The 230,686-nt window shown below is 65.5% G+C and carries 208 protein-coding genes and 5 tRNA genes (2 of these 213 only partly in view); 82 read left to right on the top strand and 131 right to left on the bottom strand.

The genetic code is table 11. From position 1 onward, the window contains the following. The 3 genes in view from J2X62_RS14735 to J2X62_RS14745 are tightly spaced (at most 4 nt apart) and all read left to right on the top strand, a layout consistent with a single transcriptional unit that may run on beyond the window. Nucleotides 1-1,411, top strand: the 3' portion of a protein-coding gene (locus J2X62_RS14735) for a DUF2398 family protein (protein ID WP_310181456.1). It extends 5 nt beyond the left edge of the window; the window shows 1,411 of its 1,416 coding nt (coding positions 6-1,416); its start codon lies off the left edge, out of view; the stop codon is at nucleotides 1,409-1,411. A 4-nt stretch (nucleotides 1,412-1,415) separates the two neighbouring features. Next, complete coding sequence (locus J2X62_RS14740) at nucleotides 1,416-5,600, top strand: TIGR02680 family protein (RefSeq protein ID WP_310181458.1); 4,185 nt, start codon at nucleotides 1,416-1,418, stop codon at nucleotides 5,598-5,600. Continuing rightward, nucleotides 5,590-6,828: a DUF2399 domain-containing protein gene (locus J2X62_RS14745; protein WP_222080411.1), complete on the top strand. Its 1,239-nt coding sequence runs from the start codon at nucleotides 5,590-5,592 to the stop codon at nucleotides 6,826-6,828. The genes J2X62_RS14740 and J2X62_RS14745 overlap by 11 nt, the downstream gene beginning before the upstream one ends. On the opposite strand, the gene mshC is transcribed toward J2X62_RS14745, so the two are convergent. From mshC to J2X62_RS14770, 5 genes are all read right to left on the bottom strand, one after another. Then, nucleotides 6,825-8,066 carry a cysteine--1-D-myo-inosityl 2-amino-2-deoxy-alpha-D-glucopyranoside ligase gene (gene mshC, locus J2X62_RS14750; RefSeq protein ID WP_032387362.1) on the bottom strand — a complete coding sequence of 414 codons (1,242 nt, stop codon included), beginning with the start codon at nucleotides 8,064-8,066 and terminating at the stop codon, nucleotides 6,825-6,827. The genes J2X62_RS14745 and mshC overlap by 4 nt on opposite strands. Nucleotides 8,067-8,090: 24 nt before the next feature. Continuing rightward, nucleotides 8,091-8,864, bottom strand: coding sequence for an SCO1664 family protein (locus J2X62_RS14755; RefSeq protein WP_169879440.1), 774 nt, complete (start codon nucleotides 8,862-8,864; stop codon nucleotides 8,091-8,093). A 35-nt stretch (nucleotides 8,865-8,899) separates the two neighbouring features. After that, complete coding sequence (locus J2X62_RS14760; protein ID WP_027497067.1) at nucleotides 8,900-9,490, bottom strand: DUF3090 domain-containing protein; 591 nt, start codon at nucleotides 9,488-9,490, stop codon at nucleotides 8,900-8,902. A 135-nt stretch (nucleotides 9,491-9,625) separates the two neighbouring features. Next, on the bottom strand, nucleotides 9,626-10,345 hold the full coding sequence (locus J2X62_RS14765) for a histidine phosphatase family protein (RefSeq protein WP_027497066.1): 720 nt from the start codon (nucleotides 10,343-10,345) through the stop codon (nucleotides 9,626-9,628). A gap of 25 nt (nucleotides 10,346-10,370) precedes the next feature. Further along, the gene (locus tag J2X62_RS14770) at nucleotides 10,371-11,201 is read right to left on the bottom strand and encodes an undecaprenyl-diphosphate phosphatase (RefSeq protein ID WP_032365850.1); all 831 of its coding nucleotides are present in this window, start codon (nucleotides 11,199-11,201) and stop codon (nucleotides 10,371-10,373) included. Nucleotides 11,202-11,412: 211 nt separating this feature from the next. Between J2X62_RS14770 and J2X62_RS14775 the strand changes: the two genes are divergently transcribed. The 4 genes from J2X62_RS14775 (at nucleotide 11,413) to J2X62_RS14790 (ending at nucleotide 15,309) form a co-directional block, all read left to right on the top strand. Beyond that, nucleotides 11,413-12,345 (top strand): aldo/keto reductase, encoded by a 933-nt coding sequence (locus tag J2X62_RS14775; protein WP_222068875.1) that lies wholly within the window; start codon nucleotides 11,413-11,415, stop codon nucleotides 12,343-12,345. Nucleotides 12,346-12,410: 65 nt separating this feature from the next. Beyond that, complete coding sequence (locus J2X62_RS14780; protein ID WP_371832735.1) at nucleotides 12,411-13,415, top strand: hemin ABC transporter substrate-binding protein; 1,005 nt, start codon at nucleotides 12,411-12,413, stop codon at nucleotides 13,413-13,415. Beyond that, nucleotides 13,412-14,479, top strand: coding sequence for an iron ABC transporter permease (locus J2X62_RS14785; RefSeq protein ID WP_032365790.1), 1,068 nt, complete (start codon nucleotides 13,412-13,414; stop codon nucleotides 14,477-14,479). The genes J2X62_RS14780 and J2X62_RS14785 overlap by 4 nt, the downstream gene beginning before the upstream one ends. After that, a complete protein-coding gene (locus tag J2X62_RS14790) occupies nucleotides 14,476-15,309 on the top strand; it encodes a heme ABC transporter ATP-binding protein (protein WP_310181467.1) in 834 nt (277 codons plus the stop codon). The genes J2X62_RS14785 and J2X62_RS14790 overlap by 4 nt, the downstream gene beginning before the upstream one ends. A 21-nt stretch (nucleotides 15,310-15,330) precedes the next feature. Here J2X62_RS14790 and J2X62_RS14795 read toward each other — a convergent pair whose 3' ends face one another. Beyond that, a complete protein-coding gene (locus tag J2X62_RS14795) occupies nucleotides 15,331-15,864 on the bottom strand; it encodes a hypothetical protein (RefSeq protein WP_228139215.1) in 534 nt (177 codons plus the stop codon). Here J2X62_RS14795 and J2X62_RS14800 point away from each other — a divergent pair. From J2X62_RS14800 to J2X62_RS14810, 3 genes are all read left to right on the top strand, one after another. Beyond that, nucleotides 15,863-16,888, top strand: a complete 1,026-nt coding sequence (locus J2X62_RS14800; protein ID WP_027497060.1) for a YncE family protein — start codon at nucleotides 15,863-15,865, stop codon at nucleotides 16,886-16,888. The two genes, J2X62_RS14795 and J2X62_RS14800, sit on opposite strands and share 2 nt — an antisense overlap. Before the next feature lie 81 nt (nucleotides 16,889-16,969). Next, the gene (locus J2X62_RS14805; protein ID WP_027497059.1) at nucleotides 16,970-17,209 is read left to right on the top strand and encodes a DUF5703 family protein; all 240 of its coding nucleotides are present in this window, start codon (nucleotides 16,970-16,972) and stop codon (nucleotides 17,207-17,209) included. A gap of 92 nt (nucleotides 17,210-17,301) precedes the next feature. Next, nucleotides 17,302-18,372, top strand: coding sequence for a quinone-dependent dihydroorotate dehydrogenase (locus J2X62_RS14810; protein WP_222063140.1), 1,071 nt, complete (start codon nucleotides 17,302-17,304; stop codon nucleotides 18,370-18,372). A gap of 57 nt (nucleotides 18,373-18,429) precedes the next feature. On the opposite strand, the gene J2X62_RS14815 is transcribed toward J2X62_RS14810, so the two are convergent. Next, nucleotides 18,430-18,957 carry a YbhB/YbcL family Raf kinase inhibitor-like protein gene (locus tag J2X62_RS14815; protein WP_027497057.1) on the bottom strand — a complete coding sequence of 176 codons (528 nt, stop codon included), beginning with the start codon at nucleotides 18,955-18,957 and terminating at the stop codon, nucleotides 18,430-18,432. Nucleotides 18,958-18,973: 16 nt separating this feature from the next. Continuing rightward, nucleotides 18,974-20,332, bottom strand: a complete 1,359-nt coding sequence (locus J2X62_RS14820) for a M20/M25/M40 family metallo-hydrolase (protein ID WP_080729261.1) — start codon at nucleotides 20,330-20,332, stop codon at nucleotides 18,974-18,976. 193 nt (nucleotides 20,333-20,525) lie between these two features. Between J2X62_RS14820 and J2X62_RS14825 the strand changes: the two genes are divergently transcribed. The 5 genes from J2X62_RS14825 to J2X62_RS14845 all read left to right on the top strand — a co-directional run bounded on the left by J2X62_RS14825 (nucleotide 20,526) and on the right by J2X62_RS14845 (nucleotide 26,486). After that, nucleotides 20,526-20,611, top strand: a tRNA-Leu gene (locus J2X62_RS14825). A 142-nt stretch (nucleotides 20,612-20,753) separates the two neighbouring features. Beyond that, nucleotides 20,754-22,217, top strand: coding sequence for an SDR family NAD(P)-dependent oxidoreductase (locus tag J2X62_RS14830; protein WP_201009365.1), 1,464 nt, complete (start codon nucleotides 20,754-20,756; stop codon nucleotides 22,215-22,217). A 134-nt stretch (nucleotides 22,218-22,351) separates the two neighbouring features. Then, the gene (locus J2X62_RS14835; RefSeq protein ID WP_032388394.1) at nucleotides 22,352-23,848 is read left to right on the top strand and encodes a glutamate-cysteine ligase family protein; all 1,497 of its coding nucleotides are present in this window, start codon (nucleotides 22,352-22,354) and stop codon (nucleotides 23,846-23,848) included. Nucleotides 23,849-23,886: 38 nt separating this feature from the next. Then, nucleotides 23,887-25,152, top strand: a complete 1,266-nt coding sequence (locus J2X62_RS14840; protein ID WP_222063115.1) for a trans-acting enoyl reductase family protein — start codon at nucleotides 23,887-23,889, stop codon at nucleotides 25,150-25,152. Between the two features lie 5 nt (nucleotides 25,153-25,157). Further along, nucleotides 25,158-26,486 (top strand): CoA transferase, encoded by a 1,329-nt coding sequence (locus J2X62_RS14845; RefSeq protein ID WP_283549094.1) that lies wholly within the window; start codon nucleotides 25,158-25,160, stop codon nucleotides 26,484-26,486. Here J2X62_RS14845 and proP read toward each other — a convergent pair. Continuing rightward, nucleotides 26,475-27,905 (bottom strand): glycine betaine/L-proline transporter ProP, encoded by a 1,431-nt coding sequence (gene proP / locus J2X62_RS14850; protein ID WP_370878783.1) that lies wholly within the window; start codon nucleotides 27,903-27,905, stop codon nucleotides 26,475-26,477. The genes J2X62_RS14845 and proP overlap by 12 nt on opposite strands. A gap of 306 nt (nucleotides 27,906-28,211) precedes the next feature. Between proP and J2X62_RS14855 the strand changes: the two genes are divergently transcribed. Then, entirely contained in the window at nucleotides 28,212-28,682 is a 471-nt protein-coding gene (locus tag J2X62_RS14855; protein ID WP_310181477.1) for an OsmC family protein, read from the top strand. Further along, on the top strand, nucleotides 28,679-29,752 hold the full coding sequence (locus J2X62_RS14860) for a nucleoside hydrolase (protein ID WP_310181478.1): 1,074 nt from the start codon (nucleotides 28,679-28,681) through the stop codon (nucleotides 29,750-29,752). Before J2X62_RS14855 ends, J2X62_RS14860 begins: the two co-directional genes overlap by 4 nt. Here J2X62_RS14860 and meaB read toward each other — a convergent pair. The 3 genes from meaB to mutA are packed head-to-tail and all read right to left on the bottom strand — an operon-like array spanning nucleotide 29,729 to nucleotide 34,877. After that, entirely contained in the window at nucleotides 29,729-30,727 is a 999-nt protein-coding gene (meaB, locus tag J2X62_RS14865) for a methylmalonyl Co-A mutase-associated GTPase MeaB (protein ID WP_032370517.1), read from the bottom strand. The genes J2X62_RS14860 and meaB overlap by 24 nt on opposite strands. Before the next feature lie 2 nt (nucleotides 30,728-30,729). Beyond that, on the bottom strand, nucleotides 30,730-33,000 hold the full coding sequence (gene scpA / locus J2X62_RS14870) for a methylmalonyl-CoA mutase (protein WP_283549096.1): 2,271 nt from the start codon (nucleotides 32,998-33,000) through the stop codon (nucleotides 30,730-30,732). After that, nucleotides 32,997-34,877, bottom strand: coding sequence for a methylmalonyl-CoA mutase small subunit (mutA, locus tag J2X62_RS14875; protein ID WP_027497046.1), 1,881 nt, complete (start codon nucleotides 34,875-34,877; stop codon nucleotides 32,997-32,999). Before mutA ends, scpA begins: the two co-directional genes overlap by 4 nt. A gap of 299 nt (nucleotides 34,878-35,176) precedes the next feature. Here mutA and J2X62_RS14880 point away from each other — a divergent pair, with 299 nt between their 5' ends. From J2X62_RS14880 to J2X62_RS14890, 3 genes are read left to right on the top strand one after another with little or no spacing between them, the layout of a single operon-like run. Next, nucleotides 35,177-35,893, top strand: coding sequence for a TVP38/TMEM64 family protein (locus J2X62_RS14880; RefSeq protein ID WP_310181480.1), 717 nt, complete (start codon nucleotides 35,177-35,179; stop codon nucleotides 35,891-35,893). A 31-nt stretch (nucleotides 35,894-35,924) separates the two neighbouring features. Further along, nucleotides 35,925-36,524: a hypothetical protein gene (locus J2X62_RS14885; RefSeq protein ID WP_027497044.1), complete on the top strand. Its 600-nt coding sequence runs from the start codon at nucleotides 35,925-35,927 to the stop codon at nucleotides 36,522-36,524. After that, nucleotides 36,521-37,030, top strand: coding sequence for a hypothetical protein (locus J2X62_RS14890; protein WP_027497043.1), 510 nt, complete (start codon nucleotides 36,521-36,523; stop codon nucleotides 37,028-37,030). Before J2X62_RS14885 ends, J2X62_RS14890 begins: the two co-directional genes overlap by 4 nt. Here J2X62_RS14890 and J2X62_RS14895 read toward each other — a convergent pair whose 3' ends face one another. Genes J2X62_RS14895 through J2X62_RS14905 form a run of 3 tightly spaced genes read right to left on the bottom strand, consistent with a single transcriptional unit; the run spans nucleotide 37,031 to nucleotide 39,515 of the window. Continuing rightward, the gene (locus J2X62_RS14895; protein WP_027497042.1) at nucleotides 37,031-38,215 is read right to left on the bottom strand and encodes an SPFH domain-containing protein; all 1,185 of its coding nucleotides are present in this window, start codon (nucleotides 38,213-38,215) and stop codon (nucleotides 37,031-37,033) included. Nucleotides 38,216-38,220: 5 nt separating this feature from the next. Then, nucleotides 38,221-38,652: an NfeD family protein gene (locus J2X62_RS14900; RefSeq protein ID WP_027497041.1), complete on the bottom strand. Its 432-nt coding sequence runs from the start codon at nucleotides 38,650-38,652 to the stop codon at nucleotides 38,221-38,223. Between the two features lie 56 nt (nucleotides 38,653-38,708). Next, nucleotides 38,709-39,515, bottom strand: coding sequence for a DUF3097 domain-containing protein (locus tag J2X62_RS14905; RefSeq protein WP_094652885.1), 807 nt, complete (start codon nucleotides 39,513-39,515; stop codon nucleotides 38,709-38,711). 76 nt (nucleotides 39,516-39,591) lie between these two features. Between J2X62_RS14905 and J2X62_RS14910 the strand changes: the two genes are divergently transcribed. Beyond that, complete coding sequence (locus tag J2X62_RS14910; protein WP_032365775.1) at nucleotides 39,592-40,425, top strand: hypothetical protein; 834 nt, start codon at nucleotides 39,592-39,594, stop codon at nucleotides 40,423-40,425. A gap of 83 nt (nucleotides 40,426-40,508) precedes the next feature. Here the strand turns inward: J2X62_RS14910 and J2X62_RS14915 are convergent, their stop codons facing one another. The 8 genes from J2X62_RS14915 to J2X62_RS14950 all read right to left on the bottom strand — a co-directional run bounded on the left by J2X62_RS14915 (nucleotide 40,509) and on the right by J2X62_RS14950 (nucleotide 49,428). After that, the gene (locus tag J2X62_RS14915) at nucleotides 40,509-41,588 is read right to left on the bottom strand and encodes a ferrochelatase (protein ID WP_032365774.1); all 1,080 of its coding nucleotides are present in this window, start codon (nucleotides 41,586-41,588) and stop codon (nucleotides 40,509-40,511) included. Between the two features lie 102 nt (nucleotides 41,589-41,690). Beyond that, nucleotides 41,691-42,515 (bottom strand): NADH-dependent enoyl-ACP reductase InhA, encoded by an 825-nt coding sequence (inhA, locus tag J2X62_RS14920; protein WP_027497037.1) that lies wholly within the window; start codon nucleotides 42,513-42,515, stop codon nucleotides 41,691-41,693. Between the two features lie 60 nt (nucleotides 42,516-42,575). Continuing rightward, entirely contained in the window at nucleotides 42,576-43,298 is a 723-nt protein-coding gene (gene fabG1, locus J2X62_RS14925; RefSeq protein ID WP_032365773.1) for a 3-oxoacyl-ACP reductase FabG1, read from the bottom strand. 66 nt (nucleotides 43,299-43,364) lie between these two features. Beyond that, nucleotides 43,365-44,363 carry a VWA domain-containing protein gene (locus J2X62_RS14930; RefSeq protein WP_027497035.1) on the bottom strand — a complete coding sequence of 333 codons (999 nt, stop codon included), beginning with the start codon at nucleotides 44,361-44,363 and terminating at the stop codon, nucleotides 43,365-43,367. Continuing rightward, the gene (locus J2X62_RS14935) at nucleotides 44,360-45,346 is read right to left on the bottom strand and encodes a DUF58 domain-containing protein (protein WP_032365771.1); all 987 of its coding nucleotides are present in this window, start codon (nucleotides 45,344-45,346) and stop codon (nucleotides 44,360-44,362) included. Before J2X62_RS14935 ends, J2X62_RS14930 begins: the two co-directional genes overlap by 4 nt. Then, nucleotides 45,343-46,707, bottom strand: coding sequence for an AAA family ATPase (locus tag J2X62_RS14940; protein WP_371832736.1), 1,365 nt, complete (start codon nucleotides 46,705-46,707; stop codon nucleotides 45,343-45,345). The genes J2X62_RS14935 and J2X62_RS14940 overlap by 4 nt, the downstream gene beginning before the upstream one ends. Nucleotides 46,708-46,928: 221 nt before the next feature. After that, nucleotides 46,929-48,482 (bottom strand): NlpC/P60 family protein, encoded by a 1,554-nt coding sequence (locus tag J2X62_RS14945; RefSeq protein WP_371828007.1) that lies wholly within the window; start codon nucleotides 48,480-48,482, stop codon nucleotides 46,929-46,931. A gap of 403 nt (nucleotides 48,483-48,885) precedes the next feature. After that, nucleotides 48,886-49,428: a DUF6676 family protein gene (locus J2X62_RS14950; protein WP_094622135.1), complete on the bottom strand. Its 543-nt coding sequence runs from the start codon at nucleotides 49,426-49,428 to the stop codon at nucleotides 48,886-48,888. A 347-nt stretch (nucleotides 49,429-49,775) separates the two neighbouring features. Here J2X62_RS14950 and J2X62_RS14955 point away from each other — a divergent pair, with 347 nt between their 5' ends. Together J2X62_RS14955 and J2X62_RS14960 are read left to right on the top strand one after the other, a co-directional pair. After that, nucleotides 49,776-52,586 (top strand): aconitate hydratase, encoded by a 2,811-nt coding sequence (locus J2X62_RS14955; RefSeq protein ID WP_027497032.1) that lies wholly within the window; start codon nucleotides 49,776-49,778, stop codon nucleotides 52,584-52,586. Nucleotides 52,587-52,703: 117 nt separating this feature from the next. Beyond that, nucleotides 52,704-53,285, top strand: coding sequence for a TetR/AcrR family transcriptional regulator (locus J2X62_RS14960; RefSeq protein ID WP_027497031.1), 582 nt, complete (start codon nucleotides 52,704-52,706; stop codon nucleotides 53,283-53,285). On the opposite strand, the gene J2X62_RS14965 is transcribed toward J2X62_RS14960, so the two are convergent. Then, on the bottom strand, nucleotides 53,273-54,904 hold the full coding sequence (locus J2X62_RS14965; RefSeq protein WP_027497030.1) for an ABC-F family ATP-binding cassette domain-containing protein: 1,632 nt from the start codon (nucleotides 54,902-54,904) through the stop codon (nucleotides 53,273-53,275). The genes J2X62_RS14960 and J2X62_RS14965 overlap by 13 nt on opposite strands. A 156-nt stretch (nucleotides 54,905-55,060) precedes the next feature. On the opposite strand from J2X62_RS14965, the gene J2X62_RS14970 reads away from it, so the two are divergent. Genes J2X62_RS14970 through J2X62_RS14980 form a run of 3 tightly spaced genes read left to right on the top strand, consistent with a single transcriptional unit; the run spans nucleotide 55,061 to nucleotide 58,011 of the window. Then, nucleotides 55,061-55,849, top strand: coding sequence for an SDR family oxidoreductase (locus tag J2X62_RS14970; RefSeq protein WP_045841762.1), 789 nt, complete (start codon nucleotides 55,061-55,063; stop codon nucleotides 55,847-55,849). Continuing rightward, nucleotides 55,846-56,988, top strand: coding sequence for a lycopene cyclase family protein (locus J2X62_RS14975; RefSeq protein WP_032391434.1), 1,143 nt, complete (start codon nucleotides 55,846-55,848; stop codon nucleotides 56,986-56,988). Before J2X62_RS14970 ends, J2X62_RS14975 begins: the two co-directional genes overlap by 4 nt. Before the next feature lie 51 nt (nucleotides 56,989-57,039). Continuing rightward, the gene (locus tag J2X62_RS14980; RefSeq protein WP_032365768.1) at nucleotides 57,040-58,011 is read left to right on the top strand and encodes a Ku protein; all 972 of its coding nucleotides are present in this window, start codon (nucleotides 57,040-57,042) and stop codon (nucleotides 58,009-58,011) included. Nucleotides 58,012-58,032: 21 nt separating this feature from the next. Here the strand turns inward: J2X62_RS14980 and J2X62_RS14985 are convergent, their stop codons facing one another. The 7 genes from J2X62_RS14985 to J2X62_RS15015 are packed head-to-tail and all read right to left on the bottom strand — an operon-like array spanning nucleotide 58,033 to nucleotide 64,556. Further along, nucleotides 58,033-58,413, bottom strand: coding sequence for a metal-sulfur cluster assembly factor (locus tag J2X62_RS14985; protein ID WP_027497026.1), 381 nt, complete (start codon nucleotides 58,411-58,413; stop codon nucleotides 58,033-58,035). Continuing rightward, nucleotides 58,410-58,907 (bottom strand): Fe-S cluster assembly sulfur transfer protein SufU, encoded by a 498-nt coding sequence (gene sufU, locus J2X62_RS14990; RefSeq protein ID WP_027497025.1) that lies wholly within the window; start codon nucleotides 58,905-58,907, stop codon nucleotides 58,410-58,412. The genes J2X62_RS14985 and sufU overlap by 4 nt, the downstream gene beginning before the upstream one ends. Then, the gene (locus J2X62_RS14995; protein WP_310181498.1) at nucleotides 58,907-60,199 is read right to left on the bottom strand and encodes a cysteine desulfurase; all 1,293 of its coding nucleotides are present in this window, start codon (nucleotides 60,197-60,199) and stop codon (nucleotides 58,907-58,909) included. The genes sufU and J2X62_RS14995 overlap by 1 nt, the downstream gene beginning before the upstream one ends. 2 nt (nucleotides 60,200-60,201) lie before the next feature. Beyond that, nucleotides 60,202-60,978: a Fe-S cluster assembly ATPase SufC gene (gene sufC / locus J2X62_RS15000; protein ID WP_027497023.1), complete on the bottom strand. Its 777-nt coding sequence runs from the start codon at nucleotides 60,976-60,978 to the stop codon at nucleotides 60,202-60,204. A gap of 39 nt (nucleotides 60,979-61,017) precedes the next feature. Next, complete coding sequence (gene sufD / locus J2X62_RS15005; RefSeq protein WP_094694594.1) at nucleotides 61,018-62,208, bottom strand: Fe-S cluster assembly protein SufD; 1,191 nt, start codon at nucleotides 62,206-62,208, stop codon at nucleotides 61,018-61,020. Between the two features lie 24 nt (nucleotides 62,209-62,232). Further along, nucleotides 62,233-63,678 carry a Fe-S cluster assembly protein SufB gene (gene sufB / locus J2X62_RS15010; RefSeq protein ID WP_027497021.1) on the bottom strand — a complete coding sequence of 482 codons (1,446 nt, stop codon included), beginning with the start codon at nucleotides 63,676-63,678 and terminating at the stop codon, nucleotides 62,233-62,235. Continuing rightward, the gene (locus J2X62_RS15015; RefSeq protein ID WP_310181792.1) at nucleotides 63,675-64,556 is read right to left on the bottom strand and encodes a metalloregulator ArsR/SmtB family transcription factor; all 882 of its coding nucleotides are present in this window, start codon (nucleotides 64,554-64,556) and stop codon (nucleotides 63,675-63,677) included. Before J2X62_RS15015 ends, sufB begins: the two co-directional genes overlap by 4 nt. A 217-nt stretch (nucleotides 64,557-64,773) precedes the next feature. Here J2X62_RS15015 and mptB point away from each other — a divergent pair, with 217 nt between their 5' ends. The 4 genes from mptB (at nucleotide 64,774) to J2X62_RS15035 (ending at nucleotide 69,242) form a co-directional block, all read left to right on the top strand. Further along, a complete protein-coding gene (gene mptB / locus J2X62_RS15020; protein WP_230595128.1) occupies nucleotides 64,774-66,432 on the top strand; it encodes a polyprenol phosphomannose-dependent alpha 1,6 mannosyltransferase MptB in 1,659 nt (552 codons plus the stop codon). Further along, nucleotides 66,429-67,373 carry an ABC transporter ATP-binding protein gene (locus J2X62_RS15025; RefSeq protein ID WP_032372458.1) on the top strand — a complete coding sequence of 315 codons (945 nt, stop codon included), beginning with the start codon at nucleotides 66,429-66,431 and terminating at the stop codon, nucleotides 67,371-67,373. The genes mptB and J2X62_RS15025 overlap by 4 nt, the downstream gene beginning before the upstream one ends. After that, complete coding sequence (locus tag J2X62_RS15030) at nucleotides 67,370-68,170, top strand: ABC transporter permease (RefSeq protein WP_310181501.1); 801 nt, start codon at nucleotides 67,370-67,372, stop codon at nucleotides 68,168-68,170. Before J2X62_RS15025 ends, J2X62_RS15030 begins: the two co-directional genes overlap by 4 nt. Nucleotides 68,171-68,237: 67 nt before the next feature. Beyond that, entirely contained in the window at nucleotides 68,238-69,242 is a 1,005-nt protein-coding gene (locus J2X62_RS15035) for a heme A synthase (protein ID WP_094622132.1), read from the top strand. A gap of 190 nt (nucleotides 69,243-69,432) precedes the next feature. Here J2X62_RS15035 and J2X62_RS15040 read toward each other — a convergent pair whose 3' ends face one another. After that, complete coding sequence (locus J2X62_RS15040; protein ID WP_027497017.1) at nucleotides 69,433-69,807, bottom strand: hypothetical protein; 375 nt, start codon at nucleotides 69,805-69,807, stop codon at nucleotides 69,433-69,435. 135 nt (nucleotides 69,808-69,942) lie between these two features. On the opposite strand from J2X62_RS15040, the gene J2X62_RS15045 reads away from it, so the two are divergent. Then, nucleotides 69,943-70,908, top strand: a complete 966-nt coding sequence (locus J2X62_RS15045; RefSeq protein WP_032372461.1) for a quinone oxidoreductase — start codon at nucleotides 69,943-69,945, stop codon at nucleotides 70,906-70,908. Between the two features lie 28 nt (nucleotides 70,909-70,936). On the opposite strand, the gene J2X62_RS15050 is transcribed toward J2X62_RS15045, so the two are convergent. Further along, nucleotides 70,937-71,941 (bottom strand): heme o synthase, encoded by a 1,005-nt coding sequence (locus J2X62_RS15050; RefSeq protein WP_027497015.1) that lies wholly within the window; start codon nucleotides 71,939-71,941, stop codon nucleotides 70,937-70,939. Nucleotides 71,942-72,383: 442 nt separating this feature from the next. On the opposite strand from J2X62_RS15050, the gene tkt reads away from it, so the two are divergent. The 5 genes from tkt to pgl are packed head-to-tail and all read left to right on the top strand — an operon-like array spanning nucleotide 72,384 to nucleotide 78,812. Further along, the gene (gene tkt, locus J2X62_RS15055) at nucleotides 72,384-74,483 is read left to right on the top strand and encodes a transketolase (protein ID WP_310181505.1); all 2,100 of its coding nucleotides are present in this window, start codon (nucleotides 72,384-72,386) and stop codon (nucleotides 74,481-74,483) included. Nucleotides 74,484-74,486: 3 nt separating this feature from the next. Further along, nucleotides 74,487-75,611, top strand: coding sequence for a transaldolase (tal, locus tag J2X62_RS15060; protein WP_027497013.1), 1,125 nt, complete (start codon nucleotides 74,487-74,489; stop codon nucleotides 75,609-75,611). 3 nt (nucleotides 75,612-75,614) lie between these two features. Beyond that, a complete protein-coding gene (gene zwf, locus J2X62_RS15065; protein WP_027497012.1) occupies nucleotides 75,615-77,171 on the top strand; it encodes a glucose-6-phosphate dehydrogenase in 1,557 nt (518 codons plus the stop codon). Beyond that, nucleotides 77,168-78,076: a glucose-6-phosphate dehydrogenase assembly protein OpcA gene (gene opcA, locus J2X62_RS15070; protein ID WP_027497011.1), complete on the top strand. Its 909-nt coding sequence runs from the start codon at nucleotides 77,168-77,170 to the stop codon at nucleotides 78,074-78,076. The genes zwf and opcA overlap by 4 nt, the downstream gene beginning before the upstream one ends. Further along, complete coding sequence (gene pgl, locus J2X62_RS15075) at nucleotides 78,069-78,812, top strand: 6-phosphogluconolactonase (RefSeq protein WP_027497010.1); 744 nt, start codon at nucleotides 78,069-78,071, stop codon at nucleotides 78,810-78,812. The genes opcA and pgl overlap by 8 nt, the downstream gene beginning before the upstream one ends. Before the next feature lie 300 nt (nucleotides 78,813-79,112). Here the strand turns inward: pgl and ppc are convergent, their stop codons facing one another. From ppc to rpe, 15 genes are all read right to left on the bottom strand, one after another. Further along, nucleotides 79,113-81,944 (bottom strand): phosphoenolpyruvate carboxylase, encoded by a 2,832-nt coding sequence (gene ppc / locus J2X62_RS15080; protein ID WP_032372464.1) that lies wholly within the window; start codon nucleotides 81,942-81,944, stop codon nucleotides 79,113-79,115. Nucleotides 81,945-81,995: 51 nt separating this feature from the next. Beyond that, nucleotides 81,996-82,229: a preprotein translocase subunit SecG gene (secG, locus tag J2X62_RS15085; protein WP_027497008.1), complete on the bottom strand. Its 234-nt coding sequence runs from the start codon at nucleotides 82,227-82,229 to the stop codon at nucleotides 81,996-81,998. Between the two features lie 119 nt (nucleotides 82,230-82,348). After that, a complete protein-coding gene (gene tpiA, locus J2X62_RS15090) occupies nucleotides 82,349-83,134 on the bottom strand; it encodes a triose-phosphate isomerase (protein ID WP_027497007.1) in 786 nt (261 codons plus the stop codon). A 3-nt stretch (nucleotides 83,135-83,137) separates the two neighbouring features. Then, complete coding sequence (locus J2X62_RS15095; protein WP_027497006.1) at nucleotides 83,138-84,349, bottom strand: phosphoglycerate kinase; 1,212 nt, start codon at nucleotides 84,347-84,349, stop codon at nucleotides 83,138-83,140. 5 nt (nucleotides 84,350-84,354) lie between these two features. Then, the gene (gap, locus tag J2X62_RS15100; protein ID WP_008716538.1) at nucleotides 84,355-85,374 is read right to left on the bottom strand and encodes a type I glyceraldehyde-3-phosphate dehydrogenase; all 1,020 of its coding nucleotides are present in this window, start codon (nucleotides 85,372-85,374) and stop codon (nucleotides 84,355-84,357) included. 121 nt (nucleotides 85,375-85,495) lie between these two features. Continuing rightward, complete coding sequence (gene whiA, locus J2X62_RS15105) at nucleotides 85,496-86,479, bottom strand: DNA-binding protein WhiA (RefSeq protein WP_027497005.1); 984 nt, start codon at nucleotides 86,477-86,479, stop codon at nucleotides 85,496-85,498. Next, complete coding sequence (gene yvcK / locus J2X62_RS15110) at nucleotides 86,470-87,498, bottom strand: uridine diphosphate-N-acetylglucosamine-binding protein YvcK (protein WP_052053305.1); 1,029 nt, start codon at nucleotides 87,496-87,498, stop codon at nucleotides 86,470-86,472. Before yvcK ends, whiA begins: the two co-directional genes overlap by 10 nt. Then, complete coding sequence (gene rapZ / locus J2X62_RS15115) at nucleotides 87,495-88,361, bottom strand: RNase adapter RapZ (protein WP_032365838.1); 867 nt, start codon at nucleotides 88,359-88,361, stop codon at nucleotides 87,495-87,497. The genes yvcK and rapZ overlap by 4 nt, the downstream gene beginning before the upstream one ends. A gap of 86 nt (nucleotides 88,362-88,447) precedes the next feature. After that, the gene (uvrC, locus tag J2X62_RS15120; RefSeq protein ID WP_310181512.1) at nucleotides 88,448-90,541 is read right to left on the bottom strand and encodes an excinuclease ABC subunit UvrC; all 2,094 of its coding nucleotides are present in this window, start codon (nucleotides 90,539-90,541) and stop codon (nucleotides 88,448-88,450) included. 80 nt (nucleotides 90,542-90,621) lie between these two features. After that, nucleotides 90,622-91,095, bottom strand: a complete 474-nt coding sequence (locus J2X62_RS15125) for a PH domain-containing protein (RefSeq protein ID WP_027497001.1) — start codon at nucleotides 91,093-91,095, stop codon at nucleotides 90,622-90,624. Continuing rightward, nucleotides 91,092-91,589 (bottom strand): 6,7-dimethyl-8-ribityllumazine synthase, encoded by a 498-nt coding sequence (gene ribH, locus J2X62_RS15130; RefSeq protein WP_032382074.1) that lies wholly within the window; start codon nucleotides 91,587-91,589, stop codon nucleotides 91,092-91,094. The genes J2X62_RS15125 and ribH overlap by 4 nt, the downstream gene beginning before the upstream one ends. Then, on the bottom strand, nucleotides 91,586-92,884 hold the full coding sequence (locus tag J2X62_RS15135; RefSeq protein ID WP_094643253.1) for a bifunctional 3,4-dihydroxy-2-butanone-4-phosphate synthase/GTP cyclohydrolase II: 1,299 nt from the start codon (nucleotides 92,882-92,884) through the stop codon (nucleotides 91,586-91,588). Before J2X62_RS15135 ends, ribH begins: the two co-directional genes overlap by 4 nt. Before the next feature lie 87 nt (nucleotides 92,885-92,971). Continuing rightward, on the bottom strand, nucleotides 92,972-93,583 hold the full coding sequence (locus J2X62_RS15140; protein ID WP_027496999.1) for a riboflavin synthase: 612 nt from the start codon (nucleotides 93,581-93,583) through the stop codon (nucleotides 92,972-92,974). Beyond that, the gene (gene ribD / locus J2X62_RS15145; protein ID WP_310181798.1) at nucleotides 93,584-94,576 is read right to left on the bottom strand and encodes a bifunctional diaminohydroxyphosphoribosylaminopyrimidine deaminase/5-amino-6-(5-phosphoribosylamino)uracil reductase RibD; all 993 of its coding nucleotides are present in this window, start codon (nucleotides 94,574-94,576) and stop codon (nucleotides 93,584-93,586) included. Between the two features lie 38 nt (nucleotides 94,577-94,614). Continuing rightward, nucleotides 94,615-95,289, bottom strand: coding sequence for a ribulose-phosphate 3-epimerase (gene rpe, locus J2X62_RS15150; protein WP_032365752.1), 675 nt, complete (start codon nucleotides 95,287-95,289; stop codon nucleotides 94,615-94,617). A 36-nt stretch (nucleotides 95,290-95,325) separates the two neighbouring features. Between rpe and J2X62_RS15155 the strand changes: the two genes are divergently transcribed. After that, nucleotides 95,326-95,715 carry an MmcQ/YjbR family DNA-binding protein gene (locus tag J2X62_RS15155; RefSeq protein WP_094643180.1) on the top strand — a complete coding sequence of 130 codons (390 nt, stop codon included), beginning with the start codon at nucleotides 95,326-95,328 and terminating at the stop codon, nucleotides 95,713-95,715. On the opposite strand, the gene J2X62_RS15160 is transcribed toward J2X62_RS15155, so the two are convergent. The 19 genes from J2X62_RS15160 to J2X62_RS15250 form a co-directional block, all read right to left on the bottom strand. After that, nucleotides 95,716-97,185, bottom strand: coding sequence for an RsmB/NOP family class I SAM-dependent RNA methyltransferase (locus J2X62_RS15160; protein ID WP_032400775.1), 1,470 nt, complete (start codon nucleotides 97,183-97,185; stop codon nucleotides 95,716-95,718). After that, nucleotides 97,182-98,105: a methionyl-tRNA formyltransferase gene (gene fmt / locus J2X62_RS15165; protein WP_032372469.1), complete on the bottom strand. Its 924-nt coding sequence runs from the start codon at nucleotides 98,103-98,105 to the stop codon at nucleotides 97,182-97,184. The genes J2X62_RS15160 and fmt overlap by 4 nt, the downstream gene beginning before the upstream one ends. A gap of 87 nt (nucleotides 98,106-98,192) precedes the next feature. Beyond that, on the bottom strand, nucleotides 98,193-98,612 hold the full coding sequence (locus J2X62_RS25460; protein ID WP_032365748.1) for a PadR family transcriptional regulator: 420 nt from the start codon (nucleotides 98,610-98,612) through the stop codon (nucleotides 98,193-98,195). Nucleotides 98,613-99,128: 516 nt separating this feature from the next. After that, nucleotides 99,129-101,096 carry a primosomal protein N' gene (locus J2X62_RS15175; RefSeq protein ID WP_310181803.1) on the bottom strand — a complete coding sequence of 656 codons (1,968 nt, stop codon included), beginning with the start codon at nucleotides 101,094-101,096 and terminating at the stop codon, nucleotides 99,129-99,131. 156 nt (nucleotides 101,097-101,252) lie between these two features. Next, nucleotides 101,253-102,467, bottom strand: a complete 1,215-nt coding sequence (gene metK, locus J2X62_RS15180; RefSeq protein ID WP_032365746.1) for a methionine adenosyltransferase — start codon at nucleotides 102,465-102,467, stop codon at nucleotides 101,253-101,255. 182 nt (nucleotides 102,468-102,649) lie between these two features. Beyond that, entirely contained in the window at nucleotides 102,650-103,903 is a 1,254-nt protein-coding gene (gene coaBC, locus J2X62_RS15185) for a bifunctional phosphopantothenoylcysteine decarboxylase/phosphopantothenate--cysteine ligase CoaBC (protein ID WP_032391445.1), read from the bottom strand. A gap of 23 nt (nucleotides 103,904-103,926) precedes the next feature. Next, nucleotides 103,927-104,232, bottom strand: coding sequence for a DNA-directed RNA polymerase subunit omega (gene rpoZ, locus J2X62_RS15190; protein ID WP_008716576.1), 306 nt, complete (start codon nucleotides 104,230-104,232; stop codon nucleotides 103,927-103,929). 72 nt (nucleotides 104,233-104,304) lie between these two features. Next, nucleotides 104,305-104,916, bottom strand: coding sequence for a guanylate kinase (gene gmk / locus J2X62_RS15195; protein WP_037219334.1), 612 nt, complete (start codon nucleotides 104,914-104,916; stop codon nucleotides 104,305-104,307). Between the two features lie 5 nt (nucleotides 104,917-104,921). Then, entirely contained in the window at nucleotides 104,922-105,242 is a 321-nt protein-coding gene (mihF, locus tag J2X62_RS15200) for an integration host factor, actinobacterial type (RefSeq protein ID WP_027496987.1), read from the bottom strand. 205 nt (nucleotides 105,243-105,447) lie between these two features. Further along, on the bottom strand, nucleotides 105,448-106,278 hold the full coding sequence (pyrF, locus tag J2X62_RS15205; RefSeq protein WP_032408281.1) for an orotidine-5'-phosphate decarboxylase: 831 nt from the start codon (nucleotides 106,276-106,278) through the stop codon (nucleotides 105,448-105,450). Further along, on the bottom strand, nucleotides 106,275-109,616 hold the full coding sequence (gene carB / locus J2X62_RS15210; protein ID WP_032365742.1) for a carbamoyl-phosphate synthase large subunit: 3,342 nt from the start codon (nucleotides 109,614-109,616) through the stop codon (nucleotides 106,275-106,277). Before carB ends, pyrF begins: the two co-directional genes overlap by 4 nt. After that, nucleotides 109,616-110,857, bottom strand: coding sequence for a glutamine-hydrolyzing carbamoyl-phosphate synthase small subunit (carA, locus tag J2X62_RS15215; protein ID WP_371829098.1), 1,242 nt, complete (start codon nucleotides 110,855-110,857; stop codon nucleotides 109,616-109,618). The genes carB and carA overlap by 1 nt, the downstream gene beginning before the upstream one ends. Then, nucleotides 110,743-111,249, bottom strand: coding sequence for a hypothetical protein (locus J2X62_RS15220; RefSeq protein WP_027496983.1), 507 nt, complete (start codon nucleotides 111,247-111,249; stop codon nucleotides 110,743-110,745). The genes carA and J2X62_RS15220 overlap by 115 nt, the downstream gene beginning before the upstream one ends. Before the next feature lie 4 nt (nucleotides 111,250-111,253). Continuing rightward, complete coding sequence (locus J2X62_RS15225) at nucleotides 111,254-112,570, bottom strand: dihydroorotase (RefSeq protein ID WP_032408283.1); 1,317 nt, start codon at nucleotides 112,568-112,570, stop codon at nucleotides 111,254-111,256. Then, a complete protein-coding gene (locus J2X62_RS15230) occupies nucleotides 112,567-113,535 on the bottom strand; it encodes an aspartate carbamoyltransferase catalytic subunit (protein ID WP_032408284.1) in 969 nt (322 codons plus the stop codon). Before J2X62_RS15230 ends, J2X62_RS15225 begins: the two co-directional genes overlap by 4 nt. After that, entirely contained in the window at nucleotides 113,532-114,119 is a 588-nt protein-coding gene (gene pyrR, locus J2X62_RS15235; RefSeq protein ID WP_027496980.1) for a bifunctional pyr operon transcriptional regulator/uracil phosphoribosyltransferase PyrR, read from the bottom strand. Before pyrR ends, J2X62_RS15230 begins: the two co-directional genes overlap by 4 nt. Nucleotides 114,120-114,260: 141 nt before the next feature. Continuing rightward, nucleotides 114,261-114,815, bottom strand: a complete 555-nt coding sequence (gene nusB, locus J2X62_RS15240) for a transcription antitermination factor NusB (RefSeq protein WP_032365740.1) — start codon at nucleotides 114,813-114,815, stop codon at nucleotides 114,261-114,263. 1 nt (nucleotide 114,816) lies between these two features. Next, on the bottom strand, nucleotides 114,817-115,380 hold the full coding sequence (gene efp, locus J2X62_RS15245) for an elongation factor P (protein ID WP_027496978.1): 564 nt from the start codon (nucleotides 115,378-115,380) through the stop codon (nucleotides 114,817-114,819). 76 nt (nucleotides 115,381-115,456) lie between these two features. Continuing rightward, nucleotides 115,457-116,548, bottom strand: a complete 1,092-nt coding sequence (locus J2X62_RS15250; protein WP_032408286.1) for a Xaa-Pro peptidase family protein — start codon at nucleotides 116,546-116,548, stop codon at nucleotides 115,457-115,459. A gap of 115 nt (nucleotides 116,549-116,663) precedes the next feature. On the opposite strand from J2X62_RS15250, the gene J2X62_RS15255 reads away from it, so the two are divergent. Beyond that, nucleotides 116,664-117,314: a B-4DMT family transporter gene (locus J2X62_RS15255; protein ID WP_027496976.1), complete on the top strand. Its 651-nt coding sequence runs from the start codon at nucleotides 116,664-116,666 to the stop codon at nucleotides 117,312-117,314. 101 nt (nucleotides 117,315-117,415) lie between these two features. Here J2X62_RS15255 and aroB read toward each other — a convergent pair whose 3' ends face one another. From aroB to J2X62_RS15320, 13 genes are all read right to left on the bottom strand, one after another. Further along, complete coding sequence (aroB, locus tag J2X62_RS15260) at nucleotides 117,416-118,528, bottom strand: 3-dehydroquinate synthase (RefSeq protein WP_032365738.1); 1,113 nt, start codon at nucleotides 118,526-118,528, stop codon at nucleotides 117,416-117,418. Nucleotides 118,529-118,538: 10 nt separating this feature from the next. Then, complete coding sequence (locus tag J2X62_RS15265) at nucleotides 118,539-119,093, bottom strand: shikimate kinase (RefSeq protein ID WP_027496974.1); 555 nt, start codon at nucleotides 119,091-119,093, stop codon at nucleotides 118,539-118,541. Further along, complete coding sequence (aroC, locus tag J2X62_RS15270) at nucleotides 119,090-120,277, bottom strand: chorismate synthase (protein ID WP_027496973.1); 1,188 nt, start codon at nucleotides 120,275-120,277, stop codon at nucleotides 119,090-119,092. The genes J2X62_RS15265 and aroC overlap by 4 nt, the downstream gene beginning before the upstream one ends. A 12-nt stretch (nucleotides 120,278-120,289) precedes the next feature. After that, nucleotides 120,290-120,877: a prepilin peptidase gene (locus tag J2X62_RS15275; RefSeq protein WP_222059160.1), complete on the bottom strand. Its 588-nt coding sequence runs from the start codon at nucleotides 120,875-120,877 to the stop codon at nucleotides 120,290-120,292. Between the two features lie 144 nt (nucleotides 120,878-121,021). Further along, nucleotides 121,022-121,834 (bottom strand): shikimate dehydrogenase, encoded by an 813-nt coding sequence (locus J2X62_RS15280; protein ID WP_222059162.1) that lies wholly within the window; start codon nucleotides 121,832-121,834, stop codon nucleotides 121,022-121,024. Between the two features lies 1 nt (nucleotide 121,835). Then, nucleotides 121,836-123,269 (bottom strand): endolytic transglycosylase MltG, encoded by a 1,434-nt coding sequence (mltG, locus tag J2X62_RS15285; RefSeq protein WP_310181539.1) that lies wholly within the window; start codon nucleotides 123,267-123,269, stop codon nucleotides 121,836-121,838. Further along, entirely contained in the window at nucleotides 123,266-123,799 is a 534-nt protein-coding gene (ruvX, locus tag J2X62_RS15290) for a Holliday junction resolvase RuvX (RefSeq protein ID WP_032372486.1), read from the bottom strand. Before ruvX ends, mltG begins: the two co-directional genes overlap by 4 nt. Nucleotides 123,800-123,801: 2 nt before the next feature. Then, the gene (alaS, locus tag J2X62_RS15295; RefSeq protein WP_032372487.1) at nucleotides 123,802-126,471 is read right to left on the bottom strand and encodes an alanine--tRNA ligase; all 2,670 of its coding nucleotides are present in this window, start codon (nucleotides 126,469-126,471) and stop codon (nucleotides 123,802-123,804) included. Nucleotides 126,472-126,514: 43 nt separating this feature from the next. Beyond that, nucleotides 126,515-127,822, bottom strand: a complete 1,308-nt coding sequence (locus tag J2X62_RS15300; RefSeq protein WP_240934053.1) for a replication-associated recombination protein A — start codon at nucleotides 127,820-127,822, stop codon at nucleotides 126,515-126,517. Nucleotides 127,823-127,955: 133 nt separating this feature from the next. Beyond that, nucleotides 127,956-129,125: a kinase gene (locus J2X62_RS15305; RefSeq protein WP_032372489.1), complete on the bottom strand. Its 1,170-nt coding sequence runs from the start codon at nucleotides 129,123-129,125 to the stop codon at nucleotides 127,956-127,958. A 153-nt stretch (nucleotides 129,126-129,278) separates the two neighbouring features. Further along, nucleotides 129,279-130,187, bottom strand: a complete 909-nt coding sequence (locus J2X62_RS15310; protein WP_310181542.1) for a transglutaminase family protein — start codon at nucleotides 130,185-130,187, stop codon at nucleotides 129,279-129,281. Then, the gene (locus J2X62_RS15315) at nucleotides 130,184-132,868 is read right to left on the bottom strand and encodes a circularly permuted type 2 ATP-grasp protein (protein WP_310181544.1); all 2,685 of its coding nucleotides are present in this window, start codon (nucleotides 132,866-132,868) and stop codon (nucleotides 130,184-130,186) included. Before J2X62_RS15315 ends, J2X62_RS15310 begins: the two co-directional genes overlap by 4 nt. A 126-nt stretch (nucleotides 132,869-132,994) precedes the next feature. Continuing rightward, the gene (locus J2X62_RS15320; RefSeq protein WP_310181546.1) at nucleotides 132,995-136,384 is read right to left on the bottom strand and encodes a transglutaminase family protein; all 3,390 of its coding nucleotides are present in this window, start codon (nucleotides 136,382-136,384) and stop codon (nucleotides 132,995-132,997) included. Between the two features lie 230 nt (nucleotides 136,385-136,614). Here J2X62_RS15320 and J2X62_RS15325 point away from each other — a divergent pair, with 230 nt between their 5' ends. Beyond that, nucleotides 136,615-137,658 carry a hypothetical protein gene (locus J2X62_RS15325; RefSeq protein ID WP_027496962.1) on the top strand — a complete coding sequence of 348 codons (1,044 nt, stop codon included), beginning with the start codon at nucleotides 136,615-136,617 and terminating at the stop codon, nucleotides 137,656-137,658. A gap of 81 nt (nucleotides 137,659-137,739) precedes the next feature. Here J2X62_RS15325 and aspS read toward each other — a convergent pair whose 3' ends face one another. Further along, nucleotides 137,740-139,527, bottom strand: coding sequence for an aspartate--tRNA ligase (gene aspS / locus J2X62_RS15330; protein WP_310181806.1), 1,788 nt, complete (start codon nucleotides 139,525-139,527; stop codon nucleotides 137,740-137,742). A gap of 169 nt (nucleotides 139,528-139,696) precedes the next feature. On the opposite strand from aspS, the gene J2X62_RS15335 reads away from it, so the two are divergent. Further along, nucleotides 139,697-140,614 carry a neutral zinc metallopeptidase gene (locus tag J2X62_RS15335; protein ID WP_310181548.1) on the top strand — a complete coding sequence of 306 codons (918 nt, stop codon included), beginning with the start codon at nucleotides 139,697-139,699 and terminating at the stop codon, nucleotides 140,612-140,614. An 11-nt stretch (nucleotides 140,615-140,625) separates the two neighbouring features. On the opposite strand, the gene J2X62_RS15340 is transcribed toward J2X62_RS15335, so the two are convergent. Further along, nucleotides 140,626-141,654, bottom strand: coding sequence for an Rv2578c family radical SAM protein (locus J2X62_RS15340; RefSeq protein WP_027496959.1), 1,029 nt, complete (start codon nucleotides 141,652-141,654; stop codon nucleotides 140,626-140,628). 128 nt (nucleotides 141,655-141,782) lie between these two features. On the opposite strand from J2X62_RS15340, the gene J2X62_RS15345 reads away from it, so the two are divergent. Continuing rightward, nucleotides 141,783-142,253, top strand: coding sequence for a DUF3237 domain-containing protein (locus tag J2X62_RS15345; RefSeq protein ID WP_032370476.1), 471 nt, complete (start codon nucleotides 141,783-141,785; stop codon nucleotides 142,251-142,253). A gap of 11 nt (nucleotides 142,254-142,264) precedes the next feature. On the opposite strand, the gene J2X62_RS15350 is transcribed toward J2X62_RS15345, so the two are convergent. Genes J2X62_RS15350 through J2X62_RS15360 form a run of 3 tightly spaced genes read right to left on the bottom strand, consistent with a single transcriptional unit; the run spans nucleotide 142,265 to nucleotide 144,859 of the window. Beyond that, nucleotides 142,265-142,903, bottom strand: a complete 639-nt coding sequence (locus J2X62_RS15350) for a hypothetical protein (RefSeq protein ID WP_027496957.1) — start codon at nucleotides 142,901-142,903, stop codon at nucleotides 142,265-142,267. Then, nucleotides 142,893-144,164 (bottom strand): histidine--tRNA ligase, encoded by a 1,272-nt coding sequence (gene hisS / locus J2X62_RS15355; protein ID WP_027496956.1) that lies wholly within the window; start codon nucleotides 144,162-144,164, stop codon nucleotides 142,893-142,895. The genes J2X62_RS15350 and hisS overlap by 11 nt, the downstream gene beginning before the upstream one ends. A 2-nt stretch (nucleotides 144,165-144,166) precedes the next feature. Continuing rightward, complete coding sequence (locus J2X62_RS15360) at nucleotides 144,167-144,859, bottom strand: MBL fold metallo-hydrolase (protein WP_310181552.1); 693 nt, start codon at nucleotides 144,857-144,859, stop codon at nucleotides 144,167-144,169. A 191-nt stretch (nucleotides 144,860-145,050) separates the two neighbouring features. Here J2X62_RS15360 and J2X62_RS15365 point away from each other — a divergent pair, with 191 nt between their 5' ends. Together J2X62_RS15365 and J2X62_RS15370 are read left to right on the top strand one after the other, a co-directional pair. Next, on the top strand, nucleotides 145,051-145,914 hold the full coding sequence (locus J2X62_RS15365) for a peptidylprolyl isomerase (RefSeq protein WP_310181554.1): 864 nt from the start codon (nucleotides 145,051-145,053) through the stop codon (nucleotides 145,912-145,914). Next, nucleotides 145,911-146,708, top strand: a complete 798-nt coding sequence (locus J2X62_RS15370; RefSeq protein ID WP_310181555.1) for a peptidylprolyl isomerase — start codon at nucleotides 145,911-145,913, stop codon at nucleotides 146,706-146,708. Before J2X62_RS15365 ends, J2X62_RS15370 begins: the two co-directional genes overlap by 4 nt. 72 nt (nucleotides 146,709-146,780) lie before the next feature. Here the strand turns inward: J2X62_RS15370 and J2X62_RS15375 are convergent, their stop codons facing one another. From J2X62_RS15375 to J2X62_RS15430, 12 genes are all read right to left on the bottom strand, one after another. Then, nucleotides 146,781-149,036: a bifunctional (p)ppGpp synthetase/guanosine-3',5'-bis(diphosphate) 3'-pyrophosphohydrolase gene (locus tag J2X62_RS15375; RefSeq protein WP_167327864.1), complete on the bottom strand. Its 2,256-nt coding sequence runs from the start codon at nucleotides 149,034-149,036 to the stop codon at nucleotides 146,781-146,783. 299 nt (nucleotides 149,037-149,335) lie between these two features. Further along, nucleotides 149,336-149,893, bottom strand: coding sequence for an adenine phosphoribosyltransferase (locus tag J2X62_RS15380; RefSeq protein WP_051365142.1), 558 nt, complete (start codon nucleotides 149,891-149,893; stop codon nucleotides 149,336-149,338). Then, nucleotides 149,890-151,593, bottom strand: a complete 1,704-nt coding sequence (locus tag J2X62_RS15385; protein ID WP_371832734.1) for an ABC transporter substrate-binding protein — start codon at nucleotides 151,591-151,593, stop codon at nucleotides 149,890-149,892. Before J2X62_RS15385 ends, J2X62_RS15380 begins: the two co-directional genes overlap by 4 nt. 20 nt (nucleotides 151,594-151,613) lie before the next feature. Next, the gene (secF, locus tag J2X62_RS15390) at nucleotides 151,614-152,795 is read right to left on the bottom strand and encodes a protein translocase subunit SecF (RefSeq protein ID WP_027496949.1); all 1,182 of its coding nucleotides are present in this window, start codon (nucleotides 152,793-152,795) and stop codon (nucleotides 151,614-151,616) included. A 1-nt stretch (nucleotide 152,796) separates the two neighbouring features. Beyond that, nucleotides 152,797-154,566 (bottom strand): protein translocase subunit SecD, encoded by a 1,770-nt coding sequence (secD, locus tag J2X62_RS15395; protein ID WP_310181559.1) that lies wholly within the window; start codon nucleotides 154,564-154,566, stop codon nucleotides 152,797-152,799. A 160-nt stretch (nucleotides 154,567-154,726) separates the two neighbouring features. Next, nucleotides 154,727-155,152, bottom strand: a complete 426-nt coding sequence (gene yajC / locus J2X62_RS15400) for a preprotein translocase subunit YajC (protein ID WP_027496947.1) — start codon at nucleotides 155,150-155,152, stop codon at nucleotides 154,727-154,729. 138 nt (nucleotides 155,153-155,290) lie between these two features. Beyond that, nucleotides 155,291-156,319, bottom strand: coding sequence for a Holliday junction branch migration DNA helicase RuvB (gene ruvB / locus J2X62_RS15405; protein ID WP_045841916.1), 1,029 nt, complete (start codon nucleotides 156,317-156,319; stop codon nucleotides 155,291-155,293). 54 nt (nucleotides 156,320-156,373) lie between these two features. After that, nucleotides 156,374-156,979: a Holliday junction branch migration protein RuvA gene (gene ruvA / locus J2X62_RS15410; protein WP_032382099.1), complete on the bottom strand. Its 606-nt coding sequence runs from the start codon at nucleotides 156,977-156,979 to the stop codon at nucleotides 156,374-156,376. Then, nucleotides 156,976-157,593: a crossover junction endodeoxyribonuclease RuvC gene (gene ruvC, locus J2X62_RS15415; RefSeq protein WP_032370470.1), complete on the bottom strand. Its 618-nt coding sequence runs from the start codon at nucleotides 157,591-157,593 to the stop codon at nucleotides 156,976-156,978. The genes ruvA and ruvC overlap by 4 nt, the downstream gene beginning before the upstream one ends. 106 nt (nucleotides 157,594-157,699) lie before the next feature. After that, nucleotides 157,700-158,458 carry a YebC/PmpR family DNA-binding transcriptional regulator gene (locus J2X62_RS15420; protein ID WP_032365082.1) on the bottom strand — a complete coding sequence of 253 codons (759 nt, stop codon included), beginning with the start codon at nucleotides 158,456-158,458 and terminating at the stop codon, nucleotides 157,700-157,702. A gap of 88 nt (nucleotides 158,459-158,546) precedes the next feature. Continuing rightward, a complete protein-coding gene (gene pdxT, locus J2X62_RS15425) occupies nucleotides 158,547-159,149 on the bottom strand; it encodes a pyridoxal 5'-phosphate synthase glutaminase subunit PdxT (RefSeq protein WP_032365081.1) in 603 nt (200 codons plus the stop codon). Beyond that, a complete protein-coding gene (locus J2X62_RS15430) occupies nucleotides 159,146-159,997 on the bottom strand; it encodes an acyl-CoA thioesterase II (protein ID WP_027496942.1) in 852 nt (283 codons plus the stop codon). Before J2X62_RS15430 ends, pdxT begins: the two co-directional genes overlap by 4 nt. Nucleotides 159,998-160,037: 40 nt before the next feature. Here J2X62_RS15430 and J2X62_RS15435 point away from each other — a divergent pair, with 40 nt between their 5' ends. Continuing rightward, nucleotides 160,038-160,691, top strand: a complete 654-nt coding sequence (locus J2X62_RS15435; protein WP_230598191.1) for a hypothetical protein — start codon at nucleotides 160,038-160,040, stop codon at nucleotides 160,689-160,691. A gap of 22 nt (nucleotides 160,692-160,713) precedes the next feature. Here J2X62_RS15435 and pdxS read toward each other — a convergent pair whose 3' ends face one another. The 9 genes from pdxS to J2X62_RS15480 all read right to left on the bottom strand — a co-directional run bounded on the left by pdxS (nucleotide 160,714) and on the right by J2X62_RS15480 (nucleotide 168,915). After that, nucleotides 160,714-161,589 (bottom strand): pyridoxal 5'-phosphate synthase lyase subunit PdxS, encoded by an 876-nt coding sequence (gene pdxS, locus J2X62_RS15440; RefSeq protein WP_094652899.1) that lies wholly within the window; start codon nucleotides 161,587-161,589, stop codon nucleotides 160,714-160,716. A gap of 239 nt (nucleotides 161,590-161,828) precedes the next feature. After that, nucleotides 161,829-162,854: an NUDIX domain-containing protein gene (locus J2X62_RS15445; protein ID WP_032365079.1), complete on the bottom strand. Its 1,026-nt coding sequence runs from the start codon at nucleotides 162,852-162,854 to the stop codon at nucleotides 161,829-161,831. Continuing rightward, the gene (locus tag J2X62_RS15450; protein ID WP_310181564.1) at nucleotides 162,854-163,978 is read right to left on the bottom strand and encodes a glycosyltransferase family 4 protein; all 1,125 of its coding nucleotides are present in this window, start codon (nucleotides 163,976-163,978) and stop codon (nucleotides 162,854-162,856) included. The genes J2X62_RS15445 and J2X62_RS15450 overlap by 1 nt, the downstream gene beginning before the upstream one ends. Next, nucleotides 163,975-164,880: a phosphatidylinositol mannoside acyltransferase gene (locus J2X62_RS15455; RefSeq protein WP_032370467.1), complete on the bottom strand. Its 906-nt coding sequence runs from the start codon at nucleotides 164,878-164,880 to the stop codon at nucleotides 163,975-163,977. Before J2X62_RS15455 ends, J2X62_RS15450 begins: the two co-directional genes overlap by 4 nt. Continuing rightward, nucleotides 164,877-165,560: a phosphatidylinositol phosphate synthase gene (gene pgsA, locus J2X62_RS15460; RefSeq protein ID WP_027496936.1), complete on the bottom strand. Its 684-nt coding sequence runs from the start codon at nucleotides 165,558-165,560 to the stop codon at nucleotides 164,877-164,879. Before pgsA ends, J2X62_RS15455 begins: the two co-directional genes overlap by 4 nt. A 25-nt stretch (nucleotides 165,561-165,585) precedes the next feature. Then, a complete protein-coding gene (locus J2X62_RS15465; RefSeq protein WP_027496935.1) occupies nucleotides 165,586-166,140 on the bottom strand; it encodes an HIT domain-containing protein in 555 nt (184 codons plus the stop codon). A 1-nt stretch (nucleotide 166,141) separates the two neighbouring features. After that, entirely contained in the window at nucleotides 166,142-168,202 is a 2,061-nt protein-coding gene (thrS, locus tag J2X62_RS15470) for a threonine--tRNA ligase (protein WP_032391465.1), read from the bottom strand. Nucleotides 168,203-168,303: 101 nt separating this feature from the next. Next, nucleotides 168,304-168,696 carry a TIGR02611 family protein gene (locus J2X62_RS15475; protein WP_310181809.1) on the bottom strand — a complete coding sequence of 131 codons (393 nt, stop codon included), beginning with the start codon at nucleotides 168,694-168,696 and terminating at the stop codon, nucleotides 168,304-168,306. Between the two features lie 147 nt (nucleotides 168,697-168,843). Further along, a tRNA-Val gene (locus J2X62_RS15480) sits at nucleotides 168,844-168,915 on the bottom strand. A 265-nt stretch (nucleotides 168,916-169,180) separates the two neighbouring features. On the opposite strand from J2X62_RS15480, the gene J2X62_RS15485 reads away from it, so the two are divergent. The 7 genes from J2X62_RS15485 (at nucleotide 169,181) to J2X62_RS15515 (ending at nucleotide 171,624) form a co-directional block, all read left to right on the top strand. Beyond that, a tRNA-Gly gene (locus tag J2X62_RS15485) sits at nucleotides 169,181-169,252 on the top strand. A 17-nt stretch (nucleotides 169,253-169,269) separates the two neighbouring features. Then, a tRNA-Cys gene (locus tag J2X62_RS15490) sits at nucleotides 169,270-169,340 on the top strand. 38 nt (nucleotides 169,341-169,378) lie between these two features. Then, a tRNA-Val gene (locus tag J2X62_RS15495) sits at nucleotides 169,379-169,453 on the top strand. Between the two features lie 126 nt (nucleotides 169,454-169,579). Beyond that, complete coding sequence (locus J2X62_RS15500; RefSeq protein WP_032370466.1) at nucleotides 169,580-169,930, top strand: hypothetical protein; 351 nt, start codon at nucleotides 169,580-169,582, stop codon at nucleotides 169,928-169,930. Continuing rightward, nucleotides 169,923-170,630 (top strand): alpha/beta family hydrolase, encoded by a 708-nt coding sequence (locus J2X62_RS15505; protein WP_032370465.1) that lies wholly within the window; start codon nucleotides 169,923-169,925, stop codon nucleotides 170,628-170,630. The genes J2X62_RS15500 and J2X62_RS15505 overlap by 8 nt, the downstream gene beginning before the upstream one ends. Before the next feature lie 17 nt (nucleotides 170,631-170,647). Continuing rightward, entirely contained in the window at nucleotides 170,648-171,100 is a 453-nt protein-coding gene (locus J2X62_RS15510) for a hypothetical protein (protein WP_032382104.1), read from the top strand. Then, nucleotides 171,097-171,624, top strand: coding sequence for a GNAT family N-acetyltransferase (locus tag J2X62_RS15515; protein ID WP_032365071.1), 528 nt, complete (start codon nucleotides 171,097-171,099; stop codon nucleotides 171,622-171,624). The genes J2X62_RS15510 and J2X62_RS15515 overlap by 4 nt, the downstream gene beginning before the upstream one ends. Nucleotides 171,625-171,645: 21 nt before the next feature. On the opposite strand, the gene zapE is transcribed toward J2X62_RS15515, so the two are convergent. Further along, nucleotides 171,646-172,659 (bottom strand): cell division protein ZapE, encoded by a 1,014-nt coding sequence (gene zapE / locus J2X62_RS15520; RefSeq protein ID WP_032391468.1) that lies wholly within the window; start codon nucleotides 172,657-172,659, stop codon nucleotides 171,646-171,648. A 34-nt stretch (nucleotides 172,660-172,693) separates the two neighbouring features. Here zapE and J2X62_RS15525 point away from each other — a divergent pair, with 34 nt between their 5' ends. The 6 genes from J2X62_RS15525 (at nucleotide 172,694) to J2X62_RS15550 (ending at nucleotide 178,368) form a co-directional block, all read left to right on the top strand. Beyond that, nucleotides 172,694-173,479: a pyrimidine reductase family protein gene (locus tag J2X62_RS15525; protein ID WP_310181569.1), complete on the top strand. Its 786-nt coding sequence runs from the start codon at nucleotides 172,694-172,696 to the stop codon at nucleotides 173,477-173,479. A gap of 48 nt (nucleotides 173,480-173,527) precedes the next feature. Beyond that, on the top strand, nucleotides 173,528-175,102 hold the full coding sequence (locus J2X62_RS15530; protein ID WP_032365068.1) for an alpha/beta fold hydrolase: 1,575 nt from the start codon (nucleotides 173,528-173,530) through the stop codon (nucleotides 175,100-175,102). Between the two features lie 47 nt (nucleotides 175,103-175,149). After that, nucleotides 175,150-176,427, top strand: coding sequence for a glycosyltransferase family 87 protein (locus J2X62_RS15535; protein ID WP_371832503.1), 1,278 nt, complete (start codon nucleotides 175,150-175,152; stop codon nucleotides 176,425-176,427). A 27-nt stretch (nucleotides 176,428-176,454) separates the two neighbouring features. Next, complete coding sequence (gene msrB / locus J2X62_RS15540; protein ID WP_027496925.1) at nucleotides 176,455-176,883, top strand: peptide-methionine (R)-S-oxide reductase MsrB; 429 nt, start codon at nucleotides 176,455-176,457, stop codon at nucleotides 176,881-176,883. 125 nt (nucleotides 176,884-177,008) lie between these two features. Further along, on the top strand, nucleotides 177,009-177,821 hold the full coding sequence (locus tag J2X62_RS15545; protein ID WP_310181573.1) for a polysaccharide pyruvyl transferase family protein: 813 nt from the start codon (nucleotides 177,009-177,011) through the stop codon (nucleotides 177,819-177,821). An 88-nt stretch (nucleotides 177,822-177,909) separates the two neighbouring features. Next, complete coding sequence (locus tag J2X62_RS15550) at nucleotides 177,910-178,368, top strand: MaoC family dehydratase (RefSeq protein WP_310181575.1); 459 nt, start codon at nucleotides 177,910-177,912, stop codon at nucleotides 178,366-178,368. Here J2X62_RS15550 and J2X62_RS15555 read toward each other — a convergent pair. The 5 genes from J2X62_RS15555 to hemE are packed head-to-tail and all read right to left on the bottom strand — an operon-like array spanning nucleotide 178,346 to nucleotide 184,491. Next, a complete protein-coding gene (locus J2X62_RS15555; RefSeq protein ID WP_240933671.1) occupies nucleotides 178,346-180,667 on the bottom strand; it encodes a molybdopterin-dependent oxidoreductase in 2,322 nt (773 codons plus the stop codon). The two genes, J2X62_RS15550 and J2X62_RS15555, sit on opposite strands and share 23 nt — an antisense overlap. After that, the gene (locus J2X62_RS15560; RefSeq protein ID WP_235580079.1) at nucleotides 180,664-181,368 is read right to left on the bottom strand and encodes an HAD family hydrolase; all 705 of its coding nucleotides are present in this window, start codon (nucleotides 181,366-181,368) and stop codon (nucleotides 180,664-180,666) included. The genes J2X62_RS15555 and J2X62_RS15560 overlap by 4 nt, the downstream gene beginning before the upstream one ends. Beyond that, nucleotides 181,365-182,060, bottom strand: a complete 696-nt coding sequence (hemQ, locus tag J2X62_RS15565; RefSeq protein ID WP_032408300.1) for a hydrogen peroxide-dependent heme synthase — start codon at nucleotides 182,058-182,060, stop codon at nucleotides 181,365-181,367. The genes J2X62_RS15560 and hemQ overlap by 4 nt, the downstream gene beginning before the upstream one ends. A 5-nt stretch (nucleotides 182,061-182,065) precedes the next feature. Next, nucleotides 182,066-183,421 carry a protoporphyrinogen oxidase gene (locus tag J2X62_RS15570; RefSeq protein WP_310181577.1) on the bottom strand — a complete coding sequence of 452 codons (1,356 nt, stop codon included), beginning with the start codon at nucleotides 183,419-183,421 and terminating at the stop codon, nucleotides 182,066-182,068. Then, a complete protein-coding gene (gene hemE, locus J2X62_RS15575) occupies nucleotides 183,418-184,491 on the bottom strand; it encodes a uroporphyrinogen decarboxylase (RefSeq protein ID WP_057474735.1) in 1,074 nt (357 codons plus the stop codon). Before hemE ends, J2X62_RS15570 begins: the two co-directional genes overlap by 4 nt. Nucleotides 184,492-184,712: 221 nt before the next feature. On the opposite strand from hemE, the gene J2X62_RS15580 reads away from it, so the two are divergent. From J2X62_RS15580 to J2X62_RS15620, 9 genes are all read left to right on the top strand, one after another. Continuing rightward, nucleotides 184,713-185,255: a DUF3000 domain-containing protein gene (locus J2X62_RS15580; RefSeq protein WP_239536507.1), complete on the top strand. Its 543-nt coding sequence runs from the start codon at nucleotides 184,713-184,715 to the stop codon at nucleotides 185,253-185,255. A 59-nt stretch (nucleotides 185,256-185,314) separates the two neighbouring features. Further along, nucleotides 185,315-186,595 carry a ribonuclease D gene (locus J2X62_RS15585; protein ID WP_310181580.1) on the top strand — a complete coding sequence of 427 codons (1,281 nt, stop codon included), beginning with the start codon at nucleotides 185,315-185,317 and terminating at the stop codon, nucleotides 186,593-186,595. A 72-nt stretch (nucleotides 186,596-186,667) separates the two neighbouring features. Beyond that, on the top strand, nucleotides 186,668-187,894 hold the full coding sequence (locus tag J2X62_RS15590; RefSeq protein WP_032365064.1) for a thiolase family protein: 1,227 nt from the start codon (nucleotides 186,668-186,670) through the stop codon (nucleotides 187,892-187,894). Continuing rightward, nucleotides 187,891-189,996, top strand: a complete 2,106-nt coding sequence (locus J2X62_RS15595; RefSeq protein WP_310181583.1) for a 3-hydroxyacyl-CoA dehydrogenase NAD-binding domain-containing protein — start codon at nucleotides 187,891-187,893, stop codon at nucleotides 189,994-189,996. Before J2X62_RS15590 ends, J2X62_RS15595 begins: the two co-directional genes overlap by 4 nt. 112 nt (nucleotides 189,997-190,108) lie before the next feature. After that, nucleotides 190,109-190,990 carry an RNA polymerase sigma factor SigJ gene (gene sigJ / locus J2X62_RS15600; RefSeq protein WP_094621927.1) on the top strand — a complete coding sequence of 294 codons (882 nt, stop codon included), beginning with the start codon at nucleotides 190,109-190,111 and terminating at the stop codon, nucleotides 190,988-190,990. Nucleotides 190,991-191,029: 39 nt separating this feature from the next. After that, nucleotides 191,030-191,533: a flavodoxin family protein gene (locus tag J2X62_RS15605; protein WP_094621928.1), complete on the top strand. Its 504-nt coding sequence runs from the start codon at nucleotides 191,030-191,032 to the stop codon at nucleotides 191,531-191,533. Then, nucleotides 191,530-192,276, top strand: coding sequence for an SDR family oxidoreductase (locus tag J2X62_RS15610; RefSeq protein WP_310181587.1), 747 nt, complete (start codon nucleotides 191,530-191,532; stop codon nucleotides 192,274-192,276). Before J2X62_RS15605 ends, J2X62_RS15610 begins: the two co-directional genes overlap by 4 nt. Before the next feature lie 218 nt (nucleotides 192,277-192,494). Continuing rightward, entirely contained in the window at nucleotides 192,495-193,892 is a 1,398-nt protein-coding gene (locus J2X62_RS15615) for a sugar porter family MFS transporter (RefSeq protein WP_032365061.1), read from the top strand. Between the two features lie 99 nt (nucleotides 193,893-193,991). Continuing rightward, nucleotides 193,992-195,353, top strand: a complete 1,362-nt coding sequence (locus tag J2X62_RS15620) for an MFS transporter (RefSeq protein ID WP_310181592.1) — start codon at nucleotides 193,992-193,994, stop codon at nucleotides 195,351-195,353. Here the strand turns inward: J2X62_RS15620 and dxs are convergent. Further along, nucleotides 195,340-197,220: a 1-deoxy-D-xylulose-5-phosphate synthase gene (dxs, locus tag J2X62_RS15625; RefSeq protein ID WP_027496908.1), complete on the bottom strand. Its 1,881-nt coding sequence runs from the start codon at nucleotides 197,218-197,220 to the stop codon at nucleotides 195,340-195,342. The genes J2X62_RS15620 and dxs overlap by 14 nt on opposite strands. A 180-nt stretch (nucleotides 197,221-197,400) precedes the next feature. On the opposite strand from dxs, the gene glsA reads away from it, so the two are divergent. Then, complete coding sequence (glsA, locus tag J2X62_RS15630; protein ID WP_310181594.1) at nucleotides 197,401-199,227, top strand: glutaminase A; 1,827 nt, start codon at nucleotides 197,401-197,403, stop codon at nucleotides 199,225-199,227. Nucleotides 199,228-199,269: 42 nt separating this feature from the next. Here the strand turns inward: glsA and J2X62_RS15635 are convergent, their stop codons facing one another. Together J2X62_RS15635 and J2X62_RS15640 are read right to left on the bottom strand one after the other, a co-directional pair. Further along, nucleotides 199,270-200,028, bottom strand: coding sequence for an anti-sigma factor (locus J2X62_RS15635; protein ID WP_032365057.1), 759 nt, complete (start codon nucleotides 200,026-200,028; stop codon nucleotides 199,270-199,272). Beyond that, a complete protein-coding gene (locus tag J2X62_RS15640; protein WP_027496905.1) occupies nucleotides 200,025-200,780 on the bottom strand; it encodes a sigma-70 family RNA polymerase sigma factor in 756 nt (251 codons plus the stop codon). The genes J2X62_RS15635 and J2X62_RS15640 overlap by 4 nt, the downstream gene beginning before the upstream one ends. Before the next feature lie 164 nt (nucleotides 200,781-200,944). On the opposite strand from J2X62_RS15640, the gene J2X62_RS15645 reads away from it, so the two are divergent. Both J2X62_RS15645 and J2X62_RS15650 read left to right on the top strand, forming a co-directional pair. Further along, the gene (locus J2X62_RS15645; protein ID WP_310181598.1) at nucleotides 200,945-201,958 is read left to right on the top strand and encodes an ATP-binding cassette domain-containing protein; all 1,014 of its coding nucleotides are present in this window, start codon (nucleotides 200,945-200,947) and stop codon (nucleotides 201,956-201,958) included. After that, nucleotides 201,955-202,794, top strand: coding sequence for an ABC transporter permease (locus J2X62_RS15650; protein WP_283550123.1), 840 nt, complete (start codon nucleotides 201,955-201,957; stop codon nucleotides 202,792-202,794). Before J2X62_RS15645 ends, J2X62_RS15650 begins: the two co-directional genes overlap by 4 nt. Before the next feature lie 22 nt (nucleotides 202,795-202,816). On the opposite strand, the gene J2X62_RS15655 is transcribed toward J2X62_RS15650, so the two are convergent. Then, nucleotides 202,817-203,338, bottom strand: a complete 522-nt coding sequence (locus tag J2X62_RS15655; RefSeq protein ID WP_027496903.1) for a CGNR zinc finger domain-containing protein — start codon at nucleotides 203,336-203,338, stop codon at nucleotides 202,817-202,819. 25 nt (nucleotides 203,339-203,363) lie between these two features. On the opposite strand from J2X62_RS15655, the gene J2X62_RS15660 reads away from it, so the two are divergent. Beyond that, nucleotides 203,364-203,561 carry a hypothetical protein gene (locus J2X62_RS15660; protein ID WP_143536241.1) on the top strand — a complete coding sequence of 66 codons (198 nt, stop codon included), beginning with the start codon at nucleotides 203,364-203,366 and terminating at the stop codon, nucleotides 203,559-203,561. On the opposite strand, the gene J2X62_RS15665 is transcribed toward J2X62_RS15660, so the two are convergent. From J2X62_RS15665 to J2X62_RS15675, 3 genes are read right to left on the bottom strand one after another with little or no spacing between them, the layout of a single operon-like run. Next, entirely contained in the window at nucleotides 203,513-204,508 is a 996-nt protein-coding gene (locus J2X62_RS15665; protein WP_310181599.1) for an iron-siderophore ABC transporter substrate-binding protein, read from the bottom strand. The two genes, J2X62_RS15660 and J2X62_RS15665, sit on opposite strands and share 49 nt — an antisense overlap. A gap of 44 nt (nucleotides 204,509-204,552) precedes the next feature. Further along, nucleotides 204,553-205,824, bottom strand: coding sequence for a class I SAM-dependent RNA methyltransferase (locus J2X62_RS15670; RefSeq protein ID WP_027496901.1), 1,272 nt, complete (start codon nucleotides 205,822-205,824; stop codon nucleotides 204,553-204,555). Further along, a complete protein-coding gene (locus tag J2X62_RS15675; RefSeq protein WP_032365101.1) occupies nucleotides 205,821-207,818 on the bottom strand; it encodes an APC family permease in 1,998 nt (665 codons plus the stop codon). Before J2X62_RS15675 ends, J2X62_RS15670 begins: the two co-directional genes overlap by 4 nt. 180 nt (nucleotides 207,819-207,998) lie before the next feature. Between J2X62_RS15675 and J2X62_RS15680 the strand changes: the two genes are divergently transcribed. Together J2X62_RS15680 and J2X62_RS15685 are read left to right on the top strand one after the other, a co-directional pair. Then, nucleotides 207,999-208,664 (top strand): TrkA family potassium uptake protein, encoded by a 666-nt coding sequence (locus tag J2X62_RS15680; protein WP_027496899.1) that lies wholly within the window; start codon nucleotides 207,999-208,001, stop codon nucleotides 208,662-208,664. A 49-nt stretch (nucleotides 208,665-208,713) separates the two neighbouring features. Further along, complete coding sequence (locus tag J2X62_RS15685) at nucleotides 208,714-209,373, top strand: TrkA family potassium uptake protein (protein WP_027496898.1); 660 nt, start codon at nucleotides 208,714-208,716, stop codon at nucleotides 209,371-209,373. Here J2X62_RS15685 and J2X62_RS15690 read toward each other — a convergent pair. After that, nucleotides 209,347-210,045, bottom strand: coding sequence for a DUF3159 domain-containing protein (locus tag J2X62_RS15690; protein WP_051365378.1), 699 nt, complete (start codon nucleotides 210,043-210,045; stop codon nucleotides 209,347-209,349). The two genes, J2X62_RS15685 and J2X62_RS15690, sit on opposite strands and share 27 nt — an antisense overlap. Before the next feature lie 73 nt (nucleotides 210,046-210,118). After that, entirely contained in the window at nucleotides 210,119-210,496 is a 378-nt protein-coding gene (locus J2X62_RS15695) for an OB-fold nucleic acid binding domain-containing protein (protein ID WP_027496896.1), read from the bottom strand. A 167-nt stretch (nucleotides 210,497-210,663) separates the two neighbouring features. On the opposite strand from J2X62_RS15695, the gene J2X62_RS15700 reads away from it, so the two are divergent. Then, complete coding sequence (locus J2X62_RS15700) at nucleotides 210,664-211,374, top strand: alpha/beta fold hydrolase (RefSeq protein WP_027496895.1); 711 nt, start codon at nucleotides 210,664-210,666, stop codon at nucleotides 211,372-211,374. Nucleotides 211,375-211,380: 6 nt separating this feature from the next. Here the strand turns inward: J2X62_RS15700 and J2X62_RS15705 are convergent, their stop codons facing one another. Next, complete coding sequence (locus J2X62_RS15705) at nucleotides 211,381-212,208, bottom strand: DUF3710 domain-containing protein (RefSeq protein WP_027496894.1); 828 nt, start codon at nucleotides 212,206-212,208, stop codon at nucleotides 211,381-211,383. A gap of 78 nt (nucleotides 212,209-212,286) precedes the next feature. Next, the gene (dut, locus tag J2X62_RS15710) at nucleotides 212,287-212,754 is read right to left on the bottom strand and encodes a dUTP diphosphatase (RefSeq protein WP_222086766.1); all 468 of its coding nucleotides are present in this window, start codon (nucleotides 212,752-212,754) and stop codon (nucleotides 212,287-212,289) included. A gap of 196 nt (nucleotides 212,755-212,950) precedes the next feature. On the opposite strand from dut, the gene J2X62_RS15715 reads away from it, so the two are divergent. Beyond that, the gene (locus J2X62_RS15715; protein WP_032370616.1) at nucleotides 212,951-213,445 is read left to right on the top strand and encodes a DUF3093 domain-containing protein; all 495 of its coding nucleotides are present in this window, start codon (nucleotides 212,951-212,953) and stop codon (nucleotides 213,443-213,445) included. A gap of 86 nt (nucleotides 213,446-213,531) precedes the next feature. On the opposite strand, the gene J2X62_RS15720 is transcribed toward J2X62_RS15715, so the two are convergent. Then, nucleotides 213,532-213,834: a DUF4193 domain-containing protein gene (locus J2X62_RS15720; RefSeq protein WP_027496891.1), complete on the bottom strand. Its 303-nt coding sequence runs from the start codon at nucleotides 213,832-213,834 to the stop codon at nucleotides 213,532-213,534. A 545-nt stretch (nucleotides 213,835-214,379) separates the two neighbouring features. On the opposite strand from J2X62_RS15720, the gene cei reads away from it, so the two are divergent. Further along, nucleotides 214,380-215,060, top strand: a complete 681-nt coding sequence (gene cei, locus J2X62_RS15725; protein WP_027496890.1) for an envelope integrity protein Cei — start codon at nucleotides 214,380-214,382, stop codon at nucleotides 215,058-215,060. A 48-nt stretch (nucleotides 215,061-215,108) separates the two neighbouring features. Here the strand turns inward: cei and J2X62_RS15730 are convergent, their stop codons facing one another. Next, nucleotides 215,109-216,008: an inositol monophosphatase family protein gene (locus J2X62_RS15730; protein ID WP_371832737.1), complete on the bottom strand. Its 900-nt coding sequence runs from the start codon at nucleotides 216,006-216,008 to the stop codon at nucleotides 215,109-215,111. A gap of 198 nt (nucleotides 216,009-216,206) precedes the next feature. Here J2X62_RS15730 and ppgK point away from each other — a divergent pair, with 198 nt between their 5' ends. Both ppgK and J2X62_RS15740 read left to right on the top strand, forming a co-directional pair. Continuing rightward, nucleotides 216,207-217,031: a polyphosphate--glucose phosphotransferase gene (gene ppgK, locus J2X62_RS15735; protein ID WP_048318496.1), complete on the top strand. Its 825-nt coding sequence runs from the start codon at nucleotides 216,207-216,209 to the stop codon at nucleotides 217,029-217,031. Between the two features lie 160 nt (nucleotides 217,032-217,191). Continuing rightward, nucleotides 217,192-218,520 (top strand): RNA polymerase sigma factor, encoded by a 1,329-nt coding sequence (locus tag J2X62_RS15740; protein WP_032365052.1) that lies wholly within the window; start codon nucleotides 217,192-217,194, stop codon nucleotides 218,518-218,520. A gap of 78 nt (nucleotides 218,521-218,598) precedes the next feature. Here the strand turns inward: J2X62_RS15740 and J2X62_RS15745 are convergent, their stop codons facing one another. Together J2X62_RS15745 and J2X62_RS15750 are read right to left on the bottom strand one after the other, a co-directional pair. After that, a complete protein-coding gene (locus J2X62_RS15745) occupies nucleotides 218,599-218,958 on the bottom strand; it encodes a DUF952 domain-containing protein (RefSeq protein ID WP_027496886.1) in 360 nt (119 codons plus the stop codon). A 71-nt stretch (nucleotides 218,959-219,029) separates the two neighbouring features. Then, complete coding sequence (locus tag J2X62_RS15750) at nucleotides 219,030-219,959, bottom strand: DMT family transporter (protein ID WP_052054722.1); 930 nt, start codon at nucleotides 219,957-219,959, stop codon at nucleotides 219,030-219,032. A 233-nt stretch (nucleotides 219,960-220,192) separates the two neighbouring features. On the opposite strand from J2X62_RS15750, the gene J2X62_RS15755 reads away from it, so the two are divergent. Continuing rightward, nucleotides 220,193-220,387, top strand: a complete 195-nt coding sequence (locus tag J2X62_RS15755; protein ID WP_027496884.1) for a hypothetical protein — start codon at nucleotides 220,193-220,195, stop codon at nucleotides 220,385-220,387. A gap of 148 nt (nucleotides 220,388-220,535) precedes the next feature. Here the strand turns inward: J2X62_RS15755 and J2X62_RS15760 are convergent, their stop codons facing one another. Next, nucleotides 220,536-222,275, bottom strand: coding sequence for a DEAD/DEAH box helicase (locus J2X62_RS15760; protein WP_027496883.1), 1,740 nt, complete (start codon nucleotides 222,273-222,275; stop codon nucleotides 220,536-220,538). Between the two features lie 191 nt (nucleotides 222,276-222,466). On the opposite strand from J2X62_RS15760, the gene J2X62_RS15765 reads away from it, so the two are divergent. Beyond that, nucleotides 222,467-223,567: a YihY/virulence factor BrkB family protein gene (locus tag J2X62_RS15765; protein WP_052053314.1), complete on the top strand. Its 1,101-nt coding sequence runs from the start codon at nucleotides 222,467-222,469 to the stop codon at nucleotides 223,565-223,567. A gap of 38 nt (nucleotides 223,568-223,605) precedes the next feature. On the opposite strand, the gene J2X62_RS15770 is transcribed toward J2X62_RS15765, so the two are convergent. Then, nucleotides 223,606-223,842, bottom strand: a complete 237-nt coding sequence (locus J2X62_RS15770; RefSeq protein ID WP_027496881.1) for a DUF3039 domain-containing protein — start codon at nucleotides 223,840-223,842, stop codon at nucleotides 223,606-223,608. Between the two features lie 91 nt (nucleotides 223,843-223,933). Here J2X62_RS15770 and J2X62_RS15775 point away from each other — a divergent pair, with 91 nt between their 5' ends. The 3 genes from J2X62_RS15775 to J2X62_RS15785 all read left to right on the top strand — a co-directional run bounded on the left by J2X62_RS15775 (nucleotide 223,934) and on the right by J2X62_RS15785 (nucleotide 226,973). Beyond that, nucleotides 223,934-224,302 carry a DUF3099 domain-containing protein gene (locus tag J2X62_RS15775; protein ID WP_027496880.1) on the top strand — a complete coding sequence of 123 codons (369 nt, stop codon included), beginning with the start codon at nucleotides 223,934-223,936 and terminating at the stop codon, nucleotides 224,300-224,302. A 45-nt stretch (nucleotides 224,303-224,347) separates the two neighbouring features. Continuing rightward, nucleotides 224,348-225,832 (top strand): class I SAM-dependent methyltransferase, encoded by a 1,485-nt coding sequence (locus J2X62_RS15780; RefSeq protein WP_310181817.1) that lies wholly within the window; start codon nucleotides 224,348-224,350, stop codon nucleotides 225,830-225,832. A 169-nt stretch (nucleotides 225,833-226,001) separates the two neighbouring features. Beyond that, nucleotides 226,002-226,973, top strand: a complete 972-nt coding sequence (locus J2X62_RS15785; protein WP_027496878.1) for a sigma-70 family RNA polymerase sigma factor — start codon at nucleotides 226,002-226,004, stop codon at nucleotides 226,971-226,973. 137 nt (nucleotides 226,974-227,110) lie between these two features. Here J2X62_RS15785 and J2X62_RS15790 read toward each other — a convergent pair whose 3' ends face one another. Continuing rightward, nucleotides 227,111-229,768, bottom strand: coding sequence for a bifunctional GNAT family N-acetyltransferase/acetate--CoA ligase family protein (locus tag J2X62_RS15790; RefSeq protein ID WP_027496877.1), 2,658 nt, complete (start codon nucleotides 229,766-229,768; stop codon nucleotides 227,111-227,113). Nucleotides 229,769-229,832: 64 nt separating this feature from the next. Beyond that, on the bottom strand, nucleotides 229,833-230,686 hold the 3' portion of the coding sequence (locus J2X62_RS15795) for an acetoin utilization protein AcuC (RefSeq protein ID WP_052054723.1). It continues 415 nt past the right edge of the window; 854 of the gene's 1,269 nt are visible here — the last part of the coding sequence; its start codon lies off the right edge, out of view; the stop codon is at nucleotides 229,833-229,835.

The following is a 230,686-nucleotide window of genomic DNA, read 5'->3' on the forward strand; positions in this document are numbered from 1 at the left end:
AGCACGTGAAATCTCCTCGCTCGCTCTGGATTCCTACCAGCGGGCTGCCCGAGTCGCGTTGTCCAACCACCTGGTCACCGCGACGTACCCCGATCGAATCGCGTTACCGCTGCTGCGCAGGTGGGCAACCGAACTGCGTGAGGATCTCCTGGAGCTGTTCGGCTACCGCTTCGAGGTCACCGAGACGACCGCGCGTCTGTTCCCCGTGATCGATCGTCTCGACGACAGTCAACCCGCGCGAACGCCGTCCGAGCGGGTGTTCGACCGCCGCAGGTACGCGTATCTGGCGCTGGCGCTTGCCGCGCTCGGTCGGGCCGGAAACCAGATCACTCTGTCCGAACTCGCCGATCACGTGGCGACGGAGTCGAGTCAGGTGGACGGCGTCGAACTCACGACCGACCGCGCGAGCGACCGAGACGCATTCGTCGACGCGATCGGATGGCTGGCCACGCGTGGTGCGATCTCGCTGGCCGACGGCGACGCCACGGGCTGGGCGAACAATCCGACGGCCGGTGAGGCCCTGTACGACATCGACCGATCGGTGGTCGTCGCGATGTTTCGGCCGCCGCGTGCCGTGCAGCACCTGCGTTCGATTCGTGGCCTGCTGGCCGGCTCGGATGCCCCGATCGATCCCGAGGATTCCGATCTCGGACACATCGAGTCCGGGCGTGAGGCAGACCCGAAGGAAACGCTGCGTGCGGTACGCCGAGCGTTGGTCGAACACCCCGTCGTCTATCTCGACGATCTCGACGGAGACGCACGCACCGCCCTGACCGCCTCGCGCACCGTCGCCGACGTCGAGTTGCTCACCGGTCTCGTTGCCGAGCGTCGCGCCGAGGGTGTGGCCCTCATCGACACCTCGGGACGGTTGTCCGACCACCGCTTTCCCAGCACCGGAACGATCGCCCAGGTTGCGTTGCTCATCGCGGGAGAAATCTCCGATCGGGTCGTGGATCCCGACACTCCGGCGCTCACAACGCATCCGCTACCAGCGAGCGACCTACTCGTCGAACAGCTGGACGCCGCGATCCCCGGCGGCGGAATCTTCGGCGACCTGGCCGACTTCGGATTTCCCGCCGATCCGACGCCGGTCGAGAACTCCACGGAGCGCACACAGTATCCGTTGATCGAGGACAGTTGGCTTGTCTCGGTCGTCGACGATCTCGTGGACCGATTCGGTCGCACGTTCGCGGCGCAGTGGCAGACCGACCGGGACGGTCTACGCATCCGTGCGATAGCGCTGTTGCATCGACTTCGCTTGATACACAGCGTATCCGGCGGCGTGTTGGTGCTACCGGTGATCGCTCGGTACCGGGACGTGATGGTCAGCGTGCGTGACCGAGCCCCGCAGGACTCGCTCTTCGGCACCGAACAAGCCCCCAGTACCGATCCATCCGAAGTAGAGGCCTGAGTAGATGACCGCACACTCGAATCGCTTTCGGCCCACGCGCGCCGGAATCGTCAACCTGTGGGACTACCGGGATCAGGAGTTCTCTTTCGCCGACGGTCGATTGGTGCTGCGTGGTCCCAACGGATCCGGCAAGACCAAAGCGCTCGAAGTGCTGTTTCCCTTCGTCCTCGACGGCCGGATCGAGCCGCGCCGACTCAACCCGTTCGCCGGTGAAGAACGAACGATGAAGTCCAACCTGCTCTACCGAGGACAGGAAAGCGCGCATTCGTACGTGTGGATGGAGTTCGGCCGCGGCTCGCGCGAGGACCCCGAATCGGTGACCGTCGGAATCGGTATGCGGGCGAGCCGCCACAACGACAAGGTGACCCGCTGGTACTTCGTGGCCGACGGCCGAGTGGGCGTCGACTTCTCGTTGTTGGGCTCCGACGACCGGCCGCTGACGAAGAAGCAATTGGCCGAACAACTCGGCAGCGATGCACTGACCGATCGTCCGGTCGACTACCGCGCCGCGATCGATGCCCGGATGTTCGGGCTCGGCGCGCAACGGTACGACCAGTTGATCAATCTGATTCTGACACTTCGCCGTCCGCAGTTGGCCAAGAATCTCGATCCGAAAGGGTTGTCCCAGGCGCTGACCGACGGTCTGCGTCCCCTCGACGAGCAACTGGTGCTCGAGGCAGCACGTTCCTTCAGCGACATGGAGGAAGTCGGACGCGCGCTGGAGGGACTGGCCCAAGCCGATCAGGCGGCCAGGAACTTCGTGTCGGTCTACTCCAAATACCTTCGCGTACAGACCCGTTCGGATGTCGAGCAAGTCTCGCGTCGGCTCGAAGCCGTGACGCACGCGACCACCGCACACTTCGCCGCCGCCGCCCTGAAGGACCGGCGTCTGCTGGAACGGGCGGCCGCAGAGACGCGGTTCGACGAGGCCGAGCGTGCGCTCGATCAGGCCGTCGCAGACCGAGAAACCCTGCAGCGCTCGAGCGCGTACGAGGGCAAGCAGCAACTGGACGATCTCGCCGAATCCGCTGCGAAGCTGGAGGTCTCCACGGCGCAGCAGGCCGATCGCGCACGCAAAGCGCAAGCAGAACTGGAGCAGCGCACGGCCGAGGCGGCCCGGGCGGATTCGGCACTCCGGGACTCCGTTGCCGGAGTGACTCGCGCAGAGGACGAGCTGCAGACTGCGGCCGAGGACGCGGGCATCGTGTGGACACCGCTGCCCGGGACGGCGCGCAGTGATCAGTTCAGTACCGCGCTTCGTGGGCACGCCGAGGAACGGGACGGCGACGTACGTGCAGTGCGTGAGGCGCTGACTACCGTCGAGAAGGCGTCGACGGAACGCGCTCGCGCGGAGAAGGCCGCAACGAAGGCGCGCGAGTTGCTCGAAGCAGCCGCGGCTGCCGTCGCCGAGGCCGAGGCGACGGTGGACCTGGAGAAGGCGCAGTTCGCTTCGGGTCTGCGGGCCTGGTGGTCGAGCAACTCGTCGCTCTACTCCTCCGCAGGCATCACCTCCGCTGTGTTCGAGGCCCTCGACGCAGCCCTGGCAGGCATCGGCGACGACGACGCCCCGAGCCTGGAATCCGTGCTCGCCGAGCAGACCTCGGACGGTATCGACGCGATTCGCGCCCGGCAGGCACAGGCACGCGTCGACGTGGCCGCGCGCGAGGCCGAGGTGAAGGCGCTGCAGGGCGAACTGTCCCTGGTGCGAGCCGAACACGACGATGCCCCACCACCGTTCGCAGCGCGCACCGACAGCCGTGCCGATCTCTCGGGCGCACCACTGTGGCAACTGGTTCGGTTTGCCGATGCGGTCTCCTCTGCCGACGCGGCGGGGATCGAATCCGCACTGCAGGCCGCGAACCTGCTCGACGGGTGGATTCATCCGACCGCAGACTCCCCCGTCGACGCGACGTCGGAGCAATATCTGTCGCCGCTACCGGTGGCCGCGAGGCCGACCGGTTCGACGCTTGCGTCCGTGCTGGAACCCGAGCCCGGTACCGCCGTCCAGGAATCGCGGATCCTCGATGTGCTGAATTCGATTGCATTGCAGCAGGATCGAAACGACTCCTCGGACAGTTCTGTCTCGATAGGCGTCGACGGTCGGTACTGGCAGGGAGTGCAGCAGGGTCGCCACGCAAAACCGGATGCCGAGTACATCGGTGCCACGGCGCGGGCGCGTCGGCGAGAGCAGCGCATCGCCGAGCTCGGTGCTGCAATCGATTCCGCGACAGCCGAACTCGCGACCGCGACCGCCGCCGAGCTGGCGGCACGCGAGCTCGTTCAGGCGTTGAACGCGGCCGCCAAGCAGCTCCCCCGAGTCTCGGCCATCGTGAGGGCGCAACGTGCCGTCACGGCAGCCGCAGGCGCGCTGCGCACCTCGAAAGATGCTTCTGCAGCGGCAGATCGAGAATTCGACCAGGCGATCGCCGACCTGTCCGCGAAAGAGAAACAACTGCGCTCCGTCGCCGTGGCCCATCGCACTCCGCACCTGGGCCGCGATGTCGATGCCCTCGCCGCAGCGATTCGCCATTTCGAGCATCAGGGCGCAGCGGTCATCCGTAAACGCAGCGACCATGCACGCGAGACCGAGCGGGCGCGCGAGGCCACCAACCGCCTCGAGGAGGCCACCGGACTGGCCGAGGAACTCGCCGAGGAAGCCGCGATAGCCGACGAGAGCTATCGGCAACAGCTGCATCGTCTGGAATTGCTGAGCGAGAAACTCGGTGCCACGGCCGAACAGATCAACACCGATCTCGACAACGCGCGCGATCGCATCGAGAAGTGCCGAGCCGAGCAGCGAGCAGCCCGAAAGGCGGACAAGGAAGCCGGCGAGGCGATCGGCAAGGCCGAGGGTGCATGCAACACGGCGCTCGAGAGCCTGCGCGCTGCCGTGACCGAGACCCTGGGTGATGCTGTCCGACTGGCACCGTACGCCCGCAAGGATCTGCTGCACATCCTCGGCGTGCACGAGACGTATACGTGGCCGGCCAGCGACTCGGCGTGGCTGACGGTCGAACAGATCCTGTATCGGGTTCAGCAGGCCGCCGGCCCCGACGACGACGTCCCGGTACTTCCACCGGTGGTGCTCGCGCTGCATTCGGCACTCGACACGGCGACGGCGTCGGTGAAAGTGACCGACTCGAGCCGGAAGTCGACACGAACGGCGCTGACGAGCGCACTGCAGGAGTTCGACTCGCAACTGGCCGCTTCCGGTCAGGACTACCGCCTGCAGTGGGACGCACCGGACGGGTTGACGGTGGTACGCGTGCAGGACGAGCAGGGTTATTCCTCGGTCGGAGACTTCGCCGACCGCATCGGTGCCGCCCGGGCCGACCAGGAACTGCTGTTGACCGAGCAGGAACGCCGAATTCTCGAAGACGCGCTGCTGACCGGGTTGGCGCAGCAGATTCACGAGCGCACCGTCGATGCACGCGAGCTGATCGCCCAGATGTCCGCAGAGATGAAGCAACGCCGTATGTCCTCGGGCAACACGATCGGCGTGCACTGGGTGCTCGCGGACAACCTCGACGACGGGGCGCGGGCAGTGTCCAAGCTGCTCGACCGCGATGCCTCGGCGCTGAGCCAGGACGATCTGGCCGCGATGCGCGCACACTTCGCATCGGAGATCAGGATCGCTCGTGCGGCACATCCGGAACGGTCGTATCCCGAGATCCTGTCCGCGACACTGGACTATCGTCGCTGGCGGGTGTTCGCGTTCACGCTCATCAGCGGCGACGGCAACGAGGATCGCCTGACCGTCGCTCGTCACAGTGCGCTCTCGGGCGGTGAGCAATCGGTGTCGCTGCATTTGCCGCTGTTCGCCGCGGCGCACGTGATGCTCTCGTCCGCCGATCCGCATGCGCCGCGGTTGCTGGCGCTGGACGAGGCGTTCGCCGGTGTCGACGACAACGGTCGTAGCGAATTGCTCGGACTGAGTGTGCAATTCGACCTGGATCTGTTCATGACCGGTTACGACCTGTGGATCACCTACGCGGACGTCCCCGGTTGCGCACACTACGATTTGGCGCACTCGACCGCCGAGAACACCGTCAGCGCAGCACTTCTGGTGTGGGAGAACGGTGAATTGTTCGCCGAACACGACGGCACCGACCTCGCAGCAGCCCTCGGATCACCGTTGACCCGCCGGGTGCCGACCCGAACCGAAGGTGGGCTGGAGTTTGGCCGGTAACAGTGAGTGGCGAGGCAGCGTCGAATTGGCGGCGCTGTTGGACGCTGCGCGAAAGAAGTTGGAGTCCAACTGGCTACGTGTCGGCGGCAACATCACCGTCGACCTGAGTGATGCGCCGGAACTGTGGCGTCTGTGCAGTGCCATCTCGAAGTCCAACTCCAGCCTGCACTCTCGGGCACGGAGCACCCGTCTCGATCTCGAGCGGTTCGACGCGTGGTTGTGCCATCCGCTCAACGGCGGTATCGGTCTGATCGACACCCTCGCCGGTCAGGCACCGCTGCAGGACAAGAAGCGCATTGCGGCCGACAAGGCTCAGGTGCGCGCCGATGCACTCGACCGGGCGCGTGCGGCGCTCGGCGGTGGTACCGATCGCGAGTGGATCGAGCACTGGATCGCGTCGTTGCTCAATCAGGACGGCACCCTCGGCGGCCGCGTCGCCGTCGACGCGCTCGGGGTCGCAACACAGGTCCTGGCGCTGCTTCCGGTGGACGGGATGTCGCTCACCGAGCTGGCGGAACTGGCCACCGGTGATACCAAGGCCCTCACGGGCGGCGGTGCCGCGAAACTCGTCCTCGATGCATTGTCGTTGCGCGAGAACGTGCCTCGACCCGTCGATCCAGTAGGGATCAGAGCGCTGTGGGAAACGGCAGGAGTGTCGGTCGACGCCGTGTCGAGCCGGGTACTGGTTCTCGGCTACCGCGTCGCAGAGACCCACACCGTGGCTCGCTGGCTCAACGAAGCAGCCGACGAGGGCGTGCCCTTTCCCGTCACCGTGGACATGCTCGCGCGCGGCCCTCTCACCAACAGCTCGTCGACCGTGTTCGTGTGCGAGAACGTCGCTGTGCTCGCGGCCGCAGCCCGCTCTCTCGGCTCGAACTGTGCCAGCTTGATCTGCACCGACGGTCAGCCCTCGGCCGCAGTGCATCGGCTGCTGGCTGCGCGCGCCCCCGGCACCACGATCGAATGGCGTGCCGACTTCGACTGGGCCGGAATGCACATGGTTACCCGCGCACTCACCCGGTACGACGCGGTGCCGTGGCGAATGGACGTCGACTCGTACCGCCGCGCACTGGACGCGCGCAACTCGGAACCACTGAAGGGGCATCCCACGGACACTCCGTGGGACCTGGAACTGGCTGCTGCACTGCGTGATTCGGGACGAGCGGTCATGGAAGAACGCCTGATCCCGGATCTGCTGGCAGATCTACGCCTGGGGGCCACGGACTAACGCAGCGGAACTCCGAGCAGCGCATCGACCGCATCGGCGAAAGTGCCGGGTGCGCTCGCATCCGATCCACCGCGCTCGACTGCGAAACTTGCCCACGCGTCGAGGGCGTCGAGAGCCTTGGGTGTGTCGAGGTCATCGGCCAGATGCTGACGCAGGCGGTTGACGACGTCGTCGGCCGACGCTGCGGACTCGAGCGCCGCTGCTCGACGCCACAGCGCGAGGCGGGTGTGGGCTCGCTCGAGGACCTCGTCGGACCACGGCCGATCCTGCCGGTAGTGGCCCGCGAGCAGGCCCAGCCGCACTGCGGCCGGATCGACGTTCTGTGCGCGGAGCTTCGAGACGAACACCAGGTTGCCGCGGCTCTTGGACATCTTCTCGCCGTCGAGACCGATCATTCCCGTGTGCACGTAGTGCCGGGCGAACCGAGGGTCACCGGTTGCCGCCTCGGCGTGTGCCGCAGAGAACTCGTGGTGCGGGAAGATGAGATCGCTTCCGCCGCCCTGGATGTCGAAACCGGTTCCGATGCGATTGAGTGCAATGGCAGCGCATTCGATGTGCCAGCCCGGTCGGCCGGGGCCCCACGGCGACGGCCACGACGGTTCGCCGGGACGTACCGCGCGCCACAGCAGCGCATCGAGTGAATCGCGCTTGCCCGCACGATCGGGATCTCCGCCGCGTTCGGCGAAGAACGTGTCCATGGTGGGGCGGTCGTAACCGGATTCGTAGCCGAACTGCTCGGTTGCGTCGGCACGGAAGTACACGTCGGGGTACTCGGCGTCGTCGACGACGTAGGCAGCGCCGGACGCCACCAGCTTCTCCACCAGTTCGACAACTTCCTCCACCGACTCGACGGCACCGATGTAGTCGTGCGGAGGCACGACCCGCAGAGCCTCCATGTCGGCGCGGAACAGCTCGATCTCGCGCGCACCGAGATCGCGCCAATCCTCACCGTCACGATTCGCGCGCTCGAACAGCGGATCGTCGACATCGGTGACGTTCTGCACGTAGTGCACGTCGATACCCGCATCACGCCACAAGCGGTTGATCAGATCGAACGTCAGATACGTTGCCGCATGTCCCAGGTGGGTGGCGTCGTACGGGGTGATTCCGCAGACGTACATGCGAGCGGTCGAACCGGGGGTGACCGGACGGACCTGGCGATCTGCGGTATCGAACAACCGAAGCGCTGGACCCTGTCCTGGGATTGTCGGGATCTCCGGGCTGGACCAAGAATGCATGCAGCCGAGCCTATCCGAGCCCGTTCAGAAGGCGGGCCACGGTATCGGTCTGCTCGATCGAGGTTCCGGCATGACCGGGCGCGCGATCAGCTGCTGGGCCCGATCCAACACCGCAACGGTTTCGGCCAGCGTTATCTTGTCGACCAGCCGTGGAGCGATGACGGTGTCGAAGGTCTCGACGAACCGCACGACGTCGGCCATCAGAGCATCGTCGACCGCCTGGCCTGCCCACCCCCAGAGAACCGTGCGCAGCTTGTTCTCGGCGTGCAGGCAGATGCCGTGATCCACCCCGTAGACATAACCGTCGAGACCTTCGAGGGCATGCCCACCCTTGCGATCTGCATTGTTGAGAATGACGTCGAGAACCGCCATCCGCTGCAGGCGTGGATCGTCGGCATGGATCAGAGCGATCTCTTCCCCATCGCCGTCGTAGGCCTGCAACACCGGAATCCAGCCCGCCGGAACGAGATCGGGACGGCAGATGTCGACCAGGTCCACGCGGCCCTCGACCCGCTCCTCGGGAGTATCTATCCACTTCTGCACCATGCCGGGACCGAACGGACCGTCGCGCAGCACCGTGGGCGGAATCACGCCCCACCCGAGCGCCTCGGAGATCTCGTACGACGCCACCTCCCGCCCGGCGAGGGTGCCGTCGGGAAAGTCCCAGAGCGGCACCTCTCCGCGCACGGGTTTGTACACGCACCGCACTGCCGAGTCGCCGTCGCCCGCCTCGCACACGAGGGTGGCGTTGGACGCCGAAACCACCCGGCCGACCACAGTCAGCTCGCCGGTCTCCATGGTCTCGCGGCCCTCGAAGGGAGGTAGTTCGACGGTCAAGACTCGTCGACCTCTGTCACCGGACCGAAGGTGGCACCGCGGCGGTAGCCGTTCGTCCTGATGCAGACGTGTCCCTCGGGGGCGAGCGGCAGGCCGCACAGCGGGCACGGCGCTCGGCCGGCCGCCACGACCAGCTCGGACCGCGCTGCGAACTCGCGAGCCTGAACGGGTGTAAGAAACACTCGAACCGCGTCGGGGCCCTCGTCGGTGTCGTCGAGCACGACGGATTCGTCGACCTCGACCTCACTGACGGCCAACAACTCCACCACGACGGCATTGGCATCGGCGTCCCAACCCAACCCCATCGTGCCGACCCTGAATTCGGTGTCGATCGGGGTCACCAACGGGCTGGTGTCGAGTGTCTCGGCCTCCTCGGTCGGCACATCGGTACCGAAGCGACGCTGCACCTCCTCGAGCAGCAGTCCCATTCGATCGGCCAGCACCTGTACCTGCTGCTTCTCCAACGCGACCGAGACCACTCGGGCATCGTGCACCGCCTGGAGAAAGAACGTTCGGTCACCCGGCTCACCTACGGTCCCGGCGACGAAACGATCAGGGGTGCGAAAAACGTGTATGGCGCGCGGCATTGCACCTCCTAACGACTCGAAAAGCTCCGCGAAACGAATCGCGAACTTCCATTATCGGCCACAGATCGACCGTGGACGGTATTGCTCGCCCTCCAGCCTGCCACCGATCGGGAGATCGGCGGCGAACCGGCATCTCTAGGTGCCCGCGCCGCCGCCCACCACTGCATCGGACGAGTCTGCAACGTCGGGTTTCGCGCCCGCTTCGTCGGACGTCGGCTCTTCCGCCTTCGGCACGAACACGCTCAAGTCGGATCCGGTGTCGTTGGTCCGCAACACGAACGGCCGAGTCGAGGTGTAGCGCACGACGCTGATCGACGCCGGATCGGCAACGATCCGCTGGAAAGAATCGAGATGGGCACCCATCGCATCGGACAGCACCGACTTGATCACATCCCCGTGAGAGCAGGCCACCCACAGCACATCCCGGCCGTGGTGGGCGGCCAGCCGCGCATCGTGCTCCCGTATCGCCTGGACCGCGCGTTGCTGCACCGTAGCCAAGCCTTCGCCTTCGGGGAACACCGCCGCGGACGGATGCTGCTGAACGACCTTCCACAGCGGCTCGGCCAGCAGCTCCTTGATGGTTCGACCGGTCCATTGTCCGTAGTCGACCTCGACGATCCTGTCTTCGACCATCGGAGTCAGCCCCAACCGAGTGGCCAGCGGTTCCACGGTCTGCTCGCACCGCAACAACGGAGAGCGCACGATCTCCACGACCGGGAGGACCCCCAGCCGTTCGGCAACCGCCTGTGCCTGCTCTCGGCCCCGGTCGTCGAGCTCCACCCCTTCGCTCCGACCTGCGAGCGTGCCCGCAGTGTTCGACGTCGAACGTCCATGGCGAAGCAAGATGACTGTCATTGCTCCGAGCCTAACGAGGAACGGTTCACGTAGCCGAGACAACCCCGCCGGCCAGCAGACCCAGAACAACGACACCGAGCACGATGCGGTAACCGACGAACCAGTAGAGCGAATGGTTCGCGACGAACTTGAGCAGCCAGGCGATCGAGGCATAACCCAGGCCGAACGCGATGATCGTGGCCACCAGCAGCTGTGGTCCCGACGCGGCGAGGCCGGAGCCGACCGGCTCGAAGGCGTCGGGCAGCGAGAACAAGCCGGACGCCGTGACGGCCGGGATGGCAAGCAGGAACGAAAAGCGCACTGCAGCTTCGCGTTCGAGTCCGAGAAACAGGCCGGCGCTGGTGGTGGCTCCGGAGCGGGACACTCCGGGAATCAGCGCCAGGCATTGAGCGAGGCCCATGACGATGCCGTCCCTGGTGGTGAGTTTCTCGATCGGCCGTTCCTTGCGACCCAGCCTCTCCGCGACGGCGATTACCACGGCGAAAGCGATCAGCATGAACGCGATGAGATACAGATTGCGCGCACCGGTGCGGATCTGGTCCTTGAACAACAGACCCAGAATGCCGATCGGGATGGTGGCGATGATCACGTACCACCCCATGCGGTAATCGAGACCCCGTTCTTCTTTCCTGCGCAATCCGACGAACCAGGCCTTGATGATTCTGACGATGTCACGCCAGAAGAAGAGCAAAACAGCGGCTTCGGTACCCAGCTGCGTCACCGCGGTGAACGACGCGCCGGCGTCCTCGTTCCAGAAGACCCCCGACACGATTCGCAGATGACCGGAAGAGGAAATGGGAAGGAATTCCGTCAGTCCTTGGACAGCGCCGAGGATGATCGCCTGCAGCCACGTCATGTCGATCATGCGGCACCCCGTCCCAGCGTCGAAGCGGACGATTCGATTGTTGCCGGCGCGTGGGCGAGTGCCCGCCCCCTGGATTCGCGATTCACGGGGACGACCGTACCCGGCGCGGCACTTGCGCACCGAGCGGCGCGGCGCACTACTGTGCACTGGCGGCAGGCCAGTACGAACCCGACGATCACAGGCAAAAGGACATTCGGCACATATGAAGCAGAGACCGGTCGGCACCAGCGGACTTCGGGTGTCGAGGCTCGGCCTCGGCACTCTCGGGTGGGGCAGCGGGACCGATGGGGACGACGCTGCGGCGCAGTTGTCGGCGTTCGCCGAGGCGGGCGGCACCCTGGTCGATACGTCTCCGGCGTACGGCGACGGTCGAGCTCAGCGAGTACTCGCGGAGTTGCTCGACGATGTGGTTCCTCGGCAGGACTTGGTGATCAGCAGTGCCGCGGGGGTCGGTTCGCGGTACGGCCGGTATCACGTCGATTGCTCGAGGCGTGGACTGCTCGGTCAGTTGGACGCAACGCTGCGGGAGCTCGGTACCGACTATCTCGACCTGTGGCAGGTCGCCACGTGGGATCCGATGACCCCGGTCGACGAGGTGGCGGCGACGCTCGACTACGCCGTCTCGAGTGGACGGGTTCGCTACACCGGTGCCCGCGGGTATCTGGGCTGGCAATTGGCCACGGCTGCCGGTGCGGCTGGTATCGGACGGATCGTGTCGACGCAGGCAGAGTACTCACTGTTGGCCCGCGGGATCGAGGACGAACTGGTTCCCGCCGCCCTGCACCACGGCATCGGCATCCTCGCGGCGGTTCCCCTGGCGGGTGGTGTCCTGACGGGTAAGTACCGCAACGGGATTCCGGCCGATTCGCGCGGGGCCGACGAGCTTCACGCCGACGCGGTGAATGCGTACCTGACCGACTCGGCGGTAGGTGTCGTCGACGCGGCGGTCACGGCCGCCGATGGTCTTGCCACCTCTCCCCTGGTCGTCGCTCTTGCGTGGGCCCGTGATCGTCCCGGGGTGAGCAGTGCGATCGTCGGTGCTCGCGATCTGGCCCAGTTGATGGGTGCTCTGATGGCCGAGGAGCTCGAACTGCCGGCTGCCATCACGTCGGCCCTGGACGACGTCAGCGGTTGATCGCAGGTGCTGCTCGGCCTGGGATGAGGTCACCTGAAGGTCGGGCAGGCTAACCTATGGTCGTGATCGTCAAACGCCTCGCCGCCGCGCTGCTGACGGCCGGACTGCTGGTGTCGTGTTCGGTGAACAACTCCGCGGCACCGGACTCCGGCACGATCGGCCCTCGCACCGCCGTTGTCGACGACCCTGATCCGGAGCCCATCGCGGTCGATCCGGCTGCCGAACTACCGGTCAACGTCACCGGTTTCGACGGCGTGCCCGTCACGATTTCGGATAACAGCAGGATCGTGGCGGCCGACCAGTACGGCACCCTCGCCGAAACGGTGTTCGCGCTCGGACTCGGCGACAATCTCGTCGGGCGCGACACCTCGGCGTCGTTTCCCGCGGCAGCAGACGTACCCGACGTCACCCCTACCGGCCACCCGCTCAGTGCCGAAGGCATTCTCGCGCTGTCGCCGACGGTCGTCCTGACCGACACCAGTATCGGCCCGCGCGCTGTCCAGGATCAGATTCGGGCCGCGGGAATTCCGGTCGTCTACTTCGACCCCGCTCGAACTCTGGCCGGGGTAGCAGGACAGATCGACGCTGTTGCGGCGGCTCTCGGGGTTCCCGACGCCGGTTCCGCACTGGCGCAACGGGCAACCGAAGAGATTGCCGCCGCGACACAGAACGCGCCCCGATCCGACGAGCCGCTGAAGGTTGCGTTCTTGTACATGCGTGGTCCGGCGATCAAGATGCTCGCCGGTCCGGGTTCCGGAGCGGACGCTCTCATCGAGGCGATCGGTGCTCGGGATGCAGGGGTCGAATCGGGTCTGACCGAACAGTTCGTCCCGGTGACCAGTGAGGCACTCATCGCTGCGGCACCCGACGTGATTCTCATGATGACCAAGGGGCTGCAATCGATCGGCGGGATCGACGGGCTCGAGCAGATACCCGGTATCGCGCAGACGCCCGCCGGCCAGCAGCGTCGGGTGGTCGACATGGACGACGGCACCGTTCTCAGTTTCGGTCCGAACACCGGAAAGGTGCTGGCTGCATTGTCGAAGGCCGTCTACGAACCTGCCTCATGAGCGACGTGTCGTCTGCGCGGTCGCGGTCGGGTACGACGCGGGTGGTCTCGACGTTCGTCGTGCTGGCGGTCGCGCTGTTGGTCCTGGCCTTGGTGTCGGCTGTCGTAGGGCAGGTACCGACGACTCCGGCGGAAGTGTTGGGGAGTCTGACGCATCGGGTGGGCCTCGACATCGGCCCGATGCCCGCTCACCCCAGCGGCGAGGTGACCCTCTGGCAGGTCCGGTTTCCTCGGCTGACCCTCGCGATGCTCGTCGGTGCCTGTCTGGGATGCGCGGGTGCACTGCTCCAGGGTGTGTTCGCCAACCCTCTCGCCGAACCCGGTGTCGTCGGCGTGTCGTCGGGCGCGGCTGTCGGTGCGAGCTCGGTCTTCGTCCTGGGCGGCAGCTTTGCCGGGGTCTGGACCGTTGCGCTCGCAGCCTTCGTGGGCGGACTCGTCACCACGATTGCGGTCTACTTCCTGGCTCGCAATGCCGGCCGAACCGAGGTGGTGACCCTCATCCTCACCGGAGTCGCCGTCAATGCGTTCGCCGGCGGCGTGATCGCGTTCTTCACGTTCGTCGCCAGCCCGGCCGCTCGCGACCAGATCGTCTTCTGGCAGTTGGGATCCCTTGCCGGTGCCACGTGGCAGTCGGTCGCGGTGGTCGGTCCGCTGGCCTTGGTCGGGATCGGAGCGTCGTCGATGATCGCCCGCCGACTGGACCTGCTCGCACTCGGTGAGAACGTGGCGCGCCATCTCGGCGTGAACGTCGAGCGCCTGCGTCAGTTCGCCATCGTGGTCGTCGCAGTGCTCGTCGCGTCCGGAGTGGCGTTCACCGGGATCATCCTGTTCGTGGGTCTGGTGGTACCCCACGCCATGCGCATGGTACTCGGTCCGGCGCACCGGGTACTCATCCCTGCCAGCGCACTCGCGGGAGGCGTGGTCCTCCTCGGGGCCGATCTCGTCACGCGGACGCTCGTGGCGAACGTCGACCTTCCGCTCGGGATGGTGACCTCGTTGGCGGGCGCACCGTTCTTCTTCTGGCTGCTGCGCCGCACCCGGGCTCGTCAGGGCGGCTGGGCATGATCGGGAAGTTCGGTGGACACCGTTCCGACATTCCTGCCGACCCGACACCGGGTTCACGCACCCTGGTCGCCGTGGGGGTCGGCGCACACCGCGGTGACCGGGCCGTTCTGAACGACGTGCATCTCGAGGTCGTCGTCGGAGAGATTCTGGCTCTCGTGGGCCCGAACGGGGCGGGTAAGTCCACGTTGCTGTCGGTCCTGTCCGGAGACACCGAGCCCAGTTCCGGATCGGTACTGCTCGGCGAGAGACCACTGTCCCGCTTCCGGCCGGTCGACCTCGCGCGACGACGCGCCGTGCTCCCGCAACAGCACGCGATCGGGTTCGCATTCACCGTCGAGCAGATCGTGCGGATGGGCCGAGCTCCGTGGACCGGAACGTCGGCGGTACGCGAGGACGACGCGCAGGTGGCCGCCGCCGTGGCCGCCTGCGACTTGTCCGAATTCGCCGGACGTCCGTTCGGTTCCCTATCCGGCGGTGAGCAGTCCCGAGTCGCGTTGGCCCGTGTCATGGCACAGCGCACCGCCACGATCATGCTCGACGAACCCACCGCGGCGCTCGATGTGGGACACCAGGAGTCGGTGATGGCCGTGGTGCGTTCACTGGCCGCGTCCGGTCGTGCCGTGGTTGTCGTACTGCACGATCTGGGGCTTGCTGCGGCCTACGCCGATCGGGTCGCGATTCTCGACGCAGGCGAGCTGGTGGCTACGGGACCGCCCCGGGAGGTTCTCACCGCCGAGCGGCTCGGCCGGATCTACCGACACCCGGTCGATGTCTTCGACCACCCCGTCACCGGTGAGCAACTGGTGATCCCGAAGCGGGGTCAGGAGTGAAGCCTGCGGAACGACCAGGGTTCAGAAACCCTCGAGCGCAGAGTTGACGCGATTGAAGAAGGCCCGGACTGCCGTGTCTCGCAGTGACACATCCGACAGCTGCTGAGCGTGAGCGACTGCGTCACGAACCACCCCGATGATGCTGCGTTCGTCGGTCAGATCGATCTCGGTGACCGAGTGCTCGGCGACGGCGTCCACTTCGGTTCGATCCGGCACGGCCGACACGACATCGGCCCGATAGATCTTCACGTAGAGCGTGCTGCGCTGCACTCTGAACGCGAACGCGCGTCCGTCGTCGGTTCTGCCGAAGCCGTTGGCGTGCGTACCCGCATTCACTTCCTCGACCACGAAGTGCGTTCCTTCGGATCCCACATCCGCTCCCATGTCGTGCTCGTTCACGAATTCGATGCCGATCGAACACGCTACCGTCTCCGCGCCCCCGACGAACGGCACCGAGTCCCGGGCTGTCGATTTCGCCGAGGTCGACGCGCGCTGGTACAGATGTGGCAGCGCCTTACCAGGGGCAGTCACCACAGGAAGTAGGTTCGGTTCCATGCGAACACCGTCGGCACGTACGGCCAGGACGGCAGTGGCGTCCGCGCTCGCCGTCGTCACACTCGTCGGTTTGGGTGGTTGCTCGAGCGAGGACGAGAACGCCGACGAGATCTCCGTCGAGCCGCAGCCGCCGGCCTTGTCCCCCGCGACTGCAGTGGCTCCGGCCGGAGTCGTCCGCGCCTTCGCTCCCGTGGACGCACTGACTTTCGATTCTGCAACGCGCACTCTGGTTGCCCTGACCGACGCGTCGACCACCGTGAGCCTGGTGGACGGGGAGGCGTCGAGCGAGCCCCGCGTGGTGGATCTGGGCGGATCCGCTGCAGAGCTGGTCGCCGGGCGCGACTCGAGTGTCTTGGTTCCGATGGACGGAGTTCTCTCGAGGATCACCGTGGCAGACGCTCAGCGCACCGATACCCCCGTCGACGGCCGGACTCTGTCGGCTGCCGATCTACCCGACGGCACCACGGCGGTCGGTGACGCCACCGGGCGTATCCGCATTCTCGACGCCGCCGGACAGGTGACGAGCACGGTCTCAGGACCGGGCGTGACCTCGGCCGACGCGTTGGCCAGCACACCGGACGGTGTCTCGGTACTCGATCGCCGCCAGACCTCGATCACCGATCTGAACCTCGACGACGACACCCTCGGTGTGGCCCTGCGCGCGGGCGAAGGCGCCGCCGAGATGACCAGCGACGAGTACGGACGACTTCTGGTCACCGACTCGACCGGCACCGAGCTGCTGGTCTTCACCTCGCACGATCTGCTGATGCGGCAACGGTTTCCGGTCGGGTCCGCGCCCTGGGCGATCGCCTACGATGAACAATCCGGTATTGCATGGGTCACCTTGCCGGCTCGCAACGAGGTGGTCGGGTACACACTCGACACCGGAATTCCGGTCGAGGCGCAACGGTTGCCCACTGTGCGACAGCCGAACTCGGTTGCCGTCGACGCGGATACCGGCGATCTGTACGTGGGATCGGCGACCGGGGACGGGCTGCAGCGCATCCCCGCCGCGGGCCGTTGACCTGCTGAATCGGCAGGAGACGGTACCCGCAGGAACGACCCTCGAGAATGGTGGAGGCACGTGAACGCACACGAGAATTCGATGCCGGGCCGAGCGAAGATGCCCGTCGGGTGGGAGGTGTCCCCGTCCGACGACTGGGAGTACGTCCCTCTCCGGTTGCCACCGGACGTCACTCGCGTGACCGCATCGATGCGGCTCGCGATTCAGGCCGAATTCGGCGGCTGGGAGCTGTCTCGGGTACGTCTGTACACCGACGGAAGTCGCCGCGTGTTGCTCAAGCGCAAGAAAACCGCCCATCATGTGCCGGAGCCCGGAATCTGAACGGCTCGACGACAGCATCGATCGACTCCGAACAACGACCCTGAAGTACCGACCCTGAAGTACCAACCGGAAAGAAGACCGTGGGAGACCGTCTGTACCGCGTCCTGTTGCGCCTGATGTTCCTCGTATCACCGGAGAGGATTCATCACCTCGCGTTCGGTGTTCTCAGGGCTGTTGCGGCGCTTACTCCGCTTCGTAAGCTGGCAAGTGCACTGTTCGTCGTCGACGATCCGCGGTTGCGTTCCACGGCATTCGGCATCGAATTTCCGGCCCCCCTCGGGCTTGCCGCCGGGTTCGACAAGAACGCCGATGGCATCGATGCGTGGGCCCCGCTGGGGTTCGGGTTCGCCGAGATCGGCACCGTGACTGCGCAGGGGCAACCCGGCAATCCGACGCCTCGGCTGTTCCGGCTGCCTCTCGACCGCGCGATCATCAATCGCATGGGCTTCAACAACCACGGTGCGCAGTACGCGGCCGCGAAACTGCGTTCGCGCAGAACGCGGATTCCCATCGGTGCGAACATCGGCAAGACGAAGATCGTCGAGCCGGCGGATGCCGCCGCCGATTACACCACCAGCGCCCGCTTGCTAGGCCCTCTGGCAGATTTTGTCGTCGTCAATGTCAGCTCCCCCAACACGCCGGGTCTACGGGATCTGCAGGCCGTCGAATCGTTGCGGCCGATTCTCGTTGCCGTGCAGTCGGTGGTGTCGGTACCGGTATTGGTCAAGATTGCGCCGGACCTGTCCGACGAGGACATCGACGCCGTCGCTGATCTGGCTGTCGAACTGGGCCTCGACGGCATCGTGGCGACCAACACGACTGTCTCTCGCGAGGGACTCCGTACCGACGCGGAGGCGGTCGCGGCCATCGGTGCAGGCGGGCTGTCCGGTGCTCCGCTGCAGGCTCGCTCGCTGGACGTCATCCGGCGCCTCTACCGCCGGGTCGGGACGGAGCTGACGTTGATCTCGGTGGGAGGAATCGAAACGGAAGAGCAGGCCTGGGAGCGCATCGTTGCCGGTGCGTCCCTGGTGCAGGGATACACCGGGTTCATCTACGGCGGACCGCTGTGGATCAGGAACATCAACCGTGGTCTGCTGTCCCGACTCGAGCAGCACGGATTCGCTCGTCTGGCCGACGCAGTGGGTTCGGAGAACAAAATCTAACAGCGTGCGCGTTTTGCGTACCCAGAGGTACGCAAAACGCGCACGACGAGACCCAGATCAGGCCTCGTAGGTACCCGTGATCACGGCACGTCCGATGGCGTGCGAGAACAGGTTGAACCCGAGGTACGCCGGGGTCGCCGTCTCGTCGACCTCGAGCCGATCGACGTCCACGGCGTGCACCGCGATGAAGTAGCGGTGTGGGCCGTGTCCTGCGGGCGGGGCCGCACCGATGTACCGGAATAGGCCCGCGTCGTTCTTCAGCGTCACGGCCGTACTGGGCACCCCGGTTCCACCGTCGTCGCCTGCTCCCGAGACCAGCGACGTCGTCTCGACCGGAATGTTCGCCACGGCCCAATGCCAGAACCCCGAGGCGGTCGGTGCGTCGGGATCGTAGACCGTCACCGCGAAGCTCTTGGTGCCCTCGGGAAATCCGGACCAGGACAGCTGCGGGGAGTTGTCGTGTCCACCGGCTCCCATGATTCCGCTGACCTGCTGGGCCTTCAGGGGCTTGCCGTCCTGCACATCCTCGGACGTCAACTCGAAGGACGGTAGGTCCGGAAGCGAGTCGTATGGGTTGTACGCCACGATGGTTCCTTTCGTATCAGCTGTGCATCAAGAAGTGCTCGAGCACCTGTGTGCCGAACTCCAACGACTCCACGGGTACTCGTTCGTCGATGCCGTGAAACAACGCCGCGAAATCGAGTTCGGGCGGAAGCTTGAGCGGAGCGAACCCGAAGCAACGAATTCCGATGCGCGCGAACGCCTTTGCGTCGGTGCCGCCGGACAACATGTACGGCACGGTGCGGCCGTTGGGGTCGTGCGCGAGGACCGCGTCGTTCATCGCGTCGACGAGATCCCCGTCGAACGTGGTCTCGTACGGTTCGAGCTTCGTGATCCATTCCCGTTCGACATTCGGGCCGATCAGTTCGTCGACCTCCTTCTCGAAGGCGGCTTGGCGGCCGGGCAGTACGCGGCAATCCACCACGGCTGTCGCGGTCTGCGGAATCACGTTGGCCTTGTAGCCGGCCGAGAGCATCGTGGGGTTCGCCGTGTCGCGCAGGGTCGCGCCGACGATGCGGGCGATGCTGCCGAGCTTGAGCAGGGTGCCGTCGATGTCCGGTGACGTCGGATCGAAATCGAGTCCGGATTCCTCGGATACCGCCTGCAAGAACTGCGATACGGACTCGGTGAGCACCAGGGGAAATGTGTGATTGCCCAGTTTCGCCACGGCCTCGGCCAGGTAGGTCACGGCGTTGTCGTCGTGCAGGAACGATCCGTGCCCGGCCCGCGCCTTCGCCGTCAGCCGCATCCACGCCAGGCTTTTCTCCGCCGTCTCGACCATGTAGAGCCGCTTCTCGGTGCCGTCCGGGCGGGCGACCGTCAGTGAGAACCCACCGACCTCGCCGACCGCCTCGGTGACGCCCTCGAAAAGATCCGGTCGGTTGTCGACCAGCCAGTGCGATCCGTACTTGCCGCCTGCCTCCTCGTCGGCGAGGAACGCGAACAGGATGTCGCGGGGCGGAACCGTGCCGTTCGACTTGAACTGGCGGGCCAGCGCCAGTGCCATCCCGACCATGTCCTTCATGTCCACGGCACCTCGACCCCAGACGTAGCCGTCTTCGACGGCTCCGGAGAACGGGTGCACACTCCAGTCGGCCGGCTCGGCCGGGACGACGTCGAGGTGTCCGTGTACGAGCAGAGCTCCACGGGACGAGTCGGCGCCGCGCAGCCAGGCGAAGACGTTGCCGCGTCCGGGGGCACCGGATTCGACGTACTCGGTCTCGTACCCCACCTCTTCGAGCTTGCTCGCCACCCATTCGGCGCATTCCTTCTCGCCGACCGTGGTGTCGAGTTCGCCGGTGTTCGAGGTGTCGAACCTGATCAGAGAGCTGACCAGCTCCACCACTTCGTCGAGAGCGACGGTGGGAGCGCGTTCTCCTCGGCTTCGGGCATTGCTCACTTCGGGATCGTTCGAATCGTTTGCCACATCGTCGTTCCTACCATCACCGAGGGGTCGGGGCACCACCGAAAACCGCTCGACGCATGAACTGACGTGGGGATTTGGGTTATCGGGAACCCGTCGGATAATCTTACGCAGCGCACAGCGACCAGCTGTGAGAGCAACAAGAGAATATGCGGCAACGGTCGCACATGTCCGAGTGGCGGAATGGCAGACGCGCTAGCTTGAGGTGCTAGTGTCCTATTAACGGACGTGGGGGTTCAAGTCCCCCCTCGGACACCGTCTGAATGTTGTTCACAGACAAAGATTTTCAAAGATCTGAGTTGAGACAGACGAAACTGACCCTGATTCTTCGGAATCGGGGTCTTTTTCGTTGTTCTCACGTCGACGGCTCGACCGGGCCGATGCTAGGAGACTGAAGATGGACTCGATCGACCCCACCGATCTCGACACGTGTCTGCGGGTGCTCGCACAAGCCGCCGAGCTGGACAAGAATCATCCGGATTCCATCGCCGTCCAGCGGGCGTCCGGTGCCATGTTCAAAGATCTCAAGCGTGCTCGACGCGTTGCCGCACGCAACGCCGTCAGCGCAGCCGACCGGGCAGTCGTGGCGGCCACGGCGACCGGATCCCCGGATCGTATCGACGACGAGACCGCAGGTCTGTCCCTCACCTCGCGCGCCGAGGGTGAGATCGCGGGCACCTTGATCAGGGCGCGCCCGTGCTATATCTGCAAGCAGCGCTACACCGATGTCGATTCGTTCTACCACCAGCTGTGTCCCGAGTGCGCGGCGCTCAACCGCGGCAAACGCAACGCACGAACCGACCTGTCCGGCCGGCGAGCACTGCTGACCGGAGGTCGGGCGAAGATCGGCATGTACATCGCCCTCCGGCTGCTCCGCGACGGCGCACACACGACGATCACCACGCGTTTTCCCAACGATGCCGTGCGCCGGTTCGCTGCGATGGACGACAGCGATCAGTGGTTGCACCGCCTGCGCGTCGTCGGTATCGATCTACGAGACCCCGCTCAGGTTGTGGCACTTGCCGATTCGGTCGCCGCCGAGGGACCGCTCGACATCCTGATCAACAACGCTGCGCAGACGGTCAAGCGCTCCCCCGGCTCGTACAGCGCGCTGGCCGACGCCGAAGCGGAACCGTTGCCCGCGGCACTGACCGACGGTGCCGGGCCGGAACGGATCACGTTCGGCAAGACCAGCGACGCCCACCCTGCGTCGTTGGCCAGCTCGTTGCCGGCCACGGCGATCGGCGGTCAGCAGGTCTCGGCGACTTTGAGCGCAGACGACGTCGCGTCTCTGGCGATGGTGGCGGGTTCGGTGACAGCGGAGCGCATCGAGAACGGACTGGCGATCGACGCGGGCGGCCTGGTGCCCGACCTCGCCGAGACCAACAGCTGGATTCACACCGTCGAGCAGGTCGATCCGGTCGAGTTGCTCGAAGTGCAGCTGTGCAATTCCGTGGCACCGTTCATCCTCGTCTCACGCCTGCGCGCGTCGATGGAGGCGTCGCAGGCTCGACGCAAGTACGTGGTCAACGTTTCTGCCATGGAGGGTCAGTTCGGTCGGGCATACAAGGGCCCGGGGCATCCGCACACCAACATGGCCAAGGCGGCACTGAACATGCTGACTCGCACCAGTGCCAAGGAGATGGTGGAGAGCGGCATCCTGATGACCGCCGTCGACACCGGATGGATCACCGACGAGCGCCCGCACCCCACCAAGATGCGGCTGGCCGACGAGGGCTTCCACGCGCCGCTGGATCTGGTCGACGGTGCTGCGCGGGTGTACGACCCCATCGTGCAGGGCGAACTCGGAGTCGATCTGTACGGCTCGTTCCTCAAGGATTACCAGCCCTCGCCCTGGTGACGATCGGCCCCGGCGTCGTTCCTCCGGGCGATTCTGCACGTGGATGCCCCGGAGCAACCCCGGGCTGCGATACTCGGAAACGACGCCGTCTCGCGTGAGCGAACGGCACCGAGACACAGCGTGAGGCGGTCACCATGGGCGAGGATGTCGAACGCCGAAAGTTCACCAGACAGGACCGACACCAGTTTCGGCAGAAGGTTCAGGACTGTCTCGACGCATTGGCCATCATGTTGGCCGACGAGACGTTCCAGGTCGGCGAACCCCAGATCGGCATGGAGATCGAGCTCAACCTCGTAGACGAGGACATGGCACCGTCGATGGCCAATGCCGAGGTACTCGACGCCATCGCCGATCCTGATTATCAGACCGAGCTGGGCCAGTTCAACATCGAGATCAACGTCGATCCTCGACCGCTGCGGGGCTCGTCGATCGCCGAGTTGGAGACGGATCTGCGGCGATCGCTGAATGCTGCCGACGAGCGGGCCCGTGGCTCGGGTAGTCGACTTGCCATGATCGGCATGCTCCCGACTCTGACGAAGGAACACTTCGAACACCGCTGGCTGTCGGCGAATCCGCGATACGACCTACTGAACCAGCAGATCTTCGCCGCCCGTGGTGAGGACATCGAACTGAAGATCGCGGGCGTGCGTCTGCCCGGGTCTGCGGCCGCCGAGAACCTCGATATCGTGACCGACACGATTCTGCCCGAGGCGGCCTGCACGTCCGTCCAACTGCATCTGCAAGTCGCCCCTGACGAGTTCGCGTCGTATTGGAATGCCGCACAGGCGTTGTCGGGTGTTCAGGTTGCGCTCGCCGCGAACTCGCCGTTCCTCGCCGGGCGTGCACTGTGGCACGAGACCCGCATACCGTTGTTCGAGCAGGCCACCGATACGAGGCCGCAGGAACTCAAGAACCAGGGAGTTCGCCCGCGAGTGTGGTTCGGGGAGCGATGGATCACCTCGATCTTCGACCTGTTCGAGGAGAACTCGCGCTACTTCCCCGCCCTGCTCCCGGTGTGCAGCGAAGAGGACCCCAAAGCCGCTCTGGCCCGAGGTGATACGCCGTCCCTGTCGGAACTGCGGATGCACAACGGAACCGTGTACCGGTGGAACCGGCCGATCTACGATCGATCCGGCGACGGGCACCACATCCGGCTCGAGAACCGCGTTCTGCCTGCCGGGCCGACAGTCGTCGACACCCTCGCCGATGCCGCGTTCTACTACGGCACCGTACGGGCTCTCGCGGATGCCGATCGGCCCCTGTGGTCGCAGATGTCGTTCGATGCCGCCGAGGAGAACGTGCACTCCGCAGCCCGCGGCGGGTTCGATTCGATGCTCTACTGGCCCGAGGTCGGCTGGGTGAGTCCGCAGGAGCTGGTACTGCGCCGATTGCTTCCGATGGCCGAGGCCGGTCTCGCCGCGTACGGCGTCGACTCCGCCGTACGTGACCGCTATCTCGGCATTGTCGAAGCGCGGTGCCTGGCCAAGCAGTCGGGTTCGGGGTGGCAGCGAGCCGCCGTCGTCGCGCGCGAACGGGCCGGCGACAGTCGGGAGCAGGCTCTCGCGGGGATGTTGGGAGATTACGTGGACAGGATGGACACGGGAGAACCCGTGCACACCTGGACCCACTAGCCGACGCTGCCGGCGGCGTCCGCGTTAGTGTCGTAACCATGACTACGTCCGACTCGGATTTCACCTCAGGCCCCGACCGCACCCACGACATCGTCGTCTACGGCGTCACCGGATTCGTAGGAAAGCTGACGGCGAAGTACCTCGCCGAACACGCGCCTGCCGACACCCGTATCGCGCTGGCAGGCAGGTCCACCGGACGCATCGAGGCAGCGCGAAAGGAACTGGGACCCACCGCCCAGAACTGGCCCGTCATCGAAGCCGATGCCGCCGACACCGCTGCGCTGCGATCCATGGCCGAATCGACCCGAGTCGTCATCACGACGGTCGGCCCGTATGCCAAGTACGGCATGCCACTGGCAACTGCGTGCGCCGAGGCCGGAACCGACTACGTCGACCTCACCGGCGAGGTGCTCTTCGCTCGCGAGAGCATCGACACCAACCACGAGATCGCACAACGTACCGGTGCCAGGATCGTCCACTCGTGCGGGTTCGACTCGGTTCCGTCCGACATCGGTGTCCACGCTCTGTACGAGGCCGTCACGGCCGACAATGCGGGCGAACTCACCGACACCACGCTCGTGGTCACCTCGATGTCGGGCGGGGTCAGTGGCGGTACCGTCGACTCGCTCCGTGGTCAGATCGAGGCCATGAAGAAGGACAAGCGGGCCCGACGCATCGCGGCCCGTCCGTATTCGCTGAGCCCCGATCGAAGCCTCGAGCCTCAGCTCGGCCGCCAACTCGATACCGTGCTCATCGACGGAAAGAAGATCGATCCGAGCCTGCGCGGGTGGAAGGCTCCGTTCGTGATGGCCTCGTACAACACACGAGTCGTGCGGCGTAGTAATGCACTTCGAGACTGGGCCTACGGGAAGCAGTTCCGGTACAGCGAGGTGATGAGCGTCGGCTCGTCCGTCGTCAGCCCGGTGCTCGCCGGCGCATTGTCGGCGGGACTGTTCGTCGGAGTATCGGCCATGACGGTACTGCCGGGCAAGGTGCTCGATCGCATCCTGCCCAAGCCCGGTAGCGGCCCCAGTGAAAAGGCCCGAGAGAAGGGCCATTTCACGGTCGATCTATACACCCTGACGACGTCCGGGGCGCGATACCGGGCCCGGGTCAAAGCGTCCGGCGACCCCGGCTACAAGGCGACGGCGGTCATGCTCGCCGAGTCCGCACTCGCGCTGGTTCTCGGTGGAGACGCACTGCCGAAAGCCAGCGGAGTTCTCACTCCCGCAACCGCCATGGGCGACGTTCTGGTGGACCGTCTGAATGCGGCCGGCATGGAGATCTGGGCCAAGCGGAACTGATTGCGGTGCAGGGAACGTCGGGCACGACTGGATATCTCGCATCGACACTTCCGGTCGCGGCGCTCGCCGCCGAGTCGGTCGGTGCCCTCGGCACCGCCGTCGCCCAGTTGCAAAGCGCGCTGGGATCGGTGACGACGGATTCCGAGACGGTGACGCCGACAGCGTCCATGGCGCGTATCACCGCGTCGTTCATGGGCGACACCGTGTTGCGGATCGACGGCGAGCCGGTGCAGGGTTTCGCCGATCTGTCCGGCTTCTTCCCGGTGTCCGACGGTTGGGTGAGAACCCACGCCAACTACCCACACCACCGAGAGGCATTGCTCGGTGTGGTGGGCCTCGGTGGCGCCGGCTCGGCGGAGTCGATCGACGTGTTCGGCGATCGACTCCGTGGAATGTCCGGGTTCGAGCTCGAAGAGCTGTGCGCGGCGTCGGGCGCTCTGGCCGTGCGGGTCCGCACGGAAGAACAATGGTCCGCTCACCCCGCTGGTATTGCCGCGAGCTCCGGTCCGGTCGTTACACGAAGTGCGGCCGATCCGGCTGCCCGAGTGCGCATTCCGTCGTTCCGGCTGCTTTCGTCGCTTCGGCCACACGGTGCCGAATACCCGTTGGCGGGTATTCGGGTGCTCGATCTGACGCGGGTGATTGCCGGTCCTGTCGCTACGCGCGCTCTCGCACTTCTCGGTGCCGACGTGCTCCGTGTCGATTCGCCCCGGCACCCGGAGTTGCCCTGGCAGCATCTGGAGAACGGCCAGGGCAAGCGGTCGGCCCTGCTGGACCTGGACACGGCGGAGGGACTCGATCGGATGCTCGGGCTCCTCGACTCGGCCGACGTGCTCGTCACCGGGTATCGGCCGGGGGCCCTCGATCGTTTCGGCCTCGAACACCGGGCGGACCTCGTCCACGGGCGCATCAGCGCATGGGGCACAGAGGGTCCCTGGTCGCGGCGGCGGGGCTTCGACAGCCTCGTTCAGGCTGCGAGCGGTATCTCTGTTCTGGAAGGCCGTGACGGTCGGCCCGGTCGGCTTCCGGCTCAGGCGCTCGATCATGCGAGCGGTTATCTGCTGGCTGCCGGAATCGTCTCGGAACTGGCGGCGCGCGTAGAAGGGTCGGGCACTGCGGCACCGGTCGACGTAGCGCTCGCAGCAACGGCGGCGTGGCTGACCGGTCTTCCCGGGCGCGACCCCGAACACGGCCCCGCCGCGCTACCGCCACCCGAGTGCGTGGTCACGCACGGCTCGGTGACGGCAGCGCGACCGGTGTTCGACTGCTACTCCGACTACGCGTACCCGGCTCACGTCTGGGGTAGCGACGAGGCCGGTTGGTTACCGCGCTGACCGGTCTGCGGAGCTACTCCCGGTCAGCGCAGAAGCCTCGGTGTACAGATCCTTGGCCTCCTCGGTCGAATCCACCTGGGGCGGAGAACCATCGAGTGGCTGAGTAGCCGACTCGCGGAGGAAACCGACGGCGATCAGACCGATGACGCCGCTGATGATCAGGTAGTAGGCCGGGATCATGGTGCTGCCGGTGGAACTGACCAGGGCCGAGGTGACCAGCGGTGTGGTGCCGCCGAAGATCGACACCGACAGGTTGAATCCGATCGACAGTGCGGCGTAGCGCACGCGCGTCGGGAACAGTGCAGGCAAGGTGGAGGCGCTGGGTGCGGCGAAGCACGCCAACACCACTCCCAGCAGCAGGCACGCAATCAGAGGCCCGATCCATCCGCTGCGCTGAATCAGCAGGAAGCACGGGATGGCCAGGACTATCTGTCCGATGGCACCGAACACGAACACCGGCTTGCGGCCGATTCGGTCCGTCAGCCGACCGACGGCCACGATGATGGACACGACCACGACCATCGCGGACAGGACCAGCAGATCGGCGCTGAGCTGGCTGCGACCGACGACCTCGGTGAAGTACGTGGGCAGGTACGAGGTCACCATGTAGTTGGTGACGTTGTACAGCAACACGATTCCCATGCAGATGAGCAGTGCTTTCCAATGGACCGTGAAGATCTTTCCGATCGAGCTGCGTCCGGTCTCCTGCGCCTTGACCTTCGAGTCGTGCTCGTCGAGTTGCTTGCGGAACGCGGGGGTGTCCTCCAGCTTGAGGCGCAGGTACAAACCGATGATGCCCATCGGTCCGGCAATGAAGAACGGTATGCGCCAGCCCCATTCGATCATGGTGGCGTCGCCCAGAACCGCATTGAGAATCGTCACCAATCCGGACCCCATCGCGTATCCGACGAAAGTACCGAAGTCGAGCCAACTGCCGAGGAAACCTCGTCTTTTGTCGGGTGAATATTCGGCGATGAAGGTCGTGGCACCGCCGTATTCACCACCGGTGGAGAATCCCTGAACCAGGCGGGCGACGAGCAGCAGGATGGGAGCCCAGATTCCGATGGAGTCGTAGCTGGGAATCAGGCCGACGGCCAACGTACCGATCGACATCATGATCATGGTGGCGGCCAGGACCTTCTGGCGTCCGATGCGGTCGCCGAGAGGGCCGAAGAAGAGTCCACCGAGTGGCCGTACTACGAACGCGGCCGCGAACGTGGCGAAGGTCGACAGCAACTGGACTGCGGGTGACGCGTCCGGGTAGAACACCTTGCCCAGTGTCGCGGCCAGATAGCCGTACACACCGAAGTCGAACCATTCCATCGTGTTGCCCAGTGCCGCAGCAGACACGGCCCGCTTGAGCATGGGCTGGTCCACGACCGTGATGCTTTCTTCCGACATCGCCGGCTTGCGACGCATACGTTTAAAGAATGCGTCACGCCGCAGACGCTGTACGTGGCGCTGGCCCCATTTCGGGATCTGGGGTGACGACTCGGGCGATTCTGGACCTTGCGCAACCGTCATTGCAGCAACGTTAGCGAGCGCAATGACCAGCATACAAACACCGAAACGGACATCGGCACGCACGAGCGTGCATTCCCCCAGGTAGAGGTCGGTCGATCGAATCTTGGCCACTACCTAGACAATTGGCGCATTGATCGCAATACGGACAGGACTCCCCAGCGTGCGTGACGACGGTGGACGGCGGCCTGGCACGATGGACCCATGCCCACCCATGACTACGCCCTGGCCGTGAGCTGGACCGGCAATCGCGGACACGGGACGGCGAATGCAGCCGCATACGACCGCGATCATTTGGTCACGGCACCCGGAAAACCCGATCTCTCGGCCAGTTCCGATCCGAGCTTTCGCGGCGATCCCGAGCGGTGGAATCCAGAGGAGCTACTCGTGGCGTCGCTGTCGAGCTGCCACATGCTGTGGTACCTCGGGTTGGCCGCCGCGTCGCACGTGACCGTCACCGACTACGTCGACTCCCCCACCGGGGTCATGACCGAGCAATCCGACGGCTCGGGACAGTTCGTCGAGGTGACCCTGGCTCCGATAGTGACGGTCGCCGATTCCTCGATAGTGACCCGTGCGGAGGAACTGCACGCCGAGGCCGCAGCCAAGTGCTTCATCGCCCGATCGGTCAACTTCCCGGTCCGCCACAACCCGACGACTCGGGTGAACGCATGACCGTACCGATGATCGTCGACGTCGACACCGGGATCGACGACTCGCTCGCACTGCTCTACCTGTTGGCCACCGACGAGGCCGAGATCCTCGGCATAGCGTCCACCGCCGGTAACGTGCCGGTGAACCAGGTCGCCGCGAACAACCTGGCCTGGCTCGACCTGTGCCGCGCGGCCGATATCGAAGTGTCGCTCGGTGCGCAGGTGCCGTTGTTTTCACCACTGATGACCACCGAGGACACTCACGGGCCGCAGGGCATCGGATATGCGGAGCTGCCGGTGTCGAGTCGGGACCTGTCCGCACGCGATGCCACCACGATGTGGATCGAGTTGGTTCGCTCGCGACCGGGTGAGATCACCGGTCTCGTCACCGGTCCGCTGACCAATCTCGCGCTGGCGGTTCGCCGAGACCCCGAGTTGCCTCGGCTGTTGAAGCGATTGGTGTTGATGGGTGGTGCTTTTCAGCATCAGGGCAACACGACGCCGACGAGCGAGTGGAACATCGCGGTGGACCCCGAGGCTGCAGCGGAGGTCTTCGCCGCTTTCTCCGGACTACCCGAGGACCGCCGCCCGATCGTCTGCGCACTCGACATCACCGAGACCATAGAGATGACACCCGAGCATATTCGCCTTCTCGGTGAACGCGCCGGAAGCGTTCCGGCCGAGCTGATCTCGTCGACCGATGCGCCGGGGACGCGATCGACGGCCTCGAACCCGATCGTGCGTCATTTCTCGGACGCGGTCCGCTTCTACTTCGAATTCCATCGCGATCACGATCAGGGGTTCCTGGCCCACATGCACGATCCGTTCGCCGCAGCAGTGGCGGTGCAACCGGATATCGCCACCTACCGGCACGCGACCGTGGACGTGGAACTGGTCGGAACCCTCACTCGCGGAACGACGGTGGCGGATTGGCGCGGAATGTGGGGCAAGCCTCCGAACGCAGCCATCGCCACCCACGCCGATCCTCAGGCGTTCTTCGATCAGCTCGTCGAACGCGTCGGCGAGCTGGCGGCGACTCTGTACCCCACCCAGCAGGGACAGCAGGCGTCAGGAATCGAAGGCGTCGAGTAGCTCCTGAGCGGCCAACGCCGCCGTGAGCGACCCGTCGCGCACGCGAGATTCCACGTCGTCTCGAATTGCCTTCACCGACGGGCTCTGAGCCAACCGACGCAGTAGCTGATCGTTGACCATCGTCCACGTCCAGTCCACCTGCTGCTTGCGCCGCTTCTCGGCGAACTCGCCTGCGTCACGGAGCACCTGCTGGTGGCGGAGCACCGTGTTCCAGTACTCGTCGAGGCCGGTGCCTTCGATGGCACTCATCGTCAACACCGGGGGCTTCCAGATCGCATCGTGCGGATAAATCAGCCGCAGTGCACCCGCCAACTCTCGCGCCGCGTTCTTCGCGTCGGTCGCGTGCTTGCCGTCGGCCTTGTTGACGGCCACCAGATCTGCGAGTTCGAGAACGCCCTTCTTGATGCCCTGCAACTGATCCCCGGTACGCGCAAGCGTGAGGAACGTGAAGCAGTCGACCATGTTCGCGACCGTCACCTCGGACTGGCCCACGCCCACGGTCTCGACCAGGATCACGTCGAACCCTGCGGCTTCGAGCAACACGATGGTCTCTCTCGTCGCGCGTGCGACTCCGCCCAACGTTCCCGAGGTCGGCGACGGCCTGATGTACGCGTTCTCCTGCACCGCGAGACGCGACATCCGGGTTTTGTCTCCCAGGATGGAACCACCGGTCCGCGTCGACGACGGATCGACCGCAAGCACCGCGACCCGATGTCCCTGTTCGATCAACCGCATTCCGAGCGCATCGATGAACGTCGACTTCCCGACCCCCGGAACCCCGGTGATGCCCACCCGGTGCGATCCGCCGGCGTCGGGCAACACCCGAAGCAGCAACCGCTGTGCCAAGTCACGATGATCCGAGCGGGTCGATTCGACCAACGTGATCGCCCGGGCGAGCCCGGATCGTTCGTTCGCTCGGACCGACTCGGCCACCGCATCGATGTCGATGACGCGGCCCTTGTTCGGAGAGTTCATATTCAGGCGTTGGCCTCGCGTGGTGCATGCCCGAGCGCAACGGACAGCTTCTCCACCAGACCGATCGCCGCGTCGGCGATGACGGTGCCCGGAGGGAAGATCGCCGCGGCACCCGCTGCGTAGAGCTCGTCGAAATCGCCGGGCGGGATGACGCCACCGACGACGATCATGATGTCCTCGCGCCCGACGTCGGCCAAGGCCTGTCGCAAGGCGGGCACCAGCGTCAGATGGCCCGCCGCCAGTGACGACACTCCGACGACATGGACGTCGTTGTCCGCTGCCTGCCGGGCAACCTCCTCGGGCGTCTGGAACAACGGACCGACGTCGACGTCGAAGCCGATGTCGGCGAACGCCGTGGCAATGACCTTCTGGCCTCGGTCGTGTCCGTCCTGCCCCATCTTGCACACCAGAACACGAGGACGACGGCCCTCGTCCTCGGCGAACTGTTCGACCAGCGCGGTGGCGCGGGTGATGTTCTCGGATTTACCTGCCTCATCGCGGTACACACCACTGATTGTCCGGATTTCCGCCTGATGGCGCCCGTAGACCTTCTCCAAGGCGTCGGAAATCTCACCGACGGTGGCCATCTTGCGGGCGGCATCGATGGCGAGAGCCAGCAGATTGTTCTCCATGCCCGGCTGGTCCGACGCTGCGGCCCGAGTCAGGTTCGCCAGTGCCGCCTCGACCTCGGCAGTGTCCCGCTCGGTACGAAGACGCTCGAGCTTCTCGATCTGCTCTTTTCGCACCTTCGAGTTCTCGACCTTGAGTACCTCGATGGTGTCGGGCTCGTCGGGCACGTACTTGTTGACGCCCACCAGCGGCTGTCGGCCGGAGTCGATGCGCGCCTGGGTACGAGCCGCCGCCTCCTCGATGCGCAACTTCGGAATGCCTTCGCCGATGGCCTGCGCCATGCCGCCCGCTTCCTCGACCTCCGCAATGTGTGCGCGAGCCCGATTCGCCAGCTGATGGGTGAGCCACTCGACGTAGTGCGACCCGCCCCACGGATCGATCGGCCGAACGGTGTTGGATTCCTGCGCGATGAGTAGCTGAGTGTTGCGGGCGATACGGGCCGAGAAGTCGGTCGGCAACGCCAGTGCCTCGTCGAGCGCGTTGGTGTGCAGGGACTGCGTATGGCCCTGGGTCGCGGCCATGGCTTCGACACAGGTGCGGGCGACGTTGTTGAACACGTCCTGTGCGGTCAGCGACCAACCCGACGTCTGCGAATGAGTGCGCAGGGAACGGGATTTGGCACTCTTGGGCTCGAATTGTTGGACGAGCTCGGCCCACAGCAGCCGCCCGGCGCGGAGCTTGGCAACCTCCATGAAGAAGTTCATTCCGATGGCCCAGAAGAACGACAGTCGCGGCGCGAACGTGTCGATGTCCATGCCGGCGTCCAGGCCGGCTCGGATGTACTCGACACCGTCCGCGAGGGTGTAGGCGAGTTCGAGATCGGCTGTGGCACCGGCTTCTTGGATGTGGTAGCCGGAGATGGAGATCGAGTTGTACTTCGGCATTTTCTCGCTGGTGTACGCAAAGATGTCCGAGATGATGCGCATCGACGGCTTCGGCGGATAGATGTAGGTGTTGCGCACCATGAACTCTTTGAGGATGTCGTTCTGGATGGTGCCGGCGAGTTTCTCCGGCCCGACGCCCTGCTCCTCCGCGGCGGCGACGTACAGCGCCAGAATTGGCAGCACCGCTCCGTTCATCGTCATCGACACCGAGACGCTACCGAGGTCGATACCGTCGAACAGCTGTCGCATGTCGTAGATGGAATCGATTGCCACACCGGCCATTCCGACGTCACCCTGCACTCGCGGGTGATCGGAGTCGTAGCCCCGGTGCGTGGCCAGATCGAACGCCACCGACAGGCCTTTCTGCCCGGCCGCGAGGTTGCGGCGGTAGAAGGCGTTGGACTCGGCTGCGGTGGAGAATCCGGCGTACTGGCGAATGGTCCACGGTTGGTTGACGTACATCGTGGGATACGGCCCGCGGAGGAACGGCGGGGCACCCGGATAGCTGTGCAACGGGTAGCCCTCGGCCTCGGCGGCATCCCGGTCTGCCTCGGTGTACACCGGCTTGACGTCGATGCCCTCGGGAGTGGACCACACCACCTGCTCAGGGGTGTAGAAGTTGGCCTTGGCACCGTTCTTCACGTGTGTGGCCACGTCCTCCGCGGACGGCGGCGACGGCGTCGGCTCGTCGGGATCGACCAGCGGTACGTCGGCGAAACTGCCGATGGTGTGCGAGATTCGGTTCTCGTCGGTACTCACTTCGAGGCTCCCAGCGTGTCGAGAAGTTCGGTCAGCACGGCGACGGCGTCGACCTTTGCGGTCAGGAATCCATCAGGACGGGACGGGCCGTCGACGCCGGCGAAGATCTTTTCCGGGCCGGCGAGCAAGACCCGCGAGACCCCTGCTGCACGCAGAGCATCCACGGCAGTAGCGGCTTCGTCGCCGTAGCGCTTGTCGGTTCCGCATACCACGGCGATCGAGGCTCCCGACGCTTCGACAGCACCGGCGACAGCGTCGACGCCCAGGGGGCCGGGGTTGACAGCTTCGATTCCGCCCGACGCCAACAGATTGGACGCGAAGGTCGTCCGGACGTTGTGCTCGGCGACGGTCCCCAACGGGACCAGTAGCACCTGGGGTCGCGAATCATGCTGGGCCAGATAAGAATCGGATCGATCTCGGAGCGACTCGAATGCCCGGCCGTACCGATACACGGGTGCCGAGCCGGCAGGCTGCGTCTGCTCGGGAGTCAGGGGGGCCTCGGCCAGATTGGGAAACTCGTTGACACCGGTCAGCGGAGTGATGCGATGCGCGATGTCGGACTCGCGCTCTGCACGGGTCTTCTCGATGTCGGCGACCAGCGAACCGTCCGCGGTTGCTGCAGCGAATCCGCCCGACGCTTCGATGGTCTGGAAGAAGTCCCACGCCGTCGCGGCAACCGCAGCCGTGAGTTCCTCGATGTACCACGAGCCCGAACCCGGATCCAGAACCCGACCCAGATGGGCTTCCTCCAGCAGGAGCAACTGAGTGTTTCTCGCGATACGGGCAGCGAACGTCTTGGACACTCCGGCGGCGCCACCGTTCAGTGCCGCGTCGAACGGCAGCACCGTCACCGAATCCGCACCACCCACTCCGGCGCCGAACGACGCAAGAGTGGTACGCAGCATGTTCACCCACGGATCGCGCTGCGACATCATCGCTTCCGACGTCACCGCATGCTGAGGAGCATCACCGGCGTCGGGCGCACCGCACACCTGCGCAATCCGTGCCCACAGAATGCGAGCAGCGCGAAACTTGGCGATGGTCTGGAACTGGTCGTCGGTTGCTGCGAATCGAAACTCGATCTGGCGCAAAGCATCCGAGACGGCCACACCGTTCTCGGTCATCGATCGGACGTACTCGAGCCCGGCCGCGATCGACGCACCCAGTTCCTGCGCATCCGACGCACCGAGATTGTGGAACACGGTGCCGTCGACGGTGATGGCACGCATCGACTCGGCGCGGTCGATGCACGCGCGGGCCAGGTCGAGCGCCTCGGCCATCTCTATGGATTCCGTGCCTGCCACTGCAGCAGTGAGAGTGTCCACTCCGAGTCTGACGTCGACGGCGGCGCGATCGTCGATTTCTGCCGCATCGAGAACGTCGAACAGTGCCGTCGCTGCCGCGCGAACATCCCTGCGGGCATCGATCGTCAACGGGGCCAGCTCGAGCAGCACGCCACGGAGAGCCTCCGACAGATCCGACGGATCCAACCCACGCGACCCCACCGTCAACCAGAGCGCACTGGTGCCGTTGGCGAGCGAATCGAGGATCTGACCGTTCAGCGCGGGCACACCGTCACGAACGTCGGAACCGTGACGCGTGCACACCTTCCAGCCCGCGTTGACGTCCCGATGCGGATCACGCCCCCGCAGGTACGGAAACTGCCCCGGCAACGGACCCTCGGGGCGCTCGTCGAACGCGGTGTACAGCGGAGACACCGTGATTCCGTCGTACGTCGTGGAATCGAGAAGATGTTCGGGATCGGCAGGCAGATCGGCCACATCGACCCGGCGAGACTTGGCCAGGACCCCGGCCACCGCCTGCTGCCAGGCCGCGTGGGCACTGCGTGCGGCATCTTCGTGCGACGCGATGGACACGTGTGCTGCTCCCTCGGTTCGGCGGGCAGTCCTACACCCGACTTGAAGTGATGCTAACCCCACCTACATGCAGGCTATCGTGAGGATCACCTCACGTTCGGTGACCCACGCCGCAGGCTCCGCTCCCGAACCGTCTGGTCACTCCGCAGGCTCCGCTCCCGCCCCCTTTCGATCACTCCGCAGGCTCCGCTCCCGCCCCCTTTCGGTCACTCCGCAGGCTCCGCTCCCGCCCCCTGGGTCACTCCGCAGGCTCCGCTCCCGAACCGTTCTGTCATCTCACGCCGGTACTCTTGCCTCTCGTGACCCGGCACCTGCGCGACCTTCGTCTGATCGCGCTACTGGCGGTGATCGTCGTCCTGGCTGTCGTTGCGGTGTTCGCCCCGCATCCGAGTGTCGAGCAGATGCGCCAGTGGGGCACCTCGGTCGGTCCTGCGTTTCCGCTCGTGTTCTTCGCCGTCCATGCACTGGTGACCATTGCACCCATTCCCAGAACCCTGTTCACATTGAGCGCCGGAGTGCTGTTCGGGCCATTCACCGGTCTGGCGGTGACGATCGGCGCCTCTACGGTCAGCGCGGTCCTCGCCCTGCTGTTGGTTCGGGCGATCGGGCGAGAAGCCGTGGCGGCGCGAATGTCGCATTCAGCTCTCGACTCTGTCGACGAGAGCCTGCGCCGACGAGGGTGGCTCGCGGTCGGCTCTCTGCGATTGATCGCCCCGGTGCCTTTCTCTCTGGTGAACTACGCCTGCGGTGTGTCGGCGGTTCGGCTTGTCCCCTTCGCTCTGGCCACTGCCGCCGGCATGCTGCCCGGCACCCTCGGGATCGTGGTGATCGGTGGAGCAATCGGCGGGCAGACCCATCCGGTACTGCTGGTGCTGTCCGGGATCTGCATTGCGATCGGCGTGAGCGGGTTGTTCGTCGACTGGCGTTTGTCGCGGACTCGTGAGGCCGCATCGGCACCGGAGAACAGGCGTCACGGCGAGAACCTTGATTCGGGACAATCAAGCCTGGAAGCTTGACTTGATCAAATCAACGCTCTAGCCTTGTCGCATGTTCGTGATGACCGTCGACCAGCGTCGCAGCAGACGTGACATCGATCGCGTGCCCGATCTACTGGACCGGTATCGCGATTTCGATCTGATCCGCCCGTTCGAACGCACCGCAGGCGACGAGGTCCAGGCCGTCTGTGAGGACGCAGCAACCGTCGTCGCGATCGCCCTCGACCTGGTGGCGACGCCACATTGGAGCGTGGGAATCGGCGTCGGTTCGGTCGAGCTTCCGTTACCCGACACGACGCGCGCCGGCCGGGGCCAGGCATTCGAGGCTGCCCGAGACGCCGTCACCAGAGCGAAGAATGCGCCTGCTGCGCTCGCCGTCACCGGACCCGAGCCGGAAGCGGCCGAGGACGCCGAAACCGCATCGACCTTGGTTGCCATACTCGTCGCTCGTCGCTCGGACCAGGGCCGAGAGGCGGTTGCGCTCATGGCAGAGGGAATGTCGCAGACCGACGCGGCCGAAAGGCTCGGTATCAGCAAACAGGCTATGTCGCAACGACTTTCCGTCGCCGGCTGGCACGTCGAAAATGCCGGCCGCACCCTTGCCGCGAGGTTGTTGAACGCGGCTGACGCGACAGGAAGTCACACGTCATGATCGTCGTCGCCCTCGTTCTTCTGGCTCTGACGGCAGGTGTCGCCCTCGTCCCGGCCGGCGACCGCATCAGGCTGTGGGTCCCCACTGTGGCTGCCTCGACTCTGCTCACCGCAGCCGCTGTGCTTGCCACGCTCGCCGGGCCGGCACACGGCGTCGGTCATGCAGTCGGAGTCGTCCTGAGCGTTGCCGTGGCCGCCGTCGGCGGCACTGCCGTGGTGCCGAGCGTCTTTCGCGTCGCCAGACGACAGAACGACTCGACCGACGACGAGCCGGTCGAGCCGCTGCGTGGAGGGTTGACGATAGGAATTCTCGAACGTGTAGCGGTTGCGGTATCCATTCTCACCGGCTGGCCCGAGGGAATCGCCATCGTACTGGCGGTCAAAGGACTTGCGCGCTACCCCGAACTGCGCGAATCCCACGCCTCCGAACAGTTCATCATCGGCACCTTCGCCAGCGTTCTGTGGGCACTGGCGGCAGCGGGCGTGGGATTCGCGATCAATTCGTGATCAGCGCGCTTCCGGTTCTGCCTCGGGAGATGCCGACAGGGCACCGATATCCATACCCTTGGACAGCTCCGGAGATGCGGCCAACGACGTGTCCACCGGCTTACGGGCCACCGCCTCGGCGGCCTTGACGGCTTCGGCGACAGCCGGATCGGTCTTGGTCTCGAACCACTCCGCAACCTCGTCCGAGTCGTCCTCGGGTTTCGGCTCGTTGCCCGCGGACTCGTTGGGCTCGTATCGGAACACCCCGTCCTCGCCTGGGGCTCCGAGGGTCTTGGCGAACCCTTTGAGAGCGTCGCCGAAATCGCTCGGGATCATCCACACCTTGTTCGCGTCGCCCTGCGCCATCTGAGGCAACGTCTGCATGTACTGGTAGGCCAACAGTTCTGGAGTGGGCTTACCCGCCTTGATGGCACCGAAGACCTTCTCGATGGCCTTCGCCTGCCCCTGCGCCTCGAGGTACTTCGCGGCGCGATCACCCTGAGCCCGCAGAATTCTGGACTGCCGCTCACCCTCGGCAGTGAGGATGGCCGCCTGCTTACCGCCTTCGGCAGCGAGGATTCGACTCTGCTTGTCGCCCTCGGCTGTCTTGATCGCCGATTCACGGTGCCCCTCGGCCGTGAGAATGGTCGCGCGCTTCTCGCGGTCGGCCTTCATCTGCTTCTCCATCGATTCCTGAATCGAGGGTGGCGGGTCGATGCTCTTGAGCTCGACGCGGGCGACTCGAAGACCCCACCGACCGGTGGCCTCGTCCAGCACCACTCGGAGCTGACCGTTGATCGAATCACGGGACGTCAGAGTCTCTTCCAACGTCATTCCGCCGACGACGTTACGCAGCGTGGTGGTGGTCAACTGCTCGACACCGACGATGTAGTTGTTGATCTCGTACACGGCCGACTGTGGATTGGTCACCTGAAAATAGACGACGGTGTCGATCGACACCGTCAGGTTGTCCTTGGTGATGACCGGCTGCGGCGGGAACGAGACGACCCGTTCTCGCAGATCGACTTTCGCACGGATGCGATCGACGAACGGGACGAGGAACGTGAGCTGACCGGACACGGTACGCGTGTACCGACCGAGTCTTTCGATCACTGCTGCCTCGGCTTGCGGGACGATCGAGATGGACTTGGCCATCAACACGGCGACGAACGCAACGATGACGGCCAGTGCTATGAGTGCTTCCACTGGCTTTACGGTCCCTTCCATACGACGGCGGTGGCACCGTCGATTTCCATCACGGTCACGGTGGTACCGGGGGCGTAGACCTCTGTCTCGTCCAACGGACGCGCGGTCCACACCTCGCCACCGAGTTTGATCTGGCCTTCGTGCGCAGTGACCTGTTCGAGCACGACTGCACTCTTACCGGTGAGAGCCGCAACCCCCATCGGGGTGTCCGGCGGATGTGCGAAGCGCCGCAACAAGATCGGACGCAGACCCAGAACCAACGCCAACGACAACACGCCGAAAACGATTGCGTCTGCCCATACCGGGAAGTCGGTCAACGCTGACACCCCGGCGGTACCGAGCGCACCGCCGGCGATCATCAGTAGGAAGAAGTCACCCGTCAGTGCTTCGGCACCGGCAAGCACAACCGCCGCTATGAGCCACAAGATCGCTGCCACAAGCTCCATCCTGGCACGAATCGGACATCCGCCGATGGATCAGCTGGTCGGAACAGCTACTCGGTGACGAAATCGACCAACTGTTCGACGGCACCGATCAATGGAGCCTCCAGATCTCGGAAGCTCGACACCGACGAGTACACCCGCCGCCATCCTTCCTGCGGAGTTCCCCAGCCCAGCTCTCGACAGATTCCGGTCTTCCAGTCCTGACCGCGCGGAATCTTCGGCCACGCCCCAATGCCGACCGCCGACGGCTTGACGGCCTCCCACACGTCGATGAACGGATGGCCGGTGACGAGAACGTGTTCGCCCAACGATCTGGTCATCTTCGATTCCTTGGACCCGGTCACCAGGTGGTCGACCAGGACCCCGACGCGACGGCCCGGGCCGGGACCGAAATCGGCCAACCGCTCCCCCAGGTTGTCCAGGCCCTCGAGATGTTCGACGACCACGCCCTCCACTCGAAGGTCGTGTCCCCACACGCTTTCCACCAGGGCCGCGTCGTGCACACCCTCGACCCAGATACGGCTGGCACGAGCCGTCCGGGCTCGCAGGCCCTCGACCTTGGTGGATCCGGACGCCGATCTGGTCGGTTTGGCCGCGGTCGCGGGCTTCGGGCGGACCAGCGTCACCCGGCGGCCGTCGATCAGAAATGCGGCCTCGCGCAGGGCGAACAGTCGCGTCGTTCGGGCGCCGTCCTCGAGTCGGACGAAATCTCCGTCGTATGTGCGCTCGAAGCCGACCACAGCACCGCAATAACCCGAACCTGCGTCCTCGACCACCATGCCGCGCTCGGCCGGCACCTCCGGTGCCGGAACCTTCCGCATGCGACTGTGCCCTTTGAGAATGTCTCCGCCGTACATGTCGTTCACGGCGACCAACGCTAGCGATACCGGCGTCCCGAGCACGGTTCGCCACGCCGACCTATGCTCGTGAGTCGTGTGTTCTCCGAGTGCAAGTCTTGCCCTGTGGGCCGGTTCCTGGCTGGCCGGTGCCGGTTCGCCGGACGACGTCATCGACGCGATGTCCGAGTGGGCACCGATGCATCTGGTCGGTGCCGGTGACAACGAAGCAGCAACGACGTACGGGCTGCGCTTTCCGGGCTACGCAGAGGGCATCGCCGGGGCGCTCGCCGCGGTCCGAACCGCCGCAAACGCAGGACCCTCACCCGCAGCCGGGGAGGAACGGATACGTCTGGTGCTGCCCGCAGCGGGTGCGGTGGCCGAACTGCCGGCCCGGACAGAATTCTCTCGTGCAGCGATCGGTGCCGAGCAGGCGGTGATGATCGGTACCCCGGGCTCCGCCGGAATCGGGGTGGTACCCGTCGTCGAGGGCCCCGACGTGCTGCGCTGGACCGTGTATTCGATCGACGTTCCCGCTCACGCCCACCGAGATCGAGGTCTCGGTGAGGCCGAGTACGAGATGCGCGAGGCCGTGCGCGGCGCGGCGGATGCACTCGCACAGATGCAATCGCTCCCCACCCGCACTCTCGAGGCCGACCCGCGCACTCGCATCGCCGAGCTGATTGCCGACGCTGCACGGCACCGCTATCCCCCCGAGATGTCCGAACGCGCCTTCCGAGTGCTCGAATCGGCCGATCGGGTCGCGGCCATCCTCACCGTCGCCGCCGGATCGACTCCCTCGGAGGCACCGACTGCCGCCGCAGCGGCCGCCCGAGAAGAACTCGTCCGGCCGCTGTGGGCCGCCGTGCGCACGGCCCGGACCATCGCCGTGGCGACGAGCATCGGTGCCTCGATGCAGTCGGCCCGATGACCGACAGGACCGACACGTAGCGGTCCTGTCGGGGCTGGGCCGCGAGACAGGCAAGAGGCCACCCGTCAGGCAGGAGCCGCCAGTCAGGCAGGTGCCGTCGCAGGCCGTGACGGACGCGTCGGCTGCTCGCAACATCCGACGGCACATCGATTGCCGTCGAGGGTGGATCCGTAGCCGGGAACGCTGCCGAGTCCTCGGCACGTCCCGCCGACGCGATACTCGTCCACCAGCTCCCTGATCATCTTCGGGAATCGAGCATCGGAACCGGGCGTACCCGCGCGAGCGAAAGCCATCCCGAGTTCACGGGCCTTCTCCTCGGCTTCGGTGTCGAGATCCCACACCACTTCGAGGTGGTCGGACACGAAACCGATCGGGCACACGATCACCGCGTCGACGGACTTCTCGGACAGTGCTTCGAGATGATCGCAGATGTCGGGGTCGAGCCACGGAACCTGCGGTGGTCCGGAACGAGACTGCCACACCAGATCGTATTCGGTGCTGCCGGATGCGGCCGCGACCAGACGCGACGCCTCCGCAACCTGCCGGCTGTACAGGTGGCCACCATCCGCGGGTGGGCCTGCATTGGCGTCGGCTGCCGACGGAATGGAATGCGCGGTGAACACCAGCCGCGCTCCTGCCCGATGCTCCTCTGGCAGCGACCTGCGCGCGGCATCGACGGCCTCGGCGAACGCCTCGACCATCAACGGGTGGTCGTAGTACTGACGGATCTTGAGCAAATGCGGGGCGTCGTCCCCCACGGACGCACGGGCCCTGGCGATGTCCTCGTGGTACTGCCTGCACCCGGAATACCCGCCCCACGCGGAAGTCGGAAAGACGAGCGCGGAGCGGACGCCGTCCGCCTTCATCGTCGCAACGGTGTCCTCGACCATCGGATGCCAATTGCGATTGCCGAAGTAGATCGGCAATTCGATTCCGGCCGAATCGAACTCGGCCTGCAGTGCGGCGATGATGTCGCGATTGAGTTCGTTGATCGGTGACACGCCACCGAAGTGCATGTAGTGCTCGACGACGGCGTCGAGACGCTCGGGCGGCACACCACGTCCGCGAGTGACGTTCTCGAGAAACGGGCGAACGTCGGCGGGCTTTTCCGGTCCGCCGAACGAGAGCACCAACAGTGCGTCGAAATCTCCAGGGGTGGTCATGAATCCATTGTGCCCCTGTCGCAGCAGGGCTGCGGCAGGGGCACAATCGGTCGACGAAACCTACGGTGAGCGAGCCCACGTCGGACTCCACTCACCGACGTGTCACATGTTTTCGGGCAGGTACGTGTTGTGGCTCGCTCCGCCGTCGACGTACACGATCGACCCGGTGGTTCCGGGCAGCCAATCCGACAGCAACGCGACGATCGACTTGGCGACGACGGTCGGATCGTTGACGTCCCATCCAATGGGAGCGGCGCCGTCCCAGTACACGTTCAGCTGGTCCATCTTGGCCGCATCGCCGGTCGCGGTGCCCGCAATCGCCTTGGCGGCAAGAGTCCTGATCGGTCCTGCTGCAACGAGATTGGAGCGGATACGCTTGGCTGCGCCCACTTCCCGTGCCACGTAACGATTCACCGACTCGAGAGCAGCCTTGGCTACGCCCATCCAGTTGTAGTACGGCATCGACGTCCGCGGATCGAAGTCCATTCCGACGATCGAGCCACCCTCGTTCATGACCGGCAGCACGGCACGCGCGAGAGATGCGTAGCTCCACGCCGAGATCTCGAATGCCCTCGCCGCGTCGGGGCCGGGGCCGTCGAGGAACGGCTTGGCATCCGGGCCCATCAGGGTGCGAGGTGCGAATGCGATGGAGTGCAGAACTCCGTCGATACCCTCCGGCGCTACTTCACGAATTCGGTCCGCCAGCGCGGCGAGGTGCTCCTCGTTGGTGGCGTCGAGCTCGATCGCCGGGGGCACCTCCTTGGGCAGCCGCTGCGCGATGCGGTCGATGAGCCGCAGCCGATCGAACCCGGTGATGATCACCTTGGCACCCTGCTCCTGCGCCATGGCCGCGGCGTGGAACGCGATCGACGCGTCGGTGATGATGCCGGTGATGAGAATGGTCTTGCCTTCGAGCAATCCGCCCATAATGCTGCGTCCTTAATTCGGAGGTGAGTATCTATCGAAATCGTTGTGCGAGAAGGTTTCTCAGTGCCCCATGCCCATGCCGCCGTCGACGGGAATGACAGCACCGGACACGTACGACGAGTCCGGTCCCGCAAGGAAACTCACGACTGCTGCAACGTCCTCGGGCTGACCGAGACGCTGAAGTGGAATGTATTCCTTCGCCTTACCGCGCAAGTCGTCCGACAACTCTGCGGTCATGTCGGTTTCGATGAATCCCGGTGAGACGACGTTCGCCGTGATGGACCGCGAACCCAGCTCCCTCGTGATCGACCGGGCCATGCCGATGACTCCGGCCTTGGACGCCGCGTAATTGATCTGCCCCGGCCCGCCGGCCATCGCGACGACGGAACTGAGGAAGATCATCCGACCCCAGCGCGCGCGCAGCATGGCCCGGTTGGCGCGCTTGGCGACTCGGAAGGCTCCGGTCAGGTTCGCATCGATGACCCGCTGGAACTGCTCCTCGGTCATACGCATCAGCAGGGTGTCGTCGGTGATGCCCGCGTTGGCGACGAGTACCTCGACGGGTCCGTGCTTCTCCTCGACCTCCTTGAAGGCCGCGTCGACCGAATCGGAGTCGGTGACGTCGCAGACGACCCCGAGCAATCCGTCGGGAGCCCCGGATCCGCGGTGGGTGACGGCCACCTTGTGTCCGTCGGCACTGAGCCGTTGGGCGATGGCCAGACCGATACCCCGGTTACCTCCGGTGACGAGTACCGATCGCGCGATGAAGTCAGGTGTGGACATGCCTAGCAACCTATCTGTTCGTCCTGGAATGACAAAGCGAAACTTACTGGTGAGTAATAACAGCGATCACGGCAATCGTTGCCGCATCACCAACGCCGAACCGAGCCCGGCCGAGATGCACAGGACACCGAGGATCAACCAGGGTCGCGAAGCGTCCCCGCGGGTGATCTCGAAGCCGATTTGCTCCTCCAGGGTGTCGTAGACGTCTCGGAGGCCCTCGAGCGAGGAGGCCGTGAAGAAACTTCCCCCGGACAGAGTCGCGATCTCGCGCAACGACGGGTCGTCGACCGGAACGGGCACGCGCTCGACCCCGCCTCCACCTTCGTCTTCGATCTCGACCGACCCGTAGCTGGTGCCGAACGAGATCGTCGAGATCGGCACTCCCTTGTCCTTGGCTGCGCGCGCTGCGGTGTAGCCGCCTCGTGGATCGTCGAGGTTCTGGGGAACGGTTTGCTTACCGTCGGAGAGCAGCACGATGCGGGCCGGCGGTGCCGCGTCGCCACCCCCGAGGATCGCGCCGAGAGTGTCGATCGACTGCAGCGAGGTGAAGATTGCTTCACCGGTGGCCGTCCGCTCGCTGAGCTGCAGTTTGTCGATTGCCGACTTGGTGGCGTCGCGGTTGGCCGTGGGTGAGACCAATACCGATGCAGTGCCGGCGAATGCGACGAGACCGAGGTTGATGCCGGGTGTGAGGCCATCGGCGAACGACTTCGCTGCTTCTTGGGCCGCAGCCAGCCGAGTGGGTTCGACGTCCGTCGCTTCCATGGACAGCGACACATCGATGACGAGCATGACCGTCGCGCGGTTGCGTGGAACACGTTGATCGGCAGTGGGGCCGGCCAACGCGACGGTCAGGAACATCAGCCCGACCAGTACCAGTGCGGTCGGGAGATGACGCAGACGATTGGGCCGGTTCGGCGCGACCGACTCGAGCAACTCCATGTTGGAGAAACGCAGCACGTGCTTCTGCTTGCGGCGTTGAATCCAGACGTACCCCGCCGTCAGGGCGAGGACGACGACGAGAAACGCAAGCCACCACGGCGCAGAGAAATCGGTGAGGCTCATCGCGAACCTGCCCTCGCGGTATTGGTGAAACCGGAGCCGATGGTGTGCCTGCGAGCAGTGACGAAGCGGACTACATCGGCGATCCAGTCACCGTCGGTGCGCAGAGTCAAACGCGGTGCCCCGCATCGGCGCAACGCTTTCTCCACGTCGTCGCGGTGTGCTGCGGCTGCTCGCGCGAAGTCGGCGCGGAGCCGGGGCGTCGCGGCGAACTCCCGAGTGCGGCCGGACTCCGGGTCGTGCAGGACCACGTCTCCCACATCCGGAAGTTCGAGGTCTCGCGGATCGAGTACCTCGACGGCCAGTACGTCGTGTCTGGCAGAGATCGCCCGCAGTGATCGCTCCCAGTCGATCGGGCCGAGGAAGTCGCTGATCACCACGGCCAGACCGCGCCGGCGTTCGGGACGCCGCAGCGCCTCGACGGCGTCGCGAAGATCTCCGCGGACGCCGTCTGCGGCGGACGGTGTCGTAGCGATCGTCCGCAGCATCGACTGGCTGTGTACCCGCCCCCCGCGCGCTGGGATTCGCGTCGTCGTCGCGCCGGTGGCCACGACAGCTCCGATGCGATTACCACCGCCGCCGGTCAGGTGGGTGATGGCGGCCGAGGCCGCGACCGCGAGATCGCGCTTCTCGCACCCCGCGGTTCCGAAATCGAGGCTGGCCGACAGATCGACGACAAGCCACGTTTCCAGTTCGCGATCGGCCACCGACTGCCGCACGTGTGGGTGTGTCGTCCGGGCAGTGACCGACCAGTCCATCTGCCGAACGTCGTCACCGGGCTGATATTCGCGCGCGTCCCCCGGTTCGGATCCCGGGCCGGGTATCAGGCCGAGGTGGTCGCCGTGCAGAACGCCGTCGAGACGCCTACGTACCGTTATCTCGAGCGTGCGCAGCGCAGCGGCCAACTTCGGATCACGCAGTTCGCCGGACCGAAACGACGGCGGCCGTGAGACCGCACCTCGGCCGGCTCTGTCGGCTGCGCTCACTGACCCGGCGAACCGGTCGACGATGCATCACCCGACGGCTTGTGCAGCGACGGAGCGGGTTCGCCGGCCGTACCGCCCGGTGGGCGCTGCTCGGGTCCGGGCTGGGGTGCCGAGCCGGGCCCTTGCCCGGGGAACTGCGGCTGACCCGGGTACTGCCCCTGGGTCGGGCTCTGTCCCTGCCCCGGATTCGGTCCCTGCCCCGGGTACTGCCCCTGGGCCGGATACGGTCCCTGAGCCGGATACTGCGGCCCCGCTCCCGGGAACTGTGGTGTGCCCTGTTGACCACCGAAGGGCTGACCGGGTGCGGTGCCGTTGTCCTGCGACATCGGAACCGCCTGCGGCGACACCTGCGGTAGTCCGACGGTCTGCAGAATGCGGGAGATCACGGTCTCGGGCGTCACTTCGTCGGCGAGGGCATCGTAGGAGAGCACCAGCCGATGCCGGAGCACGTCGGGAATCACCTCGAGCACGTCCTGAGGAACGACGTAGTCGCGGCCTCGCAGCAGGGCGAGGGCGCGGGACGCAGCGATGATGCCGAGGGTGGCACGCGGGGAGGCCCCGTATGCGATCCAGCTGCCGACATCGTCCAACCCGAACTGTTCGGGCGTGCGGGTGGCGGCGATGACTCGAACCACGTAGTCGACGAGCGCGTGGTGCACGAACACCGAACTGGCCAGGTTCTGCAGACGGACCAACTCGACAGGGTCGAGTATCTGCTTGGGCTCGGGGGCCTTGATCCCCATGCGGTAGACGATCTCGCGTTCTTCTTCCACCGTCGGATAGTCGACGACGATCTTGAACAGGAAGCGGTCGCGCTGGGCTTCCGGGAGCGGGTACACGCCTTCGTTCTCGATGGGGTTCTGCGTCGCCATCACCAGGAAAGGATCGGGCATGGGGAACGTCTTGCCACCGATGGTCACGTGCCGCTCGGCCATGACTTCGAGCAGCGCCGACTGGACCTTCGCCGGTGCTCGGTTGATCTCGTCGGCAAGGACGAAGTTCGCGACGACCGGGCCGAGTTCGGTGTCGAACTCTTCGCGGCCCTGACGGTAGATGCGGGTTCCGACCAGGTCGGTGGGTACCAGGTCCGGGGTGAACTGGACGCGGGAGAACGAGCCACCGACAACGCGGGCGAACGTCTCCACTGCGAGGGTCTTCGCCACGCCGGGAACGCCTTCCAGCAGCACGTGCCCACGGGCCAACAAGCCGACCAGAATGCGCTCGACCAGACGATCCTGACCGACGATCACCCTTTTGACCTCGTACACGGCCTTCTCGAGAAGCCGAACGTCGGCGGCGAGATCGGGACTGTCCACCCGCTCCGGCTCCCCACCCTGCGGATTCGGACTCGAAGACCCGATCTGTGTCGGCTCCTCGTCGTTCGAAATCCGGCCGTCACGTGATGTCACCAAGAATTCACCGCTTTCAGTCGATCATCGTCGGGCACGTTCCATACCGCCGAGATCAACTATTCCAGGTGATGCTCGCGCGCGCCGAAACCCACCCCTGACCCGCGCGCCGGAGTGGAGCCTGCGGAACGACGCAGAAGTACCGAACAGCGACATCGGGAGCGACAGCGAGCTCAGGACACCATGCGCACGGCGTACGGCGTCATACCGCTGTACCTGACGTCGGAGACCTTGACCACCGATCCGGATTGCGGAGCCTCGAGCATCTTCCCGTCGCCGAGGTAGAGCGCGACGTGCTGACTGGCGTTCGGTCCGTAGAAGATCATGTCGCCACGCTTCATCTGCGACGACGGAACCTGCTTGCCTGCCGTGTACTGGTAGCCGGTGTAGTGGGGCAGAGAGATACCCAGACCTGCGAATGCGTAGATCATGAGGCCGGAGCAGTCGAAGCCCACCTTGTTGTAGTCGCCGTAACTGTCTGCGACTCCGCCGTCTCGGATTCCCTTGGTCGGCCCGTTCTCGTCGCCGCCGCCCCAGGAATACGGAACACCGAGCTGGCTCATCCCGCGGTCGATCGCCAATTCCACGGCAGCACTGCCCGTCACCGACGGTGTGGTCGAGGGCTTGGGCTTGCTGGGAGTGGGCTTGCTGGGTGTGGGCTGGGTCGGAGTCGTCGTGGTTCCGCTCGAACTGTCAGAGTCGGTGGACGAACTCGAGTCGTCGTCGACGTCCACGTGCGAGCGCTGGCCCTCCGCGATCGCAGCGGCTCGTTGCTGCGCAGCCAGGTTGGCCGACACCCGGGCCGCCGCCTGAACCGCGGCCTCACGAGCGGCAGCCGCAGCCGCGGCTATTGCTGCATCCTCGGCCGCCTTCTGCGCTTCCCAGTCGCTGTACGCGGCTCGTTGACCCTGGAGGCCGGCCACGTTGCTCCGGGCTGCGTCGAGCTCGGTCTGAGCGGCGTCTCGCTGGGACTCGATAGCGGCTTTCTGATCGGCCTCGGCTTGCAACGCTGCCTGCGCTGCAGCGATGGCCTGCTCGGCCTCGGCTTTCTTCGATTCGGCTTCGGACGCTGCCGCATCCGCCTGCTGCTTGGATTCACGGGCGGCCGAGTCCCGGTTCGCCTGCTCGGTTCGGGCCCGCTGGAGGCCGTCGAGCACGGCATTCTGACTGTTGGACAGCACCTTCAGAACCTGGGCGCGGTCGAGAACGTCGTCCGGTCCGCTCGAACCGAGGAACGACGCCATCGAGGCGACGCCCGAGCCCTGGGTGTAGCTCGATTTGGCGAACTCGTCGAACTTGCGCTGGGCTGCCTGAATCTGTGTGCCTGCATCGGCGAGCGCCTGCTGCGCTGCTCCTACGACTGCTGCGGCCACGTCGGCGGCGTCCCGTGCGTTCTGCAGGTCGACCAGGGCTTTGTTGACGCCTTCTCGCTTCACGGCGACCTCGTCGTCGAGCTGTGCGAGTTGTTGGTTGGCGGATGCGATCGCGTCGATCAGCTGTCCGACCTGCCCCAGGCGCGAGTCGACGGCGCTGCCGGCCGCGGCGATGTCGGTATCGGACGGGTTGGGCGGGGGCGGCGGTACCGCGGCGGCGACTCCGGGCATGGTCGCGGTCAGCGCGAGAACCAGACCGGCACCTGCCAGTACGAATCGGGTACGGACGAGCGCTCTGCGGCGCGTGCCGCGAACTGGACGTCGGCTCACAAATGTCTCCCTCGGGTCCGGCATTCACTCGGGTCCCGAGAGGACCGTCGTGCCGTCGAGGCGTTCCCCGTTCCCACCCCGATCGCAGGTGACGGTGAACATGTTCGCCGGGCGGGAAAGTGGCGCGCAGCGACACGACAGGTGCGAACCACGTCAGTCACACCCGAAGCAGTGGCCTCCCGAGTTCCCCACGGATGACACCTGCCTTCTGCGACACTCCTTCCCCAGCAGTGCCAATGGCACCGTACGACACTTCGCACACTAAAGAAACTCCAGTCACAAATGACACATTTGTAATTCCACCAGGCACAATGCCCTGAACTCGGTGTTTGCCCGAAACAATTTTTCGGACTTTTTCCGGACCGCCGTCCGGTGGCGCGATCGCGCGTCGGTGTCGGTCGGTCGAATGACGAATGTGCGCGCTACGTCAGCGCTCGACGGGCTGCGCTTCGTGCGCATCGGCAGTGGCCGATCGTGCGCGATATCGACGCACCTTCACGGCGGCTGTCAGCGCGGCCACCGCGGCGACGATCACCACGAGTCCACCCGTCAGCAAGCCCCACGGAGTCTGGTCCTCGACGAGGGTGTCGACGAAGTTGTCGGCGGCGACGACGTGATTTCCGGTGTACGTGCGATCCTGCCCGGCTTCGAGTGTCACTCGGCTGATCGAGTCGCTGAACGTTCCGACCTGCCCCGGGCTCAGCACCAATACAGTTCCGCCCTCGCGGGCACCGACCGCAGTGGCGAGGTCGCGTAGCTGCGAATCGTGGCGCGGTTCGTCGGGGACGATCACGATGCTCAGATCGATTCCGTGGTCTTCGGCTCGGTTCACGGCGGCAGTCAGTCCGTCCTGCTCTGCCGCAGGAGCGCTGACTCCTGACTCGCGGACCGTGGCGACGATGCTGTCGACGTCCAGACCTGCCGGGATATCGGTGGCAAGTGGGGAAACAGCGTGGATCGGCTCAGTCATCTCTCGTCCAGTCGGTAGGAACCAGTCGCGTGGAACCCTACGTCACGGTGCCGTCGATTCTCGGGAGGCAGGCAGGCCCGACGCGGCAACTGAGGCCGCCCTTCATTGCGTCGCACGATGCACTACGTGAGGATTGTGACGTGGGTCGTTCTCTCGGTGTCCGCCGCGATACGGACCCGCACGTTTTCACAGGACAAGCGTACTGTTAGACTTTCATCGAGACACTGCCCGAGGGTCCGCAAGCAGTCCGCACGCCGGATACCCTGCCGAGACACACGGTCAGCGCCTCGCTTCAACCGTCGACACAGCCCCGTCGGCGGTGTGCCTCATAGACGAGTGGAGCTGAAGTGACCGCAAGTAACAATTCATTCGGTGCAAAGGGCACCCTCGAAGTCGGAGAGAACTCGTACGAGATCTTTCGGCTGTCGGCCTTGCCCGGTGCCGAGAAACTGCCCTATGCACTGAAGGTCCTCGCGGAGAACCTCCTTCGCACCGAGGACGGTGCAAACATCACCGCCGACCATATTCGCTCGATCGCGTCGTGGGATCCCTCGGCCGACCCGAGTATCGAAATCCAGTTCACCCCTGCGCGAGTCATCATGCAGGACTTCACCGGCGTTCCGTGTGTCGTGGACCTTGCCACCATGCGTGAGGCCGTGACCACCCTCGGTGGCGACCCCAACAAGGTCAACCCCCTCTCCCCCGCCGACATGGTCATCGACCACTCGGTCATCCTCGACGTGTTCGGCCGCGCCGATGCACTCGAGCGCAACGTCGACCTCGAATACGAGCGCAACGGCGAGCGTTACCAGTTCCTGCGATGGGGCCAGGGAGCCTTCGACGACTTCAAGGTCGTCCCGCCCGGCATGGGCATCGTGCACCAGGTCAACATCGAGTACCTCGCACCGACCGTCATGACCCGCAAGGGCCAGGCGTACCCCGACACCTGCGTCGGAACCGACTCGCACACGACGATGGTCAACGGCCTCGGCGTGCTCGGCTGGGGCGTCGGCGGAATCGAAGCCGAAGCTGCCATGCTCGGCCAGCCCGTGTCGATGCTGATCCCGCGTGTAGTCGGCTTCAAGCTCTCGGGCGAGATTCAGCCGGGCGTCACGGCCACCGACGTCGTTCTGACCGCCACCGAGATGCTGCGTAAGCACGGCGTCGTCGGAAAGTTCGTCGAGTTCTACGGCGAAGGTGTGGCCGAGGTTCCCCTCGCCAACCGCGCCACCCTCGGCAACATGAGCCCCGAATTCGGCTCCACCGCAGCCATTTTCCCGATCGACGAAGAGACGATCAACTACCTGCGCCTCACCGGCCGCAGCGACGAGCAGCTCGCTCTCGTCGAGGCGTACGCCAAGGAACAGGGCATGTGGCACGACCCGAAGAACGAAGCCGTGTACTCCGAGTACATCGAGCTCGACCTCAACACGGTCGTCCCGTCCATCGCAGGCCCGAAGCGCCCGCAGGACCGAATCCTGTTGTCGGAGTCCAAGGTTGCGTTCCGCAAGGACATCCACAACTACGTGGAGGAGAACCACCCGGCGCACGAGGGTGACAGCAAGCTGGACGAGGCCCTCAACGAGTCGTTCCCGGCCAGCGATCCCGCGTCGCTGAGCTTCGCAGAAGACGATGCAGTCGACGTGCGGTCCGCCGCATACGGCTCCGAAGGTCGCCCGAGCAAGCCGGTTCGTGTCATCACCGACGAAGCAGGCGAATTCGTTCTCGACCATGGCGCCGTCGTGGTGGCAGGTATCACCTCCTGCACCAACACCTCCAACCCGTCGGTCATGCTGGGCGCAGCACTGCTCGCTCGCAACGCCGTCGAAAAGGGCCTGTCCACCAAGCCGTGGGTCAAGACCAACATGGCGCCCGGTTCGCAGGTCGTGACCGACTACTACGAGAAGGCCGGCCTGTGGCCGTACCTCGAGAAGCTCGGCTACTTCCTGGGCGGCTACGGCTGCACCACGTGCATCGGTAACACGGGCCCGTTGCTCGAGCCGATCTCGAAGGCGATCAACGACAACGATCTTTCGGTGACCGCCGTGTTGTCGGGCAACCGCAACTTCGAGGGTCGCATCTCCCCCGACGTCAAGATGAACTACCTGGCCTCTCCGCCGCTGGTCATCGCTTACGGCCTCGCGGGCACGATGGACTTCGACTTCGAGACCGACGCGCTCGGTAACGACCACGAGGGCAACCCCGTGTACCTCAAGGACATCTGGCCGTCGTCGCAGGAGATCGAGGACACGATCAAGTCCTCGATCAGCCGGGACATGTTCAGCAAGTCCTACGAGACGATCTTCGCCGGTGACAGCCGCTGGCAGAACCTGTCGACCCCCGAGGGCGACACGTTCGAGTGGGATCCCAACTCGACGTATGTGCGGAAGCCTCCGTACTTCGACGGCATGACGATGGACCCGGCTCCGGTCGAGGACATCAAGGGTGCCCGCGTGCTGGCCCTGCTCGGCGATTCGGTCACCACCGACCACATCAGCCCGGCAGGACCCATCAAGGCCGGTACGCCTGCCGCTCAGTACCTCGATTCGCACGGCGTGGAGCGCAAGGATTACAACTCGCTCGGATCGCGTCGTGGCAACCACGAGGTCATGATTCGTGGAACGTTCGCGAACATCCGTCTGAAGAACCAGCTGCTCGACGACGTCTCGGGTGGCTACACCCGCGACTTCACCCAGGACGGTGGCCCGCAGTCGTTCATCTACGATGCGTCGCAGAACTACCAGAAGGCCGGCATCCCGCTGGTCGTGCTGGGCGGCAAGGAGTACGGCTCCGGAAGCTCCCGTGACTGGGCGGCCAAGGGCACCTCGCTCCTGGGCGTCAAGGCGGTCATCACCGAGTCGTTCGAGCGCATCCACCGCTCCAACCTCATCGGCATGGGCGTCGTTCCGCTGCAGTTCCCGGCAGGCGAGAGCGCTGCGTCGCTCAAGCTCGACGGCACCGAGACGTTCGACATCATCGGCGTCGAGAAGCTGAACGAGGGCACCACCCCGAAGACGATGGCGGTGACCGCGACCAAGGAAGACGGAACCAAGGTCGAGTTCGACGCCGTGGTCCGTATCGATACCCCCGGTGAAGCGGACTACTACCGCAACGGCGGAATTCTGCAGTACGTCCTGCGCAACATGATCAGAGGCTAGTCACACGGCACTGTAGACAAACGCCACGCACAGCGATGGGCCCGGAACTCGATACGTGTTTCGGGCCCATCGCCGTATCGGTACGGGCCCCTTCATCGGAAAGTAGGAGTTTCACACGTGCCCAAGGTCAGTGAAGACCACCTGGCGGCCCGCCGCAGCGAAATTCTCGACGGCGCGCGTAAATGCTTCGGAGAGTTCGGCTACGAGGGCGCGACCGTGCGACGCCTCGAGGAGGCGACGGGCCTCTCCCGCGGAGCCATCTTTCACCACTTCAAGGACAAGGACGGTCTCTTCCTCGCATTGGCGCAGGAGGACGCCCGGCGCATGGCAGAAGTCGCTGCGACGCAGGGTCTGGTTCAGGTGATGCGAGACATGCTGGCTCAGCCGGAGCAGTTCGAGTGGCTCGGAACGCGGCTCGAGATCACCCGACGACTACGAACCGACGCCGACTTCCGAACCAGCTGGGCGGAGCGTTCGGCCGAACTGACCGATGCGACGCTCGGCCGACTCGAGCGCCAGAAGACGGCAGGGAAACTACGGGACGACGTTCCCAACGACGTTCTGGCCGACTACCTGGACCTCGTTCTCGACGGTCTGGTCGCCAGAATCGCGTCGGGCAACGGCGGGTCGAACCTGTCGGCCATTCTGGATCTGGTCGAAGAATCGGTGCGCAGGCGCGACCCGGGTCAGGCCAGCTGAATCAGTTCCAGGTAGTCCTGCGACCAGTGGTCCTCGGTGCCGTCGGGAAGGAGGATGACTCGTTCCGGTGAGAGCGCCTCGGCGGCGCCCGGATCGTGAGTCACCAGAACGACAGCACCCTTGTAACTGCGCAGTGCGTCGAGAACCTGCTCGCGTGAGATCGGATCGAGGTTGTTGGTCGGTTCGTCGAGTAGCAGAACGTTCGCAGCCGAAGACACCAGCCCGGCCAGCGCCAGACGCGTCTTCTCGCCGCCGGACAGCGTTCCTGCGGGTTGTTCGAGCTGGGGTCCGGTGAACATGAAGGCGCCGAGTAGCGATCTGAGCTCCTGCTCGCCGGTGTCGGGTGCCGCATGCCGGATGTTCTCCCACACCGACGCCATGTCGTCGAGGGTGTCGTGCTCCTGGGCGAAGTAACCTACGCGCATGCCGTGGCCGGGTTCGATCTCGCCGGTGTCGGCCTTCTCGGTTCCGGCCAGGATCCGGAGCAGCGTCGTCTTGCCCGCACCGTTGAGCCCGAGCACCACCACTCGACTTCCGCGGTCGATCGCCAGATCGACGCCGGCGAAGATCTCGAGCGACCCGTACATCTTGGTCAGGTTCTTGGCCATCAACGGTGTCTTGCCGCAAGGGGCAGGCTCAGGGAAGCGAATGTGCGCAACCTTGTCCGATACGCGCTCCGCATCGAGGTTGGCCATCAGCTTGTCTGCTCGTTTGGCCATGTTCTGTGCCGCAACGGCTTTGGTTGCCTTGGCACCCATCTTGGCGGCCTGGACGCGCAGCGCACCCGCCTTCTTCTCCGCGTTCGCGCGTTCGCGACGGCGCCGTTGCTCGTCCGTGGCGCGTGCGTCGAGGTACTTCTTCCAGTTCATGTTGTAGATGTCGGCCTCACCGCGCACGGCATCGAGGAACCACACCCTGTTCACGACATCACCGAGCAGTTCGACATCGTGACTGATCACGATGAGTCCGCCCTCGTGGTTCTGCAGGAAACTGCGCAACCAGGTGATGGAATCGGCGTCGAGGTGGTTGGTGGGCTCGTCGAGCAGCAATGTGGTGTTCGAGCGTCCGCCACTGCCGTCGGACGCGGCGAACAGAATGCGAGCGAGTTCGACGCGTCGACGTTGACCACCGGACAGGGTCCGCAGCGGTTGACCGAGGATGCGATCGGCCAAGCCGAGGCTGTTGCAGATGCGAGCCGCTTCGCTTTCGGCTTCGTAGCCGCCGAGGGACGCGAACCGCTCTTCCAGCTCGCCGTACTTACGGACGGCTTTGTCGAGCAATGTCTCGTCGGCAACCTCGGCCATCAGTGCCTGCTGCTTCTCCATACTGTGCAGGAGGGTGTCCAGCCCGCGGGCCGACAGCACCCGGTCCTTGGCCAGCACGTCCAGATCGCCCTCTTTGGGATCCTGCGGGAGATAGCCGAGGTCTCCGGTGCGTACGACCTCACCGGCATAAGGTTCGCCCTCGCCCGCCAGGATGCGCAGCGTGGTGGTTTTTCCGGCACCGTTGCGGCCGACCAGCCCGATGCGGTCACCTGCCTGCACGCGGAGCGCGGGCCCCTCGGTGGACAGAAGGGTCCGCACACCGGCACGAACTTCGAGGTCGGTGGCGGTGATCACGCGTGAGCTCCTAGCGATTGCCGAACAAGATGAGTGCTCGTCGACCGACGAGCGAGCAATGAAAGCGCCGTAGGTCGGCACAGCAAATTCCCATTTTAGCTCAGCATTCACGTGCCTCCACCCAGGAACGCAGGTGACCCCGGTAACGTCTGAGCGATGACCGACGTCACCGAAACGGCCACTGCCCGCCCAGCCCTGCCCCTCGACCTCACCGGACGGACCGCACTGGTCACCGGGGGTAGTCGAGGCATCGGCCGCGCGATCGCCGCAGAACTGCTCGCGCGCGGTGCCAACGTGGCCATCACTGCGCGTAAGCGGGAACCGTTGCTGGCCGTCGCGGCGGAACTCGGCGACTCCGTACTCGCGCTGGACGGTAACGCGGGCGACCCGGAACATCGGCGCACCGCAGTGGACCGCACCGTCGAGACCTTCGGTTCGCTGGACATCCTGGTCAACAACACCGGTATCAACCCCGTCTACGGCTCGCTGATGGATGCCGACCTCGTCGGTGTCAGCAAGATCTTCGACACCAACGTCGTCGGCACGCTCGGCTTCGTGCAGAACGCGTTCCATGCGTGGATGGGAGAACACGGCGGTGCGGTCGTCAACATCGCCAGCGTCGCAGGCATCCGCTCCACCGGAGTCATTGCCGCGTACGGCGCATCCAAAGCTGCGTTGATTCGGCTCACCGAGGAGCTGGCATGGCAGCTCGGTCCGAAGATCCGCGTCAACGCGGTGGCGCCGGGCGTGGTGAAGACCAAGTTCGCCGAGGCGTTGTTCGCCGGCGGCGAAGAAGCAGCAGCGGCCGGCTACCCGATGAAGCGACTCGGTACCCCCGAGGACGTGGCTTCGCTCGTCGCGTTCCTGGTCTCGGACGCGTCCTCGTGGATCACCGGCGAGACGGTGCGCGTCGACGGTGGCCTGCTCGCCACCGGCGGAATGTGAGCGACCTGTCGGCCGACGTCGCCGTGGTCGGGCTGGGACCGGCGGGTCGCGCGATCGCCCACCGCTGCGCGGCCGCGGGTATGGACGTTCTCGCACTCGATCCGCACCCGTCCAGAACCTGGACGCCGACCTACTCGGCATGGGCGGACGAATTGCCGTCATGGCTCTCGGAGTCCGCAATCGCCTCGACTGCACGCAGGCCCGCAGTGTGGACCGATCGGCATCGCGTCATCGACCGGACGTACTGCGTGCTCGACACCCATGCCCTGCAAGCTTCGCTGTCTCTCGACCTCGTACGAGTGCACGCGGGCACCGCAGTCGACGTCACCGGCACCCGCGTCACCACCGTCGACGGGACGGTCGTCACGGCTCGCCACGTCGTCGATGCGCGAGGAACGCTCGACTCGCGTGATCTGGCGCAACAGACCGCATACGGAATCGTCGTCGAGCGGGAACGCGCCGAGCCCATTCTGGAAGGCTCCGACGCCTGGTTCATGGATTGGCGTACCGACAACGGCGTACGACCCGGTGAAGTTCCGAGTTTTCTCTATGCCGTCGCACTCGACGACCACCGCGTTCTGCTCGAAGAAACGTGCCTGGTCGGCAGGCCTGCCCTCCACCTCGATGTACTCCGGACTCGTCTGCATCATCGTCTCGCCCGACGCGATCTCGTGCCGACCGGCACCGAGGACGTCGAGCGGGTGCGCTTTTCGGTCGAACCTCCGCCGCGCTCGCGGCTGCACACCCCACGAAGCGGGCCCGTCCTGTTCGGGTCGCGGTCGAATCTGATGCATCCTGCGACGGGATACAGCGTCGCCGCGTCGTTGGCGTCTGCCGATCACCTGGTCGACGGACTTCGCACCGGCAAGCCGGGGAGCCGACGTGCACTCCACACCTGGACGGTGCAGAAGCTACGCAATCTCGGGCTGCGCACTGCGTTGAGCCTCGAGCCGGAGATGGTTCCGCAGTTCTTCGCCAGCTTCTTCTCGCTTCCGGTCGAACTCCAACGCTCGTACCTGTCCGGTCACGACGACGCCATGGGGACCATGACCGCAATGCTGAGAATGTTCCCTACGCTTCCGGTCTCGGCCAGGCTCGCCATCGCGCGCACCGTCGTCCACGCTCCGAGACGCGGCTGAGTTTCTCGGCAACGGTCGACACACAGGCGCCCGGTCGGCGATCATGAACACATGCGCAGCATTTGGAAAGGCTCGATCGCCTTCGGACTCGTCAACGTTCCGGTGAAGGTCTACTCGGCCACCGAGCAACACGACATCCGGTTTCATCAAGTGCACGCAAAGGACGGCGGACGAATCAAGTACGACCGCATCTGCCAGGAATGCGGAAAATCGGTCCAGTTCGCCGATATCGACAAGGCGTACGACTCGCCCGACGGCGAGCGCGTGATCCTCACCGACGACGACTTCGACAAACTCCCCGCTGCCGAGAAGCACGAGATCCCCGTTCTCGAATTCGTTCCGACCGAGCAGATCGATCCGATCCTCTACGACAAGAGTTACTTCCTGGAGCCCGACTCGTCGTCGCCCAAGGCGTATGTGCTGCTGCGAGAGACGCTGGAAGAAACCGAACGCACCGCGCTCGTCCATTTCACGCTGCGACAAAAGACGCGGCTGGCCGCCTTGAGAGTCCGTGACAACGTGCTGGTCATTCAGACTCTGCTGTGGCCGGACGAGGTACGAGCTGCAGAATTCCCGTCGCTCGACGACGCCCCGTCGGCGCGCCCGCAAGAAGTGAAGATGGCGACGTCGCTCGTCGAGAGCATGTCCTCGGAATTCGATCCGACGGAGTACACCGACGACTACCAGATCGAACTGCGCAAACTGATCGACGAGACACTGGCGAACGGTGGCGAGAAGGTCATCCACACCGAGGCCGAATCACAGGACGACGGCGAGGACGCGGAGGTCGTGGATCTGGTCGCCGCCCTCCAGCGCAGCGTCGAGGCCGCGGGAAAGAACGCGAAGTCGGGGTCCGATTCGTCAACATCATCATCGTCGAAATCTTCGTCGTCGAAGACACCGGCCAAGAAGACCGCTGCCAAGAAGACCACCGCGCGGAAGACCCCGGCAAAGAAGGCTCCGGCCAAGAAGGCCGCAGCGAAGAAGGCTGCCCCGTCGACCGACGAAGCGAAGGGTGCGTGACGGGGCAGCCGGAATGGACCGTCAGACGGTGAAGCCGAGGGCCCGAAGCTGCTCGCGTCCGTCGTCGGTGATCTTGTCCGGTCCCCACGGCGGCATCCAGACCCAGTTGATCTTGAGGTCGGCGGCGAGCCCACTGCGCACGAGCGCACCACGGGCCTGATCCTCGATGACGTCCGTCAACGGGCAGGCCGCCGATGTCAGTGTCATGTCGACGGTGACGATGTCCTCGGCGTCGATCTTGATGTCGTAGACCAAACCGAGATCGACGACATTGATTCCCAGCTCGGGGTCGACGACGTCGCGCATCGCTTCTTCGAGGTCCTCGAGCACCTTGATCTCGTCGGCGGTGAGTTCCACCGGCGTCGTCGTCACAGCCGGTGTGGTCTCTGTTGCGTCGGTCATGATTGCTGTCCTCCGGAAAGTGCCGACTGGGCGGTCTCGCCCGTCGTAGCTGTCGTATCTGCGTCCACTACTTGAACAACCGCATCCTTGAAAGCCATCCAACCCAGCAAGGCGCATTTCACGCGAGCCGGGTACTTGGCCACACCGGCGAACGCAATGCCGTCGCCGATGACGTCTTCGTCTCCCTCGACGGTACCTCTGCTGCCGACCATCTCGCTGAACGAATCCACGGTCTTCAGGGCGTCCTGAACTGACAAGCCGACCACCTGATCGGTCAGCACCGACGTGGCGGCTTGGCTGATCGAGCAACCCTGGCCGTCGTACGAGACGTCCGCAACGGTGCCGTTGTCGACGTGAACCCGCAGAGTGACCTCGTCGCCGCAGGTGGGATTGACGTGGTGCACCTCCGCACCGAACGGCTCGCGCAGTCCACGACCGTGCGGATGCTTGTAGTGATCGAGGATCACTTCCTGGTACATCTGTTCCATTCGCATCAGGCGTGTCCCTCCTCACCATTGCGGTCGGTGCCGAAGAACGATTGCGCGCGACGAATCGCGTTCGCGAGCACCTGCACTTCCTCGACCGTGTTGTACAACGCGAAGGACGCCCGCGCGGTCGCTGCCACTCCGAAGCGCCGATGCAGTGGCCACGCGCAATGATGACCGACGCGAATGGCGACGCCTTCGTCGTCGAGAATCTGCCCCAGGTCGTGTGCGTGGATACCGTCGACGACGAACGACACTGCCGAACCTCGATCGACGTTCTCCGTCGGACCGATGACTCTAACGCCGTCGATCTTTGCGAACTCGGCGAGAGTCGCTGCGACCAAGGTCTTTTCGTGAGCTGCCACGGCGTCGATACCGATGTTGTCGAGGTACCGCACGGCGGCACCGAGCCCGATGACCTGCGACGTCATGGGCACACCGGCCTCGAAGCGTTGCGGCGGAGGCGCGAACGTCGTCTTCTCCATCGTGACCGTCTCGATCATCGATCCGCCGGTGATGAACGGCGGCATCGCATCGAGCAGCGCGGCCTTGCCGTACAACACTCCGACACCCGAGGGTCCCAGCATCTTGTGGCCGGAGAACGCTGCGTAGTCGACATCGAGGTCGTGGAAATCGACCTTCATGTGGGGCACGGATTGGCACGCGTCGAGAACGACGAGCGCGCCGACAGCTCGGGCGCGACGCACCAACTCCTCGACGGGAGCGACGGCACCGGTCACGTTCGACTGGTGGGTGAACGCGACGACCTTCACCGCGGACGACAATTCCAGCGAGTCGAGGTCGATTCGACCGTCGTCGGTCACCCCGTACCACCGCAGAGTTGCGCCGGTACGGGCCGCAAGCTCTTGCCACGGAACGAGATTGGCGTGGTGTTCGAGTTCGGTGACGACGAACTCGTCACCGGGTCCGAGATGACGATCGAAGCGCTGATCGGCCAACACGTACGTCACGAGGTTGAGCGACTCGGTTGCGTTCTTGGTGAAGACGATCTCGTCGACGTCTGCACCGACGAACGCGGCGATATCCGCCCTGGCTCCCTCGTACGCGTCGGTGGCTTCCTCTGCCAGCTGGTGCGCCCCGCGGTGCACCGCCGCATTACAGGTGGTGAGGAACTCGCGTTCGGCGTCGAGCACCTGCACCGGCCGCTGCGAGGTTGCGCCGGAATCCAGATACACCAACGGCTTTCCGTCGCGGACGGTGCGCGAGAGGATAGGAAAATCGCGGCGAACGGTAGCGACATCGAACGATGTCGCTACCGCCACAGCTGCCGGTGCAGCCATACTCATGCTCCGGTGGTCGCGGCCTGCGTGTAGCCGGCGTAGCCGTTGGCCTCGAGCTCGTCGGCCAGCTCGGCACCGCCGGACTTGACGATCTCACCGTTGACGAAGACGTGCACGAAGTCGGGCTTGATGTAGCGCAGAATGCGGGTGTAGTGCGTGATCAGCAGCACTCCCCCGTCTTCACGCTCCTTGTACTTGTTCACGCCCTCGGACACCACGCGCAAAGCGTCGACGTCTAGGCCGGAATCGGTCTCGTCGAGGATGGCGATCTTCGGCTTGAGCAGTCCCAGCTGCAGGATCTCGTGACGCTTCTTCTCGCCGCCGGAGAAACCCTCGTTGACGTTGCGCTCGAGGAAATTCGCCTCGATTTCGAGCTCGCTCATGGCGGTCTTGGCTTCCTTGACCCAGTGCCGCAGCTTGGGGGCTTCGCCGCGCACAGCGGTGGCGGCGGTGCGCAGGAAGTTCGACATCGACACTCCGGGCACCTCCACCGGGTACTGCATCGCCAGGAACAGACCTGCGCGGGCGCGCTCGTCGACGCTCATCTCGAGAACGTCTTCACCGTCGAGGGTGATGGTGCCGGAGGTGACGGTGTACTTCGGGTGGCCTGCAATGGCGTACGACAAGGTGGACTTGCCGGAGCCGTTGGGCCCCATGATCGCGTGCGTCTCGCCGGACTTCACGGTCAGGTCGACACCTTTGAGGATGTCGATCGGCTCGGCGGACGAGTCGGTGTTGGCGACGCTGACGTGCAGATCGCGGATTTCGAGTGTGGACATCAAAGTTCCTTTGTGCAGTCGAGAAAGGTTCGGTTGGGCCTACGCGCCGACGACGGCGAGTTCGGTCTCGATGGCAGCATCGAGACGCTCGCGTACGGCGGGGACCGGAATCTTGTCGATGATTTCGTGGAAGAAGCCGCGGACGACCAGTCGGCGGGCCACCTCCTCCGAGATGCCGCGAGCACGCAGGTAGAACAGCTGCTCGTCGTCGAATCGGCCGGTAGCACTGGCGTGCCCTGCTCCGACGATCTCGCCGGTTTCGATTTCCAGGTTCGGTACCGAATCGGCGCGAGCGCCGTCGGTGAGCACGAGATTTCGGTTCAGTTCGTACGTCTCGGTGCCCTCGGCCTCGGCGCGGATGAGAACGTCGCCGATCCATACGGTGTGTGCGTCGACGGTGCCGGGTCCGGTTTCACCCTGGAGCGCGCCCTTGTACATCACGTTCGACTTGCAATGCGGAGCCGAGTGGTCGACGAGCAGTCGCTGCTCGAGGTGCTGACCGGCGTCGGCGAAGTACACACCGAGCATGTTCGCGTCACCGCCGGGCGCGCTGTAGCGCACGGTCGGGCTGATGCGCACCAAGTCGCCGCCGAGGCTGACGTTGTAGTGGCGCAACACCGAGTCACGTCCGAGCAGGGCGTGGTGGGCGGCCACGTGCACCGCGTCCGACTGCCAGTCCTGGATCAGCACGACGTGCAACTGCGAGCTGTCACCCAGCACGAACTCGACGTTCTCGGCGTACGTGCCGCTGCCGCGCTGATCGATCACCACGGTGGCGCGAGCAAACGTGCCGAGGCGAATCTGCACGTGTCCGTAGGCGACGTGGTCGACGCCCGGTCCGTCGATCGTGATCTCGATCGGCTCCGCTACCTCGACCTCGTTGGGAACACTGACGATCGTGGCCTCGGTGAAGGCCGAATATGCCTGTGCGGCAATCCGATCGGCAGGCACGCCGGCCTTCCCGAGTCGATCGTCGTCGCGTCCCACGGTCTCCACGACCACCTGGTCCGCAGCCCCGACGGTGACCTGAGCGGTCCCGTCGGCGACTGCCGAACCGTCGTGCAGGCCGCGAAGGCGACGCAGCGGCGTGAAGCGCCACAGTTCGTCACGGCCCGACGGCACCTCGAACGCGTTCACGTCGTACGACGTGAATTGAGCGCCCTTGTTGGCGACGAGCTTCGACTTGTCTTCCTTGGCGGAATCGGGGTTCTCGGATGCCACGGCACCCATGACTCCGGTGAGGGGGTTGTTCACTTATCCGACCGACCCTTCCATCTGCAACTCGATGAGCCGGTTGAGCTCGAGCGCGTACTCCATCGGCAGTTCGCGAGCAATGGGCTCGACGAATCCGCGGACGACCATGGCCATCGCTTCGTCCTCGGTCATGCCGCGGCTCATCAGGTAGAACAACTGATCGTCGCTGACCTTCGAGACAGTGGCCTCGTGACCCATCGACACGTCGTCCTCACGGATGTCGACGTACGGGTAGGTGTCGGACCGACTGATCGTGTCGACCAGCAGGGCGTCGCACTTGACCGTCGAACGCGAGCCGTGCGCGCCCTTGTTGATCTGGATCAGACCGCGGTAGGACGTCCGTCCACCGCCACGGGCGACGGACTTGCTGACGATGTTCGACGACGTGTGCGGTGCCAGGTGCAGCATCTTGGAACCGGTGTCCTGGTGCTGATCGGGCCCTGCGAACGCGACCGAGAGAACCTCGCCCTTGGCGTATTCGCCGGTCATCCACACAGCCGGGTACTTCATGGTGACCTTGGAGCCGATGTTGCCGTCGACCCACTCCATCGTTGCGCCTGCTTCTGCCTTGGCGCGCTTGGTGACCAGGTTGTAGACGTTGTTCGACCAGTTCTGAATGGTCGTGTACCGGCAACGACCACCCTTCTTGACGATGATCTCGACCACGGCGGAGTGCAGCGAATCGGACTTGTAGATCGGCGCGGTGCAGCCCTCGACGTAGTGCACGTAGGCACCCTCGTCGACGATGATCAGCGTGCGCTCGAACTGGCCCATGTTCTCGGTGTTGATCCGGAAGTAGGCCTGCAGCGGGATGTCGACGTGCACGCCCGGCGGGATGTAGATGAACGATCCACCGGACCACACTGCGGTGTTCAACGCAGAGAACTTGTTGTCGCCTGCCGGAATGACGGTGCCGAAGTACTCGCGGAACAGCTCCGGCTGCTCTTTGAGTGCGGTGTCGGTGTCGAGGAACAACACACCCTGCGCCTCGAGGTCCTCGCGGATCGAGTGGTAGACGACCTCGGACTCGTACTGAGCGGCGACACCGGAGACGAGGCGCTGCTTCTCGGCCTCGGGGATGCCGAGCTTGTCGTACGTGTTCTTGATGTCCTCGGGCAGGTCGTCCCACGTAGCGGCCTGCTTCTCGCTGGACCGCACGAAGTACTTGATGTTGTCGAAGTCGATGCCGTCCAGGTCGGAACCCCAGTTGGGCATGGGCTTGCGGTCGAAGGTCTTGAGAGCCTTCAGACGGGCTTCGAGCATCCACTCGGGCTCGCTCTTCTTGGCCGAGATGTCACGGACGACAGCCTCGGACAAGCCGCGCTTGGCGCTCGCGCCGGCCACGTCGGAATCGGCCCAGCCGTATCCGTAGGTGCCGAGCGAGGCAATGGTCTCGTCCTGAGTCAGCGGCGCGGCGGGTGTCACCTGGTCTGGTGTGACGGTCATGCGGGCTCCTTCCGGAGGCGTGTGCGTTCTCCGACACGGGGCTGCGTGTCGGACGTCATCTTGTGTGAACTATCTGTCGATACGTCGGTACCGGATCGACCGCTGCTCGATCGCGTCGAGGTGAGCGGTACGTGTGTGGTGCAAGCGCAGTTGCCGTTCGCAATGGTGGCAAGACGCTGCACATGCGTGCCGAGGATCTCGGCGAACGCTGCTTGTTCGGCCTCGCACAGCTCGGGAAACTCTGCTGCGACGTGCGACACCGGGCAATGGTGTTGGCAGATCTGCACTCCGTTGCCGACTTGCCGCGTGGTGGCCGAGAATCCCGCCGCACTGAACGCGTCGGCAATTCTTCCCGCCGCCGTTTCCACGGCATGTGCGTCGGAACCGGTCGCGGGTTCGACGTCGGCAACGATGGTGTTGACGCGTTGCCGCGCGAACGTCTCGATGGCGTCGTTGCCACCGATCTTGCGCAGCTGCCGCATCGCGGCTCCGGCCAGATCGTCGTAGGTGTGGCCCAGCCGATTGCGGCCGGCTGCGGTGAGCTGGAAATGCTTGGCCGGTCGCCCGCGTCCACGCTGACGTGCTCCCGCCGGGGTGGTGATCCTGGCCTCGCCTGCATCGATGAGCGCATCGAGGTGGCGTCGGACACCTGCCGCGCTCAATCCAAGCCGAGTGCCGATATCGGACGCGGTGATGGGGCCTTCTTCGAGCAGTAGGGTGACCACCGCGCCCCGCGTCTGCCCCTCGGGGGCCGATGCCGGTCGCACCGACGACGCGCCTGCTCCGGCGGTCGATGGATCGACGCTTTCCGGACGCACGAGCGAGCTCTCGGTTGTTTTCACAACACCAGTGTGACGGAATTGTTTCACCTGGTCCAGCAAGGGTGCCCTATCCCTCAGGTGAATCCGAGCCGGGCGACACAGGCCGCGGAGTCCGGAGGACCGGGTGAATCGCGCCGTGGCACACAGCTACGCTCCCACTGTGCCATCGACCGAGAGTGAGCAGAGTTCCGAGAACTCGCCTTCCGCGACCGGTGCCAGCTCGTCCCCCGATCCCGAGAACCCCGAATCCGCGCGCGGCACGCTGCTGCACAGGATGATTCTCACCCCTGCTCGGCGCGTGTTCGGCCTGGAACCGACCCCACCGGGTGCCGGTGTCGCCACGTTGCACGGCGACGAGCCGGAGGCGCCCGGTCTCGATCCCGCCGAGACCGTTCAGCTACGCAACATTCGCCGTTTCGGAGCCGCGGGCGCGCTGCTGATGGCGATCGGCGCTCTCGGCGCGGGTGCGCAGCCGGTACTGCAGAACCCGATCGCGGGCGTCCGGTTACTGAGTCTGCCGTCGCGCATGGCCACGTCGGCTTTGACCGTGACCATGACGGGAACCGTCGTCGTGGTCCTCGCGTGGCTACTGCTCGGCAGGTTCGCGCTGGGGCGGACGCGATCGGGCGCGACTCCTCGCCGCCTGTCCCGATCGCAGATGGACCGAACTCTGCTGCTGTGGATCCTGCCGCTGAGCGTCGCACCGCCGATGTTCTCGCGCGACGTCTACTCCTACCTGGCCCAGAGCGAGATCACGGCCCGCGGTCTCGACCCCTACGAGATCGGCCCCGTGGATGCACTGGGGGCCGACAACGTCCTGACCCGGACGGTGCCCAACATCTGGCGAGAGACTCCCGCACCCTACGGTCCGCTGTTCCTGTGGATGGGGCGCGGGATCACGTACTTGACCGGCGAGAACATCGTCGCCGGCATCTTCCTGCACCGATTGCTCGCCTTGGCGGGAGTCGCGCTGATCGTCTGGGCGCTGCCGCGTCTCGCACGCCGCTGCGGGGTCGCGTCGGTCACGGCACTGTGGCTCGGTGCAGCGAATCCGCTGTTGCTGTTCCACCTGGTCGCCGGAATTCACAACGAGGCCCTGATGATCGGGCTTATGCTCGCGGGTACCGAACTGGCGCTGCGTGCGATCGAGCGCCCGGGTGCATTGCGCAGCACCGATATCGCGTTCCTCGTCGGCGGAGCGGGTGTGATCGCACTCTCGTCGACGATCAAGATCCCGTCGCTGATAGCGCTGGGGTTCGTCGGCATGGCGCTGTCGAGACGGTGGGGCGGCACTCTGAGATCGGTCGTCTACGCTGCGCTGCTGCTCGGCACGATCGCCGTTGCCGTCCAAGTCGCCGTGAGCCTGGGTAGCGGACTCGGATTCGGTTGGATCCACACTCTGGGTACCGCGGGGGTGGTGCGCAGCTGGATGTCGATTCCCACGATTCTCGGCCTGGCTACCGGATTCGTCGGCGTGCTGCTCGGCCTCGGCGATCACACCACCGCTGTGTTGAGTCTCACTCGGCCGATCGCAGCCGTCGTCGCCGGCGTCATCGTCATCCGCATGCTGGTCGCTGTTCTGAGGGGCCGACTGCACTCGGTGGGAGCGCTGGGGGTGGCGCTGGGAGCAGTGGTTCTGCTGTTCCCGGTAGTCCAGCCCTGGTACCTGCTGTGGGCGGTGATTCCGCTGGCCGCATGGGCCACCACTCCGTCCTTCCGGCGTCCCGCCATTGCCTTCTCGTCTCTGGTCAGCGTGATCCTCATGCCGAACGGCAGCGAATACCAGCCGTTCCAGATCGTGCAGGCCGCAGTGATGACCATCCTGACCATCGTCGTGTTGTATCTGCTGACACGGAACCGGCTGCCGTGGCCCACGCGCATCGGACCACCGGCACCCGAGCGGCACACCGACGAATACGCTGAGTCCTCGTGATCTCCGGGACGTCGAATGCGGCGCAACCTGTCGTGCAGTTGACCGACGTGCGCAAGTCCTACGACGGCACCACCGCCGTCGACGGACTGAGCCTGAGCATCGGTGCGGGTGAAGTTCTCGCGCTGCTCGGCCCGAACGGAGCCGGAAAGACCACCACCGTCGAGATGTGCGAAGGCTTCGTCGTACCCGACAGCGGCACGGTCAGAATTCTCGGCCTCGACCCCATCGCCGAGTCCGCCCAGCTCCGACCCCGCATCGGCGTCATGCTGCAGGGAGGCGGTGCCTACCCGGGGTCCAAGGCAGGCGAAATGCTCGAGCTCGTCGCCTCGTACTCGGCCGACCCTCTCGACACGACGTGGCTGCTCGACTGTCTGGGCCTGACCTCGGCGGTCCGCACACCCTATCGGCGGTTGTCCGGTGGCCAGCAGCAGCGACTGGCGTTGGCCTGTGCCATCGTCGGCCGCCCCGAGTTGGTGTTTCTCGACGAACCGACAGCCGGACTCGACGCCCAGGCCCGACTGCTGGTGTGGGAATTGATCGACGCACTTCGACGCGACGGCGTCGGCGTTCTACTGACCACACATCTGATGGACGAGGCCGAGCAGCTGGCGGATCGGTTGACGATCATCGACAACGGCCGCATCGTCGCCTCCGGATCCCCGTCCGAGCTCACCAAGCAGGGAGCCGAGGGACAGCTGCGCTTCTCCGCTCCCCCAGGTCTCGATCTGTCCCTGCTCGACGCGGCCCTGCCCTCCGGTTACGTACCGTCGGAGACGTCACCGGGGTCGTACGTGGTCACCGGAGTGATCGAACCGCAGATCCTGGTGGTCGTCACCTCCTGGTGCGCACAACAGAACGTGCTTGCGACGGAGTTGCAGGTCGATCAGCGGCGGCTCGAGGACGTCTTCCTCGAACTGACCGGCAGAGAATTGAGGATGTGACGGTGCGCAGAGAAGCCCGGCTCGCCGACAACCGTTTCGAGACAGGACTGTTCGCGCCGCGCCCACAGCCGGCGTCGGCCGCCCGGATGCTGTTCGCGCAGTCGCGTCTCGAGCTGAAGTTGTTGCTGCGCAACGGTGAGCAGCTGCTGTTGACGATGTTCATTCCGATCACGCTGCTGATCGGACTCACTCTGCTGCCGTTCGGTGAGCTCGGCGACGACCGCGTCGCGCGGGTCGTGCCGGCGGTGATGATGGTGGCCATCATGTCGACGGCATTCACCGGACAGGCGATCGCCGTCGGGTTCGATCGACGCTACGGCGCCCTCAAGAGACTCGGTGCCACGCCGCTCCCACGGTGGGGAATCATCGGCGGCAAGTCGGTAGCCGTCGTGATCGTGGTGATCATGCAGTCGGTTCTGCTGGGCTCGATCGGCGTCGCCCTCGGCTGGCGACCGAGTCCGGCAGGTCTGCTGCTGGGAGCGGTCGTCATCGCTTTGGGGACGGTCACGTTCGCCTCGATGGGGTTGCTACTCGGCGGCACCCTGCGGGCGGAGATCGTGTTGGCATTGGCCAACGTCGCCTGGTTCGTGATGCTCGGGATCGGCAGCGCGGTGTTCGTCGACGGCCAGATTCCGCAGGGCCTGCAGAACGTCGCACGGATAGTCCCGTCCGGCGCACTCGGCGAGGCGCTCAACCGCGGTGTGGCCTCGTCGTTCGACCTCTTCGGGATCGCCGTGCTGCTCGTCTGGGCTGCGGTCTGCGGCACTCTTGCGGTCCGAACCTTCAAATTCACCTGAGCGAGGCTTTCCGCCGGTCGCTCTACCCAACGACGCTGTGTAGTTGATCGGCGTTTACCATCGTGGAGTGCCCTACCTCCTACGGAAGCTCTACGGCGTGTTCCTGCGCCTCGTGGCCTACCTGCCCCTGCCCTCGCTGCGGGTACAGCGGGTGCTGGCGTTCATCGCCATCCTCACCCAGGGCGGCATAGCCGTCACCGGTGCGGTGGTTCGAGTGACCGGCTCCGGGCTCGGGTGCCCCACCTGGCCACAGTGCTTCCCCGGAAGCTTCACGCCGGTCGGAGTATCCGAGGTTCCGGTGCTGCATCAGGCAGTCGAGTTCGGCAATCGACTGCTCACCTTCGTGGTGGTCATCGCCGCTGCGGCGGTCGTTCTCGCTGTCACTCGCGCGGCCCGGCGGCGCGAGGTGTTGCTCTTCGCGTGGTTCATGCCGCTGGGAACCGTCGTGCAGGCCGTCATCGGTGGCGTCACCGTGCTGACCGGCCTGCTGTGGTGGACAGTGGCCATTCACCTCGTGGTGTCGATGGCAATGGTCTGGCTGGCTACCCTGCTGTTCGTCAAGGTGGGTGAAACCGACGCCGCGCCGAAGTCGCTGCCCACCGTCCCCGCCGCGCTACGCGGGCTCACTGCCCTGTCCGGCGTCGCGCTGACCGGCGTACTGATCGCCGGGACGATGGTGACCGGTGCCGGCCCGCACGCCGGCGACAAGAGCATCGACGAGCCGGTACCGCGCCTGGGCATCGAGATCGTCACGCTGGTGCACGCCCACTCGCAATTCCTGGTCGGGTATCTCGCGCTGCTCGTCGGGCTCGGTTTCGCTCTGTACGCGGTCGGAGCGCCGACTGCCGTCAAGCAGCGGCTGCACGTTCTGGTGGCGATCGTGCTGGCCCAGTCCCTGATCGGCCTGGTGCAGTACTTCACGGGCGTTCCCGCAGTACTCGTCGCGTTCCACGTTGCCGGTGCCGGTGCCTGCACGGCTGCCACGGCTGCGCTGTGGGCATCGTGCAGAACACGCGGGCCTGCGGTTGCCGATCGGGAAGCCGACGTGGACAGGGTCGCCGCAGCGTCCTGAGGCCCGGCAGTCTTCGGGTGTCGGCTCCTCAGCCGGCTCGACACGCGCGTGTTCGAGCACAGCAGTTTCGAATCGCAGTGGAGGGGCAGCCGACCTCCCCCTCAGATGGCCGACTGCCCCTCCACTGATTTCGACGCATCGGACCGCGAGACGGTTCCCGTCGAGTCGAAAAAACTTTGCGACTCTCGTCCTACCCGACGATGGCCTGGTTGCGGGCCTTGGGGAACTTCTTCTGCCGAGCGACCCAGCCGGCCATCTTCTCGTAATGGCCCGGTGCCGGATTGACCGAACTGACCAGCTCGCGGTCCCACTCCGCCTCGGTCAGTTCGTCGAACCTGGCGACTATCGCGTGTGCGACCGCTGTGGACGGAACCACCTGGTCTCCGAGCACTCCGTCTGCGCCGACCAGCGTGAGCCGGGTTCCGGCCCGACCGATGGGTTGGATCACCACACTTGCCGAGTTGCCGTGATCGGCGAGAAAAGCCTTCACAGCCGCGAGAGTTCCCTTCGGAACCTCGTTGGACGTGTCCTTCTCGTTGCCCGCACTGTCGATTTCGGTAGCCATGCAGACACGATACCGAGGTCGTCCACCGTGGCGGCATCGGCCCGCCGAATCGCTACTGATCGGTAACTTGTCGCACCCGTCGTGGAAGCGTGCGTCCGCTCTCGAACTCACATCGCTCCCGTGTAGAACAGGGATATGCGTGCCATTCGAGTAGACAACACCGGCGGACCCGAGGTCATGGTCGTCGTGGACGTGCCCATTCCCGAGCCCGGACCGGGGCAGGTTCTCGTGCGCGTCGACGCCATCGGGATCAACTACATCGACACCTACTTCCGCCGCGGCCTGTATCCACGGTCCCTGCCCTACATCCCCGGCGACGAGGGTTCCGGAGTTGTCCACGAGGCCGGCCCTGACGTCACCGCGTTCGCTCCTGGGGACCGCATCGCCTGGGCGGCCGCGCCGGGTAGCTATGCCGAGTTCGTCGTCGTGGACGCCTCGTCCGCCATATCCGTTCCCGACGGCGTTCCGGCCGATCAGGCGGCGTCGGCGCTGCTCCAGGGCATGACTGCGCACTACCTGATCGAGTCCACCTACCCGGCGCGCAGCGGCGACACGGTCCTCGTGCACGCGGGCGCGGGAGGCGTCGGACTACTGCTGACCCAGATGGCGGTCGGAAAGGGCGTACGGGTCATCACGACGGTGTCCACCGATGCCAAAGCAGAGCGGTCGGCCCAGGCCGGTGCCGCCCACGTACTGCGGTACGACGACGACATTGCGGCCCAGGTTCGCGAGCTCACCGGCGGCGAGGGCGTCCATGCCGTCTACGACGGTGTCGGAGCCGACACGTTCGAGGCCAGTCTGGCGTCGCTGCGCATCAGAGGCACGCTGGCCCTGTTCGGTGCTGCGAGCGGACCGGTACCGCCGTTCGACCCACAACGGCTCAACGGGGCCGGATCGGTGTTTCTGACCAGACCCACGCTGGCGCATCACATACGGGACCGGGCCGAGCTCGAATGGCGTGCGGGCGATGTGTTCGAGGCGTTGTCGAGCGGCGCTCTGACGGTCGAGGTCGGCGCTCGCTACGCGCTCGAAGATGTCGCGCAGGCACATATGGACCTGGAAGGACGTAAGACGACCGGTTCGATCGTTCTCGTCCCCTGATCGGGTGCAGATGTGAGGAGGCGCTCGCTCAGGAGACCAGCTGGGCGAGCGTCTGCCAGCCGAGGACAGAGTCGACGGCGAGGCCGCAGAACACCAGCGCCAGGTATTCGTTGGACAGGATGAACAGTTTGAGAGGCTTGACCGGTGTTCCAGCCCGCACGCCTGCGTACAGGCGATGCGCCACGACGAGGAACCAAATTCCCGATGCCACCGCGATCACCGCGTAGACGACGCCGGAGCCCGGGGCCAGTGCCAACGTCGCAGCAACCGTGGCCCACGCGTAGAGCACGATGTGCTTGGTCACCTTGGTCTCCGACGCGACGGCAGGAAGCATCGGGACGTTGGCCGCCTGGTAGTCCTCCTTGTAGCGAAGCATCAAGGCCCAGGTGTGCGGCGGTGTCCACAGGAAGATGACGAGGAACATCACCAGCGCCTGCCAGCCGATCGTGCCGGTGACGGCGGACCAGCCGATCATGACCGGCATGCAGCCGGCGGCACCGCCCCACACCACGTTCTGCGAAGTTCGGCGCTTGAGCACCAGGGTGTAGACGAAGATGTAGAAGCAGATCGTGACGACGGCCAGCACGCCGCTGAGGAGGTTGGTCGTCGCCCAGAGCCAGAAGAACGAGAACACCCCGAGGACGAGACCGAACACCAGTGCGTGCGACACAGGCATCGCGCCGCGGGCCAACGGCCGCTTCTCGGTGCGCTTCATCACCTTGTCGATGTCTGCGTCGACCACCATGTTCAAGGTGTTCGCGCTCGCCGCGGCCAGCATTCCACCGAACAGTGTGGTGAGAATCAGCCACGGGTCCACGTGACCGCGATCTGCCAGCAGCATCGCGGGAATGGTCGTGACGAGAAGTAGTTCGATGACCCGAGGCTTCGTCAGCGCGACATAGGCCAGGAAGAGAGCCCACGCTCTGCGCGGCGCCGACGCCGGCGCGGCGTGTTCGGTGTCGCCCTGGTCGTCTGCTCCGAATCCGGGGCCGCCGGCGAAACCGTGTCCGCCCGGCTGCTGCCCAATTCGCACTGCGTCTCCTCGCACGACTGTCGTTCTCTGGCGCTCGGCCACTTGCCACGCGCCGTCGGGCACGCGGGTTCGTTCCTGGCGGCCGACCGATCCTGGGAGAACCCTCACGAGGACCTCGGCCACCGACGCGCACGCGGATGGTCCCGGTTCGGAAATTGCCCCCGGGAGCCGTCGAGCATGCGCCTACTACAGACGATGGTAGACGGCGGGGTTTGCACGTCCAATTCGCAGGGCACCCAAACCGAAGAACGATGCGGCGACGCCACACACGTTCGTGCTCCGACGGGGGAAGGCACGACAGTAGCGTCGGTCGGAACTAGGCTGGTGGGGGACGTCCTTCGGCATCGACTACGTTCGCGCCTCACGCAGGCGCTGTGCAGTTACCGCCGAGCGACGAATCCTCGGAGCCACAACTCGAACGAATGTCAGGAGATTTCTGCTCGTGTCGATCACAGACGATATTGACGTCCTCACCACGGCGCACCACCCCAGCGACTGGACGGACCTGGACACCCGGGCGGTCGACACCGTTCGTGTCCTGGCAGCGGACGCAGTGCAGAAGGTCGGCAACGGCCACCCCGGAACCGCGATGAGCTTGGCTCCCCTCGCGTACACCCTCTTCCAGCGCACCATGCGCCACGACCCCACCGACACCCACTGGATCGGCCGCGACCGGTTCGTACTGTCGTGCGGTCACTCGAGCCTCACCCTGTACTTGCAGCTCTACTTGGGCGGTTTCGGTCTCGAGCTCGCAGACATCGAAGCACTGCGGACCTACAAGTCCAAGACCCCGGGGCACCCCGAGTTCCGCCACACCGACGGCGTCGAGATCACCACCGGCCCACTCGGCCAGGGACTGGCATCCGCTGTGGGAATGGCAATGGCATCGCGCCGTGAACGCGGACTGTTCGATCCCGAACCTGCGCTCGGCGAGAGCCCGTTCGATCACTTCATCTATGTGATCGCCTCCGACGGCGACATCGAAGAGGGCGTCACGTCCGAGGCGTCGTCGCTCGCTGGCACCCAGCAGCTCGGCAACCTGATCCTGTTCTACGACGACAACAAGATCTCGATCGAGCACTCGACCGACATCGCCCTGTCCGAGAACACCGCCGCGCGGTACGAGGCCTACGGGTGGCACGTACAGGTCGTCGAGGGCGGCGAGAACGTCACCGCGATCGAGGACGCCATCGAGGCCGCCAAGGCCGTCACCGACAAGCCGTCGATCATCGTGCTGCGGACCATCATCGGGTTCCCGGCTCCGACGATGATGAACACCGGTGCCGTCCACGGTGCCGCGCTGGGCGACGACGAGGTCGCGAAGGTCAAGCAGGCCCTGGACTTCGACCCGGCCAAGACGTTCGAGGTCAGCGACGAGGTCATCGGCCACACTCGCAAGCTCCAGGAACGCGGCCGCGCCGCACACAACGAGTGGATGACGCAGTTCGAGTCCTGGGCAGCCCGTGAGCCCGAGCGCAAGCAGTTGCTCGACCGTCTTCAGCAGGGCACGCTGCCCGAGAACTGGACCGACGTGCTGCCCACGTGGGAGCCCGGCAGCAAGGCCGTCGCCACGCGTGCGGCGTCGGGCGAGGTCCTCAACGCCGTCGGACCCGTTCTTCCGGAACTGTGGGGCGGCTCGGCCGACCTCGCAGGCAGCAACAACACCACGATCAAGGGTGCGAAGTCCTTCGGCCCCACGTCGATCTCCACCGACGACTGGGACGCCGAGCCCTACGGCCGCACGCTGCACTTCGGTATCCGCGAGCACGCCATGGGTGCGATCCTGTCGGGCATCGTCATGCACGGTCCGACCCGCGCGTACGGCGGAACGTTCATGCAGTTCAGCGACTACATGCGGCCGTCGGTTCGCCTGGCGTCGCTGATGGACATCGATCCCATCTACGTATGGACCCACGACTCCATCGGCCTCGGCGAGGACGGCCCGACGCACCAGCCGGTCGAGCACCTCGCGGCCCTGCGTGCCGTTCCCAACCTGTCTGTCGTACGCCCCGGTGACGCCAACGAGACGGCCTACGCCTGGCAGTCGGTGCTCGCCAGGTCGAGCAGCAGCGGGCCCGTCGGCCTGGCGCTGACGCGTCAGGGCATCCCGATCCTGGAAGGCACCAGCTTCGAGGGCGTCTCGAAGGGTGGCTACATCCTCTCCGAATCGTCGAAGGCCAGCCCTGACGTCGTCCTGATCGGCACCGGTTCCGAACTGCAGTACGCAGTGGAGGCCCAGAAACTGCTAGAGGCGCAGGGCATCGCGGCACGCGTGGTGTCGATGCCGTGTGTCGAGTGGTTCGAGAGCCAGGACCAGAACTACCGCGACCAGGTCATTCCGCCCACCGTCAAGGCGCGGGTGTCCATCGAGGCCGGCATCGCGATGCCGTGGTGGAAGATCGTCGGCGGTTTCGGCGAGATCATCTCGCTCGAGCACTACGGCGAATCTGCCGATGCGGCAACACTTTTCCGCGAGTTCGGCTTCACGGCCGACGCCGTCGTCGCGGCCGCGCAGCGCTCCATCACCAACGTGAAGGGATAACTCATGACCCAGAACAAAAACCTTGCCGAGCTGTCCGCCGCCGGAATTTCGGTCTGGCTGGACGACCTGTCCCGCGACCGCATTCGGTCGGGCAACCTCAAGGACCTGATCGACACCAAGAGCGTCGTCGGCGTGACGACCAACCCGTCGATCTTCCAGGCCGCATTGAGCAAGGGCGATGCTTACGACGAGCAGGTCACCAAGCTCGCCGGCGAAGGTGCCGATGTCGAGACCACGATTCGCACCGTCACCACCGACGACGTCCGTGAGGCGTGCGACATCCTCGTACCGCAGTACGAGGCCAGCGCGGGCGTCGACGGCCGCGTGTCGATCGAGGTCGACCCCCGCATGGCGCACGACGCGGACAAGACGTACGAGCAGGCCGTCGAACTCTGGAAGATCGTCGACCGTCCGAATCTCCTCATCAAGATTCCGGCAACCGAAGAAGGCATCCCCGCCATTGCCAAGGTGATCGGTGAGGGAATCAGCGTCAACGTGACCCTGATCTTCTCCGTCGAGCGCTACGAGCTGGTCATGAACGCGTACCTCGAGGGTCTCGAGGCCGCCCGCGCCGCCGGTCACGACCTCGACAAGATCCATTCCGTGGCGTCGTTCTTCGTGTCCCGCGTGGACAGCGAGATCGACTCCCGCCTGGACGCCATCGGCACCCCCGACGCCGAGGCCCTCAAGGGCAAGGCCGCGCTGGCCAATGCGCGCCTCGCGTACGTGGCGTACCAGCAGGTCTTCGAGGTGGCTCCTCGGTTCCGCGAACTCGCGGGCAACGGTGCACGTCCGCAGCGGCCACTGTGGGCTTCGACGGGCGTCAAGTCCGACGCCTACCCGGACACCATGTACGTCACCGAGCTCGTCTCTCCGAACACCGTGAACACGATGCCGGAGAAGACCATGGACGCGGTCGCAGACCACGGCGAGATCGTCGGCGACACCGTCTCGGGTAAGGGACCGGAGTCGCAGGAGATCTTCGACCGCATCTCCGCCCTGGGAATCGACCTCACCGACGTCTTCCTGACGTTGGAGAACGAGGGCGTTCAGAAGTTCGAGGCTGCGTGGAACGAGCTGCTCGAAGCTACCGAGGAGCAGCTCCGCCAAGCAGGTCAGAAGAGCTGACCTGTGCCCACCGCAGACACAGAAAACCTGAATTCCGCGGACTGGCGTAATCCACTTCGCGACGCGCGAGACAAGCGGCTCCCCCGCATCGCCGGGCCGTGCAGCATGGTCATCTTCGGGGTGACCGGTGATCTCGCGCGTAAGAAGCTCATGCCTGCGGTGTACGACCTGGCGAACCGGGGGCTCCTACCCCCCGGTTTCGCCCTGGTCGGCTTCGCTCGCCGTGAGTGGCAGAACCAGGATTTCGAGAAGATCGTGCACGACTCGGTACGCGATCATGCTCGAACTCCGTTCAGCGAAGAGGTGTGGAACACCCTTGCCGAGGGCTTCCGGTTCGTTCAGGGTTCGTTCGACGACGATGCCGCGTTCGACGAGTTGTCGCGGACTCTCACCGAGCTCGACACCACCCGCGGCACCGGCGGAAACCATGCCTTCTACCTCTCGATCCCACCCGGCGCGTTCCCTGTTGTACTGCAACAACTTTCACGCTCCGGACTGGCCCAGGCGCAGGACGGCAACTGGCGACGCGTCGTCATCGAGAAGCCGTTCGGTCACGATTTGCAGAGCGCCAAGGAGCTCAACGCGATCGTGAACCGAGTGTTCCCCGAGGACACCGTCTTTCGGATCGATCACTACCTGGGCAAGGAGACGGTGCAGAACATTCTCGCGCTGCGCTTCGCCAACCAGTTGTTCGATCCGATCTGGAACGCGCACTATGTGGACCACGTGCAGATCACGATGGCCGAGGACATCGGATTGGGTGGCCGCGCAGGCTATTACGACGGAATCGGGGCAGCCCGCGACGTCATTCAGAACCATCTCCTCCAGTTGCTCGCGATCACTGCGATGGAGGAGCCGGTGAGTTTCAACCCCACCGAGCTGCAGTCCGAGAAGATCAAGGTGCTCTCGGCGACCAAGCTCGCCGAGCCGCTCGATCGCACGTCCGCCCGCGGGCAGTACTCCGCCGGGTGGCAGGGCAGCCAGAAAGTGAAGGGGCTCAAGGAGGAAGAGGGGTTCGACTCCGAGTCGAACACCGAAACCTACGCCGCCATCACCCTCGAGGTCGACACTCGGCGCTGGGGTGGAGTTCCGTTCTATCTGCGTACGGGAAAGGCGTTGGGCCGCAGAGTCACCGAGATCGCAATGGTGTTCAAGCGTGCCCCCCATCTGCCGTTCGACGCCACCATGACCGAGGAACTGGGGCAGAACGCACTGGTCATTCGAGTCCAGCCGGACGAGGGCGTCACGATGCGCTTCGGTTCCAAAGTTCCCGGGTCCAGCATGCAGGTGCGCGACGTCAGCATGGACTTCAGCTACGGCCAGGCGTTCACCGAGTCATCTCCGGAGGCGTACGAGCGACTGATACTCGACGTACTCCTGGGTGAGCCCTCACTGTTCCCGGTCAACGCCGAAGTGGAACTGTCGTGGAAGATTCTCGACCCGATTCTCGAGTACTGGGCCTCGGGCGGCACCGCCGAACCGTACGAGGCCGGCACCTGGGGTCCGTCCTCGGGTGACGAGATGATGCACCGCACCGGACGCGAATGGAGAAGGCCGTGATTGTCGACATTCCCGCCACCACGACGGCCGAGGTCGGCAAGAAGCTCGTCGAGGTTCGTGAAGCAGGTGGCGCGGTCACCATCGGCCGTGTGCTGACCTTGATCGTCGCCAGCCGTGATGCGAGCAAGGCCGAACGGGCGATCGATGCCGCGAACGAGGCGAGCCGGGAACATCCCTGTCGCGTCATCGTCCTCATCCACGGTGATCGGTCCGCCGAGTCGAGTCTCGACGCCCAGATCCGCGTCGGTGGAGACGCCGGCGCGTCCGAGGTCGTCGTACTACGACTGAACGGCGAGCTCGCCGATCACGAACACAGCGTCGTCATTCCGTTCCTGCTGCCGGATACGCCGATCGTCGCCTGGTGGCCGGACGAGGCACCGACGGTACCGGCGAAGGATCCACTGGGCCGGTTGGCGATCAGGCGGATCACCGACGCCACCAATTCGTCGGATACCACCGCAGCGATCAAGGGACGGCTGAGCAGCTACACCGAGGGTGATACGGATCTGTCGTGGAGCCGAATCACCTACTGGCGCGGCCTGCTGGCGACTGCCCTCGATCAGGCACCGTTCGAGGCCGTCACCTCGGCCACCGTGTCGGGACTGGCAGAGGAGCCTGCACTCGACATTCTGGCCGGCTGGTTGGCGGCGAAGCTCGACGTGCCGGTCTACCGGCGAGCCGGCGAGCTCAAGGTCGAGCTGACCAGGGAGAACAGCAGTATTTCGCTGACCCGTCCGCAGACCGGAAAAACCGCCACACTGCGGCGTACCGGTCAGCCCGACGCTCAGGTTGCTCTGGCACGTCGCAACACCCGCGAGTGCCTGGCCGAGGAACTGCGGCGGCTCGATACGGACGAAATCTACGAACTCGCCCTCCACGGTCTGTCGAAAGTGAGCTATGAGTAATCAGTCGGTCCTCCGATACCTCGACGCACAAGGGCTGGTCGATGCCGCCCGCACTCGCTTCGTCGACGTTGTCGTCGCGGCGCAGGCCGAGCGCGGTGTCGCGTCGGTGGTGTTGACCGGAGGCGGGACAGGAATCGCCCTCCTCGAGGCATTGCGCGCGGATTCCGGGGCCATCGACTGGTCGCGGGTGGATATCTACTTCGGTGACGAGCGCTTTCTGCCCTCGGGCGACCCCGAGCGCAACGAGGTCCAGGCATCGGACGCGCTGCTGAAGCACGTGGACGTGCACCCGGATCGACTGTTCACGATGGCGACGTCGGACGGTGCCTACGGCTCCGACCCGGAAACGGCTGCGGCGGCGTACGCACAGACGCTGCACTCACGGGCCGACGACGGTCAATGCCCCGACTTCGACATCCACCTGTTGGGTATGGGCGGCGAGGGCCACATCAACTCGCTCTTCCCGCACACCGACGCGGTGCGCGAACAGCATCGCTTCGTCGTGGCCGTCGAGGACTCCCCCAAGCCGCCGCCGGTACGCATCACACTCACCCTGCCCGCCGTCCGGAGGGCGAAGCACGTGTGGTTGCTGGTGTCCGGTGCAGGGAAGGCCGAGGCCGTTGCCGCCGCCGTCGGCGGAGCAGCGTCCGACGACTGGCCGTCGGCCGGTGCCATCGGCGCGGAATCGACGGTCTGGTTCGTCGACGAGGCAGCGGCCTCACAGCTGGACCGGTGATCGGCTCGAGCCACAGCTGACAGCAGACGTACTGCGGCGTCGATTCAGGAGATTCACTCCCCTGAATCGACGCCGTAGTCGTTCGAACCGACGCCGTCCGAAGCACTGCCGTCCGAACCACGCATGGACTCGCCGTCGTCACCGTGACCGCCTCGGAAGTCCGCATACCGCGATCGAGCGATCACCCGATACGCCGTCCCGTCCCGCCACGCGTCGAGAGTGTTTCTGCACGTCCTCATACCCGGTTGGACGCAGACTGTCGGCCACCGGTTCCGCGGCAGCGCAGCGAGACGTACGGTGCTAGCCGCTGTTGCGTAGTGCCGTGGCCAGGCCGTTCATCGTCAGCAGGATTCCTCGTTTGACCCGTTCGTCGTCGTCGCCGTTGCGGTATCGACGCAACATCTCGACCTGCATCTGGTTGAGAGGTTCCAGGTACGGGAACCGGTTGTGTACCGATCGCTCCAGCGCCGGGTTGTCCTCAAGCAGTCGACTGTGACCGGTGATCTTCAGATACATCCGCACGGTGGTGGCGTGTTCGGCCTCGATCATGCCGAAGATGCGTGCGCGGAGGTCGGCGTCGGGAACGAGTTCCGCATACCGAGCGGCGATGCCCAGATCGGACTTGGCCATGACCTGCGCCAGGTTGGACAGCACAGTGCGGAAGAACGGCCACTTTCGATACAGATCCGCGAGTACCTCCAGCTTGGAGTCGTCGTCACCGACCCACTCCTCGAACGCCGATCCGGTGCCGTACCAGCCGGGCAGCATGACGCGGCACTGACTCCACGACATCACCCAGGGGATAGCACGCAGGTCGTACACGGAATTCGTCGGCTTACGCGACGCCGGACGCGACCCGATGTTCAACTCGCCGACCTCGGCAACGGGCGTGGACGTGCGGAAGTACTCGACGAACCCGGGCTCCTCGTGCACCAGCCGGCCGTACGCTGCCCGAGCTTTGGCCGCGAGATCGTCCAGAACGTCGTAGGCGGCCTCGGCGCCGTCACCCAATCCTTCGAGGTCGAGCAGCGTCGATTCGAGTGTGCCCGCGACCAACGATTCGAGGTTGCGCCGCGCCATCGACGGTTCGGCGTACTTCGCTGCAATGATCTCGCCCTGCTCGGTGAGACGAAGCGATCCCTGCACCACGCCGGGCGGTTGCGCCAGAATCGCGTCGTAACTGGGGCCGCCGCCGCGCCCGACGGTGCCACCGCGACCGTGGAAGAGTCGCAACCGAATTCCTGTCTTACGGGACGCTTCGAGCAGGTCGAGTTCTGCCCGATACAGCGCCCAGTTGGCCGCGAGATAGCCACCGTCCTTGTTCGAGTCCGAGTAACCGAGCATGACCTCCTGGTTCATGCCTCGACCGGCGACGAGAGCTCGATAGATCGGAACGTCGAGAGTGGCGAGCAGCGTCGCGGCACCCTGCTGCAGGTCCTCGATCGTCTCGAAGAGCGGCACGACACCCACCGTCGACGTAGGTGCCGAACCGTCGACGCCGGGATCGAAGATCCCCGCTTCCTTGAGCAGCAGGGCCGCCTCGAGCATGTCACTGACGGACTGACACATGCTGATGATGTAGTTCTGAACGGTGTCCGGGCCCAGGTGGTCGATGGCCTCCTTGGCCGCCTTGACGATGCCCAGTTCCTTCGCAGCGAGGTCACTAAGTTGCGCGGTGGGCCCGATCAAGGGACGCCGAGTGGCGAGTTCGTGGGACAGCACCGACACGCGCTCGTCCTCGTCGAGAGACCGGTAGTCCTGATGAACCCCGGCCCAGGCCAACAGCTCCGCGACCACTTCCTCGTGGGTCTCGGAGTTCTGCCGCATGTCCAGAGCCTGGAGATGAAATCCGAACGTCTCGACCGATTGCCGCAGTCGAAGCAGCCGATCGTCGGCGATCAGACCGTCTCCGTCGGCCCGGAGCGCGCGGTCCAGAGTGTCGAGATCGTCGAGGACTTCCTGCGGGCTCGCATACGGGTTGGCACCGAGATCGATTCCGGACACCGGAACCGCGTCGAGCACCGCCCGTGCCGTTGCTGTCAGCCGGGCCCGGATACCGACAACGGCAACACGGTACGGTTCGTCGGCCCGGCGGTCGTCCGGTTCCGCAGACGCCTCGGCCAGAGCCTCCAGTTCCTCGGTGACCGCGACGAGCCGCGCGGACATCGACAACTCTTTCTCCAACGCAACCAGTTCGTCGAGGTAGTGCTCGAACGCCACGTAACCGGCCTGATGAGTGGCCGTGTGCACCACCTCGCCGGTGACGTTCGGGTTACCGTCGCGGTCTCCTCCGATCCACGACCCCGGCCGAAGTATCGGCCGCGGCAGCAGGTCGTCCTCCGGCCATCGCGCTCGCAGCGCCGCGCGGACATCGGCATTGAGGGCGGGCATGACATCGAACAGCGAGGACTCGAAGTATCGGAGACCCACTTCGATCTCGTCTTGGATGCGCAATCGCGACAGCCGAATCAGGGCGGTTTCCCACAGCGTCAGCACCTGCCGGCGAATCTGCACGTCGATCACGGCCAATTCCTTGGCGGCTCCGGCGGCTTTGCCCTCCGGGGCAGCCGACGCGACCTCGCGCCGACGCATCAGTGCGGTGATCTTCGATTGGACGTCGAACACCGTTCGACGACGCGTTTCGGTGGGGTGCGCGGTGATGACCGGGGCCACCAACGCGTCGGTCAGCGCGGCGGCGACCTGCTCGCGCGACGGAGCGGCGGCGTCGATCTTCGACCACGTGGCGTCCAGGCTGCTGTCCTGCGGCGGGTCTCCGTTGTCCAGATGAATGGCTCTCCGGCGCTCACGGTGAAGATCCTCGGCCAGGTTCGCCAGCAACGAAAAGTGGCTGAACGCGCGGATCAACGGAACAGCTTGCGCCACTTCGACATCGGTGTACCGGCCGACAGAGTCGTCGCGTTCGATCTCCGAGCGGCGCACTGCGAAGGATTCCACTCGCGCGGACTCGATGAGCTCGAAGACCTCGTCGCCCTCGTGTTCGCGAATGATCTCACCGAGGATGCCGCCGAGATAGCGGATGTCCTCGCGCAGCGGCTCGGTCAACTCTCGCCCGCGAGCTGTCGGTGTGACGAATGCCGGGGAACCGACTGACTCGTAAGAGGATTCGCTCATCCCCCCAGTATCGTCGCTCGGCCGTCAACTCGCACTCGGAGCCGGGACGGATCAGGTGTACTTGATCTCGAGACCGATCCCGAGGATCGCGATGAGCCAGATGAGGCCGGTGAAGACAGTGAGGCGGTCGAGGTTCTTCTCGACGACCGTGGAGCCGGACAGGCTGGACTGCACGCCGCCACCGAACAAGCTGGACAGACCGCCACCCTTGCCGCGATGCAGCAGGATCAGCAAGATCAGCGCCAGGCTGGTGATGACCAGCAGAATATCCAGAAACAGATCCATGTCCACCTCAAACTCGATTCGATGCCCTCAGCAGCCTACCTGGCCCCGCGAACGACTTCGGACACCCCGCCGAAGCGAGGTGTCCGAAACCAGTTCTGTGCAGCGGTGACGATGGCCGATCAGGGCAACGGTCCGCCTGCGGCAATCGCCGACAATGTGGCGAACTCGTCCGCCTTGAGCGAAGCGCCACCGACCAGCGCGCCGTCGACGTCGGGCTGACCGACGATCTCGCCGACGTTCTTGGCGTTGACCGAACCGCCGTACAGCACGCGGACGCCCGCGGCGACCTCGGCCGACGCCAATTCCTTCAATTCCTCCCGAATGGCACCGCACACTTCCTGAGCGTCCGACGCCGAGGCCACGCGTCCCGTGCCGATGGCCCATACCGGCTCGTAGGCGATGACGACCTTGGCGATGTCGTCGGCCGAGAGCCCGTCGAGCGAACCGCGGAGCTGAGCCACGTTGTAGGCCACGTGCTCACCGGCCTCACGAATGTTCAGACCCTCGCCGATGCACACGATCGGTGTGAGCCCGTTCTTCAGGGCAGCCTTCGTCTTCGCCAGAACGACGGCATCGTCCTCGCTGTGCAACGTGCGTCGCTCGGAGTGGCCGACGACGACGAAGGTGCATCCCAGCTTGGCCAGCATCGACCCGCTGATCTCGCCCGTGAATGCGCCGCTGTCCTCGGCGGAGACGTCCTGCGCACCATAGGTGAGCAGGAGCTTGTCGCCTTCGATCAGCGTCTGGACGCTGCGGATGTCGGTGAACGGCGGAATGACCGTGACGTCCACCTTGTCGAAGTACTTCTCGGGCAGCGAGAAGGCGATCTTCTGCACCAGCGAGATGGCCTCGAGGTGGTTGAGGTTCATCTTCCAGTTGCCCGCGATGAGCGGCTTACGTGCCATGCGTTACGCCTCCAGGACGGATAGACCGGGCAGCTGCTTGCCCTCGAGATATTCGAGGGATGCACCGCCACCGGTGGAGATGTGCGAGAAGCCGTCGTCGGGCAGCCCGAGGGTGCGTACCGCAGCCGCGGAATCACCACCACCGACCACGCTGAACGCGCCCTTCTCGGTGGCTCCGATGATCGCCTCTGCGATGCCCTTGGTACCGGCCGAGAACTTGTCGAACTCGAAGACGCCTGCAGGTCCGTTCCAGAAGATCGTCTTCGCATTGGACAGCACGACGGCGAAACGACTGACCGAATCCGGTCCGATGTCCAGACCCATCCAGCCGTCCGGAATTTCGGATGCCTTGACGGTCTTGGACTCGGCGTCCGCCGCGAACTTGTCTCCGACGACGATGTCGACCGGAAGGTGAATCACGTCGCCGAAGCGTTCGAGCAGGTCCTTGCAGACCCCGATCTGATCCTCCTGAAGCAGCGAGTTACCGACCGAATAGCCCTGCGCCGCAAGGAAAGTGAACGCCATGCCGCCGCCGATGACGAGGGTGTCGACCTTGGGAGCCAACGCCTCGATGACGCCGAGCTTGTCCGAGACCTTGGAGCCGCCGAGCACCACCGCGTACGGACGAGCCGCATCCTCGGTCAGCTTGGCCAACACCTCGACCTCGGCCGCGACGAGTGTGCCCGCGTAATGCGGAAGCAGCTGCGCCACGTCGTAGACCGACGCCTGCTTGCGGTGCACGACGCCGAATCCGTCGGAGACGAATGCCGCATCGTCGCCGGCCAGAGCAACGAGCTCACGAGCCAGTGCGGCTCGCTCGGACTCGTCCTTGCTGGTCTCCCGCGGATCGAAGCGGATGTTCTCGAGCAGCAGTACGTCGCCGTCGGTCAGGCCCTCGGCGCGTGCCTCGGCGTCCTGACCCACCACGTCTCCCGCGAGCTGGACGTGCCGGCCGAGCAGTTCGCCGAGCTTGGCAGCGACCGGAGCCAGACTGTACTTCGCATCGGGCTTGCCGTCGGGGCGACCGAGGTGAGCGGTGACGATGACCTTCGCTCCGGCTTCGACCAGTGCACGAAGGGTCGGAATCGACGCCTGGATGCGGCCGGGGTCGGTGATCGTGCCGTCCTCGAGCGGGACGTTGAAGTCCGATCGCACGAGGACGCCACGTCCTTCGACACCGGCATCGAGCAGATCCTGCAGTGTCTTGACAGCCATCGGTGTCAGAGGGACTTGCCGACGAGACCGATGAGGTCGGCGAGGCGGTTGGAGTAGCCCCACTCGTTGTCGTACCAGGAGACGATCTTCACCTGGTCGTCGATGACCTTGGTCAGCGGCGCGTCGAAGATCGACGAGTGCGGATCGGTGACGATGTCCGAGGACACGATGGGATCGGTGTTGTACTTCAGGATGCCCTTCAGCGGGCCCTCCGCGGCAGCCTTCATCGCGGCGTTGATGTCCTCGGCGCTGGCCTTCTTCTTCAGCAGAGCGGTCAGGTCGGTGACCGAGCCGGTGGGGATCGGCACCCGAAGTGCGTAGCCGTCGAGCTTGCCGAGCAGCTGCGGGAGAACCAGGCCGATGGCCTTGGCTGCACCGGTACCGGTGGGGACGACGTTCAGAGCTGCGGCACGTGCACGACGCAGATCGCTGTGCGGGCCGTCCTGCAGGTTCTGATCCTGCGTGTACGCGTGAATGGTCGTCATGAGACCCGAGACGATGCCGAACTCGTCGTCGAGAACCTTGGCGATGGGGCCGAGGCAGTTGGTGGTGCACGACGCGTTGGAGATGATGTTCTGGCTGCCGTCGTACTTGTCGTCGTTGACGCCCATGACGATGGTGATGTCCTCGCCCTTGGCGGGCGCGGAGATGATGACCTTCTTGGCACCGGCGTCGATGTGACCCTGAGCCTTCGCAGCGTCGGTGAAGATGCCGGTGGACTCGACGACGACGTCGACACCCAGGTCACCCCACGGAAGTGCGGACGGTCCCTCACGCAGCGACAGAGCCTTGATCTTCTGGCCGCCGACGACGATGGTGTCTTCGCCTTCGAGCGAGACGTCGTGCGGCAAGCGGCCCAGGATCGAGTCGTACTTGAGCAGGTGTGCGAGCGATGCGTTGTCGGTCAGGTCGTTGACAGCAACGATTTCGATGTCGGTGGTACCGAGCGCCTTCTGCGCGTCGACAGCCCTGAAGAAGTTACGCCCGATGCGGCCGAAGCCGTTGACGCCTACCCGGATCGTCACTGTTCGCTCCTAAAAGTTGTGAAAACAGATGTCTGGTCGTGCCTGCATGCGGGGTGCCACACGCGGTTCCTACCCTAGTGTGCGCTCCGGCGGAGCGCGCGCATCACTCGATCGAGGCGCTCTACGCCTCGTCGAGCAGCTCTGCGGTGACCGCCGACTCGGTGTCGGGTATCCCGGTCTCCTTCGCTTTCCGATCGGCCATGGACAGCAGACGCCGGATCCGACCGGCCACCGCATCCTTGGTCATCGGCGGGTCGGCCAACTGACCGAGTTCCTCCAGTGAGGCCTGGCGGTGCTGAACCCGAAGCGAACCTGCCGCAGCGAGATGATCGGGTACGTCGTCGCCGAGAATGTGCAGAGCCCGCTCGACGCGAGCGGCGGCCGCAACCGCGGCCCGAGCGGACCGGCGCAGGTTGGCGTCGTCGAAGTTGGCCAGACGGTTGGCGGTGGCCCGCACCTCGCGGCGCATCCGGCGCTCCTCCCACACCAACCGGGTGTCCTGAGCGCCCATGCGCGTGAGCAACGCTCCGATTGCTTCGCCGTCTCGTACGACGACTCGATCGGTGCCGCGCACCTCACGTGCCTTGGCTGCCACTCCGAGGCGCCGAGCGGCACCGACGAGGGCGAGCGCTGCTTCGGGCCCGGGGCAGCTGATCTCGAGCGCGGACGACCGGCCCGGCTCGGTGAGCGAGCCGTGGGCGAGAAACGCGCCGCGCCACGCGGCCTCGGAGTCGCCGACCGTGCCGCCCACGACCTGAGCGGGCAGGCCACGCACGGGACGTCCACGGAGGTCGAGCAGCCCGGTCTGGCGGGCCAGAGCCTCACCGTCCTTGGCCACGCGCACCACGTACCGAGACGTCTTGCGCAGGCCTCCGGCACTGAGCATGTGGACATCCGAAGAGTAGCCGTACAGCTCGAAGATCTCGCGTCGCAGCCGCCGTGCGATGGAGCCGAGATCCACCTCGGCCTCCACCACCACTCGACCCGCGACGATGTGCAACCCGCCGGCGAAACGCAGCAGGGCGGACACCTCGGCCTTGCGGCAGCTGACCTGACTGACGGTGAGCCTGCTCAGCTCGTCCTTGACCTCCGCTGTCATGGCCACGAAGTGATCCCCTCTCTGCGCGCCGCTGTCGGTACCGAGCCGTCGGTGGACGACACGATGGCTCCGAGAGCAGCAGCCAGCTTTCCGTAATGATGTGCGTGAGTGCCGGTTTCGGCAACGTCGACGTAGACGACCCCAGCGCCGAGCCGGGCCGCGGCGCGCGCAACGTGCTCGCGGTTGCTGCCCTCCGGGACCGAGGCAGAATCGACCAACACGTGGTCGATTCCCAAATCAGGTGCGTGTTGGGAGAGTACGTGGACATGTCGCTCGGCGGAGAATCCGGTGGTCTCCCCCAGCTCCGGTGCCAGGTTGAGGACCAGTACCTTGGGCGCGCTCGTGCGCGCCAGTGAAGCGAGCTGATCCGGCACCAGAACATGGGGAATGACACTCGAGAACCACGATCCGGGACCGAGCACGACCAGGTCCGCCGCGGCGATGGCGGCCAGCGCCGCCGGCGTCGCAGGCGGATCCGGTGGCAACAGACGCACGCGTCGAACCTTGCCGGGCGTCGTGGCGACGGCGACCTGACCGCGAATGACGCGACTCACGCGTGGGTCGTCCTCGAGGCCGGACACATCGGCTTCGATGTCGAGCGCAATCGGTGACATCGGCAGCACTCGTCCGTCGATACCGAGCATGTGCACCATCTCGTCGAGGGCAGCTATCGGGTCGCCGAGTACTTCGGTGAGCCCGGCGAGCACCAGATTGCCCACCGAGTGGCCGGCCAAGGCACCGGTGCCCCCGAATCGGTGCTGAATGACGTCGGTCCACAGCTGGGTCCTGGCGTCCGAGCGCGCCAGGGCAGCCAGCGCCATCCGGAGATCGCCGGGCGGGATGACGCCGAGTTCTGCCCGCAGACGACCCGAGGACCCGCCGTCGTCGGCGACCGTCACGACTGCAGTGACATCGCTGCTGAGCAGCCGAGCTGCCGACAGCGTCGCGTACAAACCATGGCCGCCGCCCAGAGCGACGATCTTGGGACCCGATCCCGATACCGGACGGTGCGGAGTATCGCTCATTCGCGGCCCAGATCACGGTGCAGGACGCGGACCGATACGTCCCCCTGTTCGGCGAGAATACCGGCCAGGGCCTCCGTCATCGCGACGCTTCGGTGTTTTCCTCCGGTGCAGCCCACGGCCACCGTCATGTATCGCTTGCCTTCCCGCACGTATCCCTCGATGGTCAGATTCAACAGGTGCGTGTACGTCTGCAGGTAGTCGTGCGCCCCGTTCTGTCCGAGGACGTAGTCGCGCACATCCGCGTCCTGACCGGTGTGTTCGCGCAGTTCGGGCACCCAGTGCGGATTGGGCAGAAAACGCACGTCGCAGACCAGGTCGGCATCCATCGGTAAGCCGTACTTGAAGCCGAAGGATTGGACCGTCACGCCGACGCCGACAGTGTCGGAGGCCCCGAAGACCGTTTCGATCTTGCGCCGAAGCTGGTGCACCGACAACGAGGTCGTGTCGACGGTCAGGTCGGCGGCCGCCTTGACCTGCGCGAGCCGTAGTCGCTCGGCCGTGATCCCCTCGGTCAGAGTTCCGTCCTGGCCGTCGTTCTGCAACGGGTGACTGCGCCGATTCGATTCGAACCGCTGGACCAGCACGGCGTCGGACGCATCCAGGAACAGCACGCGATTGCGCACACCCTTGGAGTCGAGTTCCTTGACCACCCAGCCCAGATCGCCGGTGAACAGGCGGCTGCGCACGTCCATCACCAAGGCGAGACGCTCGATACGGGGCTGCGACTCCAGCCCGAGATCGACCATCTTGGAAATGAGCTCGGGCGGCAGGTTGTCGGCCACGTACCAACCCAGATCTTCGAGAATCTTGGCGGCCGTGCGCAACCCGGCGCCGGACACGCCCGTGACCAACGCCACTTCGATGCCGTCGTGCGGCGAATCTGCCCGCTCGTCGGGGTTTCCGGGGTGCGGCTCGGACGGAGGGTGTGCCTGTGTCTGTTGTTCGCTCACTACGAAGCCTGTCCCGCCGATTTAACACGCGGTTCGATCGCATGGTCGGCCGTGTTCTCGCCCGGTGTCGTTGCCGTTGCGCTGCCATCATCGCCTACATCGGCCCCGCTCGGGTCGGAACCCAATGCGGCCAGCACCGACTTGGCGGTAGTGGTGCCGATTCCGGGGACCTCGACGATTTCTTCGACCGTTGCCTTCTTGAGATTGGCCACCGATCCGAAGTGCGCCACCAGCGCGGTTCTCCTCGACTCGCCGAGCCCGCGCACCGAGTCGAGGGCCGACGCAGTCATACGGCGCGATCGCTTGCTCCGATGGAAGGTGATGGCAAATCGGTGCGCCTCGTCGCGCACTCGCTGCAGGAGGTACAGAGATTCGCTCGTACGCGGCAGGATCACCGGATCCTCCTCCCCCGGTACCCACACTTCTTCCAGTCGTTTGGCGAGCCCGACGACGGCGACGTCGGTGACACCGAGTTCGTCCAGCACTGCTGCGGCAGCTGCGACCTGCGGTGCACCGCCGTCGACGACGAACAGGTTGGGCGGATAAGCGAACCTGCGTGGCCTCCCGGTTTGGGGATCGAGCGCGGCTTCGGGAGCAAGATCGCCACCGCTCCCGACAGCATTGGCTCCGTCTGCGGAATGACGGAGGAAACGACGGCGGGTCACTTCGGCGATGCTGGCGACGTCGTCGGAGTGCCCGTCGCCCGCCGCTTCCTTGATCGCGTAGTGGCGGTAGTCGCTCTTGCGAGGCAATCCGTCCTCGAACACGACCAGTGACGCGACCACATCGGTGCCCTGTACGTGCGAGATATCGATGCATTCGATTCTCAGCGGCGCCGAATCGAGGTCGAGCGCCTCCTGAATACCTTGCAGCGCAGCAGATCTCGATGTGAAATCACCCGCACGCTTCAGCTTGTGCTGCTGCAGAGCCTCTTTGGCGTTGCGTTCGACGGTCTCGGCCAGTGCCTTCTTGTCGCCGCGCTGCGGAACCCGCAACGTGACGTTGGATCCACGCAACTCGCTGAGCCACACCTGCACTTCGTCGGCGTTGTCCGGTAGCACCGGCACCAGAACCTCGCGAGGAACGGCGTTGGACCCGCCGTCGTCGGTGCCCGGGGTCTGCGCGGACAACGCCGCCTGTTCGCCGTAGAACTGGGTGAGAAACTGTTCGACGAGGGCGGGGAGGTCGGCCTCGTCCTGCCGTTCGATCACCTCACCCGCCTTCTCGACCACCCACCCGCGCTGTCCCCGTACGCGGCCACCGCGGACGTGGAAGACCTGAACGGCGGCTTCGAGGGCGTCGGTGGCGAATGCGACCAGATCTGCGTCGGTACCGTCACCGAGCACCACGGCCTGCTTCTCCAACGCCCGACGCAGCGCGCCCACGTCGTCACGTAACCGTGCCGCGGTCTCGAAGTCGAGATCCTCCGAGGCCGCCTGCATCCTCTTCTCGAGCTGTCGCACGAGTTTGTCGGTCTTGCCGGCCAGGAAGTCGCAGAAGTCCTCGACGGTACTGCGGTGTTCTTCGGCACTGACGCGTCCCACGCACGGCGCCGAGCACTTGTCGATGTACCCGAGCAGGCAGGGGCGACCGATCTGGTTGTGCCGCTTGAAGACTCCGGTCGAGCACGTTCGTGCCGGGAACACGCGCAGCAGCAGGTCGAGCGTCTCGCGAATGGCCCACGCATGAGCGTAGGGACCGAAGTAGCGCACGCCCTTACGGCGGGGTCCGCGGTACACGAACAGGCGTGGGAATTCCTCGTTCATCGTCACCGCGAGCATCGGGTAGCTCTTGTCGTCGCGGTAGCGGACATTGAACCGTGGATCGAATTCCTTGATCCAGTTGTACTCGAGCTGCAGTGCCTCGACTTCGGTGGTGACCACCGTCCACTCCACGGACGCCGCGGTGGTGACCATCTGCCGGGTCCTCGGATGCAGCGAGGCCACGTCGGCGAAGTAGGAATTGAGGCGACTGCGCAGGCTCTTGGCCTTGCCTACGTAGACGACGCGACCGTGCGGATCGCGGAATTTGTACACGCCCGGTTCCACCGGGATGGTTCCGGTGGCCGGACGATAGGTAGCGGGGTCGGACACGCCTTCCACGTTAGCGGTCGGGTCCGACGTTCTCCGCATCTCCAGCTCAGCAGCGGTGCACGAGAGCGTGCGGCAGAGAGTCAGTCCTGATCGACGCGAGCGGGCGCGTACTCGCGCTCGAGCGCACGGAACTTTCGAACGGCCGCGACGGCGTGCTCACGATCGTTGGACTGGATGGCCATCACATTGATGAACTCGTCATCGGGGATGTCGACCCTGGCCCACATCGCCCCGTCGGGAAATGACAGGCCGCGCACGAGGTCCCACTCGATCATCCGCTCCGAGAACACGTTTCGGACCGCCACACCTGCCGGACCGACGCGAATGCGCGGGCGGGTGAGCAGCAGAGCCAGGCCCGCCAGCAACACGCCTATTCCCGCCATCGCCAGCTGATCGGCGGTCCTGAAATAGACCCCGGTCGGCGACACCCGAAGCAGCACCGCGACAGTCGAGTGAGCGACGACGAGCAACACCGCGGCAGCGATCGCGTACCGGGCCGACTTACGGGACTTCACTTCCATGTCCCATTCGGACGGGGATTCGTCGCGCGTCATTGGAAGTCCTGATTCGTCCACGGCTGCCGGAGGTGCTTGAGGGTCAGGGCCGTGTCGATGGCGGCCGCGGTGGCCTGCCCACCCTTGTCCTCGAACGAGTCGGGCAGACCGGCGCGATCGAGCGCCTGCTGCTCGTCGTTGGTGGTGAGCACCCCGTTGGTGACCGGAGTGCCCTCGTCGAGCGATACCCGTGTCAGGCCGGCTGTGACGGCATCGCAGACGTACTCGAAGTGCGGTGTGCCGCCGCGGATGACCACGCCGAGAGCGACGACGGCATCGTGGGTGCGAGCCAGGGCCTGGGCGACGACGGGTAGTTCGATGGCTCCGGCGACGCGAATGACCGTGACGTCGCGTACCCCGGCGGACTCGGCTTTGCGGAGCGCACCGGCGAGCAGCGCCTCGGAGATCGTCCGATGCCACTGACCGGCCACGACAGCCAACTTCAGATCACTCGCGCCTGCCAGCTGAAGGGTGGGTTCGCCGTCGCCGCTCATGGGTTGACCCCGTTCTCGCGGACAGGAGTGGAGCCTGCGGGGTGTGCGGGGTCATTTTGCTCGAAGTCGTCCAGGCCGACCAGGTCGTGGCCCATGCGGTCGCGTTTGGTGCGCAGGTAGGTCAGGTTCTCGGCGTTGGCGCGCAACGGCATCGGCACCCGCTCGGTGACGTGCAGGCCGTAGCCGTCGAGCCCGACTCGTTTGGCCGGATTGTTGGTGAGCAGGCGCATGGACGAGACCCCGAGGTCGACGAGGATCTGGGCACCGATTCCGTAGTCGCGGGAGTCTGCGGGCAGACCGAGCTGCAGGTTGGCGTCGACGGTGTCCGAGCCTGCGTCCTGGAGTTGGTAGGCCTGGAGTTTGTGCAGCAGGCCGATTCCGCGTCCTTCGTGTCCTCGCATGTACAGCACGATTCCCCGGTCCTCGGCCGCCACCATTTCGAGGGCGGCGTCGAGCTGTGGGCCGCAGTCGCAGCGCAGCGATCCGAAGACGTCGCCGGTGAGGCATTCGGAGTGCACCCGGACCAGCACGTCGCTGCCGTCGGCGTCGGGGCCGGAGATGTCGCCGCGCACCAGCGCGACGTGTTCGACCTCGTCGTAGATGCTCTGGTAGCCGACGGCCCGGAACGTGCCGTGGCTGGTGGGGATTCGCGCGTCGGCGACGCGGACGACGTGCTTCTCGTGCTTACGGCGCCACGCGATCAGATCGGCGATCGAGATCAGTGCGAGGTCGTGTTCGTCGGCGAACACCCGCAGCTCGTCGGTCTGCGCCATCGCTCCCTCGTCCTTCTGGCTGACGATCTCGCAGATGACTCCGGCGGGGCGGAGGTCGGCCATGCGGGCGAGGTCCACGGCCGCCTCGGTGTGCCCGGGGCGACGCAGTACGCCGCCTTCCTTGGCGCGCAACGGGACGACATGGCCGGGGCGGGTGAAGTCGTTCGCTCCGGTGTCGGGGTCCGCGAGCAGGCGCATCGTGGCTGCTCGGTCGGAGGCGGAGATACCGGTTCCGATACCTTCTCGCGCGTCGACGGTGACGGTGTACGCCGTTCCGTGTTTGTCCTGGTTGGTGGCGAACATCGGCGGCAGGCCGAGTCGGTCGCAATCCTCACCGGACAACGGGACACAGAGGTAGCCCGAGGTATAGCGGACCATGAAGGCAACCAGTTCCGGGGTGGCCTTCTCGGCGGCGAAGATGAGGTCGCCTTCGTTCTCGCGGTCCTCGTCGTCGACGACCACCACTGCTTTGCCCGCAGCGATGTCCGCAACTGCGCGCTCGATACTGTCGAACCTGGTCACGAAAGTGCGCTCCATAGGTCTCGGGCCTGGCTCAGCGCCCTGGAAATGTCTCCGATGCACCGTTACCTGCGTGCACTTCAACAGTACTTACTGTGCGTCGATCGCCTGCAGCCGCTCCACGTACTTGGCGATGACGTCGACTTCGAGGTTGACCGGTGAACCCACCTCGGCCGTGCCGAGTGTGGTCAGGTCGAGCGTGGTGGGGATCAGCGAGATCTCGAACCAGTGCCCGCCGTCGTCGACTCCGAGCCCGGACACGGTGAGCGAGACACCGTCGACCGTGATGGATCCCTTCTCGACGACGTAGCGCGCTACCGACGTGGGCATGGTGATGCGCACGACGGTCCAGTTCTCGGACGGGCTGCGTCCGGCTACCGTGCCGGTTCCGTCGACGTGTCCTTGGACGAGGTGCCCGCCGAGCCGGCTACCGAGTGCCGCTGCGCGTTCGAGGTTGACGCGACTGCCGACATCCAGAGCGCCGAGGCTCGATCGGTTCAACGTCTCCTGCATGACGTCGGCGGTGAATCCGCCGTCGGGAAGTACTTCGACGACGGTCAGACACACTCCGTTCACCGCGATGGAATCCCCGTGGCCGGCATCGGAGGTCACCACCGGGCCCCGGACGGTGAAGCGAGCGGCGTCGGGCAGTTCGTCCTTGGCCACGATCTCGCCCAGCTCTTCGACGATTCCGGTGAACATCTACTTCGCTCCTTCGGGCACGACACTCAGAAGAACGTCGTTGCCGATCATGGTGACTGTCTCCGTGCGGAACCGAATTGCGTCGGCAATTGTTCCGATCCCCGCATTCTCCACCGCAGCCGGGCCGGCCCCCAACACCGCAGGTGCGATGTAGGCGACAACGCGGTCCACGAGACCGGCGGCGAGGAACGCGCCGGCCAGAGTCGGACCACCTTCTATCTGGATGTCGGTGTACTCGCTCAGCGCGTCGATCACCGCAGCCGGGTCGTGTGTGTCCAGAAACACCGTCGGTGCCTCCGGACCCCGGATCGCGGCGGTCGCCGGTACGGGCCTCGATCCGACGACAACTCGAACCGGCTGAAGCGATGCCAGGGTGCCGTCGGGGCGACGGGCGGTCAGCCGTGGATCGTCGGCCAGTACGGTTCCGGTTCCGACGACGATGGCGTCGAGCTTGGCCCGTTCGGCGTGCACGTGCGCCCGCGCCTCGGGTCCGGTGATCCACTGGCTCGTTCCGTCGGCGGCGGCGCTGCGTCCGTCGAGCGTCGCGGCGTACTTCCAGGTGACGTGCGGCCGGCCGGTGCGTTGTTTGTGCAGCCAGGCCCGCAGTGGCCCCTGCTGTACCTCGCGCGTCCCCACGCCCTGTTCGACGCGAATCCCGGCGTTCCGCAGTGCGTCTGCCCCGCCGGACGCGAGCGGGTTCGGATCCGCTACCGCGAACACGACCGACGCGACCCCGGCTGCGACGAGGGCCTGCGAGCACGGTCCGGTGCGGCCCGTGTGGTTGCACGGCTCGAGTGTCACCACCGCGGTGCCGCCGCGCGCACGGTCGCCGGCTTCGGTGAGTGCGACGATCTCGGCGTGCGGGCCGCCGGGTGGACGGGTGGAGCCGGTGCCCACGACGAGGCCGCGGGCGTCGAGGATCACGGCACCGACCGCGGGGTTGGGGCTACTGATGCCCCGAGCGGCCTCGGACGCCTCGACGGCCAGAGCCATCGCCTCGACGACCGACACGGCCGGGCCCGGGGCGTCGGTCACGACAGGTGGTGCGATGCGCGGGCGGCCCGGCCACGGAGATCACGCACTGCGGCGGCGGGATCGGCGGTGTTGTACACGGCCGAACCGGCCACGAAGCAATCGATGCCGGCCTCGGCGGCCTGCTCGATGGTGTCGGAGTTGATGCCGCCGTCGATCTCGACCACCAAGCGCAGATCTCCGGAATCGACAAGTGCCCGAACAGCTTTGGCCTTGGATAGCACTTCGGGCATGAACGACTGCCCGCCGAAACCGGGCTCCACACTCATCACCAGCAGAGTGTCGAAGTCGCGCAGAATCTCGAGGTAGGGCTCGATCGGGGTGCCCGGCTTCACCGACAGGCCGGCTTTCGCACCGGCGGCCCTGATGTCGCGCGCCACGGCGCTGGGGTCATCCGTTGCTTCGGCGTGGAACGTGACGTTGTATGCCCCGGCCTCGGCATACGGCGGGGCCCAGCGCGCCGGATCCTCGATCATCAAGTGGCAATCGAGGGGAATGCTCGTTGCTTTGAGCAGACTTTCGACCACCGGTAGCCCGAGGGTGAGGTTGGGGACGAAGTGTGCGTCCATGACGTCGACGTGGAGCCAATCGGCCCCCGCGACGGCATCGGCTTCGGCGGCGAGGCGCGCGAAATCGGCGGACAGAATCGAGGGAGCGATCATCGGGGAAACCACGACTGGTGAGCCTAGTCGAGCCGGTATCGTGCCGACATGGCCACCATGGACTCCGCGGGCGCCGTCCTTGCCGAATTGCCCGAAGTCACCGAAAGCGTTCGGTACGGGAATCCCGCCTGGGGCATCGGCAAGCACGTGTTCGCGTGGGTACGACCGTTCAGCAAGGCTGACCTGAAACGATTCGGCGACGAGACCCCGCCCGCCGGACCGATCCTGGCCGTCAGGACTGCCGACCTGCACGAGAAGGAAGCCATCCTCGCCGCACATCCGCGCTCGTGCTTCACGATCCCGCACTTCGACGGGTTCTCTGCCGTTCTGATCGACGTCGACAACGCCGAGGACGACGAACTGCGCGAACTCCTCGTCGACGGGTGGCTGGTGTACGCACCCGCAGACGTGGCCGAGGCGTTCCTGGCCGGAGGGTGATCAGACCGGCTTGCGCAGCGCCGCCATGAACATCGCGTCGGTACCGTGCCGATGCGGCCACAGTTGCACCGACGGGCCGTCGCCCAGTTGCGGTACGCCCGGCACGAGCGCGCGGGTGTCGAGCTGTTCGACGCCGTATCGGCGTACGGCGTCTGCAACGACGGCCGCTGTTTCGGACAGATGCGGCGAGCACGTCGAGTACAGCACCACCCCGCCGGGCCGGACCAGATCGATCGCTGCCGCCAGCAATTCCTTCTGCAGGGTGACCAATGCCGCCACGTCGGACGGTTGGCGACGCCACCGCGCTTCGGGGCGACGACGCAGCGCTCCGAGACCGGTGCACGGCGCGTCGACGAGCACGCGGTCGTAACCCGCGTCGAGTCCGGACTCGCGGCCGTCGACGATGTGCACCGTCACCGGTAGGTCCTTGGTGGTCTTGGACACGAGGTCGGCGCGGTGCGGGGTCGGTTCGACGGCGTCGACCCGTGCACCGTCGATCTCCGCCAGGGCGCCGAGCAGGGCGGCCTTGCCGCCCGGACCGGCGCACAGGTCCAACCATCTGCCACTGTCGTCGCCGAGCAACGGTGCCAACGTCAGCGCGCGGCCGACGAGCTGACTGCCCTCATCCTGGACTCCGGCCAGTCCGTCCCGGACGGCATCGAGCTTGCCGGGGTCGCCGCCGTCGAGGTGCACCGCGTACGGCGAATAGGGACCTTCCTCTCCCCCGGTGATCAGCGCCAATTCTTCGGCGGAAATCTCTCCCGGTCGCGCGACGAGGTGGACCGAGGGACGCGCGTCGTCCGCCTCGAGGACCGCGGCGAGTTCGCCGGCATCGGCTCCGAGCGCATCGGCGAAGGCCTGCGCAATCCATTTGGGATGGGCGTATTCGAATGCCAGGTGACCGACCGGATCCGCCGTCGTCGCCGGTGCCAGCTCGTCGACCCACTGCGTTGCGGTTCGCTCGGACACTCGTCGCAGCACAGCATTGACGAAACCTGCCTTGCCGGAACCGAATTCGGAGCGGGCGAGGTCCACCGACGTGGCGACGGCTGCATGCGGGGCAACCCGGGTGCGCAGCAACTGATAGGCCCCGAGCCGAAGGATGTCGAGCAGTGGTCCGTCGATCTCTGCGGCAGGCCGCCCGGCCGCGTGCGCGATCACGGCGTCGAGCACACCACGCGCGCGAGATGCGCCGTAGGCGAGTTCGGTGGCCAGCGCGGCATCGCGAGAGTCCAACTTGCGCTCGCGGAGCAAACCGGGCAGCACCAGGTTCGCGTAAGCATCGCGCTCCCGCACCGCTTTGAGCACGTCTCTGGCCGCACGCCGTGCCGGATCGATCGCGTCGACCGCACGGGGTCCGGTGCCCTGCGGCGGCCGGTTCCCTTTGGGCCCACGTGCCCCCGGTGACTTCTTGACGTACTTGCGGGGCTGGCTCGACTCGCGCTTACGAGGCCTGTCGGGCTCTGTCATCGTGCCACCGCCGTATCGTCCAGCCGAGCGCCGCGCGCCCAGTCGAGTGCCCTCATGACCTTCTTGCCCTGAGGTTGAATATCACCGAGAACGACTGCGCCGGTTCCGGTTCCGATGTGTACACCGGTCTTGCGTACGTCGATCGTTCCCGGCTCCAACGTGTCCGGCGACAGCTGAACAGGAGCGATCTTGACGCGGAGATCCCCGATGGTCGTCCACGCGCCCGGGGCCGGTGTGACGGATCTGATGTGTCGGTCGACGAATGCCGCGGATCTCGTCCAGTCGATGCGCGCGGCATCGACTGTCACTTTGCTCGCGTAGGACACACCGTCCTCGGATTGCGGTAGCGCTGCCGCCGTTCCGTCCTCGATCGCGTCCAACGTCGCGGCGAGCAAGTGGGCTCCGCTCGACGCCAGACGCCCGAGCAGATCACCCGTGGTGTCGGAATCCCGAATCCGTTCGGTGGTGACACCGAGTACCGGACCGGTGTCCATCCCGACGTCGAGAAGGAACGTCGATGCGCCTGTGACGTCGTCGCCCGCGGCGATCGCGGCCTGTACCGGTGCCGCGCCACGCCACGCGGGCAACAGTGAGAAGTGCAGGTTGATCCAGCCGTACCGAGGTATGTCGAGTACCTGTTGCGGCAACAACGCGCCGTACGCAACGACCGGGCACACGTCGGGGGCGAGGTCGGTCAGCGCCGCCACGAACTCCGGGTCCGACGGCCTCGCGGGAGTGAGTACCGGGATGCCGTGCTCGTCCGCCAACACTCCTACGGGCGAGCGCACGGTCTTGCGTCCACGGCCGGCTGCGGCGTCGGGCCGGGTGACCACGGCGATCACCTCGTGCCGTTCGGACTCCACCAGTCGCGCGAGTGACGGGACCGCGGGTTCCGGTGTTCCGGCGAAGACGACGCGCACTGAAGGCAACTCCCTGGGATGGACGAAACGATGTCGGTTGTCCATCCTAGGGAGTCACGGCAGCGTGCGACGATTCCGCACCGACGATCACGTCGCGTCGGTGCTGTCGGAACTGTCGGAAGCGTCCTCCGCGAGGATGCGATACAGCGATCGGCGCGCCTCGATGAGCACCTCGGCTGCCTGGTCGACCTGACGCACGGTTCCGACTCCGGCCACCTGACCGGCCGCTCCCATCAATTGTCCGATCAGTGCCCGAAGATCACGCGCATCGATGCCGACGGAATCGGCTACGTCGTCCCAAGGACTGCCGAGATCTGCTCGATGGTCGTCGACATGACGCCTGCCCTCGGCCGTCAGTGCTGCCGTCTTCCGGCCGGCCACCTTGTCGATCAGCACCAAGCCCTCGTCTTCGAGCTGCGACAAGGCCGGGTAGATCGATCCCGGGCTCGGCTTCCAGGTTCCGTTGCTCTTCTCGGCGATCTGCTGGATGAGTTCGTAACCGTGCATCGGCCGGTCCTCGAGCAGCAGGAGGATCGCAGCGCGGACATCGCCACGTCGGCCCCGACCGCCTCGGCCCCGACCACGACCGAAGTCGGCATTCGGCCCGAAACCGCCGGCCCCGACACCACCGGGCCACATACCGTCACGCCCCCGCCCGACAGGACCTCCCCGACGTCTGCCGTGTTCTCCGTGACCTCTCCTTCCCCGACCTCTCTCGTGTCGTTCTCCGCCGTCTGGTTCTCCGTCTTCTGCCGGGCCGTGCTCGTCGTCCCGCGCAACCCACATCTGGAACGGCGCGCCGCGTCGGCGCGGGTCTCCGTGCCGATTGCCTGCGAAAGACCCCATTCGGGGACCTCCGCGGCGTCCGAATTCGTGTGCAAAGCCTTCGAATGCGTAATTCATCTCGTTCTCCTTCGTATCGATTGAACAAGTCGACGATATATCGACAATAGAACTTTGACAAGGCCCTGAGGTTGCCTCTCTATCTGGACGACGGGAACGCAACAGGACAGAGAAAGCCCATCACCCGATCCGAATGGGATCGATCTGAATCCGTACGCCCGCGCCGAGCTTCTTGGCGCTTCGGGACGCCTGCGCAGTCGACAGCGCTCGCGCCAGCGCTGCTCCGGTGCTTCGCGGAACCCGGATCAGGAGCCGCTGCACGTCTCCGGACAACCCGTCCTCGCCGCTACCCGCAGGTGCGCGTTGACCGTCCGGGAGATCGACGGGACCCAGTACCTCGACCGTCTCGGGTAGATCTGCACTGTCGACCAACGCTGTTATCGCGTCAGTGGTCCCGTCGATCGCCGCCACGTGAACGGCCGGTGGAAACCGAACCTCGACTCGTTCGTCCAGCTGACTGCGCGCGTGCCACAGCGGATCCCAGCGCACCAGGGCCTGGACGGTGGGGATCTCGGACTCGGCCACCACGACCACACGTCCCCCAGCCGCCCCGGGCCGAACCATCGACGCAGCCGTCATCCAGCGGCGCAGTGTCTCTTCTGCCGCACGCAGATCCGCCCGGCCCAGCAGCGCCCAACCGTCGAGCAGCAGCGCGGCGCCGTATCCGCCGTCCACGGTCGGCTCGGCACCGACGGTCGACACCACGAGCGAACCACCGGGGCGCACGGTATCGAGGACGGTGGCCCCACCGGAGTTGTGTATCGGCACGCCAGGGAAGGCGCGGCCGAGCTCCTCGGCCGTGCGTCCCGCTCCGATCACCACGGCGCGCAGGTTGCGAGACCCGCAGACCGTGCAGCGGTGTGCGGCATCGGCGATTCCGCACCAGGAACACGTCGGGCTGCCCGCGCCGTCGCTGCCCGGAGCCGAGGGCAGGGCGAGCGGACCGTTGCAGCGTCGACACCGAGCCGGATGGCGGCACTTCGCACACGCCAGCGACGGAACATAACCGGCGCGTGGAACCTGAACCAGCACAGGGGTATCCGCTTTCAGCGCCGCACGTGCGGCCTCGAAAGCGATCGCCGGTAGCCGCGCGACCCGGGCTGCCGGATCCCGAGCGAGCGCGTGGTCCGAGTCGGCCAGCGCGACCACGTGAGGTTGCCGTTCACGCACCAGCTCACGTGGGGCGACCAGGTCGTGGGCCCAGCCGGAATCGACGAGAGCCTCGGCCTCGGCCGTCCGGGAATGTCCGCCGACGACGACCGCGGCTCCCGACACGTGCGCGCGGAGCAACGCCACCTCACGTGCATGCGGATACGGTGAGCGTGGTTCGGCGAAACTGTCGTCGCCGTCGTCCCAGATCGCGATCAGGCCGAGGTTCGACACGGGCGCGAACACCGCACTGCGTGTGCCCACCACGACAACGGGGCCCGACCTCAGACAGCGCAACCATTGCCGGTACCGCTTGGCCGGTCCCAAACCGGCCGACAGCGCCACCACACGGTCGGCCCCGACTGCCGCAGCGCACGCGCCCTCCAGACGATCGAGATCCCGTTGGTCGGGCACCACGACCACTGCGGACCGTCCGCTCCCCACTGCGACGGCAGCCAATTCGGCCAATCGAGCGGGCCACACCTCGCCGGGTAGGGCCTGCCACACCGCACGCGGAACACGGTGCTCGCCAAGGGCATCGAGGAAATTGGAGCCATGGGTATACGCCGCCCAGCCCGTGCGATCGACGACCGGCTCTGCTGCCTCGTCGACGACCGGAGGGGGCTCTGCCTCGACCCGTGCGTGGCGAGCCGGAACCGCCAGACGCAGCACATCCGCTCGCGTTCCTGCGTAGCGATCGGCCACCGCCGACACCAACTCGGCGATCTCGGGAGTCAGTACGCGCTCGGCGGACACGACCCGGTCGAGCCAGCCGAGACGACCGGGATGGTCGGTCTCGGCCAGCCTGGCGAGTAGGAACCCGTCGACGAGCCGGCCGGCAAAACGAACGCGTACCCGCACACCGGGCTGGGCATCGTCGCTGGCGTCCTCGGGAACGAGGTAATCGAACTCGCGGTCGAGGTGCGGCAGCGGAAGCATCGGAAGAATGCGCGCGATCGGCAGATCGGCTGCCGCTACCGGCGTCACACCAGCCACCGCACCTCCTTCTCGATCGTCACCTCACACTCGTCGTGGGAGCACCGAGCCGGTGCGAACAGGGTACGTGCGGCAGCATCGCTGCCGAAGTGGAGGGACCTACAGGCCTGCCGCATCCCGGAGCTTGTCGGCACGATCGGTGGATTCCCACGGAAGATCGATGTCGGTACGTCCGAAGTGACCGTACGCGGCCGTCTGCGCGTAGATCGGGCGCAGCAGGTCGAGGTCGCGGATGATGGCACCGGGACGGAGGTCGAAGACCTCGCTGATCGCCGCCTGAATACGCGCGGGATCGGTCTTCTCGGTGCCGAACGTCTCGACGAACAGACCGACCGGTGCTGCCTTGCCGATCGCATAGGCCACCTGCACCTCGATGCGGTCGGCCAGACCGGCTGCGACCGCATTCTTGGCGACCCACCTCATCGCGTATGCGGCGCTGCGGTCGACCTTCGACGGGTCCTTGCCCGAGAATGCTCCGCCGCCGTGCCGAGCCATGCCGCCGTACGTGTCGACGATGATCTTTCGGCCGGTCAGACCGGCGTCTCCCATCGGACCACCGAGCACGAACTTTCCGGTGGGATTGACCAGCAACCGGACGTTCGAGGTGTCGAGAGTCGGTACGTCCAGCTCTGCGAGTACCGAGCCCAGGACCTTCTCGCGGATGTCGGGAGTGAGCAGGTTGTCGAGGTCGATGTCTGCTGCATGCTGCGTCGAGATCACGACGGTATCGAGACGAACGGCGTCGTCCCCGTCGTACTCGATGGTGACCTGAGTCTTGCCGTCCGGACGCAGATACGGCAGCACACCGCTCTTGCGAACCTCGGTCAGTCTCCGAGAAAGCCTGTGTGCCAACGCAATCGGCAGCGGCATGAACTCGGGTGTATCGGTGTTGGCGTAGCCGAACATCAATCCTTGGTCGCCGGCACCCTGACGGTCGATCTCGTCGTCGGACAATCCCTCGACGCGGGCCTCGTGCGAATGGTCGACGCCCTGCGCGATCTCGGGTGACTGCGCGCCGATGGCGACGTTCACACCACAGGAGTTTCCATCGAACCCCTTGGCGGACGAGTCGTACCCGATCTCGAGCACCTTCTCGCGCACGATCTTCGGGATGTCCGCGTAGGCGGTGGTGTTCACCTCACCTGCGACGTGGACCTGGCCCGTGGTGACGAGCGTCTCCACCGCCACTCGGGCTCGCGGATCCTCGGTGAGAAGAGCGTCGAGGATGGAATCGCTGATGGCGTCACAGATCTTGTCTGGATGACCTTCTGTAACGGACTCGCTGGTGAAAAGCCGACTACCGGACTTGCTCACGGACTTCCTCTCGACGCATGTTCTTGGCCCGACCCGACGGCTGATGCCGGCCGAGCACTCCACGAAAAATTGATGTTCCCTCGGTGTTATCGCCCCTGTGGGAGCCACGCAAACCTTTACGGCGCTGTCGCCCTGGTACCCAGAACGCTAGCTGCTACGACATCGATCGTGCACCCTCGACATCAGCGGGTATCCGAAGTGGGCCGCGGATCACGGGAGCGAAGCATCTGGGCGACCGAATCCAACACCCTGCTGGCGAGCAGAGCTTTCGAGCCCTCCCCCAGCGCGGCCTCGGAGCCGTCGGATCCCAACAACCAGCCGTCGTTGTGGTCGACCTCGAAGGCCTTGCCGTCACCCACCGCATTGACGACGAGCAGATCGCAGCCTTTGCGTTCGAGCTTGGCTCGCGCGTAGGTGAGCACGTCACCGTCGGCGTCGCCCGTCTCGGCGGCGAATCCGACGATCACCGTCGACGATCGGACGTCTCCGCTGTGCCGAGCCGACACGAGACCGGCGAGGATGTCGTCGTTGCGGACCAGAGGAATCGACGACGGTTCGTTCGAGCCCTTCTTGATCTTGCTGCTCGCGATGGACTCGGGTCTGAAGTCGGCGACCGCAGCCGCCATCACCACTGCGTCGACGTCGGTCGCATGCGAGCGCACCGCGTCCTGCATATCGGACGCGGTCTTCACGTGGACCACATCGACCGCCGCGGGTGCCTCGAGGTCGCTGGTGTAGCCGGCGATCAAGGTCACGTGGGCACCGCGCTGGGCTGCGACTCGAGCCAGCGCGTACCCCTGCTTGCCGGAACTCCGATTCCCCAGAAAACGAACGGGATCGAGGGGTTCCCGCGTACCACCGGCCGAGATCAGAATTCGCCGTCCCTCGAGATCGCGCGGCATCGCGTCCGCACGTTCGGTCAGCAGCATGGCGAGAGCGAAGATCTCCTCGGGCTCGGGCAGTCGGCCCGAACCGGTGTCGCGTCCCGTCAACCGGCCGGACGCAGGCTCGATCACCTGGGTACCGCGCGATCGGAGCGTGGTGACGTTCGCGACGGTGGCCGGGTGTTCCCACATCTCCGTGTGCATGGCCGGGGCCAAAACGACGGGGCACCGAGCGGTCAGCAACGTCGCGGTGAGCAGATCGTCCGCCCGCCCGCCCGCGATTCGAGCCATCAGGTCTGCGGTGGCCGGCGCGACGACGACGAGATCCGCTTCCTGCCCCAGCCGGACGTGCGGCACTTCGGGCACATCGGCGAACACGCCGGTGTGCACCGGCTGGCCGGACAATGCCTCGAATGTTGCGCGGCCGACGAATTCGAGCGCCGACGCAGTCGGAATCACTCGAACCTGATGGCCGTTCTCGGTGAATTTTCGAATGAGCGCACAACTCTTGTAGGCGGCGATACCACCGCCTACTCCGACGACCACATGCACGTCAGGTGTCCCCTGTCGGGTTCTTATTCGCCTTCGGTGTGCTCGAGGAGGTCTGCGTGAATCTCGCGAAGCGCGATGGACAGCGGCTTTTCCTGTAGACCGGGCTCGACCAACGGTCCCACGTATTCGAGGATGCCGTCACCGAGCTGGTTGTAGTAGTCGTTGATCTGGCGTGCACGCTTGGCCGCGTAGATGACGAGGGCGTACTTCGACGAGGTGCGCGCGAGCAATTCGTCGATGGGTGGATTGGTGATGCCGAGCGGCGTGTCGTAGGCCGGCAGAGCGCTGCGTCCGTCGAAGTCGGAAACGGCCGCTGAAGTGCTGCTCACTGATGATCTCCTGAAATTGCATCGTTGGTGCTACGAACTAGCTGGTCGGGGCCTCGTGCGCCGTGAAAATGGTCAGCTGTTACCGACCGACGACCTACCGACCAACAAGGATACCAACTGTTCGCACGAATGGTCGACATCGGTGTTAACAATGACCGTGTCGAACTCGTCCTGTGCCGCCAATTCCACCCTTGCCGTTTCCAACCGGCGCTCGGTGGCGGCGCTCTCCTCCGTCGCTCGGCCGACCAGTCGAGAGACCAGGTCTTCCCACGTCGGCGGTGCCATGAACACGAGCAGAGCTTCCGGCTTGGACACCCGAACGGCCCGTGCCCCGGCCAGGTCGAGCTCGAGCAGCACCGGACTGCCGGCCTCCAATGCGGCATCCACCGCGGCAGCAGGAGTTCCCGACCGCTGCAGGCCGCCGTGGATACTCGCCCACTCCAACAACTCGCCGTCGGCGATCATCCGGTCGAACTCCTCGGCCGACACGAAGTGGTAGTCCTGACCGTCCACCTCGCCAGGCCGCGGCGATCGCGTCGTGACCGACACGCTGAAGACCAGCTCCGGTAGCGCCGCGCGCACGAGCCGAACGACACTGGACTTGCCGACGCCGGAAGGGCCGGACAGCACCACCAACCGGCCCCGCTTCTTCTCCGGCACGGACGTCGCCGCAGTGTCACTCACCGTCGTCAGGCCTCGAAATCGAACTTCGTCAACAGCGCTTTGCGCTGCCGATCCCCGAGTCCGCGCAGTCGACGAGTGGGCGCGATCTCCAACTCCGTCATCAGCTCCGCGGCCTTGACCTTGCCCACCTTCGGCAACGCCTCGAGCAATGCAGATACCTTCATCTTGCCGAGAATCTCGTCCGTCTCGGCGTCCTTGAGAACCTGCTTGAGGTCGGTGCCGCCGCGCTTGAGGCGTTCCTTGAGCTCGGCGCGAGCCTTGCGGGCGATAGCTGCCTTTTCGAGGGCAGCAGCGCGCTGCTCGGGGGTCAACTGGGGAAGGGCCACTGTCGGTTCCTCCGTCTTCTCGTTTCGGGGCGAGCGACCGGTCCGATCAGGATCGGTACGCCGCTCATCGGTAGGTGCCTGCCGAGGACCATCCGTGCAGGGATTCCCGGTCGATTCGCATTGTCGTCGGCAGCGTTAGCGACCGTACCGACGACGGGCGCTCACCGCTAACCCACCCCCACACGCTCGCCGACGCGACCATGGACTATGCGAGACCCGCTTCGATCTCGTCACGCAACTGCGTCGCCGCCGCACGCAACGCCGTCACCGACGGACCCGCCGCCAGCACACTCCGAGAAGAGTTCGGCAACAGCAGCTCTCGGCAATCACGGAAGATCTCCGCCAGATCGTTCACCGTGGCACCCTGGGCACCCAGGCCGGGCGCGAGCACTGGCCCGCGATAGCCCGACAGATCGAGGCCGTGATCACGGGTGGCCCCGACCACCAGGCCGACCGTGTCTGCATCGACACGGTTGCGCGCAGCCGCCGCGTCGACGATCGACTGCGCAACGGACCCACCCGTCGACATCGACGCGTGTTGCAGCGCGGAGCCTTCCGGATTCGACGTCCGGGCAAGGACGAACACACCGCGGTCGTGAGCGACAGCTCGGTCGATCGCCGCACCCAACGAGTCGAACCCCAGGTACGGCGACACCGTGACGGCATCGGACGACAACGGAGAACCCGGCTCCAGCCACGCCTGCGCGTACGCATCCATCGTCGTTCCGATATCGCCGCGCTTGGCATCGGCGATCACCAACGTGCCTGCGTCCCGCAACACCCCGACAGTGCGCTCGAGAACCGCATAGCCGGCCGAACCGTACGACTCGAAGAACGCCACCTGAGGCTTGACGACAGCCACCTCACCGACGAACGCCTCCACACACAGCTCGGCGAAGACCTCGAGACCGTCCGCCGAGCGCGGCAGGCCCCACGCCTGGAGCAGAGCCGGATGCGGATCGATGCCGACGCACAGCCGACCGCGCGCGGCGACCGCTGCCCGGAGCCGGTCCGACCAACTGTGGTGATGACTCACGGCAGAACCAGGCCTTCCTTCAGACCCGCATGCAGATCCTGCAGGGAACGAACACCGATTCCACCGGCGATGGCTGCCTCGATGCCCTGCACTGCGGCCGACGCACCCTGCACCGTGGTGATGCACGGAATGTTCTGCGCCACAGCGGCACTACGAATCTCGTATCCGTCGACGCGGGGACCGGAGTTGCCGTACGGGGTATTGATGACCATCGCGATGTCGCCGGCCAGAATTCGGTCGACGATCGTCTGCTCACCCTCCGGGACATCCTCGCCCGACTGCTTGTACACCTGCTCGCACTTGATTCCGTTGCGCCGCAACACATCTGCGGTTCCTTCGGTGGCCAGGATGTCGAACCCGAGATCGGCGAGTCGTTTCACCGGGAAGATCAACGACCGCTTGTCCTTGTTCGCCACCGATACGAATACTGCACCGCCGGCGGGCAGCGAACCGTACGCGGCGGTCTGACTCTTGGCGAAGGCAGTGCCGAAATCGAAGTCGATACCCATCACCTCACCGGTGGACTTCATCTCCGGGCTGAGCAGTGTGTCGACGCCGGTTCCGTCCGCGCGGCGGAACCTGTTGAACGGCAACACCGCTTCCTTGACGGCGATGGGCGCACCCGCCGGGACGGTGCCACCGTCTCCGGTCTCCGGCAGGATTCCCGCAGTCCGAAGTTCGGCGATGCTCTCCCCCAACATCACTCGGGCGCAAGCCTTCGCCAGCTGCACGGCCGTCGCCTTGGACACGAACGGCACCGTCCGGCTGGCTCGAGGGTTGGCCTCGAGGACGTACAGAATGTCGTCCTTGAGGGCGTACTGCACGTTCAGCAGGCCCTGGACACCGATTCCCTTCGCGAGGGCTTCGGTCGATCGACGCACGTTCTCCAGGTCGGTCTTGCCGAGCGTGATCGGCGGGAGTGCACATGCGGAGTCGCCGGAGTGGATGCCGGCCTCCTCGATGTGCTCCATGATGCCGCCGATGTACACCTCGGTGCCGTCGCACAGCGCGTCGACGTCGATCTCCACGGCATCTTCCAGGAACCGGTCGACCAGCACCGGTCGGTCGTCCGAGATCTCCGTCGCATTGGAGATGTAGGTCGCCAGGGATGCCTCGTCGTAGACGATCTCCATACCGCGTCCGCCCAGCACGTACGACGGGCGCACCAGCACCGGGTAACCGATTCCTGCGGCGATCTCACGGGCCCCGTCGAACGTCGTCGCGGTGCCGTATTTGGCTGCCGGCAGTCCTGCCGCGTCCAGTACCTTGCCGAACTCTCCGCGGTCCTCGGCGAGGTCGATGGCCTCGGGAGAGGTTCCGACGATGGGTACGCCTGCGGCTTTCAGTCGCTTCGCCAGACCGAGCGGGGTCTGTCCGCCCAGCTGCACGATGACCCCGCGCACCGTTCCCGAGGCGGCCTCGGCCCGGTACACCTCGAGCACGTCCTCGAACGTCAGCGGCTCGAAGTACAGGCGATCGGCGGTGTCGTAGTCGGTGGAGACGGTCTCGGGGTTGCAGTTGACCATGACCGTCTCGTAGCCGGCCTCGGACAGCGTCAGCGCCGCATGCACACAGCTGTAGTCGAATTCGATGCCCTGACCGATGCGGTTGGGACCGGATCCGAGGATCAGGACCTTGGGCCGGTCCGGCTGCGGGGCAACCTCGGTCTCGGCTTCGGGGTCGAGCTCGTAGGTGCCGTAGTGGTACGGGGTCTTGGCCTCGAACTCCGCCGCACAGGTGTCGACAGTCTTGTAGACCGGGTGCACACCGAGCTCGTCGCGCAGCGCCCGCACTCCGTCCTCACCGTCGAGTTCGGGTCGCAGAGCGGCGATCTGGCGATCGGACAGACCGTGGTACTTGGCCTGACGCAGCAGCGCCTCGTCGAATTCGGCCGCCTCGCGAACCTGGACGCCGAGTTCGTGGATCTGCTGGAACTGGTCGAGGAACCACGGGTCGATCTTGGTCGCCTCGAACAGCTGCTCGAGGGTGGCACCGAGAGCGAATGCCTTCTCGATCCCGTACATCCGACCGTCCTGCGGTACGGACAGGTCCTTCAGCAACGCGTCCAGACTTTCTGCCTCGACCTCGGGGCCGGTCCAGTAGCCCGCGCGCTTGGTTTCGAGCGAGCGCATCACCTTGCCGAAGGCCTCGGTGAAGTTGCGGCCGATGGACATCGCCTCGCCGACGGACTTCATCGTCGTGGTCAGTGTGCCGTCGGCACCGGGGAACTTCTCGAACGCGAATCGCGGTGCTTTGACGACCACGTAGTCCAGCGTCGGCTCGAAGCAGGCCGGCGTCTCCTTGGTGATGTCGTTGACGATCTCGTCGAGGGTGTACCCGATGGCCAGCTTGGCGGCCATCTTGGCGATCGGGTAGCCCGTGGCCTTGGACGCCAGAGCCGACGAGCGTGACACTCGCGGGTTCATCTCGATGACGACCAGTCGGCCGTCGGCCGGATCCATCGCGAACTGGATGTTGCAGCCGCCGGTGTCGACGCCCACCTCACGCAGGATGTCGATGGAGAGGTCGCGCATCTTCTGGTACTCGCGGTCGGTGAGCGTCATCGCCGGCGCAACGGTGACCGAGTCGCCGGTGTGCACGCCGACGGGATCCACGTTCTCGATGGAACACACGATGACCACGTTGTCGCGGCCGTCACGCATGAGCTCGAGCTCGTATTCCTTCCAGCCGAGGATGGACTCCTCGATCAGCACGTTGGCCGTCGGGGACGCCGCCAGGCCGCCTCCCGCGATCCGGGTCAGATCCTCGTCGTTGTAGGCCAATCCCGAACCGAGCCCACCCATCGTGAACGACGGCCGGACGACGACCGGGAAACCGAGCTCGGCGACGGTCTCGCGTACCTCGTCCATCGTGTAGCAGACGGCCGACTTGGCGGATTCTCCACCGACCTTGGCGACGATGTCCTTGAACTTCTGGCGATCCTCGCCGCGCTGGATCGCGTCGAAGTCGGCACCGATCAGTTCGACGCCGTACTTGGTGAGAATGCCCTGATCGTGCAGAGCGACAGCTGCATTGAGAGCCGTCTGTCCGCCCAGGGTCGCGAGCACGGCCTGGATGGGGTGGCCCTGCTCGGCCTCGCGAGCGAAGATCTTCTCGATGAACTCCGCGGTGATCGGCTCGACGTACGTCGCGTCGGCGAACTCCGGGTCGGTCATGATCGTGGCCGGGTTCGAGTTGACGAGGCTGACCCGCAGTCCTTCCTCACGAAGCACTCGACACGCCTGGGTGCCGGAGTAGTCGAACTCGCAGGCCTGGCCGATGACGATCGGGCCGGATCCGATGACCAGGACGTGGTTCAGGTCTGTGCGGCGTGGCATTACTTCTTCTCCTGAAGGACGCTGGTGAAACGGTCGAAGAGGTAGGCGGCGTCGTGCGGGCCGGCCGCGGCCTCGGGGTGGTACTGCACCGAGAAGGCGCTGCCGCCGATCAGCTCGACGCCCTCGACGGTGCCGTCGTTGGCGCAGGTGTGGCTGATTCGTGCTCGACCGAAGTCGGTGTCGAATTCCTCGCCTGCTTCACCTTCGAGTGCGAACCCGTGATTCTGCGCGGTAATCGCGATGCGACCGGTGGTGTGCTCGATGACCGGGATGTTCATGCCGCGGTGGCCGAACTTCATCTTGTACGTGCCGCGACCGAGTGCCCGCCCGAAGATCTGGTTGCCGAAGCAGATGCCGAACAGCGGCAGCTCTCGTTCGAGTACCTGCCTGGTCAGCGCGACACTCGTGTCTGCCGTGGCCGGGTCTCCCGGGCCGTTGGACAGGAACACACCGTCCGGGTTCAGTTCGAGAACCTGCTCGATGCTGGTGTTCGACGGCACCACGTGCACGCGGATACCGCGCTCGGCGAACATTCGCGGAGTGTTGGTCTTGATGCCGAGATCGACTGCCACGACGGTGAATCGAGCGTCGCCGGTCGGTTCGATGGTGTACCCGGCACCGGTGGTCACCTCGCCGGCGAGGTCCGCGCCGAGCATGGACTGCTGACCGGTCACCTGCTCGAGCATCTCGTCCGAGGTGCCGAGTGCGTCGCCCGAGAACACTCCCGCTCGCATCGAGCCGCGCGTACGCAGGTGGCGGACGAGAGCGCGCGTGTCGATTCCGGCGATGCCGACGACGTTCTGCGCCTCGAGCTGGTCTTGCAGCGTTCCGGTCGAGCGCCAGCTCGACGTCCGGCGCGCTGGATCTCGGACGACGTAACCGGCGACCCAGATCTTGTTGGGATCCTGGGCACTGGCCGCCTCGCCGTCCTCCTGGTTCCAGCCGGTGTTGCCGATCTGCGGAGCCGTGGCCACCACGATCTGGCGGTGGTAGCTCGGATCGGTCAGCGTCTCCTGGTATCCGGTCATACCGGTGCAGAAGACGGCTTCGCCGAGCGTGCGCCCCTGGGCCCCGAACGTGGTGCCGCGGAACGTCCGGCCGTCCTCCAGAACAAGAACTGCGCTGCTCACGCGGTTTCCTCCTTGGTTTCTCCGGTGAAACCCTCTGTCCACACCGGGTAGATCTGCTTGTCGTCGGCCCTGAAGCCGGTGTCTATTTCGGTCCCCGTCGGCAACTCCCATCGGATCACCAGGAGACCGTCCTTGGTCATGACCTTGCCTGCGAGTCCGCGCTCGGTACGGATCGCCCGGATCGATTCGTTCGGAATCCAGATGGGTGACTCGCCGTCCCGATCGAGGAGGATTCCCTTCTCGTGTCGTGACAGCTCGCCGGTGGCGCGGTGGCCGATGTCGCCCACGGCGATCCGGTCCTGCCAACTCGGCGCAATGGTGCTGCCGACGTAGAGCCCGGTGGCCGGCTGGATTCGGTTGGCACCCAGGTCGTCCGGCACGGCCGGGAACTCGCCGATGCGTCCTTCCTGACGCTTCTGACGCCCGCGCCAACCCCAGAAGATCAGCGCGATCATCAGCGCCCAGAACAGGATGAAGCCGATGACGATGAGAACTCTGTCCACGGCTCTACTCCCCTGCCCTGTTCGCCACGACTCCGTCGCGGACGGTGATACGTCCACGGAACACGGTGGTGGTCACCTTGGACGAGAAGCTCATGTCCTCGAACGGTGTGTTGTGTGCGACGCTGGCGAGCTTCTTGCCCGACACCGTCCAGTCGGCCTTCGGATCGACCAGCGTCAGGTTGGCGATTTCGCCCACCTCGATCGGACGGCCCTGATCGGCCAGGCCGACGATCTCGGCCGGACGTTCGCTCATGACCCTCGCCACACCGCGCCAGTCCAGCAGACCCGGGTTCACCATCGTGTCGACGACGATCGACAGCGCGGTCTCCAGTCCGAGCATCCCGGGCCGGGCGATGGAGAACTCACAGCATTTGTCCTGCTCGGCATGCGGTGCGTGGTCGGTTGCCACGCAATCGATCACGCCGTCGGCCAGACCCTTGCGCAACGCGTCCACGTCGGACTTCTCGCGCAACGGCGGGTTCACCTTGTTGACGGCGTCGTATGTCTCCAGACGCGAGTCGTCGAGGAGCAGGTGATGGGGCGTTACCTCGGCGGTGATCGAAATTCCCTGCCCCCGAGCCCATTTCAGCAACTCGACGGTGCCGGCAGTGGAGGCATGGCAGATGTGCACCCGCGCATTCGCGTCCCGAGCGAGCAGGGCATCGCGCGCGACGATCGATTCCTCGGCGGCACGCGGCCAGCCGGTGAGACCGAGCCGGGCGGCGTTGGGACCCTCGTGAGCGACCGAACCGACGGTCAATCGCGGTTCTTCCGCATGCTGGGCGATCAACACTCCGAGCGAACTCGAGTACTCCAGTGCGCGACGCATGATCAGTGGGTCGTCGACGCAGTGGCCGTCGTCGGAGAACATCTTGACCCGACCGACCCCGGCAGCCATCGTGGCCATCTCGGCCAACTGCTTGCCTTCGAGCCCTACGGTGACGGCCCCGACGGGGTGCACGTCGACGAGCCCGACTTCCTGTCCGCGGCGCCACACATGGTCGGTCACGACGACCGAATCCGCGACCGGCGAGGTGTTGGCCATGGCAAACACGGCGGTGTACCCACCCAGAGCGGCTGCGGCGGAGCCGGTTTCGATGGTCTCGGTGTCTTCCCGACCGGGCTCCCGCAGATGGGTGTGCATGTCGACGAAGCCGGGCAGCAGAACCTGGCCGCGCGCCTCGACCACGTCGGCGCCGTCGGCGTCGACGTCGGGCCCGATCTCGACGATCTCCTCGCCAGTGATCAGGACGTTCGTTTCGGGGCCCTCGCCGTACAGCAGGACTCCACGCAGCAGTACCGACGGTGCCGGAGCGGTCATGATGCTCCCCCGTCCGAACCGACCAGCAATCGGAACAGGACTGCCATCCGCACGTGAACTCCATTCGTAACCTGTTGCAAGACTGCAGTTTTGGGTGAGTCGGCCACCGAGGACGCGATCTCCATACCGCGCAGCATCGGCCCCGGATGCAGCACCACGGCGTGCTCGGGCAACAAGTCGAGTCGGCGCTGCGAAAGTCCGTACGTGATCGAGTACTCCCGCGCCGACGGAAAGAACCCGCCGTTCATCCGCTCGGCCTGCACCCGAAGCATCAACACCGCGTCCAACCCGGGTAGCTCGGCGTCGATGTCGTGCGAGACCCGAACCGGCCAGCCCTCGACACCGACCGGCAGCAGAGTCGGCGGCGCTACCAGCACGACGTCGGCTCCGAGGGTGGACAGGAGAATCGCATTCGATCGCGCTACCCGGCTGTGCAGAACATCGCCGACGATCGCGATCCGGCGACCGGAGATATCGCCCAGGCGTTGCCGAACCGTCAGGGCATCGAGTAACGCCTGTGTGGGGTGTTCGTGGGTACCGTCGCCCGCATTGATGACCGCCGGACCGGCACCGGTGGAACGACCATCGAGGCCAGCCCCTTGGTCGGCGGTCCACCGGGCGATCTGGTGCGCGGCACCCGACGCAGGGTGGCGAACGATGAGTGCGTCGGCACCGGCCGCGCGCAGGGTCATCGCAGTGTCGCGGAGGGACTCCCCCTTGGATACCGACGAACTGCTGGCACTGACGTTGATCACATCGGCGCTCATCCATTTGCCCGCGACCTCGAACGACACCCGAGTTCGGGTGGAGTTCTCGAAGAAGACGGTCATGATCGTCCGGCCGCGCAACGTCGGCAGCTTCTTGACCTCGCGACCGAGCAGTGCCTGCTCGAAACGCTCGGCCTCGTCGAGCAGTTCGGTGGCGGATTCCGCAGTGAGGTCGGCGACCGACAGCAGGTGTTTCATCGCGTCGATCCTCCCTCGGACAAGCTGACGCCATCCCGCCCGTCGTGCTCGGAGAGCAGCACCGAGACGTCCTCGGAGCGGGCCGTGGGCACGTTCTTGCCCACGTAATCCGCCCGGAGGGGAAGTTCGCGGTGGCCGCGATCGATCAGGACCGCGAGTTGGACGGCGCGAGGGCGTCCGAGATCGCGCAGCGCGTCGAGCGCCGACCGGACGGTACGGCCGGAGAACAGCACGTCGTCGACCAGAACGACCAGGGCATCGTCCACTCCGCCGGTCGGCACCGAGGTGCGTTCGAGTGGACGGTGCGGTTTGTTGCGCAGATCGTCGCGGTACAGGGTGATGTCGAGCGAGCCGAGCGGGGGCCGCACGCCGGAGAACGCCTCGATACGTTCGGCGAGACGCTCGGCCAGGGTGGTACCGCGAGTGGGAATGCCCAGTAGCACGACACGCGGCGAGTCGGGAGCGTCGAGCGCGGTCTTCTCGATGATCTGGTGAGCCATGCGAGAGATGGTCCGACCTACATCGGCTGCGGACAGCAGCTCACGGACGGCAGAATCGGCGGATGAACTTTCGGGCGCAGGCAAACTACGACCTCCTTCTCCGCCTCTCTGGACGGATCGTTAAAGGATGTCTGGCACTAGAACTGCGTAAAGCCTAGCAACGCTCTGCGAACCGAACCCACCAGGCTCGCAGAGCGTTCGGTCACACTGCCGTGGACGGGTGTGTCACAGATCGGAGTCGACCGTCGCATCGTCCGGGCCTGCGGCCTGGGGACGCGACGACACAGCAGCCGCAGCGGCGCGAACCTGCGGTGCCACGAGCACGATCTGGCCGAGTACACCGTTGACGAAGCCCGGCGAATCGTCGGTGGACAGCTGCTTGGCCAGCTCGACGGCCTCGTCGACAGCAACGACCGGTGGGACGTCGGTGGCGTGGAAGAGCTCCCACACCGCGACCCGCAAGATCGCCCGATCGACTGCGGGCAGGCGACCGATCGTCCAGTCCTTGAGATGATCGGCGATCACGCCGTCCAGTCGGTCCAGGTTCTCTGCCACCCCCTCGACCAGCGTGGAGGTGTACTCACTGACCGGTGCGATCGTGTCGTCGCCGCGCGCGAGTTCGATCCGTTCGCTGGTCAGATTCACCGGGTCGACGTTGCGCGCTTCTGCCTCGAACAGGAAATCCACGGCACGCTTGCGGGCCTTGTGGCGCGCACCCAGCTTCTTCGCGCCGGGGACGCCGTTCTGCGAACCGGAGGATGTCGACTTCTTCGATGACACGTTAGGAGTTCACACGCCCGAGGTAGTTGCCGTCACGGGAATCGACCTTGAGCTTGTCGCCGGTGTTGATGAACAACGGCACCGAGATCTCGGCTCCGGTCTCGAGCGTGGCCGGCTTGGTGCCACCGGTCGAGCGGTCTCCCTGCAGGCCGGGGTCGGTGTGCTTGACCTCGAGCTCGACGGTGACGGGAAGCTCGACGTACAGCGGGACGCCCTCGTGCATCGCGACCTGGACGCGAAGGTTCTCGAGCAGGAATCGCGCGCCGTCGCCGACGGTCGCCTCACCGATGGAAAGCTGGTCGTAGGTGTCGGCATCCATGAACACGTAGTCGCTACCGTCGTGGTAGAGGTACGTCATGTCGCGTCGGTCGACCGTTGCGGTCTCGACCTTCACACCGGCGTTGAACGTCTTGTCGACGACCTTGCCCGACAGCACGTTCTTGAGCTTGGTTCGCACGAACGCAGGCCCCTTACCGGGCTTGACGTGCTGAAATTCGATGATCGACCACAGCTGGTTCTCCAGGTTGAGAACCAGTCCGTTCTTGAAATCGCTGGTGGAAGCCACTTGCTTCGCGTCTCCTCAATCGTTTGTGCGCGTGACGCGCCGTCGGTCACGTGCGGGATTCGCTCCCGCCCGCGCGCTAGACGGACGTGAGTTCCTTGCTTGTCAGGGTGAGCAGTTCCGGACCCTCGTCGCGAACGACGAGTGTGTCCTCGATCCGAACGCCGCCGCGGCCGGAGAAGTAGACACCCGGTTCGACGGTGACCGCTGCACCGCTCAGCAGTGTACCGGTGCTCGACTTCGCGATTCCCGGCGCTTCGTGAATTTCGAGGCCGACTCCGTGACCGAGCCCGTGCAGGAAGTACTCGCCGTACCCTGCCTCCTCGATGACCGACCGCGATGCGGCGTCGACCGAAGCGGTCTCGATACCGGGTGCCAGCGCCTCTCGGCCTGCAGCCTGCGACCGCTGCACCAGGTCGTACAGCTCGCGCTGCCACTGCGCCGGCGCACCGATGACGAAGGTGCGCGTCATATCCGAGTGGTACCCGGCCACCAGCGCGCCGAAGTCCAGCTTCACGAAGTCCCCCTCGGCCAGGACGGCGTCGGTCGGGCGGTGATGCGGCACCGCGGAGTTCGCCCCGGCGGCAACGATGGTCTCGAACGAGACGGCGTCGGCACCGTGATCGAGCATCAGCGATTCGAGCTCGCGAGCCACCTCACGCTCGGTCCGGCCCGCGCGAATCCCGCCGCCGCTCAGAAGCTCGGCGAGCGCGTCGTCGGCGGCGCGGCACGCGTCTCGAAGCACACCCACCTCGTACTCGTCCTTGACCATGCGCAGCGATTCCACGACTCCCGGCGCGCGCACCAGTTCGAGGCCGCCGTCGAGCTCGGCCCACGCGCGATGGGCGTCGACCGTGACCACATGACTCTCGAAGCCGACACGGGTGCCGCGACCGGAAATACCAGCACCGAGCAGGTGCAGCGCCGACGCGCGGTCGATCTCTGCGCGCAGATCGGGAACCTGCTCGGCGACCTGGGTGACGTAGCGGCCGTCGGTGCAGATCACTGTTCGCTCGTCACCTCCGGTCGACACGAGCAGCGCGGCATTCGAGCCGGTGAAGCCGGTCAGATAGCGCACATTGAGCAGGTCGGTGATCAGAATCGAGTCGAGGCCGTCCTGGATCAACAGCTCTCGCAAGGCACCGCGGCGGGCGCCGAAATCAGCAGACATGTTCCCGACATTACTGGTCGGCCGTCAACGGATCGGGAGCCTCGGCTGCGCCGCCCCCACGGCGAACCTGTGGGCCCCGACACACAATCGGCCACGTGCGGATATGCTGTGCCGCATGACTGGGTGGGCAGTGCGTGGCATAGGTATGGCTTTGATCAACGTCGTCGCTCGACTGCTGCTGGGGGCAGCGGTGTCGATGTGGCCTCTGAGCGGTTCGGCGCTGCGATGGGTGGCGTATGCCCTCGTCGTGCTCGTCATCGCCGTCTGGGCCGGCATCGACGGGATCCGCGACCGACGCAGGAACCCCGACCCGGACAAGGGCGAGGACCTGACGATGGTCTGGCTGAAGGCTGCTGTGGTCGGCGGCCTGCTTGCCGGATTGATCAGTTGGATCATCGATTTCTTCGTCGACTTCAGCCTGGGCCAGAACGGACTGATCTTCGAGCTGACCTCGGGCGCAGCGTTCACGATCCTGACGGTGTTCGTCGTCGCGAGCATCGCGATGTTCGTCGGCAGGCAGATCGTCAACCGCGAGGCGAAGAAGAAGTTGGCCACCTCCGACGCCGAGCGAGCACACGAGCGCCAGCTGGTGAACGCGGGCTCGGCCGAGCGGGCGGACCAGGCGGGCACACGGTCGCAGGCCGAACCGCAATGGGCACCCGAGCACGGCGAGGCCGACACCGAGGTGTTCTCGGCTGTCGACGCCGACGGCAAGCCCCGGATGGACAAGCGCGGCAACCGTCACGGGAGCGCCGACGGCTCCTGATCCACGCGGCACACGTCCAACGGGCGGTGGTCGATGCACCGATGCATCGACCACCGCCCGTTGTGTGTTCAAAGTGTGTCGCAGGCGTACAACACCTGGATCTACAACATGATGGCGGAACCACCGGCCGCCGGAGCCTCGCGCCCCACAGCCGAGAAAGCCGCGACGAGCAGAGCCGGGTCCGGGCCCTCGAGTCGACCGGGCTTGGCCAATCCGTCGAGGACGACGAATCGAAGCAGACCTGCGCGGTTCTTCTTGTCCGTCTGCATTCCCTTGAGCAGATCCGCGAACGCGTGCTCGTCGTAGGTCACCGGCAGCCCGACCGATTCGAGAATCGCCCGATGGCGGTCCGCGGTCGCGTCGTCGAGCCGGCCCGCCAGACGACCGAGCTCGGCGGCGAACACGAGCCCGACCGACACCGCAGCTCCGTGCCGCCAGCGATACTGCTCGCGTCGCTCGATGGCGTGGGCGAGGGTGTGCCCGTAGTTCAGGATCTCCCGTAGATTCGATTCCCGCAGATCGGCGGCCACGACCCTGGCCTTGACTTCCACGGACCGTCTGATGAGCTCCGGCAGTACGTCGCCGGTCGGATCGAGCGCCGCAGCGGGGTCTGATTCGATGATGTCCAGAATCACCGGGTCGGCGATGAAGCCGGTCTTGATCACCTCGGCCAGGCCCGACACGATCTCGTTCTTCGGCACTGTCTCGAGTGTCGCGAGGTCGACCAGCACCGCGGCCGGTTCGTGGAACGAGCCGACCAGGTTCTTGCCGGCATCGGTGTTGATTCCGGTCTTTCCACCGACGGCGGCGTCGACCATGGCCAGCAGAGTCGTCGGAACGTGGACGATTCGAACGCCGCGCATCCACGTCGCCGCAACGAAACCGGCGAGATCGGTGGCCGCGCCGCCGCCGAGCGAGACGATGGCGTCACTTCTGGTCAGGCCGATGCGTCCCAGCACCTCCCAGCAGAATCCGGCGACCGCGAGGTCCTTGCCGTCCTCGGCGTCCGGAATTTCGATGCGGTGTGCATCGATCCCCTTGTCCGCCAACGCTGCTCGCACTGCTTCGGCCGTCTCGGCCAGGGGTGGCTGATGGAAGATCGCGACCGTCGCGGTTCCGGCGAGCTCGTCGACGAGGTCCGTCAACAGGCCTCGGCCGATGATCACCGGGTAAGGGTTGGCACTCTCGACCTGGACGCGTACGGGCTCTGTCATCGAATCACCTTCATCTACTGGGGGTTTCGTCGTTCACTTCGCGAACGGGCACCGGTGCGAGAGCAGTGAGCTTGGCCACCAACTGATTCACGACTCGGGCCGGACTACGACTGTCCGTCCGCACTCGCACGGTGGCAACCGAGCGATAGAGCGGGCGGCGGTGACGCATCAATTCCTGGTACTTGGCGCGCGGGTCCGGGCCCGCGAGCAGTGGCCGAGACGTGTTGGCTCCCGTTCGCCGAAGCCCCTCCGACACACTGATTTCCAGATAGACCACAGTGTGCGCGGCGAGCAGCTTTCGGGTTGCAGCAGACAACACGGCTCCGCCGCCGAGGGAAAGAATGCCGTCGTGCGAGGCCAGGGCATCGGCGACGATCCGCTCTTCGATCTCGCGAAATGCAGGCTCACCGTCGTGCGAGAAGATATCGGCGATGGTTCGCCCGGTTTTTCGTTCGATGGCCACGTCGGTATCGAACAGATCCAGATTCAACGCCTGGGCCAGTCGCCGTCCGATGGTCGATTTCCCTGCACCCGGCGGTCCGACGAGGACCGCGTACGGACTCATCGCGGAGGTCGGGCGGCGGTGCCCTTCACGTAGTGGTCGACGTTGCTCGTCGTCTCCGCCAGCGAGTCCCCACCGAACTTCTCCAACGCTGCCTGCGCGAGCACGAGGGCAACCATCGTCTCTGCCACGACTCCGGCGGCCGGAACAGCGCATACGTCCGAGCGCTGGTGGATGGCAACCGCTTCGTCGCCGGTCGACATGTCCACCGTCGACAGAGCGCGGGGAACCGTGGAGATGGGCTTCATCGCGGCACGTACCCGCAGAGCCTCACCGTTGGTCATTCCGCCTTCGATCCCGCCCGCACGGTTCGTCGAGCGGAGAACTCCGTCGGGCCCCGGCTTGATCTCGTCGTGTGCGACACTGCCGCGTCGGCGCGCGGTCTCGAAACCGTCGCCCACCTCGACACCCTTGATCGCCTGGATGCCCATCAGCGCAGCCGCCAGTCTGGCGTCGAGCTTGCGTTCACCCGAGACGAACGAGCCGAGGCCGACCGGCAGTCCGTGCACGACGACCTCGACGATGCCGCCGAGGGTGTCGCCGTCTTTCTTGGCGGCTTCGATCTCGGCGATCATGGACTCCTCGGCGGCCTTGTCGAAGGCCCGTACCGGAGACTCGTCGATGGCATCGATGTCCGCGCCCGCGGGCGGCGGGCCGACGTAGGGATCCGAGGCACCGATGGAGATCACGTGCGAGACGACGTCGATGCCGAACGCCTGCTTCAGGAACAGCCGCGCGACCGTTCCGATCGCCACCCGCGCCGCGGTCTCACGCGCACTGGCACGCTCGAGCACCGGGCGTGCGTCGTCGAAACCGTACTTGAGCATCCCGGAGAAGTCGGCATGCCCGGGTCGTGGTCGAGTCAGTGGAGAGTTGCGGGCCAGATCGGCGAGGACGGCCTCGTCGACGGGGTCGGCCGACATCACCTGTTCCCACTTCGGCCATTCGGTATTACCGACCTCGATCGCCACCGGCCCGCCCATGGTCCGGCCGTGACGAACGCCGCCCGTGAGGGTCACCTTGTCCGCTTCGAACTTCATGCGGGCACCGCGGCCGTAACCGAGGCGGCGGCGAGCGAGTTGGCGAGCAATGTCGTCCGAGGTCACCTCGACTCCCGCGACCATTCCTTCGAGGATGGCGACGAGAGCGGGTCCGTGGGATTCTCCGGCAGTTATCCAGCGCAGCACTCGAACATCTTTTCACGTCGTGGCCGCCGCAACTGCCAGCAGGGTGGCCGCGCACATCGACGGCCCGTGCGCGATGCGCGCACCGGGGTATCCGCAGACCGCCGCGATCGACCCCACCACGGCTGTGGCCACCGGCGCCGCCAACGCCGCGACGGTCCACCCGGCTGTACCGCCCAGGCAAGCGATCGAACCCACCGACCAGGCGAGCTTGACGTCACCCGCGCCGAACGCCCTCGGCGCACCGAGATGAACCACGAGGTAGATGCCGAACAGCAGCCCGCCGCCCAGCAGAGCCTGAGCCGAACCCGTCGCCACCAGCACTGCCGGAACCACGACCGCACCGGGAACGGTCAACACGTTCGGCAGCCGGCGACACCGCAGGTCGACAGCGATCAGCGCTGCGAACCACCACGTCAGTAGGCACCAGGTGATCAGCCCCCACGACGCGGCATCCGGGCTCTCCCCGAACCGCCACCACGCCCACCCGGATCCGAGGACACACAGCGCCGGTAGAAGACGCGGCTCCCATCGACGCAACACGACGCGCAGCACCACACCGGCGACCGCACCGACCGTGACGGCAACACCCAGACTCCACATGGCTCGAAGCGTCGCACCGAGACGAACCGAGTTGCGCGCACAGTCCAGGTCACGAAAAGACCTGTGGACAACCGCCGCCCTGTGTACAGCCGATGATCGACGGGTGCCGACGGAGGTTGCCAGTCGGCCGACAAAAGAACGCGGCTACCGAACGACGCCGAGCGCCTCTCGCATGGCCGATCGGGGTGCCGGCATACCGGTGAATTGCTCTACCTGCCCGTAGGCCTGGTTGAGCAGCATCGACAGTCCGCTGATAACCGTTCCGCCGGCGTCGTCGACCGCAGCGGCGAGTGCGGTCGGCCAGGGGTCGTAGATCGCATCGAGTACGACGGGTGCCCGGCCGAGAGCGGCCGCGAAGGGGGCAACCCCGGCTGCGGGGACGGTGCTGACCAGCACGGCCGACGCCGCTGCGACGTCGGCGAGCCCGGGATCGCTCAACTGTGCGAAGTCGGCGCGGAGCCCGGCGGCCACCGCGCACTCGAGAGTGGCCGTCGCACGATCGGCCGATCGAGCAACCACCGTGACCGACGCGGCACCCAGTGTTGCCAGTGCCACGATCGCGGGTCTCGACGTACCTCCTGCACCCACCACCGTCACGGCGGCACCGGTCAGATCATCGATTCCAGCATCTCGCAGTGCGCCGACGACGCCGTCCACGTCCGTGCAGTCCGCCCGCCATCCCGACGTCGTCCGCAGCAGAGTGTTGGCCGACCCGGCCAGGACGGCGCGTTCGGTACGTTCCGACGCGTACGTCAGAGCGGCGACTTTGCCGGGCATCGTCACCGACACGCCGACCCAATCCGGCCCGAAACCGTCGACCAGTCCGGGAAGTTGCTCGGCCGTGCACTCGATACGGTCGTAGGTCCACTCGTCGAGGCCGAGGGCGCGGTAGGCCGCCCGATGGAGCACCGGTGACTTCGAGTGCTCGATCGGGCTGCCGAGTACGGCGGCACGCATGTCAGCGGCCGCTGTCGAGGAAGCCTGCTTCCACCTTGCCGATGTTGGCCAGGTGCTCGTCGTAGCTGCGGGTGAACAGCGTCTCCCCAGCCTGGTTGATGGTCACGAAGTACAGCCAGTCTCCGTCGGCCGGCATCTCGACGGCCTGTACCGCACCGATGCTCGGGGACGAGATCGGAGTGGCGGGCAGCCCTTCGCTGGCATAGGTGTTCCAGGGCGTCACCGTGGCGCGATCGGCGTCGGTGGTGGCCACCTCGGTGGTGTCGAGCGAGTAGTTCACCGTCGAGTCGAATTCGAGCTTCTGCGGCACCGCGAGACGGTTGAGGATCACCCGCGCCACTTTGCTGAAGTCCTGCGGCAGGGATTCACGCTCCACCAGCGAGGCCGCGACGAGTGTGTCGTACGGGGTCAGTCCGGAGTTGCTGCCCGCGGTGAGGATTCCGGTGTCCTCGTACCGGGTGGCGCTCTCGGACACCAATTGCTTCAGGATGTCCGCCGGAGCGGCGCTGGGATCGAAGTCCCACGTTCCGGCGGCGATCAGACCTTCGAGCTGGCGGTCTCGGTCCGGCACGCCCTCGACGCGGTCGGTTGCCCACTGCGGCACTCCCAGGGCCGCCGGATCGTCGACCGCTCCTGCTGCATTGAGATCGTCGTAGCTGATGCACGTCGGACTGCCGCTGCCGGTCCGATCCACGCAGCTGGCCTCGGAGATCAAGGTGTAGATCCCCTTCTTGACCGAACCGGTGTTCACGTCTCTCGCGTCGTGCAGTTGACGCCCCTCCGAGATGACCATGTTTCCCACCCGCGAGGCAGGATCCACCAGCTCCTCGACCGCGCGGGAAGCCGGAACACCGCTGGTGAGCAGGTAGAAGCCCGGCTGGACCGACGTGATCGCATTGTTCTGCAGCGCAGCTTCGAGGAACGCTCCGGAACTCGCCACCACGCCCTTGTCCGCAGCCTCGGTACCGATTTGCTGGGCGGTGTCGTTGGGATGGACCTGAATCACGACTCCGTCACCGGACGAACCGGCCGCGAAGTCCTCGTTCGGTGTCGTTCGATTCCCGAACTTGTTCACTGCCAAGTACCCCCCTCCTGCCACGGCGACGACCAACAGCAGCCCGAGAACCAGGGCGACGACTCGGCCACGACGCTTCCGGCTGGACGCAGCGCGTTCCCTGCGACCGGCGGCGCGGCTCCGACCCACGGCCTGCGGCATCGCTCCGGCATCCGGGTCGACTACCGGGCCGCCGCCGGCCTCGCGGTCCGCACGACGGGTGCCCTGCGTATGCGGTTCACTGCGTTGCGGCGGCCGGGACCGATTCATACTCCGGTGGAACTCACTGCCCTCGTCCACGCGATACCCGATCGGATCGGTGTGGGCCTCGTCCGGGGCCACCCGCCGTCGACCCCGATCATCGGACCCATGGTTGCTCACTCGTCGACCTCCGTCGATCCTGAATTCGTCGTTGCTCGGTGCGCCGCGGCCCGTCGTTCGTCGAGCCAACCCTGCAGTATCGCTACCGCGGCGGCCTGGTCGATGACCGATCGCTGATCCTTCGCGCGCACACCACTCTCCCGTAAGGCACGCGACGCGCTCACCGTAGTCAGTCTCTCGTCGGCCATGCGAATCGGCACGCCGCCCAACCGCCTGTGCAGAGAACGGCCGAATCTCTCCGCCGCGTCGACTGCACTTCCACGTTCACCGCGCAACGTGCGAGGCAGTCCGATGACGACCTCGACGGCCTCGTACTCGGCAATGATCTCCGCCACCCGGACGACGTCCGGCGCATCGGGTCCCTTGACCTTGGACCGCGGCACCGTTTCGACGGGCGTCGCAAGGACGCCGTCGGGGTCGGACGACGCGATGCCGATGCGAACGCTCCCGACGTCGATGCCGATGCGTCTGCCGCGGCCCGGATCGTCGACGCCGGGTCGATCGGGGCCTCGCCCCTGAGTCGGCACGATCGTCAGTGGGTGGTGAGTTCGGTCAATCGCGCCCGAGCGGCGTCGATCCCTGCGGCGATGCCCGCGACATCCGAGCCCGATCCCTGGGCGAGTTCGGGCTTGCCACCACCTCGGCCACCGATGCTCGGGCCGAACGACGCGACCAGCTCGCCGGCCGCGATTCCGGTCTCCTGGGCGGCCTTGTTCACCGAGACCACGAACGGGACCTTGCCACCGACCGTGCCGAACAGCACGACCACGGCCGGATCCGTCCCGAGTCGGCCGCGGATGTCGGTGGCCAGCGTGCGCAGGTCGTTCCCGCCGACGCCGTCGGGTGCCTGCGCGACGACTGCTCGCACGTCACCGAACCGTTCGGCCTTACCGACGTACTCTCCCGCCGAGGCCAGTACGGCCGCGGCCTTGACCGACTCCAGTTCCTTCTCGGCGACCCGAAGACGCTCCACCAGGTTCTCGATGCGCGCCGGCACCTCCTCGGACGGGACCTTCAACGACGACGCGACGCCGGCCAACAGCGCGCGTTCCTTCGCCAGGTAGCGGTACGAGTCGAGGCCGACGAAGGCTTCGACGCGGCGTACTCCCGAGCCGACCGAGGATTCGCCGAGGATGGTGACCGGACCGATCTGCGACGAGTGTTGGACGTGAGTGCCACCGCACAGTTCCATCGAGAACGGCCCGCCGATCTCGACCACGCGGACCTCGTCGCCGTAGTTCTCGCCGAACAGCGCCATGGCCCCCATCTTCTTGGCGCTGTCGAGGTCGGTGACGAGGGTGTTGACCTCGTAGTCCGAGCCGACCGCATCGTTGGCGACATTCTCGATGTCGTCGCGCTGCGCCTCGGACAACGAGCCCTGCCAGGAGAAGTCGAATCGCAGGTACCCCGGCTTGTTCAGCGAGCCTGCCTGCGTCGCATTGGGTCCGAGCACCTGGCGCAGTGCAGCGTGGACCATGTGCGTGCCCGAGTGCCCTTGGGTGGCGCCCTTGCGCCAGGCGTGGTCGACGTCGACGTGCACCGTGTCGCCCTCGGTGATCTGGCCGGCGTCGACCACGGACTTGTGGGTCCATACCTTCTTGGCGATCTTCTGCACATCGTTGACCTTGACGGTCAGGCCGGGTGCGGTGATGGTGCCGATGTCGGCGATCTGACCACCGGATTCCGCGTACAGCGGGCTTCGGTCGAGGATGATCTCCACGCTCTCGCCGGCGACCGCGGTCGGAACCCGAACGCCGTTGGAGATCAACGCGAGAACCGTTGCCTCGGAACCGAGTTCGTCGAACCCGGTGAACTCGGTCGGCGAACCGTCGACGAAATCCTTGTAGACGGTGAGGTCGGCGTGTGCATGCTTGCGCGCGCGGGCGTCCTCTTTGGCGCGAGTGCGTTGCTCGGCCATCAACGAGCGGAATCCGTCCTCGTCCACGGACAGTCCGGCCTCGGCGGCCATTTCGAGCGTCAGGTCGATCGGGAACCCGTAGGTGTCGTGCAGCGCGAAGGCTTCGGCACCGCCGATCTTCTTCGCGCCCGACGCCTTGACGGCCTCCGCGGCACCCTCGAACAGCCGCGACCCCGACGTCAGGGTCTTGAGGAAGGCGGTCTCCTCCCCCACTGCGACGGTGAGGATGCGATCGAAGTCCGTGACCAGGTTGGGGTACGACTCGGCCATGGTGTCGCGGACGACGGTAATGAACTGCGCCATCGTCTCGTCGGGTGCGCCGAGGAGACGCGCGGATCGGACGATGCGACGCAGCAGGCGCCGAAGCACGTAGCCGCGGCCGTCGTTGCCGGGATTGACTCCATCGGAGATCAGCAATGCAGCGGTGCGCGCGTGGTCGGCGATGACGCGGAAACGGACGTCGTCGTCGTGGTTACTGCCGTAGGTCCGACCCGACAGCTCCTCGGCCTTGGCGATGACCGGCCGCACGAGATCGGTCTCGTACACGTTGTCGACGCCTTGGAGCAGGAATGCCACGCGCTCGACGCCCATGCCGGTGTCGATATTCTTCTTCGGCAGTGGGCCGAGGATCTCGAAATCGTCCTTGCTGATGCCTTGGCCGCGTTCGTTCTGCATGAAGACGAGGTTCCAGATTTCGATGTACCGGTCCTCGTCGGCTTCGGGGCCGCCTTCGGCACCGAACTCGGGGCCTCGGTCGTAGTAGATCTCCGAGCAGGGCCCACAGGGTCCGGGGATTCCCATGGACCAGTAGTTGTCGGCCATTCCACGACGCTGGATGCGTTCGTCGGGCAGACCGGCGATCTCCTTCCACAGCTCGATCGCCTCGTCGTCGTCGAGGTAGGCCGTGGCCCAGATCCGCTCGGGATCGAACCCGTACCCGCCGTCTTCGACGCTGTCGGTCAGCAGGGTCCAGGCATGCTTGATCGCGTCGCGCTTGAAGTAATCGCCGAACGAGAAGTTTCCGGCCATCTGGAAGAACGTGTTGTGCCGAGTGGTGATACCGACGTTCTCGATGTCGAGGGTGCGCACGCACTTCTGGACGCTCGTCGCCGTCTTGTACGGCGGTGTCTGCTGCCCGAGGAAGAACGGCACGAAGGGAACCATACCGGCGTTGACGAACAGCAGGTTGGGATCGTCGAGGATCAACGACGCACTGGGTACTTCGGTGTGTCCCGCCTTCACGAAATGGTCGAGGAAACGCCTGCGGATCTCATGGGTCTGCACTGATACAGGTTAGCGTCGTCAGACCCTGTGCCGATTCGAGGGCCTATCGGCCTCGGATGATGCGCCGCAGTTTCCCCACCCTGGTCGCGATTTCGCGCTCGGCACCGTGTTCGGTGGGTTCGTAGTAGTTCACGCCGACCAGTTCGTCGGGCGGATACTGCTGCCCCAGCACGCCACCCGGACTGCTGTGCGGGTATTTGTATCCGACGGCGTTACCCAACCCCTGGGCACCCTTGTAGTGGCCGTCGCGTAGATGCGGCGGCACCGATCCGGACTTGCCTGCGGCGACGTCGGCCATGGCCGCTCCGAGTGCGCCGATCACGGCACCGGACTTGGGCGCTGTCGCCAGGTGAATGGTTGCCTGCGCCAGCGCCAGTCGCGCCTCCGGCATCCCGATCATCTGCACGGCACTCGCCGCGGCGGTGGCCGTCTGCAGTGCGGTGGGATCGGCCATCCCGATGTCCTCGCTCGCATGGACGACGAGCCGCCGCGCGATGAAACGGGCGTCCTCCCCCGCGGTGATCATGCGTGCGAGGTAATGAAGTGCGGCATCGACGTCGGATCCCCTGATCGACTTGATGAACGCGCTGATGACGTCGTAGTGCTGGTCGCCGTCACGGTCGTAGCGCACCGCGGCCTTGTCGACACTGGCCTCGACCGTCGCGAGGTCCAGCGTTCCGTCGGTTGCGGCACCCGCTGCCGCCTCGAGGGCCGTCAACGCTCGGCGGGCGTCACCGGCCGCGAGCCGCACCAGGTGATCCATTGCGTCCTCGGCGATGGTCACCGCACCGTCCAGGCCTCGGGGATCGTTTGCCGCACGGGTCAGCAACAGTTCGATGTCCTCGGAGCCGAGCGGCTGCAATTGCAGCACCAGCGATCTCGACAGCAGTGGTGACACCACCGAGAAGGACGGATTCTCCGTCGTGGCGGCCACGAGCAACACGATTCGGTTCTCGACGGCGGCGAGCAGTGCGTCCTGCTGCGTCTTGGAGAAACGGTGAACCTCGTCGATGAACAACACGGTCTGCTCACCGGACAACAGCCGGCGGCGCGCGAGTTCGATGACGTTGCGCACTTCCTTGACCCCGGCCGAGAGGGCGGACAACGCCTCGAACTTGCGACCGGTCGCCCCCGAGATCAACGACGCCAGCGTGGTTTTTCCTGTTCCGGGCGGGCCGTACAGCATCACCGAGGACGCTCCGGATCCCTCGACGAGACGACGCAACGGTGCGCCGGGTGCCAGCAGATGAGACTGTCCGACGACCTCGTCGAGCGTCGTCGGTCGCATGCGCACAGCGAGCGGTGCGTCGGGGCGCGTGTACGTGGAAGTCGGACGCGGCTGGTCGATCATCGGATCCGGTGCCGCGGGCGGATCGAACAATCCGTCGCCGTCCGACTCGTCGTCCGAGATGTCACTTCCGAAACCGCCGCTCACTGGTCGAACGCTACCGATTCGACGGTACGAAAGGCGAACGCGTTCGCGCTCAGCGGTCCCGCTTCGCGCGCAGAGCGGACACGACCGACTCGGCGTAGTCGGCGATATCGGGCTCTCCCGAACGCACTGCGCTGTCCTGGAGCACCGACCAACGCGAAATCAGCGCCTGCGACCGCGGTACCGACAGCTGATGTGCGCGCGCCGCGGCAATTCGAGTGTGATCGTCGGGTAGGAACCAGTACGTGGTCAGCCACACCCAGATCAACCTCGCGTCGAGCAGCTTGGTAGCCAGCACGTGGTCGTCCGCCAGTGCAGGCCAGATGCCGACGACCTCCGAACGCCACGCGTCGATCATGGCCTGCTCGCGATCGTGCGAGAGCTCGAAACTGCACAGACACCCCGGGAACGATGCCAACGCGTACGTGATGTCGAGAGTGGCGTCTCGAAAACCGCCCCACTCGTAGTCGAGGAATCGAACGCCCTCGTCGTTGACGATGATGTTGTCGGGACACAGATCCGACGGGCTGAAGGCACGGAACGCTCCGTGTGCGAACAGCCGTCCGCTGCGCGAGACCCGTTCGAGAAGGACGTCCGGTGGTGCCCCTACTCCGAGCAATCCGGTCAACATGCCGGGTACTGCGGCGAGGGCGTCGGGTATCTGCGCGGAAATTCCGTCTGCCGAGTCGGGCTGGCCGACCCGCCGAAGCAATGCTGCGAAATCGTCCTCACGGCCCACGGTTGCCGCATGCATGCGCCCGAGCGCCTGAGCCATGGCCATCAACGAGTTGGTGACCATCGATGCATCGGAACTGCGCAGCAGCGTGGGGATCGCACTGGCGTCACCGAGGTCGCTCAGAATCAACAGCCGAGCATCGAGATCGTAGGCGTGCAGCTCCGGCCCCGGCCTGCTGTCGGTGGCCAGCGCATTCGCGAACTGGTACGAGGCGGCCTCGCGTAGAAATGCACTCGACCCGGCGACATCGGTGAGCTCGGAATGCAGCTCCGATTCTCCGGGAAGATCGCGCACCTGCTTGACGACAAGGGTTCGCGGAAGCTGAAAAGGATTCTCGGACACCTTCACTCGCAACACGATGGCTTGGCCACTACCCCCGAGGTCGACGGGATCGATCAGCGTCACCGGTGCCCCGGTGCGCTTGGTCAGTAGTCGCTGGGCTGCTGCCACTACCTCGGATACAGGGTCTGCAAGTGTTGCGGTCATCGTTGTCCAAGCTACCTGTTCGCTACGTCGTACTGTGCCGTGTCGCCGGCTACGAAAGAGACACGATTGTCCGTTTTGCGGCTTTCGAGATCCCATTCGTAGACCCGACCAGCTGGCCGGTTACCCCGAAGCCACCAAAGTATGCAGCGCGAACTACATCGGTGCAACGTCGACCGACACCGCGATCGTGCTCTTCTCGGCCTCGGTGTAGATGACCCCGCGCAACGGCGGAACGTCGGCATAGTCGCGGCCCCAGGCGACCGTCGCGTACCGCTCGTCGACCAGCTGATCATTGGTCGGATCGAAGGCCAGCCAGCGGTCGTCGGGCATCCACACCGCGGCCCACGCATGGGTCGCATCGACACCGATCATGCGTTCCTTGCCCGGTGGCGGTTCCGTGGCGAGATAGCCCGACACGTACCGTGCCGCCAACCCCTGCGACCGCAGACAGGCGATGGCCAACCGAGCGAAGTCCTGACAGACCCCCGAGCGTGCGGCGAGGACGTCGACCACGGTGGTCGATACCGTCGTGGACCCGGACAGATACCGAAAGTCGGTGAAGATCCGGTGCGTCAGATCGACGATGACGTCCGCGAGCGGACGCCCCGGCGTGAAACTGGGCGCGGCGTACGCTCGCACCTCGTCCGTGATCTCCGGCGTCGGCAGATCGAGGGCGAACTCCACCGCCGGTGAACGTGCCGAGTCCGCTGCATCGGTCCTGGTGGGGTCGAACATGGCCATCCGGGCCGATTCCCACGGGGCAGTCGCAGGCCACGACGTGGTCTCGTCCACCGGCCGCGGGTACACCTCGACGAGCGAATCCGCCGTGACGACCAGCTTCTCGTGATCGTTGGTCACGTGGAAGTACACGTCTTCGTTGCCGTAGACATCGACGCCGAACGATTGATCGGTGGGTGGCGGCTCCACCGTGACCGACTTCTCGACGCAGTGCTGCCCGTCCATGTCCCGCGGCGCGAGAAATCCTCGCCCGTAGGACGACGTGACGCGATCGGAGTAGGTGTACGTGGTGATGTGCTTGATTCGGTACCGACGACTCGTCATCGTGCCCCGCTTCCGATCCGCGCACCGACGCTGCCCCACAGCGGCTGGGTACCGCCCGGCAGCGACATGTGCGTCGCGAGAACAACTCGGGACAGTTCTTCGAGCGAATCGTGAATACCGTCCACGAGCTCGATCAGTTCCACCCGCCGCCCGGTGGCGTCGACCGACTCCAGATCACCCGGGTCGACGCGACGCAACCGAACCCGCATCTGCTCGACGAGTTGTTCGGGCCGCGAGCTACCGGACGCATCCGGTAGTGCCCCGAGATCGTCACGTAATCGGTCGAGTTGGTACACGAGTGCGCGAGGGTTGCCGGCGTCGAACAGCAGCAGCTGCGCAACTGCAGCGGGCCGTGCACGACCACTGTTGCGTCGGCGATAGATCACCGAGGACTCTGCCGCAGACAGCACCGAATCGATGACCGCCTGTTCGGTGGACGGCGTCAGGGCGTGACTCAGAGTCGCTGACAGCAATGCTGTCAGTTGCAATCCCCGCTCTATTCGCTTGCCCGCGTCCATCAGGTACCAACCGGCGTCGCGAACCATCGACTCCGACGCCAGTCCGGACAGCGCGAGCAGACCGCGCAGCACGCTCGATTGCGATGCAGCCAGCTGGGCACCGTTGTTGACGGCCGACTCGCCCAACTCATCGAGCGCGGTGTCGATGCGAGCGAGCACTGCCCAGGTGTCGTTCGAGAGTTGATCGCGCACCGCACGAGCTGCCTGTTGCATCCGGTCGACCGACTGCGCCAGTGAACCGAGGCGCTCCACCGAGAGCATCAGCGAGCGCATTTCGGCCATCGCATCGGCGCGGATCGTCTCGTCCAGGAATCCCGGTCCCGTGCGCGATACCTTCGTGACCGCTTCCAGCAGAAGCGGCAGGCTGTCGCTGCCGTCGAGCCACGGCATCGAGCGATAGTCCTGATCCCGCTCCCGGGCGGCGATGAGCAGACGTGTCATGTCCTCCGCGCGTTCGCTGTACCGACCGAACCAGAAGAGATCGCCCAGCACACGCGGGGAACTGACCACCTCGACGTTGGACGCGGCGTACTGCGGCAACTCCTCCACCGTGGCAGGTGGGGTGTGCGGAGCAGAATCGGCCGGAGTGACCCTCTCCACCGACTTGACCCACACGTCCTTGGAGGCGACGGTGATCAGTGGTTCGGTGACCGGCGCCGTGATCATGACCTGACCCAGACCGCCTCGCATCGGGGTGTAGCCGACCCGCTGCGCGACGGTGAACAAGCGCATTCCGACCTGGGCCGGAGCAACCGCCAACTGCTCCCCCGACCCGCTGCCCCACGACGAACCCACCGGAGCCAGCGAGAACTCCGGCACTTCCTGACCGGTCCATTTCCACGGAGCTGCCTCGACCTCGTCCCACAGCGCCCGGGCCGCCTGCTCGGTGAGATCGTGACCCACGACCGCGCGTCGGGACACGGTGGATCTCAATACCAGCGATCGGAAGCGAGTTCGCATGTGCGAGAGTGCGATCGGATCACCGCCCCAATAGGTGGGGACCGAATCGAGAGTCAGATCCTCATCCAGCAGAGCCCGGCTCAGAGCCGGCAGCAACGGTGTCAGTGCGGGATTCTCGAGGACTCCGCTACCGAGAGTGTTGACCACGCTCACCGCACCGCGCCGCAGGACCTCGACCAGACCGACCACACCCAGATGCGAATCCGGACGCAGATCGAGCGGGTCGACGAACTCGGCGTCGACGCGTCGTAACACCACGTCCACCCGTCGCAGTGTGCCGAGCGAACGCATCCACAAACAGCCGTCCCGCACCACCAGATCGGCGTTCTCGACGAGCGGGAAGCCCAGAACCGTTGCCAGATAAGCCTGATCGAACGCCGTCTCGGAATGCGACCCCGGCGTCAACACCACCACGACAGGATCCTCGGCGGACGCGGGTGCAGCGTCACGCAGCGCCAAGCGCATCGCCCGAGCGAACGTCGACAGCGGCCTCGGATTGCTCGCCTGGAACAGCTCCGGCATCGCCCGCGACATCACTCGCCGATCGGCCAGCGCATACCCCACCCCGGACGGTGCCTGAGTGCGATCCGCAACGACCGAGAACCGGCCGTCGGACCCGCGCGCGATGTCGGCTGCGTGCATGAACAACTGATGCGGACCCGGAACGGTGATGGCATGAGCAGGCCGAAGATAGCCGGGGTTGCCGAAGATCAGCTCGGGCGGAATCAGACCGCGCCGGACTGTCTCCTGCGCTCCGTAGATGTCGGTCAGGATGGCGTCGAGCAGCTGCGAACGCTGGACCAGCCCCGCTTCGAGCCGATCCCATTCGTCCGCTGCAACGACGTACGGGACGCTGTCCAGTCCCCACCGCACGGAACTGGGCCCGGGCTCGTTGCCGCCCGTCGGAATCGGGTTGTAGGTGATTCCGTGGTCGTCGACCAGCCGGCTGACCCGAGACTGCAACGTCTGCATCGCACCCGGGCCGGCGTCGCGCATACCGTCGACCAGCTCCGCCCAGTGCGGACGCACCGTGTCGTCGGCACCGAGCATCTCGTCGAACAGATCTCTGCGACCCGTCACGGCCTCACGTCGACCGTGGTATTCGAGCCACGGTGACACCAGGTCGGGAGACGCGGGGTCGGGCGCACCGGCCGCCGTCTCGTTGCGGCCCGCCTCACTGTGAGCGGTATCCACGGGCACCATCGAGCCGTTGTTCCTTCCGTCGGTCGATCACACCCCGTCGCCGGATGACGCGTGGTCGTTGCCGAATCCACCCGTTCCGCGTCGGACCGCAATCGCTACCGGTCGACTCGTTCTTTTCTGCCCGCCTCAGGACGTGTGAACCCCGGTCCGGCGCAGGTCCAGCATGCCGGGCGCAGTCACGTCGATCGCTTGGCGAGCGTGCATCTCGAGCAATCTTGCTATGTCCACCTTGCCGGACGTGAACCCGCCCTCCTCGAACCGGCCGTTGCGTCGCGCTTCCGCCTCGACCGAATTGACCGGTGGACCGTCATAGGACCGACCGCCGGGGTGCACCACGTGATACGAACACCCACCGACTGCGCGCCCGGTCTGCATCTCCACCAGATCGAATCGCAAGGGACTTTGTACCTCGATCGTGGGATGCAGCGCGCTCGGCGGTTGCCAGGCGCGATAGCGCACTCCGGCGACCTGAACATCCTGTTGCTCGGTACGCAACATCGGTACCGGCACCCCGTTGCACGTCAACAGGTAGCGGCCCACATCGGCACCGGCAACGCGAACCTGGATGCGCTCGACCGAGGAATCCACGTAACGCGCCGTGCCCGACGACGTCGACTCCTCCCCGAGCGTGTTCCACGGCTCGATCGCACCGCGCAGTTCGATCTCGGCATCGCCGACGACGGTGGTACCGATGCGCGGAAAACGAAACTCGGTGAACGGGTCCAGCCAGCTGGTATCGAATTCGATGCCGTGCTCGCGGAGGTCCTCGGCGACCCGGCCGATATCACCGATCACGAAGTGCGGCAACATGTATCGACCGTGCAGGTTGGCACCGTGCCGAATCAGTGGTGCTTCGAGCGGGGTATCCCAGAATCGCGAGACCATCGAGCGCACGAGCAAGGACTGCACCATCGCCATCTGATGATGCGGCGGCATCTCGAATCCGCGAAGTTCGAGCAGACCGAGCCTGCCGCGGGTGGAGTCGGGGCTGTACAGCTTGTCGACGCAGAACTCGGCACGGTGCGTGTTCCCGGTGATGTCGGTGAGCAGGTGCCGCAGCGCCCGATCGACGACCCACGGCGATGCCGAACGGTCGGCACCGGTCAGACGCTTGATCTCGCTGAACGCAACCTCGAGCTCGTAGAGCGACTCCTCACGACCTTCGTCGGCTCGGGGGGCCTGCGAGGTGGTACCGATGAATCGACCCGAGAACAGGTACGACAGCGACGGGTGACGTTGCCAGTGTGTCAACAGAGACACCAGCAGGTCCGGTCGGCGCAGCACCGGCGAATCGGACGGTGTGACGCCACCCAGAGTGATGTGGTTGCCACCGCCGGTGCCGCGGGTGGTGCCGTCGTTGTCGAAACCCTCGGTACTCAACCGTGATTTACGCGCCTCGAGATACAAGCGCTCCATCAGCTCGTTCTGCTCCGCCCACGACGACGTCGGCTGAACGTTCACCTCGATGACCCCGGGATCCGGAGTGACCGTGAGGGTTTGGATACGGGGATCCGAAGGCGGGCCGTAACCCTCGAGGACGACCGGTGTCTCGATCGCGGATGCGGCGCGCTCCACCCGAGAGACCAGATCGACGAAGTCGTCCAATCGATCCATCGGCGGCATGAACACGTGCAGTACGCCGTCGCGTACCTCGGCGACCAGTGCGGTCACCGCAGTTCCACCCACTCCGGACGTCTCCCGCACCGCCTGCGCGTAGCGCGACTCGGCCGGGTCGACGGCCCGGGGTGGTTGCTGCGTCAGCTGCGGGGTCGGCAGATCGGGTTTCGGTGCGGTGGGATCGGCCGGGTTCTCGACCGGACCCCCGTCCCACGAGATCGCTCGTAGCGGCAGACGGAGCCCGGCGGGAGAATCCCCCTCCAACAACACGATTCGCCCACGTCGCAGCTTCCAGTCTGCGCTCTGCCAGCCAGTGCCGTCCTCGGTCCGCGAGATCGGCAGCACGAATGCCGCCGGTTCGTCGGTACTGGCGTCGAGCCGTTCGAGGAGAAGCCTTCTCGCAGCTGCGGAATCTGTCCCCGGTTCGAGATCGTCGGCGTCGGCCGGCGGATCCCCGTACGGCTGACGCACCAGATCCAACAGCTTCACGAGCGGGTCCTCGTAGGCCGGACGCGCTTGCGAGGCGGGCAGACCCAATCCGTCGACCAGTCGGTCGATCAGCTTCTGCGATACGGAATTGTCGACTGGATCAGGACGCAGATCGTCCGCCGACCACGGATCGGCTATGAGGTCCGAGTCGTGCCACAGTGCCTGGCCGTCGGTGCGCCAGAACAAACCCACCTGCCATCGTGGGAGAGGCTCACCGGGATACCATTTGCCCTGGCTGCGCTGGACCATGCCGTCGGGCGCGTAGATGGTTCGAAGTCGTTCTGCGAGAACGCTGGCCAGCTTGCGCTTGTGCGGACCGTCTGCGGTGGTGTTCCACTCGGGCGCTTCCTGGTTCTCGATGGCGACGAACGTCGGCTCACCACCGACGGTCAATCGAATGTCCTGGTCGAGCATGCGCCGGTCGATCTTCTCAGCCGTGGCCTCGATCGCGTCCCACTGCTCGGCCGTGTATGGCAACGTTGTACGCGGATCCTCGTGAACACGCACCACAGTGTTCGAGAAGTCCAGTTCGGCTGTGCATTTGCTCGTCGCGCCGGAAATTGCGGCCGCGGTCGACGGATGCGGCGTGGCCGACAGTGGAATGTGCCCCTCGCCGGCGAACAGGCCCGAGGTGGGGTCCATTCCGACCCAACCGGCACCGGGGAGATACACCTCGGTCCAGGCGTGCAGGTCGGTGAAGTCCTCGACCGGCCCGGACGGACCGTCCAGCGATTTCACGTCCGAGGACAATTGGACGAGGTAACCCGAGACGAAACGCGCGGCCAGGCCCATCTGACGAAGGACCGACACCAGCAACCACGCGGAGTCGCGGCACGATCCCACGGCGGACGTCAACGTCAGGTCCGGGGTCTGCACTCCGGGCTCCATCCGCACGGAGTAGCCGACGTCCGCCATCACGGCCTGATTGGCCATGACGAGAAAGTCGATGGTGCGCAACGATTCTCCCCGCTCGACGACGGCGGCCTGCAGCTTTTCCACCCACGCGGACACGACCGGTCCGGGCCCGGAACCGGCCTTGTCCTCGTCCACCGGGCGAAGATAGGGCTCGAGATCGGGCAGATCGTGTTCCTCGTATGCGAAGCCGAAGTGCTCCGCCCATTCCTCGACGAAAAAATCCAACGGATTGATCGACGCCATGTCCGCAACGAGTCCGACCGTGATGGACAGATGGTCGGTTCGCTCGGGGAACACCACGCGGGCGAGAAAGTTGCCGAAGACGTCCTGCTGCCAGTTGACGAAATGCTCGGCCGGCTCGATCTTCAGCGAATACGCCTCGATGGGAGTGCGCGAATGCGGTGCCGGTCGCAGCCTGATCTCGTGCGGAAAGATCTTGACCGTGCGGTCGAATCGGTAACTGGTGCGATGTTCGAGTGCAACCTTGATGCCCACGGCGAGCCCCTCGTGATAGTCCCGGTATGGGTAGAAACAACAACCCTAGTGGGCCCCGGCCCGGTGCGCTCGGCAAGAATTCGAACCATCGACGATGCCCGACGGTATTCGGGCCCGCACGACCGTCCACGTGTCGAACGCCTTGACACGCCTCATCGGTCTACGGTTCGCTCAGCTTCGAAAATGCGGACGAATCGTCGACGTACCACGCCAGACATGAAGGGTGAACCGTGAGTGAAAACCCGCCCGACGGACCGCAATACGGTCGCGGACCCAACCCGGACCAGCCGGACCCGAACACGCCGCAGACACCGGGAAACGGGTACCCACCACCCGGCAACTACCCGCATCAGGGCAGCTACCCGCCACCGCCCGGCAACTACCCGCCCCAAGGCAACTACCCGCCTCAGGGCGGCTATCCTCCCCCTCCCGGAAACTACCCACCGCCGCCCGGAAACTACCCACCTCAGGGCGGCTATCCGCCTCCGGGCGGCTACCCACCCCCTCCCGGAAACTACCCACCGCCGCCGGGAAACTACGGGAACTACGGAAATCAGAACTACGGACAGACACCTCTCGGACCCAACCCCGGTCGACTCGACGTCGGTGCTGCACTGAGCTACGGCTTCGACAAGTTCAAGGCCAACACCGGACCGTGGCTCGGTATCACGGCCATCGTGTGGGCGGTCAGCGTCGCCGTGTTCATCGTCACGTTCGCATCGACCCTGACGGCCGCGGTCGCTGCTGCCGACCGAGGTGAAAGTACTGCCGTCGCGGCGACGTCGGGCGCATTCCTGGTGGTGACCACGATCGCGACATTCGTGTCCTACTTCGTGAATGCGGCATACGTACGGGGAGCGTTGGACGAAACGGGTGGGCCACAGAAGCCGACGTTCGGCAGGTTCTTCCAACTCACGAACGTTCCGCAGATTGCGGTACTGGCTGTGATCTGGACGGTGGCCAGCGTCGTGCTGAGCTTCGTTCCTTTCCTGGGCACCGTCCTGCTGGTCGTGATCGGTTTCCTCGCGAACTTCGCACTGACTTTCCTGATCGATCGAAACCAGTCGGCGATCGAGTCGATCAAGTCGTCCATCGACCTGACGGTCAAGAACTTCGGCCCGGTCCTGCTGCTGTTGCTGGCCCTCGCCGCCATCAACTTCATCGGCATTGTGCTGTGCGGCCTCGGTCTGCTCGTCACCCTTCCGGTCTCGGTGATCGCCACCAACTACGCCTACCGCGTACTCACCGGCGGGCCCCTGACTCCCGCGCGCTGATCTCGCACCACGACAGACGCGAATGTCCCCGTAACGCACTGCGTTACGGGGACATTCGTTCTTGCGGACCTCGGGTGGAGGCTAGGCCTCTGTCGGCGCTTCTTCCTTCTTCTCCGGCGTGAAGTCGACGCCCGATTCCTTGCGCTGCTGCGCGGTGATCGGTGCGGGCGCGTCGGTCAACGGGTCGATGCCGCCACCGGACTTGGGGAATGCGATGACCTCACGGATGGAATCGACTCCGGCAAGCAGCGCGGTGATGCGATCCCAACCGAACGCGATTCCGCCGTGCGGCGGCGCGCCGTAGCTGAAGGCATCGAGAAGGAAGCCGAACTTCTCCTGGGCCTCTTCCTTGCCGATCCCCATGATCGCGAACACTCGTTCCTGAATGTCCTTGCGGTGGATACGAATACTGCCGCCGCCGATCTCGTTTCCGTTGCAGACGATGTCGTAGGCGTAGGCCAGAGCAGATCCCGGATCGGTGTCGAATGTGTCCATCGACTCCGGCTTCGGCGACGTGAACGCATGGTGCACGGCCGTCCACGCCCCGGACCCGACGGCGACGTCGCCACTGGCGGTGGCGTCGGACGTGGGCTCGAACAGCGGCGCGTCGACGACCCACACGAACGCCCACGCCTTGGGGTCGATCAGGTCGAGCTTGCGTGCGATCTCGCCGCGCACGGCGCCGAGCAGTCCGCGGGAGGCCTTGACCGGACCGGCGGAGAAGAAGATCGTGTCGCCGTTCTTCGCGCCGACGTGCGCAGCGAGGCCGTCCCGTTCGGCGTCGGTCAGGTTCTTCGCGACCGGGCCGCCGAGGGTGCCGTCCTCACCGACCAGGACGTAGGCCAGGCCCTTGTGGCCACGCTGCTTGGCGAATTCCTGCCAACGGTCGAGTTGCTTGCGCGGCTGCGACGCACCGCCGGGCATGACGACCGCACCGACGTACGGAGCCTGAAAGACGCGGAACGTGGTGTCGGAGAAGAAGTCCGTGCACTCGACCAGTTCGATGTCGAATCGAAGATCGGGCTTGTCGGAGCCGTACCGGCGCATGGCCTCGGCATAGGTGATCCGCGGGATGGGTGCCGTGAAGTGGTGCCCGACGAGCTTCCACAGAGACGCCAGAATTTCCTCGGCCAACAGGATGACGTCGTCCTGGGTGACGAAGCTCATCTCGACGTCGAGCTGGGTGAACTCGGGCTGACGATCGGCACGGAAGTCTTCGTCTCGATAGCAGCGAGCGATCTGGTAGTACCGCTCGATACCGCCGACCATCAGCAGCTGCTTGAACAGCTGTGGGCTCTGCGGCAGTGCGTAGAAGCTACCCGGCTGCAGACGAGCGGGAACGAGGAAATCCCGTGCGCCTTCGGGGGTGGACCGCGTCAGCGTCGGGGTCTCGACCTCGACGAACTCGTGGTGCGCCAGAACCGATCGGGCGGCGGCGTTGACGTGCGAACGCAGTCGAATGGCATGGCCGGGGCCCTCACGGCGCAAGTCGAGGTAGCGGTATTTGAGGCGTGCTTCCTCACCGGGCTGATCGTCGAGCTGGAACGGCAACGGTGCGGCCTCGGACAACACCTCGATCTCGGATGCCTCGACCTCGATGGCGCCGGTGGGGATCTCGTAGTTCGCGTTGCCCTCCGGACGACCCTCGACCTTGCCGGTCACCTTCACCACGTACTCGGCGCGCAGTCGGTGGGCCTGCTCGAGTGCTGCTCCCTCGCGGAAGACGACCTGAGACACACCGGAGGCGTCACGCAGATCGATGAAGATGACGCCACCGTGGTCGCGTCGACGGGCCACCCATCCCGTCAACGTCACAGTTCGGTCGACGTGCTCGGGGCGTAATGAGCCGGCGAGATGGGTGCGCAGCACGGGTGTCCTTTCGAGAAAAATCCGCTGATCGTGTTCTTCGCTCACCGATCCTACGGAGCCCATCACCATAGAAGGAAACGAGATGCCGTCCCGGCATGCGAAGCTAAGGCCGACAGTGGCGGCATCGGTTCGCACCGCATATGCGGGCTCGGCGGAGGGGAACTCCAACATGACGTTCAGAGAAGGCTCGCAAACGACACCGGGCCGAGTCTCCGTCGGCGGTGGCGGCGGAGGCGGCGGACGCGGCAAGTTGGCGATCGGCGGTGGTGCCGGTGGACTGGTCATCATCGTCCTCGCGCTGCTTTTCGGCGGCGACCCGGGAGCAATCCTGAACCAGATCAGCGGTGGCGACAGCTCTGCGGGTCAGAACGGCTCCGGGACGTCGGGAACTCTCGACTGTGACGTCGCAGACGCGAACAGCAACGTCGATTGCCGTATCGACTTCACCGTAGGAAGTCTGGACACCGTCTGGGAATCTCAGCTCCAAGCCCAGACCGGCGTCGCCTACGTTCAGCCCGGCGTGAATCTGTTCTCGGGAGCAACGAACACCGGCTGCGGTAACGCCACCAGTGCCGTCGGGCCGTTCTACTGCCCGGCCGATTCCACGGCGTATTTCGATACGAGCTTCTTTCAGGTCCTCGTCGATCAATTCGGCTCCAGCGGTGGGCCACTGGCACAGGAGTACGTCGTCGCGCACGAGATCGGCCACCACATCCAGAACCAGCTGGGCGACATCGGGCGCGCACAGCAAGACCCTCAGGGTGCCGAGTCCGGTGGCGTGCGGGTGGAATTGCAAGCCGATTGCTACGCCGGAATCTGGGCGCACTACGCGGCCGAGACCGTCGACCCGAAGAGCGGCGTCCCATTTCTGGAACCGCTGACCTCCGCCCAGATCGACGACGCACTGTCGGCCGCATCCTCGGTGGGCGACGACCGGATTCAGCAGGCGTCCACCGGCCGGGTCAACCCCGAAGGCTGGACGCACGGCTCCTCCGCCCAACGCCAGGCGTGGTTCTCCACCGGTTACGAGACCGGACAAGTGGCGGCCTGCGACACGTTCTCGGCTCGCGACCTCGACAATCCCTGAACCAGTACTACTCAGAACAGCGTGAGTGCCGGCCCCGAGGCAACCAACCCGCGGGGTTCGGCAGGCTCGTTCGCGGGCAACGCGCGGGTCTGGTCGGCGGCGAAACCGTAGGTGTCGAGCAGCGGATCGATTCTCGCCTTCAGCCACTGCTTGTACTCCGGAGTGACGTACGCCCCGTGTCCGTAGAGCTGGCGGTATCTGCGTACCAACGCCGGGTGCTCCTTCACCAGCCAGCTCATGTACCAGTCCTTGGTGCTCGATCGAAGATGCATCGGCAGCGCCGTGACGGTCGTCGCCCCGGCCTCGGCCAGCGCAGCGATCAGCCCGTCGAGTTGTCTGGCTCCGTCGGTGAGAAACGGAATGACCGGCGCCACCAGCACACCGCAGTCGAGTCCCGCATCCCGCACGGCGCGGATGAGGTCCAATCGTGCTCGCGGACTGGGTGTTCCGGGTTCGAGCTGCTTCTGCAGATCTGCATCGTGGATCGCCAGACTGATGCTCACGTGTACGTCGACCTTCTGTGCAGCCAGGGTCAGCAGCGGCAGATCCCGTCGCAACAGCGTTCCCTTGGTCAGGATCGAGAACGGCGTACCCGACTCGGTCAACGCGCGAATGATGCCGGGCATCAACCGATATCGCCCCTCGGCGCGCTGATAGGGATCGGTGTTGGTCCCGAGCGCCACCGGCTCCCGCTTCCAGGATCGACGTGCGAGCTCTTTACGGAGGACTGCCGCAACGTTCGTCTTGACGACGATCTGCGAGTCGAAATCGTTGCCGGAATCGAGGTCCAGGTATTCGTGTGTCGGCCTGGCGAAGCAGTACCGACACGCATGCGAGCATCCGCGCATCGGATTGACGGTCCACGAGAACGGCACCTGCGATTCGCCCGGAACCTCGTTCAGGGCACTCTTGCACAGCACCTCGTGAAATGTGATGCCCTCGAACTCCGGGGTCTGCACGCTGCGGACGAGCCCGGACCGTTCCAGCCCCGGTAGCGCGCCCTCGTCTGCGGCATCGAGAGTCTGACCGGCCCATCGCATGCACACAGTCGAACATTTGTTCTATGCCGTGTCAAGGTCGGCATCGCTCCCCCGCATCCCCCGGTCGGGTCCGGCAGCCGACAAGCGATAGCGTAGGGCCCGAAGTCGATCCTAGGAGTGCACCGCACGTGACCGCCCCGAACACACCGACCCTGGAACCCATTCTGCGCCTGGGCCTCACACTGGGACCAGCCATCGAGATCGGATCGGTGCCCGAAGGCGACCGAGTCGTCACCACCGTCCTCGGCGGGGCCGCACCCGGCCCCGACATCGAGGGCACTCTTGCTGCTCGATCGACCGTCGTCAGCGTCACCCGGCCCGACGGGTGCACCGAGTTCAGCAGCGATCTCGTCCTCGAATTGGCAACCGGCGGTTACCTTTCGCTCGACTATCGTGGAGTCCAGTTCGGACCGGCCGAGGTCATCGACGCTCTGAACGATCCCGACCGAGAGGTCGACCCGGCGACCTACTACTTCCGCGGCACGTTGCGAGTGTCGACCGCTGTTCCGAAGTTCACGTACCTGAACCGGGCCCTTGTCGTCACCTCCGGCTCACGATCGGCCGAGGCCGTGGTGCTCGACGCCTTCCTCGTGACCTGAGAGCCGTCCGCTCATCCGAGCAGCTGCGCGACCTCCCGGTCGGTCAACGTCGCATGCGGAGTGCGACCCTTGCTGCGAACAAGTTCGATCGCTCGGTAGAGAGGGCGCTCGTCGAGCCCGGCGTCGCGCGCCTCGGCCCGCAACTGATCCACCAGCACCGACGCGATAGCCGCCGCGGGAACGAGTTCGGTGGTCCACAGCGAATCGGCGAGCGTGCGCAACGCAAGAATCGGCAGTTCGCGGCCGCCGCCCCTGGTGTAGAGCGCCAACGGCAGAACGATACGAGTACGACCGTCGTAGAGCCGCAGCGAGATCTGGTCGATTCCGGCCGTGCGGATGGTCATTTCCGCCGTCACCACCTCCGGCATGTTCAGCCGTCGGGTACGCAGTCCCCGAGCGCACAGCCGTGGCCCGTCGAGCCACACCCGGCGGCGCAATCCCAGCCAACCCGACAGCGCCGCCGGACCACCGACGATCACTCCGACGAGGACTGCCACCCACACGGGGACGACGAGCGCCAGAACGACGCCCAGCACGACTCCGACCAGTAGCGAACCGACCACGATCTTGCGCAACCGCGGCGCGAGGAACTCCGCCGAGACCAGATCGAGGGCTACCGGACCCGCCGAGGGCCGAGGGTCATCGGCCAAGGTGCACTCCGAGGACGTCGACCACGTCGGCCAACGCGACCGTCTCCTGCTCGCCGTTCGAAAGGTCTTTCATCACGATGGATTCGGCCGACAGCTCTTGATCGCCCAGCACGAGCGCGTATCGGGCTCCCGAACGATCGGCCGCTTTCATCGCTCCCTTCATGCCGCGATTTCCGTACGCCATATCCACGGCAATTCCGCGTTCACGCAACTGCGCCGAGATGTCGACGATCGCAAGTTTGGCCGCGGCACCCATCGGGATGCCGAACACCTGACACCGCGACGTCGTGCCCGCGGTCTTGCCCTCGGCGGCCAACGCGAGGACGGTGCGGTCGACACCGAGCCCGAATCCGATACCCGACAGCGCCTGCCCGCCCAACTGTTCCATCAGGCCGTCGTAGCGGCCGCCGCCGCCGATGCCCGATTGGGCCCCGAGGCCGTCGTGCACGAACTCGAACGTCGTCTTCGTGTAGTAGTCGAGCCCACGGACCATGCGTGGGTTGACCAGGTAGGGAACATTCATCACATCGAGGTAGGCCAGCACCTCGTCGAAGTGTTGCTTCGCAGAATCGGAGAGATGGTCGAGCATCAACGGCGCGTCGGCAGTCATCTCGCGAACCTCCGGCCGCTTGTCGTCGAGAACCCGCAGCGGGTTGATCTCGGCGCGTCGACGCGTGTCCTCGTCCAACGGAAGCGCAAAGAGGAACTGCTGCAGCAACTCTCGATACTGCGGGCGGCAGGTGTCGTCACCGAGCGAGGTGATCTCGAGCCTGAACCCGGTGAGACCGAGGGCGCGGAACCCGGCGTCGGCAACGGCGATGACCTCGGCGTCCAGAGCCGGGTCGTCGACGCCGATCGCCTCGACACCGACCTGCTGCAGTTGTCGGTAGCGGCCGGCCTGCGGGCGCTCGTACCGGAAGAACGGTCCGGCGTAGGCCAACTTGACCGGCAGCGCCCCGCGGTCCAAGCCGTGCTCGATCACAGCGCGCATGACCCCGGCGGTGCCCTCGGGACGCAATGTCACCGATCGGTCGCCTCGATCGGAGAAGGTGTACATCTCCTTGCTGACCACGTCGGTCGATTCGCCGACTCCCCGGGCGAACAACCCGGTGTCCTCGAAGATCGGGAGTTCGATATGGCCGTACCCGGCGGCGCGGGCGGCACCGAGGAGGCCCTCCCGGACAGCGACGAATTCGGCCGAATTCGGGGGGAAGTAATCGGGAATGCCCTTGGGCGCGGAAAAGGTGGTCGGCTTGCTCACGGTCACAGCTTTCCTTGCTCGGGGTCGCCGAGTCCAACGAGGAACGGATTGGACCCGCGCTCCTGACCGATGGAACTCTGTCCGCCGTGTCCGGGGAGCACGACGGTCTCGTCGCGCTGCGGCAGCAACCGCGACGCGATGGACCGTAGTAGTTGATCGTGGTCGCCGCCTGGCAGATCTGTCCGGCCGATCGACCCGGCGAACAAGGTGTCGCCGGTCAGCGCCAACGGAACCGTCCCGTCGGGACCGTTGGCCTCGGTGAGGAACACCACCGAGCCCTGCGTGTGCCCTGGAGTGTGCACGACCGTGAAGTCGATTCCCGCGAGGCTCAGACGTTGCTCGTGCGCCAACTCGATCACCTCGTCCGGCTCGTGGAACTCGAGGTCGCCGAGCACGGCAGCGAGCGTCGGACCGGTCCCTTTGATCGGGTCCGCCAACATGTATCGATCCTCGGGCGCGATGTATGCGGGGATTCCGTACTTCGAGCAGACCGGCTCCACGGACCACGTGTGGTCCAGATGACCGTGGGTCAGCAGCACCGCCGTCGGGGTCAGCGAGGATCGCGTCAGGAACTCGACCAACGGATCGGCGGCATCCTGGCCGGGATCGACCACGACGCACTCGGATGCGTCGTCCTGAGCGAGGATGTAGCAGTTCGTCTGAAACATTCCTGCGGGGAATCCGGTGACGAGCAAGACAATCGCTCCTAAGAGGCAGAGGCCGAAGTACCGAGCCAGCTTAGTGGGGAGGTTCTCGTCGGGTCCCCCCAGCATGCTCTCAGGCAATGATGGCAAACTCGCGTTGGCCGATTGTCGGCCGGCTACCACACGACCCACCCGCTCAGCGAGCAGGCGTGGTCGAACCAGGACAAGCGGGAGGACACGAATTGCCCAGCAACGAGCAACGGCGCGAGGCTGCCAAGCGAAAGCTCGAACGCCAACTCGTACGACGTGCAGAGCGAGCACGACGTCGGAAGCAGTTGACGATCGCCGGCTCCATCCTCGGTGTGGTTGCGGTCGTGGCCGTTGTCTCGGTCGTCTTCGTGGTGACCCGCGGTGACGACGACGCGAGCACGGCGCAGGACTCGACCACGTCTGCACCGGCCGATTCGATCATCGCTGCGGGCCGTACGGAACCGCTGCCCGAGACGGTGAACTGTTCCTACCCAGCCGCCGCGCAGCCGGCCGCCAAGCCCAACACCCCTCCCCGCACCGAGAACATCCCCACCAGCGACGAGCCCTTGAGCTACAGCATGGCCACCACCGCCGGCAACATCGGCCTGACCCTGAACAACCCCGAATCCCCGTGCACGGTGAACAGTTTCGTGTCCCTGGCCAATCAGGGCTACTTCGACGGCACCACCTGCCACCGCCTGACGACGGGTGCCGGCCTGCAGGTGCTGCAGTGCGGCGATCCCACCGGCTCCGGTAGTGGCGGGCCGGGCTACCAGTTCGCCGACGAGTTCCCCACCGACACGTACCCCGAGGGCGATCCTGCCGCGCAGACTCCCGTCCTGTACCCCCGCGGAACCCTGGCGATGGCCAACGCCGGCCCGGGAACCAACGGCAGCCAGTTCTTCCTCGTCTACGGCGATTCGCAACTCCCGCCCGCCTACACCGCCTTCGGCACGATCGACGAGACCGGTCTCGCCACCTTGGATGCCATCGCGGCCAAGGGGGCGCAAGGCGGCGCCTCCGACGGTGCACCGGCCGAGCCGGTGGACATCACCTCGATGCAGAGCGACCTGTGACACGCGTACCCGGTCTGGTGATCGCAGCCTCCGCTGCGGCACTTCTTCTCGCCGGCTGCTCCGGATCGACGGAGACCGCTGCCACGCCCACTCCGGCCGGTTCGACGACCGCTGCCTCGACGTCGGCCACGACGACCACCCCGCGGCCGCCGCTGAATCTGTCGCGGTTCGGTGCGCTGCCGCCCGTTCCGCAGCCGACCACCGATACGGTCTCGTGTGCGTACCCGGCGGAGTCTCCGGCTGCCAAGGAGGTTGCTCCGCCTCCGACCGAGAACATCGACGTCTTCGGAACGGTCGACGTGACGCTGTCGACGACCCAGGGCGACATCGGAATGACGCTCGACCGTACCGAGGCCCCGTGCGCCGTCAACAGTGTGGTCAGCCTGGCTCAGCAGGGCTACTTCGACGGCGCACCGTGTCATCGGTTGACCACGTCCCCCGGCCTTGAAGTGTTGCAATGCGGCGACCCGTCGGGATCGGGCCGTGGCGGCCCCGGCTACAGCTTCGCCAACGAATACCCCACAACGGCGTTCGCCGACGATCCCGCGCAGGCCCAGAACCCGGTCGTCTACCCCCGTGGCACCCTGGCCATGGCCAATGCAGGCCCTGACACCAACGGCAGCCAGTTCTTCCTGGTGTACGCCGACTCGGTGCTGCCGCCGCAGTACACGGTGTTCGGCACCATCTCCGATGCCGGCCTGCAGACCCTGGACACCATTGCGGCCGGTGGAGTCAGCGGCGGTGCAGAGGACGGCGCACCAGCGAATCCGGTGGTCATCACCTCGGCAACCTGAGGTACCGCACGACGACGACAGGGTGAGCAGAAATTTCTGCTCACCCTGTTGTCGTATCGGGTCGGAATTCGGTCAGGCCGCCGACGTGAGCCTGTACACGTCGTACACGCCCTCCACGTTGCGCACGACGTTCAGCACGTGCCCCAGATGCTTGGGGTCACCCATCTCGAACGTGAACTTGCTGATAGCCACCCGATCGCCCGACGTCGCGACGGATGCCGAGAGGATGTTGACCTTCTCGTCGGCCAGAGCCTTCGTGACGTCCGAGAGCAACCGATGCCGGTCCAGGGCCTCGATCTGAATGGCCACGAGGAACACCGAGGAGGCCGACGGTGCCCATTGCACCTCGATGAAGCGCTCGGACTGCTCCTCTAGCGACCGCGCATTGGTGCAGTCGGTGCGGTGGACGCTGACCGACCCGCCGCGGGTGACGAACCCGAGTATCTCGTCCCCGGGCACAGGGGTGCAGCACTTGGCGAGTTTTGCCACGACACCCTCGGCACCGGTGACCAGTACCCCGGCGTCTCCGACCTGACGCGGTCTGGTCGGAATGGTCGACGGCGTAGAGCGCTCCGCGAGCTCTTCCTCGACGTCACCGACACCACCGAGATGAGCGACCAGCCTCTGCACGACGTGGCGAGCAGAAACGTGGTTCTCACCGACCGCGGTGTACAGCGCCGACACGTCCACGTACCGCAGTTCGTGGGAGATGGCCGACATGGACTCGGCATTCATCAAGCGCTGCAACGGAAGTCCGCCGCGACGGACCTCTTTCGCGATGGCGTCCTTACCGGCTTCGAGGGCCTCTTCGCGACGTTCCTTGGCGAACCACTGACGGATCTTGGTCTTCGCACGCGGTGACGCGACGAAGCCCTGCCAATCTCGACTCGGCCCGGCCGTGACGGCCTTGGACGTGAAGACCTCGACCACCTCGCCGTTGTCGAGGGTCCGTTCGAGTGCCACCAGGCGACCGTTGACCCGGGCTCCGATACAGCGGTGACCCACTTCGGTGTGCACCGCATAGGCGAAGTCGACCGGACAGGATCCGGCGGGAAGCGTGACTACATCGCCCTTCGGGGTGAAGACGAAGATTTCCTTGACCGCCAGGTCGTAGCGCAGAGATTCGAGGAACTCGCCCGGGTCGGCCGCTTCACGCTGCCAGTCGAGCAACTGGCGCATCCACGCCATGTCGTCGACCTCGGCGTTGTCCTGAGAGTGCTTGCCCTTGGTCTCCTTGTATCGCCAGTGAGCAGCGATACCGAACTCCGCGGTGCGGTGCATGTCCCTGGTGCGAATCTGCACTTCGAGTGGCTTGCCCTCGGGCCCGATCACCGTGGTGTGCAGCGACTGGTAGACGCCGTACCGTGGCTGCGCGATGTAGTCCTTGAAGCGGCCCGCCATCGGCTGCCACAGCGAGTGCACGACGCCGACCGCGGCATAGCAGTCGCGGATCTCGTCGCACAGAATGCGCACTCCCACGAGGTCGTGGATGTCGTCGAAGTCGCGGCCCTTGACGATCATCTTCTGGTAGATCGACCAGTAGTGCTTGGGACGTCCCTCGACGACGGCGCTGATTCTCGATGCCGCCAGTGTGGCGTTGATCTCGGCCCGTACCTTCTCGAGGTACGTGTCGCGGGACGGTGCCCGATCTGCGACCAACCGAACGATCTCGTCGTACTTCTTGGGATGGAGAATGGCGAAGGCCAGGTCTTCGAGCTCCCATTTGACGGTGGCCATACCCAGCCGATGAGCAAGCGGCGCAATGACTTCCAGTGTTTCCTTGGCCTTGCGGGCCTGCTTCTCCGGGGGCAGGAATCGCATCGTGCGCATGTTGTGCAGTCGATCGGCGACCTTGATGACCAACACCCGCGGGTCCCGCGCCATCGCGATGATCATCTTTCGGATGGTCTCGCCCTCGGCGGCCGTCCCCAGTACGACCTTGTCCAGCTTGGTGACCCCGTCGACAAGATGGGACACCTCGTCACCGAACTCCTCGGTCAACTTGGCCAACGAGTAGCCGGTGTCCTCCACCGTGTCGTGCAGCAGGGCCGCAACCAGCGTGGTGGTGTCCATACCCAGTTCGGCGAGGATGTTCGCCACGGCAAGTGGATGGGTGATGTACGGGTCGCCGGACTTGCGCATCTGTGTGGAATGCAGCTCGTCCGCGACGTCGTAGGCCCGCTGCAGCAGCGTCAGATCGGCCTTGGGATACAGCTCGCGATGCAGACTGACCAGAGGTTCGAGGACGGGCTTGACCGCCGCGCTGCGTCCGGCCGTGATGCGACGAGCGAGCCGCGCCCGAACTCGACGGGAGGCCGAGGTGGGCACGGGTGCCGAATTGCGTGCACCCGACGGCGCCTGGTCGTCGGCCTGCGCCGAATCACTCGACACCGGCTCGCGCACGCCCGGTCTGTCCACCACCGGATCGTTGACCACTGCGGTATCGACGACCGCGCTCGTATCGCCGGACGCGACCGAATCCGCACCGGTTCCCGGCCGATCGGCGACTGCGGGCCGCTCGGGCAAGGGCTGATCGATGTAACGGGTCACTCTCATCACCTCCTGCCACACATTCGCGCCGACGCCAGGACAGATCCGGTCGACGCTGTATCAGTCGACTTTAGTCCTCAGACTCGAACCAGGCAGGCGAGCGGGTAGTCACTGCACTTGCTGCGGCCGTCGAGCGCCTCGATTTCCAACACCACGGTCGCCCCGACCACCACCGCGCCCTGCTCGGCCAACAACCGAGCTGTCGCATCGACGGTACCGCCGGTGGCGAGGACATCGTCGACCACGAGCACCCGTCGACCGGCCAGCTCGATGGAGGTCGGAATCTGCAGTTCCGCGGTTCCGTATTCGAGATCGTAGGTTCGCGAGTGCACGGGCGGCGGCAGTTTGCCCGCCTTGCGTACAGCGAGCACCCCGCAACCGAGCTCGAGTCCCACGCCCGCTCCCAGCAGAAACCCTCGGGCATCGATGCCCGCCACCAGATCGACGTTCTCGAAACCCTCCGCCAATGCCGTGACGACGCTGCGCAACGCGGGCCCCTCCGCGAACACCGGGGTCAGGTCGCCGAACCGCACCCCGTCCACGGGAAAATCGTCCACCCACCGCGTCAGCCGATGCACGGCCGACACGGCATCACCGCGCACCCCGCCGTCCTGAGTCACTGTCGCATCGCTCATTTCAGAAGTACCCACCGATCCATGTTCCAGCCGGCACCGGCCGCCGTGGGGTTGGCCACGACGTCCTGCATACCGTCGCTCACGACGGTGGTGCGCGGCTCGCTGTACAGCGGAAGCGACGGCATGTCGTTCCACAGAATGTTCTCGCCCTCGGTCGCCAACGCCAGCACGCGCTCGGGATCGTCGGTCACCGCCAGCTGGTCGACGATCGAGTCGATCCGCCCGTTGCTGTACCCGCCCACGTTGAGGCCGATACCGGTTCGCACCGAGTACCGTGCAACGACGGACGACGCCGAGCCGGTCGGCCCTGGCAGCGACCCCGCGCCGCCGAGAACGGCGTCCACTGTTCCGGCACGAAGCGCGGACGGCGTGAACTCCGGTGAGCTCGCGTCCTCGACGGTGATCCCCGCCGCCGCACAATCGGTCGCCATTCGGCTGACCAGCTGAGCGCGGCGCGCGTCCGGTGCCAGGTAGCCGACGCGTACGGTCAGCGCACTGCTACCCGATGCGGCCAGTTCCTTGCCCGCGCGGTCCAGGTCCGACCGCTGGTACCGGTCGCCGACCGTCGCGGCAACCGAGGGGTACACCAGAGTGTCCGGTTGCATCAGCCGAGAATCGACGACGCTGGAGCCGGGCCCGGCCGGCGGTGCCTCGAAGCCAGGGTGCCCGAGTGTGTCGAACAGGTCCGTTCGCGGGATGCATGCGGCCACGGCCCGGCGAGCACTCGCTTCCGCCAGCGCGCCCTGGGTCGCGAACGTCAGCTGCTCGACGCCTCGCGACGGTTCCGTGACGGTCTCGAACCCCTCTGTCGAACCCAGATCGTTCGCGCCCGCACCCTGGTCGATCACGTCCAGAGATCCATCGTTGATCTTCGCCGGGACGTCGGTGCCCTTGGGCCAGATCACGACTCTCTGCGTCTCGGGCGGAATGCCCCACCAGGCGTCGTTCGCGACCAGAACCAACCCGTCCTCGGCGGTGTACGAGTCGACGCGGTACGGACCGGCCGACGGCAACAGAGACGTGTCGACAGAACCGGGCGTCAACGTCCACCCGGTGTTCCAGAAATCGGCGATCCGAGAGACGACACCGTCATCGCCGGCCACTATGGGATCGACGACGTTCGGTACCCCGGCCGCGCGCGCAGCCACGTGTGCGGGCAACAGATCGGTGGCACCGAACAGAGCTCGCCAGTTCTGGTAGCTGCGGCCCGGGGCGAAGACGACGGTGGCGTCCTTGGACCCGGGGACGCAGTCGATGCTCGCGATGTCGGAGTATCCCGCCGTCGACGCCGCGTCGAACAGGGGACGGTCGGTGGCGAACCGGCCGCTGTTGGCGGCCCACGCCAGCACCAGGTCATCGCACGCCATCGGTGCGCCGTCGGAGTATTTCGCCGCAGGCGCGATCGTGTACTGCAGCGTCAGAACGTCCCCTGGCACGACCGCGACGGTACCGATGTCGTTGTCCGACAGCGCATCACCGTCCGGTCCCAGATAGCTGAACCCGACCTGGACTCGTGTGAACGCCTGACGCGCTCCCGACGCGGCCCCGTCGACGGTCCTGGCGTTGTAGTTGTTCACCACGTTGTCGAACGAGTACCCGATGGAAGGCACCTTGTCCTCCGAGGCCGAACATGCGGTGAGCGACGCTGCGGCCAGACCCGCTGCCAGCAGTGCCGCGCTCCACCTACGTTCCACGTGCACTCTCCATCTCTACGATCTCGCTATCGGCGCTTCTTGTTCCGCTTCCCAGTGGGGCGATTGCCGGGCTGCGGTGCCGACGCCTTGCTGACATCCACGCCGACGGCCACCGGTTCGGGTGCGAGACCGGCGGCGCGCGCCGCCGCGTCGGCACGCTTGGAGTGGACCTTGCGAGTGTGGACCGCGACCGGGCCCCACTTCTCCTTCAGGGTCACCAACAGCGGCGTGGCGAAGAAGATGGACGAGTAGGCACCGACGATCATGCCGACGAGCTGCACGAGAGCGAGATCCTTGAGCGTTCCCACGCCCAGCAGCCAGACCGCGACGATCATCAACGCGATAACCGGCAGAACGCCGATCACGGTCGTGTTGATCGATCGCATCAGAGTCTGATTCACGGCAAGGTTGGCCTGCTCCGCGTACGTCTTGCGGTGCAGGTTCAAGATGCCTCGGGTGTTCTCCTCCACCTTGTCGAACACCACGACGGAGTCGTACAGCGAGAATCCCAGAATGGTCAGCAGACCGATCACCGTGGCCGGGGTCACCTCGAAGCCGACGAGTGAATAGACGCCCGCGGTGACGACGAGGTCGAAGCCCAATGCGGCCAGGGCCGCCAGCGCCATGTCCCGTTCGTATCGGATGGCGATGTAGATGCTGACGATCACCAGGAACACCGCGAGGGCTATCAGAGCCTTCTGGGTGATCTGACTCCCCCATGTCTCACTCACGTCGGAGACGCTGATGGCATTGGGCGTTGCGGTGCCCGAGTTGTCCTGCGGCTGGAAGGACTGGAACAGCGCCTGTCGAAGAGTGTCGACTTCGGCTGGATCGAGCGCCTCGGAACGGATCTGCACCGTGGCCGCGGCACCCGAGCCGACCGTCTGGACCGACACCGGGGGCATACCCAGCGAGTCGTTGTAGACGGTTTCGACCTGCTCGGTGGAGATGTTGTCCGCGGCGGGCAATGCGATGCGGGTGCCGCCCTCGAAGTCGATACCGAGCGTGAACCCACGCACGAGGAAGCTGAGCAGGCAGATCAGCACGATGACGCCGGTCAGCACGTAGTAGAACCTGCGGCGTCCGACGATCTCGAATGCACCGGTGCCGGTGTAGAGACGAGATAACCAACTGTGCCTGGGCTGCGTGGACTGGTCGACGCTCGAATCGTCGAGAGGCGATGGGGTCGAGGTGGCCGTATCGGACATGTCATGCCTCCTTCGACGGCGACGCGGCGCCGGTCTTGACGGCGACTGCCTTGTTGGCGGCGCGCTTTCGTTCGAGCGCGATCTGCTGGACCGCGCCGAGACCGTTGACGGACGGCTTGGACCAGAATTTCGACTTCGACGCCAGATTCACCAGCGGCCACGTCACCAGCACCACGACGATGACGTCGAGGATGGTCGTCAGTCCCAGGGTGAACGCGAAGCCGCGCACCTGACCCACTGCCAGTACGTACAGAACGGCAGCGGCGATGAAGCTGACCGCGTTCCCGGACAGGATGGTCTTGCGTGCGCGGGCCCAACCGCGGGGCACTGCTGATCGGAAGCTGCGGCCCTCGCGAATCTCATCCTTGATGCGTTCGAAGAACACCACGAAAGAGTCCGCGGTCATACCGATACCGATGATCAGGCCGGCGATGCCGGCGAGGTCGAGGGTGAAGCTGATCCACCTGCCGAGCAGGATCAGAATGCCGTAGACGACGAGCCCGGCCAGCGCCAACGACAGAGCCGTGAGCAGGCCGAGGGCTCGGTAGTACAGCAGGCAGTAGACCAGCACGAGTGCCAAGCCGATGGCACCGGCGATCAGGCCTGCTTCGAGTGACGCCAATCCCAATGTGGCCGAGACCGTTTCGGCCTCGGAGGACACGAACGACAGTGGCAGCGAACCGTACTTGAGCGTGTTGGCCAGTTCGGAAGCGCTCTGCGCGTTGAAGTTGCCGGTGATCGACGTGGCACTACCGGCGGGAGTGGCACCCTGAATGACCGGCGCGCTGATCACCTTCGAGTCCAGTACGAATGCGGCCTGCTTCTGCAGGTTCGCAGCCGTGAACTGCGCCCAGGTGTTCGACCCCTCGGAATCGAACGTCAGGCTCACCTGGAACTGAGCCTGCTGGTTGTCGAATCCCGACGTCGCGTCGGCGATCTGCTGACCGTCGATGATCGTCGGACCGAGAAGGTAGACAGCTGTTCCGTCGGTGGAGCAGGCCACGAGCGGGAGTGCAGGATCGTCGTTGCCGGCAAGCGGGTCCGCGGCGTTGCAATCGAGCGACTGCATGGCGAGCTGCTGTATCTGCTGATCCTCGCTCTGACGAAGCGCCTTCGCGTCGGCGATCTCCTGGGCTGCGCGATCGGCGTCGGACAGCGACGCGTCTTCGGCGGGATCACTCGAGGTCGGGGCGTCCGTCGCGGGTGCGTCCGAGGCCGGAGCACCGGTTGTCGGAGCGGGGGTCGGGTCTACCGTCGTCGGATCCTGCGCCGGAAACACCCGACTCTGCGGAGCAGCTGGAGCAGCAGGATCGACGGCTGTCGCCGGATCTGCCGGCGCAGCCGGGTCCGTCGGGGTCTGCGGAGAACCCGGCGTCGCCTGGCCTGCGGATGGTGCAACCGACCCCACCACCGGACGAATGAACAGTCGAGCGGTCTGCCCCAGAGTTCTCGCCTGAGAGCTGTCGTCACCGGGCACCGTGATGACGAGATTGTCGCCGTCGATGACCACCTCGGAACCGGACACGCCGAGACCGTTGACGCGGGTCTCGATGATCTGCTGCGCCTGCTTGAGGCTGTCCTGCGACGGCGCATTCCCGTCGGGCGTGCGTGCAGTCAGCGTCACTCGCGTGCCGCCCTGCAGGTCGATTCCCAACTTCGGCGAGGGGTCTTTGTCTCCGGTGAAGAAGACCAGGGCATACACCGCCGCCATCAGCACCGCGAAGACGGCGAGATAGCGGGCGGGATGCACCGATCCGCTGGAAGGTGCCACGGTGTGTGATTCTCCTCTGGGCGGTGGAAAAGTGTCTGTTCCTGTTGGCTCGTGCCTCGTTGTGTCAGCGGCGGGCGGTGCGATTGTGCACCACGACGCTCACCGCAGACGAAACCGCTGCCGGATTGTGTCTCCGACAGCGGTTCGGATCTTCGTTACGTCACTCTTTTTCGAGGCGCTTCGTCGTCTGCTCGACGGTTTCGTCGGCGGGGTTCCCGACGTCCTTGTGCAGCGACGGAGCTGCCGGCTCGGTGGGGCCGACCGCGGCGGTGCCGGCGCCGGGCACCGAATCGAAGGTGTTCTCGTCCGACTCGCCGTCGTCGAACTCGGTGTCGTCGGGCAGAACCTCACGCACGACGGCGCGTGACCACGTCGTGATGACGCCGTCGGCGATCTCGAGGTCGATCGTGTCGTCCTCGACCAGGACCACTCGTGCATACAGGCCTGCGGTGGTGACGACCTCGTCGCCGACCTTCAGCGAGTCCTGCATTTCCGTGGTCTTGGCCAGCACCTTCTTCTGTCGGCGCGCGTTGAGAAACAGCGGTACCAGAAGGGCCACGATCAGCAGCGGAAACAGCAAATCCATCGGAAGGTCAGTCCTCGAAGTTCGGTTCGATAATCGTCATTGTCTCGTGCGAGAACATCGCTGGTGCGGGCCTCGCAGCTACCCAGTGTGCCATCACCTGTGGCCCGCTCGGTCCGTTCGTCTCGTGTTGCGGCCGTTTCACTCGAATAATCCCTGCTGGACCTCGGCCGATCGCACCGAAATTCCCCCGACTGCGAGGTCCGGCGGTGGGGTGAGACCGAGGTGGTGCCAGGCGGCGGCGGTGGCGACGCGACCGCGCGGCGTGCGGGCGATCATCCCGGCCCGTACCAGGAACGGCTCACACACTTCCTCGACCGTCGAGGGCTCCTCGCCGACGGCGACAGCGAGAGTGGACACTCCCACCGGTCCCCCGCCGAAACTTCGGATCAGCGCGCTGAGGACGGCACGGTCGAGGCGATCCAGTCCGAGCTTGTCCACGTCGTAGACCACCAGCGCGGCTTTGGCGGTGTCCTGGGTGACGGTGCCGTCGCCGCGCACGTCGGCGTAGTCGCGAACTCGGCGCAGCAGTCGGTTCGCGATTCGGGGTGTGCCACGCGAGCGTCCTGCGATCTCGGCGCAGCCGTCACGGTCGATGGGGACACCCAGAATCCCGGCGGACCGCATCAGAATTCGTTCGAGTTCACTGGGCTCGTAGAAATCCATGTGAGCCACGAACCCGAAGCGGTCGCGCAGCGGTCCGGTGAGCGCGCCGGACCGGGTGGTCGCACCGACGAGAGTGAACGGGGCGACCTCCAAGGGAATGGATGTCGCTCCCGGCCCCTTGCCGACGATCACGTCGACACGGAAGTCCTCCATGGCCAAGTACAACATTTCCTCGGCCGGCCGGGCGATCCGATGAATCTCGTCGATGAACAGCACGTCCCCTTCGACGAGGTTGCTGAGCATCGCGGCCAGATCGCCCGCACGCTCGAGGGCGGGCCCGGAGGTCAACCGCAGTGACGTGCCGAGTTCCGCGGCGATGATCATCGCCATGCTGGTCTTTCCCAGGCCGGGCGGACCCGACATCAGGATGTGATCGGGGGTGCCGCCGCGCATCTTCGCCCCCGAGAGCACCAGCTGCAGTTGCTCACGCACCCGAGGCTGACCGATGAAATCGGTGAGGTTCTTCGGACGCAGACTGGTCTCGATATCGAGGTCGTCGGACATGGCCTCAGCACCGACCTGAGATTCCCCGAACTCGTCGTCCTCGGTCACGTCGACCTACCTGGACTTACCGAGGTACGCCAACGCGGCCCGCAGTGCGGTGGACGTCGTGGCCTCGGGCTGCTGTGCGAGTACCGCGTCGGTGGCCTCCTCGGCCTGCTTCGCCGGGAATCCGAGACCGATCAGGGCTTCGACGATCTGATCGCGCATCGAGTTGCCGACCCCGGAACCGGGCACCACGGAACTGCCGGCGCGGCCGACAACGGCGTCGACCTTGTCGCGCAGCTCGACCACCATCCTCTCGGCCCCCCGCTTGCCGATACCGGGAACTCTGGTCAGGGCCCCGATATCGCTGTCTGCCAATGCTGTTCGCAGGGAATCGGGTTCGTGCACCGCAAGCGTGGCCATCGCAATTCGTGGCCCGACTCCGGACACCGTGAGCAGCAGCTCGAACAGCTCTCGCGATTCCTTGTCGGGAAACCCGTACAGCGTTTGCGAGTCCTCGCGGACGATCATGGTGGTGAGCAGAGTGGACTCGCTCCCCCGATGCAGCGTCGCAAGCGTCGCCGGAGTGGCATTGACGCGATATCCGACACCGGCGGCCTCGAGGACCGCATGATCGAGAGCGATGTCGACCACCGAACCACGAATGGATGCGATCACCGTGCGCCCGCCTCCTTCTTGGCCAGTTTCTCGATCTTGCGCGCCACCGCGGCGCGAGCTTTGCGTTCTTCGGCCAGACGCGCGTCGTACTTGCGCTTCTGTTCGGCGGCCATCGCCTCGGCTTTGGCCATCCGGGCGATCATCGGTGCGCGCCAGCAGTGACAGATGCCCAGCGCCAACGCGTCTGCGGCATCAGCGGGAGTCGGCGCGGTCTGCAACCCGAGAATGCGCATGACCATGGCGGTGACCTGGGCCTTGTCGGCCGAACCGTTGCCGGTGACGGCTGCCTTCACCTCGCTGGGAGTGTGGAAGCAGACGTCGATACCGCGCCGGGCCGCAGCCAGTGCGATGACACCGCCGGCCTGCGCGGTGCCCATCGCCGTCCGTACATTGTGCTGAGCGAACACCCGCTCGATCGCCACCACCGACGGCTTGTGGGTATCGAGCCAATATTCCGCTGCCTCGGATATTCGCAGCAGACGCTGCGCGAGATCCATGTCGGCGGGAGTCCGGACCACATCCACGTCGAGAGCGACGACTGTGCGACCGACGCCTCCCTCGATCAAACTGAGCCCACACCTGGTGAGACCGGGGTCGACACCCATCACCCGCACGTCACCACACCTTCCGCTTACGAACTGTTGTTCGATAGCGTAGCGGAGCGCACCGACGGATCAGAGCTACGACACCCGGTCGATCACCGTGAGCAAACGGACCGGGTCAGTCCTCGTCGTCCAGTTCGGCCATGACCTCGTCCGACAGGTCGACGTTGGACCAGACGTTCTGCACGTCGTCGCTGTCTTCGAGGGCGTCGATCAGCTTGAAGACCTTGCGCGCTCCGTCTGCGTCCACCGGGACGTTGACTGAAGCCTGGAAGCTCGCCTCCGCGGAGTCGTAGTCGATGCCCGCGTCCTGCAGTGCGGTACGCACTGCGATCAGATCGGTCGGCTCACTGACGATCTCGAACGTGTCGCCGTTGTCGTTCACTTCCTCGGCACCGGCCTCGAGAACGGCCATCAGCACGTCGTCCTCGCTCTGACCGTTCTTCTCGAGGGTCACCACACCCTTGCGCGAGAACAGGTACGACACCGAACCCGGATCGGCCATGTTTCCGCCGTTGCGCGTCATCGCGACGCGAACCTCGCCTGCGGCGCGATTGCGGTTGTCGGTGAGGCACTCGATGAGGATGGCGACACCGTTGGGTCCGTAGCCCTCGTACATGATGGTCTGCCAATCGGCACCACCGGTCTCTTCGCCTGCACCTCGCTTGCGCGCCCGCTCGATGTTGTCGATGGGCACCGAGGTCTTCTTCGCCTTCTGAATGGCGTCGAAGAGCGTCGGGTTCCCGGTGGGGTCACCGCCACCCGTGCGGGCCGCCACCTCGATGTTCTTGATGAGCTTGGCGAAAGACTTGCCACGTCGGGCGTCGATCACCGCCTTCTTGTGCTTGGTGGTGGCCCATTTTGAGTGGCCGCTCATGCGATAGGGCCCCTTCCTGCTCGAAATCAGTGTTGTCGACTTTACTCGCCCGTGTCCTTGCTCCGCCCCAACCGGCGATTACGGGTTTCTACGCGCTGCGCACCATGTCCACGAAGAGTCGGTGCACTCGATCGTCTCCGGTGACCTCGGGATGGAAGCTGGTGGCGAGCACTCGGTTCTGCCGCACGGCAACCACGCGGCCCGCAGCAGGCCCGTTCGGGACGGTGGCCAGTACCTCGACGTCCGCACCGACACGTTCGACCCAGGGCGCGCGAATGAACACTGCGCGCATCGGTCCGCCCTCGATGTCGGTGAATTCCAGATCGGTTTCGAACGAGTCGACCTGTCGGCCGAAAGCGTTGCGGCGCACGGTGATATCGAGACCGTCGAGGTGTTGAGCGTCGGGCCGGGTATCGAGAATGTCCGACGCCAGCAGGATCATCCCCGCGCACGATCCGTACGCGGGCATACCCTCGGCCAGACGAGCTCGCAGCGGCCCGAGCAGATCGAATACACCGAGCAGGGTGCTCATCGTCGTGGATTCGCCACCGGGAATGATCAACCCGTCGATTCGGGCGAGTTCATCCGGCCGCCGCACGGTGATTCCGTGCGCACCGCTCGACTCCAGCGCCGCCAAGTGCTCGCGAACATCGCCCTGCAGTGCGAGTACGCCGATCGTCGGCGGCGTCACTTCAATCCGAAGGGATCGACGTGTGGCTTCGAGGTGTCCCGCTCGAAGCGCATCAGTCCCTCTTGGACGACGGCGGCGACCATACGACCGGAGATGTCGAAGATTCGCCCCTGGGCCAGCGCTCGTCCGAAATCAGCGGACGGCGACGTCTGGTCGTAGAGCAGCCATTCGTCCGCTCGGAACGGCCTGAGGAACCACAGCGCGTGATCGAGGGAGGCCGTCTGCGTGACGGCGTCCGGGTGCGGCACCTTGGCCGATCCGATGAGCGTCATGTCGCTCATGTAGGCGAGCGCGCAGACGTGGAACACCTGATCGTCGGGCAGCGTGTCGCGGTACCTGAACCAGACCCGTTGCTGCGCAGCGAAACTGGGATGCTTGACGGTCTGATCGTCGGGAATGAGACGGATGTCCCATTCGGACCACTCCTTGTAGTAGGAGGTGTCGTACTCCGCCAGAGTGGTGGGGTCGGGCAACGATTCCGGTCCGACTACCTCGGGCATGAGGTCCTGATGGGAGATCCCGTCGTCGTCGCCGTGGAACGAGGCGGACATCGTGAAGATGGCCTTGCCGTGCTGAATTCCGGTCACTCGACGAGTGCAGAACGACCGGCCGTCCCGAATGCGATCGACCATGAACACGGCCGGCTCGTTCGGGTTACCCGGCCGAAGAAAGTAGCCGTGCAGCGAATGCACGCGGAACTCGGGTGCCACGGTGCGCACGGCCGCGACGAGCGCCTGGCCGGCAACCTGGCCGCCGAACGTCCGCGGCAGCCGGCTCGGGAACGTGCGTCCCCGATAGATGTCGTTCTCGATTCGTTCCAATTCGAGAATGTCCTCGATGCTGGCCATGGCTGTGTCCACCTTTCTGTGACAACGGCTCAGGCTAACAATGAGTGGACCAGGCAAGATGGTCGGTGTGGGTCAACCGATACCGATATTTCCCGATCTTCTGACCAGGTCGATCGTCGATGCGTGCCCCGCCGAGTCGCGAACGATCGTTGTCGTCGACGGTGCCGACGCCGCGAAGCCGGTCGACTTCGCCTCTCGCACAGCCGAACACGCCCGCGCACAGGGCAGGCGTGCCGACGTCGTCGACCTGCACGATTACGTCCGGCCGGCGTCCATTCGATTCGAGTATTCGCGAACGGACGAATTGAGCTACCGCACTGTGTGGTTCGACTACGATGCCGTGATCCGCGAGGTCATCGCGCCGCTGCGTGCCGGTGGCCGAGGTCACTATCTGCCGCGTCTGTGGGATGAGGCAACCGATCGATCCGCCCGCGCTCGTACCGTCGAGGCCGCGCCGAATCACCTAGTCCTGATTGCCGGCCCGATGCTGCTGGGCCGAGGACTGGACGTCGATCTTCGAGTGCAGTTGCGGTTGTCCGAGGGTGCGCTGCGTCGGAGAACCGACACGGCCGACCAATGGACCTGCACGGCACTGCTCGAGTACTACGACTCGATCGACGAGTACGCCGAGCGGCCGGACTTCGCGGTCCGGTGGGACCATCCGGACCGCCCGGCACTGGAACGCAGTCAGTAGCTACGCAACCGGAAGAGGACGGTCACCAACCGCGCTCGGCGAGCCGGTGTGCGACGGGCAGGTCGTCGACGTTGATGCCGACCATCGCCTCGCCGAGTCCACGGGAGACCTTGGCGAGGACATCCGGGTCGTCGAAGAAGGTAGTGGCCTTGACGATTGCCTCGGCACGTTCTTTCGGGTTGCCGGACTTGAAGATTCCCGATCCGACGAACACTCCCTCGGCACCGAGTTGCATCATCATCGCTGCGTCGGCCGGGGTGGCGATGCCGCCGGCGGTGAACAACGTGACGGGCAGCTTTCCGGCACGGGCGATCTCGACGACGAGATCGTACGGAGCCTGCAATTCCTTCGCCGCGACGTAGAGCTCGTCTTCGGGAAGTGATGTGAGACGACGAATCTCGTCGCGAATCTTGCGCATGTGGGTCGTCGCGTTCGAGACGTCGCCGGTGCCGGCCTCGCCCTTGGAGCGAATCATGGCTGCGCCCTCGGTGATTCGACGCAGTGCTTCACCCAGGTTGGTGGCACCACACACGAACGGAACGGTGAAATTCCACTTGTCGATGTGATTGGCGTAGTCGGCCGGGGTGAGGACCTCGGACTCGTCGATGTAGTCGACACCCAGGCTCTGCAGGATCTGCGCCTCGACGAAGTGCCCGATGCGGGCCTTGGCCATCACCGGAATGCTGACCGAGGAGATGATGCTGTCGATCATGTCCGGATCGCTCATCCGCGACACCCCGCCCTGCGCGCGGATGTCGGCGGGAACGCGCTCGAGCGCCATGACGGCAACGGCACCGGCATCCTCGGCGATCTTCGCCTGGTCTGCGGTGACCACGTCCATGATGACGCCGCCCTTGAGCATCTCGGCCATACCGCGCTTGACGCGAGCGGTGCCGATTCCGTTCTCGTTGGACCCGCCGTCAGCGGATCCAGTGGAAGCAGCGGGCGAATTGGGGGCGTGTGGGGTACTCAAGCCAACTCCTGTGTTCTCGGCAGTCCGGATCTTCGCGCAGAGCCGCGGCCCTGCCCGCGAAGGGGCGGGCCGGCGCGGCGACGCGCCCAGAACTGTAGGCCGCTACCGCGTCGTTTCCCATAACCACTTGAAGATTGCTGGACTGGTCGGAAAGGTCCAGATTGTCAGCGGATGGCCCTGACGTCCGGGTCGCCGCGTCGCGCGAGCGCTACGTTGACCTCGTCGAGAAGTTCGGCCAGATCCTGTGGGTACACGTTTTCGCCTACCGCACTCAGCGCCCGGATGTCTGCCTCGGTACACCAGCGATGCCCGGTGACGGTTCGTCGCTCGAAGTCCGTGAACCCGGCACTCTCGGGTTCGAACTCCTGCGTCCGATGCGCGAAGAACAGTTCCTCGGACCGAATCAACGTTCCGTTGAACGGGAAGGTCGCAACTCGACGCCACAGCGGTCCGCGCAGGTCGGACGCGTCGACGGTCAGGCCGGTCTCCTCGTGCACTTCGCGTACCGCTGCCTCGCGAAGGGACTCCCCCTTTTCGACCGCACCTCCGATGGTGAACCAGAAGAACGTCTCGGGCACCGTGGGGTCGTGTCCACGCAGGAGCAGGACACGGCCACGCTCGTCGAGCAACACCACCCGCGCAGAGGTACGCGGCGTCGCCCGGGTCTCACTACCGAACGTTGCCGCGGCCGAGCGCTCCGCGATCTCGAAGTACGACGGCAGGGCGGCGGTGCCGCCGAGATGCAGCCACCGGACCGGACGGCGTACCCGTAGAGCGAGGGTGTCTCGGACGGCGTCGTTGTGGAAGCGTCGTGCGATCAATACGCGTGCTTCGGCGTCGGCGAGTTCGGCGACCAGCTGCGGTGGCAGTGCGGCCGGTTCGACAACGGCGAGTGCCATGGACACCGCGTTCTCCGCTTCCTCCCGCTGCGACCGGTCGGCGCGTTCGGCTCGATCTGCCAGTGCAGCAAGCTCTTTGCTCGACGACACCGAGCCCCGGGTGGCGGCCGACACGGCTCGCGCGACGACGGCTCGGCGCGCGAGTGCAGCATCGAGGGCCTGCCAGGCGAGGTCTGTGCGAACGTGGAGCCGATCGAGTCGGTTGGCGGTTCCGTAGGCCCACAGCCCGACGACGAGGATCAGAACCGCGATCAGTCCGAGGACCAGGATGGTGACGGCAGACAGTGTCATCAGCTCGCGGCTCGCACTTTCTGTCCGCCGAGGGTGACCGTCTCGTACACGCGCAGGATCTGTTCGGCGACGACAGGCCAGTCGTACGTGGACACGGCCGCCGAGGCGGCGTCGACGAGACGCTCGCGGACGGCGTCGTCGGACAGAATGGAGGTGACCGCTGCCGCGAGTGCCGCAGAATCGTCGATCGGAACCAGCAGGCCACATGCGCCGTCGCGTAGGACCCGACGGAACGCGTCCAGTTCGCTTGCCACCACGGGGGTTCCGGCTGCCATCGCCTCCACCAGAACGATGCCGAAGCTTTCGCCGCCGAGGTTGGGGGCGCAATACACTTCGGCGCTACGCATCGCGGAAGCCTTCGTCGCGTCGTCCACCTGGCCGAGGAAGGTCAGATGCGAGGCCAGCGCGCCTGCTTCCTTGCGGAGCTTGTCCTCGTCGCCCCTGCCGACGATGAGAATTTCGATGTCGGGGTGAGATTCGACGAGGGCCGGTAGCGCGCCCAGCAGCACGGCCATTCCCTTGCGCGGTTCGTCGAAGCGGCCCAGGAACAGCACCGTCCGGCCCGGACGTGGATAGCCGTCGAGCACGTCCGCGTCGGCGAACGCCGGCACGTCGACTCCGTTCGGAATTTCGACCGCATCGGACCCGAGCGCCTCGACCTGCCATCGCCGCGCCAACTCGGACACGGCGATCCGGCCGCTGATCTTCTCGTGATAGGGCCGCAGCACGCCCTGGAACGTGCTGAGCACGAGAGACTTGGTGGTGGATGTGTGGAACGTGGCCACGATCGGGCCGTCCGCGGCCTTGAGTGCGAGCATCGACAGACTCGGCGCATTGGGCTCGTGAATGTGCAGCACGTCGAAGTCGTTCTCCGAGATCCACTTTCGGATCCGTGAGTACGTCACCGGGCCGAATCGCAGCCGGGCGACCGAACCGTTGTACGGAATGGCCAAGGCTTCTCCGGCCGACACCACGAATTCGGGGAGCTCGACGCCGTCCGAGGCGGGGGCCAGAACGCTGACCCGGTGACCGCGTTCGATGAAGACCTCGGCCAGCTGCTGGACGTGGGCCTGTACTCCGCCCGGCACGTCGAACGAGTACGGGCACACCATACCGATTCTCATGTGCCCTCGATTCGGGCTCGTCGCTCTGCCGACCAGTCGCTCATCCACAGCGGCTGCAGCATGTGCCAATCGGCGGGATGAGCGCGGATTCCGGCGGCGAAATGATCCGCAACCGTCTGGGTCGCAGCGGCTACTCCCTGCGAGACGTCCACCGCGGGCGAGATGTCGAATCCCCAACCGTCGCCGTCGAAATAGCCGTGTACCGGGAGCAGCGTGGCACCGGTGTCGATGGCGAGCTTGGCCGCACCTGCCGGCATTCGTGTCGGTTCCCCGAAGAAGGTCACCGGTACTCCGTGCTTGGCCAGGTCTCGTTCGCCGAGCAGGCAGACCACCTTGTTCTGGCGCAGTCTGTCGGACAACGCGAGCAGGGGCGGTTGCTCGCCGCCGCTGAGCGGAAAGATCTCGAATCCCAGGCTCTCGCGATACGCCACGAAGCGTTGGTACAGCGACTCCGGCTTCAGCCTCTCGGCCACGGTCGAGAGGCCACCGTGCGTCCGTACCAACCACATTCCGGCCATGTCCCAGTTGCCGCTGTGCGGTAGTGCGAGCACCACTCCCTTGCCGGCACCGAGCGCCGCTTCGAGATGTTCCTTGCCGTACACGCACCGATCGATGACGGCCGCCTGAGCAGCCAGGTCCATCGACGGCAGCCGGAATGCCTCACGCCAGTACCGGGCGTAGGAGCGAACACTGTCTCGGATCAGGTCATCCGGGACCTGCTCCGCCGTGGTCCCCAGCACACGAGCGAGATTGCGGCGCAGCTGATCCGGGCCGCCGTTACGGGACGAGGCGAAGTCCGCGCCGCGGTCGAACAACCGACGGGCGACACCCTCGGGTAACGACCGGACGAGACGCCACCCCGCGGCGTACCCGGCGTCGGACGCGCGTTCCGACAGATTCATGTCGGCTCCACACCGCCGTCGTCGGAGACCGACGGAGCCGGCGGCACGATGATGTCGCGGGCACCCTCGGATCCGCGGACGGCGAGCACTCGTTGGAACACGGTCACGATGCTCAGCGCGGCAAGAATCCACATTGCGGGATAGATGAGACTGTCCAGCCACGGTATGTCGAAATGTCTTCCGACACCGGTGAGCCCGGCCCCGACCAGAACGATGACGAGGCGGTCGGGTCGTTCGATCCAACCACCGTCCGCGGACAGGCCGCTGGCCTCGGCGCGCGCTTTGGCGTACGAGATGACCTGCGAGGTGACCAGGCAGACGAGAGTGGCAACGAGCAGTAGCTTGTCGTTCTCGGAATACACGGCCCACCAGGCCAAGCCGCCGAAGATCGCACCGTCCGCAACGCGGTCGCACGTTGCGTCGAGAACGGCACCGTACTTGGTGCCGCCTCCTCGTGCGCGAGCCATCGCACCGTCGAGCATGTCGAACAGAACGAACAGGGTGATGACGATCGAGCCCCACCACAGGTAGCCGGCAGGGAACATCGTCACCGCAGCGGTCACGGTGACGACCGTGCCGATGATTGTCACCGAGTCCGGAGTCAGGCCGGTGCTGTTGAGCGCTCGGCCCAACGGGGCCGTCAACTTCGAGACCGGCGCACGGCCGAAGATGCTCAGCACGCCGCACGCTCCCGTTGCCGGTGGTTCATTCGTTCCAGGCCGAGGCAAGCAGGGCCCGAGTGTCGCGGAGCAGTTGCGGCATCACCTTGGCACCGCCGATCACCGTGATGAAGTTCGCGTCACCACCCCACCGCGGCACGATGTGCTGGTGCAGGTGCTCGGCCAGCGAACCGCCTGCAGCCGCCCCGAGGTTGAGGCCGACATTGAAACCGTGCGGGCTCGACACTCGCTTGATCACGCGAATCATCTTCTGCGTGAACGCCATCAGCTCCGAGCTCTCGGCGGGCGTGAGATCCTCGAGCGCCGCGACACGTCGGTACGGCACGATCATCGTGTGGCCGGGGTTGTACGGGTACAGGTTGAGTACGGCATACACCGATTCGCCGCGCGCGACGACCAGTCCGTCCTCGTCCGTCATCTTCGGGATGTCGGAGAACGGCTCGGTCGACTTCGCCGAACCCTCCGCCGAACCCTGTGGGGCCTCGGCGATATACGACATCCGATGGGGAGTCCACAATCGCTGCAGCCGATCCGGTTCACCGGCACCGGTGGCGACGATCGACTCGTCGTGTTCTTCCATGTCAGCTCACTCCGGCGGTACTGGTCTGCACGAGTTCGGCGGTCGGTGATGCGTTGTTTCGCGCGGCGATCCACTCGGTGATCACGGTCACGGCCTCCGCCACCGGAACCCCGTTGACCTGAGTGCCGTCCCGGAATCGGAAGCTGACGGCACCTGCTTCGACGTCGCGCTCGCCGGCCAGCAGCATGAACGGGACCTTCTGCGCTGTCTGATTGAAGATCTTCTTCTGCATTCGGTCGTCGCTCGCGTCGACCTCGGCCCTGACTCCGCGCTTCTTCAGTTCCTTCACCACCGCGAAGAGGTGGTCCTGATGCACCTCGGCCACCGGAATTCCGACGACCTGCACGGGCGCCAGCCAGGCCGGGAAAGCACCGGCGTAGTGCTCGGTCAGCACACCGAAGAACCGCTCGATGGATCCGAACAGGGCACGGTGAATCATCACCGGGCGCTCCTTGGTACCACCGGAACCGGTGTACTCGAGCTCAAAACGCTCGGGCAGGTTGAAGTCGAGCTGAATGGTCGACATCTGCCAGGTGCGGCCGAGCGCATCCTTCGCCTGCACCGAGATCTTCGGACCGTAGAACGCGGCACCGCCCGGGTCGGGCACCAGATCCAGACCCGACGCCTCGGCCACCTCGGCGAGGGTGGTGGTCGCCTCCTCCCAAACTTCGTCGCTGCCGACGGACTTCGCCGGATTGCGAGTCGACAGTTCGAGGTAGAAGTCGTCGAGTCCGTAGTCCTTGAGCAGTCCGAGAACGAATTCCAGAGCACGAGTCAGCTCGTCGCGCATCTGGTCGCGAGTGCAGAAGATGTGCGCGTCGTCCTGAGTCATGCCGCGTACTCGGGTCAGACCGTGGATGACGCCGGACTTCTCGTAGCGGTACACCGTTCCGAACTCGAACAGACGCAGCGGCAGTTCGCGGTACGAGCGCCCTCGGGAGCGGAAGATCAGATTGTGCATCGGGCAGTTCATCGGCTTGAGGTAGTAGTCCTGGCCGGGCTTGCGCACGTCGCCGTTCTCGTCGAGTTCGGCGTCCAGGTGCATCGCCGGGAACATGCCGTCCCGGTACCAATCGAGGTGACCGGACACCTCGTACAGATGGCCCTTGGTGATGTGCGGGGTGTTGACGAACTCGTAGCCCTCTTCGATGTGGCGCTGACGTGAGTAGTTCTCGAGTTCGTTGCGGATCACGCCGCCCTTGGGGTGGAACACCGGAAGACCGGACCCCAGTTCGTCGGGAAAGCTGAACAGGTCCAACTCGGAACCGAGCTTGCGGTGATCACGACGTTCGGCTTCGGCGAGCAACTCGAGATGCGCATCGAGCGCCTCGGTGGACTCCCAGGCGGTGCCGTAGATGCGTTGCAGATCGGCGTTGTCCTGGTTGCCGCGCCAGTACGCAGCCGAGCTGCGGGTGAGCTTGAACGCCGGCACGTACTTGGTGGTGGGGATGTGCGGGCCGCGGCACAGATCGCCCCAGATGCGTTCACCGGTACGAGGATTGAGGTTGTCGTACGCGGTGAGCTCTCCCCCGCCGACTTCCATGACCTCGGGATCGTCGATCCCGGACTTGTCGTCGATCAGTTCGAGTTTGTAGGGCTCGTTCGCCAACTCTTCCCGGGCCTGATCGACCGATTCGTACACCCGACGCGAGAACCGCTGCCCGGCCTTGACGATCTGCTTCATCTTCTTCTCGAGCGCAGTCAGATCCTCTGGGGTGAACGGCTGCTTCACGTCGAAGTCGTAGTAGAAGCCGTCCTTGATGAACGGTCCGATGCCCAGCTTGGCATCGGGGAAGAGCTCCTGAACGGCCTGAGCAAGAACGTGCGCAGCCGAATGCCTGATGACGCTTCGCCCGTCCTCAGTGTTCGCCGGGACCGGCTCGACCTCGGTATCGGAGTCGGGAGCCCACGACAGATCACGGAGCTTGCCCTCCGGATCTCGCACGACGACGATCGCGTCCGGACCCTTGTTCGGCAGACCGGTGTCGCGTAGCGCCGTACCTGCGGTCGTTCCTGCCTGCACCGAGATGCGGGCGGGCGAGACGGCGGCGACAACGGGCATGCTCACAGCGATGTACTCCTCGATCGGTTCATCTGGCCAGGAAGGCCTCCGACAGCCTATCGGCAACGGGCCACCGCGCGGCCCTCAGCGCGGCGCGTGCGTCACAAGGGACTCTCGAGCCAGGTCCAGTCGAGGCCGAACCAACCTCCGACCAGCGCGAAAGTGCTCAGAAGCCACAGTGTTGCGAGCACGACGACCGTCGTGAACAACACGCCGAGTCCCTTGACGACGATCGACTGCTTCGAGAACCAGGCCATGAACGCGTCGTACCTCTTGCGGACGAAGCGCAGCGCGCCCTTGGCCCACTCGAACTCCGAGGCCAGGATGCCCAGTCCTGCGAACACGATCAGCCAGCCGGGGCCGGGGTACGGAATGGCCAGCACACCCAACGCCAACACCAGAGCTCCGACGACACCGACAGTGATCCGGTAGGCGAGATCGAGCGACTTGTTCTCGGCGATGCGAGACCGAAACCGTCGATGCTTCTTCGCCAGCTGTTCTGCCGGACCACTCGAGTCCGCTGTGCTGGTCTTGCCGTCCGCCTCGCGGGACGTGGATCCGTCGGTGCTCACCGGGTCAGATTACCGGGACGGAACACGAAAAAGCCCGCACCGACAAGCGGTGCGGGCTTTCTTCGTCTGTGGTCCCGGCTGGGATCGAACCAGCGACCTTCCGCGTGTGAAGCGGACGCTCTTCCACTGAGCCACGGGACCGAACGAGGCAAAACATTAACACGAGGTGTCGCAGTGGATCGAATCGCCTGCTCCGGCTCGTCGATGTCGCATTCGACGCCTGCATCGAGCGCAGACCTCGCTCCCCCGGACCCGGCCCGACCCCATCTTTCACACGGTTCACAGCCGCCAGAGACCCGAATTCTGAGGCTGACCACGAGATTTGTGAGTTTCACTCCCGTTGGGTTAATGTTTTCCCCGCACCACGGAGACAGCAACTGCCCAGCAGTGATTGCCTCCGGGGTATGCGGATGTGGCGCAGTGGTAGCGCATCACCTTGCCAAGGTGAGGGTCGCGGGTTCGAATCCCGTCATCCGCTCGAGGGTCTCGACCCATGGTGGAGTGGCCGAGTGGTGAGGCAACGGCCTGCAAAGCCGTGCACACGGGTTCGATTCCCGTCTCCACCTCGCTAGTGCATCGGTTGTGAAGGCCGATGCGAGGACATGCGCGATTAGCTCAGCGGGAGAGCGCTTCCCTGACACGGAAGAGGTCACTGGTTCAATCCCAGTATCGCGCACCACAGTCAGAACAAAGGACCCCCTTTCGAGGGGGTCCTTTTTTGTGGCTTACCCAGTCTCGGTGGTGATTCACGCCATAGAAGTGCACAGTGGAGACGACGCACACACTTCGATGGAAGGACACTCACGTGTCGGACGATGCTCGCAGTGCACCCACGGACGAAACACCCACCGACACGGCCGGCCCCGGTAACGCGACCGACAGCGAAGAGCCTCAGGTCGACGACGCCACACTCGAAGAAGCGAAGAAATCGGTCGAGGGACTCGACGACCGATACCGACCCGGCGCTCGGCCCACTGTGGCTCTCCCCGGAACCAACGGCACCGTCGCGGGTACAGCCTTTGCCGACATGGTCGACGACAACGGTGAGATGGTGGATGCCGACGATCAGGATGCATCCGACAGCTCCGAAACAGACAGCACGGACACCGATCACGCCGGCAGCGACGAAAAGGTAACGTCCTCGACCGATGGCTGAACACGACGTTCCCGACGCCCCCGCCGACATCGAACTCGGCGGGGGCGTCGCGTTTCTTCACACGCCGCCGATCCCGTCGCGCGGAGGGCTCGCTCTCACTCACGGTGCGGGCGGCAACTGCGGGTCGGTGCTCCTACAGAACATTGCGTCGATGTGGGCGGCGGCCGGCTTCACGGTCTTGCGGTTCGACCTCCCGTTCCGAGTCCGCAAGGCCAAGGGTCCTCCGCATCCCTCCCGTTCCGAGGAGGACCGGATGGGGATCGCCGCGGCCGTCGATCGACTGCGTGCGGAAACCGACGGGTTCGTCGTGTTCGGCGGGCATTCGTACGGCGGCAGGCAGGGATCGATGATCGCGTCGGAGCAGCCGGGTCTCGTGGACGGTCTGGTGCTGACGTCCTATCCCCTGCACCCACCGGGAAAGCCCGACAAGCTTCGGACCCACCATCTGCCCGACCTACGTACCCCCACTGTTGTGCTGCACGGCACCAAGGATCCGTTCGCTACCACCGAAGAACTCGGGGCGGCGTTCGCGCTGGTTCCCGCGCCCACACTGCTGATCGACATCGACGGTGCAGGCCACGATCTCGCACCGGCGAAGTACGACGCAGCGCAGCGGACTCTCGATGCTGCTGTCTCACTGTTCGAGTCGCTGCCCGCCGATCGGCCGGGCGTCGTCCCGCTCTTCGACCCGTCACGCTGAAGTGGTGTACTGACGTTATGCCGACCTGGGGATGGTTCATCGTTGCGCTGGTCCTCGTCGATACCGCGGTGCTCGCGGCCTGGTTCCTCGCGCGTCGAAAGCCGGACAGATCGCGTGCCACGTCCCAGAGCTCGAAACTGGTAGGACTGGACGACGGTGCGCGAGCCGAAATTCACCAATTGTTGGCCGCCGACAAGAAGATTCAGGCCATCAAGGTCTTCCGTGATCGAACCGGTGCCGGATTGCTCGATGCCAAGAACGCAATCGAGACGATGCAACGCGGAGCACCGTTTCCTCCCCCGTCGACCATTCTCGATGCAGCGAGTTCGGGTCCCGTGCGATGGGACGACCTCCTCCCCCGATTGACGGCACTCAAATCGGAAGGCAAAGCGATTGCGGCGATCAAGCTGCTGCGCGATCGAACAGGGCTGTCGTTGCGGGACGCGAAGAATGCCGTCGATCAGCTGTGAGCGTTCGTGAGGCGGGCCCGGCGGATGCGCACCGAGTCGCCGACCTGGCCGCACTGACCTTCCCGTTGGCCTGCCCACCGGGAACGCAACCCGGTGATATCGAGACTTTCATCTCGAACGTGTTGTCTGCCAAGCACTTCGAGACGTACATCGTCGACCCGAACCGGACCGTACTGCTCGACGAGTCGGCTGAGGCACAGGTACTCGGATACGCGATGCTGGTGTTCGGCACTCCCACCGACTCCGGCATCCGCTCGGCGCTGTCCCACGAGCCGACGGTAGAGATCAGCAAGCTGTACGTCCGACCCACCGAACACGGCGGCGGAGTCGCAGCGCGCCTGATGACGTCGGCGCTGGACAGTGCTCGTCGGCACGGCTGCCGAGGGGCGTGGCTGGGCGTCAACCAACAGAACGTCCGCGCCCAGAAGTTCTATGCCAAACACGGATTCGAGATAGCCGGCACCAAGACGTTCGTCGTCGGCGACCGGACGCACGACGACTACGTCATGCAGGTGCAGCTCTGAGCCTGCCGCGACCGAAGCAGATCAGCCGACGGCAGCAAAACGAGACAGCGCGAGCAGACGGGACGTCGCACGGAGGTACTTCTTCCGATAACCACCCGCGAGCATCTCCTCGGTGAAGATCTCGTCGAGCTTGCCACCCGAGGCCGTCACCGGAATACCCGCGTCGTACAGGCGGTCGGCGAGGACGACCAGTCGCAACGCAATTGCCTGATCGGAAGCCGGGTGCACGTTCTTCAGGAACACCGCGGGAATACCGTCCAGCAATTTGCCGTAGCGCGACGGGTGCAGCGTGCTCAGGTGCGCCAGCAGGTCGTCGAAGTCGTCCAGGGTCGCGCCCTCGATACCGTCGGCACGCTCGATGAGCTCGGCCTCCGACGTCGGCTCCGGGGCCGGCGGCAGATCGCGGTGCCGGTAATCGGGACCGTCGACGCGGACGGACTCGAAGATCGAACCGAGCTTCTTGATCTCCCGCAGGAAGTCCTCGGCTGCGAAGCGGCCTTCGCCGAGCTGGCCGGGCAGGGTGTTCGACGTCGCCACGATGGACACGCCGCGCTGCGAGAGCTCCGACAGCAGTCGCGAGACCAACATCGTGTCGCCCGGATCGTCGAGCTCGAACTCGTCGATGCACAGAACACTGTGGTTCGAGAGCTCTTCGAGAGCCTTGTTGAAGCCCAATGCACCGACGACGTGCGTCAACTCCACGAACGTGCCGAACGCCTTCGGTTCGGGGACGCTGTGATAGATCGAGGCCAGCAAGTGGGTCTTACCGACGCCGAAGCCGCCGTCGAGGTAGAGCCCCGCACCGGTGGCCGGGGTCTTCTTACCGAACAGTCCGCGCTTGCCCTTGCCGCGAATCTTCTGCACCTTGTTCGCGAATTCCTCGGCTTTCGCGACTGCAGCGGCCTGCGTCGGCTCCTTGGGATCGGGAATGTACGAGGAGAAGCTGACGTCGTCGAACATCGCCGGCGGAACCATCTGCGCGATCAGCTGATCGGAGGGGACCACGGGATTTCGGTCGACAAGGCGTGCGGGCATTGATCGAGCGTAACGACGTGGTCTCATGTGACTCATGCAGCTTCTCGATATTGGGACCTACTTCACATCGGAGCAGGCCGCCGCAGCGCTCCCCGCCGTCGGAACCGAAGTGGACGACGACGGTCTGCGATCCCTGTATGCCTACCCGACCGATGTGGGCCGACCGTGGATCCGTACCAACTTCGTCTCCAGTATCGACGGGTCCGTCACCTCCGACGGTGCCTCGGCCGGGCTGGGCACCCCGGCAGACACACGGTTGTTCGGCATCCTGCGAGAGCTGTGCGATGCGGTGCTCGTCGGCGCCGGCACCGTGCGCGGAGAGAACTACGGCGGGGTCGCCCTGTCTCCCGATGTCATCTCTCGCCGGCAGGCGAAAGGTCAGGAATCGGTGCCGACCATCGTGGTCGTCACCGCCTCCGGCTCCATCGATGCGCGGTCTCGCCTACTGACGGACACAGCGGTGATGCCGGTGGTGCTCACGTCCGCCGCGGCGGACCGCTCTGCGGTAGGCGAACTCCGGACGGCCGGGGCGACGGTGCTCGAGGTGTCCGGCGAATCGGTGTCGACCACCGACATTGTCGAGTCTCTGTCCCAGCTCGGGTTCGGTCGCGTGCTGTGCGAGGGCGGACCAGGACTGTTCGGTCAGCTGGTGTCCGACGGGGCGGCGGACGACGTGTGCCTGACGATCTCACCGAAGGTGATCAGTGGGCCTGCCGGCCGCATCGCCCATGCCGCACACGCCGCCGATACCTCCATGCAGCGCGCACTCGTGCTCGGCGACACCGACGGCACGCTGTTGACCCGCTGGGTGCGGCCGTGACGAGAGACGCGGGCGCGGCAGCGAAGCAAAAGTAGATAGCCTCGCACCGTGACGCAGAAACGTTCGTTGCTCGCCGCAGTACTCCTCGTCGCCACGGTCTGCGCGGCCTGTGGAGGCGGCCCGTCGATCCGTCCCGAAGTGGCGGTGGAGCAGCGCTCGCCCGGTCAGCCCGCCGAGTCGTCGCCAGAAACCCCGCCCGAACCGGCTGCACTCGCTGTTCCGACCACCGACCTCGATTGGTCCGAGTGCACCTCGGCCACCCTCGGAATGTTCGGGCTCACCGCCACCACGCCGGGCCTGACACTCGAATGCGGTGAGTACGAGGCCGATGTCGACGCCAGCGGTCAGATGTTCGGCACCTTCGCCGTCGGGGCGCTTCGGGCCACGCTCGACCGGACACCCGTCGATGCCGGGCCCCTGGTGTTCACGTCCGGTTCGGATCGTTCGTCCATCGCAACCTTGGCCACGATGGCCGCCGGCCCACTCGCCACGCTGCTCGAGGCACATCCGATCGTTGCCGTGGATCGCCGCGGCATCGGACGCTCGACGGCCGTGGACTGCATCGACGACACACCCCAGGCGCCTACCAAGGCTGCCGTCGATGCCCTGGGACAGTTCTCCAGATCCGACTCGGACTCCGTCGACCGCGCGGTCGACGCCGGACGAGACGCCACCATCGAATGCACCGACACCCTGCAGCCGCAGGAGCTCGCCTTCGGCACCGGGTACGCCGCGGACGATCTCGATCGGCTTCGACAGTTGTGGGGCGTGGACCGGATCGGCCTGATCGGAGCGGGAAACGGTTCTCTCACCGCCATGGCCTACGCCGCGAAGTTTCCCGACAACGTCGCGCGCCTGATCCTCGATTCGCCGACGGGCGTCAACGCCGACCAGGCAACGCTCGCCGAGCAGCGAACTCAGGGCAAGGAAGCGGCGTTCGCTGCCTTCGCACAGCGTTGCGTCGCGCTGAACTGCTCGCTCGGAAGTGACCCGACGGCCGCAGTGGCACAGTTGATCAAGCGCGCCGCCGGCGGCGAGTTCGCACCGCTGTCCACACACGAAGTTCTCGACGCGATCACCTTTGCCCTGGCTTCGACCGCGGGAGACGCGTCGACGCGGGCGAGAGATCTGTCCTCGACGCTTTCCGCTGCCGCCGCCTCCGACACGACTGCGCTCGCAGCGCTCGCCGAACGAGGCCGGGCGGCGTACGGCACCGACGGTCAGTTCGTCGCCCGCTGCACGGACGGGCAGCAGTGGCCTTCTCCGCAGGGCGTCCGCGACCTGGCAACGGGGTGGACCGACCGCTACCCGATCTACGGAACCGACGCTGCCCTGACGGCATTGCTGTGCTCGTCCTGGCCGACGGCTCCCTCCGTCCCACTACCCACCTCGCTGGACGTTCCGGTCCTGGTTCTGTCCAACGCCGGCGACCCGATCGTCGGCAACGGCGGCCTGTCCTCGGTCACCGGCCTGATCGGTGCGACGGGTGCCGCCGTCGCGTCGGCCGCCTGGCAGGGCAGCGGGCATCCGAGCATCGGCGGGTCGCAGTGCCTGCAGAGTGCTGCTGTCACTTACGCGCGAGACACGACGCTTCCGACCGACGGCACCGTCTGTCCGGCCTGACTCGACTCCTCGGAGGGCCGCGAAAGACACGGGCCCCGCGGGGTGTCCTGAACGGGCGCACCGACCGTCTCGGGTACCGTTCGCGGGTGTCACTTAGCTTTCTGGAGCCGCGTACCGGGCGGACCACCGCCGAAGTAATCAAGTACGCGCTCTGGCCGATCGCCATCATGACCGTCGTGCATCGGGTGGTGATCAGGGCGGTCAACGGCGATGTCACCAACGACTTCAACCCGGTGTACAACGCAGCTCTCGCGTTCCTCAACCGGCAGCCGGTGTACACCGCGAACTTCGATTCGGTCGATCCTCATTACCTGTACCAGCCGAGCGCGACGATGCTGCTCTCCCCCATCGCCATCATCGACCCGGAGCGCTCTCGCTGGCTGTTCATCCTTGCCAGCACCGTGGCCATCCTCGTCGCGCTGTACATCCTGCTGCGCATCTTCGGCTTCCGGTTGGACTCGGTGGCTGCACCCGCCCTGCTCCTGGCTGCCTTCGTCAGCGAGACGGTGACGAACACACTGGTGTTCACCAACTTCAACGGTTTCGTACTCCTCGGCGAAGTGGCGTTTCTCGGATTCCTGTTGCAGCGCAAGGATTTGTCCGCCGGTGTCGCGATGGGCTTGACCCTGGCGATCAAGCCGATGCTCGCACCACTGCTGCTGCTCCCCCTGATGACGAGACAGTGGAAGGTGTTCATCACCTCGATCGCCATCCCGGTGGTGATGATGGCCATTGCCTGGCCGTTGTCCGTCGATCCCATGAATTTCATCGATCGGACGCTGCCGTACCTGCTGCAGACGCGTGACTACTTCAACAGCGCTGTCGTTGGCAACGGCCGTTACTACGGAGTGCCCGAGTTCCTGACCCTCGGCATCCGCGCCGTCCTGGGCATCATGGTGTTGGTCTCGCTGTGGTTGCTCTACCGGTACTGCCGAGAAGATCGACTGTTCTTCTTCGCCACCACCTCCGGCCTGATCCTCACCGCGCACTGGCTGCTGGGCTCACTGGGCCAGATGTACTACTCGATGATGCTGTTCCCCTTGCTCATGACGGTCGTGCTCAGGAACTCGCTACTCCGGAACTGGCCGGCCTGGCTCGCGATCTACGGGTTCATGAACGCCGATCGTTGGTTGTCCGGACGGTGGATCGAAACCGGACGGGCCCTCGACTATCTCCGCACCACCTTCGGTTGGGCGCTGCTGATCGTCGTGATCTTCGGAGTGCTCGTCGGACGCTGGTTCGCCGCGAGAACAGAGGGACGGCTCGACGAGGGAATCGAGCCCAACTACCTGTTACCGACCGCGTCACCAGCGAAAACGGCATAACCCGGCAAATCGTATTAGCGTGTCAGCATGAGTTCAGCAACAGACAACAATGCCGCTCCGGCCGTCCAGCTCACCGACGCGCAGTGGCGGGAGAAGCTGACACCCGAGGAGTACGCGGTTCTGCGTCAGGCCGGTACCGAGCGCCCGGGCGTCGGCGAATACACCGACACCACCACCGAAGGCATCTACGAGTGCCGCGCCTGCGGAGCCGAACTGTTCCGCAGCACCGAGAAGTTCGAATCGCATTGCGGATGGCCGTCTTTCTTCGACCCGGCCGACAGCGACGCCGTCATCCTGAAAGAGGACACCACCCTCGGTATGCGCCGCGTCGAAGTCGTCTGCCGCAACTGCCACAGCCACCTCGGCCACGTCTTCGAGGGCGAGGGCTACCCCACCCCGACCGACCAGCGGTACTGCATCAACTCGATTTCTCTGGTGCTCAAGCCTGCATCCTGATCGGTCCGGACATCCCGGGGATCGCCGCGCACTCGGCGAACCTGCGCTGAGGATGCGTCGAAACCGAGCCGCGAACTCCGGAGATTACCGCTGCTTGACCCGATCGTTAGGGTAGCTTTGGGGTTGTGGCCACGTCGATCAAGACCTTCTGGTGGCGCCAGGTGAAAATCACCGGCGTCACACCCAATTTCGGTGACGAATTGACGCCGGGACTGGTCGGAACATTGTTCGGGCAGAAGTGTTCCTGGCGTCGCGCGAAGCGCTGCGACATGATCGGGGCAGGTTCCACCCTGGAAATGGACCAGCTCATGCAGGCCCGGAAGGGTCTCAAGGTCTGGGGCTCGGGTTTCATGCTCAGTGACGCCGCCCACGAACGAGACTTCAGCTACCCCGATTTCGACTTCTACGCGGTTCGCGGACATCTGTCGCTGGGACGCATCAAGTCCGAGCGCGAGGTCGCGGTCGGGGACCCCGGGCTGCTGGCGAACAGAGTCTATGCACGCTCCCCACGTGTACCCGGCCGGATCGGCCTCGTCTACCACTGGGTGCACAAGAAGGATCCCGTAGTGCGCTCGCTTGCGCGAGACAAGAGCGTCACGTTGATCGACCCGTCCAGAAAGCCGGCCAAGGTCATCGCCGACATCACTGCATGTGACTTCGTGATGTCCACGAGTCTGCACGGGTTGATCGTCGCAGACTCGTACGGCATCCCCAACGCATGGATAAAGCTGCCGCAAGACATAGGCGGCAACGGATACAAATTCGCCGATTACTACTCTGCTTTCGACCGACAAGCTGTCCAGCATTCGTCGGACCTTGCGCGAGATCACGATCGAATCGCGCAGCTACAGCACGAATATCGGCCGGTCCCGAATCTGAAAGAAATTCAGAACAAACTGATCGGAGCCTTTCCTTTCGCTCCGCCCTACACAGCCTGAATTCGACAGGCCGACACTCGAGCCGGTCATCATTCGCTCCCACATGATCGCTTTCGAGCGCCCTATTGCGACGGTGCATACTGTGAGCATGCGCACTTTCACCTCACCAGAGCAGATCAAGGCGGCCGTCGGCGAAGAACTGGGAACCAGCGACTGGCTCCAGATCACCCAGGAACGGGTGAACACCTTTGCCGACGCCACCGGCGACCACCAGTGGATCCACGTCGACGTCGAACGAGCGAAAAAAGAGAGCCCGTTCGGCGCGCCGATCGCCCACGGATTCCTGAGTCTGTCGCTCGTGTCGATGCTGAACTGGCAGATCTACACCATCGAGAACACCAAACTCGGAATCAACTACGGCTCCAACAAAGTTCGCTTCATCAACCCGGTCGAGGTCGGATCCCATGTCCGGTTGCGGACCACCCTCACCTCTGTCGAGGACGCGTCGGGCGGAGCGTTGCAGATCGTGACGACCGCAACGCTCGAGATCGAAGGCGAGGACAAGCCGGCCTTGGTTGCCGAGATCATCTCGCGGGTGGTGTTCTGACCGATCGTGTCACCGGTGGATCGAACGCAGTGATCGGCGGCAGCGGCGCGTCGTAGCGTTCGATCTCCACCAGCACGTGCTGCCCGGTGCACCCTCGCGAGAGCGACGACGACCCGACGTCGGCGGTGAGAACGTTCACGCTGCCGTGCTTGCACATCGAATCGGGATCAGCCGGATCGAGCGGGTCGTACCAGGCCCCGGTCGACAACTGAACTACCGCTTCGAGCATCGCGTCGTCGACGACCACACCGGCCAGGCACGAACCGCGGTCGTTGAACACTCGCACCACATCGCCGTCCGACACTCCCCTGGCCTCCGCCGCACACGGATGCATTCGAATCGGCTCTCGGCCCTGAACCTTCGAATTCCGGCTCACCGCACCGTGATCGAGCTGACTGTGCAGCCTGGTGCGCGGCTGGTTGGCGATCAAGTGCAGAGGAAACTGCTCGGCCCGCGCCCCGCCGAGCCACTCCTGCGGCTCGAACCACATCGGATGCCCTCGGCAGTCGTCGTAATCGAACCCCGCGACCGTCGCCGAGAAGATCTCGATCTTGCCGCTCGGTGTCCGCAGCGCGTTGCCGATCGGGTCCTGGCGAAAATCCTCCAGAAACGTCAACTCGTCCTCGGTCTTCATCCGGAACGAACCCTCACGCGTGAAGTCGTCGAATTCCGGGGTCTGCACGCCGTCGGCCCGCAGATACTCGCGCCACTGCCCGTACATGTGCTCGAGCCATTGCTGTGACGTGCGCCCCTCGGTGAACTGCTGCCCCACACCGAGTTTCATAGCGAGTTCCGCGAAAGTGTCGTAATCGTCGCGCGAATCGGCGAATCGCTCGGCAGCCGGCGCCATGGCCACGAGCAGTGGATCGTTGCGTGTGCAGCTCAGATCCGACCGTTCCAGCGATGTGGTCGACGGGACTACGACGTCTGCGTGCTTGGCCATCGGCGTCCAGTAGGGATCGTGGACGACGACGGTATCGGGCCTGCCGAGTGCCCGGCGCAATCGTCCCAGATCCTGGTGGTGATGAAACGGGTTGCCGCCCGCCCAATAGACCACTTTGATGTCGGGATAGACCAAACGTCGGCCGTCGTAGTCGAATTCGTGCCCTGGGTTGAGCAGCATGTCCGAGACAGCTGCGACCGGGATCAGATCGGCCACCGGATTGATTCCCTGCGGCAGTGTCGGCAACGGATAGGGCACAGGAGCGAGGCCGGGCTCGTTCATCGAGCCGTATCCGTGTCCGAATCCCCCACCGGGCACGCCGATTTCGCCCAACATCGCTGCCAACGTGATGCCCATCCACGGAGCCTGTTCACCGTGCTGCGTACGTTGCAGGGACCACGTGACGGTCACCATCGTGCGTTTCGACGCCATGTCCCGTGCCAGCTCTGCGATTACGGACGGCTCGATACCGCAGATCTCCGACGCCCACTGCGGGGTCTTGGGAGTGTCGTCCGAGACACCGAGAAGGTAGCGCTCGAACTCGGGGTAACCCTCGCAGTATTTCTCCAGAAACGCTGTGTCGTGCAGTTTTTCGTCGGCCAGGACGTATGCCAGAGCCAGCATCATCGCCACGTCGGTTCCGGGCCGTGGGGCAATCCACCGCGCCTCGCCCGACATGTCGTTGCGCAATGGACCGACGGTGACGATCTGCCCGCCGCGGGCGCGCATCGCGTCGAGCGAACCGACGGTCGGATGATCCGACGTACCACCGTGATTGATGCCGGTGTTCTTCACCGGAACTCCGCCGAACGCCACCAGCAGTTCGGTGTGTTCGGCGATCACGGACCAGGATGTGGAGCGGGAGAACATCTTCCAGTGCGCGCCGAGCACGTGCGGCATGATGACGCCGGTCGCACCGAGCGAATAGCTGTGCACGGATCGCGTGTAGCCGCCGATGCAGTTCAGGAAGCGGTGTACCTGACTCTGCGCATGATGAAAGCGGCCGGCACTGGCCCAACCGTACGACCCGCCGTAGATGGCGTTGTTGCCGAATGTGTCCACCACGCGGCGCAACTCGCGCGACAACAGGTCGGTGAGCTCGTCCCACGAGACGTCGACGAACTCCTCGCTACCGCGCCTGTCGGTGGGGCCGGGACCGTTCTCGAGCCAGCCCCTGCGTACCGCAGGCGAGGTGACGCGGGATCGATGGGTCACCGAGCCGACGAGGTTGCCCAGCACCGGGGAAGGATTGCTGTCCGTCACCTGAGGATGAATCGCGGTGACGTCACGTCCGTCCGAGTCGGCGCGGAACATCCCCCAGTGGCCCATGTGCTGGACGCCGGTCACTCCGGTCATCGAATCCCGAACGCGCTCAACGCTGCCAGCAGTGCGTCGGGACGCTCGGCCGTCGGCGCCGGATCGACGAGTGCGAAACTGCACCCGATCTCCTGTGCCGCGCCGTCGGCCTCGGCGCTGTCGCCCACCATCAGCGTCCGCGCGGGCTCGACGCCGAGAGCGGCCACCGCATGTCGGAAGATCTCCGGTTGCGGTTTGACGTGCCCGACCTCGAACGAGAGCACGAATTCGTCGACGTACCGGTCCAGGCCCCGGGCAGTGAACGCCGGACGGATGTCGAAGGCAATGTTGCTCAGCACCCCGACGCGAATCGACCGTCCCGCCAATGTCGACAGTGCCGCTTCCGTGTCGGGATAGGGCGTCCAGGAGTCGGCGTCGATGACTCGTCCGTACACCGATTCGGCCTGTGCCTCGGCGGTGATGCCGGACTGCGCCAGAACGTGCAGATACGCCTGCCGATGCAGGGCCGGATCCAGATCGCGATGACGCCATGCGTGCCGAGTGGCGTCGTCGAACTCGACGGTCTCGCCGACCGGAGCGGTCATGCGTCGCATGAGCTCGGCGGCTCCGGCTCCGTCGACCGGAACGCCGTCGGCATCGTGCACACCGTCGAACCACGACGGCTCCTCTTCCAGTCGGAAGAGTGTGCCGGAGAAGTCGAAGAGAACGGCGTCGACGATGGGTGTGTCCGTCCCCGTCACGGTAGTGATTCGACGAGCGCGTCCACCTCGACCCGAGGGCCGGTGAAGAACGGCGTCTCCTCGCGCACGTGTCGGCGTGCCTCGGTGGCCCGGAGATCGCGCATCAGGTCCACGATGCGGTCGAGCTCCGGGGCTTCGAAAGCCAGGATCCACTCGTAGTCACCGAGCGCGAACGAGGGGACGGTGTTGGCGCGCACGTCCTTGTAGTCGCGTGCTGCCTTCCCGTGATCGGCGAGCATCGTCCGACGTTCCTCGTCGGGCAGCAGGTACCAGTCGATCGAGCGGACGAACGGGTACACGCAGATGTACGCGCCCGGATCCTCGCCCGCGATGAACGCAGGCACGTGGCTCTTGTTGAACTCGGCGGGGCGGTGCAGAGCAGTGTTGCTCCATACCGGCGTGCTCGCCTTGCCCAGCGCGGTGGTGCGCCGGAAGTCGGAGTACGTCGCCTGCAGGTCCTCGACGCGCTCGGCGTGCGTCCACACCATGAAGTCGGCATCGGCCCGCATGCCGGCGATGTCGTAGACCCCGCGCACGACGACACCCTTGTCCTCACGGCCCTCGAAGAATGCCCGGGCTTCCTTCGCAGCGGCCGCGCGGTCGTCGCCCAGAACCCCGGGTGTGACCTTGTAGACCGAGAACATCAAGTACCGAAGAGTCGAATTGAGCGCTGAGTAATCGAGGCGTGCCATGGCCCCTATCGTGCCACCTCGACCAGACGGGCGGCAGCGGTGGTGGCGGACGCAATACAGGCCGGTACCCCGACGCCGCGCTGCCACGCTCCGGTCACGGCGAGCCCGGCGAGTTCGGACACTCCGGATTCGATGGCGGCGACGCGGTCGAGGTGTCCGGGAGCGTACTGCGGCAATCCGCCCGGCCACCGCTGGACGGTCACTGCCAGCGGCCTGGTGTCGATACCCGCGACCGTGGCCAGGTCGGCGAGCGCAACGTCGATCGTGTCCTCGTCGGATCGCTGCGCGGCAGTGTCGTCGCCGAAACGCCCGAGCGAGGCTCGCAGCAGTACCGCGTCACGCTGGGCCAGGTGCGGCCACTTTCGACTGGACAGCGTGAACGCCTTCACGTCCAGCCCCGCGTCCGTCGCCACCAGAATTCCCGAATTCTGCGGCAGCTCGGTCGACGTCGGAAACGCCATGGCCACGACCGTCGACGACGCGAGTTCGATCTCACGGGCCGCGCGCGACGCGTCCGGTGCGAGGTCTGCGATGAGATCGGCCAGTATCGGTGCCGGTACCGCCAGCACGACCCCGTCGACCACACCCACCCGATCGACGAACCAGCCGCCCGACTCACGGCGGATCTCGCCGACGCTCGTCTCGCGCAGAACGCGAGCGTCGGTGGCTGTAACCAAAGCGTCGAGCAGCACCGCGTAGCCGTCCCGGAGTCCACCGAACACCGGCCCCGGGGACGGAGTCGGGAGTGCCGTCAGCACAGCCTCGGTCAGGTTCGCCGCGCCGTTGTCCAACGCAGCGGCCAGCGTCGGCAGCGCAGCACGGACACCGATGGAGCTCGCCGAACCGGAGTAGACCCCGCCGAGCAGTGGATCGACCGAACGGCTCACGACCTGGTTCCCGAAACGTGTGCCCACGAGATCGGCCACGCTGGCATCGGAGCCCCGGACCCATCGAAACGGCCGCTCGGTCTCGGTGTCGATGATGTGCAGCTCGGACGGATCGACCAGCTCTCGGACGGACTCCGCCGACGACGGGATACCCATGAGGGTGCCCACCGGAAGTGGATGAGTGCGTCCACCGGAGAAGACGAGCGGTCGCACCGTCGACGGGTGCACCAGCTGATCGGTGAGCCCCAGTTCCGCAAGCAGGGCGGGCACCTCCGGACGGCGCCCGATGAACGCCTCGGCACCGACATCGAGCGACTGATCGCCGACCGAGTTGGTGCGCAGGGTGCCGCCCACCCGGGACGATGCCTCGACCACGGTGATCTCAGCGTCGGGCCCGCACGCCTGCCGCAGGCGATACGCCGCGATGAGGCCGGAAATTCCGCCGCCGACGACGGCGTATCGCCGGACGGTCACAACGAATGCACCAACGCGACGACGCGAGTCAGGATGTCGGGATCGGTATCGGGAAGCACGCCGTGGCCGAGATTGAACACGTGGCCGCGGGCACCGGCCGCGATCGCACGATCCGCCTCGGCGGCAATGCGTCGGACCTCGGCCTCGACTGCGTCCCAGCCCGCGAACAGCACTGCGGGATCGAGATTGCCTTGCAGGGCCTTGCCGTGGCCCACCCGGTGCACCGCGTCGTCGAGCGGAATCCGCCAGTCGACCCCGACCACGTCGGCACCGGCCTCGCCCATGGCACCGAGGAGTTCTCCGGTGCCGACCCCGAAGTGGATCTTCGGGACGCCGGCCGAGGACACGGCGTCGAACACTCGTGTCGAGTGCGGCAATACGTACTCGCGGTAATCGGCGAGCGAGAGTGCACCCGCCCAGGAGTCGAACACCTGAACGGCGTCGACGCCCGCAGCCAGCTGGGCCTGCAGAAAGGTGATCGTGGTGGAGGCCAATGCGTCGAGCAAGGCGTGCCACGTGGCCGGATCGGACCGCATCAGAGCTTTGGTCTTTTCGTGATTGCGGCTCGGACCACCCTCGACCAGGTACGACGCAAGGGTGAAGGGTGCGCCGGCAAATCCGATCAGCGGGGTGGTTCCCAGTTCGCGAGTGAGAATGCGGACGGCGTCGGCCACCGGCTGCACCTGGTCGGAGGTGAGGACGGGCAGAGCCGCGACGTCCGCAGCCGAACGCACCGGATGCGCAACCACCGGTCCGGTACCGGCGACGATGTCGAGATCGATGCCCGCGGCTTTGAGCGGAACCACGATGTCGGAGAAGAGGATCGCTGCGTCGACGTCGTGACGACGTACGGGCTGCAGGGTGATCTCGGCGACCAGATCGGGCCGGAAGCACGAGTCCAACATCCCGATGCCTGCACGGATCTTGCGGTATTCCGGAAGGGACCTGCCGGCCTGACGCATGAACCACACCGGCCGCCTCGACGTCGGTCGACCGTCGATCGCGGCCAGAAACGGCGCCTCCGGAAGTTCTCGTCGGGCGGGGGCTGCGGTGTGCGATTCGGCGTTCATCACCGTCCATGCTGCCACGTGCGACAACCGCCGCTACCCTCGAGGGCGAGACACTCATCGCAGTTCAGGACACTCGGATCGTTCGACGGACGCTCGGCGCAGTTCGATCACGGCTCGGCGCGCCTCCATCGCAGGACAACGTGACGCGTCTAACGTCCGGTGACGTGACCGAGCACCGATCTGACGCCGAACCTGCGCCTTTCCGCGCCGCCATCGACGCGATGCATCGGGCGCAGGTACACCCGGCGATCGAAATCGGTCCGATTCGGCCGCCGCAGAGACTCGCTCCCTACAGCTATGCGATCGGCGCCGAGGTCAAGCACGCCGACTCCGAGCAGATCGACGAACAGAGCGACGGCGACGCGTTCGGCCGTCTGATCCTGTTGTACGACCCCGACGGTGCCGAGGCCTGGAACGGCACTCACCGCCTGGTCGCGTACATCCAGGCCGACGTGGACGAGTCCCTCGCCGACGATCCGCTGCTCCCCGAGGTCGGCTGGAGTTGGCTGGTCGACGCCCTCGAATCGCGATCGGAACCGTTGAACGCGCTCGGCGGTACGGTCACCTCGACCAGCTCGGTACGGTACGGCGACATCGCCGGCCCGCCGAAGGCTCACCAACTCGAACTTCGTGCGTCCTGGACGGCGACGTCGGAGGATCTCTCGACCCATGTCGAGGCGTTCTGCGAGGTGCTCGCCTACGCCGCGGGCCTGCCGCCCGCGGGCATCACCACTCTCGGGCAGCGCAGTTCCAGTCGGACATAGCAGTTCCAGTCGTACATAGTTGCCGGTCCGTTCGGCCCCAGGGCCTAGAGTCACATCTCATGTCAGCCGAGAGTTCCCCGGACGCCGCGTCGGATGCAGAAGCGAACGAGCCTGTCGCCGTTCCGTTGTTGGCCCCCGCTGACGGGGTTCCCGACGTCGTCGACACCGCCGATGCCGTTCGCGCAGCCGCAGAGGCACTTGCCGCAGGCCACGGGCCCCTCGCCGTCGACGCCGAGCGCGCGTCCGGCTTCCGCTACTCCCAACGTGCGTACCTCGTGCAGTTCCGCCGCCGCGGCGCAGGCACCGTGTTGCTCGACCCCATACCCGTCACCGGCGACCTCGCACCCCTGGCCGAGGTCATCAACCCGCTCGAATGGGTATTGCACTCCGCGGACCAGGACCTGCCCGGTCTCGCCGAACTGGGGCTCGTCCCCGCCACGCTCTACGACACCGAACTCGCCGGCCGCCTGGCCGGATTCGACCGCGTCGGCCTCGGTGCGATAGTCGAGCGAACCCTCGGCCTGGCCCTGCAGAAGGGGCACGGCGCGGCCGACTGGTCCACCCGACCCCTCCCCGACACCTGGCTCAACTACGCCGCCCTCGACGTCGAAGTTCTGCTCGAGCTGCGAGACGCGATGGCCACCGAACTCGAGGCACAGGGCAAAACCGAGTGGGCAGCACAGGAGTTCGCCCACATCCTCGCCCTGGGCCCGCCCAAACCGAAAACCGACAGATGGCGTCGGACATCGGGGATCCATGCGATCAAGTCACCACGAACGTTGGCTGCCGTCCGCGAATTGTGGACCACGCGAGACGAATTGGCGGCCAAGCGTGACGTAGCACCGAGCCGGGTCCTGCCCGACTCGGCGATCGTCGCCGCGGCGACGGCCGATCCGAAGTCCTCACGCGAACTCGAACAGCTACCCGTCTTCGGCGGCCCCCGTCAGCGTCGGTCCTCTCGGTTGTGGGCCTCGGCCTTGACCCGAGCACGGGCGCTGCCCAGCGCCGAATTGCCGTCGATGGCGGCATCGTTCGACGGGCCGCCACCGGTCAACCGATGGGCCCGCCGCGACCCGGACGCAGCGGCCCGACTCGCCGATGTGCGAGCGGCGATGACCGAGCTGAGCGAATCGGTGTCGGTACCGGTCGAGAACCTACTCATGCCGGATCTACTTCGGCGACTCGTATGGGATTGGCAGACTCCCGACGACGACGGCGTCGACCCAGGCGAGATGATCGACGCTCGGTTGACCGAGGGTGGGGCTCGGCCGTGGCAACGCTCGCTGGTGGTGCCGGTTCTGACGAAGGCACTGCACCCTTCCCAAGTTACCGACGGGTAATACCCGCTACAGTGGGTGGCGCGTCCGGGCACCCGGACGAGTCGTCCGCATCTGTCGGGAGGATCGAAAAGCGTGTCTGTACCCCCGTCCACCAGCTCACAGAGGAATGTTGTCTTCGTCGACGGCATCCGTACCCCGTTCGGCAAAGCAGGCCCCAAGGGCATGTACGCCGACACTCGCGCAGACGACCTCGTCGTCAAAGCAATACGCGAGCTTCTCCGCAAGAACCCCAATCTTCCTCCCGAGCGCATCGACGAGGTCGCGATCGCTGCGACCACACAGACCGGCGATCAGGGCCTGACCATCGGCCGGACCTCCGCTCTCCTGGCCGGGCTCCCCCGCAGCGTCCCGGGATTTGCGATCGACCGCATGTGCGCGGGTGCGATGACTTCGGTGACCACCACCGGATCGGGAATCGGCTTCGGCCAGTACGACGTCGTCATCGCAGGCGGAGTCGAGCACATGGGCCGCCACCCGATGGGTGAGGGTGTCGACCCCAACCCGCGCTTCCTCGCCGACAAGCTCGTCGATCCCAGTGCACTGGTGATGGGCAACACCGCCGAGAACCTGCACGACCGGTTCCCGAGCATCACCAAGGACCGCACCGACGCCTACGCCGTCGCCAGCCAGAACAAATACGACGCGGCCAAGAAAGCCGGCTACATCGCCGACACTCTCGTTCCGGTCGCCACCAAATCCGCCGCAGGATGGGGCCTGGCCACCGAGGACGAGCCACCTCGCCCCGGCACCACCGTCGACGATCTCGCCAAGCTCAAGACGCCGTTCCGGCCCGCGGGTCGCGTCACCGCAGGCAATGCCGCGGGACTCAACGACGGCGCCACCGCGGCGATCCTCGCCGGTGAGGACACCGCGCACGAGCTCGGCCTGAACATCGGGATGCGGATGGTCGGCTTCAGCTTCGCCGGCGTCGATCCCGCCGTCATGGGCATCGGCCCGGTTCCCGCAACCGAAAAGTTGCTCGGCCGAACCGGATTGAGCATCGACGACATCGGCCTGTTCGAGATCAACGAGGCCTTCGCCATCCAGGTTCTCGCCTTCCTCGAGCACTACGGCATCGCCGACGACGACCCCCGCGTCAACCAGTGGGGCGGCGCCATCGCGTGTGGCCACCCGCTCGCTTCCTCGGGCGTCCGCCTGATGACGCAGCTCAGTCGTCAGTTCGCCCAGCAACCCGACGTCCGCTACGGCCTGACGACCATGTGCATCGGTCTCGGCATGGGCGGCACCGTCATCTGGGAGAACCCCAACCACGCTGACTACTCAGGAGCCAAGGCATGAGTGACATCACGACGGCGTTCGAGGACGAGGTAGTCACGAACGCGTTCACCAAGATCGTGTCCGTACCGGGGCTCGACGGCTCCATCGCACTGGTGACCCTGGACAACGGCTTCGATCACACCAAGCCGTCGACCTTGGGTCCCGGCGGACTCGCCAAGTTCGACGCCGCACTGGACGAAGCGTTCGCAGCGAACCCGGTGGCCATCGCCGTCACCGGCAAGCCGTTCATCTTCGCCGTCGGTGCCGACCTCAACGGTGTGCCGAACATCAAGACCAAGGATGAGGCGCTGCAAATCGGGCAGCTCGGCCACAAGGTGTTCCGTCGCCTGCGCGAAAGCACGATTCCGACGTTTGCCTTCATCAACGGTGCCGCACTCGGCGGTGGACTCGAAGTAGGACTGCACTCGCACTACCGGACCGTCGCGGAGAACGCCGCCGCGCTCGGCCTACCCGAGGCCTTCCTCGGCCTGGTACCGGGATGGGGCGGAACTCAGTTGCTGCCCAACATCATCGGGGCCTCGAACGCGGTCACCGTCGTCATCGAGAACGCGCTGAACCAGAACCGCGTCCTCAAGCCGCAGCAGGCACTCGACCTCGGGATCGCCGACGCCCTCTTCGGCGGTGCCGACTTCCTCGAGCAGTCGCTGGCATGGGCAGCTCAAGTCATCAAGGGTGAGATCACCCCGGCCCGTCCCGAGATCGATCGCGGGCAGGCCTGGGACGACGCCATCGCGCGTGCCCGGGGCATCGTGGCCGGCAAGACCGGCAATTTCGCGCCGGGCCCTGTCGCCGCTGTCGATCTGCTCGAGTTGGCGAAGAACACCGATATCACCGATTCAGCTTCTCTCGACACGGCTTTCGCAGCCGAGGACGACGCGCTGTCGACACTGTTGGTCAAGGACGAATTGCGGGCCGGCCTGTACGCCTTCGATCTGGTGCAGAAGCGTGCGAAGCGTCCCGCCGGTGCGCCGGACAAGTCCCTCGCCCGCAAGATCTCCGGCGTCGGCATCGTCGGTGCCGGCCTGATGGCCAGCCAACTGGCGCTGCTGTTCGTCCGCCAGCTGAAGGTGCCGGTGATTCTCACCGACATCGATCAGGAGCGCATCGACAAGGGCGTCGGCTACGTACACGGTGAAATCGACAAGCTGCTCGGCAAGAAGCGTCTGTCCCCCGATGCCGCGAATCGGCTGAAGGCGTTGGTGTCCGGCTCGATCGACAAGTCCGCCTTCGCGAACACCGACTTCGTCATCGAGGCCGTGTTCGAGAACCTGGACGTCAAGAAGAAGGTGTTCGCCGAGGTCGAGGAATTCGTCTCCGCCGACACCATTCTCGCGACCAACACCTCGTCGTTGTCGATCACGAAGATGGCTGCGGACCTGAAGCACCCCGAGCGGGTCGTCGGCTTCCACTTCTTCAACCCCGTCGCGGTTCTTCCGCTGCTCGAGGTCGTCAAGGGCGAGAAGACCGACGACGCCACTCTCGCAACGGCATTTGCTACCGCGAAGACGCTGAAGAAGTCGGCCGTCCTGTCGGCCGATCTTCCCGGATTCGTCTTCAACCGGCTGGTCACTCGCGCGTCCAACGAGATCATCAGCGCAATCGACGAGGGCACTCCGTTCGATGTGGCGGACGGCGCAGTGGGCGAACTCGGCATGCCGATGAGCCCGCTGACCTTGCTTGCCCTCGTCGGACCGGCGGTTGCTCTGCACACGGCCGAAACCCTCGCCGAGGCGTACCCGGAGCGGTTCAAGGACTCCGCCGGGTTCCGTGCACTCGTCGAGGCGAAGAAGCCCGGCGTGTGGACCTACGGACCCGAGGGCCAGGTCGTCGATCCCGAGGTGGCCGCACTGTGGCCGCAGGGTGATTCGCCATCGACGGCCGAGCAGGTTCTCGAGCGGACCCGCAACGCCTTTGCCGACGAGATCAAGATCATGCTCGACGAAGGCGTCGTCGCGGCGGTCCAGGACATCGATCTCTGCTTGCTCCTCGGCGGCGGCTTCGGATTCTGGAACGGTGGTATCACTCCGTACCTGGATCGCAGCGGCGCGTCCGAGGCCGCAACCGGTCAGCGTTTCCTCGCGCCGGGTGTGGCCAGCGTCTAGCTCTGCCCGCCGAGTTCGAGGTTATGGACAAATTTCATCGCATTTTCGTCCATAACCTCGAACTCGACAGCGACTGGTCCCACTGTCGCAGGGTCGTCTAGTTTCGAACCCGATGACCACCCGTACAGAACATGACGCAGCCGCCGACCGGGATCACCTGATTCGAGTCGGCTATCGCATGTTGGGCTCGTACAGCGAGGCCGAGGACGCAGTCCAGGAAGCATTCGTACGGTGGTATCGGCTCAGCGAGACCGAGCGCGCCGTGATCGACATCCCCCTGGCGTGGATGACCCGTGTCGTCAGTCGCATCTGCCTGGATGTGCTCGGTTCTGCGCGCGTACGTCGTGAACAGTATGTCGGTCAATGGCTGCCCGAACCTGTGCCCGACCGAGACACATCGCTGACGTCTGCCGACCCCGCCGATCGAGTTGCTCGAAACGATTCCGTGAGCTTGGCTCTGCTGATAGTGATGGACTCCCTCGGTCCGGCCCAACGAGTGGCATTCGTGTTGCACGATGTGTTCGGGTTGCCGTTCGACGACATCGCAGTCACCCTGGATCGCTCTTCCGCCGCTTGTCGGCAACTTGCATCCGCCGCGCGCAAGCGCGTTCGGGATCCGCGCGCTCACGACAGCGACCCGGCGGAACACGACCGACTCGTGCGTGCGTTCGCGGCGGTGTCGAGCAGCGGGACTCTCGCGGAACTGACAGCCGTTCTCGCGCCGGAGGTTTCGCTGATCAGCGACGGCGGCGGAAAGATCACCGCCGCACGCAATCCGATTCTCGGCTCCGACCGGGTGGCACGATTCATCCGCGGAATCACCGCGAAGTCGACCGAACTCGACGGGTCGATAGAGCCGGTGAACGGATCGTCCGGGATCGTCTTTCGGCGCGCCGGTACCGTCTTCGCCGTTGTCGGTTTCCGTGTCGCGGGCGGCGTCGTGGCGAACGTATGGATCGTGTTGAACCCGGACAAGCTACGGCACTGGGACTGAACACACAGACATTTACGCGGGCTGCGTCGTCAATAGATCATGAAGCCGAAATCCAAGAGCGTGATCGTGTGCGTATCCGGTCCGCACCACAACACCTGGAGAATTGCCGAGGCCATCGCCGATGGTCTCGGTGCCGAGGTAAGAACACCGGACCAGATAGACCCCGCCCGCATCGCGGAATACGACCTGGTCGGATTCGGATCGGGCATCTACTTGGGCAAGCACCACCCCCAGTTACTGTCGTTCGTGGCGTCCTTGCCGAACGTGGACCACCACAGGGCATTCGTTCTGGCAACCAGCGGATTCGCCGAATCTTCGCTGCATCGATTCTCCCGTTCCCTCACAGACTCGTTGCACAGCAAGGGCTTCGACATTTCGGATGCATTCTCGTGCCGAGCCAAAGACACCTTCTTTCCCTTCGCTCTCTTCGGCGGAATCCGACAAAGCCGTCCGAACGATGCCGATGTGCGACGCGCTCGACTGTTCGCCGAGAATTTGAGAACGACGCAGGCGAGCCCGACTTCGATCGGGGATATCCAATGAAGCTGGCCGTAGCAGGTGGAACAGGAACCGTCGGAACGCATGTCGTCGAAGTAGCACGTATGCGTGGGCACGAGGTCGTCGTGCTCTCGCGATCGGCGGGCGTGGATCTCGTGAGCGGCAACGGACTGGCCGACGCCATCGCCGGGGTCGACGCCGTCGTCGATGTCTCGTCGACGCAGACCGTCTCGGCGAAGGAGTCGACAGCGTTCTTCTCCGCCGTCACCCACAACTTGTTGGCGGCCGAGATCGAGGCTGGAATCGGCCATCATCTGGCCCTGTCGATTGTGGGAATAGACAAGGCCCCGCATGCATATTACGCCGGAAAGGTGAAGCAGGAAGGCATCATTCGAGCCGGGACAGTGCCGTGGACGATTCTTCGAGCCACGCAATTCCACGAATTCGCCGGCCAGATTCGCGCTCAGATGTCGTTCGGTCCGGTCAGCGTGATCCCGAAGATGGTCTCGCAACCGATCGCTGCCCGCGAGGTCGCCGATCGATTGATCGATCTGGCCGAGCACTCCCCCGCGGGCCGCGTTGCCGACCTCGGCGGGCCGAGACAAGAACGGATGGCCGAGATGGTGCGGCGCTATGCACGTGCCATCGGTGCCCGTGGTCTGGTGCTCGAAGTTCCCGTCCCGGGGGCGTACGGCCGGGCGATGCGCGACGGAACGTTGGTCACCACGACCGGTTCGGATCACGGTTTCCAGACCTTCGATCAGTGGTCGGCCACCCAGGCGCGATAGCCACCTGCCGCCGAACTCGAAGCTATGGACGACTTACGGCAGTTTTCCGTCCGCAACTTCGAGTTCGACAGCGCGATATCGGACAATTCACCTATTTCGGCAATTGGATTGCTGCACGCCACGAATATCGAGGCGATTTCGCTCCCATTCCGTGTGTGCGAGGACGAAGATGGCGATGACCACCATGGACGCTGTTCACCCGAAAGCTGGTTCATGCCATGACGCAATCGACCGATCGGCACACCGCAAAGGTCATCGGAGTCACCATCGCCGCCGCTGTCGGCGGGTTTCTGTTCGGATTCGATTCGTCCGTCGTCAACGGTGCAGTCGACTCGATCCAGGAAAATTTCGCTCTGTCGTCGTTCGTCACGGGGTTCGCGGTCGCAATCGCGCTACTCGGGTGTGCGGTCGGAGCCTGGTTCGCCGGTCGCCTGGCCGACAGTTGGGGCCGCAAGAAGGTGATGCTGCTGGGCTCTGCGCTGTTCACCATTTCCTCGGTGGGGTCCGGGTTCGCCTTCAGCGTCCCCGATCTGATGTTGTGGAGGGTCCTCGGCGGGCTGGGTATCGGAATTGCGTCGGTGATCGCGCCCGCGTACATCTCGGAGATAGCACCGGCTCGCTATCGCGGTGGATTGGCATCGCTGCAGCAATTGGCAATCACCGTCGGAATCTTTGCCGCGCTGCTCTCGGATGCGGTTCTTCAGAACGCGGCAGGCGGACCGTCGAACGATCTGTGGTTCGGCCTCGAAGCGTGGCGGTGGATGTTCCTGGTCGGCGTCGCGCCCGCACTGGTCTACGGATTTCTCGCGACACTCATTCCAGAATCACCTCGGTACCTGGTGGGTAAACACCTCGACGAGGAAGCTGCGCGCATTCTGGGCGACATCACCGGCGAAGTGAACCCCGACGAACGCATCCGGGAAATTCGCCTGACTCTCCGGCGAGAATCCAAATCCTCGTTCGCCGATATCCGAGGACCCAAATTCGGTCTGCAGCCGATCGTGTGGGTCGGTATCACGATGGCGATTCTGCAGCAATTCGTCGGGATCAACGCGATCTTCTACTACTCGACGACGCTGTGGAAATCGGTGGGCTTCAGCGAGAATCAATCGTTCGTCACGTCGGTGATCACGTCCGTCATCAATGTATCGATGACATTCGTCGCAATCTTGTTCGTCGATCGATTCGGTCGCCGAAATCTGTTGATGATCGGCTCGATCGGCATGTTCGTCGGTTTGGTCCTGGCCGCAGTCTCGTTCACGCAAGCCGTCGGAAGCGGCGACCAACTCGAATTGCCGTCGCCGTGGGGCCCGGTCGCGCTCGTCGGCGCAAATCTGTTCGTGGTCTTCTTCGCAGCAACATGGGGACCGATCATGTGGGTGATGCTCGGAGAGATGTTCCCCAATCGAATGCGTGCCGTGGCGTTGGGCATCAGTACCGCCGCGAACTGGATAGCGAATTTCGCCATCACATTGGCATTCCCGCCGTTGTCCGACACCATCGGACTCGGCTTCATCTACTCGTTCTTCGCACTGTTCGCTCTCCTTTCCTTCTTCTTCGTCAAATACAAGATCACCGAGACCAAAGGGATGGAACTCGAAGAGATGGGCGTCTGAATCGAGGTTGCCCGAACGACGGCGGGTCCGCGGTTCTCTCGACCGATAAGGCAGGGTGGGGGTGCACTCTGTCGGTCGATCTGCCGTCGAAAGTAGGACATGAAGCTTCGTATCGCATGCGCCGTGGGCACCGTCGTGGTGTTCGGACTGAGCCTGCGCCTGCTGTTCGGCAGTACGTCGGCACTCACCTCCGACATCGCCGAGTTCTACTCCGCGAACTCGACATCCATGGCGTTGCTGACCACGGGTCCGGTGATCTGCCTCGGTGTATTCGCCGCCACCGCACGCTATTTCGTGCGCCGCGCCCAGGTCACGCACGTTCTCGTGGTGTGCCTGTTCCTGGTGGCCGTCGGCACAGCTGTACGCGCGGTGCCGTCGTGGCCGATCCTCGTGGTCGGCACTCTCGTCGCGGCGGCGGGTATCGCGGTGGCGAATGTGTTGGGTCCGGTTTTCGTCCGTCTGGTGGTGCGGGAGTGGAGCCTGTCGGAACGACCCAGGGGCAGGGAGTGGAGCCTGTCGGAACGACCCAGGGGCAGGGAGTGGAGCCTGTCGGAACGACCCAGGGGCAGAGAGTGGAGTTCGATAGGTGAACCCGATGCGGCGGCGGGGCGACGACTGGGGTTGTTGACCGGGGTGTTGACCGCTGTGATCAGTGCCAGTGCGGGAGTGGCGTCGGGAGTGTCCGTTCCCTTGGCCGAGGCCTTCGACGGTGGTTGGCGGATTGTTCTGGGGCTGTGGTCGATTCCGGTCGTGTTGGCCGCCGGATGTATGGCGATCTTCGGGCGAACGCTGTCGCGCGGGCGGTCGGTTGCCGGGTCGGCGACACTCCCCGACGACGCTCCTGGGAGTCGCACGGGGGTTCTGACATCGCCCGTGGCGTGGTCGTTGACGGCATTCATGGGTTTGCAGTCGCTGATGGCGTATTCGATGATCGCGTGGTTACCTACAATCTTTCGTGATCGCGGGGTGGACGCGCGTGATGCCGGTCTGCTGTTGACGGCATTGTCGGTCAGCAGCGTGCTGACTGCATTGACGGTTCCGAGCCTCGCGACAAGGTTGGGGAATCAGAGCGCGTTGGCGGTCGCCGTGACGCTACCGACGTGCGTGGGCCTGCTCGGGATAGTGTCGTCGGCCGATTCTTGGGCCCTGGTGTGGGCGGTACTGCTCGGTTTGGGCCAGGGCGGGCAGTTGTCGCTCGCGATGACGTTGATGAATCTGCGGGCCTCGAACGCCCGTGATGCTGCGTCGCTCAGTTCCATGGCGCAGACGGTCGGATACGTGCTGGCTGCTGCCGGTCCGCTGGTGTGCGGGGCCGTTCATTCGGCGACGCAGCGGTGGGAACCGTCGATTGTGTTTCTTCTGTTGGTCACGATTCCCATGGCTGCAGCAGGTGCGGTGGCCGGCCGCCGCGCCGTGGTCGGAAGCGAGGCGGAGCCGGCCGACGCCGTCAGAGGCTCTTGACCCAATGCGAAACTTGCTGCACCACGGTTTCGCAGGTGAGTCCGAACTCGTGGTGCAGTTGCTCCCGAGATGCGTGGTCCAGGAATCGTTGCGGCACACCGAGATCGCGGCAGGGCACGTCGACACCGGCACCGCGCAGCGCGGCCGAGAGCGTCGAACCTATCCCGCCGTGCAGGCCGCTGTCCTCGACGGTGACGACCAACCGGTAATCCTCGGCCATCTTGAGCAGCGACTGCGGGACCGGGAGCACCCAGCGTGGATCCACGACGGCAACCGAAATACCCTCTGCTTCGAGCTTTTTCGCGGCGTCGAGGGCGAGCGACCCGAACACCCCGACGGCAACGATCAGCACGTCGCCGGTGGCCTCGGACGGCTCGGTCAGCACATCGAGTATTCCGTCCAACCTGCGCACCGCAGGCACCGTTTCGGTGACCGCGCCCTTCGGGAAGCGAAGTGCCGTAGGGCCGTCCGAGGTGGCGATCGCCTCGGCCAGCTCCTCTCGAAGAGTGGCGGCGTCTCGTGGCGCTGCCACCTTCATGCCCGGAACGATGCCGAGCAGAGACATGTCCCACATGCCGTTGTGGGACGCGCCGTCGGCACCGGTGACTCCCGCGCGATCCAACACGATGGTGACGGGAAGACCCAACAGGGCGACGTCCATCAGCAGTTGATCGAACGCGCGGTTGAGGAACGTGGAGTAGATGGCGACCACGGGATGCATGCCGCCGAGCGCAAGCCCGGCGGCCGACGTCATCGCATGCTGCTCGGCGATACCCACGTCGAACATTCGGTCCGGAAACCGCACCCCGAACGCCGCGAGCCCGGTGGGCGCGGCCATTGCGGCGGTGATGGCCACGACGTCCTCGTTCTGCTCGCCCTGCTCGATGAGCGCCGCCGAGAACACCGACGTCCAATCCGGAGCCGATTTGGATCGGGCCAGGCCGGTCGCAGGATCGATGACGCCGGTGGCGTGCATCTGGTCGGCTACGTCGTTCTCGGCATGGATGTAGCCCATGCCCTTGCGCGTCACCGCGTGCACGATGACCGGGCCGCCGTACGCCTTGGCTCTGCGCAGTGCCGATTCCATGGCGTGCTGGTCGTGACCGTCCACCGGGCCGAGGTACTTGATGCCGAGATCGGTAAACATGACCTGCGGGCTGATGGCGTCCTTCACTCCGGCTTTCATGCCGTGCAGCATCGTGTAGGCGGCGCGGCCGACGACGGGGATCCGTCGTACGATCCGGCGGCCGTTGTCGAGAATCTTCTCGTATCCCGGCTGCAGTCGCAGAGCTGCCAGGTGATCGGCCAGCCCGCCGATGGTCGGGGCGTACGAACGGCCGTTGTCGTTGACGACGATCACCAGCGACCGGTCTCGGCCGGCGGCGATGTTGTTCAGCGCCTCCCAGCACATACCGCCCGTCAGCGCGCCGTCACCGACAACAGCCACGACATGCCGGTCGGTCTCTCCCTTGAGGGCGAACGCTTTGGCCAACCCGTCGGCATACGACAAGGATGCCGATGCGTGGGAGGACTCGACCCAGTCGTGTTCGCTCTCGACCCGAGACGGATAGCCGGACAGCCCGCCCTGCTTGCGGAGTGTGTCGAACATTCCTGCGCGTCCGGTGAGCATCTTGTGCACGTAGGCCTGGTGGCCCGTGTCGAAGATGACCGGATCACGCGGTGAGTCGAAGGTGCGGTGGATCGCCAGAGTCAGCTCCACCACTCCCAGATTGGGACCGAGGTGGCCCCCTGTTGCCGATACCTTCTCGACCAGGAAGGCGCGGATCTCGCGAGCCAGTTCGGCCAGCTCCGCACTATCGAGGTCGCGCAAGTCCTCGGGCGTCTGAATTCGCGCTAGGACACCCAACGAGATCGCTCCCTCCGGCCGGAAAACATATTCGAAAAACCAGTCTACGGAGTGGCTGCGCCCAGCCGCCCCGTCCAGCATTGTCTCGCCGACACTACCGTCGAGTAGGCAGGTGCCCGGGGTCAGTCGCCCCTAACCTCGAATACGCTCGAAACGGACACCCGACATACAGTGTCGCCCATGAGCAACGTCGTCGATGCCATCCTGACCCGGGTTCACGAACTGTGCCGGGACGACGCGTCGGGACAGGTCGCCGACTACATCCCCGAACTCGCAGCCGTGACGCCGGACGGCTTCGGTATCGCCCTGACGACCACCGACGGCTACGTGTACGAAGTCGGCGACACGAGGATGCCGTTCACCATCCAATCCATCTCCAAGCCCTTCACCTATGCACTCGCGCTGGCCGACCGCGGCCTCGACGTCGTCGCGGGCAAGATCGACGTCGAACCCTCGGGTGAGCCGTTCAACGAGATCAGCCTGGACCCCATCACGGAGCGGCCCCGAAACCCGATGATCAACGCGGGTGCGATCACGTCCGCGTCGCTCATCGGCGGCCGCACCGCAGAGGAACGATTCGAGCGCATCCGAGCGTCGTATTCCCGGTATGCAGGAAGGTCTCTGAGCTTCAACGACGCGGTGTATCGATCCGAAGCGCGCACCGGACACCGCAATCGCGCCATCGGCTACATGCTGCGGTCCTTCGGCATCATCGACCACGATCCGGAGGCCGCCGTCGACCTGTACTTCCGCCAGTGCTCGATCGACGTCACGGCGGCGGATCTGGCAATGATGGCCGCCACGATGGCCAACAACGGAGTCAATCCCCACACCAAGGAGCGCGCCCTGGCACCCGCACTGGTCGAACGCGTGCTGTCGGTGATGACGACCTGTGGGATGTACGACGGCGCAGGCGACTGGGTGGCGCGGGTGGGTATGCCGGCCAAGAGTGGGGTCGGCGGCGGCATCCTGGCGGTGCTTCCCGGGCAGATGGGCATCGCCGTCTACTCCCCCCGCCTCGATTCGCACGGCAACAGCGTGCGCGGCGTTGCTGCCTGCCGAGAACTCTCCACCAGACTCGAATTGCACTTTCTGCACGTCACTCGGGCCGCGAAATCGTCGATTCGACGTCGGTACGTTCTCACCGAGGCACCGTCGCGAAAACGACGATCCGAGATCGAACAGGCCACACTCGCTGCAGTCGGCGACCGCGCGCGGGTCTACGAGTTGCACGGGGACCTGCTGTTCTCGGGTGCCGAGACAGCGGTCCGCGAGATCGGCAACCTCGACCGGAACCTCGATGCACTCGTCATCGACGTTCGTGGCGTCGACGAGGTCAGCGACATCGCCCGTTCGATGTTCGAGGACCTACGCCGCGATCTCGCCGACCACGGCTGTGTGGTGTGCCTGGTGGATCCCCGAGCCATCATGGGCCACACGACGTCGAGCCTGGACCCGAACGATCCAGCGGGCCGGGTGTACTCGAGTCTGAGCTCGGCCATCCGGTGGGCCGAGAACCTGCTGCTCGATCGGCACTGCTCCGGCGCGCGGCAACCGGCAGAGATCACTCCGGCCGAGCACCCGTTGCTCGCCGGTCTGTCCGCCGAGCAATTCGACTCGGTGACTCCCTATCTCGAGAAACGTCACTACGCACGGGGCGATGTCATCGTTCACCGTGGTGCGCCGGCAGCGGGTCTGTTCTTGATCCTGCGCGGAGAAGTGACATCGACGGCCGTGTCCGCAGACGGGGGCACACACCGCATCACGACGCTCTCCCCCGGGATGAGCTTCGGCGAGATGCCGCTGCTGATGTCGGTGCCGTTCCTGCTGGACATGGTGGCCGACACCCCGGTCGATCTGGTGGTCGTGTCGGTATCGCATTTCGAGGCACTGACTCGGGACGCCCCGGAAGTGAAGCTGGCGCTACTGGAAAATCTGGCCAGCGGCGCGTACGGCCAGATGGCGGCCGTCGTCAAGACGCTCGGGCGGTTCGACATCGGCATCTGATCCGACTGTCGAACCGCCCGAGTGGACGTGCTTGGCCCCTGATCAGGCGTCGAGCGTGATCATAGTGAGGACCTCGGTGGGCTGCGCCGAGCCGCCGGCAGGCTCGAGCGAGAACGCGAAGTTGGTCGACGCTCCCATGCCGTCCACCACGGTGCCGTCGCTCGACGTGAGCTGATCCTCGGTGACAACGCCGGCGGAGCGCGGCGCACCGTCGACGAACCACATCTGGTAGACCCGGCCCGAGGGCGGCTCCGGGACACCGTCCAGAGTCACCACGACCGCATCTCGGCTCAGCGAGTACGACACCTTTGCAGTGCCGCCACCCGGGAACTCCGCAGACGCCTCACGAGCGTCGGGCGCTGCGACGATCTGCTCGGCCTGGGAAGGCTGCGGGTCCGAGCCCATGGTCTGCGTGACGACGACTACACCACCGACTGCGACGACGATCGCGGCAGCCGCGGACACCATCGAGTATCGCCACGTCTTGGAGCGCTCACGTCGGTGCCGGTGCAGCGGAGTGACGTTCGGCGGAAGTTCTCGGACCGTCGGCTCCTGATCGCTCGCGGCGACACGCGCTAGCACGGCCTCCCGCACGCGTTCGGGTGCGGGAGTCGCGTCTGCCGCCGCAGCCAACGCCAGCGTTTCGTGAATCTCACCCACGAGGATGTCGAATTGTGCCCGGGTCGTCTCGTCGACGCGGATTCGCTCGGATTCGATGGCGCGCCGCTCGGACTCGCTCATCGCGTGGAGGGCATAGACCTCCGCTTCGTCCAGCAGTCGTTGCCGTGACGCTTCACTCATTGCGGGATCACCCCCAGGCATGTCTTCAACTTGATCAATCCATCTCGTATGCGCGATTTGATCGTCGGCACGGCCACCCCGAGCCGTTCGGCAACCTCGCGATAGGTGTACCCGCTGTAATAAGCCATTCGTACCGACTCGCTCTGCGTATCGGTCAGAGTGTCGAGACAGGCCACGACCGCCTCCGATTCGAGCCGCTGGGTCACCGTCTCGAGTACCTCGTCGTGCTCGGGTGTGTGACTCACGGCACCGTACGCCGCCTCGCGGTCGGTACCCGACTGTTCGCTACGTACCCGATCGACCGCCCGGCGATGTGCCAGCGTCATGATCCACGCCAGCGGACTCCCCTGGCTCGGATCGTAATTCGGTGCCGCACGCCAGATCTGGAGGAACACCTCCTGCGCGGTCTCCTCGCTGTACCCCGGATCGCGAAGCACGCGCACCACCATCCCGTACACACGGGAGGACGTGGCGTCGTACAGTTCGGCGAAGGCCGACCGGTCGCCCTGGGCAACGGCGGCCATCAGGCGACGGAGACGGTCCGTCTCCTCGGCACGCAGATTCTTCAGCTGCGGGCTCGGTACTGCGCACACCGCATCCTCGACCGAGGTGCTGTCCTCGGACTCGGGCGGCGTTCGGTCACGGCCGGTGCCCGCAGATCCGGAAGCGTCGGAGAACGGCACGCTCATCGGACTGTCGTCCCAGCAGACGGGTTCATGATCGAGTTCATCGATCATGACACTAGTGGTCATGTAGCCCTCATATCGAAACCTCCGCGTTTTCCCGCCGCAGTACATATTCGGAACAAACACCCCGAGGGATGGTCCGCGACCGAAATTCGTTTGCGCAGAATTGGACCGGGCTTCATCCTGGGTGCGAGAATCGGACAAACGCGGGCAATCGGGCGGACAGCTCGATGGAGGGACGGACACGCATGACGGCCATCGAAACCCACGGGCTCGTCAAACATTTCGGCACCACAGCCGCAGTCGACGGCGTGGATCTCTCGATCCCGTCCGGCGGGGTGTACGGCGTACTCGGACCCAACGGGGCCGGGAAAACCACGACCATCCGGATGCTGGCGACACTGCTTCCGATAGACGGCGGCAGCGCACGAGTCCTGGGACACGACGTGGCAACCGAGCCGGAGGCCGTTCGCCGAAAAGTCTCTCTCACGGGTCAATTCGCCTCGCTCGACGAGGATCTGACCGGCACCGAGAATCTCGTACTGCTGGCGCGGCTGCTCGGCTACTCACGTCCGGCCGCCCGAGCGCGCGCTGATCAACTGCTGACAGCATTCGACATCGCCGACGCCGGACCGCGACAGGTCAAGACCTACTCCGGTGGCATGCGCAGGCGCATCGACATCGCCGCGAGCATCATCGTCACCCCCGAGCTGATCTTTCTCGACGAACCCACCACCGGCCTGGACCCGCGCAGTCGCAATCACGTCTGGGAGATCGTCCGAGCACTGGTGGCAGGCGGCACGACGGTACTGCTGACGACGCAGTATCTCGACGAGGCCGACCACCTGGCCGGGCGCGTGGCGGTGATCGACCACGGCAAAGTCATCGCCGAGGGCACGACGGGCGAGCTGAAGGCATCGGTGGGATCGAACTCACTGCACCTGCGCGTGCTCGATGCCGGGCACCGGAATGCCGCGGCGAGAATCGTTCGAGATCTGGTCGGCAGCACCGTGACCGAGGACGCCGACCCGTTCACCGTGTCCGCACGACTGGACAATCCGGCGCAGGCGGCACCGATCCTTCCTGCTCTCGAATCCGCCGGAATCCACATCGCATCCTTCACCCTCGGTCAGCCGAGTCTGGACGAGGTGTTCCTGGCGCTGACCGGGCACGACGCGGGAGCGGGAGTGGAGCCGGTGGGTGCGAAAAAAGCTGAAATCGACAACGGGGAGATCGCGTCATGACCACCGAGGCCCAACGATCCGCCCCACAGGCGTCGACGATCATCGATGTTCTCTCAGCCGCAGGTCCGAGGCCGGAGCGTCCGTCGTCGCTGTCGACCTCGCTGAGTTTCGGCTGGCGGGCGTTGCTGAAGATCAAGCACGTACCGGAGCAGTTGTTCGACGTGACGGCGTTTCCGATCATGTTCACGCTGTTGTTCACGTACCTGTTCGGTGGCGCTCTGGCCGGTTCGACCGACGCGTACATCCAGTTTCTGCTGCCGGGCATCCTGGTGCAGACCGTGGTGATGATCACGATGTACACCGGCGTGACGATGAACAAGGACATCGAGAAGGGTGTGTTCGACCGGTTCCGATCGTTGCCGATCTGGCGCCCGTCGCCGCTGCTCGGTGCGTTGCTGGGTGACGTCGTGCGCTACACGTTGGCGTCGGTGATCGTACTGATTTTGGGGCTGATTCTCGGTTTCCGGCCGCAAGGCGGGCTACTCGGTGTGATCGCATCGATCGTGCTGTTGCTCGTGTTTTCGTTCTGTCTGTCCTGGATCTGGACGATGATCGCCATGATCGTGCGCACCGAGGCAGCCGTGATGGGGATGTCGATGTTCATCCTGTTTCCGCTGACGTTCGCGAGCAACATCTTCGTCGACCCCAACACGATGCCGGGGTGGCTTCGTGCGTTCGTCGACGTCAACCCGGTCAGCTTTCTGGTGACGTCACTTCGAGGCCTGATGCAGGGCGATGTCGACACCGGCCAACTCGGAGTGACTCTGGTGCTGTCGGCGGCGATGCTGGCGATCTTCGGACCGATCACGATGCGGCTGTACAACCGCAAGTCCTGATCCGCGCCTCCCGGTGCAAGCGTCAGGATGCGGCGCGGGCTCGGTGTCGGCGGACTGCGTCCCGATTCGAGCACACGGTTCCGCAGTACCGCTGCCGTCCGGTACGTGAGGTGTCGGCGAAGGCGGTCGTGCAGTCGGCTGCGGCGCACCGATGGAGTCTGTCCATTCCGCGACCGGTCAAGTGCAGCGCGGTACCGACACCGACCAGTGCCCTGATGACGCCGCCCAACGCGATGTTGGGGTCGCGATAGTGCATGTGCCAGCCGTCGTCGGCATGGTTGGTCAACCGTGGGTACGCGGATGCCTGTGCAAGGAGGGCGTTCAGGGCCTCGGCCCGCTCCTCGGCTGTCTCTGCATCCACCACGCGAGCCCACTCGCGGAGAAACTCGAGTGTGTCCGCGAGATCGGCGTCGGTGGCAGTCCAGTCGGGAACGAGGCCGGCGTCGATGCAGCGGGCACCCAATTCGCTCGGCGACGTGGGTGGCCGGTTGAGGAGGTCGATGCCCAGTTTCACGGCATATTCTCCGTAAGGGTTGATGTGCACAAGACCATTACATCACAGTGGATGCATGGACATCGAACACAGCAGACACTCCTGGACCACCCGCTCGCTCCACGACACCAGCGAAGGCCTCGTCGGCTACCAGGGCTGCCACTGCGGAGCTCAACGCATCGTCTCGGTACCCGCGCAGACGTTCGCCCCGGTTGCCGAAGTGGATCACCCCAGCACGTTCGCCACCGCAGGCACCACCGTGTCGAGTGCATAGCCGATGGACAGCGCCGAGTTGGTGGCGTAGGACTTCGCGACTTCCGGGTCGTCGAACACGACGTAGCGGCCGTCCGCGACAGCCGGAATCCGTTGGAACAGCGGATTGTCGGTCACCTCGGACGGCGCCTTCTGGATGGGGAAGACGATCAGTACGTCGGCGTCGAGCAGGTCGAGCTCCTCCCCGGAAATCGGAACCGAGAAGCCGCGCGGCGGAAGAGAATCGATGATCGGGCTGGTGACGAAGCCGAGCTTCTTCATGAACTCGAGTCGACTGTTCGACGAGATGTATGCGCCGTATCCGGTGCCGCTGTAGGCCCCGACCACCGCTGTCTTGCCGGCGAATTCCGGATGGGCAGCGGCCGCTGCATCGAAACGGTCGGCGATTCCTGCGAGCAGCGCGTCCCCTTCGGATTGCTTGCCGAGTGCCGTGGCCACCATCGTGACCTGCTGCTCCAGCGTTGTCAGGTAGTTGTCCGCCCCCGCCGGCATACCCACCGTCGGAGCAATGGCTGACAGCGTGGCGTACCGATCGGCATCACCGGAGCTCTTGGTGTCGAGGATCAGATCCGGCTCGAGCGCCGCGACCTGCTCGAACGACGGCTCCTGCGTCCCGATGATCTGCGGTGGTGCGTCGTAGAGCCCGGCCGCCCACGGACCGACGCCGTCGCCGCCGAAGGCGAGCCAGTCGCTCGCACCGACCGGTGAGACACCGAGCGCCAGTGCGGTTTCCGCGTCGCCCCAGCCGAGCGCGACGACGCGCTGCGGGGCACTGTCGACGGTCACGCCGCCGAACTCGGTATCGATCGTGACAGGGAACGCAGCCGCCGATCCGTCGGACGGCGCCTCCGATCCGGGTCCGTCGTCCCCGCCCGACCCACACGAGACGACGGCGGTCAGGAACAGCAGGGCGACCGACACAGCACCGACGGTGCGACGAATTCTCACCCGAGAAACGGTACGTCAGACTCGCCAAGATTGGTGAGGCAACCCTATTTACGGACGAAGCGGCCGATACATTCGACGTGGCTGGTCAGAGGAAACGCGTCGAACGCGCGCACGTCCGTCAGCTCGTAACCGGCTGCCCGGTAGAGGCTCGCGTCCCGCGCGAACGATGCCGGATCGCAGCCGATGTGGACGATCGTGCGGGGAGACCGCGTCGCGAGACCTTCGATGACGTCGCGTCCGGCACCGGCTCGCGGCGGATCGAGTACCGCCACCGCCACCGATTCCGGCAACGAATCCATCGATCGCTCGACCCGGCCCGGCGCGAACGAGACCTGAGCAAGGTCGTGCAGCGCCGAACGCCCGTCCTCGGCGGCCCGGCGCGAGAACTCGACGCTGGTGACTCGTCCGCTCGATCCCACCCGCTCGGCGAGAGCCGCCGCGAACACGCCGACACCGCCGTAGAGATCCCATGCGCCGTCACCCGGCTCGGCGTCCGCCCAGTCGCGCACGACGTCGGTGTACACCTGGGCCGCTCCCTTGTGCGCCTGCCAGAAGCCGGTGGCATCGAGTGTCCACGGCCGCGCCGAGACGAATTCGGTGACGCGACCCGACCCGATGACAGCCTTTTCCGGCCTGGCCCGGGACGACGCCGCTCGACGCGCCGACGCACCGCGGCGGCCCGGAGACCGGCGTCCGGTTCGCGTCAACTGGGCCGGTGCCACCTCCACCACATGGCGTTCACCCGTACCGTCGAGGACCACCTGCAATTCGGCACCTGCGCGCCACTCACGGCCCGACAATCCGTCGAACGCAACCGGATCCATTTGCGGGCACGACAACTCCGTGACGATCGAACTGCTTCGATAGCGGTGGTAGCCGGGCCGTCCACCCGAATCCACTGCCAGCCGAACACGGGTCCGCCATCCGATGCCGTCGCCGGTGCCCGGCAACTCCTCGACCGGAACGTCCCGCTCGATGCCCGCGACGCGGCGCAGCTGTTCGGCGACGACGGAGGACTTGAGTCGACGACCGGCTTCGGGGGTCGCGTGAGAATAGTCGCAGCATCCCGAACCACCGGGCCCGGAGATGGGGCAGCGAGCGTCGATGCGGTCCGGAGACGCGGTGAGGATCTCGATCGCGTCGGCGCGGCAGAACGACCCACCGCGATCCTCGGTCACCTTGGCCATGACGCGTTCCCCCGGTAGCCCGTGGCGAACGAACACCACTCGACCTTCGTGACGGGCCACGCAGAACCCACCGTGTCCGGGAGCGCCCAGTTCGACGTCGAGCACCAGCCCGAACCAGTTCTCGGTCATTTGCCCGCCGGCGGTTCGTAGCCGCGACGCGATGCACCCGGCGCATTTCCGAGCACCTCGCGCCTGGCCTTCTCCGACGAGCGCAGCTGCCACGGAACGCTGGTGACCATCACGCCGGGTTGAAACAGCAGTCGGGACTTCAATCTCAGCGCACTCTGGTTGTGCAGGACCTGCTCCCACCAGTGACCGACGACGTACTCGGGGATGAAGACGGTCACCACATCACGTGGTGAGTCGCGTCGAACTCGTTTGACGTAGTCCAGAACCGGCTTGGTGACTTCGCGGTAGGGCGATTCGACGACCTTGAGGGGTACCGAGACGTCACTGGCCTCCCATTCACGCACCAATGCTCGGGTGTCCACCTCGTCGACGTTGACGGTGACGGCTTCGAGAGTGTCGGGCCTGGTCGCGCGTGCGTAGGCGAGAGCCCGCAGGGTCGGCATGTGCAGCTTGGACACCAGCACGATCGAGTGCGTGCGGCTGGGTAGTACGCCGTCCCACACCTCGTTCTCGAGCTCGCGCGCCACGGTGTCGTAGTGCTTTCTGATCATCCGCATCAGGATGAAGATGGCCACCATCGCCACGATCGCGATCCAGGCTCCGGCAGCGAACTTGGTGATCAACACGATCACGAGAACGGTCGCCGTCATGGCCAGACCGACGCTGTTGACCACCCGCGAGCGCTGCATCCTGCCGCGCTGCTCGCCATCGGTCTCGGTTCGGAGCAGGCGGGTCCAGTGCCGGATCATGCCGGTCTGGCTCAGGGTGAACGAGACGAACACACCCACGATGTAGAGCTGGATGAGCTTGGTGACCTCTGCTCCGAACACCACGACGAACACGATGGCTGCACCGGACAGGAACAGGATGCCGTTACTGAAGGCAAGGCGATCGCCGCGCGTGTGCAACTGTCGGGGTAGATACCGGTCCTGAGCGAGCACCGAGCCCAGCACGGGGAAGCCGTTGAATGCCGTGTTCGCGGCGAGTACCAGGATCAACGCCGTCACGGCGGTGATGAAGAAGAACCCAACGGGGAACCCGCTGAACACTGCCTCCGCCAACTGCGCGATCAACGTCTTCTGGTGGTAGCCATCCGGTGCCCCGATCAGCTGCGTCTCCGGGTCCATCGCGTACTTGATGCCGATCTTCTGCGCCAGCACGATGATGCCCATCAACAACGTGATGCCGATACCGCCGAGCAGCAACAGCGTGGTTGCCGCGTTGCGGGACTTGGGTTTCTCGAATGCAGGCACCCCGTTACTGATGGCCTCGACTCCGGTCAGCGCCGCGCAACCCGACGAGAACGCCCGCGCGACGAGGAACGCGAACGCAATCCCGTACAGATGCGAGTCCTCCGCTTTCAGATCGAACGTCGCCGACTCGGCGTGAATGTCGTCTCCGAGCACGTAGACCCGGAACAACCCGTAGCCCAACATCAGGAACATGCCGCCCATGAAGGCGTATGTGGGAATGGCGAACGCGGCACCCGACTCGCGGATACCGCGCAGGTTGATCGACGTGATGAACACGATGGCCACCACCGCGAACAGCACCTTGTGCTGCGCGACGAAGGGTACGGCCGAACCGATGTTCGACGCGGCCGCCGAAATGGAGACCGCCACGGTCAGCACGTAGTCCACCAACAACGCACTACCCACGGTCAGACCCGCCGCAGGACCGAGGTTGGTGGTCGCGACCTCGTAATCACCACCGCCGGACGGGTAGGCGTGCACGTTCTGCCGGTAGCTGGCGACCACCACCGCCATCACGACACAGACCGCGAGACCGATCCACGGAGTGAACGTGAGCGCCGATATCCCGGCCACGGACAACACCAGGAAGATCTCTTCGGGTGCGTACGCAACCGAGGACATGGCGTCCGAGGCGAACACCGGTAGCGCGATTCGCTTGGGTAGCAAGGTATGACCGAGCTTGTCGCTGCGGAACGGCTTACCGAGAACCAGCCGCTTTGCGGCAGTCGAGACCTTGGACACGATCAGAAGCGTAGGCCGTCGGGTCGCCGGCGGCGCAACCACGCGCCCTTTGACTTCCATCCGATGCCCACCCACGGTCGAGCCGGTGACGAATCCCCGATACGTTGGTGCTCGCATGCACACGGTGGCAATGTCGTCGGCAGTGTTGGTCGGCAATCGAGATCGGGACGGAGCTGGGCGTTGTACGTAGTTGTGATGGGGTGTGGCCGTGTCGGCGCATCGCTGGCCGGAGCGCTCGAGCGCATCGGGCACGAGGTGGCGATCATCGACCGCGACGAAACCGCGTTTCTGCGCCTCGACCCCGACTTCGGCGGGCATCGAGTAGTCGGTATGGGATTCGACCGAGATGTGTTGGTGCGCGCCGGAATCGAGAAGGCGGAGGCATTCGCAGCCGTATCCTCCGGTGACAATTCCAACATCATCTCCGCGCGCGTCGCGCGCGAGACGTTCGGCGTCGAGAAGGTCGTCGCCAGGATCTACGACGCCAAACGCGCCGCCGTGTACGAGCGCCTCGGTATTCCGACCGTGGCCACCGTGCCGTGGGCGACCGACCGGTTTCTGCACAATCTTCTGCGGGATGACCCCACCACCAAGTGGCGAGATCCGTCCGGGAGCGTCGCGGTGGTGCTGCTCGACTTCCACGATGCGTGGATCGGCAAGAAATTATCGGTACTCGAGGATGCGACCCGGTCGCGGGCCGCGTTCGTCATCCGTTTCGGCACCGGACTGCTGCCCGACAAGCGCACCGTGATCCAGGCAGGCGACGAGGTGTACGTCGCTGCCGTCTCGGGGACCGTCGCCGAGGCCATCGCATTGGCCGGCAATCCGCCGCCGTCGGACGACTGATGCTCGCCCGTACGTTGTTCTCCTCCCCCATCGACCCGAACGGGAAGCCATGAAAGTCGCCATCGCCGGTGCCGGCGCAGTCGGCAGATCCATTGCACGCGAATTGATCCGAAGTGAGCACGAGGTGATGCTCCTCGAACGCAAACTCGACCACGTCGATCAGACCGCAGTACCCGAGGCCGAATGGGTGCTCGCGGACGCCTGCGAGTTGAGTCTGCTCGAGGCCGCCCATCTCGAGAACTACGACGTGGTGATCGCCGCTACCGGCGACGACAAAGCGAACCTGGTGCTCAGCTTGCTGGCCAAAACCGAGTTCGGCGTGAACCGCGTGGTGGCCCGGGTCAACGACCCCAGAAACGAATGGCTCTTCGATGCGGCCTGGGGTGTCGATGTCGCAGTCTCGACCCCGCGCATGCTGGCGTCACTGGTGGAGGAGGCCGTCTCGGTAGGCGATCTGGTCCACCTGATGACATTCCGCAAGGGACAGGCAAATCTCGTGGAGATCACTCTGCCCGAGAACACGCCCCTGGCGGGCAAGCCGGTACGCAAGCTCCAGCTACCGCGGGACGCAGCACTGGTGACGATTCTTCGCGGTGGCCGTGTCATCGTTCCGCAGCACGACGATCCGCTCGAAGGCGGTGACGAGTTGCTCTTCGTCGCGGCGAAAGAGGTGGAGGACGAACTACGTGCTGCGGTCGGTCTGACCTGACGGCAGCTCGTCGGCCTGTTCGTCGTTCGATGCGAGGTCGAGCGCTCGATCCGCTTGACGCACCGCCCACAGAGTCACCAGTAGGGCTACGCCGGTCAGGGGCCACCCCATCCCGATCCGTGCCACCGCGAGCCAGCCGGTCTGGTCCGAGTCGTAGAGCTGGGACTGAACGATGTAGCGCGCAGCGAACACCGACGCCCAGGCGATGGTGGCCACGTCGTAGTAACGAACCGCAGACCGCTCCCGACGCCACGACGTTCCCTTGCCGTTGAGGTAACCCCAGATGACGCCGACGAGCGGCCACCGGGCGAGTACCGACAGCACGAACGCCCCGCCGTAGACGAGTGATGTATAGATGCCGAACAGGAAGTAGCCCTTGGCGTCCCCGGTGCGGTACGCGATGAAAGCGCAGATGCCGACGCCGAAGAATCCGGAGATGGCCGGTTGTATCGGGCTGCGGCGTACCAGCCGCCACACCAGAACGGCCGCGGCGACACCCAACGCAGCCCACAGAGCGACCGACAGGCCGAAGTAGCTGTTGAACGGGACGAAGACGACCACGGGCAGTGTGGAATATACCAATCCGCTCACACCGCCGAGCTGCTCGAGCACGGTGGGGGCGGCGGTCTTCACGGCGTCCGGCGTCGACGTGTCGGGTACCGGTTCCGGCATGTTCGACGTTCTCGGGTGCGGCACTGCATCGTCGCTGTTCGTCACGAGAACGAGAGTGCCATACCGGGGACGATCAGTTGTCGTCGCGCAGTTCGTAGTACGGGTTGTAGACGATCTTGCGTCCATCGCGTTCGCCGACCCGGCCACGCACCAGGACCGTCTTGCCCGGCTCGATTCCGGCAATCTTGCGCCGGCCGATCCACAGGAGAGTCACTGTGTCGGTGCCGTCGAAGAACTCCGCTTCGATGTTGGCGTTCGCGGCCTTGGAACACGCTTCGACGCTGCGTAGACGACCCAACATCGTGACCTCTTCGCCACGCGAGCAATCGCAGGCGCGTCGGGCTCCGGACGCTTCGGAGGATTCGGCCATCTCCTCGGCGTCGAGCTGATCGATGTCCTCGGTCAACTTTCGCGTCAAACGGCGAAAGTATCCTGCGGCAGCGGGTGCCATTGTGCGCTCCTGCGGGTGGGGGTCGTCTCGCAGCTCCACTCCTGGGAGCAGTTGCGGCGACCTGGGAGTTTCCCTCGTCATAGCTGGTACTTCGCCACTGTAGACCCGATCCGGCGCGCTGACCAACCACCGCCACGCCGTCGAACGGGGGCGTGCACAATCGTCTCGTGCACACCCGATTCAAGACCTCCACCGCGATCGTTCTACCGGGGACGGGATCGGACGCGCAGTTCGCACAGGAGGCATTCGGGCAGGCGTTCGACGTTGTGGGATTGGCCACTGTCGCCGTGGAACCCGACCCGACCGGCGTGGTGGGGAGCTATCTCGGTGCACTCGACGAGGCTGTACGCGCGCACGGTCCCGTCGTGGTCGCCGGAATCTCACTGGGTGCAGCCGTCGCGGCGCACTGGGCCGAACGCAACCGCTCGAGTGTCGTCGCGTTGGCGCTGGCGCTGCCGGCGTGGACGGGCGATCCCACCGGCTCACCGGCTGCACTGAGTGCACGGTTCACGGCTGGGTCGCTTCGCGAACACGGGCTCGACAGCGTCACGGGGACCATGGCCGAGTCGAGCCCAGAATGGCTCGCGCGCACCCTGGCGCGATCCTGGGCGTCGCAGTGGCCGGCGCTCCCCCGCGCGTTGGACGAGGCGGCCTCGTACCGAGGCCCGGAGTTGGACCGTCTCGCGCGGATCGACGCGCCGACCGTCGTGGTCGGCGCGGTGGACGACCCGGTGCATCCGATCGCGGTTGCGGAGCAGTGGGCTCGCGCCCTGCCGAGAGGCGTACTGCGGACCGTGACTTTGACGGACATCGGACTCGACCCGGGGGTCCTGGGCCGAGAAGCCGTCGACGCTCTGACCGCGGCGCACGACGTCTGACGCCGATCAGCCCCCCAGTTGCTGAATCGCCGATCCGGACGCTCCGCGGCGCGGAGCGCGCTCGGCACCGGGTTGTTCGGCGTTCGGTTGCGGAGTCGACTGCTGCTGCGCCGCATCGGTGTTCGCATCAGGGGCGGTGGGCTGCGCCGGCGCGGCCTGCTGCGCTGCTTGCTGCTGCGCGGCAGCCGCCAGTTGCTCGGCCAATACCTGCGGCAGAACCACCGGCAACGGAGTACGCACCGGGTGTGGATCGGTGCCGCGGTCGACGACGGTCTGTCGAAGAATCGAGTGCGCGAGCTGGACCAGGGGCTGGCCCTCCGCCACCGCGCCCGACGGCCCGGCGAGGACGCATCGAACCATCCAGCGATACCCGTCGACACCGATGAAGCGCAGATCGGCGTTGGCGGTGACACCGACCAACTCGCGGCCCCACGGTCCGGTCTCCACGGTCGTCTCGGCCTTGTCGTTGCGGAGCGATGTCGCCAGATCGGCCGCCACCTCGCGCCACTGCCCCGGAGACTTCGGGGCAGCGTAGGCGGCGATGGTGATGCGCCCGAACTGGGTGACGATGTGTACTGCCTGCGGGCTGCCCGCCTGAGACATCTCGACCTGCAGTTGCCCGCCCTCGGGGAGAGGGATCAACACAGAGCCGAGATCCAGCCGGTTCGCCGCGACGCTCTCGCGATCCTCGTCCAGATCACCGAGATCGTGGGGCCCCTCGACGGTGGTGTCCGCGGTCGCATCGTCGTTGTCGTCGTCGCGGCCGTCGACGAATGGCTCCGCGCTGGACGCGGAGGCACTGCCGGCGTCGTTCTTCTTACGCCGTCCGAACATGTTCAGCTCTCTTCTTCTCGGTTGCATTCAGTTCGCTGTACACCGACGACCGTCGCGACAGACGCACTACGTAGGACGTCACTGCACCAGACTCGCATGTCCGCCGGTCGAGCCGTGACCGCCGTCCCCTCGAACGGTGTCGTCGAGTCGATCCACTTCGACGAACTCGACCAATTCGACGCGCTGCACCACCAACTGAGCGATTCGATCGCCGCGATCGAGCACGATGGGCGTCCGGAGATCGTGGTTGATCAAGCAGACCTTGATCTCCCCGCGGTATCCAGCGTCGATGGTGCCAGGGGTGTTGACGACCGACAGTCCCGATTTGGCCGCCAGGCCCGAGCGCGGGTGGATCAGCCCCACCATCCCGAGGGGCAAGGCCACCGCAATCCCCGTGCCCACGAGAACCCGTTCGCCGGGAGCGATCGTCACTGGGGCGGTGATCCGCAGATCCACACCCGCGTCACCCTCGTGCGCACGCGTGGGAACCGGTAGATCTGGGTCCAACCGGCGAAGTCGAACCTCCCCGGGGCGGTCCCGGGGCACCTCGAGCTGGTCGCCGGAAAGCGTGTTGCGGGACTCGATGACTTCGTCACTCACGTCGAACGAGACTACGCTGATCTGCTTCGCCGTCGGCGCGGCGACTACCCTGGGTGGGGTGACTGCAGATCGACAGGCCGATCGGGCGAACCCCGAGTCCGACGACCCCACCTCGCGTGCCGGTTCCCCCGGCTCGGAGTCGGTGCTCTACGCCGAACGACTGTGGGTACCCCTCTGGTGGTGGGTGGCCGGCGCAGCGCTGGCGGTACTACTGGCAGCGGAGGTACACATGGGTGCCCCCGGTGTTCGCGCCTGGCTGCCCTACGTGTTGCTCCTGCCCCTGGTCGCCTGGGCTCTGGTGGCGTTCAGCAGGTTACGTGTGCAGGTGGTGGCCACCGATCCGAGCTCTGACTCGACCGGGTCGTCGTCCGCCGGCCTCGAACTACGGGTCGGCAAAGCGCATCTGCCTCTCGATGTCGCGTCCAAGGCAGCCGTGGTGCCCGCGACAGCAAAAAGTGCGGCGCTGGGAAGGCAGCTGGACCCGCTTGCCTTCGTACAGCACCGCACCTGGGTGAAACAGATGGTGATCGTCGTACTGGACGACCCGGACGACCCGACGCCCTACTGGTTGATCAGCACCAAGCGGCCGGAGGATCTACTCGCCGTGCTCAGTGCCCACGGCGTGGAAGCCCGCTGACCCAGCCGTCGGACTCTCGCTGCGAAACCTCACTGCCCGGCCGCTCGGCCGGGCATCGGCTGCCCTCGATCAGGGTCTGCCGTCGATCAGGCAGCGCAGTCCCGGCACATGAGGACACCGTTGGCATCGCTGGCCAGTCGACTGCGGTGGTGCACCAGGAAGCAGCTCGAACAGGTGAATTCGTCCGCCTGCTTGGGAACCACCCGGACCGAAAGCTCTTCGCCGGACAGGTCGGCACCCGGGAGCTCGAAGGACTCGGCGGTGTCTGACTCGTCCACATCGACGACTGCGGACTGCGCCTCGTTGCGGCGAGCCTTCAGTTCTTCGAGAGAGTCCTCCGAGACGTCGTCGGATTCTGTTCTTCTCGGAGCGTCGTAATCGGTTGCCATTGTTCTCGTAACCCCTCATCTTCGTGCGTGTGTGTGGTGGAAGCTGCCGGTGTGGTCGGCTTGTGGCCGTCGGCTGTGAAGAGGGCGCTTGCTCGCTCCCACCGATTTGATTCTCGATCGAACAGGTTCATCACGCGGTGCCGGAAACTACACCGGGTAGTTCCCGAATTCCGCCGGTTGAAACTCGATCGAGATTTCGCTCACCTGATCGACGATTCACCGGCAGCTTTCTGTTTCTTAAGCACTGCGGCCGCCAGACAATAGCCGACGCCGACCCCAAAGCCGAAACCGAATCGCCGATCACTTCATTGCCTCCGTGCACGCCGCATCAACACCGAGATCACCGGCTTCATTCCGCAGTCCGCAGAAGCAGTTCTGCTGCTGGTTTTCGCGGTGCAAACGGGTCGCGTGCACTGCTTTCGGCAACCTCGCGGCCGAGTGTGCCGTCGCCGAGGACCGCGGGCATCTACAGTAGGCACGCGTCGGTGTGAACCGACTCCGTGTACCGGTCTCGGCGACTGCCGACGGAAAGGCGAAGAATCACTGTGGTTTCTCTGATCACCGAAGGCCAGCCGGTCGACGACCGCGGCCGTCCGTTCCGTCGACGCCGCGCACTTCCGATCATCGCCGTGTTCGCAGTACTCGCTCTGCTCGCTGTGGTCGTGTGGGTCAAGGTGTTCACCACCACCGAGACGACATCGGCCACTGCCGAATGCAACACCCCGACCACGACCGCTGCCACCGACGGAACGCAGCCGGTTGCCCTCGGCGAGGAAGTCGACCCGACGACACTTCTCGACGTCGAGCCTGCCGCCCTGTCGGCATCGAAGGTACGAGTGTTCAACGCCAACGGCGAACGCGGCCAAGCTGCACACGTGGCGGCTCAGCTCAGTGACTACGGCTTCGCGAGCGCTCCGGACGTGCAGGTGGGCAACGATCCCGTCTACGTCGACCAGAACATGCAGTGCCAAGGCCAGATCCGATTCGGATCCGCGGGCATCGGTGCCGCGAGCGCAGTGTGGCTCCTCGCACCGTGTGCAGAACTCATCGAGGACTCGAGGACCGACGACTCGGTGGATCTGGCACTCGGCACCTACTTCAGCGAGATTCAGCCGAACGACGACGCAGAGGAAGTGCTACGCACGCTGGCGGGCGCAGCCCCCGGTGCCGCGCCGCAGCCCCTCGACCCCGATCTGCTCGCCGCCGCGCGTCAGTCTCGTTGCTGAGTCGATCGCGCTGCTGAGACGGTTGCACTGCTGAGACGGACCAGTCCGTCAGCTCGGAATCGGATCGAGTGCGCCGACGAGTCGTAGGGCGGCAGTCAGGGGTTCGGCGATTCCCGGGGCCATCGCCACGGTGACGACGCCGTCCGCACTCGTCGACGTCGCTGCGGGCACATCGACGAGGGCTCCGGCCTCGGCAGCGATCAGCGACCCCGCCGCCCAGTCCCACGGGCTGAGCCCGTGCTCGAAGTGTGCGTCGACGGCACCGGACGCGACCATGCACAGATCCAGTGCTGCAGAACCGATTCGGCGAATATCTCGCACCTTCGGCAGCAGTTCGGCGATGATCGCGCCCTGCGCCGCGCGGCGTCGTGATCCGTACCCGAATCCGGTGGCCAACAACGTCATCGACAATTCGTTCACACCCGAACACTGCAGCCGTTCGATACGACCGTCTGCGTACCGAGCCGTCGAACCGTGCCCCTGCGCGGCGGAATAGACCACGTCGCGGGCCACGTCGACGACGGCCCCTGCCACGCTCACTCCGTCGATCTGCACCGCAACAGAGACCGCGTACGCAGGAATTCCGTACATGAAGTTGACGGTTCCGTCGATCGGATCCAGCACCCATCGAACTCCGGCGACGGATTCGTCCCCGCCACCTTCCTCCTCGCCGAGGACGGCATCGCCGGGACGCAGCTGCGCCAGCAATTCGCGAAGAACACGTTCGGTTTCGGTGTCCACGACGGTGACCGGATCGGTCGGTGTGCTTTTCGTCTGCACGGCCTCTGCCTCCGCGTCGGCACTGTCACCGAACACCTGCGGACGACGCGTTCGCACGTGTTCGGCTGCCTCCGTGGCAACCCGAACGGCGACCCCGCGCAGTGCCTCCACATCACGTGTCGTCGGTTCGGTATCCGACCGTTCTACGGTTGCCGGCGTCTGCGGCAATTGCTCAGTGGCGGTGTGGGTCTGCGTTCCGTCATGTTTCGGCACGCGTACATCGCAACACACTTCGCCGGCGCGGCACCACCGCGGCACTCGGCGGGCCGTCCGCTACAGCGTCGGCGTCACGCCGACGAACGGACGGCACTATTGTTCCGAAGCGACGGCACACACGAATTCGATCAGGCCAGGAGCGGCATCGACATGACACAGCCAGGTTCGGACAACAGCACCGCGGCGACGGCCGAGCGTCACGGGTTCGGCGTCGACGTCGGTGGCAGCGGCATCAAGGGCGGCATCGTCGACCTGAACACCGGTGAGCTCGTGGGCGATCGCTACAAGATCGAGACGCCTCAGCCCTCGACCCCCGACGCCGTCGCGCGGACCGTGGCCGAGATCGTCGCTCATTTCGAGTGGACCGGACCGATCGGCGTCACTCTGCCCGCGGTGGTCACCAACGGTGTGGCTCGTTCGGCCGCCAACATCGACAAGAGCTGGATCGACACCGATGCGCGCGCACTGTTCGCGAAGGCCATCGGAAACGAGAACATCACCGTCCTCAACGACGCGGATGCCGCCGGGGTCGCCGAGGACAAGTACGGCGGCGGCAAGGGCAAGGACGGGGTCGTCGTTCTGCTCACGTTCGGCACCGGGATCGGTTCCGCCGTTCTGCACAACGGGGTTCTGCTGCCGAACACCGAGTTCGGACACATGGAGATCGGTGGCAAGGAAGCCGAGCATCGCGCGGCGTCCTCGGTGAAGGAGAACAAGGGGCTGTCCTACAAGGAATGGGCAAAAGAGGTCTCCACCGTGCTCGCGACGTTCGAGGCGCTGCTGTGGCCCGACCTGTTCATTGCCGGTGGCGGAATCAGTCGCAAGAGCGAGAAGTGGATTCCCCACCTGACCAACCGAACTCCGGTGGTCCCCGCGACCCTGCTGAACACGGCGGGCATCGTCGGAGCGGCCCTCGCTGCGGACAGTGCCGTCGCGTCTGCCGAGACCGGTACATCGGCTGGATCTCCGCACTGACACGCGGTGTCGCCACCTGCGAAGGACGAGGGTAGGTAACAAACTCCTGAGAGGTCGTTACAATGGTGTGTGCCGGTACGCAGCCGGCCGAATCCGAAGACCTCTCCGCCGGAAACAACTCTGGCGTGACGCCGCACGACTTCGTCACGAAAGGGCGTACGTGGCAGCCACCGATATCCGTCAGACCGTAGATTCCGAACCTGGAACTGCGACACCTGAACCTGCTGTCAAGGCACCCGCCGCGAAGGCACCGGCTAAGAAGGCACCGGCCAAACGCGCCGCCGCCAAGAAGGCACCGGCCAAGAAGGCCGCAGCGAAGAAGACAGCAGCTCCCGCCACCGGCGATGACGTCGACGAGAGCACCCCGGGAATCGAAGACATCGACATCTCCGAAGGTGATCTCGCCGCCGCAGCGAACGACGTCGTCGAGGTCGTCGCCGCAGGCGACGACACCGAAGAAGACGCAACGAGCGAGCCGACCGCCGAGGACAAGGCGTCGGGAGACTTCGTCTGGGACGAAGAGGAATCCGAAGCGCTGCGTCAGGCCCGCAAGGACGCCGAGCTCACCGCATCGGCGGACTCGGTCCGCGCGTACCTCAAGCAGATCGGCAAGGTCGCCCTTCTCAACGCCGAGGAAGAGGTCGAGCTCGCCAAGCGGATCGAGGCAGGACTGTTCGCCGTCGAGAAGATGCGCGAGTCCGCGGAGAAGGGCGAGAAGCTCCCCGTCGCCCAGCGGCGTGACATGACCTGGATCTGCCGTGACGGCAACCGCGCCAAGAACCACCTGCTCGAGGCAAACCTCCGCCTCGTCGTATCGCTGGCCAAGCGCTACACGGGCCGCGGCATGGCGTTCCTGGATCTCATCCAGGAGGGCAACCTGGGTCTGATTCGCGCAGTCGAGAAGTTCGACTACACCAAGGGCTACAAGTTCTCGACGTATGCCACCTGGTGGATCCGCCAGGCCATCACTCGTGCCATGGCAGACCAGGCCCGCACCATTCGTATCCCGGTGCACATGGTCGAGGTCATCAACAAGCTCGGACGCATCCAGCGTGAGCTCCTGCAGGATCTGGGCCGCGAGCCCACTCCCGAAGAACTCGCCAAGGAGATGGACATCACGCCCGAGAAGGTGCTGGAGATCCAGCAGTACGCTCGCGAGCCGATTTCCCTCGACCAGACCATCGGTGACGAGGGTGACAGCCAGCTCGGGGACTTCATCGAGGACTCCGAAGCTGTCGTCGCGGTCGACGCGGTGTCGTTCACGCTTCTGCAGGATCAGCTTCAGTCGGTGCTCGAGACGCTCTCCGAGCGAGAAGCAGGCGTGGTCCGCCTGCGCTTCGGCCTCACCGATGGACAGCCCCGCACCCTCGACGAGATCGGGCAGGTGTACGGAGTCACCCGCGAGCGAATTCGTCAGATCGAGTCCAAGACGATGTCGAAGCTGCGGCACCCGTCGCGGTCCCAGGTTCTGCGCGACTACCTGGACTGACAATCTTCGAACGACAAGCGACCGTCGATCTTCGGATCGGCGGTCGCTTCTCGTTGCTGGCGACTGCCAGGCTTTCGGTCAGAGCACGGGCGTCCCGAAATCCCCGGCTGGCCCCGGTCGGTACTCGACGGCGGCAGTGACGGCCACGAGCGGTAGCGGTCCGTACAGGTGCGGAAACAGCATCGACTGCGGGTCGGACGGCACACCCGGCTCCCACTGCACCGGCGCACTCAACCGCGCTGGGTCCAGCGCCAGCAGCACCAGATCGGTGCGTCCTGGGAAGAGCCGGTTCGCGGGCAGATGCACCTGCTCGGGCGTGGAGAGGTGAACGAAACCCAGTTCGGCGAACGACTCCGGCGTGTACTCGGTACCGCCCCGGATTCTCGACCACTCCTCCGTGGTGCACAGATGTACGAGGACGTCGGTTCGTTCGGTCACACCGCCATTGTGCCGGGTTCTCGGGGCCTCGTGTCCCCTACCCCGCGCGTCCCCGAGCCGTGTCCTGGAAGTCAGGGCGGGGGCAGCGTGGGTGCCCCACCGCGCGTTCGGCCCGGCAGGCCGCCGAGCACCACTGCGGCGATGACGGCAAGGATTCCCAGGGACTCGAGCAGCGTCGGCACCTGGGTCAGCACCACGGCACCGACGACAGTCGCGGTCGCGGGCAGCAACGCCAACAGCAACGCGAAGCGAGCCCGACCCACTCGGACCAGGACGTACTGGTCGAGAACGTACGGAACGACGCTCGACAGCAATCCGACGCCCAGGCCCAGAACCCAGATGCGCCAGTCGCTCAGAACGTCGGTGTGCGCGAATGCGAACGGTGCGAACAGCGGCACGGCGAGAACCACCGATGCGATTCCGAAACCGGCGGCCATGTCGTCGAGCCCCTGCCCGGCGTCGGCCACGGACTTGCCCAGCACGATGTACGCCGCCCACAGAGCCGCCGAACCGAGCGCGAACGCGATTCCGATCAATCCCACCTCGCCGCCCTCGAACTGAGCCGACGCGATGGCAGCAACGCCGGCGACCACCAGAACGACCGCGAGTGCATCGGTGAGCTTCCGAGATCCTGCTGCGGCGACGACGATCGGGCCCAGAAACTCGATGGCGACCGCCGCACCCAGGGGCAGCCGAGCGATGGCCTCGTAGAACATCACGTTCATGCCGATGGTGGCCGCTCCGAACGCGGCGGCGGTCACCGCGCGTCGTACCGTCCATACGGACCCGGCACCGCCGCGCCGACGCCACGGCCTACGCCAGGCGATCAGGACGACAGCAGCACCGAAGCCCCGCAGCCAGGCCACCGCAGCCGGGTTCACCGTGTCGAACAGGAACACTCCGATGGCCGCACCGACGTACATGCATACGGCACCGATCACGAACAGCGACGGGATACCCAGCCTCGAAGCGCCGGACAGCGAGGAAGAAGTCGAAGCCACACCGGGACCCTACTGCCGCCACCCGTCCGATTCCGGATCAGCTGTCAGCGAACAGGATCCACGGCGTTCCTGCTCGTAGGACATGTTTCGTGTTAGTGACAACACAAAGAAACGCGCTCGGGAACAACGCGTGACCGCCATACGTCTGACAGAGTGAACGAACCGCGCCATACCGACGCGGCGGACCGGCCCCAGGCGAACGGGACATACCCGCAAGCCAGTACGGAGGAGTCATGCCCGGAACATTGACCAGCCCACAATTGACAGCAGCGGACCGGTGCGACCGGTGCGGTGCAGGGGCTCGCGCGCGTGTCGTGCTCTCGACCGGTGGAGAGCTTCTCTTCTGCGGTCACCACGCCACCGAGCACGAAGCCCGCTTGCGTGAAGTGAACGCAACGGTGATGACCGAATCGGACTCCACGGTGTAACCCACCGACTCGTCGGGGGACGCCAGTTCGCCACAGCTGTACCGATACAACTGCATCAACGCACGATCACAACGACGGACGGTCTCTGGACCGTCCGTCGTTGTCGTGTCACCGGCACAGTCCGCCGGCAGCACTCGTCCGTCGGGTGCTACATCTTGCGCAACTGTGCGATTCGCTCACCCAGCTGCTCCGCCGATGCCATCGCCGTCGGCGGGCCACCGCAGATTCGACGCAGATCGCCGTGAATGACGCCGTGCGGCTTCCCCGTCCGGTGGTGGTACACCGCAACCAAACTGTTCAATTCCCGCCTCAGGCCGGCCAACTGGCCGGCACTGGTGGCCCTGTCGTTGACGACGGCAGGCGCGGGGACCGCCGGGCCCGCAGCGGGTTTGTCGATCTGCTCCTGCTGACGCTGGCGAAGCAGGTCGCGCATCTGCGTCGCGTCGAGCAGGCCGGGGAGCCCGAGATAGTCGGCTTCTTCGTCGCTGCCCGAGAACGTCGCGGTCCCGAACGAGGACCCGTCGTAGATCACCTGATCGAGCTCGGCATCCGCGCCGAGGGAGGTGTACGCCTTCTCTTCCTCGCCCAGCTCGTCCTTCTGCTTGTTGGCGTCGGCCAGCAGCTCGTCGTCGAAGCCGTCCTTCTCGCGGTGGGGCTTGCCGAGAATATGGTCGCGCTGAGCCTCGAGCTGTGAGGCGAGGTCGAGCAGGACCGGTACCGACGGCAGGAAGACGCTCGCCGTCTCGCCCTTACGGCGTGATCGCACGAAACGACCGATTGCCTGCGCGAAGTACAGCGGAGTGGATGCACTGGTGGCGTAGACGCCGACGGCGAGACGCGGAACGTCGACACCCTCGGACACCATGCGAACGGCAACCATCCACCGCTGATCACTCTTGCCGAACTCGGCGATACGAGCCGAGGATGTGGGGTCGTCGGAGAGGACGAGGGTCGGCGTCTCCCCCGTGATCACCTCGATCAGCTTGGCGTAGGCCCGCGCCACCGTCTGGTCGGTCGCGATCACGAGACCACCTGCGTCGGGCATACCGCCCGACCGCAACTGTGCCAATCGTGTGTTCGCAGCCAACAGCACCGCAGGCATCCAGTCGCCCTGCGGGTCGAGGGCGGTACGCCAGGCCCGTGCGGTCTGCTCCGCATTCAGCGGCTCGCCCAACCGAGCGGTGTACTCCTCGCCTGCGCTGTCCCGCCACCGTGCCTCCCCGGAATACGCGAGGAAGACGACCGGGCGAACGACTCCGTCGGCGAGGGCGTCGGAGTAGCCGTACGCGTGATCGGCCTTCGACCGCATCAGGCCGTCCTGATCCGGTTCGTAATTGACGAACGGAATGGGACTGTCGTCGCTGCGGAACGGAGTACCCGTCAACGCAAGGCGTCGGGTGGCGTCGCCGAACGCTTCGCGGATGCCCTCGCCCCAGCTCTTCGCGTCACCACCGTGGTGGATCTCGTCGAGGATCACCAGAGTCTTGCGGGCCTCCGTGCGCACTCGGTGCTTGAACGGATGCGAGGCGATCTGGGCGTAGGTCACCACCACACCGTGGTAGTCACTCGAGGTCTGCCCGGTCGAGTTGGAGAAGCGTGAGTCCAACGCGATGCCCACCCGCGCCGCCGACTCGGCCCACTGATGCTTGAGGTGCTCGGTGGGTGCCACCACCGTCACCTGATCGACGGTGCGGTGCGCGAGCAGTTCGGCGGCGACGCGCAGGGCGAACGTGGTCTTACCTGCACCCGGGGTCGCCACCGCCAGGAAGTCCTTGGGCGAGGCGACGAGATACTTCGTCAGCGCGCGTCGCTGCCAGGCACGTAGAGGTGCCCCGCCGGCGACGGGCGCAGCCGTCTGATCGGTGGATGGTGGTGTGGGATCGAACATGTCAGCGCTCACTGGCCGCCGGTTCCTGGCATCGATGTAAATTCCTCGCGCTCTCGGTAGCCCTGCAGTGTCCGCCGAGGAGCCTATCGCTCCGTACCGACGGATCCCGCATCGCTGGGGTGATGTCGGACGCGACACGGCGCGTCGGTCGTTAGGCGAAGTCGGCATCGGTCAGGAATGCTGGAGGCACCATGAGCGAGTCTGCAGGCCCAACTCCCACGCCGCCGCGATTGTCGGCGAGAAACCCGCTACGTGCGGTGTGGAAAGTGACTCTGCGCACGCTCGGCAAGGCCTGGGACGATTCGATCTTCAGCAAGGCCGCGACCGCCGCCTTCTGGCAGACGCTGTCGCTACCGCCCCTTCTGCTCGGGGTGCTGGGCAGTCTCGGTTTCGTCGGAGGATGGTTCGGCCCCAACACCGTCGACATCATCGAGTCGAAGATCATCACCTTCAGCAACACGCTCTTCAGCAGCAGTGTCGTCGATCAGATCATCGCGCCGACCGTCCGAGACGTACTCGCACAGGGCAGTGGCGAAATCGTCTCGGTCGGCTTTCTGCTCTCGCTGTGGGCGGGCTCGTCGGCGATCTCGACGTTCGTTGACTCCATCGTCGAAGCACACGGACAGGCCGACGCTCGAAATCCCGTCTGGCAGCGGTTCTTCGCGCTGCTCCTGTACGTCGGCTTCCTGATCATCGCGGTGTTCGTGCTTCCGCTCGTCGCACTCGGACCGGTGTACGTCCAGCAGATACTGCCCGATTCGTGGCTGACCGTCGGCAGCGAACTCGTCGACTTCCTGTACTACCCGGCCGTCGGCTTGCTGCTGATCATCGGCCTGACCACGTTGTACAAGCTGGCGTTGCACACGTCACTGCCCTGGCATCGTCTGCTCGGCGGAGCACTGCTGGCCGGGGTGTTCTTCATGATTGCCAGCGCCGTACTCCGCCGGTACCTGACCTGGGTCACCAGCACCGGCTACACCTACGGTGCGCTGGCAACTCCGATCGCGTTTCTGCTCTTCACGTTCTTTCTCGGCTTCGCCGTGGTCCTCGGAGCCGAGTTCAACGCGACGATCCAGGAGTTCTGGCCGGCCAGAGCAACCCGAATGGATCAAATGCGTGAGTGGCTCGCAGCGCAGGCAGCGGCGGACGACAAGCCGTCGGGACCGGTGACCGCGGTAGCACGGCGTTTGGCTACAGGCCCGATCAAAGTCACAGGGCCGATCAAACCCGCAGGGCCGATCGGAGTCGTCGGCGATCGGCAGCGATCCGACCGGCCCGAACCGTCTCAGTGACGGTCGGGCCCGGCGGAGTCACCGTCGAACGTGAGCCGTCACTCGCCCTTCTTGAGGCCCTCGTAGACCTTTTTGCAGTCCGGGCACACCGGTGAGCCCGGTTTTGCAGACTTGGTGACCGGAAACACCTCGCCGCACAGCGCTACCACATGGGTACCCATGACGGCGCTTTCGGCGATCTTGTTCTTCTTGACGTAATGGAAGAATTTCGGCCGGTCATCGTCGGTGGTTTCGTCCGGAGCGATGTCGGGACGGTCCTTCGTCTGAGTGCTCATGAACACAGATTAATCCGTCGCCACACTGTGTTCGAACCGGTCGCACAGCTCGTCGTATGCAATCTGTGAGCGGTAGTGCCACAGTGGAGGTATGACGAGAACCCCAGGGTTCGACGGAAGCGCGTACAGCGACTCGCCGGATGGGCCCGTCCTGATCACCGAGGCGCAACAGTCGGTGGAAGAGCAGCACAAAGCGCGTGTCCGCAAGTACATGTTCATCATGTCCTTCCGCATACCGGCCTTGGTGCTCGCTGCACTGGCATACGGAATGTGGATGAACCCATGGATATCCATGGCGATCGTCGGTCTGTCCATTCCGCTCCCATGGATGGCGGTGTTGATCGCGAACGATCGGCCGCCGCGTACCAAGGACGAAATGAGCCGGTACGACTACCGGACCATCGACAGTCCGGCCATCGAATCGAGCAATCACCGCGTGATCGAAGCCGGCGAGGACTGACAGGAAGCCGACAGGCGGTGCGACACTTGCTCGGTGAACGCACAGATTTCTCCGTCCCCACTGGTCGCTGCCGCCGCTGCCCTCCGTGAAGCCTTCGATCGCGCGGGTTACGACGCCGACGGCGTCCTGAGGTTGCTGGGCTCTGACGCCCACGCCGCACTGGGACGCAGCGAACCGGTACCGGTCCGCAATGCGAGCCTCGGCGGGGGCGGAGATCTGGGTGTCTTGGTGCGATTGTTCCTGCTGGTCGACGACTGTCCCGAGGACGAGGTCGCGGCCGCTCTCGCACCGCTGACCGTCTCCGAAGCCATCTCGGCCGGCATTCTCGCTCGTACCGGATCCACGGTGCGCACCCTGCTCGACATCCGGCCCCTCGACGCCGGGCACGGAACCCGGTGGATCGTCTCCGATCCCGACGGCAGCATGCGCGTCGCCGACACGGCCACCGATCATGTGCTTGGCGTCGGCCAGGCGTCGCTGTCGTTGTTGCGCGGTACACCGACCTCGCCAGTGGACACCGTCCTCGACGTCGGAACCGGATGCGGCGTCCAAGCCGTCCACGCGTGCGACTACGCAACGACGGTCACCGCGACCGACATCAGCCCGCGTTCGATGGATCTGGCGGCAGCGACGACGGCCCTCAACGGTCTCGACGTCGAATTGCTGCACGGTTCGTGGTTCGAGCCGGTGGCCGGACGTACGTTCGATCGGATCGTCGCCAATCCCCCGTTCGTCGTGGGACGAGCCGAAGTACTGCACTCGTACCGAGATTCCGGCCTCGACCTCGACGGTGCGAGCGCATTGATGATCGCCCAGGCACCCGAGCACCTCACCCTCGGTGGGACTGCTGCCATCCTCGCGTCGTGGGTGCACATCGAGGGCGAGGACTGGCGTACGAGAGTGGCGTCCTGGCTTCCCGCCCACGGCGTCGACGCCTGGGTGGTCGAGCGTGACGTGGCAGACCCCGCTCTGTATGTGGGCACCTGGATGCGCGACGGCGGTTTGGACCCGCGCGACCCCGATGCGGCCGCGGTGGCCCAGTCCTGGCTCGATCATTTCGCCGCCGCGGGTGTCGAGGGCGTCGGTTTCGGGTTCGTCTATCTACGCAAGACGGACTCTCCGACGGATCTGCTCGCCGAGGAGTTGACGCACGGGTTCTCCGACCCGCTCGGGAACGAGTCGCTCGAGTATTTCTCTCGGCTCGAGTGGCTCCGTGACAACGACATTCTCGACTCGGTATTGACTCTCGACCCCAACACCGCGCTCGAACGGGTGTTTCTTCCCGGCGACGAGGGCTGGGCTCCGGTGGCGATCCGTGTCCACCGCGGAAACGGACCACAGTGGCAGCACGACGTCGACGAGCTCGGTGCCGCGCTTCTGGCAGGCCTGCGTCCGGGTGGGCTCGCGGTGGGCGAACTGGTCGAGCTGCTCGCCGCCGCGCACGGTGAGGATGCCGACGAACTGGCGGGGAATGCGGTGACGCTGATGCAGGGTCTGGTGCGGCACGGACTCGTGTTGCCGGCTCGCTGAACGGACCTGGGGCTGCGCTGCCGTTCCCGCTGCGAACGTTCTCAGCAACTTCTCAGGACGGACCCGCCGTATTCCCTGGTCAGGCGGGTATCACAAGGATCGGCGTGGGAACTTATCGGAGCGTCCCGAGCGTTGAACCTGTGAGACACCACCGACCAGGAGGCAAGTCATGACCAGCCCCAGCACCACGATTCGTCCGCGGCCCACCGATGCCGATCTGGACGCCCAGAGCCCAGCAGCCGATCTCGTTCGCGTGTACCTCAACGGCATCGGCCGCACCGCGTTGCTGACGGCTGAAGAAGAGGTCGACCTGGCCAAGAGGATCGAGGCGGGTCTGTACGCCAAGCAGGTTCTCGAGAACACGAAGCGGTTGAGCGCAGTCAAGAAGCGCAACCTGGCCATCATCGTCCGAGACGGAAGTGCGGCGCGCAGCCATCTGCTCGAAGCAAACCTCCGGTTGGTCGTCTCGCTCGCCAAGCGCTACACCGGTCGCGGAATGCCGTTGCTCGACCTGATCCAGGAGGGCAACCTGGGTCTGATTCGCGCCATGGAGAAGTTCGACTACGCGAAGGGCTTCAAGTTCTCGACCTACGCAACGTGGTGGATCCGTCAGGCCATCACTCGCGGCATGGCAGATCAGAGCCGAACGATTCGGCTCCCCGTCCACCTCGTCGAGCAGGTCAACAAACTCGCCCGGATCAAGCGGGAGCTGCATCAGCAGCTCGGACGCGAGGCAACCGACGAGGAGCTGTCGAGTGAATCGGGCATCGCAGTCGAGAAGATTGCGGATCTGCTCGACCACAGCCGGGATCCGGTCAGCCTCGACATGCCGGTGGGTAGCGACGAGGAAGCGCCGCTGGGTGACTTCATCGAGGACTCGGAAGCCACGTCCGCCGAGAACGCCGTCATCGCCGGGCTGCTGCACAGCGACGTTCGCGTCGTGCTCGGCACTCTCGACGAACGTGAGCAGCAGGTCATTCGTCTGCGCTACGGCTTGGACGACGGCCAGCCGCGCACCCTCGATCAGATCGGCAAGCTCTTCGGACTGTCTCGCGAGCGCGTGCGTCAGATCGAGCGCGAGGTGATGGTCAAGCTTCGCCAGGGTGACCGCGCCGAGAAGTTGCGTTCGTACGCCAGCTGATTCCGGTTCTCCGACCGGTGGAGCGACGGTGACCACTCCTGTTCGCGCCATCCGACGCGGTGGCCGAACCGACGTTCTTTCCCCTCGGGACGTCGGCTCGGTCGCCGCTTCTCTCGTTTTCGGCGACACAGTCCTCGTCAACGCAATCGTCGGGGACCCAGGTCTGCCTTCGTCGGTTCGGGCCCGATTCGTACTCGCGCATCGGTGATGTATGCGCCGTCGGCGGATGCCAGCACCGGTTCGCATGAAATCTCACGGATGTCGGGAATGTCCTCGGCCAGCGCAGATATGCGCTGGACGAGGTCGATCAGCGCACTCTTGTTGACCGGCACGGCGTTTCGATAGCCCGACAACAGCGGAGCAGCCTTCGGCGCGTCGATCAACTGTGCCGCTTCGTCCTCGGTCAACGGCAGCACACGGTAGGCACGGTCGCCCAACAGATCCGAGATCACTCCGGCCAGACCGAACGAGATGAGCGATCCGAACGACGGGTCGTCCTGAACCCGCACCACGCAGCCGATTCCCTTGACTGCCATGCGCTGGACATGCAGTAGCGGCTCTCCGGATTCGGCGGCCAGGTTGCGGTATGCCACCCGTACTGCCGAGGCGTCGGCGACGTCCAAGCGGACACCGCCCAGATCGGGCCGGTGCCGCCACCGCTTCCCTGTCGCCTTCACGGCAACCGGGTACCCCAGTTCGTCGGCCGCCGCGACGGCCTCGTTCTCGTCGGTGACGGCGCGGAACGCCACGACGTCGAGGCCGTAACAGGCCAACAGTTCGGCAGTCTCGAAATCCGACAGCCAGCGCCCTTGGCCACCTGCCGAACGCCAATCCCGGACCAGCTGCTTGGCGCGATCGCCGTCGATGCTCTTGGGTCGAACCAGATTCGACACCGGCCGCGAGCGCCAGGACGAATACCGCCACGCGGCGGCGAGTGCCGCCACGGCTCGTTCGGGGCTCGAATACGACGGAACTGAGCCCCGAACCGGGTGCCCGCCGGGCCCGCGTACAGCCAGCACATCCGGGATACCTTCGGTGGCAAGGAATGTCGACAGCACCGGCTTGTCGGATCCCCGGACCGCATTGCCCAGCGCAGTCGCGAACGGTTCGACCTCGACCGCGACCGGGGGCACGAACACGACGATCACTGCATCGATGTCGGAGGCGGCCAGTGCCGACGAGACGGCCGCGGCAAAATCCTCGGGACCGGCCTGCGGTCCGACGTCGGTCGGGATATCGGCATGCAAGCCTTTGGCGCGAGCGGCGTCCACGGCCAGGACTCCCAGGGCCGTGGAGTTGCCCACGACGGCCACGCGTGGGCCGGCCGGCAAGGGTTGGTTGCCGAACAGTACTGCACAGTCGAACAATTCGGAGATGGTGTCGACCTGGATCACTCCGGCTTGGGCGAACAACGCTCGGACGATGGAATCGTCGATGTCGGCACCGATGGCGTGTGCGGGTGGTACGGCTCCGCGGCCGCTCTTGACCGCGATGATCGGCTTGCTGCGCGCGACCCGTCGAGCGATTCGGGTGAATTTGCGGGGATTTCCGAAGCTCTCCAGGTACAGCAGAATCACCTCGGTCGCCGGGTCGGAGTCCCAGTACTGCAACAGGTCGTTGCCCGAGACGTCCGCTCGGTTGCCGGCAGAGACGAATGTCGACAGACCCAGTCGGCGATTGGCTGCCTCGTCGAGAATTGCGATGCCGAGCGCGCCGGACTGGCAGAAGAAGCCGACGTTGCCCGGGGTCGGCAGATGCGGCGCCAATGTGGCGTTCAACCCGAACTCCGGGTCGGTGTTCGCGACGCCGAGCGCGTTGGGCCCGATCAATCGCATCCCGTGGGCACGGGCGGCGAGCACCAGCCTGCGCTCGCTCTCCTGCCCCGCAGGCCCGGTCTCGCCGAATCCACCCGACACCACCAGCAGTGCTTTGACACCTTTGTCCAGGCAGTCGTCGAGCACCGCGTCGATGGCATCGGCCGGAACCGCCGCGATAGCAAGGTCGACCGGGTCCGGGATGTCGTGCACCGTGGCGTACGCGCGGACACCGCGCACCGAGCGGTGGTCGGCGTTGACGGGGTACACCGGGCCCGTGAAGTTACCGGCGAGCAAGTTCGCCAGCACCGCGTTGCCCACCTTGGAGCTGTCGGTCGATGCGCCGATGACGGCGACCGATCGAGGGCTGAGTACGTTTCGAACGCTACGGGCCTCGGCTGCGCGCTCGCGAGAGTTCCGCACCGACAGCAACGCCTCGCTCGGATCGATCGCGAATTCCAGCCGTAGGACGCCGCCCTCGAAGGAACGGCTCACCTGATATCCGGCCTCCCGGAACACGGTGACCATGTTGCGGTTCTCGGCCAGCACCTCGGCGACGAACATGTTGACGCCGTTCTCGGCGGCCGCGCCCGCGAGGTGCTCGAGCAGGATGGGTCCGAGTCCGCGGCCCTGGTGGGCGTCGGCGACGACGAATGCAACCTCGGCCGAGTTGCCGTCGCCCTCGGGTAGCCGCTCGTACCGGCCGACCGCGATGATGTCGTCGCCCAGTACTGCGACGAAGGCCACACGGTCGTGATGGTCGACAGTGGTGAAGTTCAGAACGTCCCGCTGCGGCATCGTCGGATAGGGGCCGAAGTACCGAAGGTATCTGGTGCGCTCCGACAGTCGTCCGTGAAAAGCCACGATGGCCTCGGAGTCCGAGGGCACGATGGGCCGCAGGTGCACGACGCCGCCGTCCGACGTGAGAACGTCGGCGACCCAGTGCCGCGGAAACTCTGTTTCCGCGCGCTCTCGCGCCAGTTCCTTGCTGCTCTTCTCGTCTGTCGCGGCGGCCTGTTCGGCGGCCGGGTCGGTACCGGTGGAATCAGTCACGCGGGTCCTCCGGATCGAGTCCGAGCAGCGGAAACACTGCTCGACGAGTGGCGATGATGGCCGAGTCGACGCGTTCGAGTGCCCGGTCGGTGCCGTCCGTTCCGGCCAACGATCCGCCGGGACCGTCCCAGGCGGGATAGTCGACATCCCCACCGTCGCCCATGGTCTGGGGCAGATCCACGCTCGGTGCCATGGTTCTCACTCGCTCGCGCCAGGTGTCGGGTAGGGGTGCCATCGGATCGATGTCGCGGCCGAGGGCAGCGGCGATCAGATGAGTCCAGGCCCGTGGAACCACCCGAACGAGGCCGTACCCGCCTCCCCCGACGGCCAACCACCGTCCCTCCGAGTATCGGTCCGCAAGGTCGCGCATCGCCAGGAAGGCCGCGTTCTGCCCGTCGACGGTGAGCGCGAGGTCTGCGAGCGGATCCTCGCGGTGACTGTCGACGCCGCATTGACTGACGATGATCTGCGGCCGGAACGCTCCGATCGCGCCCGGAACGATCGCATGGAATGCACGGAGCCAGAGTCGATCTGCGGTACCGGGCAGCAGCGGGACGTTGATCGAGGAACCCTCGCCGCGTTCGGTTCCTACCTCCGTCGACCATCCGGTGTTCGGCCACAGTGTTGCCGGGTGCTGATGCAACGAAACCGTCAGAACCCGAGGATCACCGAGAAACGCTGCTTGGACGCCGTCGCCGTGGTGTGCGTCGACGTCGATGTAGGCGATGCGATCGAACCCGTTGTCCAGCAACCACGAAATGGCAATGGCGGCGTCGTTGTAGACGCAGAAGCCCGAGGCCCAATCGGCCATCGCGTGGTGCATTCCACCGCCGATACTCACTGCTC

This window comes from Rhodococcus sp. 3258 (assembly GCF_031456475.1).
GTDB lineage: Bacteria > Actinomycetota > Actinomycetes > Mycobacteriales > Mycobacteriaceae > Rhodococcoides > Rhodococcoides fascians.

Excerpts from the sequence above, each read along its gene's own strand:
- J2X62_RS15505 (WP_032370465.1), top strand. The coding sequence starts at position 169,923 with ATGGCTGAACACGACGTTCCCGACGCCCCCGCCGACATCGAACTCGGC.
- mptB (WP_230595128.1), top strand. The coding sequence starts at position 64,774 with ATGATTCTCACCCCTGCTCGGCGCGTGTTCGGCCTGGAACCGACCCCA.
- J2X62_RS14995 (WP_310181498.1), bottom strand. The coding sequence starts at position 60,199 with ATGGCTGCACCGGCAGCTGTGGCGGTAGCGACATCGTTCGATGTCGCT.
- J2X62_RS14790 (WP_310181467.1), top strand. The coding sequence starts at position 14,476 with ATGATCGGGAAGTTCGGTGGACACCGTTCCGACATTCCTGCCGACCCG.
- J2X62_RS14765 (WP_027497066.1), bottom strand. The coding sequence starts at position 10,345 with ATGACAGTCATCTTGCTTCGCCATGGACGTTCGACGTCGAACACTGCG.
- J2X62_RS15605 (WP_094621928.1), top strand. The coding sequence starts at position 191,030 with ATGAAGCCGAAATCCAAGAGCGTGATCGTGTGCGTATCCGGTCCGCAC.
- J2X62_RS14830 (WP_201009365.1), top strand. The coding sequence starts at position 20,754 with ATGGACTCGATCGACCCCACCGATCTCGACACGTGTCTGCGGGTGCTC.
- J2X62_RS15305 (WP_032372489.1), bottom strand. The coding sequence starts at position 129,125 with ATGACCGCAACACTTGCAGACCCTGTATCCGAGGTAGTGGCAGCAGCC.
- J2X62_RS15620 (WP_310181592.1), top strand. The coding sequence starts at position 193,992 with ATGAAGCTTCGTATCGCATGCGCCGTGGGCACCGTCGTGGTGTTCGGA.
- sufD (WP_094694594.1), bottom strand. The coding sequence starts at position 62,208 with ATGGGTGCCGTGGCATCCGAGAACCCCGATTCCGCCAAGGAAGACAAG.
- J2X62_RS15140 (WP_027496999.1), bottom strand. The coding sequence starts at position 93,583 with ATGTTCACCGGAATCGTCGAAGAGCTGGGCGAGATCGTGGCCAAGGAC.
- J2X62_RS15550 (WP_310181575.1), top strand. The coding sequence starts at position 177,910 with ATGCGCACTTTCACCTCACCAGAGCAGATCAAGGCGGCCGTCGGCGAA.
- J2X62_RS14985 (WP_027497026.1), bottom strand. The coding sequence starts at position 58,413 with ATGACCGACGCAACAGAGACCACACCGGCTGTGACGACGACGCCGGTG.
- J2X62_RS14860 (WP_310181478.1), top strand. The coding sequence starts at position 28,679 with ATGACCGTACCGATGATCGTCGACGTCGACACCGGGATCGACGACTCG.
- J2X62_RS15685 (WP_027496898.1), top strand. The coding sequence starts at position 208,714 with ATGAAAGTCGCCATCGCCGGTGCCGGCGCAGTCGGCAGATCCATTGCA.
- hemE (WP_057474735.1), bottom strand. The coding sequence starts at position 184,491 with ATGAACGCCGAATCGCACACCGCAGCCCCCGCCCGACGAGAACTTCCG.
- J2X62_RS15155 (WP_094643180.1), top strand. The coding sequence starts at position 95,326 with ATGGCCACCATGGACTCCGCGGGCGCCGTCCTTGCCGAATTGCCCGAA.
- yvcK (WP_052053305.1), bottom strand. The coding sequence starts at position 87,498 with ATGAGCGATACTCCGCACCGTCCGGTATCGGGATCGGGTCCCAAGATC.
- carB (WP_032365742.1), bottom strand. The coding sequence starts at position 109,616 with ATGCCACGCCGCACAGACCTGAACCACGTCCTGGTCATCGGATCCGGC.
- J2X62_RS14785 (WP_032365790.1), top strand. The coding sequence starts at position 13,412 with ATGAGCGACGTGTCGTCTGCGCGGTCGCGGTCGGGTACGACGCGGGTG.
- J2X62_RS15250 (WP_032408286.1), bottom strand. The coding sequence starts at position 116,548 with ATGTCTGCTGATTTCGGCGCCCGCCGCGGTGCCTTGCGAGAGCTGTTG.
- J2X62_RS15775 (WP_027496880.1), top strand. The coding sequence starts at position 223,934 with ATGACGAGAACCCCAGGGTTCGACGGAAGCGCGTACAGCGACTCGCCG.
- secG (WP_027497008.1), bottom strand. The coding sequence starts at position 82,229 with ATGGATCTGTTTCTGGATATTCTGCTGGTCATCACCAGCCTGGCGCTG.
- zapE (WP_032391468.1), bottom strand. The coding sequence starts at position 172,659 with ATGCCCGCACGCCTTGTCGACCGAAATCCCGTGGTCCCCTCCGATCAG.
- J2X62_RS15175 (WP_310181803.1), bottom strand. The coding sequence starts at position 101,096 with ATGCTTCCGCTGCCGCACCTCGACCGCGAGTTCGATTACCTCGTTCCC.
- tal (WP_027497013.1), top strand. The coding sequence starts at position 74,487 with ATGACCCAGAACAAAAACCTTGCCGAGCTGTCCGCCGCCGGAATTTCG.
- J2X62_RS15265 (WP_027496974.1), bottom strand. The coding sequence starts at position 119,093 with ATGAGTCCGTACGCGGTCCTCGTCGGACCGCCGGGTGCAGGGAAATCG.
- glsA (WP_310181594.1), top strand. The coding sequence starts at position 197,401 with ATGAGCAACGTCGTCGATGCCATCCTGACCCGGGTTCACGAACTGTGC.
- J2X62_RS14760 (WP_027497067.1), bottom strand. The coding sequence starts at position 9,490 with ATGCCGCGCGCCATACACGTTTTTCGCACCCCTGATCGTTTCGTCGCC.
- J2X62_RS14855 (WP_310181477.1), top strand. The coding sequence starts at position 28,212 with ATGCCCACCCATGACTACGCCCTGGCCGTGAGCTGGACCGGCAATCGC.
- ribD (WP_310181798.1), bottom strand. The coding sequence starts at position 94,576 with ATGGCTCTGGCCGTCGAGGCGTCCGAGGCCGCTCGGGGCATCAGTAGC.
- J2X62_RS15310 (WP_310181542.1), bottom strand. The coding sequence starts at position 130,187 with ATGACGAGTCGTCGGTACCGAATCAAGCACATCACCACGTACACCTAC.
- J2X62_RS14980 (WP_032365768.1), top strand. The coding sequence starts at position 57,040 with ATGCGCAGCATTTGGAAAGGCTCGATCGCCTTCGGACTCGTCAACGTT.
- J2X62_RS15610 (WP_310181587.1), top strand. The coding sequence starts at position 191,530 with ATGAAGCTGGCCGTAGCAGGTGGAACAGGAACCGTCGGAACGCATGTC.
- J2X62_RS15755 (WP_027496884.1), top strand. The coding sequence starts at position 220,193 with ATGCCCGGAACATTGACCAGCCCACAATTGACAGCAGCGGACCGGTGC.
- J2X62_RS15760 (WP_027496883.1), bottom strand. The coding sequence starts at position 222,275 with ATGTTCGATCCCACACCACCATCCACCGATCAGACGGCTGCGCCCGTC.
- J2X62_RS15160 (WP_032400775.1), bottom strand. The coding sequence starts at position 97,185 with ATGACAGAGCCCGACAGGCCTCGTAAGCGCGAGTCGAGCCAGCCCCGC.
- ruvB (WP_045841916.1), bottom strand. The coding sequence starts at position 156,319 with ATGTCCGACGACCTCGATATCGAGACCAGTCTGCGTCCGAAGAACCTC.
- secF (WP_027496949.1), bottom strand. The coding sequence starts at position 152,795 with ATGTCCGATACGGCCACCTCGACCCCATCGCCTCTCGACGATTCGAGC.
- J2X62_RS14915 (WP_032365774.1), bottom strand. The coding sequence starts at position 41,588 with ATGACCACCCCTGGAGATTTCGACGCACTGTTGGTGCTCTCGTTCGGC.
- J2X62_RS15315 (WP_310181544.1), bottom strand. The coding sequence starts at position 132,868 with ATGGTGCCCGTGGATACCGCTCACAGTGAGGCGGGCCGCAACGAGACG.
- J2X62_RS15255 (WP_027496976.1), top strand. The coding sequence starts at position 116,664 with ATGACTGGGTGGGCAGTGCGTGGCATAGGTATGGCTTTGATCAACGTC.
- J2X62_RS15455 (WP_032370467.1), bottom strand. The coding sequence starts at position 164,880 with ATGAATCTGTCGGAACGCGCGTCCGACGCCGGGTACGCCGCGGGGTGG.
- J2X62_RS15380 (WP_051365142.1), bottom strand. The coding sequence starts at position 149,893 with ATGAGCGATGCGACAGTGACTCAGGACGGCGGGGTGCGCGGTGATGCC.
- ppc (WP_032372464.1), bottom strand. The coding sequence starts at position 81,944 with ATGAGCGAATCCTCTTACGAGTCAGTCGGTTCCCCGGCATTCGTCACA.
- J2X62_RS15660 (WP_143536241.1), top strand. The coding sequence starts at position 203,364 with ATGGACATCGAACACAGCAGACACTCCTGGACCACCCGCTCGCTCCAC.
- J2X62_RS15695 (WP_027496896.1), bottom strand. The coding sequence starts at position 210,496 with ATGGCACCCGCTGCCGCAGGATACTTTCGCCGTTTGACGCGAAAGTTG.
- J2X62_RS15555 (WP_240933671.1), bottom strand. The coding sequence starts at position 180,667 with ATGACCGGAGTGACCGGCGTCCAGCACATGGGCCACTGGGGGATGTTC.
- J2X62_RS15225 (WP_032408283.1), bottom strand. The coding sequence starts at position 112,570 with ATGACCGCTCCGGCACCGTCGGTACTGCTGCGTGGAGTCCTGCTGTAC.
- J2X62_RS15275 (WP_222059160.1), bottom strand. The coding sequence starts at position 120,877 with ATGTGGAGTCTGGGTGTTGCCGTCACGGTCGGTGCGGTCGCCGGTGTG.
- J2X62_RS14840 (WP_222063115.1), top strand. The coding sequence starts at position 23,887 with ATGACTACGTCCGACTCGGATTTCACCTCAGGCCCCGACCGCACCCAC.
- J2X62_RS15095 (WP_027497006.1), bottom strand. The coding sequence starts at position 84,349 with ATGGCTGTCAAGACACTGCAGGATCTGCTCGATGCCGGTGTCGAAGGA.
- J2X62_RS15125 (WP_027497001.1), bottom strand. The coding sequence starts at position 91,095 with ATGACGCGCGACGAATCCCCGTCCGAATGGGACATGGAAGTGAAGTCC.
- J2X62_RS14805 (WP_027497059.1), top strand. The coding sequence starts at position 16,970 with ATGCCGGGCCGAGCGAAGATGCCCGTCGGGTGGGAGGTGTCCCCGTCC.
- J2X62_RS15580 (WP_239536507.1), top strand. The coding sequence starts at position 184,713 with ATGCATCGGGCGCAGGTACACCCGGCGATCGAAATCGGTCCGATTCGG.
- J2X62_RS15465 (WP_027496935.1), bottom strand. The coding sequence starts at position 166,140 with ATGGAAGAACACGACGAGTCGATCGTCGCCACCGGTGCCGGTGAACCG.
- J2X62_RS15645 (WP_310181598.1), top strand. The coding sequence starts at position 200,945 with ATGGAGGGACGGACACGCATGACGGCCATCGAAACCCACGGGCTCGTC.
- carA (WP_371829098.1), bottom strand. The coding sequence starts at position 110,857 with ATGGGAGTTGCCGACGGGGACCGAAATAGACACCGGCTTCAGGGCCGA.
- sufC (WP_027497023.1), bottom strand. The coding sequence starts at position 60,978 with ATGTCCACACTCGAAATCCGCGATCTGCACGTCAGCGTCGCCAACACC.
- sigJ (WP_094621927.1), top strand. The coding sequence starts at position 190,109 with ATGACCACCCGTACAGAACATGACGCAGCCGCCGACCGGGATCACCTG.
- J2X62_RS14890 (WP_027497043.1), top strand. The coding sequence starts at position 36,521 with ATGATCGTCGTCGCCCTCGTTCTTCTGGCTCTGACGGCAGGTGTCGCC.
- hemQ (WP_032408300.1), bottom strand. The coding sequence starts at position 182,060 with ATGGCACGCCTCGATTACTCAGCGCTCAATTCGACTCTTCGGTACTTG.
- fabG1 (WP_032365773.1), bottom strand. The coding sequence starts at position 43,298 with ATGTCCACACCTGACTTCATCGCGCGATCGGTACTCGTCACCGGAGGT.
- J2X62_RS25460 (WP_032365748.1), bottom strand. The coding sequence starts at position 98,612 with ATGCACGGTTACGAACTCATCCAGCAGATCGCCGAGAAGAGCAACGGA.
- J2X62_RS15525 (WP_310181569.1), top strand. The coding sequence starts at position 172,694 with ATGCAGCTTCTCGATATTGGGACCTACTTCACATCGGAGCAGGCCGCC.
- J2X62_RS15690 (WP_051365378.1), bottom strand. The coding sequence starts at position 210,045 with ATGCCGGAACCGGTACCCGACACGTCGACGCCGGACGCCGTGAAGACC.
- J2X62_RS15785 (WP_027496878.1), top strand. The coding sequence starts at position 226,002 with ATGACCAGCCCCAGCACCACGATTCGTCCGCGGCCCACCGATGCCGAT.
- J2X62_RS15445 (WP_032365079.1), bottom strand. The coding sequence starts at position 162,854 with ATGACACTGTCTGCCGTCACCATCCTGGTCCTCGGACTGATCGCGGTT.
- J2X62_RS15670 (WP_027496901.1), bottom strand. The coding sequence starts at position 205,824 with ATGACCGAGAACTGGTTCGGGCTGGTGCTCGACGTCGAACTGGGCGCT.
- J2X62_RS15615 (WP_032365061.1), top strand. The coding sequence starts at position 192,495 with ATGACGCAATCGACCGATCGGCACACCGCAAAGGTCATCGGAGTCACC.
- proP (WP_370878783.1), bottom strand. The coding sequence starts at position 27,905 with ATGCGTCGCAAGCCGGCGATGTCGGAAGAAAGCATCACGGTCGTGGAC.
- msrB (WP_027496925.1), top strand. The coding sequence starts at position 176,455 with ATGAGTTCAGCAACAGACAACAATGCCGCTCCGGCCGTCCAGCTCACC.
- J2X62_RS14775 (WP_222068875.1), top strand. The coding sequence starts at position 11,413 with ATGAAGCAGAGACCGGTCGGCACCAGCGGACTTCGGGTGTCGAGGCTC.
- J2X62_RS15765 (WP_052053314.1), top strand. The coding sequence starts at position 222,467 with ATGAGCGAGTCTGCAGGCCCAACTCCCACGCCGCCGCGATTGTCGGCG.
- J2X62_RS15420 (WP_032365082.1), bottom strand. The coding sequence starts at position 158,458 with ATGAGCGGCCACTCAAAATGGGCCACCACCAAGCACAAGAAGGCGGTG.
- thrS (WP_032391465.1), bottom strand. The coding sequence starts at position 168,202 with ATGCCCGTTGTCGCCGCCGTCTCGCCCGCCCGCATCTCGGTGCAGGCA.
- J2X62_RS14740 (WP_310181458.1), top strand. The coding sequence starts at position 1,416 with ATGACCGCACACTCGAATCGCTTTCGGCCCACGCGCGCCGGAATCGTC.
- J2X62_RS14755 (WP_169879440.1), bottom strand. The coding sequence starts at position 8,864 with ATGGAGACCGGCGAGCTGACTGTGGTCGGCCGGGTGGTTTCGGCGTCC.
- J2X62_RS15595 (WP_310181583.1), top strand. The coding sequence starts at position 187,891 with ATGAGTGACATCACGACGGCGTTCGAGGACGAGGTAGTCACGAACGCG.
- J2X62_RS14950 (WP_094622135.1), bottom strand. The coding sequence starts at position 49,428 with ATGACTGAGCCGATCCACGCTGTTTCCCCACTTGCCACCGATATCCCG.
- inhA (WP_027497037.1), bottom strand. The coding sequence starts at position 42,515 with ATGGGCGGATTGCTCGAAGGCAAGACCATTCTCATCACCGGCATCATC.
- J2X62_RS14795 (WP_228139215.1), bottom strand. The coding sequence starts at position 15,864 with ATGGAACCGAACCTACTTCCTGTGGTGACTGCCCCTGGTAAGGCGCTG.
- ribH (WP_032382074.1), bottom strand. The coding sequence starts at position 91,589 with ATGAGCGGCGACGGCGAACCCACCCTTCAGCTGGCAGGCGCGAGTGAT.
- J2X62_RS15040 (WP_027497017.1), bottom strand. The coding sequence starts at position 69,807 with ATGGCTACCGAAATCGACAGTGCGGGCAACGAGAAGGACACGTCCAAC.
- J2X62_RS14835 (WP_032388394.1), top strand. The coding sequence starts at position 22,352 with ATGGGCGAGGATGTCGAACGCCGAAAGTTCACCAGACAGGACCGACAC.
- J2X62_RS15435 (WP_230598191.1), top strand. The coding sequence starts at position 160,038 with ATGAGTGGACCAGGCAAGATGGTCGGTGTGGGTCAACCGATACCGATA.
- J2X62_RS15640 (WP_027496905.1), bottom strand. The coding sequence starts at position 200,780 with ATGACCACTAGTGTCATGATCGATGAACTCGATCATGAACCCGTCTGC.
- J2X62_RS15045 (WP_032372461.1), top strand. The coding sequence starts at position 69,943 with ATGCGTGCCATTCGAGTAGACAACACCGGCGGACCCGAGGTCATGGTC.
- J2X62_RS14885 (WP_027497044.1), top strand. The coding sequence starts at position 35,925 with ATGTTCGTGATGACCGTCGACCAGCGTCGCAGCAGACGTGACATCGAT.
- J2X62_RS15300 (WP_240934053.1), bottom strand. The coding sequence starts at position 127,822 with ATGATCGACCAGCCGCGTCCGACTTCCACGTACACGCGCCCCGACGCA.
- J2X62_RS15230 (WP_032408284.1), bottom strand. The coding sequence starts at position 113,535 with ATGAAACACCTGCTGTCGGTCGCCGACCTCACTGCGGAATCCGCCACC.
- yajC (WP_027496947.1), bottom strand. The coding sequence starts at position 155,152 with ATGGATTTGCTGTTTCCGCTGCTGATCGTGGCCCTTCTGGTACCGCTG.
- J2X62_RS15585 (WP_310181580.1), top strand. The coding sequence starts at position 185,315 with ATGTCAGCCGAGAGTTCCCCGGACGCCGCGTCGGATGCAGAAGCGAAC.
- meaB (WP_032370517.1), bottom strand. The coding sequence starts at position 30,727 with ATGAACTCTCCGAACAAGGGCCGCGTCATCGACATCGATGCGGTGGCC.
- tpiA (WP_027497007.1), bottom strand. The coding sequence starts at position 83,134 with ATGGCACGTAAGCCGCTCATCGCGGGCAACTGGAAGATGAACCTCAAC.
- aroB (WP_032365738.1), bottom strand. The coding sequence starts at position 118,528 with ATGACAGAGCCCGTACGCGTCCAGGTCGAGAGTGCCAACCCTTACCCG.
- J2X62_RS15335 (WP_310181548.1), top strand. The coding sequence starts at position 139,697 with ATGACGTTCAGAGAAGGCTCGCAAACGACACCGGGCCGAGTCTCCGTC.
- J2X62_RS15340 (WP_027496959.1), bottom strand. The coding sequence starts at position 141,654 with ATGCGATGGGCCGGTCAGACTCTCGATGCCGCAGACGAGGGCGCGCTA.
- J2X62_RS14930 (WP_027497035.1), bottom strand. The coding sequence starts at position 44,363 with ATGAGCCTCACCGATTTCTCTGCGCCGTGGTGGCTTGCGTTTCTCGTC.
- J2X62_RS14770 (WP_032365850.1), bottom strand. The coding sequence starts at position 11,201 with ATGACGTGGCTGCAGGCGATCATCCTCGGCGCTGTCCAAGGACTGACG.
- J2X62_RS15635 (WP_032365057.1), bottom strand. The coding sequence starts at position 200,028 with ATGAGTGAAGCGTCACGGCAACGACTGCTGGACGAAGCGGAGGTCTAT.
- J2X62_RS14905 (WP_094652885.1), bottom strand. The coding sequence starts at position 39,515 with ATGTACGGCGGAGACATTCTCAAAGGGCACAGTCGCATGCGGAAGGTT.
- J2X62_RS15280 (WP_222059162.1), bottom strand. The coding sequence starts at position 121,834 with ATGCGTGCCGCCGTACTCGGCAGCCCGATCGAGCACTCGAAGTCACCG.
- J2X62_RS15705 (WP_027496894.1), bottom strand. The coding sequence starts at position 212,208 with ATGTTCGGACGGCGTAAGAAGAACGACGCCGGCAGTGCCTCCGCGTCC.
- J2X62_RS15450 (WP_310181564.1), bottom strand. The coding sequence starts at position 163,978 with ATGAGAATCGGTATGGTGTGCCCGTACTCGTTCGACGTGCCGGGCGGA.
- mshC (WP_032387362.1), bottom strand. The coding sequence starts at position 8,066 with ATGCATTCTTGGTCCAGCCCGGAGATCCCGACAATCCCAGGACAGGGT.
- sufU (WP_027497025.1), bottom strand. The coding sequence starts at position 58,907 with ATGCGAATGGAACAGATGTACCAGGAAGTGATCCTCGATCACTACAAG.
- J2X62_RS15430 (WP_027496942.1), bottom strand. The coding sequence starts at position 159,997 with ATGGCCAGCATCGAGGACATTCTCGAATTGGAACGAATCGAGAACGAC.
- sufB (WP_027497021.1), bottom strand. The coding sequence starts at position 63,678 with ATGACCGTCACACCAGACCAGGTGACACCCGCCGCGCCGCTGACTCAG.
- J2X62_RS15770 (WP_027496881.1), bottom strand. The coding sequence starts at position 223,842 with ATGAGCACTCAGACGAAGGACCGTCCCGACATCGCTCCGGACGAAACC.
- J2X62_RS15650 (WP_283550123.1), top strand. The coding sequence starts at position 201,955 with ATGACCACCGAGGCCCAACGATCCGCCCCACAGGCGTCGACGATCATC.
- J2X62_RS14800 (WP_027497060.1), top strand. The coding sequence starts at position 15,863 with ATGCGAACACCGTCGGCACGTACGGCCAGGACGGCAGTGGCGTCCGCG.
- J2X62_RS15510 (WP_032382104.1), top strand. The coding sequence starts at position 170,648 with ATGCCGACCTGGGGATGGTTCATCGTTGCGCTGGTCCTCGTCGATACC.
- ppgK (WP_048318496.1), top strand. The coding sequence starts at position 216,207 with ATGACACAGCCAGGTTCGGACAACAGCACCGCGGCGACGGCCGAGCGT.
- pgl (WP_027497010.1), top strand. The coding sequence starts at position 78,069 with ATGAGTAATCAGTCGGTCCTCCGATACCTCGACGCACAAGGGCTGGTC.
- J2X62_RS14970 (WP_045841762.1), top strand. The coding sequence starts at position 55,061 with ATGACCGACGTCACCGAAACGGCCACTGCCCGCCCAGCCCTGCCCCTC.
- J2X62_RS15720 (WP_027496891.1), bottom strand. The coding sequence starts at position 213,834 with ATGGCAACCGATTACGACGCTCCGAGAAGAACAGAATCCGACGACGTC.
- J2X62_RS14945 (WP_371828007.1), bottom strand. The coding sequence starts at position 48,482 with ATGCCGGACCCGAGGGAGACATTTGTGAGCCGACGTCCAGTTCGCGGC.